General features: G+C 52.8%; 198 protein-coding genes, 11 tRNA genes, 8 rRNA genes, 3 pseudogenes and 1 riboswitch (2 of these 221 cut by a window edge). Of the genes and pseudogenes, 134 read left to right on the top strand and 86 right to left on the bottom strand.

Annotated elements, in window-relative coordinates; genetic code table 11:
• A protein-coding gene (gene ravA, locus IB196_RS22295; RefSeq protein ID WP_005121444.1) for an ATPase RavA crosses the window boundary here: on the bottom strand, positions 1-158 show its beginning. It extends 1,339 nt beyond the left edge of the window; 158 of the gene's 1,497 nt are visible here — the first part of the coding sequence; it begins with the start codon at positions 156-158; its stop codon lies off the left edge, out of view.
• A 330-nt stretch (positions 159-488) separates the two neighbouring features.
• Between ravA and kup the strand changes: the two genes are divergently transcribed.
• From kup to rbsR, 7 genes are all read left to right on the top strand, one after another.
• The gene (gene kup, locus IB196_RS22290) at positions 489-2,357 is read left to right on the top strand and encodes a low affinity potassium transporter Kup (RefSeq protein WP_149691908.1); all 1,869 of its coding nucleotides are present in this window, start codon (positions 489-491) and stop codon (positions 2,355-2,357) included.
• A gap of 192 nt (positions 2,358-2,549) precedes the next feature.
• A complete protein-coding gene (gene rbsD / locus IB196_RS22285; RefSeq protein WP_003023766.1) occupies positions 2,550-2,969 on the top strand; it encodes a D-ribose pyranase in 420 nt (139 codons plus the stop codon).
• Positions 2,970-2,976: 7 nt separating this feature from the next.
• Positions 2,977-4,482, top strand: a complete 1,506-nt coding sequence (gene rbsA, locus IB196_RS22280) for a ribose ABC transporter ATP-binding protein RbsA (protein WP_003023764.1) — start codon at positions 2,977-2,979, stop codon at positions 4,480-4,482.
• A gap of 5 nt (positions 4,483-4,487) precedes the next feature.
• Positions 4,488-5,453, top strand: a complete 966-nt coding sequence (gene rbsC, locus IB196_RS22275) for a ribose ABC transporter permease (protein WP_003023762.1) — start codon at positions 4,488-4,490, stop codon at positions 5,451-5,453.
• Positions 5,454-5,477: 24 nt separating this feature from the next.
• Positions 5,478-6,368, top strand: a complete 891-nt coding sequence (gene rbsB, locus IB196_RS22270) for a ribose ABC transporter substrate-binding protein RbsB (protein ID WP_003023760.1) — start codon at positions 5,478-5,480, stop codon at positions 6,366-6,368.
• 141 nt (positions 6,369-6,509) lie between these two features.
• Entirely contained in the window at positions 6,510-7,439 is a 930-nt protein-coding gene (rbsK, locus tag IB196_RS22265; protein ID WP_005120884.1) for a ribokinase, read from the top strand.
• A gap of 3 nt (positions 7,440-7,442) precedes the next feature.
• The gene (rbsR, locus tag IB196_RS22260; RefSeq protein WP_086523518.1) at positions 7,443-8,435 is read left to right on the top strand and encodes a ribose operon transcriptional repressor RbsR; all 993 of its coding nucleotides are present in this window, start codon (positions 7,443-7,445) and stop codon (positions 8,433-8,435) included.
• Here rbsR and mdtD read toward each other — a convergent pair.
• Both mdtD and IB196_RS22250 read right to left on the bottom strand, forming a co-directional pair.
• Complete coding sequence (gene mdtD, locus IB196_RS22255; protein ID WP_188231932.1) at positions 8,401-9,828, bottom strand: multidrug transporter subunit MdtD; 1,428 nt, start codon at positions 9,826-9,828, stop codon at positions 8,401-8,403. The genes rbsR and mdtD overlap by 35 nt on opposite strands.
• A 3-nt stretch (positions 9,829-9,831) precedes the next feature.
• Positions 9,832-10,536, bottom strand: coding sequence for a FadR/GntR family transcriptional regulator (locus IB196_RS22250; protein WP_005120881.1), 705 nt, complete (start codon positions 10,534-10,536; stop codon positions 9,832-9,834).
• 476 nt (positions 10,537-11,012) lie between these two features.
• Here IB196_RS22250 and IB196_RS22245 point away from each other — a divergent pair.
• The 6 genes from IB196_RS22245 (at position 11,013) to IB196_RS22220 (ending at position 16,302) form a co-directional block, all read left to right on the top strand.
• A 16S ribosomal RNA gene (locus tag IB196_RS22245) occupies positions 11,013-12,554 on the top strand.
• A gap of 85 nt (positions 12,555-12,639) precedes the next feature.
• Positions 12,640-12,715 (top strand) — tRNA-Glu (locus IB196_RS22240).
• Positions 12,716-12,926: 211 nt separating this feature from the next.
• Positions 12,927-15,833: ribosomal RNA gene (locus IB196_RS22235) — 23S ribosomal RNA — on the top strand.
• Between the two features lie 93 nt (positions 15,834-15,926).
• Positions 15,927-16,042 (top strand): 5S ribosomal RNA (gene rrf / locus IB196_RS22230).
• The 16S, 23S and 5S rRNA genes sit together here with 3 tRNA genes alongside, the layout of an rRNA operon.
• Before the next feature lie 55 nt (positions 16,043-16,097).
• Positions 16,098-16,174, top strand: a tRNA-Asp gene (locus IB196_RS22225).
• Positions 16,175-16,226: 52 nt separating this feature from the next.
• Positions 16,227-16,302, top strand: a tRNA-Trp gene (locus tag IB196_RS22220).
• 101 nt (positions 16,303-16,403) lie between these two features.
• Here the strand turns inward: IB196_RS22220 and hdfR are convergent.
• Positions 16,404-17,249 (bottom strand): HTH-type transcriptional regulator HdfR, encoded by an 846-nt coding sequence (hdfR, locus tag IB196_RS22215; RefSeq protein WP_137378410.1) that lies wholly within the window; start codon positions 17,247-17,249, stop codon positions 16,404-16,406.
• Positions 17,250-17,355: 106 nt separating this feature from the next.
• On the opposite strand from hdfR, the gene maoP reads away from it, so the two are divergent.
• Complete coding sequence (gene maoP, locus IB196_RS22210) at positions 17,356-17,694, top strand: macrodomain Ori organization protein MaoP (protein ID WP_003018025.1); 339 nt, start codon at positions 17,356-17,358, stop codon at positions 17,692-17,694.
• A gap of 25 nt (positions 17,695-17,719) precedes the next feature.
• Here maoP and IB196_RS22205 read toward each other — a convergent pair whose 3' ends face one another.
• Positions 17,720-19,240, bottom strand: coding sequence for a YifB family Mg chelatase-like AAA ATPase (locus IB196_RS22205; RefSeq protein WP_188232247.1), 1,521 nt, complete (start codon positions 19,238-19,240; stop codon positions 17,720-17,722).
• Positions 19,241-19,592: 352 nt separating this feature from the next.
• Here IB196_RS22205 and ilvL point away from each other — a divergent pair, with 352 nt between their 5' ends.
• The 6 genes from ilvL (at position 19,593) to ilvA (ending at position 26,144) form a co-directional block, all read left to right on the top strand.
• Positions 19,593-19,691, top strand: coding sequence for an ilv operon leader peptide (ilvL, locus tag IB196_RS22200; protein WP_001311244.1), 99 nt, complete (start codon positions 19,593-19,595; stop codon positions 19,689-19,691).
• Positions 19,692-19,830: 139 nt separating this feature from the next.
• On the top strand, positions 19,831-21,477 hold the full coding sequence (gene ilvG, locus IB196_RS22195) for an acetolactate synthase 2 catalytic subunit (RefSeq protein ID WP_040230054.1): 1,647 nt from the start codon (positions 19,831-19,833) through the stop codon (positions 21,475-21,477).
• Complete coding sequence (ilvM, locus tag IB196_RS22190; RefSeq protein WP_040230055.1) at positions 21,474-21,737, top strand: acetolactate synthase 2 small subunit; 264 nt, start codon at positions 21,474-21,476, stop codon at positions 21,735-21,737. The genes ilvG and ilvM overlap by 4 nt, the downstream gene beginning before the upstream one ends.
• Positions 21,738-21,754: 17 nt before the next feature.
• The gene (locus tag IB196_RS22185) at positions 21,755-22,684 is read left to right on the top strand and encodes a branched-chain amino acid transaminase (protein ID WP_003018014.1); all 930 of its coding nucleotides are present in this window, start codon (positions 21,755-21,757) and stop codon (positions 22,682-22,684) included.
• Positions 22,685-22,744: 60 nt separating this feature from the next.
• Positions 22,745-24,595 (top strand): dihydroxy-acid dehydratase, encoded by a 1,851-nt coding sequence (gene ilvD, locus IB196_RS22180; RefSeq protein ID WP_005133366.1) that lies wholly within the window; start codon positions 22,745-22,747, stop codon positions 24,593-24,595.
• 4 nt (positions 24,596-24,599) lie between these two features.
• Positions 24,600-26,144, top strand: a complete 1,545-nt coding sequence (gene ilvA, locus IB196_RS22175; protein WP_040230057.1) for a threonine ammonia-lyase, biosynthetic — start codon at positions 24,600-24,602, stop codon at positions 26,142-26,144.
• A gap of 86 nt (positions 26,145-26,230) precedes the next feature.
• On the opposite strand, the gene ilvY is transcribed toward ilvA, so the two are convergent.
• A complete protein-coding gene (gene ilvY / locus IB196_RS22170) occupies positions 26,231-27,121 on the bottom strand; it encodes an HTH-type transcriptional activator IlvY (RefSeq protein WP_005133364.1) in 891 nt (296 codons plus the stop codon).
• Between the two features lie 158 nt (positions 27,122-27,279).
• Between ilvY and ilvC the strand changes: the two genes are divergently transcribed.
• Positions 27,280-28,755, top strand: coding sequence for a ketol-acid reductoisomerase (gene ilvC, locus IB196_RS22165; RefSeq protein ID WP_005133363.1), 1,476 nt, complete (start codon positions 27,280-27,282; stop codon positions 28,753-28,755).
• Between the two features lie 117 nt (positions 28,756-28,872).
• Here the strand turns inward: ilvC and ppiC are convergent, their stop codons facing one another.
• Positions 28,873-29,154 carry a peptidylprolyl isomerase PpiC gene (gene ppiC, locus IB196_RS22160; protein ID WP_003017999.1) on the bottom strand — a complete coding sequence of 94 codons (282 nt, stop codon included), beginning with the start codon at positions 29,152-29,154 and terminating at the stop codon, positions 28,873-28,875.
• Positions 29,155-29,238: 84 nt separating this feature from the next.
• Here ppiC and rep point away from each other — a divergent pair, with 84 nt between their 5' ends.
• Positions 29,239-31,260 (top strand): DNA helicase Rep, encoded by a 2,022-nt coding sequence (gene rep / locus IB196_RS22155; protein ID WP_005133360.1) that lies wholly within the window; start codon positions 29,239-29,241, stop codon positions 31,258-31,260.
• 50 nt (positions 31,261-31,310) lie between these two features.
• On the opposite strand, the gene gppA is transcribed toward rep, so the two are convergent.
• Both gppA and rhlB read right to left on the bottom strand, forming a co-directional pair.
• Entirely contained in the window at positions 31,311-32,792 is a 1,482-nt protein-coding gene (gppA, locus tag IB196_RS22150; RefSeq protein WP_040230060.1) for a guanosine-5'-triphosphate,3'-diphosphate diphosphatase, read from the bottom strand.
• Positions 32,793-32,928: 136 nt separating this feature from the next.
• The gene (gene rhlB, locus IB196_RS22145) at positions 32,929-34,197 is read right to left on the bottom strand and encodes an ATP-dependent RNA helicase RhlB (RefSeq protein WP_003829013.1); all 1,269 of its coding nucleotides are present in this window, start codon (positions 34,195-34,197) and stop codon (positions 32,929-32,931) included.
• A gap of 238 nt (positions 34,198-34,435) precedes the next feature.
• Here rhlB and trxA point away from each other — a divergent pair, with 238 nt between their 5' ends.
• From trxA to IB196_RS22045, 20 genes are all read left to right on the top strand, one after another.
• On the top strand, positions 34,436-34,765 hold the full coding sequence (gene trxA, locus IB196_RS22140; RefSeq protein ID WP_001280776.1) for a thioredoxin TrxA: 330 nt from the start codon (positions 34,436-34,438) through the stop codon (positions 34,763-34,765).
• A gap of 176 nt (positions 34,766-34,941) precedes the next feature.
• Positions 34,942-35,025, top strand: a complete 84-nt coding sequence (locus IB196_RS22135; RefSeq protein ID WP_101743114.1) for a rho operon leader peptide — start codon at positions 34,942-34,944, stop codon at positions 35,023-35,025.
• 78 nt (positions 35,026-35,103) lie between these two features.
• Positions 35,104-36,363 (top strand): transcription termination factor Rho, encoded by a 1,260-nt coding sequence (gene rho, locus IB196_RS22130; RefSeq protein WP_002437993.1) that lies wholly within the window; start codon positions 35,104-35,106, stop codon positions 36,361-36,363.
• A 239-nt stretch (positions 36,364-36,602) separates the two neighbouring features.
• Positions 36,603-37,706 carry a UDP-N-acetylglucosamine--undecaprenyl-phosphate N-acetylglucosaminephosphotransferase gene (gene wecA, locus IB196_RS22125; protein WP_005133353.1) on the top strand — a complete coding sequence of 368 codons (1,104 nt, stop codon included), beginning with the start codon at positions 36,603-36,605 and terminating at the stop codon, positions 37,704-37,706.
• Between the two features lie 12 nt (positions 37,707-37,718).
• Entirely contained in the window at positions 37,719-38,765 is a 1,047-nt protein-coding gene (wzzE, locus tag IB196_RS22120) for an ECA polysaccharide chain length modulation protein (RefSeq protein WP_005133352.1), read from the top strand.
• A gap of 55 nt (positions 38,766-38,820) precedes the next feature.
• Entirely contained in the window at positions 38,821-39,951 is a 1,131-nt protein-coding gene (gene wecB, locus IB196_RS22115; RefSeq protein WP_005133351.1) for a UDP-N-acetylglucosamine 2-epimerase (non-hydrolyzing), read from the top strand.
• A complete protein-coding gene (wecC, locus tag IB196_RS22110; protein ID WP_040230063.1) occupies positions 39,948-41,210 on the top strand; it encodes a UDP-N-acetyl-D-mannosamine dehydrogenase in 1,263 nt (420 codons plus the stop codon). Before wecB ends, wecC begins: the two co-directional genes overlap by 4 nt.
• Positions 41,210-42,277: a dTDP-glucose 4,6-dehydratase gene (gene rffG / locus IB196_RS22105; RefSeq protein WP_005133348.1), complete on the top strand. Its 1,068-nt coding sequence runs from the start codon at positions 41,210-41,212 to the stop codon at positions 42,275-42,277. The genes wecC and rffG overlap by 1 nt, the downstream gene beginning before the upstream one ends.
• 33 nt (positions 42,278-42,310) lie before the next feature.
• Positions 42,311-43,192 carry a glucose-1-phosphate thymidylyltransferase RfbA gene (gene rfbA / locus IB196_RS22100; protein WP_005133346.1) on the top strand — a complete coding sequence of 294 codons (882 nt, stop codon included), beginning with the start codon at positions 42,311-42,313 and terminating at the stop codon, positions 43,190-43,192.
• Complete coding sequence (gene rffC, locus IB196_RS22095; protein ID WP_005133345.1) at positions 43,170-43,847, top strand: dTDP-4-amino-4,6-dideoxy-D-galactose acyltransferase; 678 nt, start codon at positions 43,170-43,172, stop codon at positions 43,845-43,847. Before rfbA ends, rffC begins: the two co-directional genes overlap by 23 nt.
• A gap of 4 nt (positions 43,848-43,851) precedes the next feature.
• Entirely contained in the window at positions 43,852-44,982 is a 1,131-nt protein-coding gene (rffA, locus tag IB196_RS22090) for a dTDP-4-amino-4,6-dideoxygalactose transaminase (RefSeq protein WP_005133343.1), read from the top strand.
• 1 nt (position 44,983) lies between these two features.
• Positions 44,984-46,234, top strand: coding sequence for a lipid III flippase WzxE (wzxE, locus tag IB196_RS22085; RefSeq protein WP_005133335.1), 1,251 nt, complete (start codon positions 44,984-44,986; stop codon positions 46,232-46,234).
• Positions 46,231-47,310 carry a TDP-N-acetylfucosamine:lipid II N-acetylfucosaminyltransferase gene (locus IB196_RS22080; protein WP_005133334.1) on the top strand — a complete coding sequence of 360 codons (1,080 nt, stop codon included), beginning with the start codon at positions 46,231-46,233 and terminating at the stop codon, positions 47,308-47,310. Before wzxE ends, IB196_RS22080 begins: the two co-directional genes overlap by 4 nt.
• Positions 47,307-48,662, top strand: coding sequence for an ECA oligosaccharide polymerase (wzyE, locus tag IB196_RS22075; RefSeq protein ID WP_040230069.1), 1,356 nt, complete (start codon positions 47,307-47,309; stop codon positions 48,660-48,662). The genes IB196_RS22080 and wzyE overlap by 4 nt, the downstream gene beginning before the upstream one ends.
• A complete protein-coding gene (gene wecG, locus IB196_RS22070; protein ID WP_005133328.1) occupies positions 48,662-49,402 on the top strand; it encodes a lipopolysaccharide N-acetylmannosaminouronosyltransferase in 741 nt (246 codons plus the stop codon). Before wzyE ends, wecG begins: the two co-directional genes overlap by 1 nt.
• A 279-nt stretch (positions 49,403-49,681) precedes the next feature.
• A complete protein-coding gene (locus tag IB196_RS22065) occupies positions 49,682-51,067 on the top strand; it encodes an amino acid permease (RefSeq protein WP_005133326.1) in 1,386 nt (461 codons plus the stop codon).
• A gap of 102 nt (positions 51,068-51,169) precedes the next feature.
• Positions 51,170-51,246 (top strand) — tRNA-Arg (locus IB196_RS22060).
• A 56-nt stretch (positions 51,247-51,302) separates the two neighbouring features.
• Positions 51,303-51,378, top strand: a tRNA-His gene (locus IB196_RS22055).
• Between the two features lie 20 nt (positions 51,379-51,398).
• A tRNA-Leu gene (locus IB196_RS22050) sits at positions 51,399-51,484 on the top strand.
• 41 nt (positions 51,485-51,525) lie between these two features.
• Positions 51,526-51,602: transfer RNA gene (locus IB196_RS22045), tRNA-Pro, on the top strand.
• A gap of 445 nt (positions 51,603-52,047) precedes the next feature.
• Here the strand turns inward: IB196_RS22045 and hemY are convergent.
• From hemY to hemC, 4 genes are read right to left on the bottom strand one after another with little or no spacing between them, the layout of a single operon-like run.
• Complete coding sequence (gene hemY / locus IB196_RS22040) at positions 52,048-53,247, bottom strand: protoheme IX biogenesis protein HemY (protein ID WP_005133325.1); 1,200 nt, start codon at positions 53,245-53,247, stop codon at positions 52,048-52,050.
• A gap of 2 nt (positions 53,248-53,249) precedes the next feature.
• A complete protein-coding gene (gene hemX / locus IB196_RS22035) occupies positions 53,250-54,431 on the bottom strand; it encodes a uroporphyrinogen-III C-methyltransferase (protein ID WP_188232248.1) in 1,182 nt (393 codons plus the stop codon).
• A gap of 21 nt (positions 54,432-54,452) precedes the next feature.
• Positions 54,453-55,193 (bottom strand): uroporphyrinogen-III synthase, encoded by a 741-nt coding sequence (gene hemD / locus IB196_RS22030; protein ID WP_005133323.1) that lies wholly within the window; start codon positions 55,191-55,193, stop codon positions 54,453-54,455.
• Positions 55,190-56,131 (bottom strand): hydroxymethylbilane synthase, encoded by a 942-nt coding sequence (gene hemC, locus IB196_RS22025; protein WP_005133320.1) that lies wholly within the window; start codon positions 56,129-56,131, stop codon positions 55,190-55,192. Before hemC ends, hemD begins: the two co-directional genes overlap by 4 nt.
• A 390-nt stretch (positions 56,132-56,521) precedes the next feature.
• Between hemC and cyaA the strand changes: the two genes are divergently transcribed.
• Positions 56,522-59,068 (top strand): class I adenylate cyclase, encoded by a 2,547-nt coding sequence (cyaA, locus tag IB196_RS22020; protein WP_005133319.1) that lies wholly within the window; start codon positions 56,522-56,524, stop codon positions 59,066-59,068.
• Between the two features lie 94 nt (positions 59,069-59,162).
• On the opposite strand, the gene cyaY is transcribed toward cyaA, so the two are convergent.
• On the bottom strand, positions 59,163-59,483 hold the full coding sequence (cyaY, locus tag IB196_RS22015; RefSeq protein WP_003828967.1) for an iron donor protein CyaY: 321 nt from the start codon (positions 59,481-59,483) through the stop codon (positions 59,163-59,165).
• A 137-nt stretch (positions 59,484-59,620) separates the two neighbouring features.
• On the opposite strand from cyaY, the gene IB196_RS22010 reads away from it, so the two are divergent.
• The 8 genes from IB196_RS22010 (at position 59,621) to corA (ending at position 66,664) form a co-directional block, all read left to right on the top strand.
• Entirely contained in the window at positions 59,621-59,824 is a 204-nt protein-coding gene (locus tag IB196_RS22010) for a lipoprotein (RefSeq protein WP_005133315.1), read from the top strand.
• A 36-nt stretch (positions 59,825-59,860) separates the two neighbouring features.
• Positions 59,861-60,685 (top strand): diaminopimelate epimerase, encoded by an 825-nt coding sequence (gene dapF / locus IB196_RS22005; protein WP_005133314.1) that lies wholly within the window; start codon positions 59,861-59,863, stop codon positions 60,683-60,685.
• Complete coding sequence (locus IB196_RS22000) at positions 60,682-61,389, top strand: DUF484 domain-containing protein (protein ID WP_155022045.1); 708 nt, start codon at positions 60,682-60,684, stop codon at positions 61,387-61,389. The genes dapF and IB196_RS22000 overlap by 4 nt, the downstream gene beginning before the upstream one ends.
• Complete coding sequence (gene xerC / locus IB196_RS21995) at positions 61,386-62,288, top strand: tyrosine recombinase XerC (RefSeq protein ID WP_005133307.1); 903 nt, start codon at positions 61,386-61,388, stop codon at positions 62,286-62,288. Before IB196_RS22000 ends, xerC begins: the two co-directional genes overlap by 4 nt.
• Positions 62,288-63,004, top strand: coding sequence for a 5-amino-6-(5-phospho-D-ribitylamino)uracil phosphatase YigB (gene yigB, locus IB196_RS21990; RefSeq protein WP_005133304.1), 717 nt, complete (start codon positions 62,288-62,290; stop codon positions 63,002-63,004). Before xerC ends, yigB begins: the two co-directional genes overlap by 1 nt.
• An 88-nt stretch (positions 63,005-63,092) precedes the next feature.
• Positions 63,093-65,255: a DNA helicase II gene (gene uvrD, locus IB196_RS21985; protein ID WP_003017922.1), complete on the top strand. Its 2,163-nt coding sequence runs from the start codon at positions 63,093-63,095 to the stop codon at positions 65,253-65,255.
• A 247-nt stretch (positions 65,256-65,502) separates the two neighbouring features.
• Positions 65,503-65,559, top strand: a complete 57-nt coding sequence (gene ysgD / locus IB196_RS21980) for a YsgD/CorL family protein (RefSeq protein WP_212723238.1) — start codon at positions 65,503-65,505, stop codon at positions 65,557-65,559.
• Positions 65,560-65,713: 154 nt separating this feature from the next.
• Positions 65,714-66,664: a magnesium/cobalt transporter CorA gene (gene corA / locus IB196_RS21975; protein ID WP_003017920.1), complete on the top strand. Its 951-nt coding sequence runs from the start codon at positions 65,714-65,716 to the stop codon at positions 66,662-66,664.
• 73 nt (positions 66,665-66,737) lie between these two features.
• On the opposite strand, the gene rarD is transcribed toward corA, so the two are convergent.
• Both rarD and yigI read right to left on the bottom strand, forming a co-directional pair.
• Complete coding sequence (rarD, locus tag IB196_RS21970; RefSeq protein WP_003841213.1) at positions 66,738-67,631, bottom strand: EamA family transporter RarD; 894 nt, start codon at positions 67,629-67,631, stop codon at positions 66,738-66,740.
• 51 nt (positions 67,632-67,682) lie between these two features.
• Positions 67,683-68,150 (bottom strand): acyl-CoA thioesterase YigI, encoded by a 468-nt coding sequence (yigI, locus tag IB196_RS21965; protein ID WP_005133301.1) that lies wholly within the window; start codon positions 68,148-68,150, stop codon positions 67,683-67,685.
• Between the two features lie 289 nt (positions 68,151-68,439).
• Here yigI and pldA point away from each other — a divergent pair, with 289 nt between their 5' ends.
• The 3 genes from pldA (at position 68,440) to rhtC (ending at position 71,911) form a co-directional block, all read left to right on the top strand.
• The gene (gene pldA, locus IB196_RS21960) at positions 68,440-69,309 is read left to right on the top strand and encodes a phospholipase A (protein ID WP_003017916.1); all 870 of its coding nucleotides are present in this window, start codon (positions 68,440-68,442) and stop codon (positions 69,307-69,309) included.
• 88 nt (positions 69,310-69,397) lie between these two features.
• On the top strand, positions 69,398-71,227 hold the full coding sequence (gene recQ / locus IB196_RS21955) for an ATP-dependent DNA helicase RecQ (RefSeq protein ID WP_005133300.1): 1,830 nt from the start codon (positions 69,398-69,400) through the stop codon (positions 71,225-71,227).
• 63 nt (positions 71,228-71,290) lie between these two features.
• Positions 71,291-71,911 (top strand): threonine export protein RhtC, encoded by a 621-nt coding sequence (rhtC, locus tag IB196_RS21950; protein ID WP_038634488.1) that lies wholly within the window; start codon positions 71,291-71,293, stop codon positions 71,909-71,911.
• A gap of 38 nt (positions 71,912-71,949) precedes the next feature.
• Here the strand turns inward: rhtC and IB196_RS21945 are convergent.
• Positions 71,950-72,595, bottom strand: a pseudogene (locus IB196_RS21945) (Rpn family recombination-promoting nuclease/putative transposase); the annotation flags it as partial.
• Positions 72,592-73,212 (bottom strand): homoserine/homoserine lactone efflux protein, encoded by a 621-nt coding sequence (rhtB, locus tag IB196_RS21940; RefSeq protein WP_005133285.1) that lies wholly within the window; start codon positions 73,210-73,212, stop codon positions 72,592-72,594. The pseudogene IB196_RS21945 and the gene rhtB, both read right to left, overlap by 4 nt.
• Before the next feature lie 110 nt (positions 73,213-73,322).
• On the opposite strand from rhtB, the gene pldB reads away from it, so the two are divergent.
• The 3 genes from pldB (at position 73,323) to IB196_RS21925 (ending at position 76,130) form a co-directional block, all read left to right on the top strand.
• Complete coding sequence (gene pldB / locus IB196_RS21935; RefSeq protein ID WP_003017911.1) at positions 73,323-74,339, top strand: lysophospholipase L2; 1,017 nt, start codon at positions 73,323-73,325, stop codon at positions 74,337-74,339.
• 15 nt (positions 74,340-74,354) lie between these two features.
• Positions 74,355-75,155 carry a sugar/pyridoxal phosphate phosphatase YigL gene (gene yigL / locus IB196_RS21930; RefSeq protein WP_003017910.1) on the top strand — a complete coding sequence of 267 codons (801 nt, stop codon included), beginning with the start codon at positions 74,355-74,357 and terminating at the stop codon, positions 75,153-75,155.
• A 75-nt stretch (positions 75,156-75,230) separates the two neighbouring features.
• Positions 75,231-76,130 carry a carboxylate/amino acid/amine transporter gene (locus tag IB196_RS21925; RefSeq protein ID WP_040230082.1) on the top strand — a complete coding sequence of 300 codons (900 nt, stop codon included), beginning with the start codon at positions 75,231-75,233 and terminating at the stop codon, positions 76,128-76,130.
• On the opposite strand, the gene metR is transcribed toward IB196_RS21925, so the two are convergent.
• Complete coding sequence (gene metR, locus IB196_RS21920; RefSeq protein WP_155022040.1) at positions 76,018-76,971, bottom strand: HTH-type transcriptional regulator MetR; 954 nt, start codon at positions 76,969-76,971, stop codon at positions 76,018-76,020. The genes IB196_RS21925 and metR overlap by 113 nt on opposite strands.
• A gap of 235 nt (positions 76,972-77,206) precedes the next feature.
• On the opposite strand from metR, the gene metE reads away from it, so the two are divergent.
• Positions 77,207-79,468, top strand: coding sequence for a 5-methyltetrahydropteroyltriglutamate--homocysteine S-methyltransferase (metE, locus tag IB196_RS21915; protein ID WP_188232249.1), 2,262 nt, complete (start codon positions 77,207-77,209; stop codon positions 79,466-79,468).
• Between the two features lie 51 nt (positions 79,469-79,519).
• Here the strand turns inward: metE and IB196_RS21910 are convergent, their stop codons facing one another.
• Positions 79,520-80,326, bottom strand: a complete 807-nt coding sequence (locus IB196_RS21910) for a dienelactone hydrolase family protein (protein WP_155022039.1) — start codon at positions 80,324-80,326, stop codon at positions 79,520-79,522.
• 265 nt (positions 80,327-80,591) lie between these two features.
• Between IB196_RS21910 and udp the strand changes: the two genes are divergently transcribed.
• The 9 genes from udp to tatD all read left to right on the top strand — a co-directional run bounded on the left by udp (position 80,592) and on the right by tatD (position 88,533).
• The gene (gene udp / locus IB196_RS21905) at positions 80,592-81,353 is read left to right on the top strand and encodes a uridine phosphorylase (protein ID WP_003017903.1); all 762 of its coding nucleotides are present in this window, start codon (positions 80,592-80,594) and stop codon (positions 81,351-81,353) included.
• A gap of 140 nt (positions 81,354-81,493) precedes the next feature.
• Positions 81,494-82,924, top strand: coding sequence for a DNA recombination protein RmuC (gene rmuC / locus IB196_RS21900; RefSeq protein ID WP_182289626.1), 1,431 nt, complete (start codon positions 81,494-81,496; stop codon positions 82,922-82,924).
• Between the two features lie 94 nt (positions 82,925-83,018).
• A complete protein-coding gene (gene ubiE, locus IB196_RS21895) occupies positions 83,019-83,774 on the top strand; it encodes a bifunctional demethylmenaquinone methyltransferase/2-methoxy-6-polyprenyl-1,4-benzoquinol methylase UbiE (protein ID WP_182289624.1) in 756 nt (251 codons plus the stop codon).
• 13 nt (positions 83,775-83,787) lie between these two features.
• Complete coding sequence (gene ubiJ, locus IB196_RS21890; RefSeq protein WP_188232250.1) at positions 83,788-84,393, top strand: ubiquinone biosynthesis protein UbiJ; 606 nt, start codon at positions 83,788-83,790, stop codon at positions 84,391-84,393.
• The gene (ubiB, locus tag IB196_RS21885; protein WP_005133256.1) at positions 84,390-86,030 is read left to right on the top strand and encodes a ubiquinone biosynthesis regulatory protein kinase UbiB; all 1,641 of its coding nucleotides are present in this window, start codon (positions 84,390-84,392) and stop codon (positions 86,028-86,030) included. Before ubiJ ends, ubiB begins: the two co-directional genes overlap by 4 nt.
• A gap of 78 nt (positions 86,031-86,108) precedes the next feature.
• A complete protein-coding gene (tatA, locus tag IB196_RS21880; protein ID WP_003017888.1) occupies positions 86,109-86,363 on the top strand; it encodes a Sec-independent protein translocase subunit TatA in 255 nt (84 codons plus the stop codon).
• Positions 86,364-86,366: 3 nt separating this feature from the next.
• Positions 86,367-86,915, top strand: coding sequence for a Sec-independent protein translocase protein TatB (gene tatB / locus IB196_RS21875; protein ID WP_005133254.1), 549 nt, complete (start codon positions 86,367-86,369; stop codon positions 86,913-86,915).
• 2 nt (positions 86,916-86,917) lie between these two features.
• Positions 86,918-87,709 carry a Sec-independent protein translocase subunit TatC gene (gene tatC / locus IB196_RS21870; protein ID WP_005133252.1) on the top strand — a complete coding sequence of 264 codons (792 nt, stop codon included), beginning with the start codon at positions 86,918-86,920 and terminating at the stop codon, positions 87,707-87,709.
• 41 nt (positions 87,710-87,750) lie between these two features.
• On the top strand, positions 87,751-88,533 hold the full coding sequence (tatD, locus tag IB196_RS21865; RefSeq protein WP_040230092.1) for a 3'-5' ssDNA/RNA exonuclease TatD: 783 nt from the start codon (positions 87,751-87,753) through the stop codon (positions 88,531-88,533).
• Between the two features lie 6 nt (positions 88,534-88,539).
• On the opposite strand, the gene rfaH is transcribed toward tatD, so the two are convergent.
• Positions 88,540-89,028 (bottom strand): transcription/translation regulatory transformer protein RfaH, encoded by a 489-nt coding sequence (rfaH, locus tag IB196_RS21860; RefSeq protein ID WP_040230093.1) that lies wholly within the window; start codon positions 89,026-89,028, stop codon positions 88,540-88,542.
• A 166-nt stretch (positions 89,029-89,194) separates the two neighbouring features.
• Between rfaH and ubiD the strand changes: the two genes are divergently transcribed.
• The 4 genes from ubiD to IB196_RS21840 all read left to right on the top strand — a co-directional run bounded on the left by ubiD (position 89,195) and on the right by IB196_RS21840 (position 93,580).
• Positions 89,195-90,688 (top strand): 4-hydroxy-3-polyprenylbenzoate decarboxylase, encoded by a 1,494-nt coding sequence (ubiD, locus tag IB196_RS21855; protein ID WP_040230095.1) that lies wholly within the window; start codon positions 89,195-89,197, stop codon positions 90,686-90,688.
• Positions 90,689-90,728: 40 nt separating this feature from the next.
• Entirely contained in the window at positions 90,729-91,430 is a 702-nt protein-coding gene (gene fre, locus IB196_RS21850; protein WP_040230096.1) for an NAD(P)H-flavin reductase, read from the top strand.
• A 247-nt stretch (positions 91,431-91,677) separates the two neighbouring features.
• Positions 91,678-92,592, top strand: coding sequence for an ROK family protein (locus IB196_RS21845; RefSeq protein WP_188232251.1), 915 nt, complete (start codon positions 91,678-91,680; stop codon positions 92,590-92,592).
• A 7-nt stretch (positions 92,593-92,599) separates the two neighbouring features.
• On the top strand, positions 92,600-93,580 hold the full coding sequence (locus IB196_RS21840; RefSeq protein ID WP_155022037.1) for a LacI family DNA-binding transcriptional regulator: 981 nt from the start codon (positions 92,600-92,602) through the stop codon (positions 93,578-93,580).
• A gap of 283 nt (positions 93,581-93,863) precedes the next feature.
• Here IB196_RS21840 and fadA read toward each other — a convergent pair whose 3' ends face one another.
• Both fadA and fadB read right to left on the bottom strand, forming a co-directional pair.
• Complete coding sequence (fadA, locus tag IB196_RS21835) at positions 93,864-95,027, bottom strand: acetyl-CoA C-acyltransferase FadA (protein ID WP_188232252.1); 1,164 nt, start codon at positions 95,025-95,027, stop codon at positions 93,864-93,866.
• A gap of 9 nt (positions 95,028-95,036) precedes the next feature.
• On the bottom strand, positions 95,037-97,226 hold the full coding sequence (fadB, locus tag IB196_RS21830) for a fatty acid oxidation complex subunit alpha FadB (protein ID WP_188232253.1): 2,190 nt from the start codon (positions 97,224-97,226) through the stop codon (positions 95,037-95,039).
• Positions 97,227-97,415: 189 nt separating this feature from the next.
• Between fadB and pepQ the strand changes: the two genes are divergently transcribed.
• From pepQ to rrf (IB196_RS21785), 9 genes are all read left to right on the top strand, one after another.
• A complete protein-coding gene (pepQ, locus tag IB196_RS21825; RefSeq protein WP_188232254.1) occupies positions 97,416-98,747 on the top strand; it encodes a Xaa-Pro dipeptidase in 1,332 nt (443 codons plus the stop codon).
• Positions 98,747-99,361: an IMPACT family protein gene (locus IB196_RS21820; protein WP_003017851.1), complete on the top strand. Its 615-nt coding sequence runs from the start codon at positions 98,747-98,749 to the stop codon at positions 99,359-99,361. The genes pepQ and IB196_RS21820 overlap by 1 nt, the downstream gene beginning before the upstream one ends.
• 38 nt (positions 99,362-99,399) lie before the next feature.
• Positions 99,400-100,851 (top strand): Trk system potassium transporter TrkH, encoded by a 1,452-nt coding sequence (gene trkH, locus IB196_RS21815; RefSeq protein WP_003017848.1) that lies wholly within the window; start codon positions 99,400-99,402, stop codon positions 100,849-100,851.
• A gap of 11 nt (positions 100,852-100,862) precedes the next feature.
• Positions 100,863-101,408: a menaquinone-dependent protoporphyrinogen IX dehydrogenase gene (gene hemG, locus IB196_RS21810; protein ID WP_188232255.1), complete on the top strand. Its 546-nt coding sequence runs from the start codon at positions 100,863-100,865 to the stop codon at positions 101,406-101,408.
• Positions 101,409-101,781: 373 nt separating this feature from the next.
• Positions 101,782-103,323: ribosomal RNA gene (locus IB196_RS21805) — 16S ribosomal RNA — on the top strand.
• A gap of 71 nt (positions 103,324-103,394) precedes the next feature.
• Positions 103,395-103,471, top strand: a tRNA-Ile gene (locus IB196_RS21800).
• Between the two features lie 105 nt (positions 103,472-103,576).
• Positions 103,577-103,652 (top strand) — tRNA-Ala (locus IB196_RS21795).
• A gap of 198 nt (positions 103,653-103,850) precedes the next feature.
• A 23S ribosomal RNA gene (locus IB196_RS21790) occupies positions 103,851-106,757 on the top strand.
• A 94-nt stretch (positions 106,758-106,851) separates the two neighbouring features.
• Positions 106,852-106,967 (top strand): 5S ribosomal RNA (rrf, locus tag IB196_RS21785).
• A 164-nt stretch (positions 106,968-107,131) separates the two neighbouring features.
• Here rrf (IB196_RS21785) and mobB read toward each other — a convergent pair.
• Entirely contained in the window at positions 107,132-107,650 is a 519-nt protein-coding gene (gene mobB / locus IB196_RS21780; RefSeq protein ID WP_149692153.1) for a molybdopterin-guanine dinucleotide biosynthesis protein MobB, read from the bottom strand.
• Positions 107,632-108,216 carry a molybdenum cofactor guanylyltransferase MobA gene (gene mobA, locus IB196_RS21775; RefSeq protein ID WP_005121856.1) on the bottom strand — a complete coding sequence of 195 codons (585 nt, stop codon included), beginning with the start codon at positions 108,214-108,216 and terminating at the stop codon, positions 107,632-107,634. The genes mobB and mobA overlap by 19 nt, the downstream gene beginning before the upstream one ends.
• A gap of 69 nt (positions 108,217-108,285) precedes the next feature.
• On the opposite strand from mobA, the gene IB196_RS21770 reads away from it, so the two are divergent.
• The 3 genes from IB196_RS21770 (at position 108,286) to dsbA (ending at position 110,258) form a co-directional block, all read left to right on the top strand.
• Positions 108,286-108,555, top strand: a complete 270-nt coding sequence (locus tag IB196_RS21770) for a YihD family protein (RefSeq protein ID WP_003028616.1) — start codon at positions 108,286-108,288, stop codon at positions 108,553-108,555.
• 76 nt (positions 108,556-108,631) lie between these two features.
• The gene (locus tag IB196_RS21765; protein ID WP_149692154.1) at positions 108,632-109,618 is read left to right on the top strand and encodes a serine/threonine protein kinase; all 987 of its coding nucleotides are present in this window, start codon (positions 108,632-108,634) and stop codon (positions 109,616-109,618) included.
• 16 nt (positions 109,619-109,634) lie between these two features.
• Entirely contained in the window at positions 109,635-110,258 is a 624-nt protein-coding gene (gene dsbA / locus IB196_RS21760) for a thiol:disulfide interchange protein DsbA (RefSeq protein ID WP_003028621.1), read from the top strand.
• A gap of 12 nt (positions 110,259-110,270) precedes the next feature.
• Here the strand turns inward: dsbA and IB196_RS21755 are convergent, their stop codons facing one another.
• Positions 110,271-111,125, bottom strand: a complete 855-nt coding sequence (locus tag IB196_RS21755) for an acyltransferase (protein WP_233614764.1) — start codon at positions 111,123-111,125, stop codon at positions 110,271-110,273.
• Between IB196_RS21755 and IB196_RS21750 the strand changes: the two genes are divergently transcribed.
• Both IB196_RS21750 and polA read left to right on the top strand, forming a co-directional pair.
• A complete protein-coding gene (locus tag IB196_RS21750; RefSeq protein WP_223237011.1) occupies positions 111,019-111,264 on the top strand; it encodes a hypothetical protein in 246 nt (81 codons plus the stop codon). The genes IB196_RS21755 and IB196_RS21750 overlap by 107 nt on opposite strands.
• A 306-nt stretch (positions 111,265-111,570) precedes the next feature.
• Entirely contained in the window at positions 111,571-114,357 is a 2,787-nt protein-coding gene (gene polA, locus IB196_RS21745; protein WP_188232339.1) for a DNA polymerase I, read from the top strand.
• A 333-nt stretch (positions 114,358-114,690) separates the two neighbouring features.
• Here the strand turns inward: polA and yihA are convergent, their stop codons facing one another.
• A complete protein-coding gene (gene yihA, locus IB196_RS21740; RefSeq protein WP_103771976.1) occupies positions 114,691-115,323 on the bottom strand; it encodes a ribosome biogenesis GTP-binding protein YihA/YsxC in 633 nt (210 codons plus the stop codon).
• A 260-nt stretch (positions 115,324-115,583) separates the two neighbouring features.
• On the opposite strand from yihA, the pseudogene IB196_RS21735 reads away from it, so the two are divergent.
• The 3 genes and pseudogenes from IB196_RS21735 to hemN all read left to right on the top strand — a co-directional run bounded on the left by IB196_RS21735 (position 115,584) and on the right by hemN (position 117,958).
• A pseudogene (locus tag IB196_RS21735) lies at positions 115,584-115,718 on the top strand (hypothetical protein).
• A gap of 168 nt (positions 115,719-115,886) precedes the next feature.
• Positions 115,887-116,396 (top strand): Der GTPase-activating protein YihI, encoded by a 510-nt coding sequence (gene yihI, locus IB196_RS21730; protein WP_005121849.1) that lies wholly within the window; start codon positions 115,887-115,889, stop codon positions 116,394-116,396.
• A gap of 188 nt (positions 116,397-116,584) precedes the next feature.
• Positions 116,585-117,958 (top strand): oxygen-independent coproporphyrinogen III oxidase, encoded by a 1,374-nt coding sequence (gene hemN, locus IB196_RS21725; RefSeq protein WP_188232340.1) that lies wholly within the window; start codon positions 116,585-116,587, stop codon positions 117,956-117,958.
• An 89-nt stretch (positions 117,959-118,047) separates the two neighbouring features.
• On the opposite strand, the gene IB196_RS21720 is transcribed toward hemN, so the two are convergent.
• The 4 genes from IB196_RS21720 to glnA form a co-directional block, all read right to left on the bottom strand.
• Positions 118,048-118,158: a YshB family small membrane protein gene (locus IB196_RS21720; RefSeq protein ID WP_086523820.1), complete on the bottom strand. Its 111-nt coding sequence runs from the start codon at positions 118,156-118,158 to the stop codon at positions 118,048-118,050.
• A 112-nt stretch (positions 118,159-118,270) separates the two neighbouring features.
• Positions 118,271-119,680, bottom strand: coding sequence for a nitrogen regulation protein NR(I) (glnG, locus tag IB196_RS21715; RefSeq protein WP_040233111.1), 1,410 nt, complete (start codon positions 119,678-119,680; stop codon positions 118,271-118,273).
• Between the two features lie 11 nt (positions 119,681-119,691).
• Positions 119,692-120,741 carry a nitrogen regulation protein NR(II) gene (gene glnL, locus IB196_RS21710; RefSeq protein WP_005121842.1) on the bottom strand — a complete coding sequence of 350 codons (1,050 nt, stop codon included), beginning with the start codon at positions 120,739-120,741 and terminating at the stop codon, positions 119,692-119,694.
• 281 nt (positions 120,742-121,022) lie between these two features.
• Positions 121,023-122,432 (bottom strand): glutamate--ammonia ligase, encoded by a 1,410-nt coding sequence (gene glnA, locus IB196_RS21705; protein ID WP_006686119.1) that lies wholly within the window; start codon positions 122,430-122,432, stop codon positions 121,023-121,025.
• Between the two features lie 379 nt (positions 122,433-122,811).
• On the opposite strand from glnA, the gene typA reads away from it, so the two are divergent.
• Positions 122,812-124,635 carry a ribosome-dependent GTPase TypA gene (gene typA, locus IB196_RS21700; protein WP_003028641.1) on the top strand — a complete coding sequence of 608 codons (1,824 nt, stop codon included), beginning with the start codon at positions 122,812-122,814 and terminating at the stop codon, positions 124,633-124,635.
• Between the two features lie 90 nt (positions 124,636-124,725).
• Here typA and ompL read toward each other — a convergent pair whose 3' ends face one another.
• The 8 genes from ompL to yihU all read right to left on the bottom strand — a co-directional run bounded on the left by ompL (position 124,726) and on the right by yihU (position 134,365).
• Positions 124,726-125,418, bottom strand: a complete 693-nt coding sequence (ompL, locus tag IB196_RS21695) for a porin OmpL (protein WP_188232341.1) — start codon at positions 125,416-125,418, stop codon at positions 124,726-124,728.
• A 66-nt stretch (positions 125,419-125,484) separates the two neighbouring features.
• A complete protein-coding gene (locus tag IB196_RS21690; protein ID WP_005121836.1) occupies positions 125,485-126,906 on the bottom strand; it encodes an MFS transporter in 1,422 nt (473 codons plus the stop codon).
• Between the two features lie 46 nt (positions 126,907-126,952).
• Positions 126,953-128,335 (bottom strand): MFS transporter, encoded by a 1,383-nt coding sequence (locus IB196_RS21685; protein ID WP_040233093.1) that lies wholly within the window; start codon positions 128,333-128,335, stop codon positions 126,953-126,955.
• Positions 128,336-128,380: 45 nt separating this feature from the next.
• Entirely contained in the window at positions 128,381-130,417 is a 2,037-nt protein-coding gene (locus tag IB196_RS21680; RefSeq protein WP_188232342.1) for an alpha-glucosidase, read from the bottom strand.
• A gap of 48 nt (positions 130,418-130,465) precedes the next feature.
• On the bottom strand, positions 130,466-131,308 hold the full coding sequence (locus tag IB196_RS21675; protein WP_188232343.1) for an aldose-1-epimerase: 843 nt from the start codon (positions 131,306-131,308) through the stop codon (positions 130,466-130,468).
• A gap of 18 nt (positions 131,309-131,326) precedes the next feature.
• Positions 131,327-132,568: a sulfoquinovose isomerase gene (yihS, locus tag IB196_RS21670; RefSeq protein WP_005121832.1), complete on the bottom strand. Its 1,242-nt coding sequence runs from the start codon at positions 132,566-132,568 to the stop codon at positions 131,327-131,329.
• Positions 132,569-132,582: 14 nt separating this feature from the next.
• Positions 132,583-133,458 carry a sulfofructosephosphate aldolase gene (gene yihT / locus IB196_RS21665; protein ID WP_149692160.1) on the bottom strand — a complete coding sequence of 292 codons (876 nt, stop codon included), beginning with the start codon at positions 133,456-133,458 and terminating at the stop codon, positions 132,583-132,585.
• 10 nt (positions 133,459-133,468) lie between these two features.
• Positions 133,469-134,365, bottom strand: a complete 897-nt coding sequence (gene yihU / locus IB196_RS21660) for a sulfolactaldehyde 3-reductase (protein ID WP_005121829.1) — start codon at positions 134,363-134,365, stop codon at positions 133,469-133,471.
• Positions 134,366-134,531: 166 nt separating this feature from the next.
• Here yihU and IB196_RS21655 point away from each other — a divergent pair, with 166 nt between their 5' ends.
• The 6 genes from IB196_RS21655 (at position 134,532) to fabY (ending at position 139,256) form a co-directional block, all read left to right on the top strand.
• Positions 134,532-135,428: a sugar kinase gene (locus IB196_RS21655; protein WP_188232344.1), complete on the top strand. Its 897-nt coding sequence runs from the start codon at positions 134,532-134,534 to the stop codon at positions 135,426-135,428.
• Positions 135,429-135,461: 33 nt separating this feature from the next.
• A complete protein-coding gene (locus tag IB196_RS21650; protein ID WP_188232345.1) occupies positions 135,462-136,265 on the top strand; it encodes a DeoR/GlpR family DNA-binding transcription regulator in 804 nt (267 codons plus the stop codon).
• 105 nt (positions 136,266-136,370) lie between these two features.
• The gene (yihX, locus tag IB196_RS21645) at positions 136,371-136,970 is read left to right on the top strand and encodes a glucose-1-phosphatase (RefSeq protein ID WP_188232346.1); all 600 of its coding nucleotides are present in this window, start codon (positions 136,371-136,373) and stop codon (positions 136,968-136,970) included.
• Complete coding sequence (locus IB196_RS21640) at positions 136,964-137,836, top strand: virulence factor BrkB family protein (RefSeq protein WP_188232347.1); 873 nt, start codon at positions 136,964-136,966, stop codon at positions 137,834-137,836. Before yihX ends, IB196_RS21640 begins: the two co-directional genes overlap by 7 nt.
• Positions 137,833-138,270 (top strand): D-aminoacyl-tRNA deacylase, encoded by a 438-nt coding sequence (gene dtd, locus IB196_RS21635; RefSeq protein WP_003028671.1) that lies wholly within the window; start codon positions 137,833-137,835, stop codon positions 138,268-138,270. Before IB196_RS21640 ends, dtd begins: the two co-directional genes overlap by 4 nt.
• 44 nt (positions 138,271-138,314) lie before the next feature.
• The gene (fabY, locus tag IB196_RS21630) at positions 138,315-139,256 is read left to right on the top strand and encodes a fatty acid biosynthesis protein FabY (RefSeq protein ID WP_003825286.1); all 942 of its coding nucleotides are present in this window, start codon (positions 138,315-138,317) and stop codon (positions 139,254-139,256) included.
• An 11-nt stretch (positions 139,257-139,267) separates the two neighbouring features.
• Here the strand turns inward: fabY and IB196_RS21625 are convergent, their stop codons facing one another.
• The 3 genes from IB196_RS21625 to IB196_RS21615 form a co-directional block, all read right to left on the bottom strand.
• Complete coding sequence (locus IB196_RS21625) at positions 139,268-139,714, bottom strand: helix-turn-helix domain-containing protein (RefSeq protein WP_040233078.1); 447 nt, start codon at positions 139,712-139,714, stop codon at positions 139,268-139,270.
• Positions 139,711-140,022, bottom strand: coding sequence for a type II toxin-antitoxin system HigB family toxin (locus IB196_RS21620; RefSeq protein ID WP_155022027.1), 312 nt, complete (start codon positions 140,020-140,022; stop codon positions 139,711-139,713). Before IB196_RS21620 ends, IB196_RS21625 begins: the two co-directional genes overlap by 4 nt.
• Positions 140,023-140,107: 85 nt before the next feature.
• A complete protein-coding gene (locus IB196_RS21615) occupies positions 140,108-141,037 on the bottom strand; it encodes an alpha/beta hydrolase (protein ID WP_005121823.1) in 930 nt (309 codons plus the stop codon).
• 205 nt (positions 141,038-141,242) lie between these two features.
• Here IB196_RS21615 and IB196_RS21610 point away from each other — a divergent pair, with 205 nt between their 5' ends.
• Together IB196_RS21610 and IB196_RS21605 are read left to right on the top strand one after the other, a co-directional pair.
• Positions 141,243-141,485: a CopG family transcriptional regulator gene (locus tag IB196_RS21610; protein WP_005121822.1), complete on the top strand. Its 243-nt coding sequence runs from the start codon at positions 141,243-141,245 to the stop codon at positions 141,483-141,485.
• Positions 141,485-141,859, top strand: coding sequence for a type II toxin-antitoxin system VapC family toxin (locus IB196_RS21605; protein WP_005121821.1), 375 nt, complete (start codon positions 141,485-141,487; stop codon positions 141,857-141,859). The genes IB196_RS21610 and IB196_RS21605 overlap by 1 nt, the downstream gene beginning before the upstream one ends.
• A gap of 36 nt (positions 141,860-141,895) precedes the next feature.
• On the opposite strand, the gene fdhE is transcribed toward IB196_RS21605, so the two are convergent.
• The 4 genes from fdhE to fdnG all read right to left on the bottom strand — a co-directional run bounded on the left by fdhE (position 141,896) and on the right by fdnG (position 147,541).
• Positions 141,896-142,825 (bottom strand): formate dehydrogenase accessory protein FdhE, encoded by a 930-nt coding sequence (gene fdhE / locus IB196_RS21600; RefSeq protein WP_155022025.1) that lies wholly within the window; start codon positions 142,823-142,825, stop codon positions 141,896-141,898.
• On the bottom strand, positions 142,822-143,457 hold the full coding sequence (gene fdoI / locus IB196_RS21595; protein WP_005121818.1) for a formate dehydrogenase cytochrome b556 subunit: 636 nt from the start codon (positions 143,455-143,457) through the stop codon (positions 142,822-142,824). The genes fdhE and fdoI overlap by 4 nt, the downstream gene beginning before the upstream one ends.
• A complete protein-coding gene (gene fdoH / locus IB196_RS21590) occupies positions 143,454-144,356 on the bottom strand; it encodes a formate dehydrogenase O subunit beta (RefSeq protein ID WP_005121817.1) in 903 nt (300 codons plus the stop codon). Before fdoH ends, fdoI begins: the two co-directional genes overlap by 4 nt.
• A 125-nt stretch (positions 144,357-144,481) precedes the next feature.
• Positions 144,482-147,541, bottom strand: coding sequence for a formate dehydrogenase-N subunit alpha (fdnG, locus tag IB196_RS21585; RefSeq protein WP_188232348.1), 3,060 nt, complete (start codon positions 147,539-147,541; stop codon positions 144,482-144,484).
• 193 nt (positions 147,542-147,734) lie between these two features.
• On the opposite strand from fdnG, the gene fdhD reads away from it, so the two are divergent.
• Both fdhD and IB196_RS21575 read left to right on the top strand, forming a co-directional pair.
• On the top strand, positions 147,735-148,571 hold the full coding sequence (gene fdhD, locus IB196_RS21580; protein WP_188232349.1) for a formate dehydrogenase accessory sulfurtransferase FdhD: 837 nt from the start codon (positions 147,735-147,737) through the stop codon (positions 148,569-148,571).
• A gap of 127 nt (positions 148,572-148,698) precedes the next feature.
• On the top strand, positions 148,699-148,911 hold the full coding sequence (locus tag IB196_RS21575; RefSeq protein WP_003825262.1) for a DUF1471 domain-containing protein: 213 nt from the start codon (positions 148,699-148,701) through the stop codon (positions 148,909-148,911).
• Between the two features lie 56 nt (positions 148,912-148,967).
• Here IB196_RS21575 and IB196_RS21570 read toward each other — a convergent pair whose 3' ends face one another.
• From IB196_RS21570 to IB196_RS21545, 6 genes are all read right to left on the bottom strand, one after another.
• Positions 148,968-150,713, bottom strand: a complete 1,746-nt coding sequence (locus IB196_RS21570; protein ID WP_188232350.1) for a putative frv operon regulatory protein — start codon at positions 150,711-150,713, stop codon at positions 148,968-148,970.
• A gap of 82 nt (positions 150,714-150,795) precedes the next feature.
• On the bottom strand, positions 150,796-151,908 hold the full coding sequence (locus IB196_RS21565; protein WP_188232351.1) for an aminopeptidase: 1,113 nt from the start codon (positions 151,906-151,908) through the stop codon (positions 150,796-150,798).
• Positions 151,898-153,349, bottom strand: a complete 1,452-nt coding sequence (locus IB196_RS21560) for a PTS fructose-like transporter subunit IIBC (protein WP_188232352.1) — start codon at positions 153,347-153,349, stop codon at positions 151,898-151,900. The genes IB196_RS21565 and IB196_RS21560 overlap by 11 nt, the downstream gene beginning before the upstream one ends.
• 10 nt (positions 153,350-153,359) lie before the next feature.
• On the bottom strand, positions 153,360-153,806 hold the full coding sequence (locus IB196_RS21555) for a PTS fructose transporter subunit IIA (RefSeq protein ID WP_005121799.1): 447 nt from the start codon (positions 153,804-153,806) through the stop codon (positions 153,360-153,362).
• A gap of 182 nt (positions 153,807-153,988) precedes the next feature.
• Complete coding sequence (locus IB196_RS21550; RefSeq protein ID WP_005121797.1) at positions 153,989-154,312, bottom strand: AzlD domain-containing protein; 324 nt, start codon at positions 154,310-154,312, stop codon at positions 153,989-153,991.
• Positions 154,312-154,971, bottom strand: coding sequence for an AzlC family ABC transporter permease (locus tag IB196_RS21545; protein WP_040233068.1), 660 nt, complete (start codon positions 154,969-154,971; stop codon positions 154,312-154,314). Before IB196_RS21545 ends, IB196_RS21550 begins: the two co-directional genes overlap by 1 nt.
• Positions 154,972-155,072: 101 nt before the next feature.
• On the opposite strand from IB196_RS21545, the gene IB196_RS21540 reads away from it, so the two are divergent.
• Entirely contained in the window at positions 155,073-155,621 is a 549-nt protein-coding gene (locus IB196_RS21540) for an XRE family transcriptional regulator (protein WP_003028726.1), read from the top strand.
• 84 nt (positions 155,622-155,705) lie between these two features.
• Here the strand turns inward: IB196_RS21540 and rhaM are convergent, their stop codons facing one another.
• The 5 genes from rhaM to rhaB form a co-directional block, all read right to left on the bottom strand.
• Positions 155,706-156,020, bottom strand: coding sequence for an L-rhamnose mutarotase (rhaM, locus tag IB196_RS21535; RefSeq protein WP_155022022.1), 315 nt, complete (start codon positions 156,018-156,020; stop codon positions 155,706-155,708).
• Complete coding sequence (fucO, locus tag IB196_RS21530) at positions 156,017-157,165, bottom strand: lactaldehyde reductase (protein ID WP_188232358.1); 1,149 nt, start codon at positions 157,163-157,165, stop codon at positions 156,017-156,019. The genes rhaM and fucO overlap by 4 nt, the downstream gene beginning before the upstream one ends.
• 126 nt (positions 157,166-157,291) lie before the next feature.
• The gene (gene rhaD, locus IB196_RS21525) at positions 157,292-158,119 is read right to left on the bottom strand and encodes a rhamnulose-1-phosphate aldolase (RefSeq protein ID WP_005121783.1); all 828 of its coding nucleotides are present in this window, start codon (positions 158,117-158,119) and stop codon (positions 157,292-157,294) included.
• A gap of 143 nt (positions 158,120-158,262) precedes the next feature.
• Positions 158,263-159,522, bottom strand: a complete 1,260-nt coding sequence (rhaA, locus tag IB196_RS21520) for an L-rhamnose isomerase (RefSeq protein ID WP_188232353.1) — start codon at positions 159,520-159,522, stop codon at positions 158,263-158,265.
• Entirely contained in the window at positions 159,519-160,988 is a 1,470-nt protein-coding gene (gene rhaB, locus IB196_RS21515; protein ID WP_155022021.1) for a rhamnulokinase, read from the bottom strand. Before rhaB ends, rhaA begins: the two co-directional genes overlap by 4 nt.
• Before the next feature lie 303 nt (positions 160,989-161,291).
• Here rhaB and rhaS point away from each other — a divergent pair, with 303 nt between their 5' ends.
• Positions 161,292-162,140 (top strand): HTH-type transcriptional activator RhaS, encoded by an 849-nt coding sequence (gene rhaS, locus IB196_RS21510; RefSeq protein WP_155022020.1) that lies wholly within the window; start codon positions 161,292-161,294, stop codon positions 162,138-162,140.
• A gap of 131 nt (positions 162,141-162,271) precedes the next feature.
• Entirely contained in the window at positions 162,272-163,120 is an 849-nt protein-coding gene (rhaR, locus tag IB196_RS21505; RefSeq protein WP_005121771.1) for an HTH-type transcriptional activator RhaR, read from the top strand.
• On the opposite strand, the gene rhaT is transcribed toward rhaR, so the two are convergent.
• The gene (gene rhaT, locus IB196_RS21500) at positions 163,117-164,151 is read right to left on the bottom strand and encodes an L-rhamnose/proton symporter RhaT (RefSeq protein ID WP_005121768.1); all 1,035 of its coding nucleotides are present in this window, start codon (positions 164,149-164,151) and stop codon (positions 163,117-163,119) included. The genes rhaR and rhaT overlap by 4 nt on opposite strands.
• 289 nt (positions 164,152-164,440) lie before the next feature.
• Between rhaT and sodA the strand changes: the two genes are divergently transcribed.
• Both sodA and kdgT read left to right on the top strand, forming a co-directional pair.
• The gene (gene sodA / locus IB196_RS21495) at positions 164,441-165,061 is read left to right on the top strand and encodes a superoxide dismutase [Mn] (protein ID WP_005121766.1); all 621 of its coding nucleotides are present in this window, start codon (positions 164,441-164,443) and stop codon (positions 165,059-165,061) included.
• A gap of 236 nt (positions 165,062-165,297) precedes the next feature.
• Positions 165,298-166,281 carry a 2-keto-3-deoxygluconate transporter gene (gene kdgT / locus IB196_RS21490; protein ID WP_040233060.1) on the top strand — a complete coding sequence of 328 codons (984 nt, stop codon included), beginning with the start codon at positions 165,298-165,300 and terminating at the stop codon, positions 166,279-166,281.
• Positions 166,282-166,323: 42 nt separating this feature from the next.
• On the opposite strand, the gene IB196_RS21485 is transcribed toward kdgT, so the two are convergent.
• A complete protein-coding gene (locus tag IB196_RS21485) occupies positions 166,324-167,220 on the bottom strand; it encodes a dihydrodipicolinate synthase family protein (protein ID WP_188232354.1) in 897 nt (298 codons plus the stop codon).
• Between the two features lie 152 nt (positions 167,221-167,372).
• Here IB196_RS21485 and yiiM point away from each other — a divergent pair, with 152 nt between their 5' ends.
• Positions 167,373-168,047 (top strand): 6-hydroxyaminopurine reductase, encoded by a 675-nt coding sequence (gene yiiM / locus IB196_RS21480; protein ID WP_149692173.1) that lies wholly within the window; start codon positions 167,373-167,375, stop codon positions 168,045-168,047.
• Positions 168,048-168,109: 62 nt separating this feature from the next.
• Here the strand turns inward: yiiM and cpxA are convergent, their stop codons facing one another.
• Both cpxA and cpxR read right to left on the bottom strand, forming a co-directional pair.
• Positions 168,110-169,483 carry an envelope stress sensor histidine kinase CpxA gene (cpxA, locus tag IB196_RS21475; RefSeq protein ID WP_005121758.1) on the bottom strand — a complete coding sequence of 458 codons (1,374 nt, stop codon included), beginning with the start codon at positions 169,481-169,483 and terminating at the stop codon, positions 168,110-168,112.
• Entirely contained in the window at positions 169,480-170,178 is a 699-nt protein-coding gene (gene cpxR, locus IB196_RS21470; RefSeq protein WP_005121756.1) for an envelope stress response regulator transcription factor CpxR, read from the bottom strand. Before cpxR ends, cpxA begins: the two co-directional genes overlap by 4 nt.
• A gap of 150 nt (positions 170,179-170,328) precedes the next feature.
• Between cpxR and cpxP the strand changes: the two genes are divergently transcribed.
• The 7 genes from cpxP to IB196_RS21435 all read left to right on the top strand — a co-directional run bounded on the left by cpxP (position 170,329) and on the right by IB196_RS21435 (position 178,039).
• The gene (cpxP, locus tag IB196_RS21465) at positions 170,329-170,829 is read left to right on the top strand and encodes a cell-envelope stress modulator CpxP (RefSeq protein WP_005121753.1); all 501 of its coding nucleotides are present in this window, start codon (positions 170,329-170,331) and stop codon (positions 170,827-170,829) included.
• 147 nt (positions 170,830-170,976) lie between these two features.
• Complete coding sequence (gene fieF, locus IB196_RS21460; protein ID WP_040233055.1) at positions 170,977-171,879, top strand: CDF family cation-efflux transporter FieF; 903 nt, start codon at positions 170,977-170,979, stop codon at positions 171,877-171,879.
• Positions 171,880-172,063: 184 nt separating this feature from the next.
• Positions 172,064-173,026, top strand: coding sequence for a 6-phosphofructokinase (gene pfkA, locus IB196_RS21455; protein WP_005121749.1), 963 nt, complete (start codon positions 172,064-172,066; stop codon positions 173,024-173,026).
• Between the two features lie 203 nt (positions 173,027-173,229).
• Positions 173,230-174,219 (top strand): sulfate/thiosulfate ABC transporter substrate-binding protein Sbp, encoded by a 990-nt coding sequence (gene sbp / locus IB196_RS21450; protein WP_005121747.1) that lies wholly within the window; start codon positions 173,230-173,232, stop codon positions 174,217-174,219.
• Between the two features lie 106 nt (positions 174,220-174,325).
• Positions 174,326-175,075 carry a CDP-diacylglycerol diphosphatase gene (locus IB196_RS21445; RefSeq protein WP_005121745.1) on the top strand — a complete coding sequence of 250 codons (750 nt, stop codon included), beginning with the start codon at positions 174,326-174,328 and terminating at the stop codon, positions 175,073-175,075.
• A gap of 73 nt (positions 175,076-175,148) precedes the next feature.
• Positions 175,149-176,453, top strand: a complete 1,305-nt coding sequence (locus IB196_RS21440; RefSeq protein ID WP_005121742.1) for an SLC13 family permease — start codon at positions 175,149-175,151, stop codon at positions 176,451-176,453.
• Between the two features lie 113 nt (positions 176,454-176,566).
• Positions 176,567-178,039: a DASS family sodium-coupled anion symporter gene (locus IB196_RS21435; RefSeq protein ID WP_005121740.1), complete on the top strand. Its 1,473-nt coding sequence runs from the start codon at positions 176,567-176,569 to the stop codon at positions 178,037-178,039.
• Positions 178,040-178,078: 39 nt separating this feature from the next.
• Here IB196_RS21435 and tpiA read toward each other — a convergent pair whose 3' ends face one another.
• Complete coding sequence (gene tpiA, locus IB196_RS21430) at positions 178,079-178,846, bottom strand: triose-phosphate isomerase (RefSeq protein WP_003028783.1); 768 nt, start codon at positions 178,844-178,846, stop codon at positions 178,079-178,081.
• 111 nt (positions 178,847-178,957) lie between these two features.
• Complete coding sequence (locus IB196_RS21425; protein ID WP_005121734.1) at positions 178,958-179,554, bottom strand: YiiQ family protein; 597 nt, start codon at positions 179,552-179,554, stop codon at positions 178,958-178,960.
• Positions 179,555-179,654: 100 nt separating this feature from the next.
• Between IB196_RS21425 and IB196_RS21420 the strand changes: the two genes are divergently transcribed.
• Positions 179,655-180,083, top strand: coding sequence for a DUF805 domain-containing protein (locus IB196_RS21420; RefSeq protein ID WP_005121733.1), 429 nt, complete (start codon positions 179,655-179,657; stop codon positions 180,081-180,083).
• 70 nt (positions 180,084-180,153) lie between these two features.
• Here the strand turns inward: IB196_RS21420 and fpr are convergent, their stop codons facing one another.
• From fpr to IB196_RS21400, 4 genes are all read right to left on the bottom strand, one after another.
• Positions 180,154-180,900, bottom strand: a complete 747-nt coding sequence (fpr, locus tag IB196_RS21415) for a ferredoxin--NADP(+) reductase (RefSeq protein WP_005121731.1) — start codon at positions 180,898-180,900, stop codon at positions 180,154-180,156.
• 95 nt (positions 180,901-180,995) lie between these two features.
• Complete coding sequence (gene glpX / locus IB196_RS21410) at positions 180,996-182,006, bottom strand: class II fructose-bisphosphatase (protein WP_040233046.1); 1,011 nt, start codon at positions 182,004-182,006, stop codon at positions 180,996-180,998.
• A gap of 182 nt (positions 182,007-182,188) precedes the next feature.
• Positions 182,189-183,697, bottom strand: coding sequence for a glycerol kinase GlpK (gene glpK / locus IB196_RS21405; protein WP_040233045.1), 1,509 nt, complete (start codon positions 183,695-183,697; stop codon positions 182,189-182,191).
• 21 nt (positions 183,698-183,718) lie between these two features.
• Positions 183,719-184,564 (bottom strand): MIP/aquaporin family protein, encoded by an 846-nt coding sequence (locus IB196_RS21400; RefSeq protein WP_005121726.1) that lies wholly within the window; start codon positions 184,562-184,564, stop codon positions 183,719-183,721.
• A 426-nt stretch (positions 184,565-184,990) separates the two neighbouring features.
• Between IB196_RS21400 and zapB the strand changes: the two genes are divergently transcribed.
• Positions 184,991-185,236: a septal ring assembly protein ZapB gene (gene zapB, locus IB196_RS21395; protein ID WP_005121725.1), complete on the top strand. Its 246-nt coding sequence runs from the start codon at positions 184,991-184,993 to the stop codon at positions 185,234-185,236.
• A 202-nt stretch (positions 185,237-185,438) separates the two neighbouring features.
• Here zapB and IB196_RS21390 read toward each other — a convergent pair whose 3' ends face one another.
• From IB196_RS21390 to priA, 8 genes are all read right to left on the bottom strand, one after another.
• The gene (locus IB196_RS21390; RefSeq protein ID WP_005121723.1) at positions 185,439-186,182 is read right to left on the bottom strand and encodes a 3-oxoacyl-ACP reductase family protein; all 744 of its coding nucleotides are present in this window, start codon (positions 186,180-186,182) and stop codon (positions 185,439-185,441) included.
• A gap of 187 nt (positions 186,183-186,369) precedes the next feature.
• Positions 186,370-186,855 (bottom strand): ribonuclease E activity regulator RraA, encoded by a 486-nt coding sequence (gene rraA, locus IB196_RS21385; RefSeq protein ID WP_003028798.1) that lies wholly within the window; start codon positions 186,853-186,855, stop codon positions 186,370-186,372.
• A gap of 92 nt (positions 186,856-186,947) precedes the next feature.
• Entirely contained in the window at positions 186,948-187,877 is a 930-nt protein-coding gene (menA, locus tag IB196_RS21380; RefSeq protein ID WP_005121721.1) for a 1,4-dihydroxy-2-naphthoate polyprenyltransferase, read from the bottom strand.
• A 67-nt stretch (positions 187,878-187,944) separates the two neighbouring features.
• The gene (gene hslU / locus IB196_RS21375; RefSeq protein ID WP_003028803.1) at positions 187,945-189,276 is read right to left on the bottom strand and encodes an HslU--HslV peptidase ATPase subunit; all 1,332 of its coding nucleotides are present in this window, start codon (positions 189,274-189,276) and stop codon (positions 187,945-187,947) included.
• 9 nt (positions 189,277-189,285) lie between these two features.
• Positions 189,286-189,816 carry an ATP-dependent protease subunit HslV gene (gene hslV, locus IB196_RS21370; protein WP_003028805.1) on the bottom strand — a complete coding sequence of 177 codons (531 nt, stop codon included), beginning with the start codon at positions 189,814-189,816 and terminating at the stop codon, positions 189,286-189,288.
• A gap of 92 nt (positions 189,817-189,908) precedes the next feature.
• A complete protein-coding gene (ftsN, locus tag IB196_RS21365) occupies positions 189,909-190,892 on the bottom strand; it encodes a cell division protein FtsN (RefSeq protein ID WP_188232355.1) in 984 nt (327 codons plus the stop codon).
• A 93-nt stretch (positions 190,893-190,985) separates the two neighbouring features.
• Positions 190,986-192,011 (bottom strand): DNA-binding transcriptional regulator CytR, encoded by a 1,026-nt coding sequence (gene cytR / locus IB196_RS21360; RefSeq protein ID WP_003825179.1) that lies wholly within the window; start codon positions 192,009-192,011, stop codon positions 190,986-190,988.
• Positions 192,012-192,167: 156 nt separating this feature from the next.
• Positions 192,168-194,366 carry a primosomal protein N' gene (gene priA, locus IB196_RS21355; protein ID WP_005121709.1) on the bottom strand — a complete coding sequence of 733 codons (2,199 nt, stop codon included), beginning with the start codon at positions 194,364-194,366 and terminating at the stop codon, positions 192,168-192,170.
• 204 nt (positions 194,367-194,570) lie between these two features.
• On the opposite strand from priA, the gene rpmE reads away from it, so the two are divergent.
• The 3 genes from rpmE (at position 194,571) to IB196_RS21340 (ending at position 197,311) form a co-directional block, all read left to right on the top strand.
• Complete coding sequence (rpmE, locus tag IB196_RS21350) at positions 194,571-194,783, top strand: 50S ribosomal protein L31 (protein ID WP_003028810.1); 213 nt, start codon at positions 194,571-194,573, stop codon at positions 194,781-194,783.
• 344 nt (positions 194,784-195,127) lie between these two features.
• A complete protein-coding gene (locus tag IB196_RS21345) occupies positions 195,128-195,808 on the top strand; it encodes an oligogalacturonate-specific porin KdgM family protein (RefSeq protein WP_005121705.1) in 681 nt (226 codons plus the stop codon).
• A 78-nt stretch (positions 195,809-195,886) separates the two neighbouring features.
• Positions 195,887-197,311, top strand: coding sequence for a glycoside-pentoside-hexuronide (GPH):cation symporter (locus IB196_RS21340; protein ID WP_005121703.1), 1,425 nt, complete (start codon positions 195,887-195,889; stop codon positions 197,309-197,311).
• A gap of 52 nt (positions 197,312-197,363) precedes the next feature.
• On the opposite strand, the gene metJ is transcribed toward IB196_RS21340, so the two are convergent.
• A complete protein-coding gene (gene metJ / locus IB196_RS21335) occupies positions 197,364-197,681 on the bottom strand; it encodes a met regulon transcriptional regulator MetJ (RefSeq protein ID WP_003028816.1) in 318 nt (105 codons plus the stop codon).
• Between the two features lie 265 nt (positions 197,682-197,946).
• On the opposite strand from metJ, the gene metB reads away from it, so the two are divergent.
• A complete protein-coding gene (gene metB, locus IB196_RS21330; RefSeq protein WP_005121701.1) occupies positions 197,947-199,107 on the top strand; it encodes a cystathionine gamma-synthase in 1,161 nt (386 codons plus the stop codon).
• A gap of 2 nt (positions 199,108-199,109) precedes the next feature.
• Complete coding sequence (gene metL / locus IB196_RS21325; RefSeq protein ID WP_005121700.1) at positions 199,110-201,542, top strand: bifunctional aspartate kinase/homoserine dehydrogenase II; 2,433 nt, start codon at positions 199,110-199,112, stop codon at positions 201,540-201,542.
• Between the two features lie 72 nt (positions 201,543-201,614).
• Here the strand turns inward: metL and IB196_RS21320 are convergent.
• Both IB196_RS21320 and IB196_RS21315 read right to left on the bottom strand, forming a co-directional pair.
• A pseudogene (locus IB196_RS21320) lies at positions 201,615-201,926 on the bottom strand (cytoplasmic protein); the annotation flags it as partial.
• 100 nt (positions 201,927-202,026) lie between these two features.
• Positions 202,027-202,404, bottom strand: coding sequence for a carboxymuconolactone decarboxylase family protein (locus tag IB196_RS21315; RefSeq protein WP_005121694.1), 378 nt, complete (start codon positions 202,402-202,404; stop codon positions 202,027-202,029).
• An 89-nt stretch (positions 202,405-202,493) separates the two neighbouring features.
• On the opposite strand from IB196_RS21315, the gene IB196_RS21310 reads away from it, so the two are divergent.
• The 3 genes from IB196_RS21310 (at position 202,494) to katG (ending at position 206,796) form a co-directional block, all read left to right on the top strand.
• On the top strand, positions 202,494-203,402 hold the full coding sequence (locus tag IB196_RS21310) for a LysR family transcriptional regulator (protein ID WP_005121693.1): 909 nt from the start codon (positions 202,494-202,496) through the stop codon (positions 203,400-203,402).
• A gap of 157 nt (positions 203,403-203,559) precedes the next feature.
• Positions 203,560-204,447 (top strand): methylenetetrahydrofolate reductase, encoded by an 888-nt coding sequence (gene metF, locus IB196_RS21305; RefSeq protein WP_005121692.1) that lies wholly within the window; start codon positions 203,560-203,562, stop codon positions 204,445-204,447.
• A 168-nt stretch (positions 204,448-204,615) separates the two neighbouring features.
• Positions 204,616-206,796, top strand: coding sequence for a catalase/peroxidase HPI (gene katG / locus IB196_RS21300; RefSeq protein WP_188232356.1), 2,181 nt, complete (start codon positions 204,616-204,618; stop codon positions 206,794-206,796).
• 86 nt (positions 206,797-206,882) lie between these two features.
• Here katG and IB196_RS21295 read toward each other — a convergent pair whose 3' ends face one another.
• The 6 genes from IB196_RS21295 to argE all read right to left on the bottom strand — a co-directional run bounded on the left by IB196_RS21295 (position 206,883) and on the right by argE (position 215,853).
• Entirely contained in the window at positions 206,883-207,986 is a 1,104-nt protein-coding gene (locus IB196_RS21295; RefSeq protein WP_005121690.1) for a glycerol dehydrogenase, read from the bottom strand.
• A 12-nt stretch (positions 207,987-207,998) separates the two neighbouring features.
• Positions 207,999-208,661 carry a fructose-6-phosphate aldolase gene (gene fsa / locus IB196_RS21290; RefSeq protein WP_188232357.1) on the bottom strand — a complete coding sequence of 221 codons (663 nt, stop codon included), beginning with the start codon at positions 208,659-208,661 and terminating at the stop codon, positions 207,999-208,001.
• A 267-nt stretch (positions 208,662-208,928) separates the two neighbouring features.
• Positions 208,929-209,780 carry an AraC family transcriptional regulator gene (locus IB196_RS21285; RefSeq protein ID WP_040233033.1) on the bottom strand — a complete coding sequence of 284 codons (852 nt, stop codon included), beginning with the start codon at positions 209,778-209,780 and terminating at the stop codon, positions 208,929-208,931.
• An 85-nt stretch (positions 209,781-209,865) separates the two neighbouring features.
• The gene (locus tag IB196_RS21280; protein WP_005121686.1) at positions 209,866-211,599 is read right to left on the bottom strand and encodes a phosphoethanolamine transferase CptA; all 1,734 of its coding nucleotides are present in this window, start codon (positions 211,597-211,599) and stop codon (positions 209,866-209,868) included.
• A 208-nt stretch (positions 211,600-211,807) separates the two neighbouring features.
• Positions 211,808-214,459: a phosphoenolpyruvate carboxylase gene (gene ppc, locus IB196_RS21275; RefSeq protein WP_155022010.1), complete on the bottom strand. Its 2,652-nt coding sequence runs from the start codon at positions 214,457-214,459 to the stop codon at positions 211,808-211,810.
• 242 nt (positions 214,460-214,701) lie between these two features.
• Complete coding sequence (gene argE, locus IB196_RS21270; protein WP_005122768.1) at positions 214,702-215,853, bottom strand: acetylornithine deacetylase; 1,152 nt, start codon at positions 215,851-215,853, stop codon at positions 214,702-214,704.
• Between the two features lie 155 nt (positions 215,854-216,008).
• Between argE and argC the strand changes: the two genes are divergently transcribed.
• The 4 genes from argC (at position 216,009) to oxyR (ending at position 220,447) form a co-directional block, all read left to right on the top strand.
• On the top strand, positions 216,009-217,013 hold the full coding sequence (gene argC, locus IB196_RS21265; protein WP_005122770.1) for an N-acetyl-gamma-glutamyl-phosphate reductase: 1,005 nt from the start codon (positions 216,009-216,011) through the stop codon (positions 217,011-217,013).
• A gap of 7 nt (positions 217,014-217,020) precedes the next feature.
• Positions 217,021-217,797 (top strand): acetylglutamate kinase, encoded by a 777-nt coding sequence (gene argB / locus IB196_RS21260; RefSeq protein WP_137378532.1) that lies wholly within the window; start codon positions 217,021-217,023, stop codon positions 217,795-217,797.
• A gap of 74 nt (positions 217,798-217,871) precedes the next feature.
• Entirely contained in the window at positions 217,872-219,245 is a 1,374-nt protein-coding gene (gene argH, locus IB196_RS21255) for an argininosuccinate lyase (protein WP_005122772.1), read from the top strand.
• A 284-nt stretch (positions 219,246-219,529) separates the two neighbouring features.
• Complete coding sequence (gene oxyR / locus IB196_RS21250) at positions 219,530-220,447, top strand: DNA-binding transcriptional regulator OxyR (protein ID WP_003028858.1); 918 nt, start codon at positions 219,530-219,532, stop codon at positions 220,445-220,447.
• On the opposite strand, the gene sthA is transcribed toward oxyR, so the two are convergent.
• The gene (sthA, locus tag IB196_RS21245; RefSeq protein WP_005122773.1) at positions 220,430-221,830 is read right to left on the bottom strand and encodes a Si-specific NAD(P)(+) transhydrogenase; all 1,401 of its coding nucleotides are present in this window, start codon (positions 221,828-221,830) and stop codon (positions 220,430-220,432) included. The two genes, oxyR and sthA, sit on opposite strands and share 18 nt — an antisense overlap.
• Before the next feature lie 191 nt (positions 221,831-222,021).
• Between sthA and fabR the strand changes: the two genes are divergently transcribed.
• Together fabR and IB196_RS21235 are read left to right on the top strand one after the other, a co-directional pair.
• Positions 222,022-222,657 carry an HTH-type transcriptional repressor FabR gene (gene fabR, locus IB196_RS21240; protein ID WP_003028862.1) on the top strand — a complete coding sequence of 212 codons (636 nt, stop codon included), beginning with the start codon at positions 222,022-222,024 and terminating at the stop codon, positions 222,655-222,657.
• 15 nt (positions 222,658-222,672) lie between these two features.
• On the top strand, positions 222,673-223,032 hold the full coding sequence (locus tag IB196_RS21235; protein ID WP_003825114.1) for a YijD family membrane protein: 360 nt from the start codon (positions 222,673-222,675) through the stop codon (positions 223,030-223,032).
• 82 nt (positions 223,033-223,114) lie between these two features.
• Here IB196_RS21235 and trmA read toward each other — a convergent pair whose 3' ends face one another.
• Positions 223,115-224,215, bottom strand: a complete 1,101-nt coding sequence (trmA, locus tag IB196_RS21230) for a tRNA (uridine(54)-C5)-methyltransferase TrmA (RefSeq protein ID WP_005122776.1) — start codon at positions 224,213-224,215, stop codon at positions 223,115-223,117.
• A 115-nt stretch (positions 224,216-224,330) separates the two neighbouring features.
• Positions 224,331-224,528: riboswitch (cobalamin riboswitch) on the top strand.
• A gap of 63 nt (positions 224,529-224,591) precedes the next feature.
• Between trmA and btuB the strand changes: the two genes are divergently transcribed.
• The 6 genes from btuB to IB196_RS21200 form a co-directional block, all read left to right on the top strand.
• The gene (btuB, locus tag IB196_RS21225; protein WP_005122778.1) at positions 224,592-226,430 is read left to right on the top strand and encodes a TonB-dependent vitamin B12 receptor BtuB; all 1,839 of its coding nucleotides are present in this window, start codon (positions 224,592-224,594) and stop codon (positions 226,428-226,430) included.
• Positions 226,375-227,226 carry a glutamate racemase gene (murI, locus tag IB196_RS21220; RefSeq protein WP_072041459.1) on the top strand — a complete coding sequence of 284 codons (852 nt, stop codon included), beginning with the start codon at positions 226,375-226,377 and terminating at the stop codon, positions 227,224-227,226. The genes btuB and murI overlap by 56 nt, the downstream gene beginning before the upstream one ends.
• A gap of 373 nt (positions 227,227-227,599) precedes the next feature.
• A 16S ribosomal RNA gene (locus tag IB196_RS21215) occupies positions 227,600-229,141 on the top strand.
• Between the two features lie 71 nt (positions 229,142-229,212).
• A tRNA-Ile gene (locus IB196_RS21210) sits at positions 229,213-229,289 on the top strand.
• A gap of 105 nt (positions 229,290-229,394) precedes the next feature.
• Positions 229,395-229,470 (top strand) — tRNA-Ala (locus tag IB196_RS21205).
• 208 nt (positions 229,471-229,678) lie between these two features.
• A 23S ribosomal RNA gene (locus tag IB196_RS21200) occupies positions 229,679-230,686 on the top strand (it continues 1,899 nt past the right edge of the window).

The raw sequence follows: 230,686 nt of genomic DNA, 5'->3' as shown, positions 1-230,686 counted from the left end.
CTTTTCGCGATCCCTGGAGGGCCTAATAAGAAGACGCTCTCGCCGCTGAGCGCAGCCAGCAGACAAAGGCGAATGGCGTGACTACGTTCATAAAGTCCCTTTTCCAGCGCATTGCTCAGACGGGAAATTCTTTCCGCTAATAAATGTGGGTGAGCCATAATGAAGTGGCGTCCTTTCGCCAAATGTACCGCGTTAAACAGCGAGTATAGATGTTTAGCCCCTGGGCTGTAATAGACTGAAGGCGCGTTTATTTTTCTTTGAGCCAGATTAATCTGGTCTCATTTAGGGGTACGATTTTGCGATTAATCGTGCATACTGTGCGCCTTTTTGTGGGCCAAGGGACGACGCACACATTTCTTATATATACACCATATCAATCAAGCTGCACCAAGGTGGCAATGGAGTTTTCTCCTGGGATGGGGGGAATAACGAATGCAGCCCAGACGGAGTGGCGTGAAAGATGATGTGTATAAACGAAAGACGAGTCTATGAGCACTGATAATAAACAATCATTGTCTGCGATTACCCTTGCGGCCATTGGGGTTGTCTACGGTGATATTGGTACCAGCCCACTTTATACGCTTCGTGAATGTTTGTCCGGCCAGTTTGGTTTTGGCGTTGAACGTGATGCCGTATTTGGCTTTCTCTCGCTGATTTTCTGGCTGCTGATCTTTGTTGTCTCCATTAAATACCTGACGTTTGTCATGCGCGCGGATAACGCCGGAGAAGGTGGGATCCTGACGCTGATGTCATTGGCCGGGCGCAATACCTCGGCGCGAACGACCTCCATGCTGGTGATTATGGGGTTGATTGGCGGCAGCTTCTTCTATGGAGAAGTGGTGATAACGCCTGCCATTTCGGTGATGTCGGCGATTGAAGGTTTGGAGATTATTGCCCCGCAACTGGATACCTGGATTGTTCCGCTCTCGATAATCGTACTGACCCTGCTGTTTTTGATTCAAAAACACGGTACCGGCATGGTCGGTAAGCTGTTTGCGCCGATTATGCTGCTGTGGTTCCTGACGCTGGCGGTGTTAGGCGTGCGTAGCATAATCGGCAATCCGGAAGTACTGCAGGCGCTAAATCCGTATTGGGCGGTACATTTCTTCCTCGAATTCAAAACGTTGTCCTTTATTGCGCTGGGTGCGGTGGTGCTGTCGATTACCGGTGTTGAAGCGCTGTATGCGGATATGGGCCACTTTGGTAAGTTGCCCATTCGCCTGGCATGGTTCTCTGTGGTATTGCCTTCACTGGTACTGAACTATTTTGGTCAGGGGGCGCTACTGTTAAAGCATCCTGAAGCGATCAAAAACCCGTTCTTCCTGTTGGCGCCTGATTGGGCGTTGATCCCGCTGCTGATCCTCGCCGCTCTGGCGACGGTAATCGCTTCGCAGGCGGTTATCTCCGGCGTCTTCTCGCTGACGCGTCAGGCCGTGCGTTTGGGATATTTATCGCCAATGCGCATTATCCATACTTCGGAAATGGAGTCGGGCCAGATCTACATTCCTTTCGTTAACTGGATGCTCTATTTTGCGGTGGTTATCGTGATTGTGAGCTTTGAACACTCCAGTAATCTGGCCGCGGCGTACGGGATTGCGGTGACGGGAACGATGGTGCTGACCTCAATTTTGTCGACCACCGTGGCACGTAAAAACTGGCACTGGAATAAATACTTCGTCTTCCTGATTCTGGTGGCGTTCTTGTGTGTCGATATTCCGTTGTTCTCCGCGAACCTCGATAAACTGATTTCCGGTGGTTGGCTGCCTCTGACGCTGGGTCTGGTGATGTTCACCATCATGACCACCTGGAAAAGCGAGCGTTTCCGTCTGCTGCGTCGCATGCATGAGCATGGCAACTCTCTGGAGGCGATGATTGCCTCTCTGGAGAAATCCCCTCCGGTACGCGTGCCGGGAACGGCGGTGTATATGTCTCGTGCGTTGAACGTTATCCCGTTTGCGCTGCTGCATAATCTCAAACACAACAAAGTGTTGCATGAACGCGTTATTCTACTGACGCTGCGTACGGAAGATGCGCCCTATGTACACAATGTACGTAGAGTGCAGATTGAGCAATTGTCGCCTACCTTCTGGCGCGTGGTGGCCAGCTACGGTTGGCGTGAAACGCCAAACGTTGAAGAAGTATTCCACCGCTGCGGTCTGGAAGGCTTAAGCTGTCGGATGATGGAAACCTCCTTCTTTATGTCGCACGAGTCGTTGATTGTCGGCAAGCGGCCATGGTATCTGCGCCTGCGCGGTAAGTTGTATCTGCTGCTACAGCGCAATGCGCTGCGCGCGCCGGACCAGTTTGAAATCCCACCGAACCGGGTTATTGAACTCGGTACGCAGGTCGAGATTTAATGTTGTTAACGCCCTCTTTCATCGTGAAAGGGGGCGTTTTGTTTGACCCCTCTCAGTTTTCTTTTCATCTCATGATAATCCTTGCGAAACGTTTCGATGGTGATCACATTTTCGTAACGTCGCGGTGGTTTTCTGTCCACTCTTCGAACTACACTTATCTTCAGCGAAACGTTTCGCTAGTGGGGAAAGAAAATGAAGAAAGGCACGGTACTCAACTCTGAAATTTCATCGGTGATCTCCCGTCTGGGGCATACCGATACGCTGGTGGTGTGTGATGCAGGTTTACCCATCCCGAACAGCACAACGCGTATCGATATGGCATTAACCCAGGGCGTACCTTCTTTTATGCAGGTATTGGATGTGGTTACACGTGAAATGCAGGTCGAGGCGGCCATTCTCGCGTCGGAAATTAAACAACATAATCCGCAACTCCACGAAACGTTGCTCAGTCACATTGAGCAACTGCAACAACACCAGGGAAACACCATAGAAATTCGTTACACCACGCATGAACAATTCAAAAAACAAACCGCAGACAGTCAGGCGGTAATTCGCAGCGGAGAATGTTCTCCGTATGCGAATATCATTCTCTGTGCTGGCGTCACGTTCTGAGGCCATCATGAACGCATTACTGCAACTCAAAGGGATCGATAAAGCGTTCCCGGGCGTAAAAGCGCTATCCGGCGCCGCGCTGAATGTTTACCCAGGCCGCGTAATGGCGCTGGTGGGCGAAAACGGCGCGGGCAAATCCACCATGATGAAGGTGCTGACCGGAATCTACACCCGTGATGCCGGTTCCTTATTGTGGCTGGGTAAAGAGACCACCTTTAACGGCCCGAAATCCTCCCAGGAAGCCGGAATCGGTATCATCCACCAGGAGCTGAACCTGATCCCGCAACTCACTATTGCCGAGAACATTTTTCTCGGTCGCGAGTTTGTGAATCGCTTTGGCAAAATTGACTGGAAAAAGATGTACGCCGAAGCCGATCTGCTGCTCGCTAAACTCAATCTGCGCTTTAAAAGCGACAGGCTGGTCGGTGAGCTGTCGATTGGCGATCAGCAGATGGTCGAAATTGCCAAAGTGCTGAGCTTTGAATCGAAGGTCATCATTATGGATGAACCGACGGATGCCCTCACCGACACCGAAACCGAATCCCTGTTCCGCGTCATCCGCGAACTGAAATCCCAGGGTCGCGGCATTGTCTATATTTCTCACCGCATGAAAGAGATCTTCGAGATTTGCGATGACGTAACCGTCTTTCGCGACGGGCAGTTTATTGCCGAGCGTGAAGTCGCATCGCTTACCGAAGACTCGCTGATTGAAATGATGGTGGGACGTAAGCTGGAAGATCAGTACCCGCGTCTGGAAAAAGCGCCGGGTGATATTCGCCTGAAGGTCGATAATCTGTGCGGCCCTGGCGTAAACGATGTGTCATTCACGCTGCGTAAAGGCGAGATCCTTGGCGTATCGGGGCTGATGGGTGCCGGACGTACCGAGCTGATGAAAGTGTTGTACGGCGCATTGCCGCGCACCAGCGGTTACGTCACGCTTGATGGCCATGAAGTTGTCACCCGTTCGCCGCAGGATGGACTGGCTAATGGCATCGTCTATATTTCTGAAGACCGTAAACGCGATGGTTTAGTGCTCGGCATGTCGGTGAAAGAGAACATGTCACTGACCGCTCTGCGCTATTTCAGCCGTGCAGGCGGAAGCCTTAAACATAAAGATGAGCAGCAGGCGGTGGGTGATTTTATTCGCCTGTTCAATGTTAAAACGCCATCGATGGAACAGGCTATCGGCCTTCTTTCCGGTGGTAACCAGCAGAAAGTAGCGATTGCGCGCGGTCTGATGACCCGGCCAAAAGTGCTGATCCTCGATGAGCCGACGCGCGGCGTCGATGTTGGGGCGAAAAAAGAAATCTATCAGCTTATCAACCAGTTTAAGGCTGATGGGCTGAGTATCATTCTGGTCTCTTCTGAGATGCCAGAAGTATTGGGCATGAGCGATCGAATTATCGTTATGCATGAAGGGCATCTCGGCGGTGAATTCACTCGCGAGCAGGCCACTCAGGAAGTATTAATGGCTGCCGCTGTGGGCAAGCTCAATCGCGTGAATCAGGAGTAAAAAAGATGACTACCCAGGCTGTTTCTGGTCGCCGTTATTTCACTAAAGCATGGCTTCTGGAGCAAAAGTCGCTCATCGCTCTGTTAGTGCTGATCGCGATTGTTTCCACCATGAGCCCCAACTTTTTTACCGTTAATAACCTGTTCAACATTCTCCAGCAAACGTCGGTGAACGCCATCATGGCGGTCGGCATGACGCTGGTCATCCTGACGTCGGGTATCGACCTGTCCGTCGGTTCCTTACTGGCGCTGACCGGCGCGGTTGCGGCTTCGATTGTCGGGATTGAAGTCAATGCGCTGGTGGCTGTTGCTGCGGCTCTGGCGCTCGGCGCTGCCATTGGCGCGGTAACCGGGGTGATTGTCGCGAAAGGTCGCGTGCAGGCATTTATCGCGACGCTGGTGATGATGCTGCTGCTGCGCGGTGTGACCATGGTTTACACCAACGGTAGTCCGGTAAACACCGGGTTTACTGATAATGCCGATCTGTTTGGCTGGTTCGGGATTGGTCGTCCGTTAGGCGTCCCGACGCCGGTGTGGATCATGGGGATTGTCTTCCTCGCGGCGTGGTACATGCTGCACCACACGCGTTTGGGGCGTTATATCTATGCGCTGGGCGGTAACGAAGCGGCAACGCGTCTGTCCGGTATCAGCGTCAGTAAAATCAAAATTATCGTTTACTCACTGTGCGGTCTGTTGGCATCGCTGGCGGGCATCATTGAAGTCGCGCGCCTCTCCTCTGCGCAACCGACGGCAGGTACCGGCTATGAGCTGGATGCTATCGCCGCGGTGGTATTAGGCGGTACCAGCCTGGCGGGTGGTAAAGGGAGAATTGTTGGGACGCTGATCGGCGCATTGATTCTTGGTTTCCTCAATAATGGGTTGAATTTGTTAGGTGTATCCTCCTATTACCAGATGATCGTCAAAGCGGTGGTTATTTTGCTGGCGGTACTGGTAGACAACAAAAAGCAGTAACAACGATTACAGGACATCTTAAATATGAACATGAAAAAACTGGCTACCCTGGTTTCTGCTGTTGCGCTGAGCGCCACCGTGAGCGCGAATGCGATGGCGAAAGATACCATTGCGCTGGTGGTCTCCACCCTCAATAACCCGTTCTTTGTTTCTCTGAAGGATGGGGCGCAAAAAGAGGCGGATAAGCTGGGTTACAACCTGGTGATTCTGGACTCGCAGAACAACCCGGCGAAAGAGCTGGCTAACGTTCAGGACTTAACGGTTCGCGGGACCAAAATTCTGCTGATCAACCCGACTGACTCCGATGCCGTGGGTAACGCTGTGAAGATGGCTAACCAGGCGAAAATTCCGGTTATCACCCTTGATCGCGTAGCGTCTAAAGGCGAAGTGGTAAGCCATATTGCATCTGATAACGTGCTGGGCGGCAAAATTGCCGGTGATTACATCGCGAAGAAAGCAGGTGAAGGCGCGAAAGTTATCGAACTGCAGGGGATTGCCGGAACGTCCGCGGCGCGTGAGCGTGGCGAAGGTTTCCAGCAGGCCGTTGCGGCACACAAATTTAACGTACTGGCCAGCCAGCCGGCAGACTTCGACCGCACTAAAGGTTTGAACGTCATGCAGAACCTGCTGACAGCACATCCTGACGTGCAGGCCGTATTTGCTCAGAACGATGAAATGGCGCTGGGTGCGCTGCGCGCACTGCAAACCGCGGGTAAATCTGATGTGATGGTGGTTGGATTTGACGGCACACCTGATGGCGAAAAAGCAGTAAATGATGGCAAACTGGCTGCGACCATTGCTCAGTTGCCGGATCAGATTGGCGCGAAAGGCGTTGAGACTGCGGATAAAGTCCTGAAAGGCGAGAAGGTTCAGGCTAAATATCCGGTTGACCTGAAGCTGGTCATCAAGCAGTAATACCGATTCAGGCCGCTCGCGGCCTGATGGAGACATAAATACGCCATCGTTAGACCTGGTTCTGAAGATGAAAGCGTAAAAAGAAAAGCAGGGCACGCGCCACCCTAACCCGGTGGCGCACTTTGACTTGGAATACCTAACATGAAAACCGCAGGCAACCTCGTTGTTCTTGGCAGCATTAATGCCGATCACATCCTCAACCTTAACTCTTTCCCGACACCGGGTGAAACCGTAACCGGTAGTCAATATCAGGTGGCGTTTGGCGGTAAAGGCGCGAATCAGGCGGTTGCTGCAGGGCGTAGTGGCGCGAATATCGCGTTCATTGCCTGTACGGGTGATGACGATATTGGCGAAAGTGTTCGTAAACAGTTAGCCCGCGATAATATTGATATTGCCCCGATTAGCGTTATTTCGGGTGAATCGACCGGTGTGGCGCTGATTTTTGTGAATGCTGAAGGTGAGAACGTTATCGGTATACATGCCGGCGCGAATGCTGCTCTTTCTCCGGCTTTGGTAGAAGCACAGCGTGAGCGTATTGCGCAGGCGTCTGCGTTACTGATGCAATTAGAATCACCTATCGAAAGCGTGTTGGCTGCGGCAAAAATTGCCCATCAGAATAAGACCACGGTCGCCCTTAACCCAGCTCCGGCACGTGAACTTTCTGACGAGCTGCTGGCGCTGGTGGATATTATTACCCCGAATGAAACCGAGGCTGAAAAGCTGACGGGGATCCGGGTAGAAAATGATGAAGATGCGGCTAAAGCGGCGCAGGCGTTGCACGCGAAGGGTATTCGTACTGTACTGATTACCTTAGGGAGTCGCGGTGTGTGGGCCAGCGTAAACGGTGAAGGTCAGCGAGTACCGGGTTTTAAAGTTGACGCGGTTGATACCATCGCCGCCGGGGATACTTTTAACGGCGCGTTAATTACGGCGTTACTGGAAGAGACTCCGCTATCGGAAGCCATCCGTTTTGCACATGCTGCCGCGGCAATTGCGGTCACACGTAAAGGTGCACAACCTTCCGTTCCATGGCGTGAAGAAATCGAAGCGTTTTTAAGTCAACAGAGGTAACGCTTGGCTACAATGAAGGACGTTGCCCGCCTGGCGGGTGTTTCCACGTCGACGGTTTCTCACGTCATTAATAAAGATCGCTTTGTCAGTGAGGCGATCACTGACAAAGTTGATGCGGCGATCAAAGAGCTTAACTATGCGCCTTCCGCGTTGGCGCGTAGTCTCAAACTGAATCAGACCCGCACTATTGGCATGTTAATCACAGCCAGTACCAATCCATTTTACTCTGAGCTGGTTCGTGGTGTTGAACGTAGCTGCTTTGAGCGCGGTTACAGCCTGGTGTTGTGCAACACTGAAGGTGATGAGCAGCGTATGAACCGTAATCTGGAAACGTTGATGCAAAAGCGTGTAGACGGCTTGCTGCTGCTCTGCACGGAAACACATCAGCCTTCCAGAGAAATCATGCAGCGTTACCCTTCTATACCCACCGTTATGATGGACTGGTCGCCTTTTGATGGTGAAAGCGATCTTATTCAGGATAACTCCCTGCTAGGTGGGGATTTAGCCACCCAGCATCTGATCGAAAAAGGGTTTACGCGTATTGCCTGCATCACGGGCCCTCTGGATAAAACACCGGCGCGTCTGCGTCTGGAAGGGTATCGCGCGGCAATGAAGCGTGCAGGGCTGGCTATCCCGGACGGTTACGAGATCACCGGTGACTTCGAGTTTGGCGGTGGGTTTGAAGCTATGCAAACGTTGTTGTCGCATAAAGACCGCCCACAGGCTGTTTTTACCGGCAATGACGCGATGGCGGTCGGCGCGTATCAGGCTCTGTACCAGTCTGGATTGCGTATCCCGCAGGATATGGCGGTAGTCGGTTATGATGACATAGAACTGGCGCGCTATATGACGCCGCCGCTGACAACTATTCACCAACCGAAAGATGAGTTGGGTGAACTGGCCATTGATGTGTTAATCCACCGTATGGCGCAGCCCGCATTGCAGCAGCAGCGCTTGCAGCTTACTCCTGTTCTGATGGAGCGGGGGTCGGTTTAGGCTTATGCCGCTCTTTGATCAGATTGCGCCCATCTTTGGCCCTTAACAGCATAAACATCAGCGCCGATACGACGGTGATCGCGCCCATTGTAATAAAGGTATAGTGGAACTGCTCGACCGTATTGGTTCCTTCCATACCTTCGTAGATACGCAGAACCGCGGCACTAATGGCAACCCCTAAACTAATAGACAGCTGCTGCGTAACGGCTAAAACGCTGTTGCCGCTGCTGGCGTTCTCATCAGTCAAATCGGCCAGAGTAATGGTATTCATTGAGGTAAACTGAGTGGACATCGCCATACCTAAAATGAACAGTGGCAGAATTAGCATCCAGACCGGCATGGCTGGAGACTGCAAAGAGAACTGTGCAATCATCAGGCCGATGAATACTGTAATACCGACCAGCGTGGTCCGGTAGCCGAGTCGGCGCAATACCTGTGTCACCATTGATTTCGCGAGAATTGACCCCAGCGCTGTTGGAGCCATCATGCAACCGGCAATGAGTGCCGGGTATCCAAAGCCTACCTGCAGCATTAGCGGCATTAAGAACGGTACGCATCCCGTTCCCAGGCGAGTAGCAAGGTTTCCGGCGATGCCAACAGAAAAGGTTCGCGTTTTAAAGATAGGAAGCGCAATCAGCGGTGTCGGATGGCGACGCGCATGATGGATGTAGGCGAGCAGTAGCACAATGCTGGCGAGAATAATGCCAAGTGCGACCCAACTGGCAACAAGTTTCTCGCCAAACAACTCAACACCGCTGGAAAACAGTACCGGGCTTAGACCAAAGAGAAAGAAACCGGTCATATCGAAGCCGCGGCGTGGGGTGGTGAAGTTCGGCATATATTTGCGGGCATAGAAGATACCGGCTATGCCGATGGGAATATTAATCAGGAAGATCCAGTGCCAACTGGCCCACGTTACCAGCACGCCACCCAGTACCGGACCTAAAATCGGTCCAACAAGACCGGGCATGGTCACGAAATTAAGTACGGGGAGCAGTTCGCTGCGCGGGTAAGCACGCAATAATGCCAGACGGGCAACAGGCATCATCATTGCTCCACCGATACCCTGTATCACACGGAAAACCACCAGTTCACTTAATGAGCTGGAAAGTGCACAAGCCAGCGATCCCAACGTAAACAGGCTAACGGCAATCATAAATACGCGCCGGGTCCCGAATCTGTCAGCCAACCATCCACTCACCGGGATCAGCATAGCGACTGTCAGGGTATAGCTGATAATGGCTGATTGCATGGCAAGCGGGGAGCGGTTAAGACTATGTGCTATTGCTGGTAAGGCCGTGTTGAGGATAGTGGCATCTAATGCCTGCATAAAAAAGGCCATGGCGGCTATCCATGGCAACCCAGCCATACTGCGCGATTTCTTTTCTGACATAGATTATTTATCCGGGAGCTCGTTCGGTGCTATCAGTAATGCCTGACAGGCGGCAAAAGCGCGTTCGCCATCGCTATCTTCTATTGCATCGACAATGGACTGGTGCAAATCCAGCTTGACCACATCGTTATAGGTAATCGACGTAAAGTAGGTCTGATAAACGGAATGGAACAATGATGCGAAGGATATCAGGAATGGATTCGCGCTCATTTCATAAATGTGCTCATGCCAGGCAATATCAACTTCAATCCAACGTTCGCGTCTGAAGTTTCTTTTCAGCTCGACCATTTCTTCCATTAGTGTATTGAGATGAGCTTTCTGCTCTGCCGTACCAATCGTCGCCGCCAGTGAACAAGCTTGAGGTTCCAGGCTAATACGCATCACCAGAAAGTGTTTGATGACCTGTGGGAAATTATCTTCCGTCATCCACCAGGTGAGCAGCTCCTGATCGAGGAAGTTCCAGTTTGCCTGCGGCATAACGCGTGTACCAATACGTGGGCGCGGTAATACCATACCTTTAGCCGTTAATGTCTTAACTGCCTCCCTTACTGCAGTTCGGCTCACGCCAAACTGATCGCCCAACTCAATTTCACCTGGCAGGATAGCGCCGGGTGCGTATTCACCTTTTAATATTCTTTGAGCCAGCTTTTCTGCCAGAACATAGGAAAGATTCTTTTGGGCAGCTATCTGTTGGGCATTTAAAGGCATGAATGTTCTTCCTTACGCTTTTTCTTATTCATTAGTATGCCATCAGGGAGTGTGATTGCGGCTGCAAAAACGGCAAATTGCTTATTTTATGGCATGTTAATGGTGGTTTTGGTGAAAAAATACGCATTCGGAAAGTTATTTTAAATTTCCCCTTGTCAGCCTGAAATAACTCCCTATAATGCGCCTCCACTGACACGGAACAACGGCACGCAAGCCGCCGGGTCAGCGGGGTTCCACTGAGAACTCCGGCGAAGAAAGCGAAATTAAATGCTTGACTTCGTAGCGGGATGGCGTAATATCCACACCCCGCGCCGCTGAGGAAAAGCGAAGCGGCACTGCTCTTTAACAATTTATCAGACAATCTGTGTGGGCACTCGAAGATACGGATTCTTAACGTCGCAAGACGAAAAATGAATACCAAGTCTCTGAGTGAACACGTAATTCATTACGAAGTTTAATTCACGAGCATCAAACTTAAATTGAAGAGTTTGATCATGGCTCAGATTGAACGCTGGCGGCAGGCCTAACACATGCAAGTCGAACGGTAGCACAGAGGAGCTTGCTCCTTGGGTGACGAGTGGCGGACGGGTGAGTAATGTCTGGGAAACTGCCCGATGGAGGGGGATAACTACTGGAAACGGTAGCTAATACCGCATAACGTCGCAAGACCAAAGAGGGGGACCTTCGGGCCTCTTGCCATCGGATGTGCCCAGATGGGATTAGCTAGTAGGTGGGGTAACGGCTCACCTAGGCGACGATCCCTAGCTGGTCTGAGAGGATGACCAGCCACACTGGAACTGAGACACGGTCCAGACTCCTACGGGAGGCAGCAGTGGGGAATATTGCACAATGGGCGCAAGCCTGATGCAGCCATGCCGCGTGTATGAAGAAGGCCTTCGGGTTGTAAAGTACTTTCAGCGAGGAGGAAGGCGTTGTGGTTAATAACCGCAACGATTGACGTTACTCGCAGAAGAAGCACCGGCTAACTCCGTGCCAGCAGCCGCGGTAATACGGAGGGTGCAAGCGTTAATCGGAATTACTGGGCGTAAAGCGCACGCAGGCGGTCTGTCAAGTCGGATGTGAAATCCCCGGGCTCAACCTGGGAACTGCATCCGAAACTGGCAGGCTAGAGTCTTGTAGAGGGGGGTAGAATTCCAGGTGTAGCGGTGAAATGCGTAGAGATCTGGAGGAATACCGGTGGCGAAGGCGGCCCCCTGGACAAAGACTGACGCTCAGGTGCGAAAGCGTGGGGAGCAAACAGGATTAGATACCCTGGTAGTCCACGCCGTAAACGATGTCGACTTGGAGGTTGTGCCCTTGAGGCGTGGCTTCCGGAGCTAACGCGTTAAGTCGACCGCCTGGGGAGTACGGCCGCAAGGTTAAAACTCAAATGAATTGACGGGGGCCCGCACAAGCGGTGGAGCATGTGGTTTAATTCGATGCAACGCGAAGAACCTTACCTACTCTTGACATCCACGGAATTTAGCAGAGATGCTTTAGTGCCTTCGGGAACCGTGAGACAGGTGCTGCATGGCTGTCGTCAGCTCGTGTTGTGAAATGTTGGGTTAAGTCCCGCAACGAGCGCAACCCTTATCCTTTGTTGCCAGCGGTTCGGCCGGGAACTCAAAGGAGACTGCCAGTGATAAACTGGAGGAAGGTGGGGATGACGTCAAGTCATCATGGCCCTTACGAGTAGGGCTACACACGTGCTACAATGGCATATACAAAGAGAAGCGACCTCGCGAGAGCAAGCGGACCTCATAAAGTATGTCGTAGTCCGGATTGGAGTCTGCAACTCGACTCCATGAAGTCGGAATCGCTAGTAATCGTGGATCAGAATGCCACGGTGAATACGTTCCCGGGCCTTGTACACACCGCCCGTCACACCATGGGAGTGGGTTGCAAAAGAAGTAGGTAGCTTAACCTTCGGGAGGGCGCTTACCACTTTGTGATTCATGACTGGGGTGAAGTCGTAACAAGGTAACCGTAGGGGAACCTGCGGTTGGATCACCTCCTTACCTTAAAGAAGCGTTCTTTGTAGTGCTCACACAGATTGTCTGATGAAAAGTAAATAGCAAGGCGTCTTGCGATTGAGACTGACACGTCCCCTTCGTCTAGAGGCCCAGGACACCGCCCTTTCACGGCGGTAACAGGGGTTCGAATCCCCTAGGGGACGCCACTTGCTGGTATGTGTGAGTGAAAGTCGCCGACCCCAATATCTCAAAACTTACCTTCGGGTGACGTTTGAGATATTTGCTCTTTAAAAATCTGGATCAAGCTGAAAATTGAAACGACACACTGTTTCATTTCTCCGTAATAAGAAATGAAAAGCGGTGTGTTCGAGTCTCTCAAATTTTCGCAATCAGAAGTGAAACATCTTCGGGTTGTGAGGTTAAGCGACTAAGCGTACACGGTGGATGCCCTGGCAGTCAGAGGCGATGAAGGACGTGCTAATCTGCGATAAGCGTCGGTAAGGTGATATGAACCGTTATAACCGGCGATTTCCGAATGGGGAAACCCAGTGTGATTCGTCACACTATCATTACGTGAATACATAGCGTAATGAAGCGAACCGGGGGAACTGAAACATCTAAGTACCCCGAGGAAAAGAAATCAACCGAGATTCCCCCAGTAGCGGCGAGCGAACGGGGAGCAGCCCAGAGTCTGAATCAGCTTGTGTGTTAGTGGAACGGTCTGGAAAGTCCGACGGTACAGGGTGATAGTCCCGTACACCAAAATGCACAGGTTGTGAACTCGAAGAGTAGGGCGGGACACGTGGTATCCTGTCTGAATATGGGGGGACCATCCTCCAAGGCTAAATACTCCTGACTGACCGATAGTGAACCAGTACCGTGAGGGAAAGGCGAAAAGAACCCCGGCGAGGGGAGTGAAAAAGAACCTGAAACCGTGTACGTACAAGCAGTGGGAGCCTCTTAATGGGGTGACTGCGTACCTTTTGTATAATGGGTCAGCGACTTATATTCTGTAGCAAGGTTAACCGCATAGGGGAGCCGAAGGGAAACCGAGTCTTAACTGGGCGTTAAGTTGCAGGGTATAGACCCGAAACCCGGTGATCTAGCCATGGGCAGGTTGAAGGTTGGGTAACACTAACTGGAGGACCGAACCGACTAATGTTGAAAAATTAGCGGATGACTTGTGGCTGGGGGTGAAAGGCCAATCAAACCGGGAGATAGCTGGTTCTCCCCGAAAGCTATTTAGGTAGCGCCTCGTGAATTCATCTTCGGGGGTAGAGCACTGTTTCGGCTAGGGGGTCATCCCGACTTACCAACCCGATGCAAACTGCGAATACCGAAGAATGTTATCACGGGAGACACACGGCGGGTGCTAACGTCCGTCGTGAAGAGGGAAACAACCCAGACCGCCAGCTAAGGTCCCAAAGTCACAGTTAAGTGGGAAACGATGTGGGAAGGCACAGACAGCCAGGATGTTGGCTTAGAAGCAGCCATCATTTAAAGAAAGCGTAATAGCTCACTGGTCGAGTCGGCCTGCGCGGAAGATGTAACGGGGCTAAACTGTGCACCGAAGCTGCGGCAGCGACACTATGTGTTGTTGGGTAGGGGAGCGTTCTGTAAGCCGTTGAAGGTGTGTCGTGAGGCATGCTGGAGGTATCAGAAGTGCGAATGCTGACATAAGTAACGATAATGCGGGTGAAAAACCCGCACGCCGGAAGACCAAGGGTTCCTGTCCAACGTTAATCGGGGCAGGGTGAGTCGACCCCTAAGGCGAGGCCGAAAGGCGTAGTCGATGGGAAACAGGTTAATATTCCTGTACTTGGTGTTACTGCGAAGGGGGGACGGAGAAGGCTATGTTAGCCGGGCGACGGTTGTCCCGGTTTAAGCATGTAGGCGGAGGTTCCAGGTAAATCCGGTACCTTTTTAACGCTGAGGTGTGATGACGAGGCACTACGGTGCTGAAGTAACAAATGCCCTGCTTCCAGGAAAAGCCTCTAAGCATCAGGTAACACGAAATCGTACCCCAAACCGACACAGGTGGTCAGGTAGAGAATACCAAGGCGCTTGAGAGAACTCGGGTGAAGGAACTAGGCAAAATGGTGCCGTAACTTCGGGAGAAGGCACGCTGATATGTAGGTGAAGTGATTTACTCATGGAGCTGAAATCAGTCGAAGATACCAGCTGGCTGCAACTGTTTATTAAAAACACAGCACTGTGCAAACACGAAAGTGGACGTATACGGTGTGACGCCTGCCCGGTGCCGGAAGGTTAATTGATGGGGTTATCCGTAAGGAGAAGCTCTTGATCGAAGCCCCGGTAAACGGCGGCCGTAACTATAACGGTCCTAAGGTAGCGAAATTCCTTGTCGGGTAAGTTCCGACCTGCACGAATGGCGTAATGATGGCCAGGCTGTCTCCACCCGAGACTCAGTGAAATTGAACTCGCTGTGAAGATGCAGTGTACCCGCGGCAAGACGGAAAGACCCCGTGAACCTTTACTATAGCTTGACACTGAACACTGGTCCTTGATGTGTAGGATAGGTGGGAGGCTTTGAAGTGTGGACGCCAGTCTGCATGGAGCCAACCTTGAAATACCACCCTTTAATGGCTGGTGTTCTAACGTGGGCCCGTAATCCGGGTTGCGGACAGTGTCTGGTGGGTAGTTTGACTGGGGCGGTCTCCTCCTAAAGAGTAACGGAGGAGCACGAAGGTTAGCTAATCCTGGTCGGACATCAGGAGGTTAGTGCAAAGGCATAAGCTAGCTTGACTGCGAGAGTGACGGCTCGAGCAGGTGCGAAAGCAGGTCTTAGTGATCCGGTGGTTCTGAATGGAAGGGCCATCGCTCAACGGATAAAAGGTACTCCGGGGATAACAGGCTGATACCGCCCAAGAGTTCATATCGACGGCGGTGTTTGGCACCTCGATGTCGGCTCATCACATCCTGGGGCTGAAGTAGGTCCCAAGGGTATGGCTGTTCGCCATTTAAAGTGGTACGCGAGCTGGGTTTAGAACGTCGTGAGACAGTTCGGTCCCTATCTGCCGTGGGCGCTGGAGAATTGAGGGGGGCTGCTCCTAGTACGAGAGGACCGGAGTGGACGCATCACTGGTGTTCGGGTTGTCATGCCAATGGCATTGCCCGGTAGCTAAATGCGGAAGAGATAAGTGCTGAAAGCATCTAAGCACGAAACTTGCCCCGAGATGAGTTCTCCCTGAGACTGTAAGTCTCCTGAAGGAACGTTGAAGACGACGACGTTGATAGGTCGGGTGTGTAAGTGTAGCGATACATTGAGCTAACCGATACTAATGAACCGTGAGGCTTAACCTTACAACGCCGAAGATGTTTTGGCGGAATTGAGACGATTTTCAGCCTGATACAGATGACATCGACATGCCAGGGCGTGTTGATAAACAGAATTTGCCTGGCGGCTGTAGCGCGGTGGTCCCACCTGACCCCATGCCGAACTCAGAAGTGAAACGCCGTAGCGCCGATGGTAGTGTGGGGTCTCCCCATGCGAGAGTAGGGAACTGCCAGGCATCAAATTGCAGTAAACCGGGATGAAGAATCCGGGTAGTAACAAAGAAATTCGGTGGAGCGGTAGTTCAGTTGGTTAGAATACCTGCCTGTCACGCAGGGGGTCGCGGGTTCGAGTCCCGTCCGTTCCGCCACTTATTAGAGAATTAAGCCTGCTACTAAGCAGGCTTAATGATAAGAAAATTTAGGGGCGTAGCTCAGTTGGTAGAGCACCGGTCTCCAAAACCGGGTGTCGCGAGTTCGAGTCTCTCCGCCCCTGCCAGAAACAATCCTTAGCATTTTTGCTAAGGATTTTTTTTACCTGAACATTATGTTCGAGATCTTCCAGTTCATTGTTTCCCGGCATCCTTGCCAGCGTTTTTATTAATCTTCCAAAATATTTGTTTTCAGCAGATCGCGAATAAGTGCATGTTTGTCGCTATTTTGCAGCCAAACCGCATATAACGGACGTGAAAGAGTCGTACTGTCGGTAACTGTATGAAGATCGCTTTTGGTTCTGGCCCAGCTGACGGGAAGCCAACTAAATCCTTTAATTACAGAAAGTTGCTGTCTTGCCAGTTCTGCAGAACTGGTGGTAAGTACCGGCACTTCATCTCCGGCAATCAATCCCGCTTCGTGCTGCTGAAAATCCGGTCCCCATTCCAGGCGTAGGTAATTCAGTTCATCTTTGGTTTGCGAAGGGGTACTGCAATAAAGCGCCAGCGTGAAATATCCCAACAGTTGGCTGCTAAATTCGTCCATTTTTGGGGTTTCGGTCGTAATTAACAGATCCAGCTGTCGTTCATGGAGCTGCTTTACTAGCGACTGGCGTTGAGCGATTCGCGCTTCAAACTGCAGGCTGGATTGTGGCTCCTGAGATTGGTATAAACGCCGCAACCAGTCATTGAGCATGCATTCCCAAAGGGATGCACTGGCACCGATCGAAAATTCGTTGTGCCGTGAGGTATTTGCGACCTCCTTACGTGCTGCTTGCCACGTATTCATCAGCGTTTCTGCGTAAGGCAATAATTTTTCACCTGCAGCGGTCAAACGAATATTGTTTCTGTGTCGGGTGAACAGGTTCACACCCAGTTGATTTTCCAGTTGTCTGATCCGAAAACTCACTGCCGACTGGGTCAAGTAGAGCGCTTCAGCTGCCCGACCAAAGTGGCGTGTCCGGCTAACTTCCAGGAAAGTTTTTAACAATTCCGTATCCACAACGCGCTCCATAAAATTATTTGTCGTGATGATTTAAATCTTTTGTTTGACGCTCTGTCAAGCGTAACTAATACTCCGCGCCATAAATAGCTCGGCCAAAGAATTAGGAGCGTGCAGGATGGCGGAAAGCTTTACGACGACTAATCGATATTTCGACAATAAATATTACCCCCGCGGATTCTCCCGTCATGGTGATTTCACCATTAAAGAGGCACAACTGCTTGAGCGTCATGGCTATGCCTTCAACGAGCTGGATCTGGGTAAACGTGAGCCAGTAACTGAAGAAGAAAAATTGTTTGTTGCGGTATGCCGCGGTGAACGCGAACCGGTTACTGAAGCTGAGCGTGTGTGGTCCAAGTACATGACGCGGATTAAGCGTCCGAAACGTTTCCATACTCTGTCTGGCGGGAAACCTCAGGTAGAAGGTGCAGAAGATTACACCGAATCTGATGATTAATAAAAAAAGGGCGTAAGCCCTTTTTTTATGCCTGTAATTTCTGCAGGTGAATTAATAACCTGTCTATCGCCCGATAAGCAACGGCCTCCTGCAAGTGCTGGCGGGTGATATGGTCGCACTGTTCAATATCCGCAATGGTACGTGCGACTTTTATCAGGCGTAGCCAGGCGCGGATGGACAATCCAAGACGAGCTAACGTGTCCTCAAGCCAGTGCGCATCATCACTGCGAAGTATGCAAAATTTATGTATATCCTGACTGTCCAGATGCGCATTTAACTTATTTTGCCGCTGGTACTGACATTCCCGAGCTGCCAGAACGCGTTGTTTTACCGTAGCGCTGTCTTCTCCTTTCACCGCGTTCTGGCTGAGTATGCCGGGTGGTGGCAAGGGGATTTCGAGGGAGAGATCAAAGCGGTCAAGAAAAGGTCCTGATAGTCGATTAAGATAACGCAGTGTTTGTTCTGAACTGCAGCGGTTATGGTTCCCCTGATAATGGCCCGTTGGGCTAGGATTCATAGCAGCAATCAGTTGAAAACGTGCCGGGTAGGTTATTTTAGCCCGCGTGCGGGACAAATGGATCTGCCCGGACTCAATAGGCTCACGTAGTGCATCCAGCGTGCGTCGCTCAAACTCAGGTAATTCATCCAGAAATAATATACCGTTATGTGCCAGGGAGATCTCTCCCGGTGCGGGAATAGAACCACCCCCCACCATTGCGGTTAATGAAGCACTGTGATGCGGAGAACGAAAAGGGCGTTGCTTCCACTGTTTTTGTATCGTATCGGAATTGACCAGACTGAGGATCGCTGCACTTTCCAGCGCCTCATCGTTGCTAAGTGGAGGAAGCAGTCCTCTGAGGCGGCTGGCCAGCATGGTCTTGCCCGTACCAGGCGGGCCGATAAACAGGAGGTTGTGACCACCAGCGGCGGTAATCTCCAGCCCTCGTTTACCCTGTTCCTGACCGATAACATCACTGAGATCCTCTGGTGAAGGTTCGGCGGTAAAGTCTGCAGATTGCGGTTTGTCTAAATCATGCTTTCCTTCCAGGAATGCGCATACCGCCTGCAGGTGATCGGCAATCAGGCATCCTTCGCCGTGTAGTAGACCAACCTCTGCGGCATTCTCTTTAGCGACAATGATTCGCCGGCCTGCACGAATCGCTTCGGTTGCGCTTGATATAGCGCCTGGAACGCCGCGTAAAGCGCCTGTAAGCGCTAATTCGCCTACCAGCTCATAGGTATCGAGATTATGGGGTGTAAGCTGCTCAGAAGCGACCAGAAGCGCAACAGCGATAGGTAAATCATATCGACCCCCTTCTTTGGGGAGGTCAGCCGGAGCCAGGTTGATGGTTATCTTCCTGGCCGGGAATTCATACCCGCTATTAATAATTGCACTGCGTACCCGATCGCGCGCCTCTTTCACCGTCGTTTCAGGTAACCCCACCATGGTTAAACCAGGCAGACCATTGCTGATATGTACCTCGATGGTAATGGCTGGCGCATTCACGCCGAGTGCGGCGCGTGTGTGAACAATCGATAGTGACATAACCCCTCCTGAAGGGAACATTATGTCGCAATAGATACTGGCAGGATTCTGCATAATTGATGTTTTTAGATGCTTATTCCTGTGTTTTTGTGTAATCAGGAATTACTTGCTCCATGTCTGGAATCACGCTCGCAAATGTGTATGAGTGTGCCGAGGAAAGGGATCGCAGGTTGTGCTGATGCGCTGAAACGTGAAATATTTTCATTTTATATTTTTTGTATAAAAAACAACGGTATTTATCTAAACCGTTAACGGCGTCAGAAAAATGAAAACAAAAATATCTTGTGCTATTCGCAAATTCTATGGTAACTCTTTAGGCATTCCTTCGAACAAGATGCAAGAAAATACAAAAATGACAGCCCTTCTACGAGTGATTAGCCTGGTCGTGATTAGCGTGGTGGTGATTATTATCCCACCGTGCGGGGCTGCACTTGGACGAGGAAAGGCTTAGAAAACAAGCCTTAACGAACTAAGACCCCCGCACCGAAAGGTTCGGGGGTTTTTTTTGACCTTAAAAACAGACACGAGGAGCAGAAAGTGAACGGTAGCATAAAATTCTGTTTCTCAAGATTTACGGCGGGGATGTAACTATGAATGGGGCTCAGTGGGTGGTACATGCGTTGCGTGCACAAGGGGTTAAAACCGTTTTCGGTTATCCTGGTGGCGCAATTATGCCGGTTTACGATGCGTTGTATGACGGCGGCGTAGAACACCTGTTGTGCCGTCATGAGCAGGGGGCGGCGATGGCGGCTATTGGCTATGCCCGTTCTACAGGTAAAACCGGTGTATGTATTGCCACTTCCGGTCCGGGTGCTACCAACCTGATTACGGGTCTTGCTGATGCGCTGTTAGATTCCGTTCCTGTTGTGGCCATCACCGGCCAGGTTGCTGCACCATTCATCGGAACCGATGCGTTTCAGGAAGTAGACGTGCTTGGTATGTCGCTGTCCTGCACCAAACATAGCTTCCTGGTCCAGTCACTGGAGGAGTTGCCGCGCATTATGGCGGAAGCCTTCGCCGTGGCGAATTCTGGTCGTCCTGGTCCGGTTCTGGTGGATATCCCGAAAGATATCCAGTTAGCCAGCGGTACGCTGGAGCCTTATTTCACGACCGTAGAAGATGCGGCCGCATTCCCTCATGCTGACGTTGAGCAGGCGCGTAACATGCTGGCGCAGGCGCAAAAACCCATCCTGTACGTAGGTGGCGGCGTCGGTATGGCGCAGGCGGTTCCTGCCCTGCGTGAATTTATCGCGCTGACCCAATTACCGGTCGCTTGTACGCTGAAAGGTCTGGGCGCAGTTGACGCTGATTATCCGTATTATCTGGGAATGCTGGGGATGCACGGAACCAAGGCCGCGAATTTTGCGGTGCAGGAATGCGACTTACTGATCGCTGTCGGGGCGCGTTTTGATGACCGGGTAACTGGCAAGCTGAACACCTTCGCTCCGAACGCCAGCGTGATCCACATGGATATCGATCCGGCTGAGATGAACAAACTGCGTCAGGCGCACGTAGCGTTGCAGGGCGATTTGAATACGCTGTTACCGGCATTACAACAACCTCTGAACGTTGACGCCTGGCGTCAGCACAGTGCAGAACTGCGAGCAGAACATACCTGGCGCTACGATCATCCGGGTGAGGCCATCTATGCACCGTTGTTGTTAAAACAACTGTCGGACCGTAAACCAGCCGATAGCGTTGTTACGACGGATGTTGGCCAGCATCAGATGTGGTCTGCACAGCATATGACCTATACCCGCCCGGAAAATTTCATTACCTCGAGCGGCCTGGGTACGATGGGCTTTGGTTTACCTGCCGCGGTTGGCGCACAGGTTGCTCGCCCGAACGATACGGTAATCTGTATCTCCGGTGACGGTTCCTTCATGATGAATGTACAGGAACTCGGCACCGTAAAACGCAAGCAGTTGCCGCTGAAGATAGTTTTACTCGACAACCAGCGGTTAGGCATGGTGCGACAATGGCAGCAGCTGTTTTTCCAGGAACGTTATAGCGAAACCACCCTTACCGATAACCCCGATTTCCTCATGTTGGCCAGCGCCTTCGGCATACCTGGTCAGCACATCACCCGTAAAGACCAGGTTGAAGCGGCACTCGACACCATGCTGAACAGCGAGGGGCCATATCTGCTTCATGTCTCAATCGACGAACTTGAGAATGTCTGGCCTCTGGTGCCGCCTGGCGCCAGCAACTCAGAAATGCTGGAGAAATTATCATGATGCAACATCAGGTCGCCGTTGAGGCTCGTTTCAATCCGGAAACGTTAGAACGTGTTTTACGCGTGGTACGCCATCGTGGTTTTCAGGTGTGCTCCATGAATATGGAAGCCGCCAGCGATGCGCAGAATATAAATATCGAATTGACCGTTGCCAGCCTCCGGTCGGTCGACTTACTGTTTAGTCAGTTAAGTAAACTGGTAGACGTTGCACATGTTGCCATCTGCCAGAGTACAACCACATCACAACAAATCCGCGCCTGAGCGCAAAAGGAAGAAAAATGACGACGAAAAAAGCTGATTACATTTGGTCTAATGGCGAGATGATTCGTTGGGAAGACGCGAAGGTTCACGTGATGTCCCACGCACTGCATTACGGTACTTCCGTATTTGAAGGTATCCGTTGCTACGATTCTCACAAAGGCCCGGTGGTGTTCCGTCATCGCGAACATATGCAGCGTCTGCGTGATTCAGCCAAGATCTATCGTTTTCCGGTCTCTCAGAGCGTTGATGAGCTGATGGAAGCTTGCCGCGAGGTGATTCGTAAAAACAACCTGACCAGCGCCTATATCCGTCCGCTGGTGTTTGTTGGCGATGTGGGGATGGGCGTTAACCCGCCGGCGGGTTACACCACAGACGTGATTATCGCCGCGTTCCCGTGGGGGGCTTACCTTGGTGCTGAAGCGCTGGAACAGGGGATCGATGCGATGGTTTCTTCCTGGAACCGCGTTGCGCCAAACACTATCCCTACTGCGGCTAAAGCGGGTGGTAACTATCTGTCTTCGCTGCTGGTGGGTAGCGAAGCGCGTCGTCATGGTTATCAGGAAGGTATTGCGCTGGATGTGAATGGTTACATCTCCGAAGGCGCGGGCGAAAACCTGTTTGAAGTTAAAGACGGCATTCTGTTTACCCCGCCATTTACCTCTTCCGCGCTGCCAGGTATCACCCGTGACGCGATCATTAAGTTGGCGAAAGATCTCGATATCGAAGTGCGTGAGCAGGTGCTGTCCCGTGAATCGCTGTACCTGGCCGATGAAGTGTTCATGTCCGGCACCGCGGCGGAAATCACACCAGTACGCAGCGTCGATGGTATCCAGGTGGGCGAAGGCCGCTGCGGTCCGGTCACCAAACGCATCCAGCAGGCCTTCTTTGGCCTCTTCACCGGTGAAACAGAAGATAAATACGGTTGGTTGGATCAGGTTAACCAATAAACATAAATTTGGGGCGGCACGCACCGTCCCAATGATTAGACAGACGGGAGTATATACAGCATGCCTAAGTATCGTTCTGCCACCACCACCCATGGCCGTAATATGGCGGGTGCCCGCGCATTGTGGCGCGCCACCGGGATGACCGATGACGACTTCGGTAAACCGATTATCGCTGTGGTGAACTCTTTTACCCAGTTTGTGCCGGGCCATGTCCACCTGCGCGATCTCGGTAAGCTGGTTGCCGAACAAATCGAAGCCTCAGGCGGTGTGGCGAAAGAGTTCAACACCATTGCTGTGGATGATGGTATCGCCATGGGCCACGGGGGCATGCTGTATTCACTGCCGTCGCGCGAGCTGATCGCTGACTCTGTTGAGTACATGGTTAACGCCCACTGCGCCGATGCGATGGTCTGTATCTCTAACTGCGACAAAATCACCCCGGGGATGTTAATGGCCTCCCTGCGCCTGAACATTCCGGTGATCTTTGTTTCCGGCGGCCCGATGGAGGCCGGGAAAACCAAGCTCTCTGACCAAATTATCAAGCTCGATCTGGTTGATGCGATGATTCAGGGCGCCGATCCGAAAGTTTCCGACTCGCAGAGCGAGCAGGTTGAACGTTCTGCTTGCCCAACCTGCGGCTCATGCTCAGGGATGTTCACCGCGAACTCGATGAACTGTCTGACCGAAGCGCTTGGGTTGTCGCAGCCGGGTAATGGTTCTCTGCTGGCGACTCACGCTGATCGTAAAACGCTGTTCCTTAATGCGGGTAAACGCATCGTTGAGCTGACTAAACGCTACTATGAGCAGGATGATGCTTCTGCGCTGCCGCGCAACATTGCCAGCAAGGCGGCGTTTGAAAACGCCATGACCCTGGATATCGCCATGGGCGGCTCCACCAACACCGTTTTGCACCTGCTGGCGGCGGCGCAGGAAGCGGAAATTGACTTCACCATGAGTGATATCGATAAGCTGTCCCGCAAGGTTCCGCAGCTGTGTAAAGTGGCGCCAAGTACCCAGAAATACCATATGGAAGATGTACACCGCGCAGGCGGCGTGCTGGGGATTCTCGGCGAGCTGGACAGAGCTGGCCTGCTGAACCGCGACGCGAAAAACGTCCTCGGCCTCTCCCTGGCACAGACGCTGGAGCAGTACGATATCACCCTTACCCAGGACGAAGCGGTCAAGAAAATGTTCCGCGCTGGCCCGGCGGGCATCCGTACCACTCAGGCGTTCTCGCAGGACTGCCGCTGGGACACGCTGGATGACGATCGCGCCGAAGGCTGTATCCGTTCGCTGGAACACGCCTACAGCAAAGATGGCGGCTTAGCCGTGCTGTACGGTAACTTCGCGGAAAACGGCTGTATCGTGAAAACTGCGGGCGTGGATGACAGTATCCTGAAATTCACCGGCCCGGCAAAAGTGTATGAAAGTCAGGACGATGCGGTTGAGGCTATTCTTGGCGGCAAAGTGGTTGCCGGCGACGTGGTGGTGATTCGCTACGAAGGGCCGAAAGGCGGACCTGGGATGCAGGAAATGCTTTACCCAACCACCTTCCTGAAATCAATGGGTCTTGGCAAGGCCTGTGCGCTGATAACAGATGGCCGTTTCTCCGGCGGTACTTCGGGCCTCTCTATCGGCCACGTTTCACCGGAAGCGGCCAGCGGCGGTAATATCGCGATTATTGAAGATGGCGACATGATTGCTATTGATATCCCGAATCGTGGTATTCAACTGCAGTTGAGCGATGCGGAAATTGCTGCGCGTCGTGAAGCGCAGGAGGCTCGCGGTGACAAAGCCTGGACACCAAAAGATCGTCAGCGTCAGGTCTCCTTTGCCCTGCGCGCCTATGCCAGCCTGGCAACCAGCGCCGACAAAGGTGCGGTGCGCGATAAATCGAAACTGGGGGGTTAAGACGATGGCGGATTCACAACCCCTGTCCGGCACGCCGGAAGGTGCTGAATATCTCAGAGCGGTACTGCGTGCGCCGGTGTACGAAGCAGCGCAGGTCACGCCGCTACAAAAAATGGACAAGCTCTCTTCGCGCCTCGATAACGTAATTCTGGTGAAACGCGAAGACCGTCAACCCGTGCACAGCTTCAAGCTGCGCGGAGCCTATGCCATGATGGCGGGACTGACTGAAGCGCAGAAAGCGCATGGTGTGATCACTGCATCAGCAGGAAACCATGCCCAGGGCGTCGCTTTTTCCTCTGCGCGTTTAGGCGTGAAGGCGCTGATTGTCATGCCGACAGCTACCGCTGATATCAAAGTCGATGCCGTGCGCGGTTTCGGTGGCGAAGTATTGCTGCACGGGGCGAACTTTGATGAAGCCAAAGCCAAAGCAATTGAGCTGTCGCAACAGCAAGGCTTTACCTGGGTCCCGCCATTCGATCACCCGATGGTGATTGCCGGGCAAGGTACGCTGGCGCTGGAGTTACTGCAGCAGGATGCCCATCTTGACCGTGTTTTTGTACCGGTCGGTGGCGGTGGTCTGGCCGCCGGTGTCGCAGTGCTGATCAAACAGCTGATGCCACAAATCAAAGTGATTGCCGTTGAAGCTGAGGATTCTGCCTGCCTGAAAGCGGCGCTGGATGCCGGCCAACCGGTCGATCTTCCGCGCGTTGGCCTCTTTGCTGAAGGTGTGGCGGTGAAGCGTATCGGCGACGAAACTTTCCGTCTGTGCCAGGAATACCTCGACGACATCATTACCGTTGATAGCGATGCTATCTGTGCGGCGATGAAAGACCTGTTCGAAGACGTGCGTGCGGTGGCGGAACCTTCCGGGGCGCTGGCGCTGGCGGGGATGAAAAAGTACATCGCCCAGCACAATATTCGCGGTGAACGACTGGCACATGTGCTGTCCGGTGCGAACGTTAACTTCCATGGCCTGCGCTACGTGTCTGAACGCTGTGAATTGGGGGAACAGCGCGAAGCGCTGCTGGCGGTGACCATCCCGGAAGAGAAGGGCAGTTTCCTGAAATTCTGTCAGTTGCTGGGTGGGCGTTCAGTGACCGAGTTTAACTACCGCTTTGCCGATGCCAAAGATGCCTGCATTTTTGTCGGCGTACGCCTGAGTCGTGGTCTGGAAGAACGTAAAGAAATCCTCCAGTTGCTTAGCGACGGCGGCTACAGCGTCGTGGATCTGTCCGACGACGAAATGGCGAAGCTGCACGTGCGCTATATGGTTGGCGGCCGTCCGTCGAAACCCTTGCAGGAACGGCTGTTCAGCTTCGAATTCCCGGAATCGCCGGGGGCGCTGCTGAAGTTTCTGCATACACTGGGGACGCACTGGAATATTTCATTGTTCCACTATCGCAGTCATGGAACTGACTACGGCCGTGTACTGGCGGCGTTTGAGTTGGGTGAGCATGAACCTGATTTCGAAACGCGGCTGAACGAACTGGGCTATGACTGTCACGATGAAACACATAACCCGGCGTTTCGTTTTTTTCTCGCGGGGTGATGTTTGGGAAGCCTGATGGCACTGCGCCTATCAGGCCTACTCCCTGACTATCTGCCGGATAAGGCGCTTGCGCCGCCATTCGGCGGCTAGTGATTCGGCAATATCTTCCAGAAAGCATCAATAAGCGGCTCATGCAGCCGCTTTTTTTGTGCGCATACGCCCAGCTCGAACGGTGTTTTTTCGTCGCTACGTTCCAGAATCATCACGCGGTTACGTACCGGCTCCGGGCTGTTTTCCAGCACCACTTCTGGCAACAATGCTACGCCGCAGCCCAGTGCGACCATGGATACCATCGCCTCGTGACCGCCCACCGTGGCGTAAATCGACGGATTGCTGATTTTATTGCGCCGGAACCATAGCTCAATACGGCGGCGAACTGGCCCCTGGTCAGCCATGATAAAGGGTACCGTTGACCAGTCAGGGGCTTCTACAGAAATCTGATTGCGTACCGGGCAAGGCAGTGCTGGCGCTATCAATACCACAGCCAGATTCTCCAGCATGGAAAAGGCCACCGCGCCAGGCAGCGTTTCCGGCTTCCCGGCAATCGCCAGGTCGGCCTCGCCAGTGACTACTTTATCCATCGCATCGGCGGCATCACCGGTAGTGAGTTTGATTTCCACCGACGGGTGTTCGGCGCGGAAGCGGTCAAGGATCGGTGGTAAATGGCTGTAGGCGGCAGTCACTGAGCAGAAGATATGCAGTTCACCGGACAACGACGGTCCTTGCTGATCAATAGTATGGCGTAATTGCTGATACTGCAGCAGCGTCTGTTGGGCAAACACGCGCAGCTCCTCACCCGCTTCGGTGAGCGTGACCGTACGGTTATCTCGAACAAACAGCGGCTGGCCGAGGTCTTCTTCGAGACGCTGAATTTGCCGGGAAAGCGTGGACGGGCTGACGTGCATCGCCCGTGCGCTGCGGCCAAAATGGCGGCTTTCCGCCAGATGCAGGAACATTTTCAGATCGCGTAAATCCACAGACGAGCCTCCGGGTTTCTACGTTGCATAAATTGCAATGTGACGTTGTGAATATATCAATTTCCGCAATAAATTTCCTGTTGTAATGTGAGTCTAATCTCGCTGAAACGCGAACCGAATAATAAGCACCACAACACAACATCACGGAGTACACCACCATGGCTAACTACTTTAATACACTGAACCTGCGCCAGCAGCTGGCACAGCTGGGCAAATGTCGCTTTATGGGTCGCGACGAATTCGCCGATGGCGCAAGCTACCTTCAGGGTAAAAAAGTGGTCATCGTCGGCTGTGGCGCGCAGGGTCTGAACCAGGGCCTGAACATGCGTGACTCCGGTCTGGATATCTCTTATGCCCTGCGTAAAGAAGCGATCGCTGAGAAGCGTGCTTCCTGGCGCAAAGCGACCGAAAACGGCTTCAAAGTCGGTACCTATGAAGAGCTGATCCCGCAGGCTGACCTGGTGGTTAACCTGACGCCAGACAAACAGCACTCTGACGTGGTGCGTTCCGTACAGCCGCTGATGAAAGACGGCGCGGCGCTGGGCTATTCCCACGGCTTCAACATCGTCGAAGTGGGCGAGCAGATCCGTAAAGACATTACTGTAGTGATGGTGGCGCCGAAGTGTCCGGGCACCGAAGTGCGTGAAGAGTACAAACGTGGTTTCGGTGTTCCAACCCTGATCGCGGTGCACCCGGAAAACGATCCAAAAGGCGAAGGCATGGCCATCGCTAAAGCCTGGGCTGCGGCAACTGGCGGTCACCGCGCTGGCGTACTGGAATCCTCCTTCGTGGCAGAAGTGAAATCTGATCTGATGGGCGAGCAGACTATCCTGTGCGGTATGCTGCAGGCGGGCTCTCTGCTGTGCTTCGACAAGCTGGTGGAAGAAGGTACCGACCCGGCTTATGCAGAAAAACTGATTCAGTTCGGTTGGGAAACTATCACCGAAGCGCTGAAGCAGGGCGGCATCACCCTGATGATGGACCGTCTGTCTAACCCGGCGAAACTGCGCGCTTATGCGCTGTCCGAACAGCTGAAAGAGATTATGGCGCCGCTGTTCCAGAAGCACATGGACGATATCATCTCCGGTGAATTCTCTTCTGGCATGATGGCTGACTGGGCCAACGACGATAAGAAACTGCTGACCTGGCGTGAAGAGACCGGTAAAACCGCGTTCGAAACCGCCCCGCAGTTTGAAGGCAAAATCGGCGAGCAGGAGTACTTCGATAAAGGCGTTCTGATGATTGCGATGGTGAAAGCGGGCGTTGAGCTGGCGTTCGAAACCATGGTTGATTCCGGCATCATCGAAGAGTCTGCTTACTACGAATCATTGCACGAGCTGCCGCTGATTGCGAACACCATCGCCCGTAAGCGTCTGTACGAAATGAACGTGGTTATCTCCGATACCGCAGAATACGGTAACTACCTGTTCTCTTACGCATGCGTACCGCTGCTGAAAGAGTTTATGACTACCCTGCAGACCGGCGATCTGGGCAAAGCGATTGCCGAAGGTGCGGTAGATAATGCTCAACTGCGCGACGTGAACGAAGCTATTCGCGGCCACGCTATCGAGCAGGTTGGTAAGAAACTGCGTGGTTATATGACGGATATGAAACGTATTGCAGTTGCTGGCTAAATAGGATGTCGAGTGGCGCTTGCGCTTACCCGACCTACGCACAGCAGATGTAGGCCGGATAAGGCGTAGCCGCCATCCGGAAAAAAAGCCCGGCGCCTGAACGCTCCGGGCTTTTTATTAGTTACGGTACAGCACTTTAATGATGTGGTAACCGAACTGTGTGTGCAGCGGGCCAGTTGGCTCCAGCACCGGGCAAGAGAAGACGACTTTATCGAACGCCGGGACCATCTGGCCCTGGCGGAACTCGCCTAAATCACCGCCGCGTTTGCCTGATGGGCAGATGGAATGCTTTTTCGCCAGCTTACCGAAGTCGGCGCCGTTTTTAATCTGTTCCAGAAGATCCAGTGCCAGTTTCTCTTCTTTAACAAGGATATGCACTGCTGCTGCTGTTTTTGCCATGATCGTGCCTTGAGTGGGGTGGTTAAGGCTGGCTATACTACCACGCTGTTATTTTCCCCTCCCGACTTTCATGAGTGACCCTTTATGCGTTTGAATCCCGGACAACAACAAGCCGTCGAATTTGTCACCGGACCTTGCCTGGTGCTGGCGGGAGCGGGTTCCGGTAAGACGCGCGTTATTACCAATAAAATTGCGCACCTGATCCGCGTTTGTGGCTATCAGGCACGCCATATCGCGGCGGTGACTTTTACCAATAAGGCCGCGCGTGAAATGAAAGAGCGCGTGGCGCAGACGCTGGGTCGTAAAGAGGCGCGTGGATTGATGATCTCCACCTTCCACACTCTGGGGCTGGACGTCATCAAGCGCGAATATGCGGCGCTGGGGATGAAGTCGAATTTCTCGCTGTTTGACGATACCGACCAGGTGGCTCTGCTTAAAGAGCTGACCGAAGGGTTAATTGAGGACGATAAACTCATCCTTCAACAGCTGATCTCAACGATCTCCAACTGGAAAAACGATCTGATGACCCCGGCGCAGGCGGCGGCCAGCGCTAAAGGTGAGCGCGATCGTATTTTCGCGCACTGCTATGGTCTGTACGACGCGCATATGAAGGCGTGTAACGTTCTCGACTTTGACGATCTGATCCTGCTCCCCACGCTGCTGTTGCAGCGCAATGAAGAGGTACGTGAGCGCTGGCAAAACAAGATTCGCTACCTGCTGGTGGATGAATATCAGGATACCAACACCAGCCAGTACGAGTTGGTGAAGTTATTGGTGGGCAGCCGTGCACGCTTCACCGTTGTGGGTGATGACGATCAGTCGATTTACTCGTGGCGTGGTGCGCGTCCGCAAAACCTGGTGCTGTTGAGCAAAGATTTTCCGGCGCTGCAGGTGGTTAAGCTGGAGCAGAACTATCGTTCTTCCGGACGTATCCTGAAGGCCGCAAATATTCTCATTGCTAACAATCCGCACGTATTTGAAAAGCGGTTGTTCTCTGAGCTGGGCTACGGACCTGAGTTGAAAGTACTGAGCGCCAACAACGAAGAGCATGAAGCGGAACGTGTGACCGGGGAGTTGATTGCTCATCACTTTGTGAATAAGACGCAGTATAAGGACTATGCGATCCTGTATCGCGGCAACCACCAGTCACGGGTGTTCGAAAAATTCCTGATGCAGAACCGCATCCCGTACAAAATTTCCGGGGGGACATCGTTTTTCTCGCGTCCGGAAATCAAAGATCTGCTGGCCTACCTGCGTGTGCTGAGCAACCCGGATGACGACAGCGCGTTTCTGCGTATTGTTAATACACCGAAGCGTGAGATCGGTCCGGCGACCCTGCAAAAGTTGGGTGAGTGGGCCATGACGCGGAATAAAAGCCTGTTTACCGCCAGTTTTGATATGGGGCTTAGCCAGACGCTGACCGGCCGCGGTTATGATTCTCTAACCCGCTTTACGCACTGGCTGGGGGAAATCCAACGCCTGGCGGAGCGTGAGCCGGTTGCCGCCGTACGCGATTTGATCCACGGCATTGATTACGAATCCTGGCTGTATGAAACCTCGCCGAGCCCGAAAGCGGCAGAGATGCGTATGAAAAACGTCAACACGTTGTTCAGTTGGATGACGGAGATGCTGGAAGGCAGTGAGCTGGAAGAGCCGATGACCCTGACTCAGGTTGTTACCCGTTTTACCCTGCGCGACATGATGGAGCGCGGAGAAAGCGAAGAAGAGCTGGACCAGGTGCAGTTGATGACGTTACATGCCTCAAAAGGGCTGGAGTTCCCGTATGTGTTTATGGTGGGAATGGAAGAGGGCTTCTTACCTCATCAGAGCAGCATTGATGAAGACAACATTGATGAAGAGCGTCGTCTGGCCTATGTCGGCATTACCCGTGCACAGAAAGAGCTTATCTTCACGTTGTGCAAGGAGCGCCGTCAGTACGGGGAGCTGGTGCGCCCGGAGCCGAGCCGCTTCCTGCTTGAACTGCCACAGGATGATGTAATCTGGGAACAGGAGCGTAAAGTGGTGAGCGCTGAGGAGCGGATGCAAAAGGGGCAGGCCAGCATTGCGAATATCCGGGCTATGATGGCGAAAGCCAAAGAGAAGTAATATTTATTTGGTAGGCCGGATAAGCGTGAGCGCCATCCGGCAGCCAGCATCTAACGCACTTCCAGCGGCCAGTGGACATAGCTTTGCCACTGGATTTCCTGATCGATCAACTCGTTACCTAATGGATGATGTTCCAGCCAGCCTTCCGGCAACGTTAGCGTCAGATTTTCATCCTGAGCTTGCAGGATGATGCGCGGCACTAAATCGTCACGACGGCGTGCGGCGAAGATGATCGCCAGACGTAGTAAACGGCAAAGGTGCTCAGCGATACGCGGCGGCACGGCGTTTTGCTGGTGCAGCGAAGAGAGATCGACTGGGTTGGTCTGATTTAATAGCAGCGTGGCTAACAGTTTTTTTTGCGCGGGGGTAAAACCCGGAAGATCGAGATTACGCACCAGCCAGGCGGCATGCAGCGGTGCCTGCTTATATTCCACGCTCAGCCCTATTTCATGCAGCTGACAGGCACTTTGCAGCAGTTCACGGCTAATGGCCTCAAGATGCCACTCATCTTTCACCTGATCGAATAAATGTACAGCCAACTGTGCGACGCGGTTCGCCTGATCGGTGTCAACCATAAACCGACGCTGAATATTACGTAGCGTACGGCTGCGAATATCCTGATCGACTGGCAGGTGCAGCATACCGTAGACCAGACCTTCACGCAGTGCGCCGCCGGCCAGGGTCATGCACTGAATGTTCAGTTCGGTGAAAATGGCGAGCAGAATGGCCAATCCGCTGGGGAAAACCAGCGCACGTTCCAGCGTTAATCCTTCTATTTCCAGCTCTTCCAGACGACCGCAGTGAATAGCGCGCTGCTTAAGCTGCTGAAGTTTGGCTAGCGTAATGCGCTCGTCCATACCCTGCGCCATCATGATTTCCTGCAACGCCTGGACGGTACCGGAGGCACCGACGCAAACTTTCCAGCCATGAAAACGCAGTTTATCGGCGACGGGGCGCAGAACTTCACGAGCCGCTTTCTCGGCTTCGTCAAAGTTTTCCTGTGCCAGATTACGATCGGTGAAGTACCGTTCGAGCCAGGTAACGCAGCCCATTGACAGACTAAACAAGGAGGTGGTTTGTGCGCCGGAGCCGGTAACCAGCTCGGTACTGGCGCCGCCAATATCAACGACCAGGCGTTGATCGGCTCCGCCGGTCGTATGGGCAACACCCTGATAAATCAGACGCGCTTCTTCTTCACCACTGATGACCTGGACAGGGCAGCCGAGGATCTCTTGCGCTTTGGCGATAAAGACATCGGCGTTTACCGCGATGCGCAATGTTGCCGTGGCGACCACGCGGATTTGCGGTTGCGGGATATCCTGCAGGCGTTCAGCAAACAGGCGCAGGCATTGCCAGCCGCGTTCCATGGCTTCAGCGGAGAGAGCGTTGTCGTTGTTCAGGCCGGCAGCCAGACGCACCTTGCGTTTGATACGCGTGAGCGTCTGGATGCTTCCCGCCACCTCGCGTACGACCAGCATATGAAAACTATTCGAGCCGAGATCAATTGCCGCATACAGCGAAGTAGAATTCATACACTTCATCCTTCAGCCTGTATCTGTGTTGGCTGCGTTCTCTCACCCGAATCACTTACTAAAGTAAGCTCATCGGGATTCGTTTTCTTGCCGCCTTGATGCAGGCTGAATGATTTTGTGTATGGCATAACTTTTCTTAACCTGAACGACGACGATTACGCGGAGCACCACCGGTGCGACGCGGGCCATTGCCAGTGCGTGGGCGCGTTAAGCGTAACGGCTTCGGCAGATCGGTCATCAGCGCATCTGGGTTGTACTTACTAACCGGAATCGAGTGGCCAATATAGGTCTCGATAGCGGGTAAATTCAGCGCGTATTCTTCACAGGCCAGGCTGATCGAGTGACCGCTCGCGCCAGCACGACCGGTACGACCGATACGGTGGACGTAATCTTCACAGTCATCCGGCAGGTCATAGTTAAATACGTGCGTTACGGCTGGGATATGCAGACCGCGCGCGGCGACATCCGTCGCAACGAGAATGTCCAGATCGCCACGAGTGAACTCATCAAGGATACGCAGACGTTTTTTCTGCGCCACGTCACCGGTAAGCAGGCCTACGCGATGACCGTCAGCAGCAAGGCTGCCCCAGATATCTTCACAACGATGCTTAGTGTTCGCAAAGACGATGGCGCGATCTGGCCACTCTTCTTCAATCAGCGTTTGCAGCAAACGCATTTTCTCTTCGTTGGAAGGATAGAAGAGTTCTTCTTTAATACGATGACCTGTCTTCTGTTCCGGTTCGACTTCAACGTACTCGGCGTTATTCATCTGTTCGAACGCCAGTTCGCGAACGCGGTAAGAGAGGGTGGCAGAAAACAGCATGTTCAGGCGTTGAGTGGTTGGCGGCATACGGCGGAACAGCCAACGAATGTCTTTAATAAAGCCGAGATCGTACATACGATCGGCTTCATCCAGTACCACGACCTGAATCGCGCCCAGGTTGATATGGTTCTGTTTTGCGTAGTCAATGAGACGACCAGTAGTGCCGATAAGAATATCGACGCCGCTTTCCAGCACTTTCAGCTGTTTGTCATAGCCATCACCGCCATAAGCCAGGCCTAATTTCAGACCGGTGGTCTGTGCCAGCGGCTCGGCATCGGCGTGGATCTGCACGGCTAACTCACGCGTTGGCGCCATAATTAACGCACGCGGTTGGTTCACCTTGCGATCGGCAATCGCGGGATGAGAGAGAAGATAATGAAACGTTGACGTCAGGAACGCCATCGTTTTTCCGGTACCGGTTTGCGCCTGCCCTGCAACATCACGACCTGCCAGCGTTAGCGGCAGCGCGAGGGCCTGAATGGGCGTGCAGTTATGAAACCCTTTATTTTCAAGGGCTTCTATCACCTTTGGGTGCAGGGCGAAGTCGGAAAACTTCTGTTCTGTTAAATGTGTTTTGCTCATAGTGTGGTAGAATATCAGCTTACTATTGCTTTACGAAAGCGTATCCGGTGAAATAAAGTCAACCTTTAGTTGGTTAATACTGTACACAATTCATTCATGATGCGTCGAGATGGCAAGTGAATGGGTCCAAAGAAGCGTATTGAGTACGTGACCAGGACGCAGCGCACAGCCAACAAAAAGGCGCTTGAAGGATGATGTGTAAACACCAACACACCAGGCTTATTCCTGTGGAGTTATTATGAGCGATAAAATTATTCACCTGACTGACGACAGTTTTGACACGGATGTACTCAAAGCGGACGGAGCTATCCTCGTTGATTTCTGGGCAGAGTGGTGCGGTCCGTGCAAAATGATCGCTCCGATTCTGGATGAAATCGCTGACGAATATCAGGGCAAATTGACGGTTGCGAAACTGAACATTGACCAAAACCCAGGCACCGCGCCGAAGTATGGTATTCGTGGTATCCCGACCCTTCTGCTGTTTAAAAACGGTGAAGTTGCGGCGACTAAAGTCGGCGCGCTGTCCAAAGGTCAGTTGAAAGAGTTCCTCGACGCTAACTTAGCGTAAGGAAGTATCATGATCGGGCGGCCATACTTCGAAATGATTCGGATGACTGGACGCCCGACTTGAGTCGTGCTAAGTTAGTGTTGACTTCGTATTAAACATACCTTATTAAGTTTGAATCTAGCTTTATCCAATACTTCCCGTTGTTTCTCGTGCGAGAAGTAGACAGATTCAGGGCCTTGTCACTCAATCCGTCTTGTCGTTTCAGTTCTGCGTACTTTCCTGTGACCAGACAGCGAACAGACATGAGTCGATGGCCGTAAACAGGCATGGATGACCCTGCCATACCATTCACAACATTAAGTTCGAGATTTACCCCAAGTTTAAGAACTCACACCATTATGAATCTTACCGAATTAAAGAATACGCCGGTTTCTGAGCTGATCACTCTCGGCGAAAATATGGGCCTTGAAAACCTGGCTCGTATGCGCAAGCAGGACATTATTTTTGCCATCCTGAAGCAGCACGCAAAGAGTGGCGAAGATATCTTTGGTGACGGTGTGCTGGAGATATTGCAGGATGGATTTGGTTTCCTCCGCTCTGCAGACAGTTCCTACCTCGCCGGTCCTGATGACATCTACGTTTCTCCAAGCCAAATCCGCCGTTTCAACCTCCGCACTGGTGATACCATTTCTGGTAAGATTCGCCCGCCGAAAGAAGGTGAACGCTATTTTGCGCTGTTGAAAGTTAACGAAGTTAACTACGACAAACCGGAAAACGCCCGTAACAAAATCCTCTTCGAAAACTTAACGCCGCTGCACGCAAACTCCCGTCTGCGTATGGAGCGTGGTAATGGTTCTACCGAGGACTTAACGGCGCGCGTACTGGATCTGGCATCGCCGATCGGTCGTGGTCAACGTGGTCTGATTGTGGCACCGCCGAAAGCGGGTAAAACCATGCTGCTGCAGAACATTGCGCAGAGCATTGCCTACAACCACCCGGACTGTGTGCTGATGGTGTTGCTGATTGACGAACGTCCGGAAGAAGTGACCGAGATGCAGCGTCTGGTTAAAGGTGAAGTTGTGGCTTCTACCTTTGACGAACCCGCATCTCGCCACGTTCAGGTTGCGGAAATGGTAATCGAGAAGGCGAAACGTCTGGTTGAACACAAGAAAGACGTTATCATCCTGCTCGACTCCATCACGCGTCTGGCGCGTGCTTATAACACCGTGGTTCCGGCTTCCGGTAAAGTCCTGACCGGTGGTGTGGACGCTAACGCCCTGCACCGTCCGAAGCGTTTCTTCGGTGCGGCACGTAACGTGGAAGAGGGCGGCAGCCTGACCATCATCGCGACTGCGCTTATCGATACCGGCTCTAAAATGGATGAAGTTATCTACGAAGAGTTTAAAGGTACCGGCAACATGGAACTGCACCTCTCTCGTAAGATCGCTGAAAAACGCGTCTTCCCGGCTATCGACTACAATCGTTCCGGTACCCGTAAAGAAGAGCTGCTTACCACCCAGGAAGAGCTGCAGAAAATGTGGATCCTGCGCAAAATCATCCATCCGATGGGTGAAATTGATGCAATGGAGTTCCTCATTAACAAGCTGGCGATGACGAAGACCAATGATGACTTCTTCGATATGATGAAGCGCTCATAATTCAGGCATCATCCGAAAACGCCACGTTTTTACGTGGCGTTTTGCTTTTATGCCTGTAATCTTAACGACACGATAACAATAATACGGTATGACATACCGCCAGGTTGAAAAAGATTCGTAATTTGTATCTTGTGGTTGATAATTATACAGAACCATCGGATATGGAGACGGGTTTCCCTTCTGAATAAAGGTCTTCGTGGTTATACTTCTGCTATTAATTTTCTCTGAGAGCATGCATTGTGAATTTACTGACAGTAAGCACTGATCTCATCAGTATTTTTTTATTCACAACACTGTTTCTTTTCTTTGCGCGTAAGGTCGCAAAAAAGATTGGTTTAGTGGATAAACCCAACTTTCGCAAACGGCATCAAGGATTGATCCCGCTGGTTGGGGGGATTTCGGCTTACGCAGGTATTTGCTTTACGTTTGTGATTGCTGATTATTACATCCCGCATGCTTCTCTCTATCTGGCCTGTGCCGGCGTGCTGGTTTTGGTTGGCGCGCTGGACGATCGTTTTGATATCAGTGTAAAAATCCGCGCAACTATCCAGGCCGCGATCGGCATTATCATGATGTCGGTTGGCAAACTCTATCTTCTTAGCCTTGGGTATATTTTTGGCCCCTGGGAGATGATTCTTGGTCCGTTTGGCTATTTACTGACGCTGTTTGCCGTCTGGGCGGCAATTAATGCTTTCAATATGGTGGACGGTATTGACGGCCTGTTAGGTGGGCTGTCCAGCGTTTCATTTGCGGCGATGGGGTTTATCCTGTGGTTCGATGGGCAGACGAGTCTGGCCGTATGGTGTTTTGCGATGATCGCCGCCATTCTGCCTTATATTCTGCTGAACCTGGGCGTTCTTGGGCGCCGTTATAAAGTCTTCATGGGTGATGCCGGCAGTACGCTGATTGGTTTTACCATCATCTGGATCCTGCTGGAAACCACGCAGGGCAAAACACATCCTATAAGCCCAGTTACCGCACTGTGGATTATCGCCATCCCGTTAATGGATATGGTGGCGATCATGTACCGCCGTTTGCGTAAGGGCATGAGCCCGTTCTCAGCCGATCGCCAGCACATTCATCATTTGGTGATGCGGGCAGGGTTTACTTCCCGCCAGGCATTTGTTCTGATTACGCTGGCGGCGGCCGTGCTGGCATCGATCGGTGTGCTGGCTGAATATTTCCGTTTGGTTCCGGAATGGGCCATGCTGGTGCTGTTTTTAATGGCATTTGGCCTCTACGGATACTGTATCAAGCGTGCCTGGAAAGTGGCGAGATTTATCAAGCGAGTGAAGCGCAGACTGCGAAGAATTCGTGAAGGCAAACCAAACTTAACCAAGTGAATTGAGGATGCGATGACACAACCATTACCGGGGGAAGACGCCATGAGCGCTGAAAATGAACTGGATATCCGTGGGTTGTTTCGTACCTTATGGGCAGGGAAAGTGTGGATTGTCGGTATGGCGCTCGCATTTGCACTTATTGCTCTCGCCTATACTTTTTTCGCCCGTCAGGAGTGGAGCGCAACGGCTATTTCAGACAAGCCTACGGTGAATATGTTGGGGGGCTATTACTCTCAACAACAGTTCCTGCGCAACCTGGATATTAAGGCCAGCCTCGCATCAACGGACCAGCCGTCGGTGATGGATGAAGCCTATAAAGAATTTATCATGCAGCTTGCCTCTTGGGATACGCGTCGTGAATTCTGGCAGCAGACTGATTATTACAAGCAGCGTATGGTCGGAAACAGTAAAGCCGATGCCGCGCTGCTGGATGAACTGATCAATAACATTCAGTTTATGCCAGGTGATGCGTTGCGGAACACCAATGACAGCGTGAAGCTTATTGCGGAAACGGCGCCTGATGCCAACAATCTGCTGCGCCAGTACGTGGCCTTTGCCAGCCAGCGAGCAGCACGTCATCTGAACGATGAGCTGAAAGGCGCATGGGCTGCGCGGACGGTGCAAATGAAAGCGCAGGTCAAACGGCAGGAAGAGGTAGCAAAATCGATTTTCTCTCGCCGTGTTCATAACATTGAACAAGCGCTCAAAATTGCTGAGCAGCATAATATTTCGCGTACTTCTACCGATGTCCCTGCTGAAGAGTTGCCTGATTCTGAGTTGTTTTTACTCGGACGCCCTATGTTGCAGGCGCGACTCGAAAACCTGCAATCTGTTGGCCCAGATTTTGATATGGACTATTTTCAAAACAGAGCCATGCTGAACACGCTGAACGTAGGACCGACCCTGGATCCGCGTTTTCAGACCTATCGTTATTTGCGGACGCCGGAAGAACCGGTAAAACGTGATAGCCCACGTCGTGCTTTCCTGATGATTATGTGGGGCATCGTTGGGGCTCTGATCGGTGCTGGTGTCGCGTTAACCCGTCGCCGTTCGATTTAGCAATACCGTTGCAGTGAGGGGCTGGGCTCTCACTGCCAATCCGAAGAGAATCGATGTGAAAGTACTGACTGTATTTGGTACGCGACCGGAGGCCATTAAGATGGCTCCTCTGGTTCATGCGCTGGCTAAAGATCCTGATTTCGACGCGAAAGTTTGCGTCACTGCACAGCATCGGGAGATGCTCGATCAGGTATTGCACCTCTTTTCCATCGTACCTGACTACGATCTCAATATTATGCAGCCAGGTCAGGGACTGACAGAAATTACCTGCCGAATTCTGGAAGGATTAAAACCAATCCTCGCTGAGTTTAAACCTGATGTGGTGCTAGTCCACGGTGACACAACAACAACCCTTGCGACCAGTCTGGCCGCGTTTTATCAGCGTATTCCGGTGGGACATGTTGAGGCTGGGTTGCGAACTGGCGATCTCTATTCTCCCTGGCCGGAAGAGGCAAACCGTACACTGACCGGACGCCTGGCAATGTATCACTTTTCCCCAACTGAAAATTCACGCCAAAACCTGTTGCGTGAAACCATTCCGGATGGCCGTATTTTTGTCACGGGGAACACGGTTATTGATGCGTTGATCTGGGTTCGCGATCGTGTACTCGGAAATGAAGCGCTGCGCGCTGAACTGGCTGAGCGCTATCCTTTCCTGGATGCGGATAAGAAGATGATCCTGGTGACCGGTCATCGTCGGGAAAGCTTTGGTCGCGGCTTTGAGCAAATCTGCCATGCACTGGCGGAAATTGCCGCGGCTAATCAGAATGTACAGATTGTCTATCCGGTACACCTGAACCCCAACGTTAGCGAGCCGGTAAATCGAATCCTGGGTCATGTTGAAAACGTGATCCTGATTGAGCCACAGGACTATCTGCCATTCGTCTGGCTGATGAATCATGCCTGGCTTATCCTTACCGATTCCGGCGGGATTCAGGAGGAAGCCCCTTCTCTGGGCAAACCGGTGTTGGTGATGCGAGAAACAACGGAACGGCCAGAAGCCATTACCGCAGGCACAGTACGTCTGGTTGGGACTGACCCTCAGCGTATTGTGGCAGAAGTCACGCGCTTGCTGCATGACGAAAATGAATATCAGACCATGAGCCGCGCCCATAATCCGTATGGTGATGGGCAGGCGTGTGGCCGCATTTTACACGCGTTAAAAAATAATCGGATATCGCTATGAGTTTTACGACCATTTCTGTCATTGGGCTGGGTTATATCGGACTGCCGACGGCGGCCGCTTTTGCTTCCCGTCAAAAACATGTTATTGGCGTAGATGTAAATCAACATGCGGTGGATACCATTAACCGCGGTGAAATCCACATCGTTGAACCTGATTTGGGTGCTGTGGTGAAAACAGCAGTCGAAAATGGCTTTCTGCGTGCGGTTACAACACCTGTTGAAGCAGACGCTTATCTGATTGCTGTGCCGACCCCCTTCAAGGGGGAGCATGAACCCGATATGGTCTATGTTGAAGCCGCAGCGAAGTCGCTTGCGCCGGTGCTGAAAAAAGGGGCGTTGGTGATCCTTGAATCGACGTCACCCGTCGGGGCAACGGAACAGATGGCAGCATGGCTTGCAGAAATGCGCCCTGATCTGACTTTCCCGCAGCAGACGGGGGAACAGGCTGACGTAAATATTGCTTATTGTCCGGAGCGCGTGCTGCCAGGGCAGGTGATGGTTGAACTGATTAAAAATGACCGTGTGATTGGCGGAATGACCCCCGTTTGCTCTATGCGCGCCAGTGAACTGTACAACATCTTCCTCGAAGGTGAATGCGTGGTGACTAATGCCCGCACCGCAGAAATGTGCAAGTTGACCGAAAACAGCTTCCGCGATGTCAATATCGCCTTTGCTAATGAACTGTCGCTGATTTGCGCCGATCAGGGGATTAACGTCTGGGAACTGATCCGTCTGGCGAACCGTCACCCGCGGGTTAATATTTTGCAACCTGGACCTGGCGTTGGCGGACACTGTATCGCAGTCGACCCGTGGTTTATTGTGGCGCAGAACCCACAGCAGGCGAGATTGATCCGCACCGCACGTGAGGTAAATGACAGTAAGCCTCATTGGGTTGTCGATCGGGTAAAAGCCGCGGTAGCGGATTGTTTGACGGAGACTAATAAACGTGCCAGCGACGTAAAAATTGCCTGTTTTGGTCTGGCGTTCAAACCGAATATTGATGATTTACGTGAAAGCCCGGCAATGGGGGTGGCGCAAAGTATCGCACGCTGGCACAGCGGCGAGACGTTGGTGGTTGAACCGAATATCCATCAGTTGCCGAAAAAACTGGATGGCCTGTGTCAACTGGCGAAACTGGATGCTGCGTTGGCAAGTGCCGATGTGCTGGTGATGCTGGTTGACCATAATGAATTTAAAGCGATTAAAGGCGATGCGGTGCACCAGCAATACGTGGTTGATACCAAAGGAGTCTGGCGCTAATGAAACGAATTCTGGTTACCGGTGGTGCAGGATTTATTGGCTCAGCGGTTGTGCGTCACATCATTAATGAGACTCGGGATGCCGTGGTAGTGGTTGATAAGTTAACCTATGCCGGAAACCTGATGTCGCTGGCGCCGGTTGCACAGAATGCCCGTTTTGCCTTTGAACACGTGGATATCTGCGATCGCCTGGCGCTCGACAACGTGTTTCAACAGTATCAGCCGGATTGCGTGATGCACCTGGCGGCAGAAAGTCATGTCGATCGTTCTATTGATGGTCCCGCCGCATTTATTGAAACCAATATTGTCGGGACCTACACGTTGCTGGAAGCCGCTCGCGCATACTGGAATGTGTTAACCGATGATAAAAAGCAGGCGTTTCGTTTCCACCATATATCAACCGACGAAGTGTACGGCGATCTGCATTCTACGGATGATTTCTTTACCGAAACGACGCCGTATGCACCGAGTAGTCCTTATTCCGCGTCAAAGGCCAGCAGCGATCATCTGGTACGAGCCTGGTTGCGCACCTACGGGCTGCCAACGTTAATGACTAACTGCTCCAACAATTATGGGCCCTACCATTTCCCGGAAAAACTGATCCCGCTGATGATACTCAATGCACTGGCGGGAAAACCTCTGCCGGTGTACGGCAACGGACAGCAGATTCGTGACTGGCTGTATGTGGAAGATCATGCCCGGGCGCTCTATTGCGTCGCGACAACAGGTTCGGTTGGCGAGACCTATAATATTGGTGGTCATAACGAGCGTAAAAACCTGGACGTGGTCGAAACGATTTGCAGCTTGTTGGAAGAACTGGCGCCGCAAAAACCAAAAGGTGTTATGCGGTATCGTGAACTGATCACCTATGTTGAAGATCGCCCAGGCCATGATTTGCGCTATGCCATTGATGCGTCAAAAATTGCGCGTGAACTTGGCTGGGTGCCGCAGGAAACGTTTGAAAGTGGGATGCGTAAAACCGTGCAATGGTATCTGGCAAATGAGGCCTGGTGGAAACCCGTGCAGGATGGCAGCTACCAGGGTGAGCGTTTGGGCCTGAAGGGCTAACAGCCTGGTTTTGGCGCCCGGAGGAGGGATCATATGAAAGGTATCATTCTGGCTGGTGGCTCAGGTACTCGCCTGTACCCCATTACGCGCGGCGTATCGAAGCAGCTATTGCCTATTTACGATAAGCCCATGATCTATTACCCGCTATCGGTACTGATGCTGGCGGGAATTCGCGAGATCCTGATTATTACCACACCGGAAGATAAAGGGTATTTCCAGCGTTTGCTGGGAGATGGCTCTGAGTTCGGTATTGCATTGCACTATGCAGAGCAGCCCAGCCCGGATGGTTTAGCACAGGCGTTCATTATTGGTGAAACGTTCCTTAACGGCGAACCGTCATGTCTGGTACTTGGGGACAATATCTTCTTTGGTCAGGGATTTAGTCCAAAACTTCGCCATGTCGCCGCCCGCACGACAGGTGCGACGGTATTTGGCTATCAGGTAATGGATCCTGAGCGTTTCGGTGTGGTGGAGTTTGATGACAATTTTCGGGCAGTCTCGCTGGAAGAGAAGCCGAAAGAACCAAAATCAAACTGGGCGGTGACAGGACTCTATTTCTACGACAGTAAGGTAGTGGAATATGCAAAGCGCGTGAAACCTTCTGAGCGTGGGGAACTGGAAATTACCTCCATTAACCAGATGTACCTTGACGATGGCAATCTGACCGTTGAGCTGCTTGGCCGTGGTTTTGCCTGGCTGGATACCGGTACGCACGACAGTCTGATTGAAGCGAGCACTTTTGTGCAGACGGTAGAGAAACGTCAGGGCTTTAAAATCGCCTGCCTGGAAGAGATAGCATGGCGCAATGGTTGGCTGGATGATGAAGGTGTAAGACGTGCCGCCAGCTCTCTGGCTAAAACAGGCTACGGCCAATATTTGCTGGAGCTTCTCCGTGCCCGTCCGCGCCAGTATTGAGCCTCTGGATTGGGAAAATACGTTCTTTGGCGTGAATAGCGCCATCGTACGGTTTGACCCGCACGCACCGATCCTGACAGCAGAAGTTTTACAGCGCTGGGAACGGGTGCAGGCAAAAATACCTTCCGCTAATGTTCATGAATTAGATGCCCTGCAGCAGTTGGGCTTTTCACTGGTCGAAGGTGAGATGGACTTTGTTCTGCCGGTGGCGTGTGCCCGTGAAAATCCCGGTGCACAGGTGGCACAAGCTGCGGATATCCCGCTACTGCGTCGACTGGCAGGAGAGGCGTTCGCCCAAAGTCGTTTCCGCGCACCGTGGTATCCCGTGGAGGCCAGTGCGCGTTTTTATGCACAGTGGATAGAAAACGCCGTGCTGGGCACGTTCGATCATCAGTGCCTCATTTTTCGCACACAGACAGGTGGGATTCGCGGTTATGTCTCACTACGTGACGTCAATGATACTGATGCACGTATTGGCTTACTGGCTGGTCGTGGTGTGGGTGCCGAACTCATGCAAGCTGCGCTTTGCTGGGCACAGGCTCGCGGTAAAACAACATTGCGGGTGGCGACCCAGATGGGCAACACCGCCGCGCTTAAACGTTATATACAGAGCGGTGCAAATGTGGAAAGCACCGCGTACTGGTTATACAGGTGACAAAATGATTCCATTTAACGCACCGCCGGTGGTGGGAACCGAGCTTGAATACATGCAGTCAGCGATGAGCAGCGGCAAGCTGTGTGGCGATGGTAGTTTTACCCGCCGTTGCCAGCAATGGCTGGAGCAGCATTTTGGCAGTGAGAAAGTACTGCTGACGCCTTCCTGTACCGCATCACTGGAGATGGCGGCATTATTGCTGGACATCCAGCCCGGCGATGAAGTCATCATGCCCAGTTACACATTCGTTTCTACCGCGAACGCATTCGTGCTGCGTGGCGCAAAAATCGTCTTTGTCGATATCCACCCGGATACCATGAACATTGATGAAACGCTGATTGAAGCGGCGATTACCGAGAAAACCCGTGCTATTGTGCCGGTGCACTACGCCGGGGTTGCCTGTGAAATGGATACCATTATGGCGTTGGCGTCACAGTTCAACCTGTTCGTGGTGGAAGATGCTGCTCAGGGCGTCATGTCGACTTACAAAGGTCGTGCGCTGGGGACCATTGGTCACATCGGCTGCTTTAGCTTCCATGAAACCAAAAACTATACCGCAGGCGGTGAGGGCGGGGCGACGCTGATCAACGACCGTAAATTAGTTGAACGTGCAGAAATCATCCGTGAAAAGGGGACGAATCGCAGTCAATTTTTCCGCGGTCAGGTTGATAAATATACCTGGCGTGATATTGGCTCCAGTTATTTGATGTCCGATCTCCAGGCGGCCTATCTGTGGGCGCAACTGGAAGCGGCAGAGCGTATTAATCATCAGCGTCTGGTGCTGTGGCAGAATTATTATGATGCCCTCGAACCGCTGGCGCGTGCCGGGCGTATTGATTTACCCGTCATCCCGGAAGGTTGTGCGCAGAACGCCCATATGTTTTATATCAAGCTGCGTGATATTGACGATCGCACGGCGTTGATTAACTTCCTGAAAGAAGCCGAAATTATGGCGGTATTCCATTATATTCCGCTGCATGATTGTCCGGCTGGCGATAAATTTGGCGTGTTTTCCGGAGTCGATCGTTACACCACCAAAGAGAGTGAACGCCTGTTGCGTCTGCCGCTGTTTTACAACCTGTCGCCGGTTAACCAGCGCACAGTGATTACGACCTTACTCAACTACTTCTCCTGATATGTCGCTGGCTAAAGCGTCCTTGTGGACGGCTACCAGTACGCTGGTAAAAATTGGTGCGGGCTTGTTGGTGGTAAAACTGCTGGCGGTCTCTTTCGGCCCTGCGGGTGTGGGCCAGGCGGGAAACTTCCGTCAGATGGTCACCGTGCTTGGCGTGTTGGCGGGCGCTGGGATTTTCAACGGCGTCACGAAATACGTTGCGCAGCACCATGATGACCCGGCGCGGTTGCGTAAGGTGGTGGGGACATCATCCGCTATGGTGTTGGGATTCTCTACGCTGATGGCGGCGATTTTTTTGCTGGCAGCAGCGCCTATCAGTCAGGGATTGTTTGGTCATACGCATTTTCAGGGGCTGGTACGCCTGGTTGCGTTGGTACAGATGGGGATTGCCTGGGCAAACCTGTTGCTGGCGTTGATGAAAGGATTCCGTGATGCCGCAGGTAATGCGCTATCGCTGATTATTGGCAGCCTGGTCGGCGTCGTGGCCTACTACGGTTGCTATCGGTTGGGCGGATACGAAGGTGCTTTGCTGGGGCTGGCGCTGGTGCCAGCGCTGGTGGTGGTGCCCGCCATGCTTATGCTGATCAAGCGTGGAGCCCTCCCTGTGCAATACCTGAAACCTTCCTGGGATAACGGGCTGGCAGGGAAACTCAGCAAGTTTACGTTGATGGCGCTCATTACCTCTGTGACGCTGCCAGTGGCGTATGTGATGATGCGAAACCTATTGGCGGCGCAATACAGCTGGGATGACGTGGGGATTTGGCAGGGGGTGAGCAGTATCTCTGATGCGTACCTGCAATTTATTACCGCTTCATTCAGTGTGTATCTGCTGCCAACACTGTCTCGCCTGACTGAAAAGCGCGACATCACGCATGAAGTTATCAAATCGCTGAAATTTGTATTGCCGGCAGTTGCCGCCGCGAGTTTTACCGTCTGGCTGTTACGTGATTTTGCTATCTGGCTGCTTTTCTCCGCTAAATTCACCGCCATGCGTGATTTGTTTGCCTGGCAACTGGTGGGGGATGTACTGAAAGTGGGTGCCTACGTATTTGGCTATCTGGTGATCGCGAAGGCCTCGCTGCGGTTTTATATTCTGGCCGAAATTAGCCAGTTCATTTTGTTGACGGCATTTGCTCACTGGTTGATCCCCGTGCATGGTGCTCTGGGCGCGGCACAGGCCTATATGGCAACGTACATCGTCTATTTTTCTCTTTGTTGTGGCGTGTTTTTACTCTGGCGTAGGCGGGTATGACTGTACTGATTCACGTTCTGGGATCGGATATCCCTCACCATAACCAAACCGTGCTGCGGTTCTTCAACGACGCGTTGGCTGCAACAAGCGAGCACGCGCGCGTGTTTATGGTTGCCGGTCAGGATACGGGATTTAGCGAGAGCTGCCCGGCATTATCACTGAGTTTCTACGGCGGAAAGAAGGCGCTGGCAGAGGCCGTTATCGCCAAAGCTAAGACGGATCGCCAGCAGCGTTTCTTCTTTCATGGGCAGTTCAATACCAGCCTGTGGCTGGCATTGCTGAGCGGGGGGATTAAGCCTGAGCAGTTTTACTGGCATATTTGGGGTGCCGATCTGTATGAAGTCTCCAGTGGGCTGAAATTCCGTCTGTTTTACCCGATTCGCCGAATGGCACAAAACCGCGTGGGTTGTGTCTTTGCCACGCGAGGCGATCTGAGTTATTTCGCTGAGCTGCATCCACGTGTACGCGGGGAATTGCTCTATTTCCCGACGCGGATGGATCCCGCGCTCAATAACATGAGCAGTGAATGTCAGCGTAGTGGCAAGATGACGATCCTGGTCGGGAACTCTGGCGATCGCAGTAATGAGCATATTGCCGCGCTACGCGCTGTTCATCAGCAGTTTGGTGATACGGTGAACGTGATTGTGCCAATGGGTTACCCGGCAAATAATGCAGGCTATATTGAAGACGTGCGCCAGGCGGGTCTGGCGTTATTTAGCGCCGATAACCTGCAAATTCTCAGTGAAAAGCTGGAGTTTGATGCCTATCTGGCGCTACTGCGTCAGTGCGATCTGGGTTACTTTATTTTTGCCCGTCAACAGGGGATTGGTACATTGTGTCTGCTGATTCAGGCGGGGATCCCGTGCGTGCTCAATCGTGAAAACCCATTCTGGCAGGATATGGCAGAGCAAAACATCCCGGTTCTGTTTACGACAGATGTACTCAATGAAGGCATTGTACGCGAGGCGCAGCGCCAGCTGGCATCGGTTGATAAAAGTGCAATTACTTTCTTTAGCCCGAATTATCTGCAACCGTGGCATAACGCGCTGCGCATTGCCTCAGGAGAAACCGTATGAGTCTGATGCAATTCAGCGGTCTGCTGGTGGTGTGGCTGCTCTCAACTTTGTTTATCGCCACGCTGACCTGGTTTGAATTCCGACGCGTGCGGTTTAACTTCAATGTCTTCTTCTCATTGCTGTTTTTATTGACGTTTTTCTTTGGTTTTCCGTTGACCAGCGTGCTGGTCTTTCGCTTTGATGTGGCGGTGGCCCCGCCGGAAATTCTGCTGCAGGCGTTGCTGTCCGCTGCCTGTTTCTACGCAGTGTACTATGTGACCTATAAAACACGTCTGCGGAAACGGAGCCCGGAGAGAACGCGCAAACCGCTGTTTACCATCAATCGCGTTGAAGCACATTTGACCTGGATTATCCTGATGGCGATTGCGCTGGTGAGCGTGGGCATTTTCTTTATGCACAACGGTTTCCTGCTATTCAGGCTGCAATCCTATAGCCAGATTTTCTCCAGTGAAGTCTCCGGGGTGGCTCTGAAACGCTTCTTCTACTTCTTCATTCCGGCGATGCTGGTGGTCTACTTCCTGCGTCAGGACAGCAAAGCGTGGCTGTTCTTCCTGGTGAGTACCGTTGCATTTGGTTTGCTGACGTACATGATTGTTGGCGGAACCCGCGCCAATATTATTATCGCGTTTGCCATTTTCCTGTTTATCGGCATTATTCGCGGCTGGATTTCGCTGTGGATGCTGGCCGCGGCGGGTGTATTGGGTATTGTCGGGATGTTCTGGCTGGCGCTGAAACGCTACGGGATGAACGTCAGCGGCGATGAGGCGTTCTATACGTTCTTGTACCTGACGCGCGACACCTTCTCGCCGTGGGAGAATTTGGCGCTATTGCTGCAAAATTACCACAATATTGAGTTTCAGGGACTGGCGCCGATCGTCCGTGATTTCTACGTCTTTATACCGTCCTGGCTGTGGCCGGGCCGACCTGGCATTGTGCTCAATTCCGCAAACTATTTTACCTGGGAAGTGCTGAACAACCACTCGGGCCTGGCTATCTCCCCGACGCTGATTGGTTCGCTGGTGGTGATGGGAGGTGCCTTGTTTATACCGTTAGGTGCGATTGTGGTTGGCCTAATTATTAAATGGTTCGACTGGTTGTATGAATTAGGCAACCGGGAAACTAATCGCTATAAGTCGGCGATTTTGCACAGTTTCTGTTTCGGTGCCATTTTTAATATGATCGTTTTGGCACGTGAAGGGTTAGATTCGTTTGTCTCGCGAGTTGTCTTTTTCCTCGTGATTTTCGGTATCTGTCTGTTGGTGGCAAAATTGTTGTACTGGCTGTTTGATAGTGCGGGACTCATCCATAAACGAATAAAGTCGGTGCCCCGGACACAGGTTGAAGGATCGTAATGACAGATAACACAACTGCGCCGCTGTATTCACTGCGCGGATTAGAACTGATTGGCTGGCGCGATATGCAACATGCGCTGAATTACCTGTTTGCCGAGGGACGTCTCAGGCAGGGGACGCTGGTAGCAATTAACGCTGAAAAAATGCTGACAGCGGAGGATAACCCAGAGGTTCGGACGTTGATCGAGGCCGCTGAGTTTAAATATGCGGATGGGATCAGCGTGGTGCGTTCCGTGTGTAAAAAATTCCCGCAGGCGCAGGTATCACGTGTGGCGGGTGCCGATCTCTGGGAAGCGCTGATGGCACGCGCCGGGAAGGAAGGAACGCCCGTATTCCTGGTTGGCGGTAAGCCTGATGTTCTGACACAAACAGAGGCAAAACTGCGCGCACAATGGCACGTCAATATTGTTGGCAGTCAGGACGGCTATTTTACCGCCGATCAGCGTCAGGCGCTGTTTGAGCGTATTCATGCCAGCGGCGCGCAACTTGTTACCGTGGCGATGGGTTCGCCGAAACAAGAAATTTTTATGCGCGATTGTCGCCAGGTCCATCCGCATGCGCTGTATATGGGCGTGGGCGGCACCTACGATGTGTTTACCGGGCACGTAAAGCGCGCGCCCAAATTCTGGCAGAGCCTGGGATTGGAGTGGCTGTATCGCTTGCTGCTGCAACCGAGTCGTATCACCCGCCAACTTCGTTTATTACGTTATCTCCGCTGGCACTATACCGGCAATCTCTGACATCACCTCTGCGTTGTTCAGTAGCGCGTTATGCTAAACGTGCTACTTATTCACAACATAATCGCTGCTTTCTCGCACAATCTATTCATTTTTTGAATGCTTTAATTGCCATTTAGGCGATTTTAAGAAACCATTCGCAACAATCATTGCAGTGCCGTGGTGTTTTTGGCGCCAACCGTAAAGTGGTCGGTGCTGAATGGCCTGTTATGGCAAAAAAACGATGTCCCCATAACGATAACCGGTAATACCGGAAACAATGCAAACACAACAAGAGGATCTATGGCAGAGAATAAATCTGAGCTACAGCGTGGGCTGGAGGCTCGTCACATCGAATTAATTGCCCTTGGCGGCACCATTGGCGTCGGACTGTTTATGGGGGCTGCCAGTACCCTGAAATGGGCTGGACCGTCGGTTCTGCTGGCGTATATCGTCGCTGGGCTGTTCGTCTTCTTCATCATGCGCTCCATGGGGGAGATGTTGTTCCTGGAGCCGGTCACCGGCTCATTCGCCGTTTACGCTCACCGTTATATGAGCCCCTTCTTTGGCTATCTTACCGCATGGTCATATTGGTTTATGTGGATGGCGGTGGGGATCTCGGAGATTACCGCCATTGGGGTCTACGTGCAGTTTTGGTTCCCGGAAATGGCGCAATGGATACCCGCGTTGATTGCGGTGGGTCTGGTGGCGCTGGCAAACCTGGCAGCAGTTCGCTTGTATGGTGAAATCGAATTCTGGTTTGCCATGATTAAAGTGACCACCATCATTGTGATGATTGTCATTGGCGTAGGGGTGATTTTCTTCGGCTTTGGTAACGGTGGTCAGGCGATCGGCTTTGGCAATTTGACCGAGCATGGCGGCTTCTTCGCGGGTGGCTGGAAAGGGTTCCTGACAGCATTGTGTATTGTTGTTGCTTCCTATCAGGGCGTGGAGCTGATCGGCATCACGGCTGGTGAAGCGAAGAATCCACAGGTCACACTACGTAGCGCAGTGGGTAAGGTCCTGTGGCGTATCCTGATTTTCTACGTGGGCGCGATTTTTGTTATCGTCACTATCTTCCCGTGGAATGAGATTGGCAGCAACGGCAGCCCGTTCGTTCTCACTTTTGCCAGGATTGGTATTACAGCAGCCGCTGGGATTATCAACTTTGTGGTCCTGACGGCGGCGCTGTCTGGCTGTAACAGCGGGATGTACAGCTGCGGGCGCATGCTCTATGCGCTGGCAAAGAATCGCCAACTACCCGCCGCTGTTGGAAAAGTTTCTCGCCATGGCGTACCGGTTGCCGGTGTGGCCATTTCTATCGCGATCCTGCTGATTGGTTCGTGCCTGAACTACATCATTCCCAACCCGCAGCGCGTATTCGTTTATGTTTATAGCGCCAGCGTACTGCCGGGGATGGTGCCATGGTTTGTGATCCTGATAAGCCAGCTGCGTTTCCGTCAGGCCCATAAGGCGGCGATCGCCAGTCATCCTTTCCGCTCGATTTTGTTCCCGTGGGCGAATTATTTGACGATGGCGTTCCTGATTTGCGTATTAATTGGCATGTACTTTAATGAAGATACCCGAATGTCGCTGTTTGTTGGCATTGGCTTCTTACTGGCGGTGACGCTCATTTATAAGGTTTTTGGCCTGAATCGTCATGGCACAGCCCAAAAATTGCAGGAATAAGCGACAAAACGCACAAAGCGTGACCAAACGATAATTTATTTTAAAAAAGCACTAGACAGCAGACCGAGACCTCCGTAATATCCAGCCCCGCAACGGCGCTAAGCGCCCGTAGCTCAGCTGGATAGAGCGCTGCCCTCCGGAGGCAGAGGTCTCAGGTTCGAATCCTGTCGGGCGCACCATTTAGTAAGGTGCCGGAGCTGCGGTGGTTTTAATACCGCGTAAAAGATTTGCAGTGGTGGCTATAGCTCAGTTGGTAGAGCCCTGGATTGTGATTCCAGTTGTCGTGGGTTCGAATCCCATTAGCCACCCCATTAATTTAAAGTTGTGAAATGCGAAGGTGGCGGAATTGGTAGACGCGCTAGCTTCAGGTGTTAGTGTCCTTAGGATGTGGGGGTTCGAGTCCCCCCCCTCGCACCACGACTTAAAGAATTGAACTAAAAATTCAAAAAGCAGTAAAACGGCGAGTAGCGCAGCTTGGTAGCGCAACTGGTTTGGGACCAGTGGGTCGGAGGTTCGAATCCTCTCTCGCCGACCAATTTTGAACCCCGCTTCGGCGGGGTTTTTTGTTTTCTGTTCTTCACTTTTGTCCCTCTTCTCCCCCAAATGTCATGAAGTCCTAAAAAGCCGCAATCCCTGGTTTTTACAGTGCAATCACCGCATACGCTGTGTAATAATATGCGCGTAGATGCTCATTCCATCTCTTATGTTCGCCATCAGGCCTCATAAACACAGGAATGATGCAGAGCCGTTTACGGTGCTTATCGTCCACTGACAGATGTCGCTTTAGCTTCATCAAACACCATGGACATAACGTTGAGTGAAGCACCCATTTATGTTGTCATACAGACCTGTTTAACGCCTGCTCCTTACCGAGCGGGCGTTTTTTTATGCATATACACGCCATCCTTCAAGCTGCTTCATGAATGATTTGCATATAGGGAGTGGGCCCGGTAAGCAAAACGCCACCGGGCAAGAGGGAGTTACTGCGGAGGGTTGTTGTTCTGCAAGGTCAACATCAGGCCATCACGCCGCATTGTTGCCGCCTCTTCTGGCTGATGCAGCCTGTCCAGTGCGTCGGCAAGCCAGGCGTAGTCGTATGCATCCGGGCGTTGTTTAAGCGCGGCACGGAAGGCGAGCGTAGCTTCCTGCCATTCACCGTGCTTCATCAATGACTGACCAAGCGTACTCCACAGCAGTGGGCGGTCGCCCACCACTTTAATTTGCTGGCGCAGTACTTTTTCTATCTGTTCCGGGTTGTTGGTTTTCAGACGTGGGATCGGCAGCACCAGGCGGTCGTCATACTGACGTTTCAGACCATCGATGATGATTTGCTGTGCCGTATCGTGATCGTCACACTCAATCAGATGTTCTGCCATCGCCACCTGCAGGGCAACCTGATGACGAGTCTTACGGCTCTGGTTTTTCCACCATGCGCGTAACCCCTCGCTGCCCTGATCGGCGCGAACCTGATCCATCAGACCCACCCATGCCTGCTGTTCCAGCATCACACGGTGTTCTTCATCACCAACATGCGCTTTCGCCATTGATGGAATGATATCCAGCAAAGAACTCCACGCACCGGTGCGAATATAAGCCTGTTCAGCCAGGCGCAAGACTTCCGGATGACGTGGCGTCACTTCCAGCAGTTTGTCTACGCTGTGGCGTGCGGCATGGTTTTCATTACGCGCCAGTTGCAGGCGAACACGGGCGATTTCGACCGGGATCGTATCATTTCCGGCGAGTTCGGCTGCGCGTTCAAGGTGTTGATTAGCTCGGGCTTCATCACCACGCTGCTGAGCCGCTTCTGCCGCCAACAGGTAATTCACCACCGGCTGTTCTGCGTGATCGGCATTTTTTGACATCAGCTTTTCAACCTGCTGATAGTCGCCTTCTGCCAGTTTAAGCAGCGCCTGCTCGGTCTGCTTACGCGCACGACGGCGTTTACGCCCCACGAACCAGCCGCGGGTATGCGCACCAGTACGGAATATACGGCGCAGCAGCCACTCAATCGCAAAAAGAATGACCATCGCGACGATCAGAATGATCACCAGACCCGTCACGCTGGTTTCGATGTTGTAGTTATCCGTCTGGATCAGAACATAGCCCTGATGACCAGCAATCATCGGACCAACGACGATCCCGGCAATCAACAGCACAAAGAGCAATAATACTTTTAGCATCATTATTCTCCCTGCGGCGCGGTTGCCGGTACGTCTGCCTGAGGTACTGGTGCAGGTGCGGCTTCAGCCGGAGATGTGGACGGCTGGGCCAGCAAATTACGCACACGAGTCTGCATTAGCTTCTCAAGAATAACCTGGCTCTGCAGCGTTTCCGGTACGTCCATGCTGATGCTTTGCTGGCTCAGTTGATCGACCTCTTCAAGGAACGCTTTTGTCGCCGCATCGTCAGTATCGTAATAGGCGCGAACCCACGTGGAGACATTTTCCAGCGCCTGGCGGTATGTTTCTTCCTGATGGCGAGGTACGGCTTGCGCCGCCACTAGCAGGCGTGAACGGATGTTCTCACGTAAGTAAACATCCTGGTTTGGTGCCAGTAGCGGGACGGCGGTTTCATCACGACGGCGAATGGTGATAAAACTGTCCATAAAGTTCTGCCAGCTTTTTTGCAGATTGACGCGCCATTCGCTAATGGAGCTGGAAAGCTCGCTGCTGTCAGAATCCATCGGTGAATCATCGGTATCGTTATCAGCCAGACGCAGGTTATCAATTTGGTTAGCGAGCTGGTTTACCTTGAGGATAATGCCGTCATAGTCGACCTGAGTTACCGCAGAGAGGCTGGCGATATCGTCGGTAATCGCGCGACGAGCGGCAATTAAACTGGGGTCATTCATGTCAGCCAGGCTGGCATCGGCGCTTTTCAGCAACGCTGCGGCGGTGGTCACGTCCTGATCGCTCCATAATTTACGCCCCGCCAGTTTCACCAGAAAATCGGCCTGCGCCAGCAGCCAGGTTTTGGCATCGCTTCCGGAGATAGTGGCGATTTTTTGCTGAACCTCATCAAGCTGTTTGGCCAGCGCAGTCTGCTGGCGATTGGCTTCATCCAGCTGTGTTGCCTGCTGCTTAATAATTCCTTCCAGCTCGGTCTTTTGGGTTTCTTGCGCTTTTTGCAGCGCCATGAGCTGGTTTGCCAGCGCATCACTGGTTGCTGTCTGCGTAGTGGCCTGCTGTTTTCCCCAGCCATACAGCCCCACGCCTGCCGCCAGCGCAATAGCAATCGCCACAGCGCTCAGAATCAGCGCCGTGCTGTTTTTACTCTTTTTTTCAGTATTAACTGGCTGTGACGTGGTTTCCACGGCCTCCCTGGTCTCTTCAACCACGGCGGAGGATTTTTCTTGTTCCGTCATTATGGCATCCCATTATGAGAGTTATTGTAATGCGCGTAGTAGCGCATCGTTGTCGGCGTTATCAGCGACCTTAATATCTTGCCAGCCCAGTTCCCGGGCGAGGTGCGCCAGACGCTCACTGACGACCAGCAGCCGACAGCGTAGTAACCAGTGCTCACGATACCACTGTGGAATAAGCGTCCAGAGCTGTTGTAGCATCTCTCCGCTAGTGACGACCACCGTGGTTACGCCACGGGATTGCCAGCGCATCGCTTCTTCTGCACCATCGTAATATTTTGCACTGCGTTGATAACATTCACAAAAATCGACATCGGCTCCGCGTGCCGTCAGGGTTTCACCTATCAGCTCACGGCCACCGTTGCCGCGTAATATAAGCGCGCGTTTTCCCGCAATATTTTGTAATTCAGGTAATTGTAGCAAGACTTCGCTAATTTCCCGATCCAGAGGGTAGTGAATATTGAAGCCGCTGACAGTATGCAGCGCCAGCGCCGTTGTACGGCCAATGGCAAAATATCGCGGAAGGGATGGCCAGCTTTTCTCTTGCTGCTGAAGCTCGGCATCTGCAAAGGTAACGGCGTGCTGCGAGAGGGCGAAGACCAGATCGTTCTCCGTCAGCGCCGACAGTCGGGAAGCAAGTGTTGCCAGTTCCCGACCAGGTGAAAACTCGATGAGCGGAAAACTCCAGGCCACCTGCCCCAGTGTGCGCAGACGGCTCACTAACTCTTCCCCAGCGGGAGATGGGCGGGTGACCAGAATACTCATGCGGGGGCATCTCCGTTATAAACTTCAGCCAGAATGGCGCGAGCACCGTTTTCCAGCAGCTCTTCTGCCAGAGATATGCCCATTTGTTCAGCATCCTGCGCGGCGCCACGACGTTCTCCACATACCATCTGTGAACCGTCAGGCGCGCCAACCAGCGCCCGCAGCCAAATCTCACCGTTGATGAGTTCGGCATAACTGCCGATAGGCACCTGACATCCCCCTTCCAGGCGGGTGTTCATGGCACGTTCTGCTTTTACGCGCAGGGCTGTTTCTTCATGGTTGAGTGGCGCTAACAGTGCCTGAGTGCGCTGATCGTCGAGTCGACATTCGATCCCCACCGCGCCTTGTCCGACCGCAGGCAGAGACACTTCTGGTGCCAGTGCTGCGCGGATTCGCGACTCCAGTCCTAAGCGTTTTAATCCGGCGACGGCCAAAATAATGGCGTCGTAGTCGCCGTTGTCCAGTTTGCTCAGGCGAGTGCCTACGTTGCCGCGCAGTGAGCGGATGATGAGATCCGGGCGCTGTTTTGCCAATTGGCACTGGCGACGTAAGCTGGACGTTCCAACGATGCTACCTGCTGGCAGCTCATCCAGCGTGTTGTACTTATTGGAGACAAAAGCATCACGCGGATCTTCACGCTCGCAAATAGTAACCAGCCCAAGACCCTCAGGAAATTCGACCGGCACATCCTTCATGGAATGCACGGCGATGTCTGCGCGTTTTTCCAGCAGTGCGACTTCCAGCTCTTTAACAAACAACCCTTTCCCCCCGACCTTCGCCAGCGGGGTATCCAGAATCACGTCGCCACGGGTTACCATAGGAACCAGTTCCACGATCAGACCGGGGTGGTTTGCCATTAAGGCGTCTTTGACATAATGTGCCTGCCAGAGCGCAAGGGGGCTTTGGCGTGTGGCAATTCTCAAAACATTGTCTAACATGCTTGTTACCGTCATTATCAATCATTGACCATCCTAACATCCTTATCAAAGGGATGTCAGCGTTACGCTCAAACGTAAGTGAGAGGAAAAGGCGCTGCATCATCACTGGCAGTGATTAATGACGAGAAACCTCCCGACCGTATGAAGGAATTTACACGTAACGAACGGTGCTACACTTGTATGTAGCGCATCTTTCTTTACGGTCAATGAGCAAGGTGTTAAATTGATCACGTTTTAGACCATTTTTTCATCTGTAACTAATAAAAGTGCAGGGGAAAAAGGTAACGGTTATTTTTGACATACGGTTTATCCGGATTGATGAGCGAGGGTGGTGAGCGTTTGCACCGCCGCTATCGACACCATGATGGATGCAACATCAGGCGATACGTCTTGTACCTCTATATTGAGACTCTGAAACAGAGACTGGATGCCATAAATCAACTGCGTGTGGATCGCGCGCTTGCTGCCATGGGACCTGCTTTCCAGCAGGTATACAGTCTGCTGCCGACATTATTGCACTACCACCATCCGCTGATGCCGGGTTACCTCGATGGTAACGTTCCCAAAGGCATATGCCTTTACACGCCTGATGAAACCCAACGCCACTACCTGAACGAGCTGGAACTGTACCGCGGCATGTCGCCGCAGGACCCGCCGAAGGGCGAACTGCCGATCACTGGCGTTTACTCGATGGGCAGTACCTCTTCGGTAGGGCAAAGCTGTTCGTCTGACCTTGATATCTGGGTCTGCCATCAATCCTGGCTGGATAGCGAAGAGCGGCAGTTGCTGCAACGTAAATGCAGCCTGCTGGAAAGTTGGGCCGCTTCGCTGGGCGTGGAAGTCAGTTTCTTCCTGATTGATGAAAACCGTTTCCGTCACAATGAAAGCGGCAGTCTGGGGGGTGAAGACTGTGGCTCGACGCAGCATATCCTGTTGCTGGATGAATTCTATCGCACCGCTGTGCGCCTCGCGGGTAAACGTATTCTGTGGAATATGGTGCCGGGCGACGAAGAAGAGCACTACGACGATTACGTCATGACGCTCTACGCACAGGGGGTGTTAACGCCAAATGAATGGCTGGATCTCGGCGGACTCAGTTCGCTTTCCGCCGAAGAGTACTTTGGCGCCAGCCTCTGGCAGTTGTACAAGAGTATCGACTCCCCGTACAAAGCGGTGCTGAAAACGCTGTTGCTGGAAGCCTATTCCTGGGAATATCCCAACCCACGCCTGTTGGCGAAAGACATTAAACAGCGCCTGCACGACGGCGAGATCGTCTCTTTTGGTCTCGACCCTTACTGCATGATGCTGGAGCGCGTTACCGAATACCTCACGGCGATCGAAGACCCGACGCGTCTGGATTTAGTGCGTCGATGTTTCTACTTAAAAGTCTGTGAGAAACTGAGCCGTGAACGCGCCTGCGTGGGCTGGCGTCGTGAAGTATTAAGTCAATTAGTGACAGAGTGGGGCTGGGATGATGCCCGTCTGACCATGCTGGATAACCGCGCTAACTGGAAAATTGACCAGGTACGCGAAGCGCACAACGAACTGCTCGATGCGATGATGCAGAGCTATCGTAACCTGATCCGCTTTGCGCGGCGTAATAACCTCAGCGTCAGCGCCAGCCCGCAGGATATCGGCGTGCTGACCCGTAAGCTGTATGCCGCATTTGAAGCCTTGCCCGGCAAAGTGACGCTGGTGAACCCGCAGATCTCACCGGATCTCTCGGAACCGAATCTGACCTTTATCCATGTACCGCCGGGTCGTGCCAACCGTTCGGGTTGGTATCTCTACAACCGCGCGCCTAACATGGACTCGATCATCAGCCATCAGCCGCTGGAATATAACCGCTATCTCAACAAGCTGGTGGCGTGGGCCTGGTTCAATGGCCTGCTGACCTCGCGTACGCATTTGTTTATTAAGGGCAACGGCATTGTTGATTTGCCGAAGCTGCAGGAAATGGTCGCCGACGTGTCGCACCACTTCCCGCTGCGACTGCCTGCGCCAACGCCGAAAGCGCTCTATAGCCCATGCGAAATTCGCCATCTGGCGATTATCGTTAACCTCGAATATGACCCGACGGCGGCATTCCGCAATCAGGTGGTGCATTTTGATTTCCGTAAGCTGGATGTCTTCAGCTTTGGCGAAGAGCAAAATTGCCTGGTCGGTAGCGTAGACCTGCTGTATCGCAACTCGTGGAATGAAGTGCGAACCCTGCACTTCAACGGCGAGCAGGCGATGATTGAAGCGTTAAAAACGATTCTGGGCAAAATGCATCAGGATGCCGCGCCGCCGGATAGCGTTGAGGTCTTCTGCTATAGCCAGCATCTGCGCGGTTTAATTCGTACCCGCGTACAGCAACTGGTGTCTGAGTGCATCGAATTACGCCTGTCCAGTACGCGCCAGGAAACCGGACGCTTTAAAGCACTGCGTGTTTCCGGCCAGACGTGGGGACTGTTCTTCGAACGCCTGAATGTCTCGGTACAGAAGCTGGAAAACGCGATTGAATTCTATGGCGCGATTTCGCACAACAAACTGCACGGTCTTTCCGTCCAGGTTGAGACCAACCATGTGAAATTGCCGTCGGTGGTGGACGGTTTTGCCAGCGAAGGGATCATTCAGTTCTTTTTTGAAGAGACGGGTGATGAGCAGGGCTTTAACATCTACATTCTGGATGAGAGTAACCGTGTCGAGGTGTATCACCACTGTGAAGGCAGTAAAGAAGAGCTGGTGCGGGATGTCAGTCGCTTCTATTCATCGTCGCACGATCGCTTCACTTACGGCTCCAGTTTTATCAACTTTAACCTGCCGCAGTTTTATCAGATTGTGAAAACTGATGGGCGCGCGCAGGTGATCCCGTTCCGCACCCAGCCGATTAGCGCTGTTCCGCCCGTCAATCAGGACAACGACGCGCCGCAGTTGCAGCAGTATTTCTCTTAAGCATAGTGCCGGATGGCGGTGTAAACCCCTTATCCGGCCTACAAATGCGCGACATACCCAGGGCGGATAAGCGAAGCGCATCCGGCACTACAACTTAACGGAAGCTAACCTCTTCACCCGCTTGTTGCGTTGCCGCCTGTTCCAGCAGATCCCAGAACGTTTCGCCGCTACGATCGCAGATCCACTCGTCGCCTTTCAGATCAAAGTGGTAGCCGCCCTGTTTGGTCGCCAGCCACACCTGGTGCAGCGGCTCCTGACGGTTAATAATAATTTTGCTGCCGTTTTCGAAGCTGATGGTCAGCACGCCGCCGTTGATTTCACAATCGATATCGCTGTCGCCATCCCAGTCGTCCAGGCGCTCTTCAATGGTCATCCACAGGGTGTCGGCAAGGCGATGAAATTCACTGTCGTTCATTTTTTTATCCTGTTTTTCGTGATGGTCGCAGTATAACGCGGAATAAATCACGTTGCAGTTTTTAGCCAAACTCTTGCTTTTACGCCTTCTCCTGCGATGATAGAAAACAGAAAGCATGAACTTACAGGCAATCCATAATGAAAAACGTGTTTCAGGCACTCGCTGTACTTTTTACACTGTTCAGCCTGACGGGCTGTGGTCTGAAGGGACCTCTCTATTTCCCGCCAGCAGACAAAAACGCGCCGCCTCCGACGAAGAGCATTCAGTCACCAGCACAATCTACGACGCCGGATAAAAACGATCGTGGAATCAGTGATGGACCTTCTCAGGTGAATTACTGACGGTAAGTTTCTGTACCCGCGTGAACGGAGTGAATGATGCAATTCTCTAAAATGCATGGCCTTGGCAACGATTTTATGGTCGTCGACGCGGTAACGCAGAATGTCTTTTTCTCACCCGAGCTGATCCGCCGCCTGGCCGACAGACATCTGGGTGTTGGGTTCGATCAACTGCTGGTCGTCGAGCCGCCGTACGATCCGGAGCTGGATTTCCATTACCGCATTTTTAATGCTGATGGCAGTGAAGTGTCACAGTGTGGCAATGGCGCTCGTTGCTTTGCCCGCTTTGTGCGCCTGAAAGGGCTGACCAATAAGCGTGATATTCGTGTCAGTACTGCGAATGGCCGCATGGTATTAAGCGTAACGGATGATGAGCTGGTGCGGGTCAACATGGGGGAACCCAACTTTGAACCCTCGCAGGTTCCTTTCCGTGCCAATAAAGCAGAGAAGACCTATATTATGCGAGTGGCCGAGCAGACAGTATTGTGCGGCGTGGTTTCAATGGGTAATCCGCACTGCGTAATTCAGGTTGATGATGTTGATACAGCCACGGTAGAAACACTGGGGCCGGTTCTGGAAAGCCATGAACGCTTCCCTGAACGCGCTAATATTGGCTTTATGCAGGTGGTGAAGCGCGAGCATATCCGACTGCGCGTCTATGAGCGTGGTGCGGGTGAAACGCAGGCTTGTGGCAGCGGCGCGTGTGCGGCTGTCGCTGTCGGTATTCAGCAGGGCCTGCTGGCAGATGAAGTGAGGGTGGAATTACCGGGCGGCCGACTTGATATCGCCTGGAAAGGTCCGGGTCATCCGTTATATATGACTGGCCCGGCGGCACATGTCTACGACGGATTTATTCACTTATGAAGCAACCAGGGGAAGAACTACAGGAAACGCTCATGGAACTGGACGACCGGGCGGTCGTCGATTATCTGCAACGTAATCCTGAGTTTTTTATCCGTAATGCTCAAGCGGTTGAAGCGATGCGCGTCCCGCACCCGGTGCGGGGCACGGTCTCTTTAGTTGAATGGCATATGGCTCGGGCACGCAATCATATCAACGTGCTGGAAGAGAATATGGCGTTGTTGATGGAACAAGCGAATGCCAACGAAAGCCTGTTCTATCGACTGTTAAATCTGCAAGGACGACTGGTGTCCGCGAACAGTCTCGACGACATGCTGATGCGACTTCATCGCTGGGCGCGTGAGTTAGGGCTGGCGGGAGCGACGGTTCGTTTGTTCCCGGATCGCTGGCGACTTGGCGCGCCCTCAAAATTCACCCATCTGGCATTAAGCCGCCAGGCTTTCGAACCGCTGCGCATTCAGCGTCTTGGTCAGTCACAGCACTACCTTGGGCCACTCCACGGCCCGGAACTGTTGATCATGATGCCGGAAGCGAAAGCCATCGGCTCGGTGGCGATGTCGATGCTCGGGCAGGATGGATCCCTTGGCGTGATGTTGTTCAGCAGTCGTGACGTTAATCATTACCAGCAAGGGCAAGGAACACAGTTATTGCAGGAAATCTCGCTGATGTTGCCGGAGCTGTTGGAGCGCTGGATTGAACGCGTATGACCGACTCCCCCCTTTCTCAGGATGTGGCGCGCTTTCTGCGCTATCTGGGCGTTGAGCGCCAGCTTAGCCCGATCACATTGCTTAATTATCAGCGTCAGCTTGATGCCATTATCGCGTTAGCCGGTGAAACCGGTCTGAAAAGCTGGCAGCAGTGTGATGCGCTCATGGTTCGTAGTTTTGCCGTGCGCAGTCGCCGTAAAGGGTTGGGACCGGCGAGCCTGGCTTTGCGCCTGTCTGCGCTGCGCAGTTTCTTCGACTGGATGGTCAGTCAGGGCGAGCTGAACGCTAATCCGGCAAAAAGCGTTTCCGCACCCAAAGCACCGCGTCATCTGCCTAAAAATATCGATGTCGACGACGTTAATCGCCTGCTGGATATCGACCTCAACGATCCCCTCGCCGTGCGCGACCGCGCGATGCTGGAAGTGATGTACGGCGCAGGGCTACGTCTGTCTGAACTGGTTGGGCTGGATATTAAACATCTCGATCTCGACATCGGCGAAGTATGGGTGATGGGCAAGGGCAGTAAAGAGCGTCGCCTGCCGATTGGCCGCAATGCGGTGGCGTGGATTGAGCACTGGCTGGATCTGCGCGGACTGTTTGGCTGCGATGACGATGCGTTATTTCTGTCAAAACTGGGCAAACGTATCTCGGCGCGCAACGTGCAGAAACGCTTTGCGGAATGGGGTATCAAGCAGGGGCTGAACAGCCACGTTCATCCTCACAAATTGCGCCACTCCTTTGCGACGCATATGCTGGAGTCGAGCGGTGATCTGCGCGGGGTACAAGAGCTGTTGGGACACGCCAATCTCTCTACCACCCAAATCTATACCCATCTTGATTTTCAACACCTGGCTTCAGTGTACGATGCGGCGCATCCGCGCGCCAAACGGGGGAAATAATGCGTTTTTACCGGCCTTTGGGGCGCATTTCTGCGCTCACCTTTGACCTTGATGACACCCTTTACGATAACCGTCCCGTTATCACACGCACCGAGCAGGAAGCGCTCGCGTTTGTACAGAATTACCATCCGGCGCTGAGTTCGCTGCAAAATAGCGACCTCCAGCGCTTACGTCAGGCCGTTCGCGACGCCGAGCCGGAAATCTACCACGACGTTACCCAATGGCGTCACCGTGCTGTAGAGCGCGCTATGCTGGAGGCGGGGTTGTCAGCGGCAGAAGCCAGAATGGGAGCGAATGCGGCGATGATGAATTTCGCCAAATGGCGTAGCCGTATTGATGTCCCGCAGGCGACGCATGACACGCTGAAGGCGCTGGCCCGCAAATGGCCGCTGGTGGCGATTACCAACGGTAACGCGCAGCCGGAACTGTTTGGCCTGGGCGATTATTTTGAGTTTGTGCTGCGCGCCGGTCCCGACGGACGATCAAAACCGTTCAGCGACATGTACGCGCTGGCGGCGGAAAAACTGAACATGCCCGTTGGCGAGATTCTGCACGTGGGCGATGACCTGATGACAGACGTCGCGGGCGCCATCCGTTGTGGTATGCAGGCCTGCTGGATCAAACCGGAAAATGCCGACCTGATGCACACCGCAGATAGTCGTTTGCTGCCGCATATCGAAATTTCACAGTTGGCATCTCTGACCTCGCTGATATAATCACCAGCAGAACTCTGTATATATACCCAGCTTTTTGGCGGATGGCGCTACGCTTTTCCGCCTTACCTACTTTTACGCGGCGGTGCCAATGGACGTTTCTTACCTGCTCGATAGCCTCAATGACGAACAGCGCCAGGCTGTGGCCGCGCCACGCAGCAACATGTTGGTTCTGGCAGGCGCGGGGAGTGGTAAAACGCGCGTGCTGGTGCACCGTATCGCCTGGTTACTGACGGTAGAGAACAACTCGCCATACTCCATTATGGCAGTAACCTTTACCAACAAAGCGGCGGCGGAAATGCGCCACCGTATTGGTCAGATCATGGGAACCAGCCAGGGCGGTATGTGGGTGGGTACGTTCCACGGTCTGGCGCACCGTCTGTTGCGCGCGCACCATATGGATGCCAACCTGCCGCAGGATTTCCAGATCCTCGACAGCGAAGACCAGTTGCGTCTGCTCAAGCGCCTGATCAAAGCGATGAACCTGGATGAGAAGCAGTGGCCGCCGCGTCAGGCGATGTGGTTTATCAATAGTCAGAAAGACGAAGGGCTGCGCCCGCACCATCTGCAGAGCTATGGCAACCCGGTTGAGCAAACCTGGCAGAAAGTGTATCAGGCTTACCAGGAAGCGTGCGATCGCGCCGGGTTGGTGGATTTCGCCGAGCTGCTGCTGCGCGCCCATGAACTGTGGCTCAACAAACCGCATATTCTGCAGCACTATCGCGAACGCTTTACCAATATCCTGGTGGACGAATTCCAGGATACCAACAACATTCAATATGCCTGGATCCGCTTACTGGCGGGCGACACCGGCAAAGTGATGATCGTGGGTGATGACGACCAGTCGATCTACGGCTGGCGCGGGGCGCAGGTGGAAAACATCCAGCGCTTCCTCACAGATTTCCCGGGCGCAGAAACCATTCGCCTGGAGCAGAATTACCGCTCGACCAACAATATCCTCAGCGCGGCTAACGCCCTGATTGAGAACAACAACGGGCGTCTGGGTAAAAAGCTGTGGACCGATGGCGTCGACGGTGAACCGATTTCGCTGTACTGCGCATTCAATGAACTCGATGAAGCGCGCTTTGTCGTTAACCGCATCAAGACCTGGCAGGACAACGGCGGCGCGCTTGAACAATGCGCTATTCTGTACCGCAGCAACGCCCAGTCGCGCGTACTGGAGGAGGCGTTGTTACAAGCCAGCATGCCGTACCGTATTTATGGCGGGATGCGCTTCTTCGAACGCCAGGAAATCAAAGATGCGCTCTCCTACCTGCGCCTGATCGCTAACCGTAATGACGACGCGGCGTTTGAACGCGTGGTGAATACACCGACGCGCGGGATTGGCGATCGTACGCTGGATGTGGTGCGCCAGACCTCACGTGACCGCCAGCTAACGCTGTGGCAGGCCTGTCGTGAACTGTTGCAGGAAAAAGCCCTTGCGGGTCGTGCCGCCAGCGCCTTACAGCGTTTTATGGAACTGATTGATGCCCTGGCGCAGGAGACCGCCGATATGCCGCTGCACGTGCAGACTGACCGGGTGATTAAAGACTCCGGGCTGCGCATGATGTACGAGCAGGAAAAAGGCGAGAAGGGCCAGACGCGTATTGAAAACTTAGACGAACTGGTAACGGCAACGCGCCAGTTCAGCTACAACGAAGAAGACGAAGATTTAATGCCGCTGCAGGCGTTCCTGTCTCACGCCGCGCTGGAGGCGGGCGAAGGGCAGGCGGATACCTGGCAGGACGCGGTGCAACTGATGACCCTGCACTCGGCGAAAGGTCTGGAGTTCCCGCAGGTGTTTATCGTCGGCATGGAAGAAGGCATGTTCCCCAGCCAGATGTCGCTGGACGAAGGCGGACGTCTCGAAGAGGAACGCCGCCTGGCCTACGTCGGCGTAACCCGTGCGATGCAAAAACTGACGCTGACCTACGCCGAAACGCGTCGTCTGTACGGCAAAGAGGTTTACCATCGCCCGTCGCGATTTATTGGTGAACTGCCGGAGGCGTGTGTTGAAGAGGTACGTCTGCGCGCCACGGTCAGTCGTCCGGTGAGCCATCAGCGAATGGGCACGCCAATGGCGGAAAACGATACCGGCTACAAGCTTGGCCAGCGCGTGCGCCATGCCAAGTTTGGCGAGGGCACTATTGTCAATCTGGAAGGCAGCGGCGAGCACAGTCGTTTGCAGGTCGCGTTTCAGGGGCAGGGGATCAAATGGTTGGTGGCGGCTTACGCAAGACTGGAAACGGTGTGATCGCCTGATGTCGCTGCGCTTATCAGGCCTACTGACCGGGTAACATTGTGATTTGTAGGCCGGATAAGGCGAAGCCGCCATCCGGCTATCTGTCGGTTAATATTCTGAAATCATAGATAAATAATTCCCCTCTGCTAACCTTTCTGTATAAGGGGAAATTATTACTTTTTCGCCATCCGTTGCGTGTTGACGTCAAAATTTTGCTGGCGTAACATGCGCGCACGATTACGCTAAGAGGACATTCGCCTTGGACACACCCAGTAGATACTGGCTCATTATCCTGTCATCCAGGATCAACTCCTAAGGCTATCCCTTTTTGCTGATAGCCTTCGCGGTTGTCAGCGACCTTCTGTTTTTTCCCGTCGCGCTGAGTCAGGCTGTTTAATGGTCTGAAACCCAATTTGTTTCTGTGTGCCCTCCGAACTGTCCGATAATTTTTTGCATTGGGAGTCCCGGTCATGCTGAGCGCATTTCAACTGGAAAACAATCGTTTAACTCGCCTTGAGGCAGACGAGATCGAGCACCTGGCCAGTTCGGTTTGGGTCGATTTAGTCGAGCCGGATGACGAAGAACGAAACCGTGTGCAAAAGGACTTGGGCCAGAATCTGGCTACGCGCCCTGAACTGGAAGACATTGAAGCATCCGCGCGTTTTTTTGAAGACGAAGACGGTCTGCACATTCACTCCTTCTTCTTCTATGAAGACGCCGACGATCACGCGGGTAACTCAACCGTCGCATTTACTATTCGCGAAGGTCGCCTGTTTACCCTGCGCGAGCGCGAATTGCCGGCCTTTCGCCTGTATCGCATGCGTGCGCGTAACCAGGCGATGGTGGATGGCAACGCCTACGAGCTGTTGCTCGACCTGTTCGAAACCAAAATTGAACAGCTGGCGGATGAGATCGAAAACATCTACAGCGACCTGGAAAAACTCAGTCGTGTGATCATGGAAGGGCGTCAGGGCGATGAATATGACGAAGCGCTTTCGACGTTGGCGGAACTGGAAGATATCGGCTGGAAGGTACGCTTGTGTCTGATGGATACCCAGCGTGCGCTGAACTTCCTGGTGCGTAAAGCGCGGTTGCCGGGCAGCCAACTGGAGCAGGCGCGTGAAATCCTGCGCGATATCGAATCCCTGCTGCCGCACAACGAATCACTGTTCCAGAAGGTTAACTTCCTGATGCAGGCGGCGATGGGCTTTATCAACATTGAGCAGAACCGCATCATCAAGATCTTCTCAGTGGTTTCTGTGGTGTTCCTGCCGCCGACGCTGGTGGCTTCCAGCTATGGGATGAACTTTGAGTTCATGCCGGAACTGCACTGGAGCTTCGGTTATCCTGGGGCGATTGTCTTTATGATGCTCGCGGGTCTGGCGCCGTATCTGTACTTTAAGCGCAAGAACTGGTTGTAAGGGCTGTGACTTATCCGGCCTACGGTGATGTGCTTTTGTAGGCCGGATAAGCGAAGCGCCATCCGGCAATCCCCTAGCTCCGACGAACTCGTCGTTGCGTATAAATCGCATCCATCACGAAAATTGCCAGTGCGACCCAGATAAACGCGAAGGTCACCATCTTGTCCGCACCCGGTACTTCACCGTAGAACGTTACCGCCAGCAGGAACATCAGCGTAGGGCCAATGTACTGGAAGAAACCCAGCGTCGACAGACGCAGACGGGTTGCCGCACCGGTAAAGCACAGCAGCGGTATGGTGGTCACGACACCCGCAGCAATCAGCAGCAGATTGAGCGACATCGGGTTTTGCCCCATATGGCTGGTTGGGCTGTCCGCAATACCAAACAGATAGATGGCTGCAACGGGTAAAAGCCACAGGGTTTCGATCAGCATGCCGGTTTGTGCTTCGACCGCAATCTTCTTGCGCACCAGACCATAGAAAGCAAAGCTGAACGCCAGTCCCAGCGCGATGATTGGCAGCGATCCGAAGGTCCACAGCTGTACCAGCACGCCGCAGGCGGCTAATAGTACCGCCAGCCACTGCATGCGACGAAAGCGCTCACCGAGGAATAGCATTCCCAGCACAATATTCACCAGTGGGTTAATGAAATAGCCGAGGCTGGCTTCCAGCATATGGTGATTATTGACTGCCCAAATGAACAGCAGCCAGTTTCCGCCGATGAGCACCGCCGAGAGCGCCAGCAGGAAGATCTTCTTTGGCGTTTGGAGCAATGTTTTGACACCCGACCACTGGCGGCTGATGCTCATCAGTACCACCATGAAGAAAAATGACCAGATGACGCGGTGCGTCAGGATTTCATCCGCCGGGACATAGTAAATCAGCTTGAAGTAGGCAGGTGCGATACCCCAAATAAAATAAGCAGCAAGAGCGAGTAACACGCCCTGCCGCGTTTGTTTAGCATCCATCGGGAAAACTCATTGCAGAAATGTAACAGCAGTTTACCTTTTTTTGGCCGCTTACCCCACCATATAAGTGGCGGTTGCGCTGGCAATATAAAGCTGTTCTTCGTTATGCAGTTCCACGCGCGCAACGGCGACTTTATTACCCGCCCGCAGCAGGCTGCTGGTGGCGGTAAAGCGATTCCCTCTGCCTGGTCGCAGGTAATCAACGCGCAAATCGATGGTTCCCATGCGTGACATCCGCTGACGCAGTTCGTCTTCGCTGATCGTCTCATGGCGGGTCAGCGTACTGCCAACGCACACCAGTCCGGCGGCGACGTCCAGCGCCGAGGCGATCACGCCGCCATGCAAAATACTTTGCGCCCAGTTACCTACCATCATCGGTTGGTTATTAAAGGCTAATTGAGCAAATTCTTTCTCATAGCGTTCAAGCTCCAGTCCCAGCGCCCGGTTAAACGGCATATGATAGACAAACATTTCACCCACTAATTTCAGCGCTTGCTCAGCAGTAAGTACGGCAGACATACGATCCCTACATCTCAATGGTTAATGAAATGTTGATATTATGCTTATTATTTGTTGTTTTCTACTTTGGGACGGGATGATTAACGAGGAACTCGCTAAGTATGTATACCCGTCATACTTCAAGTTGCATGTGCGTTGGCAGCGCCTGCTCACCCCAGTCACTTACTTTAGTAAGCTCCTGGGGTTTACAGACTTGCCGCCTTCCTGCAATTTGAATTATTTAGGGTATAGAATACCTGCCAGATAATTATACAATTCATCAATATTTTGGTTCAGGAGAACAGTACCGATGCGGGCGATTCTGGGATGGTTACTACCAGCAGTCATGCTGCCGTTGACCGCGTATGCGCAGGAAGCGACAGTGAAAGAGATTCATGATGCTCCCGCGGTTCGCGGCAGTATTATCGCCAACATGCTGCAGGAGCATGACAATCCTTTCACGCTGTACCCCTATGACACTAACTATCTTATCTACACCAATACCAGCGACATGAACAAAGAGGCGATCAGCAGCTATAGCTGGTCCGAAAATGCGCGCAAAGATGAGGTTAAGTTTCAGCTAAGCCTGGCGTTTCCGCTTTGGCGCGGGATTTTAGGCCCGAACTCGGTGCTTGGTGGCTCCTATACCCAGAAATCCTGGTGGCAGCTTTCGAATAGCGAAGAGTCTTCCCCGTTTCGCGAAACCAATTATGAACCGCAATTGTTCCTCGGTTTCGCCACCGATTATCGCTTTGCCGGTTGGACGCTCCGCGATGTCGAAATGGGGTACAACCATGACTCCAACGGCCGTTCCGATCCCACCTCGCGCAGCTGGAACCGTCTGTACACTCGTCTGATGGCTGAAAATGGTAACTGGCTGGTGGAGGTTAAACCGTGGTACGTCATCGGCAGCACCGACGATAACCCCGACATCACCAAATATATGGGCTACTATCAGCTCAAACTGGGTTATCACCTCGGTGACGCCGTCTTAAGTGCGAAAGGTCAGTACAACTGGAATACCGGTTACGGCGGCGCTGAATTGGGTGTCAGTTACCCCATTACGAAGCATGTGCGTCTTTACACCCAGGTTTACAGCGGTTACGGCGAATCGCTGATTGACTATAACTTCAATCAGACCCGCGTTGGCGTGGGCGTGATGCTCAACGATATCTTCTGACAGGTATTGAGAGTATTTTAATCATTGCAGTTTCTCTCTCAGGCGCTGAAAATAGCGCCTGTTTTTATTTCAGGCTAATGGGGTTAATGTGGCGCAGGCGGAAGTGTTGAATCTGGATATGGGCGCTAAGCAGGTTTTGCAGGAAACCTTTGGCTACCAACAGTTTCGCCCTGGTCAGGAAGAAATCATTGATACCGTGCTCTCTGGTCGCGACTGCCTGGTCGTTATGCCGACCGGTGGCGGTAAATCCCTGTGCTATCAGATTCCCGCATTATTGCTCAACGGACTCACCGTTGTTGTCTCGCCGCTTATTTCCCTGATGAAAGATCAGGTCGACCAATTATTAGCAAACGGCGTTGCGGCAGCGTGTCTGAACTCTACCCAAAGCCGTGAACAGCAGCTTGAGGTGATGGCTGGCTGTCGCAGCGGGCAGATTCGCCTGTTGTACATTGCGCCTGAACGCCTGATGCTGGATAACTTTCTTGAAAATCTGGCGCACTGGAACCCGGTGCTGCTGGCGGTTGATGAAGCGCACTGTATTTCGCAGTGGGGGCATGATTTCCGCCCCGAATACGCTGCGCTGGGACAGTTACGTCAGCGTTTCCCAACCCTGCCGTTTGTGGCGCTGACCGCGACCGCGGACGAAACCACCCGGCTGGACATTGTGCGTCTGCTGGGGCTCAACGACCCGTTAATTCAGATCAGCAGCTTTGACCGCCCAAATATTCGCTACATGCTGATGGAGAAGTTTAAGCCGCTCGATCAGCTGATGCGCTATGTGCAAGAGCAGCGCGGTAAGTCCGGCATTATCTACTGTAACAGTCGCGCTAAAGTCGAGGACACCGCCGCGCGTCTGCAAAGCCGTGGCATCAGCGCCGGGGCTTATCATGCCGGGCTGGAAAATGCCGTACGCGCCGAGGTGCAGGAGAAATTCCAGCGCGATGATCTGCAAATCGTGGTGGCAACCGTGGCGTTCGGCATGGGGATCAACAAACCCAACGTGCGTTTCGTGGTGCATTTCGATATTCCGCGCAACATCGAGTCCTACTACCAGGAAACCGGCCGCGCCGGGCGTGACGGCCTGCCTGCGGAAGCGATGCTGTTTTACGATCCGGCAGATATGGCGTGGCTACGCCGTTGTCTCGAAGAAAAACCCGCTGGGCAACTACTGGATATCGAACGGCATAAGCTCAATGCGATGGGGGCGTTTGCCGAGGCGCAAACCTGTCGTCGCCTGGTGCTGCTGAATTATTTTGGCGAAGGGCGTCAGGAGCCGTGTGGTAACTGCGACATCTGCCTCGATCCGCCAAAACAGTACGACGGACTCATGGATGCGCGTAAAGCGCTGTCGACGATCTACCGCGTTAACCAACGTTTTGGTATGGGCTATGTCGTGGAGGTGCTGCGCGGAGCGAATAACCAACGTATTCGCGAACTGGCCCATGACAAGCTGCCGGTCTATGGCATTGGTCGCGAGCAAAGCCACGAACACTGGGTGAGCGTTATTCGCCAGCTTATTCACCTGGGCCTGGTGACGCAGAATATTGCTCATCACTCCGCGTTACAGTTAACCGAAGCCGCGCGTCCGGTGCTGCGCGGTGAAGTTCCACTACAGCTTGCCGTGCCGCGTATTGTGGCGCTGAAACCGCGCGCGATGCAGAAATCCTTCGGCGGCAACTACGATCGCAAACTGTTCGCCAAATTGCGTAAGCTGCGTAAAGCCATTGCCGATGAAGAAAATATCCCGCCGTATGTGGTGTTCAACGACGCCACGCTGATTGAAATGGCTGAACAGATGCCGGTTTCACCGAGCGAAATGCTGAGTGTCAACGGTGTGGGAATGCGTAAACTTGAGCGTTTTGGCAAAGAGTTTATGGCACTTATCCGCGCACATGTTGATGGTGACGACGAAGAGTAGTCAGCCAGGCAAAAAAGTGCCAGGATGGTGACTCACTGAACTATTCCCCCGCGAGTCATTTTTATGTTAACGCTATTTTTCACCGTTGCGTTGGTGCATATCGTTGCACTGATGAGTCCCGGTCCCGATTTTTTCTTTGTCTCTCAAACGGCCGTTAGCCGTTCGCGTAAAGAGGCGATGATGGGGGTACTGGGCATTACCTGCGGCGTCATGGTCTGGGCGGGCGTGGCGCTGCTCGGTTTACACCTGATCATCGAAAAAATGGCCTGGCTGCACACCATTATTATGGTCGGCGGTGGTCTGTACCTGTGCTGGATGGGGTATCAGATGCTGCGCGGTGCGTTTAAAAAACAGGACGTTGCGGCACCCGCACCGCAGGTTGAACTGGCGCAGAGCGGACGCAGCTTCTTGAAAGGTCTGCTGACCAATCTGGCGAACCCTAAAGCCATTATCTATTTTGGCTCAGTTTTCTCGTTATTTGTTGGCGACAGCGTGGGAACGGGCGCGCGTTGGGGGATTTTTGCCCTGATTATAGTGGAAACGCTGGCGTGGTTTACCGTGGTCGCCAGCCTGTTTGCGCTGCCGAAAATGCGTCGTGGCTATCAGCGCCTGGCGAAGTGGATTGACGGTTTTGCCGGGGCGCTGTTCGCGGGCTTCGGTATCCACCTGATTATTTCGCGCTAAGTTTGTTATCCGCCTGGGAGCTCCAGGCGGAGTATGGTTTATTGCGCAAGCTTTTGTAATTCGTCCTTCGACAGACCGGTCATTTCCATAATCGCGTCGGTATCAAGACCTCGCTTGAGCATTGCTTTTGCTACATCAGTGAGGGCTATGCGCCGCCCTTCTTCGCGACCTATCTGCTTTAGTTGATCCGCCATTGTCATCAATTTTTCTCCATGCTGCGGCACACGCTGTGCCAGCTGATACAATAATGTCTGAACATCTTGTGTATTCCCTGCTTGCACCATGTAGTTTACCAGTACGGTTGTACGGTTATTTGTTGTCCGCTCATCTTCTCCAGCATAAACAGGCGGGTAAGTTTATCCAGCAGCTGCGCCATGTCGCGCTGGCGAATGTGTTTTTGTACTAATGTCAGCGCCGCCATACTGCGATGCTGCATGATTTCATCATCTGGAATAACCGTCACATCCACCAACGGAAACGGTGTGCTGTAAAGTTGAAGGGCGGTTCCCGAATCCTCAAAGTGATCCAGCCAGTTCATTGAGCCTTGCCATGTTAAAAGAGCACAGGAATAACCAGCGGTAACGTGTCGTTTCCCGCCTCAAGATGACGTTGCATCGCTGCGGTAGCGTAGCGCATCAGGCGAAATGACATATGCTTGTCAGGTGAGCTTTGATGCTCGATTAGGCATGCCTTGCCGATGCCAGCAGGGCGCCTATCAGCATAAACAGTGAACCAAACACTTTGTTCAGCGCCTTCATTTGCTTTGGCCCTTTAATCCATCCTGCAATGCGCGTAGCCAGCGTCGCGTAACCGATCATCACAATGATATCGACCACGATGGTCGTAACGCCAAGCACCACGTACTGCATCAGCTGCGGTGCCTGCGGCAGGATGAACTGCGGGAACAGGGCGGCAAGAAAAACAATGCTTTTGGGGTTGGTCAGATTCACAAAGACCGCGCGTTTGAACAGGCGACTGCGCGATTGCGTATTCGCCATGGTGTTCAGATCGATAGCGCCCGCTGCCCGCCATTGTTGAATACCCAGCCAAATCAGATAGGCCGCTCCCGCCCACTTCAGCACCTCAAACGCGATCACCGAACGAGAAAATAGCGTTCCCAGCCCCACGCCAACCAAAACGATATGAATGCCCAGCCCGGTCTGTAAACCCGCAATCGACGCGCTGGCACCGCGATAACCATGGCTGATAGCGGTGGTCATGGTATTGATTGCGCCAGAGCCTGGGGACAGGCTCAAAATGATAGAGGTCAGCAGGTAGGCGAACCACCATTCAAAGGTCATGAGAAACTCCCGGATTGTCTATTTTTATGCCACAATACGCTACTGCCGTTAGGTTGTGTCAGCGACGGCGAAAAAAACGATTTTACTTGGTCAGCGAGGCTGGATACCCGATGTTTCAGCAGCAAAAAGACTGGGAAACAAGAGAAAACGCGTTTGCTGCTTTTTCCATGGGGCCACTGACAGATTTCTGGCGTCAGCGGGAAGAAGCGGAATTTACGGGTGTGGATGATATCCCCGTACATTTTGTTCGTTTTCATGCAGAAAAAAACGATCGCGTCATCGTCGTCTGTCCTGGACGCATTGAAAGTTACGTGAAATACGCTGAACTGGCGTATGACCTGTTTCATTCTGGTTTTGACGTACTCATTATCGACCACCGTGGCCAGGGGCGTTCCGGGCGTATGCTGTCAGATCCGCATCGTGGTCATGTCGATAACTTTAATGACTATGTCGACGATTTAACCGCCTTCTGGCAGCAGGAAGTGCTACCCGGTCCGTGGAGAAAACGCTATATACTGGCGCATTCTATGGGCGGAGCGATTGCCACATTGTTCCTGCAGCGCCACCCGAATCAGTGTGATGCCATCGCGCTTTGTGCGCCGATGTTTGGTATTGTGATGCGCTTTCCTGACTGGATGGTGCGCCACATTCTGGACTGGGCTGAAGGGCATCCACGGATCCGAGAAGGCTATGCGATGGGAACCGGGCGCTGGCGGGCGCTACCCTTCGGTATGAATGCGCTAACCCATAGTCGACAGCGCTATCGGCGCAATCTACGCTTCTATGCTGATGAGCCACGGCTACGCGTAGGCGGCCCGACCTACCATTGGGTGCGTGAAGGGATTCTGGCTGGCGAACAGGTTCTGGCTGGCGCGGGAGACGACGCGACGCCGACGCTGCTGATTCAGGCCGAAGAAGAGCGTGTAGTGGATAACCGCATGCACGATCGTTTTTGTGAACTCCGCGCCGCAGCGGGCCATCCTGTAGAAGGAGGTCAGCCGCTTGTCATAAAAGGCGCGTACCATGAGATCCTTTTTGAAAAGGACGCAATGCGCTCAGTCGCGCTTAACGCTATTGTCGAATTTTTCGACAAGCATAACTCATCCAGCGGAACCCGCTTTGCCTAGAGGTTGAATTTTCTTATGTATCAGGTTGTTGCGTCTGATTTAGACGGTACGCTGCTTTCCCCCGACCATACTCTGTCCCCATATGCTAAAGAGACGCTGAAATTACTGACTGCTCGTGGCGTTAACTTCGTGTTTGCGACTGGCCGTCATCATGTTGATGTGGGACAAATTCGCGATAACCTCGGCATTAAAACCTACATGATCACCTCCAATGGCGCGCGGGTGCATGATTCTGACGGAAACCTGGTGTTTTCGCATAACCTGGATCGCGACATTGCCAGCGACCTGTTTGGCGTAGTGAATGCAAACCCGGACATCGTGACCAACGTTTATCGCGATGATGAGTGGTTTATGAACCGCCATCGCCCCGACGAAATGCGCTTTTTCAAAGAAGCGGTGTTTAACTATTCTCTGTTTGAACCTGCGCTACTGGAGCCGGAGGGCGTCAGCAAAGTGTTCTTCACCACCGATTCTCACGAAAGGCTGCTGCCGCTGGAGCAGGCGATTAACGCCCGCTGGGGCGATCGCGTTAACGTCAGCTTCTCTACGCTTACCTGTCTGGAAGTCATGGCGGGCGGCGTGTCGAAAGGTCATGCGCTGGAAGCGGTGGCGAAAGCGATGGGCTACAGCCTGAAAGACTGCATCGCTTTTGGCGACGGGATGAACGATGCGGAAATGCTCTCCATGGCGGGCAAAGGCTGCATCATGGGCAATGCCCACCAGCGCCTGAAGGATCTGCACCCAGAACTGGAAGTCATTGGTCTTAATGCTGACGATGCCGTGCCGCACTACCTGCGCGATCTCTTTTTAAAGTGATTGTTCTTTAGTTGACCAGTTGTCAACTAAACTCTCCGCTACAATGGATGTTCCCTGTTCTAAGAGGCATCCATTGTGGCGCTACTCATCATTACCACTATTTTGTGGGCCTTTTCCTTCAGCCTGTTTGGCGAGTACCTTGCCGGTCATGTCGATAGCTATTTTGCGGTGCTGGTGCGCGTTGGACTCGCGTTGCTGGTGTTCCTGCCGTTTTTACGTACCCGCGGGCACAGCGTAAAAACGATCGCGCTGTATATGCTGGTGGGGGCCATGCAGCTTGGCATTATGTATATGCTGAGTTTTCACGCCTACCTGTATCTGACGGTTTCAGAACTGTTGCTTTTCACCGTGCTGACGCCGCTCTACATCACGCTGATTTATGACCTGATGAGCGGACGCCGTCTGCGCTGGAGCTACGCTTTCAGTGCGTTACTGGCGGTGATTGGCGCGGGGATTATTCGTTACGATCAGGTAACCAGCCACTTCTGGACTGGCCTGATACTGGTGCAGCTTTCTAATATTAGTTTTGCCATCGGTATGGTGGGCTATAAGCGTCTGATGGAAACCCGCCCAATGCCACAGCACAACGCTTTTGCCTGGTTTTACATGGGGGCCTTTCTGGTGGCTGTCGTGGCCTGGTTCATGCTGGGTAATGCGCAGAAAATGCCTGCAACCACGCTGCAGTGGGGAATTCTGGTCTTTCTTGGCGTGGCGGCGTCCGGCATTGGTTACTTTATGTGGAACTACGGTGCGACCCAGGTAGATGCAGGTACGTTGGGCATCATGAACAATATGCATGTGCCGGCCGGGCTGTTGGTCAACCTGGCTATCTGGCATCAACAGCCTCACTGGCCAAGCTTCATCATTGGCGCGGCTGTGATAGTGGCCTCACTGTGGGTACATCGAAAGTGGGTCGTTCCGCACTCCGCACAAACGGCAGATGATCGCAGGCGTGATTCCGCGCTGAGCGAATAAACGCTTCCGTGACTGGCTGTCGCTGCTCGCCATCACGCACGGCGGCGTACAGTCGGCTCCACAATCCATCGCCCAGGGTTTTGGTCACCACCAGGCCCTGGCGTTCAAAACTCTCCACCACCCAGTGTGGTAACGCGGCGATACCCATTCTGGCGGCAACCATTTGAATCAGCAGCAGGGTGTTATCCACGCTCTTCAGCGACGGGCTCACGCCCGCAGGCTGTAAGAAATGCCGCCAGACATCCAGTCGACTCCGTTGCACCGGGTAAATAAGCAGCGTCTCGCTGGCCAAATCTTCCGGCGCGATTTGCGTTTTGCTGGCCAACGGATGGTCAGGCGCCAGGACCAGGCGGACTTCAAAATCGAACATCGGCGAGTAGTGCAGTCCGCTGCGCGGCAGAATGTCGGAGGTTAACACCAGATCCAGCTCATCCTGCTGTAGCGCCGGTTGCGGATCGAACGTCACGCCGGATTTAAAGTCCATCTCCACCTGCGGCCAGTTGGCACGAAAATTCTCCAGCGCGGGCGTCAGCCATTGAATACAGCTGTGACATTCAATCGCGATACGCAGTCGGGTTTGCTGCGGTTCGTTGCAGGCCTGCAGCGCCCGACCAATTTGCGGCAATACCTGATTTGCCAGCTGCAGCAAAATTTCGCCCTGCGGCGTAAAGCGCAGCGGCTGGCTTTTACGGACAAAGAGTCGAAAGCCAAGGCGCTGCTCCAGATCGCTGAACTGGTGAGAAAGGGCGGATTGGGTCTGATGCAACGTCGCCGCAGCGGCTGCCAGCGAACCACTATTCCGCAACGCCTGGAGCGTTTTCAGATGTTTAATCTCGATCATGAAAGTCCTTCACTTCGGCATGAACAAATTGCGCTTGAGGAATATACAGTAACCGCCAATTATGGATGTGTAAACATCTGGACGGCTAAAATCCTTCGTCTTTTAAATTTATGGTGCGTTGGCTTCGTTTCCCCACCCCAGTCACTTACTTCAGTAAGCTCCTGGGGATGAGTAAACTTGCCGCCTTCCCTAAATTCAAAATCCATAGGATTTACATGTAATTAGAGGAAGAAAAATGACAATATTGAATCACACCCTCGGTTTCCCTCGCGTTGGCCTGCGTCGCGAGTTGAAGAAAGCGCAAGAAAGTTACTGGGCGGGAAATTCTTCCCGTGAAGATTTGCTGACCGTTGGCCGCGAGCTGCGTGCCCGCCATTGGGAGCAGCAGAAGCAGGCGGGTGTTGACCTGCTGCCGGTGGGCGATTTTGCCTGGTACGATCACGTGCTGACCACCAGCCTGCTGCTCGGCAACGTTCCGGCTCGTCATCAGAATAAAGACGGCTCGGTTGATATCGATACCTTATTCCGCATTGGCCGTGGCCGCGCACCGACCGGTGAGCCCGCGGCGGCGGCAGAAATGACCAAATGGTTTAACACCAACTATCACTACATGGTGCCGGAGTTCACCAAAGGTCAGCAGTTCAAACTGACCTGGACCCAGCTGCTGGATGAAGTAGACGAAGCGCTGGCGCTTGGCCATAAAGTGAAACCTGTGCTGCTGGGGCCGGTAACTTACCTGTGGCTAGGGAAAGTGAAGGGCGAACAGTTTGACCGCCTGAGTCTGTTGAACGACATTCTGCCGGTTTACCAGCAGGTGCTGGCGGAACTGGCAAAACGGGGTATTGAGTGGGTACAAATCGATGAACCTGCTCTGGTACTGGAGCTGCCGCAAGCGTGGCTGGATGCCTTTAAACCGGCTTATGACGCTCTGCAGGGCCAGGTGAAGCTGCTACTGACCACCTACTTCGAAGGCGTAACGCCAAACCTGGATACCATTACCGCGCTGCCGGTGCAGGGGCTGCACGTTGACTTCGTGCACGGTAAAGATGATGTCGCCGAGCTGCACAAACGTCTGCCTGCCGACTGGCTGCTGTCAGCGGGTCTGGTGAACGGACGCAACGTCTGGCGCGCCGACCTCAGCGAAAAACACGCGCAAATTAAAGATATCGTCGGGAAACGTGACCTGTGGGTGGCTTCTTCCTGCTCCCTGCTGCACAGCCCCATCGATCTCAGCGTGGAAACCCGCCTTGATGCAGAGGTGAAGAGCTGGTTTGCCTTCGCCCTGCAAAAATGCGGCGAGCTGGCGCTACTGCGTGATGCGTTGAACAGCGGCGATACCGCGGCGCTGATTGAATGGAGCGCACCGATTCAGGCGCGTCGCCACTCTACTCGTGTCCACAACGCCGCAGTGGAAAAACGTCTGGCGGCGATCACTGCCCAGGACAGCCAGCGTGCCAACGCTTATCCGGTTCGTGCCGAGGCACAGCGTGCCCGCTTTAATCTGCCGGCATGGCCGACCACGACTATCGGCTCATTCCCGCAAACCACGGAAATTCGCGGCCTGCGCCTGGACTTCAAAAAAGGCAACCTGGATGCCGGTAACTACCGCACCGGTATCGCGGAACATATCAAACAGGCGATCGTTGAACAGGAACGTCTGGGGCTCGACGTGCTGGTGCACGGTGAAGCCGAACGTAACGACATGGTGGAATACTTTGGTGAACATCTGGACGGGTTCGTCTTTACCCAGAACGGTTGGGTGCAGAGCTACGGTTCTCGCTGCGTGAAGCCACCGGTAGTCATTGGCGACGTCAGCCGCCCGGAAGCGATCACCGTGGAGTGGGCGAAGTATGCCCAGTCGCTGACCGACAAACCGGTAAAAGGTATGCTGACCGGTCCGGTGACCATTCTTTGCTGGTCATTCCCGCGTGAAGACGTGACGCGTGAAACCATCGCGAAGCAGATTGCGCTGGCGTTGCGTGATGAAGTTGCGGATCTGGAAGCGGCGGGGATCGGTATTATCCAGATTGATGAGCCGGCGCTGCGCGAAGGTCTGCCATTGCGTCGCAGCGACTGGGCGGCGTATCTGGAGTGGGGCGTGGAAGCCTTCCGCATTAACGCGGCGGTGGCGAAGGATGAAACCCAGATCCACACCCACATGTGTTACTGCGAGTTCAACGACATCATGGACTCCATTGCGGCGCTGGACGCGGACGTGATCACCATTGAAACCTCTCGTTCTGATATGGAGTTACTGGAGTCGTTTGAAGAGTTCGATTACCCGAACGAAATCGGGCCGGGCGTCTACGACATTCACTCGCCGAACGTCCCGAGCGTGGAGTGGATTGAAGCCCTGCTGAAGAAAGCCGAACAGCGTATTCCGGCAGAGCGTTTGTGGGTGAACCCGGATTGCGGCCTGAAAACGCGCGGCTGGCCGGAAACCCGTGCCGCGCTGGCAAACATGGTTAAAGCGGCGCAGAATCTGCGTCAGGCGTAAAAAAACGGAGGCTGATGCCTCCGTTTTGTTTATTGGTTTGCCTGGCGGGAATTATTTCTTCCCATCGTATTGCGCGAACCACTCCAGCATTCTCTGCCATCCATCCTTAGCGGACTCTTCGTGGTAACTTGGGCGATAATCGGCGTTAAACGCATGCCCGGCATCGGGATAGACCACGATTTCCGCTTTCGCATTGGCGGCGCGCAGCGCCTGACGCATTGTTTCAACGGTATCTTGTGGAATACTGATATCCTGGCCGCCATAAAGTCCCAGAACGGGGGCGTTAAGATCGGTCGCGATATCAACGGGATGTTTGGGGGAGTTCAGCGTTTTATCGCCCACCAGTTTGCCGTACCACGCCACCGCCGCTTTTAACTGCGGATTATGTGCGGCATACAGCCAGGTAATGCGTCCGCCCCAGCAAAATCCGGTGATCATCAGTTGGTGCGCATCTCCCCCGTTGCGGGAGGCCCAGCTGGCGACGTGATCCAAATCGGCCAGTACCTGAGAGTCAGGCACTTTGGCGACAAGGCCGCTGAGCAGCGTGGGGATGTCGGCAAAGTCATTGGGATCGCCTTCGCGAAAATAGAGTTCTGGTGCGATAGCCAGATACCCTTCCAGAGCCAGACGGCGGCAAACGTCACGAATGTGTTCATGAATGCCAAAAATCTCCTGCACGACAATAACCACGGGCAGCGGGCCATCGGTTTGCTTTGGTCGTGCGTGATACGCTGGCATATCATCGCCTTGTGAAGGTATGGACGTTACACCGGCGATAATCGCGTTATCCGGAGTGTGAACCGTGGTAGATGTCGGTGGAGATACAGCAGGTGCAAAGCCAGATTGTCGTGTTGTCATGGTATTCTCCGTACCCTTAAATATTCAGCCCAAAAGCGCATTGTTAACTATAGACACATGCAACGAACCACATTGCCTTAAACGGTCTATCTTTTGTGCAGGGCTTCCTTACATTGCATTGTTTATGTGATGTGTATCACTATTTCATGGTAATTGAATGCAATTGATTTACATCATAGTGATGACTGTCACGAAAATATGTTCATGCCTTCGGTAAAGTATGTTTTTGCTTCTTCTGACAAAACCGATTCACAGAGGAGTTTTTATGTCTAAGTCTGATGTTTTTCATCTCGGCCTCACTAAGAGCGATTTACAAGGGGCTACGCTTGCTATCGTCCCTGGCGACCCGGAGCGTGTGGAAAAGATCGCCGCGCTGATGGATAAGCCGGTTAAGCTGGCATCTCATCGCGAGTTCACTACCTGGCGTGCTGAGCTGGATGGTAAAGCCGTGATCGTTTGCTCTACCGGTATCGGCGGCCCGTCAACCTCTATTGCCGTAGAAGAACTGGCACAGCTGGGCATTCGTACCTTCCTGCGTATCGGTACGACTGGCGCTATCCAGCCGCATATCAACGTGGGTGATGTCCTGGTCACCACGGCGTCTGTCCGTCTGGATGGTGCAAGCCTGCACTTCGCGCCAATGGAGTTCCCGGCCGTTGCCGACTTCGAGTGCACCACTGCGCTGGTGGAAGCGGCGAAATCTATCGGCGCCACTACCCACGTTGGCGTTACCGCGTCTTCTGATACCTTCTACCCGGGCCAGGAGCGTTACGACACCTTCTCTGGTCGCGTAGTGAGCCGTTTCAAAGGCTCGATGGAAGAGTGGCAGTCGATGGGCGTTATGAACTACGAAATGGAATCTGCCACGCTGCTGACCATGTGCGCCAGCCAGGGTCTGCGTGCTGGTATGGTCGCGGGTGTTATCGTGAACCGTACTCAGCAAGAGATCCCGAATGCGGAAACGATGAAACAAACGGAAAGCCACGCGGTGAAAATCGTGGTGGAAGCTGCGCGTCGTTTACTGTAATTCTCCCTTCTTTGCTAAAAGGCCGACGCGTTCGGCCTTTTTATTTTGCGTAGTGCCTCGCAGGAAATTCCTTTTAAACTGGACGTTTATACAGCACAATTCTATTTTGTGCGGGTAAGTTGTTGCTGTAAGGGGGCGTTGTGGATATTTCAATTATGATGAGTGCCGTGCTGGCGTTAGCCGCAGGGCTGCTGGTTGGGTGGCTGGCAACAAAAGCGCACGCCGACAGGATCCGTGCCGACCTCATCGAAGAACGACGTGAACTGGATATCGCGCTAAGCGCCGCCCGGCAGCAACTCTCACAGGAGGCCCACTGGCGCGACGAATGCGAACTGCTGAATAACGAACTCCGCAGCCTGCAGAGTATCAATACCTCGCTGGAGGCCGATCTCCGGGAAGTCACCACTCGTCTGGAAGCAACGCAACAGCATGCGGAAGATAAAATTCGCCAGATGATCAACAGTGAACAGCGCTTGAGCGAACAGTTTGAGAATCTGGCGAACCGCATTTTCGAGCACAGTAACCGTCGGGTAGATGAGCAAAATCGCCAAAGCCTGAACAGCCTGCTGGCACCGCTTCGCGAACAACTGGACGGTTTTCGACGCCAGGTTCAGGACAGCTTTGGTAAAGAGGCACAGGAACGCCATACTCTGGCGCACGAAATTCGTAATCTCCAGCAACTGAACGCGCAGATGGCACAGGAAGCAGTAAACCTGACGCGTGCATTAAAAGGGGATAACAAAACGCAGGGTAACTGGGGCGAGGTGGTACTCACGCGGGTGCTTGAGGCTTCCGGTCTGCGTGAAGGTTATGAATACGAAACCCAGGTCAGCATCGAAAACGACGCCCGCTCGCGGATGCAGCCAGATGTTATTGTCCGATTACCGCAGGGCAAAGATGTGGTGATCGACGCGAAAATGACGCTGGTTGCCTATGAACGCTATTTTAACGCTGAAGATGAATTCACCCGCGAGAGCGCGTTGCAGGAGCATATCGCCTCGGTGCGAAACCATATTCGTCTGCTGGGTCGCAAAGACTATCAGCAGCTTCCTGGGTTACGTACGCTTGACTATGTGCTGATGTTTATCCCCGTTGAGCCTGCTTTTTTACTGGCGCTCGACAGGCAGCCTGAACTGATTACCGAAGCGCTTAGAAATAATATTATGCTGGTCAGTCCCACTACGCTGTTGGTGGCATTGCGTACGATTGCCAATCTGTGGCGCTACGAGCATCAGAGCCGTAATGCGCAACAAATTGCCGATCGGGCCAGCAAACTTTATGACAAGATGCGGTTGTTTGTGGATGATATGTCGGCAATAGGTCAAAGCCTGGATAAAGCCCAGGACAACTACCGACAGGCGATGAAAAAACTCTCTTCCGGTCGTGGAAACGTCCTGTCGCAGGCAGAAGCGTTTCGCAGTTTAGGGGTGGAAATTAAGCGCGAGATTAATCCTGAACTGGCTGAACAAGCCACGACCCAGGATGAAGAGTACCGTTTGCGCTCGGTCCCTGAGACGCAACAGGATGAGCCTTACCCCGATGATGAAGCGGTAAATCAGCAATCAAGCTAGTCCATTTGGGGTAGTTGAACCCGGCAGAAGGGTAGGGCAAATTGACCCAATCTGTTACACTTCTCGAACATTTTTTGAATGAGCAGGCACTGAGATGGTGGATAATTCACAAGAAACGACGCACTTTGGCTTTCAGACCGTCGCTAAAGAGCAGAAAGCTGACATGGTGGCTCACGTTTTTCATTCTGTGGCCTCTAAATATGACGTTATGAATGACTTAATGTCATTCGGCATTCATCGTTTGTGGAAGCGCTTCACCATTGACTGCAGTGGCGTGCGTCGCGGACAAACCGTTCTCGATTTGGCTGGCGGTACCGGCGATCTGACGGCGAAATTCTCTCGCATGGTAGGCGAAACCGGCAACGTTGTGCTGGCAGATATCAATGACTCAATGCTCAAAATGGGTCGCGAAAAGCTGCGCAATATCGGTGTAGTGGGGAACGTTGAGTACGTTCAGGCGAATGCGGAAGCGTTACCTTTCCCTGACAACACGTTTGACTGCATCACCATCTCTTTTGGTCTGCGCAACGTGACGGATAAAGACAAAGCATTACGCTCAATGTATCGCGTGTTGAAGCCGGGCGGGCGTTTACTGGTGCTGGAATTCTCCAAGCCGATTATCGAACCGTTGAGCAAAGCCTACGACGCGTACTCTTTCCACGTTCTGCCGCGAATTGGCTCCATGGTAGCAAGCGATGCAGACAGTTATCGCTATTTGGCGGAGTCCATCCGCATGCATCCCGATCAGGACACCTTAAAAGCAATGATGCAAGATGCCGGGTTCGAAAGCGTTGATTACTACAACCTGACGGCAGGTGTCGTTGCGCTGCATCGTGGCTACAAGTTCTGACAGGAGATTGGGGATGCCTTTAAAACCCTTAGTGACCGCAGGCGTTGAAAATCTGCTCAACACCTTTCTGTACCGTTCCCCTGCGCTCAAGTCAGCCAGAACGCGTTTACAGGGCCAAGTGCTACGTGTTGATCTCAAAGGATTTTCAACACCGTTAGTCCTGGTGTTTAGTGAGCGCCAGGTCGATGTGCTGGGGGCATGGGAAGGCGAAGCCGATTGCACCGTAATCACACATGCCAGCGTGTTACCGAAACTACGCGATCGGCAGCAACTCACCACGCTTATTCGCAGCGGTGAGCTGGAAGTCCAGGGCGATATTCAGGTCGTGCAGAACTTTGTGGCGTTGGCCGATCTGGCGGAGTTTGATCCCGCTGAACTGTTAGCGCCCTATACTGGCGATATCGTCGCGGAAGGAGTCAGTAAAGTGTTGCGTGGTGGAGCTAAGTTCCTGCGCCGCAACATTCAGCGCCAGCAGCGTTATGTTGCTGAAGCGATCACCGAAGAGTGGCGCATGGCTCCGGATCCGCTTGAGGTTGCATGGTTTGCAGAAGAAACGGCAGCCGTTGAGCGCGCGGTCGAATCTCTGGCTACACGGCTGGAAAAACTGGAGGCCAAATGACGCCAGGTGAAGTACGGCGCCTTTATTTCATCATTCGCACTTTTTTAAGCTACGGTCTTGATGAACTCATCCCTAAAATGCGTATCACGCTGCCGCTCCGGCTGTGGCGTTACTCGCTGTTCTGGATGCCCAACCGACACAAAGATAAGCCGCTGGGAGAAAGGCTGAGACTGGCTTTGCAGGAATTGGGGCCGGTGTGGATCAAATTTGGTCAAATGCTCTCAACCCGTCGTGATCTTTTCCCTCCGCATATTGCCGATCAGCTAGCGCTACTGCAGGATCGGGTTGCGCCATTCGATGGGCAACGCGCGAAAGAACAAATCGAAGAGGCGATGGGGGGGCTACCCGTCGAGGAATGGTTTGATGATTTTGAGATTACACCGCTGGCATCTGCGTCTATTGCTCAGGTTCACACCGCGCGGTTGAAATCGAATGGCAAAGAGGTGGTAATCAAAGTTATTCGTCCGGATATCTTGCCAGTAATCAAAGCCGATTTAAAACTGATCTATCGCCTTGCTCGTTGGGTTCCTCGCCTGCTGCCGGATGGTCGTCGTCTGCGGCCAACAGAAGTCGTCCGTGAATATGAAAAAACATTGATCGACGAGCTGAACCTGCTGCGTGAGTCGGCAAACGCCATTCAACTGCGACGCAATTTTGAAGACAGCCCAATGCTGTACATCCCGGAAGTGTACTCAGACTATTGCAGTCAGAACATGATGGTGATGGAGCGTATTTACGGTATCCCTGTTTCGGATGTTGCCACGCTTGAGAAGAACGGCACCAATATGAAACTGTTGGCCGAGCGTGGTGTTCAGGTCTTCTTTACTCAGGTATTCCGCGACAGCTTTTTCCATGCGGATATGCACCCTGGGAACATTTTCGTGAGTTATGAGCACCCTGAAAACCCGAAATACATTGGTATTGATTGTGGGATCGTGGGTTCCTTAAACAAAGAAGATAAGCGCTACCTGGCTGAAAACTTTATTGCGTTCTTTAACCGCGACTACCGCAAAGTAGCTGAACTGCACGTGGATTCTGGCTGGGTTCCGCCGGATACCAACGTTGAAGAGTTCGAATTCGCCATTCGTACCGTGTGCGAGCCGATCTTCGAAAAGCCGCTGGCAGAGATCTCCTTTGGTCACGTGCTGTTGAATCTGTTCAATACGGCACGTCGATTTAATATGGAAGTCCAGCCTCAACTGGTGTTGTTACAGAAGACGCTGTTGTACGTTGAGGGTGTTGGCCGACAGCTCTATCCTCAGTTAGATCTGTGGAAAACGGCCAAGCCTTTCCTTGAATCCTGGATTAAAGATCAGGTAGGTATTCCGGCGCTTGTCAGGGCATTTAAAGAAAAAGCACCATTCTGGGTCGAAAAAATGCCAGAAATACCTGAACTTGTGTATGACAGTTTGCGCCAGGGCAAATATTTACAGCACAGTGTTGATAAGATTGCGCGCGAGCTTCATGCGAATCACGTACGTCAGGGACAATCCCGTTATTTATTGGGTATTGGCGCAACGTTGCTGTTAAGTGGGACATTCCTGCTGGTAAGCCGCCCTGAGTGGGGGCTTATGCCGGGCTGGTTAATCGCGGGTGGTGTTATCGCCTGGCTGATCGGCTGGCGCAAAATGCGCTGATTTTTTCATCGCCCAAGGCAGGTCGTGTAACGTATACTACGGCCTTATTAATTCATCATCTATGACAGAGGAACATGTATGGGTGGTATCAGTATTTGGCAGTTGTTGATCATTGCCGTCATCGTTGTACTGCTATTTGGCACCAAGAAACTCGGCTCCATCGGTTCCGACCTTGGCGCGTCTATTAAAGGCTTCAAGAAAGCGATGGGTGATGATGAACCTAAGCAGGATAAAACCAGCCAGGACGCTGATTTTACCGCTAAATCCATCACCGATAAGCAGGGTGAAGTGAAGAAAGAAGACGCCAAAAGCCAAGATAAAGAGCAGGTATAATCCGTGTTTGATATCGGTTTTAGCGAACTGTTATTGGTGTTCGTTATCGGCCTCATCGTACTGGGGCCGCAACGATTGCCAGTGGCAGTAAAAACGGTCGCGGGCTGGGTCCGTGCGCTGCGCTCTCTTGCAACTACCGTGCAGAATGAACTGACCCAGGAGCTTAAGCTTCAGGAGTTTCAGGACAGCCTGAAGAAAGTAGAGAAAGCGAGCCTGACAAATTTGACGCCGGAGCTGAAAGCATCGATGGATGAGCTGCGCGAAGCGGCTGAGTCGATGAAGCGTTCTTACAGCGTGCACGATCCTGAGAAAGCGAGCGATGAAGCGCACACTATCCATAATCCGGTAGTGAAAGAAGCGGAAGCGCAGCGAGAAGGAGTTACCCCTGCAGCCGCTGAAAACCAGGCCAGTTCGCCGGAGCAAAAACCGGAATCCACGGCTGCTGACACGCCGGAGTTGAAGGAAACTGCTTCCGTTACGTCGATGGACGCGGAAAAGAAACCTGCTGCACCAGCTGTCGAATCCTCACCCTCGTCGAGTGATAAACCGTAAACATGTCTGTAGAAGATACTCAACCGCTCATCACGCATCTTATTGAGCTGCGTAAGCGACTCCTGAACTGCATTATTGCGGTTATGGTGATCTTTCTGGCGTTGGTTTATTTTGCCAACGACATTTACCATATGGTTGCAGCGCCGCTGATTAAACAGATGCCGCAGGGTGCAACGATGATCGCCACCGATGTGGCTTCACCGTTCTTTACCCCGATAAAGCTAACCTTTATGGTGTCGCTGATCCTGTCGGCACCGGTGATCCTGTACCAGGTATGGGCATTTATTGCGCCTGCTTTATATAAGCATGAACGCCGCCTTGTCGTGCCGCTGCTGGTCTCAAGTTCGCTGTTGTTCTATATCGGGATGGCATTCGCCTATTTTGTCGTCTTCCCGCTGGCGTTTGGCTTCCTTGCCAACACAGCTCCGCAAGGCGTGCAGGTTTCGACAGACATTGCCAGTTATCTCAGCTTTGTCATGGCACTGTTTATGGCGTTTGGCGTCTCTTTTGAGGTTCCTGTCGCCATTGTATTGCTGTGCTGGATGGGCATTACGACACCTGATGATTTACGTAAGAAACGCCCTTACGTAGTTGTCGGGGCATTTGTCGTGGGGATGTTACTGACTCCACCAGATGTCTTCTCGCAAACGCTGTTGGCTATACCGATGTACTGTCTGTTTGAAGTGGGTGTTTTCTTCTCTCGTTTTTATGTCGGTAAGCGACGTACGCGGGACGAAGACAACGAGGCAGAGAATGCGAAAGAAGCCGAAGCCACCGAGAAAACCGAAGAGTAAATTCAGCCGCCCGTAAGGGCGGTTGTCATATGGGAGGATGCATGTTTGATATTGGCGTTAATTTAACCAGTTCACAATTTGCGAAAGACCGGGATGAGGTCGTGGCGCGCGCCTTTGCTGCGGGCGTAAACGGTATGCTTCTGACCGGAACAAACCTGCATGAAAGCCAGCAGGCGCTAAAGTTGGCACAGCATTATCCGCATTGCTGGTCCACGGCTGGCGTGCACCCGCATGACAGCAGCCAATGGCAATCCTCAACGGAAGACGAGATTATCGCGCTGGCGAACCAGTCCGAAGTGGTCGCCATTGGTGAATGCGGCCTGGATTTTAATCGTAATTACTCCACTGCGCAGGAACAGGAACGGGCTTTTGAGGCGCAATTGCGTATTGCCGCCGAATTGCAGATGCCTGTTTTCATGCATTGTCGGGATGCCCACGAACGTTTTCTTACGCTGCTGGAACCCTGGCTGGACAGCCTCCCCGGCGCAGTGCTGCACTGTTTCACCGGTTCGCGCCGGGAGATGCAGGACTGCGTGGACCGAGGGCTTTATATCGGGATTACCGGATGGGTCTGCGATGAGCGTCGGGGGATGGAACTACGGGAGCTACTGCCTTTTATCCCGGTGGAAAGGCTGCTGATAGAAACAGACGCGCCCTATTTACTCCCACGCGATCTGGCCCCGAAGCCGACTTCCCGACGCAATGAACCTGCACACCTGCCGCATATTCTTGAGCGTATTGCGCACTGGCGCGGGGAAGATCCTCAGTGGCTATCAACGGCGATTGATGCCAACGTCAGAACGTTATTCGAAGTGACCTTCTGAGTCTGTTTATATTTTTCGAAAGCCGGTGTTTTTCACGCTCTGCTTAACCTCTTTATTCAACAGGTTAAGCAGGAGCATGGAACGTGCTTCGCCATCCGGTTCGGTGAAGATCGCTTTTAGCCCCTCAAACGCCCCTTCAGTAATAATTACGCTGTCCCCTGGCTGAGGAGTTTGCGGGTCAACAATTCCTTCTGGCTTGTAGATAGAAAGCTGGTGAATAACGGGAGAAGGAACTGTCGCAGGCGTCGCGCCAAAACGGACGAAATGGCTGACGCCACGTGTCGCATTGATAGTGGTGGTGTGGATCACTTCCGGATCGAACTCGACAAACATGTAATTAGGGAAAAGTGGCTCACTGACTGTGGTACGTTTACCACGCACCATTTTTTCCAGGGTGATCATTGGCGTCAAACAGTTTACTGCTTGTCTTTCCAGGTGTTCCTGGGCACGCTGAAGTTGCCCGCGTTTGCAGTACAGTAAATACCAGGCTTGCATAATAACTCTTATCCGCTTGTTCTGAGCGCAAGCATAGCAAAAGTCATTATACACTTCATCTTTCAAGCCTCATCGGTGTTGGTTGCCAGAGTTCACGCTAATTTAACAAAAATACAGCATCACAATGATGAACGCCGTATAATGACGCGCTTACACAGAGGCCATAATGGACGCCATGAAATATCACGACTTACGCGACTTCCTGACGCAGCTTGAACAGCAGGGCGAGCTCAAACGCATTACGCTTCCAGTGGATCCCCATCTGGAGATCACTGAAATTGCCGATCGCACTTTGCGTGCCGGTGGGCCTGCGCTGCTGTTTGAGAATCCAAAAGGCTATTCAATGCCGGTACTGTGCAATCTGTTTGGCACTCCGAAGCGTGTCGCCATGGGGATGGGGCAAGAAGATGTCTCAGCACTACGGGAAGTTGGTAAGCTGTTGGCGTTTTTGAAAGAGCCGGAGCCGCCGAAAGGATTCCGCGATCTGTTTGATAAGCTGCCGCAGTTCAAGCAGGTACTGAACATGCCGACCAAACGGCTACGCGGTGCGCCTTGTCAGCAAAAAATTTCTTCAGGTGATGACGTTGATTTAAACCGTATACCGATCATGACCTGCTGGCCGGAAGATGCTGCGCCGCTGATTACATGGGGACTCACCGTCACGCGTGGTCCGCATAAAGAGCGACAGAATCTGGGTATTTATCGCCAACAGCTGATTGGCAAAAACAAGCTCATTATGCGTTGGCTTTCACATCGTGGCGGCGCGCTGGATTATCAGGAGTGGTGCGCGGCACACCCTGGTGAGCGTTTCCCAGTCTCCGTTGCGTTAGGGGCAGACCCGGCGACCATTCTGGGCGCTGTGACCCCTGTACCTGATACATTATCAGAGTACGCCTTCGCCGGGCTGCTGCGTGGCACCAAGACCGAAGTCGTCAAATGCATCTCCAACGATCTCGAAGTACCCGCCAGCGCTGAAATTGTTCTGGAAGGCTATATCGAGCCGGGTGAACTGGCACCGGAAGGACCGTATGGCGATCATACGGGTTATTACAATGAAGTGGATAGCTTCCCAGTTTTCACCGTCACACACATCACCCAACGCGAAGATGCGATTTATCACTCCACCTACACCGGACGTCCACCAGATGAGCCAGCGGTGCTCGGTGTGGCGCTGAATGAGGTCTTTGTCCCTATTCTGCAAAAGCAGTTCCCGGAAATCGTCGATTTTTACCTACCTCCGGAAGGTTGTTCATATCGCCTGGCCGTGGTGACGATGAAAAAACAGTACGCGGGTCATGCCAAACGCGTCATGATGGGCGTTTGGTCGTTTTTGCGTCAGTTTATGTACACTAAATTTGTTATTGTCTGCGATGATGACGTCAACGCGCGTGACTGGAATGATGTGATTTGGGCAATTACTACCCGTATGGACCCGGCCCGGGATACGGTACTGGTAGAGAATACGCCGATTGATTACCTGGACTTTGCCTCGCCGGTATCCGGTCTTGGTTCAAAAATGGGGCTGGATGCCACAAATAAATGGCCGGGTGAAACCCAACGAGAGTGGGGACGCCCGATTAAAAAAGATCCTGAAGTGACTGCGCGTATTGACGCAATTTGGGATGAACTGGCCATCTTTAATGACGGCAAAAGCGCCTGAGGCGCGATCGTTTTGCCTATTGATCCGACAGAGAGAGCGCATGACAACCTTAAGCTGTAAAGTGACCTCGGTAGAAGCTATCACTGACACCGTATATCGCGTTCGTTTAGTGCCTGACGCGGCATTTTCCTTTCGTGCAGGTCAGTATTTAATGGTCGTGATGGATGAAAGGGATAAGCGTCCGTTTTCCATGGCATCAACGCCGGACGAGCAAGGATTCATTGAGCTGCACGTTGGCGCTTCTGAGCTAAATCTTTATGCCATGGCGGTGATGGATCGCATTCTGAAAGACCGGGAAATCAAGGTCGATATTCCGCATGGCGAAGCTTGGCTGCGTGATGAAGATGAGCGTCCGCTGATGCTGATCGCGGGCGGTACAGGGTTCTCTTACGTGCGTTCCATTCTGCTCACCGCGCTGGCGCGTAATCCCAACCGCGATATCACCATTTACTGGGGCGGGCGCGAAGAGAAGCATCTCTACGATCTCTCTGAGCTGGAAGCGTTGTCGGTGAATCACCCGAACCTGCGCGTTGAGCCGGTGGTAGAGCAGCCTGAAGACGGCTGGCGTGGTCGTACGGGAACCGTGTTAACGGCAGTATTGCAGGATTACGGTACTCTGGCGGAACACGATATCTACATCGCCGGGCGTTTCGAGATGGCTAAAATCGCGCGCGACCTGTTCTGCAATGAACGTCAGGCACGTGAAGATCGTCTGTTTGGTGACGCGTTCGCGTTTATTTAAGCGATGTGCGCCGGAACCCCGCCGGCGCATTGATAAATTCCCCACCTTCCACATGACGGTTGCTGTCTTGGCATCTTTGCATATCTCCTGACTTACAAAACCTCATTATTTTTAGTAAACAAAATCATTTCCTGTTTATATGCAAATATCACAGCATTTTGTGATACTTCACTATTTGTTTAGTAAACAAATCAGGCACTCTATGCAGCATCATAATTGCGAGATGCCAATGAGAGGAGAGGCCACCATGAGGCTCGGACTGGATATCGGCGGGACTAAAATTGAAGCGGTGGTAATTGATAACGCGGGTGAAATTGTTTTCCGCGAGCGATGTGCGACACCAAAGCAGAGTTACGGTGATTTTTTCCAGGCTGTGACCGGGATGATTGCTAAGGCGAGACAGGCCGTTAATCAGCCTTTCTCAATTGGCGTTGGGGTGCCCGGCGCGGTGGATAGCGAAGGTTTGATTAAGAATTCCAATATTCTGGTGCTGAATCAGCAGGCATTTTCACAAGATCTTGAGCGTGCATTAGGAATGCCTGTGCCCGTAACCAATGACGCCAACTGCTTTACCCTGTCGGAAGCGATGGACGGTAGCGGACACGGGCATAGCGTGGTATTTGGTGTGATCCTCGGTACCGGTTGCGGCGGTGGACTATGCATCGATAACCGGTTGATCTCCGGCCCTAACGCCTGTGCCGGAGAGTGGGGACATAATGCATTGCCGCGCTACCACGAATCTCGGGACGGGGCTGAAGTGACATGCTATTGCGGACAGGTGAACTGTATTGAGAGCTTTATTTCCGGCAGCGGCCTGGAGCGTCAGTATATGAATCACACCGCGCAACATGCAGGTGTGCCACATATTATGCAGCGTGTAGAATCGGGTGATACGGTAGCCTGCTTGGTATGGGAACGCTATTGTGATCAACTGGCACGTGCGTTGGCGGGTATTGTGAATACACTCGACCCTGATGTCATTGTGCTGGGAGGGGGGGTATCCAATATCACATTACTGTATTCGGGTTTGCAGGCACGCGTGGCACAGTACGTGTTTGGTAAACAGTGCCGTACACCGATCGTTCAGGCCCGACACGGCGACAGCAGCGGTGTCCGTGGCGCAGCCTGGCTGGGAGCACAAAAGGCTAGCGTAAATCAATGAGAGTGACATGACGAAACCTGTACGAATCAGAGATATTGCCGAAGCCTGCGGCGTTTCAGTTGGCGCTGTATCCCGCGCACTAAAAGGGCAGCCAGGGCTACGTGAAGATACCCGGTTGCGCATTATTTCTGTGGCGCAGCAGCAGGGTTATGATTTTTCTCGCCTGCGCGCAGACAAGATCAAACGCGTCCTGTTTTTACTGCATCGTCAGCACAATATCAGTCGGGCTTTACCGTTTTACTCGCAACTGCTGCTGGGTATCGATGATGCCTGCCGGGAGCAGGGTATTGCGCTGAGCTTTCTGTCTATCGGTCCGGGCGATGCAGTGAGTGAGCAGGTGATGCTGCACCAGCCTGATGCGCTGATCTGCGCCGGTTTTTTTGAACCTGAGTTGCTTGGGCTGCTGCAACAGATGAAATTGCCGTTGGTGCTGGTGGATCTCTGGGCGCCGGGGCTGCCCTGCGTGAATCCGGATAATACCCAGGGTGGCTATCTGGCTACGCAACATCTGATTACGCAAGGGCGCAGGCGTATCGCTTTTCTTGCCAGTTCGCTTGCGCACTACAGCATCCGTCAGCGGGAGAAGGGCTACCGTCAGGCATTGTATGAGGCCCGCTTGCTGATGCCGCCAGAGTACGACGCCGTTGCGCCGCCATTGCTGGATACTGAACAATCGTTGGTGGAAGCGGTTAATGAGCTGCTCAGGCTGCCGGAACCGCCTGATGCCATTTTTGCCTATAACGACGCGGCAGCGCTGGTTGTTCAGCGGGTGTGCGCGCAGCAGGGTATACGTATCCCGGAAGATCTTGCGCTGGTGGGGTTTGATGATATCGATGCTGCGGCCTGGTCACATCCGCCGCTGACTACGATTGCGGTTGATAAACAGCAACTGGGGCGTGAAGCGCTGCGTTTATTGCTGGAAGAGAAACAGGAAGAGAATCTGCTGTTGCCGGTGCAGTTAGTGGTACGTAGCAGTTCAGGGAAATAAAAAACCCGCCCCTGACAGGCGGGAAGAACGGCAACTAAACTTTCTCTCTTCGCCATTGGCACCATAACTGTGTTGGCTGCGCTCATTCACCCGAATCACTTACTACACGTAAGCTCATCGGGATGAATGAGGGACATCCGTGTCCCTCACTGAAAGCAGCCTTCGGTTGTTCAAATTCGTTCCTGACGAATTTGTCATTCACTTGCCGCCTTGTTCTGGCACCAATGGCTTTGAGATAACATTTCGTAGGCCGGGCAAGCGAAGCGCCCCCGGCATGCTTTGATTAAACTCGCTCAAATACCGTTGCGATGCCCTGACCTAACCCGATACACATCGTTGCCAGACCAAATTGCACGTCTTTGCGTTCCATCAGGTTGAGCAGGGTGGTACTGATACGCGCACCAGAGCATCCCAGTGGGTGACCCAGGGCGATCGCGCCGCCGTTGAGGTTGATCTTCTCGTCTATCTGCTCCATCAGTCCCAGATCTTTAATGCACGGCAGGATCTGAGCGGCAAAGGCTTCGTTCATTTCAAACAAGCCGATGTCGCTGGTGGAGAGTCCCGCTTTTTTCAGCGCCAGCTTTGAGGCCGGAACCGGACCGTAACCCATGATGGAAGGGTCGCAGCCGACAACAGCCATCGAACGAATACGGGCTCGCGGCGTCAGACCCAGCTCACGAGCACGGCTCTCACTCATCACCAGCATCGCCGCTGCGCCGTCGGAGAGCGCGGAGGAGGTACCCGCAGTGACCGTTCCGCTCACCGGATCGAACGCCGGGCGCAGGGTGGACAGCGCTTCAACGGTTGTCTCCGGGCGGATAACCTCATCGTAGTTAAACTGCTTCAGCACGCCGTCGGCATCATGGCCGCCGGTCGGGATGATTTCGTTTTTAAATGCGTCAGACTGTGTTGCAGCCCAGGCGCGAGCATGTGAACGTGCGGCGAAAGCATCCTGCATTTCACGGCTGATGCCGTGCATGCGGGAGAGCATTTCTGCGGTCAGACCCATCATCCCCGCCGCTTTTGCTACGTTGCGGCTCATGCCCGGATGGAAATCAACGCCGTGGCTCATTGGTACATGGCCCATATGCTCCACGCCGCCCACCAGGCACGCCTGAGCATCGCCGGTCATGATCATGCGCGCAGCGTCGTGCAACGCCTGCATCGAAGAGCCACACAGACGGTTCACGGTGACCGCCGGAACGGAGTGCGGGATTTCCGCCAGCAGCGCGGCGTTACGGGCAATGTTAAAACCCTGCTCCAGCGTTTGCTGCACACAGCCCCAGTAAATATCATCCAGCGCGGTTGGCTCCAGCGCGGGATTACGCGCCAGCAGGCTACGCATTAAATGTGCGGAGAGATCTTCTGCCCGCACGTTACGAAACGCCCCCCCTTTCGAACGGCCCATCGGGGTACGGATCGCATCAACAATTACAACCTGTTCCATTGTGACTCCTTAAGCCGTTTTCAGGCTGCCAACCGGGCGGGCAGGCTCAACCTGGGGATAATACGGTTCGTTATGGCGCGCTTTATCACGCAGGCCAGCCGGAACTTCATACAGCGGGCCAAGGTGCTGATACTGCTGAGCCATATCGAGATACTTCGCGCTGCCGAGCGTATCCAGCCAGCGGAACGCGCCGCCGTGGAACGGAGGGAAGCCCAGGCCATAAACCAGCGCCATATCGGCTTCTGCCGGACTGGCGATAATGCCTTCTTCCAGACAACGCACCACTTCGTTGACCATTGGGATCATCATGCGGGCGATAATTTCTTCATCGCTAAAGTCGCGTTTCGGCTGGCTGACTTCTGCCAGCAGATCATCAACGGTGGCATCCTCTTCTTTCTTCGGCTTGCCCTTGTTGTCTTCTTTATAACGCCAGAATCCAAGACCGTTTTTCTGTCCGAAACGGTTAGCATCAAACAGGGCGTCTATCGCGTCGCGATAATCTTTTTGCATACGCTGAGGGAAGCCTGCGGACATCACTGCCTGCGCGTGATGCGCGGTATCAATACCCACTACGTCCAGCAGATAAGCCGGACCCATTGGCCAGCCAAACTGTTTTTCCATGACTTTGTCGACTTTGCGGAAATCCGCTCCGTCGCGCAGCAACTGGCTGAAACCGGCAAAATAGGGGAACAGTACGCGGTTAACGAAGAAACCGGGGCAGTCGTTAACCACAATTGGCGTTTTGCCCATCTGACTTGCCCAGGCGACAACCCTGGCGATGGTTTCATCCGAGCTTTTCTCACCGCGAATGATCTCAACCAGCGGCATACGGTGCACCGGGTTAAAGAAGTGCATCCCACAGAAGTTTTCCGGGCGCTTGAGCACGCTGGCCAGTTCGTTGATTGGGATGGTGGAGGTATTCGATGCCAGTACCGCATCCGGGCGAACGTTGTCTTCAGTCTCCGCCAGCACCGCTTTTTTCACTTTCGGGTTTTCCACAACCGCTTCAACCACCACGTCCACACGCTCAAAACCGCTATAGTCGAGGGTTGGATGAATGGTGGAAATCACGCCCGCCATTTTCAGGCCGTCAATTTTGCCGCGCTCAAGCTGTTTGTTCAGTAGCTTGGCCGCTTCGGTCATGCCGAGCGTTAATGATTTGTCATTGATATCTTTCATCACAACCGGCACGCCTTTCCAGGCTGACTGGTACGCGATGCCGCCACCCATAATACCTGCGCCCAGCACTGCCGCTTGCTTTGGCGCATCAATATTTTTGGTGAGTTTTTTGGCTTTGGCTTTCACGAACTGATCGTTCAGGAAGATCCCAACCAACGCGCGAGCTTCACTGGTGTGCGCCAGTGGCACAAAGCTTTTATTTTCCAGATTCAGCGCTTCTTCACGACCAAAACGGGTCGCTGCTTCAATGGTTTTTACCGCGGTAATCGGCGCGGGATAGTGCTTACCTGCCGTCTGCGCCACCATACCTTTGGCGATGGTAAAGCTCATGGCTGCTTCAATTTTGCTGAGTTTCAACGGCTCCAGCTTCGGCTGACGTTTGGCTTTCCAGTCGAGATCGCCATTAATTGCCTGACGTAATACCGCAATCGCGCCATCAAGCAGTTTGTCTTGCTTCACCACGCCATCGACCAGGCCGATTTTTAGCGCCTGGTCAGCGCCAACATCTTTGCCCGCAGCAATAATTTCCAGAGCGCTGTCCGCGCCCAGCATACGTGGCATACGCACGGAGCCGCCAAAGCCCGGCATGATACCCAGCTTAGTTTCCGGCAGGCCGATGCGCAGGTCCGGCGTTGCCAGACGATAATCGGTTGCCAGGACACACTCGCAGCCGCCGCCCAGCGCGTAACCATTTACCGCAGAGAGAGTCGGAACAGGCAGATCTTCGAGGCGGTTAAAGACGCTGTTGGCAAAATGTAGCCACTGGCTCAACTGCTCTTCAGGCACGAGGAACAGTGAAAGGAATTCGGTGATATCGGCACCAACGATAAAGGCTGCTTTGTTAGAACGCAGCAGCAGCCCTTTTAAATTCGGTTGTTTTTCCAGCACGTCAAGCGCATTGCCCAGGCTGGCAACGGTGGCCGTGTCGAGTTTATTGACCGAACCAGGGGCATCGAACACCAGTTCGGCGATGCCATCTTCCAGCCAGTCGAGGTACAGGGTGTCGCCTTTGTAAAGCATGTCAGTCTCCTGAATCCGCAAGGTGATCTGGTCATACCAGATGAATCGAAGTGTGTATTTTGTGTTAAAAAAATGCAAATGAATGATTAAAGAAATGACGATTTGATCACGCTCGGCAGAAATCACGCACTCACAAGGCGATGTGCTAAGATGCGGAGACTTGAGGTCAAAAAAACAGAAGGATAGAAAATGGAATCACTGGCCGCACTCTATAAAAATCATATCGTTACCCTACAGGAACGGACGCGCGACGCGCTGGCGCGCTTCAAGCTGGATGCGTTACTTATTCACTCAGGCGAACTTGTTAACGTCTTTCTCGACGATCATCCGTACCCGTTTAAGGTCAATCCGCAATTCAAAGCCTGGGTGCCTGTCACGCAGGTTCCTAACTGCTGGTTGCTGGTGGATGGCGTAAACAAGCCGAAACTGTGGTTCTACCTGCCGGTCGATTACTGGCACAACGTTGAGCCGCTGCCGACCTCTTTCTGGACGGAAGAAATCGAGATCATCGCGCTGCCGAAAGCGGATGGTATCGGTAGCCAACTGCCTGCTGCTCGCAGCAATATCGGTTACATTGGCCCGGTTCCGGAACGTGCCCTGCAACTGGACATCGCGGCCAGCAACATCAACCCGAAAGGGGTGATTGACTACCTGCATTATTACCGTGCCTATAAAACGGACTACGAACTGGCCTGTATGCGCGAAGCGCAGAAAATGGCGGTAAATGGACACCGTGCAGCAGAAGAAGCGTTCCGTTCCGGAATGAGCGAGTTTGACATCAACCTCGCTTACCTGACTGCCACCGGTCACCGCGACACCGACGTGCCATACAGCAACATCGTGGCGCTTAACGAGCATGCTTCGGTTCTTCATTACACCAAGCTGGATCATCAGGCGCCGTCTGAAATCCGCAGCTTCCTGCTCGACGCTGGCGCGGAATACAACGGCTATGCGGCAGACCTGACGCGTACCTGGTCGGCGAAAAGCGACAACGACTATGCGCATCTGGTGAAAGACGTTAACGACGAAGAGCTGGCGCTGATTGCCACCATGAAAGCAGGTACCAGCTACGTGGATTACCACATTCAGTTCCATCAGCGCATCGCGAAGCTGCTGCGTAAGCATCAAATCATCACCGATATGAGTGAAGAGGCGATGGTAGAAAACGATCTTACCGGGCCGTTTATGCCACACGGCATTGGTCACCCGCTGGGCCTGCAGGTACATGATGTCGCTGGCTTTATGCAGGATGACAGTGGTACCCATCTGGCCGCGCCGTCGAAGTATCCTTACCTGCGTTGCACCCGCGTATTGCAACCGGGCATGGTTCTGACCATCGAACCGGGCATTTACTTCATTGAATCTCTGCTGGCGCCGTGGCGTGAAGGGCAGTTCAGCAAACACTTCAACTGGCAGAAAATTGAAGCCCTGAAACCGTTCGGCGGTATTCGTATTGAAGACAACGTGGTGGTCCACGAAAACAATATCGAAAACATGACGCGGGATTTGAAACTGGCGTAATGGACAGTTGGTTAATCCCTGCGGCGCCGGTTAGCGTCGTCGAAGAGATCAAAAAAAGCCGCTTCATTACGCTGCTCGCCCATACGGACGGCGTAGAAGCGGCAAAAGCGTTTGTTGAGTCAGTCAAAGCGGAACACCCGGACGCCCGCCACCATTGCGTGGCATGGGTGGCGGGTGCGCCCAATGACTCGCAGCAGCTGGGATTTTCAGACGATGGCGAACCGGCGGGTACGGCAGGTAAACCGATGCTCGCACAACTGATGGGGAGCGGTGTCGGTGAGATTACCGCTGTAGTCGTGCGCTACTACGGCGGTATCCTTCTCGGTACTGGAGGGTTGGTAAAAGCTTACGGCGGCGGTGTGAATCAGGCGTTGCGCCAGTTAACGACACAGCGCAAGACGCCATTAACCGAATATACTTTGCAGTGTGAGTACGGTCAGCTGGCAGGCATTGAAGCCTTGCTGGGGCAGTTTGACGGTAAAGTCGTTGCCAGTGATTACCAGGCTTTTGTTCGACTCAGGGTGGCGCTTCCTTTTGCCAAAGTGGATGAGTTTTCGGCAAAACTGGCGGATTTTAGTCGTGGTTCATTGCAATTGTTAGCGATTGAAGAATAATCCCCACCTCATTTTAAAGAACTAAGGAAGCGGCAGAGATGCATTTTCGCGCCATCACCCGAATCGTTGGACTACTGGTCATCTTATTCTCGGGGACAATGATTATCCCTGGACTGGTAGCGCTCATCTACCGTGACGGGGCAGGGCGTGCATTCACCCAAACTTTCTTCGTTGCTTTGGCGATCGGCTCCATGCTGTGGTGGCCAAACCGTAAAGAGAAGGGCGAGCTGAAATCGCGCGAAGGATTTCTGATTGTCGTTTTGTTCTGGACCGTTCTGGGCAGCGTGGGTGCGCTACCGTTCATCTTTGCGGAAAGCCCTAACCTGACGATAACCGACGCTTTTTTTGAATCCTTTTCCGGATTGACCACTACCGGTGCGACGACGCTGGTGGGGCTGGATTCATTGCCACACGCGATTCTCTTTTATCGCCAGATGCTGCAATGGTTCGGCGGGATGGGGATCATCGTGCTGGCGGTGGCTATCCTGCCTATTCTTGGCGTGGGTGGGATGCAGCTCTATCGGGCAGAAATGCCGGGGCCGCTGAAAGATAATAAGATGCGCCCGCGTATTGCCGAAACGGCGAAAACGCTGTGGCTTATCTATGTATTACTGACGGTGGCGTGCGCGCTGGCGCTATGGTTTGCCGGGATGCCCGCGTTTGACGCCATTGGGCACAGTTTTGCCACGATTGCCATCGGTGGTTTTTCCACACACGATGCCAGCGTGGGGTATTTTGACAGTCCTACCATCAACACCATTATCGCTATCTTCCTGCTGATCTCCGGTTGTAACTATGGTCTGCACTTCTCTTTATTAAGTGGGCGTAGTCTGAAGGTTTACTGGCGCGATCCGGAATTCCGCATGTTCATCGGCGTGCAGTTGACGCTGGTGGCTGTCTGTACGTTGGTGCTGTGGATACACAATACCTATGGCTCGGCGCTCACGACGATCAACCAGGCCTTTTTCCAGGTGGTATCGATGGCGACGACTGCCGGATTTACCACGGACAGTATTGCCCGCTGGCCGCTGTTCCTGCCGGTGCTGTTGCTGTGTTCTGCGTTTATCGGCGGGTGTGCCGGGTCAACGGGCGGTGGTTTGAAGGTAATTCGTATCCTGTTACTGTTCAAACAGGGTAACCGCGAACTGAAGCGACTGGTTCACCCCAATGCGGTCTATAGCATTAAGTTGGGCAACCGAGCGTTGCCGGAACGAATCCTTGAAGCGGTATGGGGCTTCTTTTCTGCCTATGCGCTGGTCTTTATTATCAGTATGTTGGCAATTATTGCGACCGGTGTGGATGACTTCTCTGCGTTTGCCTCAGTGGTGGCGACGCTGAATAACCTCGGGCCTGGGCTGGGGGTTGTTGCCGACAATTTTGCCAGCATGAACCCGGTGGCGAAATGGATCCTGATTGCCAACATGTTGTTTGGTCGTCTGGAGGTCTTTACTCTGCTGGTGCTCTTTACCCCTACTTTCTGGCGTGAATAATGGAGTAACACGTGAAAACACTGATTCTTTTTTCTTCCCGGGACGGACAAACGCGCGAAATCGCTGAGTATCTGGCTTCTGAACTTAAAGAGCTGGGTGTCTGGGCAGATGTCATGAATTTGCATCGTACCGAAGAGCCTGAGTGGAAAAATTATGACAGCGTGGTGATTGGCGCATCAATTCGCTATGGCCATTACCATTCTGCATTTCAGGAATTTGTGAAAAAACATGCCACGCAGCTGAATACGATGCCGAGTGCGTTTTACTCTGTAAACCTGGTTGCCCGTAAACCGGAGAAACGTACGCCGCAAACCAACAGCTATGCGCGTAAGTTCCTGATGAGTTCGCCGTGGCGACCAGATCACAGTGCAGTCATTGCGGGTGCTTTGCTGTATCCCCGCTATCGCTGGTATGACCGCGTTATGATCCAACTGATAATGAAGATGTCAGGTGGTGAAACGGATACGAATAAAGAAGTGGTGTATACCGATTGGGAACAGGTTGCGAGATTCGCGCGGGAAATAGCCCAATTAACCAACAAAACGTCGTTAAAATAAACGTAAAGAATAAAAAATACGCACTCGGAAGATTATTTTAAATTTCCCCTTGTCAGCCTGAAATAACTCCCTATAATGCGCCTCCACTGACACGGAACAACGGCACGCAAGCCGCCGGGTCAGCGGGGTTCCACTGAGAACTCCGGCGAAGAAAGCGAAATTAAATGCTTGACTTCGTGGCGGGATGGCGTATTATGCACACCCCGCGCCGCTGAGAAAAAGCGAAGCGGCACTGCTCTTTAACAATTTATCAGACAATCTGTGTGGGCACTCGAAGATACGGATTCTTAACGTCGCAAGACGAAAAATGAATACCAAGTCTCTGAGTGAACACGTAATTCATTACGAAGTTTAATTCACGAGCATCAAACTTAAATTGAAGAGTTTGATCATGGCTCAGATTGAACGCTGGCGGCAGGCCTAACACATGCAAGTCGAACGGTAGCACAGAGGAGCTTGCTCCTTGGGTGACGAGTGGCGGACGGGTGAGTAATGTCTGGGAAACTGCCCGATGGAGGGGGATAACTACTGGAAACGGTAGCTAATACCGCATAACGTCGCAAGACCAAAGAGGGGGACCTTCGGGCCTCTTGCCATCGGATGTGCCCAGATGGGATTAGCTAGTAGGTGGGGTAACGGCTCACCTAGGCGACGATCCCTAGCTGGTCTGAGAGGATGACCAGCCACACTGGAACTGAGACACGGTCCAGACTCCTACGGGAGGCAGCAGTGGGGAATATTGCACAATGGGCGCAAGCCTGATGCAGCCATGCCGCGTGTATGAAGAAGGCCTTCGGGTTGTAAAGTACTTTCAGCGAGGAGGAAGGCGTTGTGGTTAATAACCGCAACGATTGACGTTACTCGCAGAAGAAGCACCGGCTAACTCCGTGCCAGCAGCCGCGGTAATACGGAGGGTGCAAGCGTTAATCGGAATTACTGGGCGTAAAGCGCACGCAGGCGGTCTGTCAAGTCGGATGTGAAATCCCCGGGCTCAACCTGGGAACTGCATCCGAAACTGGCAGGCTAGAGTCTTGTAGAGGGGGGTAGAATTCCAGGTGTAGCGGTGAAATGCGTAGAGATCTGGAGGAATACCGGTGGCGAAGGCGGCCCCCTGGACAAAGACTGACGCTCAGGTGCGAAAGCGTGGGGAGCAAACAGGATTAGATACCCTGGTAGTCCACGCCGTAAACGATGTCGACTTGGAGGTTGTGCCCTTGAGGCGTGGCTTCCGGAGCTAACGCGTTAAGTCGACCGCCTGGGGAGTACGGCCGCAAGGTTAAAACTCAAATGAATTGACGGGGGCCCGCACAAGCGGTGGAGCATGTGGTTTAATTCGATGCAACGCGAAGAACCTTACCTACTCTTGACATCCACGGAATTTAGCAGAGATGCTTTAGTGCCTTCGGGAACCGTGAGACAGGTGCTGCATGGCTGTCGTCAGCTCGTGTTGTGAAATGTTGGGTTAAGTCCCGCAACGAGCGCAACCCTTATCCTTTGTTGCCAGCGGTTCGGCCGGGAACTCAAAGGAGACTGCCAGTGATAAACTGGAGGAAGGTGGGGATGACGTCAAGTCATCATGGCCCTTACGAGTAGGGCTACACACGTGCTACAATGGCATATACAAAGAGAAGCGACCTCGCGAGAGCAAGCGGACCTCATAAAGTATGTCGTAGTCCGGATTGGAGTCTGCAACTCGACTCCATGAAGTCGGAATCGCTAGTAATCGTGGATCAGAATGCCACGGTGAATACGTTCCCGGGCCTTGTACACACCGCCCGTCACACCATGGGAGTGGGTTGCAAAAGAAGTAGGTAGCTTAACCTTCGGGAGGGCGCTTACCACTTTGTGATTCATGACTGGGGTGAAGTCGTAACAAGGTAACCGTAGGGGAACCTGCGGTTGGATCACCTCCTTACCTTAAAGAACCTGCCTTTGTAGTGCTCACACAGATTGTCTGATGAAAATTAGCAGTAAGAAAATCTCTGCAGGCTTGTAGCTCAGGTGGTTAGAGCGCACCCCTGATAAGGGTGAGGTCGGTGGTTCAAGTCCACTCAGGCCTACCAAATTCTTTCTGATACCGCGTTGTGAAACGACTCGCATACTTCAGTATGCTTCGCCGCTCCACGCCTTGTCTCAGCAAGAATTAAGGTGAATGAGATAACTACGATGGGGCTATAGCTCAGCTGGGAGAGCGCCTGCTTTGCACGCAGGAGGTCTGCGGTTCGATCCCGCATAGCTCCACCATCTTTACTGCAACAATACAAGAAAACTTCAGAGTGTACCTGAAAAGGTTCACTGCGAAGTTTTGCTCTTTAAAAATCTGGATCAAGCTGAAAATTGAAACGACACACTGTTTCATTTCTCCGTAATAAGAAATGAAAAGCGGTGTGTTCGAGTCTCTCAAATTTTTGCAATCAGAAGTGAAACATCTTCGGGTTGTGAGGTTAAGCGACTAAGCGTACACGGTGGATGCCCTGGCAGTCAGAGGCGATGAAGGACGTGCTAATCTGCGATAAGCGTCGGTAAGGTGATATGAACCGTTATAACCGGCGATTTCCGAATGGGGAAACCCAGTGTGTTTCGACACACTATCATTACGTGAATACATAGCGTAATGAAGCGAACCGGGGGAACTGAAACATCTAAGTACCCCGAGGAAAAGAAATCAACCGAGATTCCCCCAGTAGCGGCGAGCGAACGGGGAGCAGCCCAGAGTCTGAATCAGCTTGTGTGTTAGTGGAACGGTCTGGAAAGTCCGACGGTACAGGGTGATAGTCCCGTACACCAAAATGCACAGGTTGTGAACTCGAAGAGTAGGGCGGGACACGTGGTATCCTGTCTGAATATGGGGGGACCATCCTCCAAGGCTAAATACTCCTGACTGACCGATAGTGAACCAGTACCGTGAGGGAAAGGCGAAAAGAACCCCGGCGAGGGGAGTGAAAAAGAACCTGAAACCGTGTACGTACAAGCAGTGGGAGCCTCTTAATGGGGTGACTGCGTACCTTTTGTATAATGGGTCAGCGACTTATATTCTGTAGCAAGGTTAACCGCATAGGGGAGCCGAAGGGAAACCGAGTCTTAACTGGGCGTTAAGTTGCAGGGTATAGACCCGAAACCCGGTGATCTAGCCATGGGCAGGTTGAAGGTTGGGTAACACTAACTGGAGGACCGAACCGACTAATGTTGAAAAATTAGCGGATGACTTGTGGCTGGGGGTGAAAGGCCAATCAAACCGGGAGATAGCTGGTTCTCCCCGAAAGCTATTTAGGTAGCGCCTCGTGAATTCATCTTCGGGGGTAGAGCACTGTTTCGGCTAGGGGGTCATCCCGACTTACCAACCCGATGCAAACTGCGAATACCGAAGAATGTTATCACGGGAGACACACGGCGGGTGCTAACGTCCGTCGTGAAGAGGGAAACAACCCAGACCGCCAGCTAAGGTCCCAAAGTCACAGTTAAGTGGGAAACGATGTGGGAAGGCACAGACAGCCAGGATGTTGGCTTAGAAGCAGCCATCATTTAAAGAAAGCGTAATAGCTCACTGGTCGAGTCGGCCTGCGCGGAAGATGTAACGGGGCTAAACTGTGCACCGAAGCTGCGGCAGCGACACTATGTGTTGTTGGGTAGGGGAGCGTTCTGTAAGCCGTTGAAGGTGTGTCGTGAGGCATGCTGGAGGTATCAGAAGTGCGAATGCTGACATAAGTAACGATAATGCGGGTGAAAAACCCGCACGCCGGAAGACCAAGGGTTCCTGTCCAACGTTAATCGGGGCAGGGTGAGTCGACCCCTAAGGCGAGGCCGAAAGGCGTAGTCGATGGGAAACAGGTTAATATTCCTGTACTTGGTGTTACTGCGAAGGGGGGACGGAGAAGGCTATGTTAGCCGGGCGACGGTTGTCCCGGTTTAAGCATGTAGGCGGAGGTTCCAGGTAAATCCGGTACCTTTTTAACGCTGAGGTGTGATGACGAGGCACTACGGTGCTGAAGTAACAAATGCCCTGCTTCCAGGAAAAGCCTCTAAGCATCAGGTAACACGAAATCGTACCCCAAACCGACACAGGTGGTCAGGTAGAGAATACCAAGGCGCTTGAGAGAACTCGGGTGAAGGAACTAGGCAAAATGGTGCCGTAACTTCGGGAGAAGGCACGCTGATATGTAGGTGAAGTGATTTACTCATGGAGCTGAAATCAGTCGAAGATACCAGCTGGCTGCAACTGTTTATTAAAAACACAGCACTGTGCAAACACGAAAGTGGACGTATACGGTGTGACGCCTGCCCGGTGCCGGAAGGTTAATTGATGGGGTTATCCGTAAGGAGAAGCTCTTGATCGAAGCCCCGGTAAACGGCGGCCGTAACTATAACGGTCCTAAGGTAGCGAAATTCCTTGTCGGGTAAGTTCCGACCTGCACGAATGGCGTAATGATGGCCAGGCTGTCTCCACCCGAGACTCAGTGAAATTGAACTCGCTGTGAAGATGCAGTGTACCCGCGGCAAGACGGAAAGACCCCGTGAACCTTTACTATAGCTTGACACTGAACACTGGTCCTTGATGTGTAGGATAGGTGGGAGGCTTTGAAGTGTGGACGCCAGTCTGCATGGAGCCAACCTTGAAATACCACCCTTTAATGGCTGGTGTTCTAACGTGGGCCCGTAATCCGGGTTGCGGACAGTGTCTGGTGGGTAGTTTGACTGGGGCGGTCTCCTCCTAAAGAGTAACGGAGGAGCACGAAGGTTAGCTAATCCTGGTCGGACATCAGGAGGTTAGTGCAAAGGCATAAGCTAGCTTGACTGCGAGAGTGACGGCTCGAGCAGGTGCGAAAGCAGGTCTTAGTGATCCGGTGGTTCTGAATGGAAGGGCCATCGCTCAACGGATAAAAGGTACTCCGGGGATAACAGGCTGATACCGCCCAAGAGTTCATATCGACGGCGGTGTTTGGCACCTCGATGTCGGCTCATCACATCCTGGGGCTGAAGTAGGTCCCAAGGGTATGGCTGTTCGCCATTTAAAGTGGTACGCGAGCTGGGTTTAGAACGTCGTGAGACAGTTCGGTCCCTATCTGCCGTGGGCGCTGGAGAATTGAGGGGGGCTGCTCCTAGTACGAGAGGACCGGAGTGGACGCATCACTGGTGTTCGGGTTGTCATGCCAATGGCATTGCCCGGTAGCTAAATGCGGAAGAGATAAGTGCTGAAAGCATCTAAGCACGAAACTTGCCCCGAGATGAGTTCTCCCTGAGACTGTAAGTCTCCTGAAGGAACGTTGAAGACGACGACGTTGATAGGTCGGGTGTGTAAGTGTAGCGATACATTGAGCTAACCGATACTAATGAACCGTGAGGCTTAACCTTACAACGCCGAAGATGTTTTGGCGGAATTGAGACGATTTTCAGCCTGATTACAGATGACATCGACATGCCAGGGCGTGTTGATAAACAGAATTTGCCTGGCGGCTGTAGCGCGGTGGTCCCACCTGACCCCATGCCGAACTCAGAAGTGAAACGCCGTAGCGCCGATGGTAGTGTGGGGTCTCCCCATGCGAGAGTAGGGAACTGCCAGGCATTAATTAAAGTGAAGAAGCCCATCCTGACGGATGGGCTTCTTTGCGTCTGTGCGGGGTAAAAACCGCCGGATGCAGCGTCCCGCCTTATCCGGCCTGCGCCGGGCTGAACGTATTTTGTAGGCCTGATAAGCGCAGCGCATCAGGCTCATCACAACACCACAGTTACCATCTTATCCATTGCGTAACAAAATCAGCAAGTTGCTGTATATCGTTGATATCTAACAATGGCACATCCACCGCCAGCGGAACATCACTGGCAACTGCGATAACATATTCGTCTATCGCCAATTCCTCAGGACTGTGCCCGCAACCGTCGCGAAACAGCACGATCTTAGCGACAGGTTCATGCTTAAAGCCCTCAACCAACACCATATCCAACGTTGAAGCGTCCATCCGGCTTACCAGATACGCTAAATCCAGTTCTGGCTCTTCCGGTGTTTCTACCATTAACGCCCATCGTTGCTGGCTGGCGACTAGCGTTTGTGCAGCACCCGCTTTACGAAGCTCATAGCTATCTTTGCCGGGTTTATCGACATCCATATTGTGATGAGTATGCTTAATTAATCCGGGACGTATACCTCTGGCACGTAGCTCCGGAATCAATTTTTTGAGCAGAGTGGTTTTTCCCGTTCCGCTCCATGCTGCAATGGCGAGTAATGGGATCATGATTTTTCCTGCCATTTTGCGAGTTCTTCGGGGGTGTTCACGTTCACGAACGCATCTTTGTGATCGCTGAAATCGACGGCATGGCCGCCAGCCTGGCGCATAAAGACCATAACGCGTCTTTCACCGGACTGAAGATAATCCTGCAGTAAGGGCTGCATGGAGCGGTGCATCAGCGCAATGGTCGGATGATCTCTTTCACCATCATGCACCCAGACAACCGGTGCAGCTTTGCGCTGCTCTTTTAAACGAGCGACCAGATCGTGAGGAATATAGGGCATATCGCACGGGCAGAACAAAAACCATTCCCCCGTTTGTTGCAGGAATACCGACAGCATCCCGGCCAGTGGGCCAGGGAAATCGGCCAATGAATCAGGAATAACTTTCAGGCCGCTTTGCTGGTATATATCCCTGTGGCGATTGGCATTAACCACCACGGTTTCGACCTGCAAAGCGAGAATGTCGGCCACATGTCGCCAAAGAGGTTTACTGTCCAGCTCAAGCAGACCTTTGTCGGTTCCACCCATCCGTCTGGCCTTACCACCTGCCAGCACAACCCCTGTTATTGCACTATCCAGAATCACTGATATCGCCTCTTTTAATGTGGGATTGACCCTGCTAACGTATCCGTATTGAGCCTAAGGAGCACAACCATGAAATGTAAACGTCTGAATGAAGTTATTGAACTCCTCCAGCCGGCCTGGCAAAAGGAACCCGATCTTAACCTGATGCAATTTTTACAGAAACTGGCGCAAGAGTCAGGTTTTGACGGCGAACTGGCGGATTTAACTGATGACATTCTGATCTATCATCTGAAAATGCGTGACTCGGCGAAAGACGCTGTCATCCCTGGTATTCAGAAAGATTATGAAGAAGATTTTAAAACTGCACTACTCCGCGCACGTGGCGTAATTAAAGAGTAAAAGCTTGTAATCGCCGCCACCGAAAGCGCTGCGAAATGATATCCTGAATCATTCGTAGTATTTTCCGGATGATGGGATGAACGACAACGCTTTTAATTTCCAGACGCTACACCCGGATACCATCATGGATGCACTGTTTGAGCAGGGGATCCGGGTGGATTCCGGGCTTACCCCGCTTAACAGCTATGAAAACCGTGTCTATCAATTCCAGGACGAAGACCGTCGACGCTTTGTCGTTAAATTTTATCGCCCTGAACGTTGGTCTGTCGATCAGATCCAGGAAGAACACCAGTTTGCTCTGGAACTGGTGAGCGATGAAGTCCCGGTAGCTGCGCCTCTGGTTCTGAATGGTCAAACGCTGTTGAGCCATCAGGGTTTTCACTATGCGATCTTCCCCAGCGTAGGTGGTCGTCAGTTTGAAGCCGACAACATCGATCAGATGGAGGCCGTGGGTCGCTATCTGGGGCGTATGCATCAGACCGGCTGCAAGCGTACTTTTGCCTTTCGCCCAACGATTGGCCTTGAAGAATACCTGACTGAGCCGCGTAACGTTTTTGAACACGCACCGCTGATCCCATCAGGGCAAAAAGCGGCCTTCCTTAAGGCAACGGATGCGCTGATCGCGCTCGTTACCGATCGCTGGCATACGCGTTTTACTACGTTACGCCTGCACGGTGATTGTCATGCCGGTAATATTCTGTGGCGCGATGGCCCAATGTTTGTCGATTTAGATGATGCCCGCAACGGTCCGGCTATTCAGGATTTATGGATGCTCCTCAATGGCGATAAAGCTGAACAACGCATGCAGCTTGAAACCATTATCGAGGCTTATGAAGAGTTTAGTGAGTTCGACATCTCTGAAATCGGACTGATAGAACCTTTACGCGCTATGCGTTTAGTTTATTATCTTGCCTGGCTAATTCGACGTTGGGCTGACCCTGCGTTTCCAAAAAACTTCCCGTGGTTAACCGGGGAAGATTACTGGCACCGTCAGACCGCGACCTTTATTGAGCAGGCAAAAATTCTGCAAGAGCCCCCCTTACAATTAACGCCAATGTATTAATCGGAGAAACGTGAACATGAAAAAAATATGGCTGGCGCTGGCTGGTATGGTTTTAGCTTTTAGCGCATCTGCAGCACAGTTCCAGGATGGCAAACAATACATCACCCTGGAGAAGCCTGTTGCAGGTGAACCGCAAGTGTTGGAGTTTTTCTCCTTCTACTGCCCGCACTGCTACCAGTTTGAAGAAGTGCTTCACGTGTCTGATAACGTGAAGAAAAAGCTACCGGAAGGCACCAAGATGACCAAGTACCACGTCGAATTTCTGGGGCCTTTGGGGAAAGATCTGACGCAGGCATGGGCGGTTGCTATGGCGCTGGGCGTTGAAGATCAGGTCACTGTTCCGCTGTTTGAAGGGGTTCAGAAAACTCAGACCGTTCAATCTGTTGCAGATATCCGCAAAGTGTTTGTCGACGCAGGTATTAAAGGCGAAGACTACGATGCGGCATGGAACAGCTTCGTGGTGAAATCACTCGTGGCGCAGCAGGAAAAAGCGGCGGCTGATTTGCAGCTGCAGGGCGTTCCGGCGATGTTCGTGAATGGCAAATATCAGGTAAACCCGCAGGGTATGGATACCAGCAGCATGGATATCTTTGTACAGCAGTATGCGGATACCGTGAAGTATCTGGTCGGTCAGAAGTAAAAGAAAAGCCGGTCACTGACCGGCTTTTTTATTTGAGGCTTTAATCGCGTCGAGCAGCGCGTCTTTCTCACTCCACAGTGTGTTTAGCCATAGCTGAAACCGACGCTTGAATCCCTTATCGTTCACGTAATCACCGTGCAACTCTTCATGGATTGGCTCCAGATTCACCCGCACGACAATCCGCGTTAACTTACCGCTCAGCATATCGTAGAACGGTCGGCTGCTGTTTTCCGGATAGCATAACGTGACGTTCAACATTTTATCGAACTGTGACCCCAGGACATTCAAGGCCATCGCAATACCGGCTGCCTTGGGAGGAAGCAGGTTTTGATAGGGTGAACGGGTTTGCTCGCGTTTTTCTTTGGTAAACCGTGAACCTTCAACAAAATTCACAATGGTTGTCGGATGCGCGCGAAATTTCTCGCAGGAACGACGTGTAGTTTCGACATCTTTACCGCGCCGTTCCGGATGACGGAGCAAGTAGCCACGCGAATAGCGTTTCATAAACGGCATATCCAGCGCCCAGCAGGCCAGGCCAATAAAGGGTACCCAGGCTAACTGCTGCTTGAGGAAGTATTTATTCATCGGGATGTGCTTACGAAACAGAACGCAAAGCACAACGATATCGGCCCAGCTGTAATGGTTACAAATGAGCAGATACCAGTTTTTCTTGCTAAGACCTTCCAGCCCTTCGACATCCCACTTCAGTCGTGGATTGAGGTGCAGCAGTAGCGCCAGACCCTCACACCAGCAGTACATCATGAAATTACAGAACACGGAAACCTTGCGCCAGACGACAGGAATGGGCAAAAGGAGTTTTACAACCCCCGCAAGGATGATCGGCACAGAACAAAAAATCGTGACCAATATGGTCAATATGATACTCAGCAACAGCGTTATCGCAGCGAGTATTCTCGTCATAATTAAATTATTCAAAAGGTTAGCCATAGATAGTGCGCTAAATGGGGCGCAAGGGGCTGATTTTATCAGAAAACCAACCAAATGATGGATCTTCCCTGGATAGAAAAAACAGGAATATCTATCCACATCAGGATATAAGCTGTAAAAATGGAATAAAATGCTGTGTCTTTATCTAATGTTTTGAAATTTATATAAAAATATTATGAAGTGATAATTTTGTTGCTACATTTAAAGAGCTGAAAATTATTTATTCACAAAGTTATCCACATCCGTGTTTGCGGGCAACGCAGAAGATCTGCAAAAGTTTTTCGACAAATGCGGCGAAAAACTCATGTTTTCATCCCGTCTGTGGCATCCTTTACCCATAATCTGATAAACAGGCACGGACATTATGGTTCAGATCCCAGAAAACCCACTTATCCTTGTAGACGGTTCATCTTACCTGTATCGCGCATACCACGCGTTCCCGCCGCTGACGAACAGCGCAGGAGAGCCTACTGGTGCGATGTATGGCGTCCTCAACATGCTGCGTAGCTTGATTCTGCAATATCAGCCTACGCATGCGGCGGTGGTATTCGACGCTAAGGGTAAAACCTTCCGTGATGAATTATTCGAACACTACAAGTCGCACCGCCCGCCAATGCCGGACGATTTACGTGCGCAGATTGAACCTCTGCATGCGATGGTAAAAGCGATGGGGCTGCCATTGCTGGCGGTTTCAGGCGTGGAAGCGGACGATGTCATCGGTACGCTGGCACGTGAGGCAGAGAAGGTGGGGCGTCCGGTGCTGATTAGCACCGGCGATAAAGATATGGCTCAGCTGGTGACGCCGAACATCACCCTCATCAACACTATGACTAATACGATCCTCGGCCCGGATGAGGTCGTGAATAAGTACGGTGTTCCGCCTGAACTGATCATTGATTTCCTAGCGCTGATGGGTGACTCCTCAGATAATATTCCGGGCGTTCCTGGCGTGGGTGAAAAAACGGCTCAGGCGCTGCTGCAGGGGCTGGGCGGGCTGGATACTCTCTATGCTGAATCAGACAAAATTGCGGGGCTGACCTTCCGTGGTGCGAAAACCATGGCGGGCAAGCTTGAGCAGAACAAAGAGGTGGCGTACCTCTCGTATAAGCTGGCTACCATCAAAACGGATGTTGAGCTGGAGTTGACCTGCGAGCAGCTGGAAGTCCGTCAGCCGGCAGCAGAAGAACTGCTTGGCTTGTTTAAACAGTATGAATTTAAGCGTTGGGTTAGCGACGTTGAAGCCGGTAAATGGCTACAGGCGAAAGGAACAAAACCGGCGGCAAAACCGCAGGAAACCATCGTCGTCGATGAAACGCCTGCGCAACCAGCCACGGTTCTCTCGTACGATAATTACGTGACGATTCTGGACGAAGAAACGCTGGAAGCGTGGATTGCAAAGCTGAAAAAAGCCCCCGTCTTTGCTTTTGATACAGAAACTGACAGCCTGGATAACATCTCCGCGAATCTGGTTGGCCTCTCCTTTGCTATTGAACCAGGTATGGCTGCGTATGTTCCTGTCGCTCATGATTACCTGGATGCCCCCGATCAGATTTCTCGTGATCGTGCGCTGGCGTTACTGAAGCCACTGTTGGAAGATGAGAACGCGCATAAAGTTGGGCAGAACCTGAAGTACGATCGCGGTATCCTGGCAAACTATGGCATCGAGCTGCGTGGCATCACCTTTGATACCATGCTCGAATCCTACATTCTTAACAGCGTCGCTGGCCGACACGATATGGACAGCCTGTCGGGCCGCTGGCTGAAACATAAAACCATCACCTTTGAAGAGATTGCCGGGAAAGGTAAAAACCAGCTGACCTTTAACCAGATAGCACTGGAAGAGGCCGGGCGCTATGCCGCAGAGGATGCCGATGTTACGCTTCAGTTGCACCTGAAGATGTGGCCAGAACTGCAGAAGCACAAAGGACCGCTAAACGTTTTCGAAAATATTGATATGCCGCTGGTTCCGGTTCTGTCCCGCGTTGAGCGCAACGGTGTGAAAATCGATCCGGCTGTTCTGCACAAGCATTCAGAAGAGCTGACGCTGCGTTTGAGCGAGCTGGAGCAAAAAGCACACGAGATTGCCGGAGAAGCGTTTAACCTCTCTTCCACCAAGCAACTGCAAACCATCCTGTTTGAAAAGCAGGGTATTAAGCCGCTGAAGAAAACCCCTGGCGGCGCGCCATCAACGTCAGAAGAGGTGCTGGAAGAGTTAGCGCTGGATTATCCGTTGCCGAAAGTTATCCTGGAATATCGTGGGTTAGCAAAACTAAAGTCGACCTACACGGATAAGCTTCCGTTGATGATCAACCCAAAAACCGGGCGTGTGCATACCTCATATCACCAGGCTGTCACGGCGACCGGACGTTTGTCTTCAACCGATCCGAACCTGCAAAACATCCCGGTACGTAATGATGAAGGTCGTCGTATTCGTCAGGCGTTTATTGCGCCAGAAGACTACGTGATTGTCTCTGCGGACTACTCGCAGATCGAGCTGCGTATTATGGCGCATCTCTCGCGCGATAAAGGCCTGCTTACCGCGTTTGCCGAAGGAAAAGATATTCACCGTGCAACGGCGGCAGAAGTTTTTGGTTTACCGCTGGATTCAGTGACCAGCGAACAGCGTCGTAGCGCAAAAGCCATCAACTTCGGTCTGATCTATGGCATGAGTGCTTTCGGTCTGGCGCGCCAGTTGAATATTCCGCGTAAAGAAGCACAGAAGTACATGGATCTCTACTTCGAACGCTACCCAGGCGTGTTGGAATATATGGAACGCACCCGCGCGCAGGCGAAAGAGCAGGGTTATGTAGAAACGCTGGAAGGTCGCCGTCTCTATTTACCGGATATTAAATCCAGTAATGGTGCTCGTCGTGCAGGTGCAGAACGCGCGGCAATTAACGCCCCGATGCAGGGTACTGCCGCAGACATTATCAAGCGAGCGATGATTGCCGTGGACGGATGGCTGCAAACCGAGCAGCCGCGTGTGCGCATGATCATGCAGGTGCACGATGAACTGGTGTTCGAAGTGCACAAAGATGACCTTGAAAGCGTCTCGAAAAAGATCCATCAGCTGATGGAAAACGAGACCCAGATTGACGTGCCATTGCTGGTGGAAGTCGGTAGTGGCGAAAACTGGGATCAGGCGCACTAAGGGTTTACTGAATAACGGCTCTTTTTCGTAACTAAGCAACATAAGATAGAACTTTTTGTGATGTCCATTAGAATTCCCTATGTAAGGAATGAAAAAAAATTACAAAAAATGCTTTCTGAGCTGCTCAAAAAAGAGTAAAGTTATTCACGTAGGGTACAGAGGTAAGATGTTCTATCTTTCAGACCTTTTACTTCACGTAATCGGATTTGGCTGAATATTTTAGCCGCCCCAGTCAGTAATGACTGGGGCGTTTTTTATTGTGCGAAAGAAAAGTTTTGTACATGCTGTAGGCCGGATAAGACGCGCAGCGGCGCCATCCGGCAATACCGTGGGCTACTCCCCGTCCTGCATCTCTTCAACCGGTGCCAGCTCACTAAACCAGCTATCCAGCTTCTGACGCAGTTTGTCCACACCCAGCTTCTTCAATGATGAAAATGCTTCTACCTGCACATCACCGTTAAATGCCAGTACGGCTTCACGCACCATATTCAGCTGTGCTTTGCGGGCACCACTGGCCAGCTTATCTGCTTTAGTCAGTAGAACCAGAACCTGAACGTTGCTCTCAACAGCCCACAGGATCATCTGCTGGTCGAGATCTTTTAGCGGGTGACGAATATCCATTAATACCACCAGACCCTGCAGGCTCTGGCGTTTTTCCAGGTATTCGGCCAGTGCGCGCTGCCATTTACGTTTCATCTCTTCCGGCACTTCGGCATAGCCGTAACCTGGCAAATCGACCAGGCGTTTACCATCCACAACTTCAAACAGGTTGATGAGCTGAGTACGGCCTGGTGTTTTAGAGGTACGCGCCAGACTCTTTTGATTGGTCAGGGTATTTAGTGCACTGGATTTGCCTGCGTTGGAACGGCCAGCAAAAGCCACTTCAATTCCCGTATCAGAAGGTAAATGGCGAATATCAGGCGCACTCATCACAAAATGCGTCTGTTGATAATTCAAGTTAGTCAACGTGGTCGTCTCCATCAATCAAGGCTTTGCAGCGATTATACCTGAACACCAGCAAAAGGCTGGTTTTTCGACGAGTGGGATGTGTAAGTCAAAACCTCGCACTTTGTGAGACATTGCCGATAGTATCTATGCGAGAAAACAGAGTAGAAAATAATATTGATCATGTAAATCAGCATATTACGTTTGGGCTGAATTCTGAAAAGTTGAAATTGTTACCTGGCTTACTTGTGTGTTTATCTTAAGAAGGTAAAGTAGCATCCATAGCGAGGAAGCTGACAGGATAGACGACTCAGGATGAGGGTCAGGAGCGCCAGGAGGCGAAGACACAGGATTGTCAGGAAGACAAACGTCCGGAGACGTTAGTAAAAGGAAATGGAAACAACACGGAATGTTAGAGGCTAAGGGAAAAACAGGGTGTGTTGATAGCCAACAGGGATTGTAGAGCCCGTAAGGGTTGAGAGTCAGGAAAAAAGGCGACAGATTACTCTGTCGCCTTTTTTCTTTATTTCTGCTAGATTCCGGCGCAATTATATACTGAATAAAACAGCCAAAGACGAATCATGATGAAACCAACTTCTACACCACGCGGTAAAGGTCCTGCAAAAGCGCGTCGTAAAACACGCGAAGAAATTAACCAGGAAGCTCGCGACCGTAAGCGCCAGAAAAAACACCGTGGTCATGCGGCAGGTAGCCGTGCGTCCGGTAGCGAAGGCGCATCTGGTGGCGGAAACCAAAATAAGCAAAAAGATCCTCGTATTGGCAGCAAAACCCCCATTCCATTGGGCGTGACCGAAAAAGTCACCAAACAGCACAAACCGAAAAGTGAGAAACCTATGCTTTCACCACAGGCTGAGTTGGATTTACTGGAAACGGATGAGCGCCTGGATGCGCTGCTGGAGCGTCTTGAAGCCGGAGAAACCCTGAGCACAGAAGATCAGACCTGGGTTGATGCCAAACTGGATCGCATCGACGAGCTGATGCAAAAGTTAGGTCTTTCTTACGATGACGAGGAAGAAGAGGATGAGGAAGAAAAGCAGGAAGACATGATGCGCCTGCTGAAAGGTGGCAACTAACGGTTTTACACCGTGGGTCTTCCCGTCCTGCTTATAACCCTTCCGGTTATATGTTATCTGGTGTGGTTATTCGTTAAACTACAGCGGTTGTCGCGGCGACAGAAGTGGCTGCGCAACCGGCTTTGCACCCGCACTGGGGTTAAGCCGGTACGCCGTACCCGCCAGAGACGCCATCGGAAGGAGTGAGCATGTCTGAACAGCTAATAGACTGGGACCTGGCCCTGATCCAGAAATATAACTATTCCGGGCCACGATATACCTCGTACCCGACCGCGCTGGAGTTCTCTGAAGACTACGGTGCAGAAGCGTTTTTACACGCCGTGGCGCGTTATCCTGAGCGCCCACTTTCGTTATACGTTCACATCCCGTTCTGCCATAAACTGTGTTACTTCTGTGGCTGCAATAAGATTGTGACCCGTCAGCAGCATAAAGCCGATCAATACCTCGATGCCCTGGAACAAGAAATTATTCACCGCGCACCGTTGTTTTCTGGACGGCATGTCAGCCAGCTACACTGGGGTGGCGGCACGCCAACTTACTTAAATAAAGCGCAAATCAGCCGTTTGATGTCGCTGCTGCGTGGTAACTTCAACTTTAACGATGATGCCGAAATCTCGATCGAAGTTGATCCGCGCGAAATTGAGCTGGATGTGCTCGATCATTTACGCGCTGAAGGTTTTAACCGCCTGAGCATGGGGGTGCAGGACTTCAACAAAGAAGTTCAGCGCCTGGTGAACCGTGAGCAGGACGAGGAATTTATCTTTGCGCTACTTAACCATGCGCGTGAGATCGGTTTCACCTCAACAAATATTGATCTGATTTATGGCCTGCCAAAACAGACGCCGGAAAGCTTCGCCTTCACCCTGAAACGCGTGTCTGAGCTGAATCCAGACCGTCTGAGCGTCTTTAACTACGCGCATCTGCCAACGCTTTTCGCAGCCCAGCGCAAGATCAAAGATGCTGACCTGCCCAGCGCGCAGCAGAAGCTGGATATTCTGCAGGAGACCATCTCTTCACTGACCGACGCCGGCTATCAGTTCATTGGCATGGATCACTTTGCCCGCCCGGATGATGAACTGGCCATTGCTCAACGCAAAGGCGTGCTGCATCGTAATTTCCAGGGTTATACCACCCAGGGCGATACTGATTTACTGGGGATGGGCGTATCGGCCATTAGCATGATTGGCGACAACTACGCGCAGAACCAGAAAGAGCTGAAGCACTATTACCAGCAGGTCGACGAGCAAGGTAACGCACTGTGGCGCGGAATTACGCTGACCCGCGACGACTGCATTCGTCGGGATGTTATTAAGCTTTTGATCTGCAACTTCCGCCTCGACTATGCTGCCGTGGAACAGCAATGGGATCTGAACTTCGCTGACTATTTTGCTGAAGACCTGAAACTGCTGGCGCCACTGGCGAAAGATGGGCTGGTGGATGTGGATGAGAATGGGATTCAGGTTACACCGAAGGGGCGCCTGCTAATTCGTAATATTTGTATGTGCTTTGATGCATATCTGCGCCAGAAAGCACGCATGCAGCAGTTCTCCCGCGTCATTTAACCGGGTTGCCCGGTGGCGCTACGCTTACCGGGCCTACACGTCGCGATAATCTGTAGGCCGGATAAGCGTTAGCGCCATCCGGCGCACCTTCAGCTGAACAGCCCAACCAGCGCCGCACACAGCACTGCGGCAACCGCAGTTTGTGGCGTGTGGCTGTCGACTGAGCCGCTCGACAGCAGATTAATGATTGATTCCAGCATGATGACTTCCCCCCATTTGCCGGGCACGATCATACTTAACTCATCGGAACAGTAAAGCGCAAAATAGCAGCAATTTGCGCTCAATGATCAATCTTTACACAGTGATGAATCGTCACTCCATTCCGAGTTCTTTTAACTTGCGCGTCAAGGTATTACGCCCCCAGCCGAGCAAGCGCGCTGCTTCCTGTTTATGTCCCTGGGTATGACGTAGCGCGGTGGTCAACAGCGTGCGCTCCATTTCCGGTTGAGCCTCAGAAAGCAGGTTTTGATGACCGGAACGCAAGGCTCGGTCTGCCCACTGTGCCAACAGGGTTGCCCAGCTGTCCGGCTGCATGTGTGAAGGCGCATTGGGCACGCTGGCTTCAAACAGTTCGGCCGGTAAGTCCTGAATCAGTACTTCCTGGCCGGCGGCCATGACGGTTAACCAGCGACAGGTGTTCTCAAGCTGACGTACGTTACCCGGCCAGGCCAGACGCGTAAGCGCCGCTTCGGTTTCAGGGTGGAGTTGCTTGGCTTCCACACCCAACTCGCGGGCGGCTTCCTGCAGGAAATGACGTGCCAGACGGGGGATATCTTCCCTGCGCTCACGCAGCGGGGGCAAATGGACGCGAATTACGTTCAGACGGTGGAATAAATCCTCACGGAATTTGCCTTCCTGCACGCGCAGTTCCAGATTCTGGTGGGTGGCTGCGATAATTCGAACATCTACCTTTACGGGCGCGTATCCGCCAACGCGGTAAAACTGCCCATCGGCTAATACGCGCAACAAACGTGTCTGTACGTCCAGCGGCATATCGCCAATTTCATCAAGGAAGAGGGTGCCGCCATCAGCCTGTTCGAAACGCCCCTGACGAATGGTATTTGCCCCGGTAAACGCCCCTTTTTCGTGGCCAAATAGCTCAGACTCGATCAAATCTTTCGGAATAGCCGCCATGTTCAGCGCGATAAATGGCGCTTTGACGCGCGGGCTATGACGATGCAACGCATGGGCGACCAGCTCTTTACCGGTCCCGGACTCTCCGTTAATCAATACGCTGATTGACGATCGGGACAGTCGGCCAATTATGCGAAAGACGTCCTGCATTGCCGGCGCTTCGCCGATGATGTCGGTTGTTGGGCCATTGATCTGAACATTGCGCGGCTGCTGCTGTTCCTGATAATGGCTGATGGCACGTTCGACCAGCGCCACGGCTTCATCGATATCAAAAGGTTTGGGCAGATAATCAAACGCCCCTTGCTGGTAGGCGCTGACGGCAGCATCCAGATCGGAGTGTGCGGTCATTATGATGACCGGAAGCATCGGATGCCGCGCTTTGATCTGTTTTAACAGCGTCAGACCGTCCATGCCCGGCATGCGAATATCCGACAACAGTACGTCAGGCGTTTTGCTGGCCAGCGCATCCAGCACCTCTTTACCGCTTTCAAATGTGGTGCAGCTTAGTCCTGCCCCTGCGAGCGCACGTTCAAGCACCCAACGGATGGAACTATCGTCATCAACTACCCAGACTATTCCTCGTTGCATAAACGTCACCTTTATTTCCTGATAGGCAGGTAAACCGAGAACTCGGTATGACCCGGCCAGCTGGTAAATTCAATTTTGCCGGAATGTTGATCAATCAAATTACGGGCGATGGATAATCCAAGGCCGGTACCGCCTTCGCGACCGCTGACCATTGGGTAGAACAGCGTGTCCTGCAAATGCGAGGGAATACCCGGACCGTTATCCTCAACATCAATCCGTGCCGCCAGGCGATAACGTACGCCGTGCAGCGTGAGCTGAAACGCGGTGCGGGTACGCAGAATGATCTCTCCGCCTTCCGGCCCCAGCGCCTGTAGAGCATTACGCACGATATTCAGCAGAACTTGTTCTATCTGATCCGGATCGTGCAGCAGTTCTGGCAGGCTAGGGTCGTAATCACGAATCAGCGTGACGTTTTCCGGGAGCTCCATTGAGACCAGCGCCACCACACGCTCCGCCACCTTGTGAATACTTTCCGTGACGTGCATACCCGGCTGTTGTGGTCCCAGCAGGCGATCAACCAGATTACGCAGGCGGTCGGCCTGCTCAATAATGACTTTGGTATATTCAGTCAACGCCGGATCCGGAAGCGCTTTGCTGAGAAGTTGCGCCGCCCCGCGCAGGCCGCCCAACGGGTTTTTAATTTCGTGTGCCAGACCACGTACCAGATCGCGGGCGGCAATCTGCTGGGCGTGCTGGAGCTGCTCCTGACTCAGACGACGCTGGTTATCCATTGGCGCCATCTCCAGCAGGATAAGGCCATCAGGCAGCCTCTGAGCGGTCACTGAGAGGATATGTGAGTGGCTGTCTATCACCAGCGTCACTTCGTTATCCGTAAAGCCCTGGCCTGCTTCCAGGCTCTCTCGCATCAGTCCGATGTTTAAGGAGAAATAACTCAACAGATCGGGAAGCGGTGTACCAAACAGTTTGCGGGAGCTTTGGGCGAGCAGCTGTTGCGCAGCCGGGTTGGCGTAATGCACCGCCAGCTCATCGTCGACGAGTAAAATGCTGTTGATTAACGAATTAAGGATCTGCCCAGCATCGGGCAGCGTGCCGGTTGCCATTCAGCAGTCTCCTGAAAAGTATTGCACCAATTTAGTGCATTATAGCTTTTTACGCATAAAAAGCGCGAGAAAGCAGGTTGTTAGTGGAGAAAAAAGCCCATCCTGGGATGGGCTACAGATGACTGGCAAACGCAGGTGCCGGACGGTGGCTTTACCTTATCCGGCCTACAAGGTGATGTTACCGGTAGGCCTGATAAGCTTGCGCCATCAGGCATCCTATCATTCGCCATCGATCTCAAGCCTGCCTGAGCAGGCTAAAAGTTCCACGGCAACTCAAACGATTAAACGCTGTAGTACAGCTCAAACTCTACCGGGTGCGGAGTCATACGCACACGGTCATCTTCTTCGCGACGCAGCGCAATGTACGCATCGATCGCTTCATTGGTGAACACGCCGCCTGCGGTCAGGAACTCGCGATCCAGATCCAGTTCTTTCAGTGCTTCTTCCAGAGAACCCGCAACCTGTGGGATTTCTTTCGCTTCTTCCGGCGGCAGGTCATACAGGTTTTTGTCCATGGCTTCGCCCGGGTGGATCTTGTTCTTGATACCGTCAAGACCGGCCATCAGCAGTGCAGCGAAGCACAGATACGGGTTAGCAGCTGGGTCCGGGAAGCGCACTTCAATACGACGCGCTTTCGGGGAAGCAACAACCGGAATACGGATAGAAGCAGAACGGTTACGGGCAGAGTAAGCCAGCATAACCGGCGCTTCGTAGCCTGGGACCAGACGCTTGTAGGAGTTGGTGGTCGGGTTCGCCAGGGCGTTGATCGCTTTAGCGTGTTTGATTACGCCGCCGATGTAGAACAGCGCCTGCTCAGACAGACCCGCATATTTGTCGCCAGAGAACAGGTTTACGCCGTTCTTGGACAGGGACATGTGGCAGTGCATGCCGGAACCGTTATCGCCAAACATAGGTTTTGGCATAAAGGTCGCAGTTTTACCGAAACGGTGCGCAACGTTGTGAACCACATATTTGTAGATCTGAATTTCGTCCGCTTTTTTAGTCATGGTGTTAAAGCGGGTCGCGATTTCGTTCTGGCCAGCGGTCGCCACTTCATGGTGGTGCGCTTCAACAACCAGACCCATCTCTTCCATGATCAGACACATGGTAGAACGGATGTCCTGAGAAGAATCTACCGGAGGAACCGGGAAGTAACCGCCTTTCACACCAGGACGGTGACCTTTGTTACCACCTTCGTATTTGGTGGAGGAGTTCCATGCGCCTTCGATGTCATCGATAGCCACGTGGGAACCGGAAATAGACGCGCCGAAACGGATGTCGTCAAACAGGAAGAATTCTGGCTCTGGCCCGAACAGAACGGTGTCTGCGATGCCGGTGGAACGCAGATACTCTTCAGCGCGTTTTGCGATGGAGCGCGGGTCGCGGTCATAGCCCTGCAGCGTGCCGGGTTCCAGGATATCGCAACGGATGATCAGGGTTGACTCTTCAAAGAACGGGTCGATGAGTGCAGTCGACGCATCTGGCATCAGAACCATGTCTGATTCGTTAATGCCTTTCCAGCCACCGATTGAGGAGCCGTCAAACATTTTGCCTTCTTCAAAGAATTCGGCATTTACCTGGTGAGCAGGAATAGTGACGTGCTGTTCTTTACCTTTGGTATCGGTGAAGCGCAAATCAACAAACTTCACTTCGTGTTCATTCAGCATCGTCAAAACGTGTTCAGCGGACATACTTACTCTCCCGGATTGGTCGTGGTCGTCGTGGTAACGAAGTCTTCAATTCTGCAAAAATTGGCCGTGTCGCCGTAAAAAATATAAAGCGAAATCTGTGCCAACTTTTAAATTGCCCCTAAAAGGCGTTATCATGCGCACCATCGTGCAAAGGGGCTGCACCATGAAGGTTGTATTGCACCATTATAGTGCTTTAATGTGAACATTAAGCACCATATTGGTGCAAAGCATGTCAGATTACCCCTTTTAACGCTCCGTGAATGTGATCACAAAGAAACTCTGCAATACTTGTTTGCGGAGGATGTTTGTGATCCTGTTTTGTACTGCGATTAATCCGTGTACAATAACGCGCTATTTCTAAAATGCCTGAGGCAAAGTTGTGATCGAAAATTTGCGTAACATCGCCATCATCGCGCACGTAGACCATGGTAAAACGACCCTGGTAGACAAGCTGCTCCAACAATCCGGTACGTTCGATGCACGTGCTGAAACCCAAGAGCGCGTGATGGACTCCAACGATTTGGAGAAAGAGCGTGGGATTACCATCCTCGCTAAAAACACCGCTATCAAATGGAATGACTACCGTATCAACATCGTTGATACCCCGGGGCACGCCGACTTCGGTGGTGAAGTTGAACGTGTAATGTCCATGGTCGACTCCGTGCTGCTGGTGGTGGATGCAATGGACGGTCCGATGCCGCAGACGCGCTTCGTGACCAAAAAAGCCTTTGCCCATGGCCTGAAGCCAATTGTTGTTATCAACAAAGTTGACCGTCCTGGCGCGCGTCCTGACTGGGTTGTTGATCAGGTATTCGACCTGTTCGTTAACCTCGACGCTACCGACGAACAGCTGGACTTCCCGATCGTTTACGCTTCCGCGCTGAACGGTATCGCAGGTCTGGATCACGAAGATATGGCTGAAGACATGACTCCGCTGTATCAGACCATCGTTGATCGCGTACCGGCTCCGAACGTAGACCTTGATGGCCCGCTGCAGATGCAAATCTCCCAGCTGGACTACAACAACTACGTTGGCGTAATCGGCATCGGCCGCATTAAACGCGGTAAAGTTAAACCGAACCAGCAGATCACTATCATTGATAGCGAAGGCAAAACCCGTAACGGTAAAGTCGGTAAAGTCCTGACTCATCTGGGTCTGGAACGTATCGAGAGCGATATTGCCGAAGCAGGCGATATCATCGCGATCACCGGTCTGGGCGAACTGAACATCTCCGACACCATCTGCGACCCGCAGAACGTCGAAGCGCTGCCGGCTCTGTCCGTTGATGAACCGACCGTAACCATGTTCTTCTGCGTAAACACTTCTCCGTTCTGTGGTAAAGAAGGTAAATATGTTACCTCTCGTCAGATCCTTGATCGCCTGAACAAAGAGCTGGTGCACAACGTTGCGCTGCGCGTTGAAGAAACCGAAGATGCGGATGCGTTCCGTGTATCCGGTCGTGGTGAGCTGCACCTGTCTGTTCTGATTGAAAACATGCGTCGTGAAGGTTTCGAAATGGCGGTTTCCCGTCCGAAAGTTATCTTCCGCGAAATCGATGGCCGTAAACAAGAGCCGTTCGAAAACGTAACGCTGGACGTCGAAGAGCAGCATCAGGGTTCTGTCATGCAGGCTCTGGGTGAGCGTAAAGGCGACCTGAAAAACATGAATCCAGATGGCAAAGGCCGCGTACGTCTTGACTACGTGATCCCAAGCCGTGGCCTGATCGGCTTCCGTTCAGAATTCATGACCATGACTTCCGGTACCGGTCTGCTGTACTCCACCTTCAGCCACTACGACGATGTTCGTGCGGGTGATGTGGGTCAGCGTCAGAACGGCGTACTGATCTCCAACGGCCAGGGTAAAGCAGTTGCGTTCGCACTGTTCAGCCTGCAGGATCGCGGTAAGCTGTTCCTGGGTCACGGTGCTGAAGTTTACGAAGGCCAGATCATCGGTATTCACAGCCGCTCTAACGACCTGACGGTAAACTGCCTGACCGGTAAGAAACTGACCAACATGCGTGCGTCCGGTACTGACGAAGCAACGGTTCTGGTTCCGCCGGTTAAGATGACTCTGGAGCAGGCTCTGGAATTCATCGATGACGACGAACTGGTAGAAGTTACCCCAACCTCTATCCGTATCCGTAAGCGTCACCTGACTGAAAACGATCGTCGCCGTGCAATGCGTGGCGCGAAAGAAGAGTAATACGGACAATCCGTAGGCCGGGTAAGCGTAAGCACCACCCGGCAAGTAAAAGCCGCTGATGATCAGCGGCTTTTTTTATCATCAGTAGTATTAGAAGAAATACTTTGCCCCAACACGAATCTGGTTTTGTTCGCGATGATAAGGTTCAACATTGCGATCTAACCAGCGTAATTCCAGGTAGGGCAACCAGTGTTCATTGATCCGATACTTAAAGGTATTGGTAATTTCCCAGTGATGATCTTTTCCGTTGCTGCTATTGAAGTCATTGACGCGCATAAAATAGTGCGGTTCAAAGGTATAGGAAAATTTATCGGTAATGGCAAAGTTCCAGTAGTTACCTATTTCATAGGTATCATTATTATCCAGGTCACCGTTCTGGTCGGTTGAACTGTAGTTATTATGGTTATATCGGTTACGTACGGTAAGATTAAACCATGGGGTAAATTTATAGTTAACATCCAGATAAGCAGCACCACCGGAACCAGTACTCTTATCGTTTATTAGCCCGCCGGGCTGGATGGTTAATTTATCTGTCGGTTTAAATAACGGATACCAGCCTTCAATTTCGTTATAGCCGTGTTTTAACTCATCCTTGCGTTGCATAGTGTAGGTGTTGGTGAGCATGATGCCCGCGCCCATATCGGAGTTATAGCCGACGCGCATCATCACTTCTATCTGATCGGAAGCCAGATTATATGCTTCGCGGTTCTCGATATAGGCACCCGCAAAAACAGAAGTGGAAACAACAGAGGATAAGAGAATTATTGTATTTAATTTTTTCATGATAAATCCATTTTTTAAGCGTAGGGAGGCCGCCATCCATTAAGATGGAATAAGCGGCAATTATTTTTATACGTTTACAGCAGAGGTTTTCTTTTTATGGCTAATGCGTTCTGGTTGAATGTTATTTTTCTTCCGTTGGCTGATTTCCTCAATAATAAAAGCAAAACGGGCTTCGCTGAGTTTATAAAAGAAGCCCATCGTGATTGCCGCAATAATTGCCAGCCCACAGGGCCAGAGAAAAATAAGCTGACGCAAACCAAGCAGGGTTGCATCACTCTGGGCAATATTGGGGATATAACCGATTTGCGTCAGCATAATACCTGGCAGGAAACCGGCCAGCGCTGCGGAAATTTTGCGAGAAAAGGTATAACCCGTATATACCGAGCCTTCCGCACGGATCCCCGTCTTCCATTCGCCATAATCGACCGTATCCGGAACCAGCGCCCAGTTCAGGCTGTTAACAAAAGCGGTTCCGAAGAAGGCCATGCAGGAAAACGTTACGAATAAAAATGACGTACTGCCCCAGAAAAAGTTCAGCACATCGCCGATTGCCCATAACGCCAGACCGCCGAGGTAAACCTGTTTTTTACCGAAGCGTTTTACAGCTGTGGGCACCAGCAGTACCCCAAGCAGAATGCACCCCATGCTGAAAAACCCCATCCAGGAGAGCAGGTGGATATCGTTGAGCACGTACTGGGTGTAATACACCTGGATTGCCAGCTTAATGTTGAATGCCGCCAGCGTGCACAGGTTGGCAATACACAGCACCAGCAGCGGAGGGTTACGGAAAATGGCGCAAAACGACTTGAGAATACTGGGCTTATGATGGTCCGGTACGATTTCGATATAGCGTTCCTTCACACCGCTAAAGCACCACCACATGCTGAATAACCCGCAGACGGAGAAGATCAGTGCGGCAATCAGATAACCCAGCGAAGGCGAACTGACAAATAGCGCCTGAATTGGCATAAAGCCAACGGTACACAGTAACAGGCCTACGGTAGCGCCGCCCTGACGCCAGGCGGCGAGCTGAGCGCGCTCATGCGGATTTTTAGTAATTGCAGGCACCATCGCGCCGTAGGAGCAGTTCATCAGGCTATAGAACAGGCCGAACAGCATGAACAACACCGTCGCCAGCCCGGTTTTCACCGTCAGCGTAAAGCCTGTCGCTAAAAACTGCGCGCTGGCGACGACGGCGACAGGAAATGACGCATACAAAATAAAGGGTCTGAATTTCCCCTTTGCGCCAATATTACGCCTTGAGTCCAGCAATACACCGGTCAACATATCAGTGAAGGCGGTGAAGAACTTCGCCACCAAAAAGATAATCCCACCGTAATACGCCGGCATCCCTAGTTCATCGGTATAAAATTTAAGCAGATACAGCGTGCCGATACACAGCATCAAATTTGAGCCGAAGTCACCCACTCCGTAGGCGAATTTTTCACGCAGGCTCAGTTTTAGCGTTAGCGGATCATGAAAAGACATAATCGCTCCTCAATAGCGCCCCGTAGAGCGCTATTCATTATTATTATCAAACGGTTTGTTTACGCGCTTCTATCTCTTCAACGATGCGGACATACATCTTCTCGTTAAGGTTGTAGAAACAGCCCATAGCTACAATGGTGATCACCGCCAACGCGCAGGGATAAATAAAGATCAGCTGACGCAATCCTTCGACCGTACTGGCAGATTGCACCACGTTGGGGACATAGCCGATTTGCGTCAGCATCCAGCCAGGGAAGAATCCCGCCAGCGCTTGTGACACTTTACGGAAGAATGTAAATCCGGTGTACACCGTCCCTTCCGAACGCACGCCGGTACGCCATTCGCCATATTCCACCGTGTCGGAGACCAGCGCCCAGTTCAGGCTGTTGACGAATGCTGAGCCGAAGAACGCCAGACAGGAGAAGGCGACAAAGCTGACTGAGCCGCCACCAAAGAAGTAGTTCAGCAGATCACCCGCGACCCAGATCAGCAAACCGCCGATGTAGACCTTTTTCTTGCCGAAACGTCTGACCATTCCCGGCATTAAGAACACGCCGATGAAGATACAGCCCATGCTGAAAAAGCCCATCCACGAAAGGAGGATCGGGTCGTTCAGTACGTACTGGGTGTAATAGACCTGAATCGCCAACTTGACGTTAAACGCGCCAAGCGTGCAAAGGTTGGCCACGCACAGAATAAACAGTGGACGGTTACCCGCGATGGCGCGGAATGATTGTAATAATCCCGGTTTTTGCGTGGCATCAACGGGTTTCACTTCCACATAGCGTTCTTTTACCCCGGCATAGCACAGCCACATAAACAGCAGGCCGAACAGAGAGAACAAGGTGGCGGCGAAGATATAGCCCAACTGTGAGTTGCCTTCGATCAGGTTCATCACTGGCACAAAACCGACGGTGCACAGCAGCAGGCCAAGAGTGGCTCCGCCCTGTCGCCAGGCCGCCAGAGAGGCGCGTTCGTCCGGGTTTTTGGTGATCGCGGGGACCATCGCACCGTAAGAGCAGTTCATCATGCTGAAAAACAGTCCGTACAGCATAAACAGTATCGTCGCCATCACCGTTTTGCCGGTGACTTCAAATGGTGTACCGACAAAATTCGCAATCGCCAGCAGGGTTACCGGAAATGCGGCATACAGAACGAACGGGCGGAATTTACCTTTCGGACCGATTTTGCGTCGCGAGTCGAGCATAATCCCGGTGCCCATATCGGTAAACGCGGTAAAAAACTTGGCAATAAGGAAAATGATACCGCCGTAAGTTCCCGGTAAACCAAGGACATCGGTATAAAACTTGAGTAAATAGAGCGTGCCAATGTCCAGCAGGATATTGGAACCCAAATCACCCATCCCATAGGCGAGTTTTTCTTTGAACGGCAAGCGTAGGGTTGCCGGATTAGAGGAATTCTGACTCATTATTATTCTCCATGTGCCCGTGAGTTTCCCCACGGGCGAGCCGTATTAGATGTTGCGTAACGTGGCAAACAGTGACGCCCACTCACTCTTCGCGCGATAAAACACCGGAGGCTTGCCAATTGGCGCATCCACGGTGATGTCACCGCCCTGGTAAGTTTCCCCGGTCCAGATATTTACCCAGCTATCCTCCGGCAGATACAGGGTCCAGTCAGGCTTGCCTTGTTCGTGAACCGGCGCAACCAGCAGATCCTGTCCCAGCAGGTACTGATATTTCAGGGTGTAGGTGTGTGCATCGTCTTCGTAATGCAGGAACAGCGGGCGCATCACCGGCAGACCGGTAGCGCTGTTTTGCGCGACGGCCTGTTTCAGATACGGTTTCAGGGTGGTAAAGACGGTGGTCATGCGGGCAAAGTGGGCGATGGTTTCAGCATCACCATCAAACTGCCAGTTATCGCCAGGGCGGTTACCTTCGTGGGTGCGCATCATCGGCGTGAAGGCGCTGAAGTCGCACCAGCGCAGCAGCAGTTCTTTGCTGCGTTTCATGTCAAACAGGGTGGTGTAGCCGCCGATATCGCTGTGGTGCAGACCGTGGCCGGTCATCGCCAGAGACAGCGCCGCAGGAACGACGGAAGCCAGACCGTCGTCAAGGCTCCAGTCCACGTTCTGATCGCCTGCCCACATCATGGTGGAGTACTTCTGGCTACCGGTGTAACCCGCACGCATAAAGAACAGGATCTCGCTGAGTTTGCCGGTCTCCTGTAGCGCTTCGTAGTTACATTTCGCCCACAGTGCGGGCCAGGCGTTGTGCATGATCTCGGCGCTGACGCCGTTGTGCAGATACGTATCTGTCGGCAGGTATTCGCCAAAATCTGCCATCCAGCCGCCGCAGCCCAGTTCGATCATATTTTTCTTGATGACCTCTTTGAACCAGTCGTAGGCTTCCGGGTTGGTCAGATCGACCACACCGCCGTAAAACTCGCCAAACTCTACGAGGTAATCGCCGCCGGATGCATCTTTCGCCAGATAACCGTGTTTGGCCGCTTCGGCACAGAGATCTTTATCGCTGGCGATGTACGGGTTGATGTAGGAGAGGAACTGCACGCCCTCTTCTTTCCACTGCTTAATACGGCTATCCAACTGCGGATAATTGTCGCTGTTCCACTTCCAGTTCCACATCACGCGCTTGCCAAAGGAGGTCATGCGGATCCCGGACCAGTCCTGCGCCCAGATGCCATTTACCTTCACGCCAGCGTTACGCATGGTGTCCAGTTTGCTCTGGCAAACCTCAGTACCGCCCTGAATACCGAGCGTGACGCCATCGTAGATCCAGTCCGGCAGCTCCGGCTGACGACCCAGCAGCGCAGTCAGTTTTTCCAGCAAGGAGATGTAGGTATCAGCGCACTCAAAGCGCAGGGTGGTTTTGTCCTCCCACAGCGCCAGTTCGTGATACTCCGGCGCGCTGAAGTCGAAATTCATATAGCAACTGTTATCAACGTGGCAGTAGTACTTCTGCGTGCTGACGAAGGTCGGCTGTGGGAAGAAGGTCCAGTAGTAGTCGCCGCCGGCGTTCTCTTTACAGTCGGCTTGCCAGGTGACATAGCTGTTTTTGTTTCGGCCCACGCCCTGTTCGCTGGTCCACAGCGGGAACGGCTTCCCGCGTAAGTCGAAGTAAGAGAACTGTTCGCCGCAGCCGTAGATATGATCGTCCGCCCTTGCGGCCAGACGCAGCCAGATGCGGTTATGGCTGAGATCGCCGTTGTGCAGATCCAGCTTCAGACGACCCTGTTCATCGGTGGAAATATGCAGCGTGGCGTTGATGGTATCACCGCGGCTGAAATACACCCGCCAGCCGTCAGGCGACTCGCTGACCGTGGCGTCGGTCAGGGCAATTTTCTCATTGAGCTTGTCTTTAATACTGAAGTTGCCGCGAAACATATCGATATCGGCAACGCCCGCGCCGATCCACAGGCAGGGAGTTTCTGTACTGTGGCGTAAAATCAGGCGCTGGTGGTACGTTAGAGCAAATCCATCAGGTAATGATGTGAGTTCTAAGGCGGTTGACCGTTGTTGTAGCGAATTCATTATCGTCTCCGTAAAAATAGGGTAATTCGGTAATTTGTCGGAAATCTGTTATTCACTGCCGATTAAAAAATGCATCTGATGTTGTTCTCCGGGCGCGAGATGAATCAGGCTAATTCCGGAGTTAAAGGCGTCGGGCGGGCAGGTCATCGGTTCTACCGCCAGGCCGCGCCTTGCCAATTTTTCGCCGGTATACACTTGCAACCAGGGCTGGTGGCTGCGTAAAAAAGTGGACATGTTTTGCGATGGGCTGGTTATCCTGACTTCCCACTCAGCGCCAGGTGGCAAAGTCCTGAACGTATGATCGATAGCGATCTGCGCAATGCGTTGCGGCGTGGTGAAATATCGTTCATCGCATGCTCCTTCACTCGCCGGGAGCGTCAATTCACAGTCATCAATGGGTTGCAGATTGCAGGTCAAATAGGGATGTGCTCCCGCGCCATACGGCGCGATTTCGTCACCCACATTCTGTGTGCAAATAAAAACGTGCAGTCCACGGGTTGCCTCCAGTCGGTAAATCACCTCTGAAACCAGCGCGAAGGGATAACCATAAGAAGGCGGCAGAAAAATCGTCAGCGACACTTCCGATGCCGACTGCTGGTTAATCTGCCAGTCCCGCCAGGCCAGTAACCCATGAATAGCGGTATGTGAAACTGAGTCGTTAACGGCAAGCTGGTAATCCTTGCCGTTATAGTGATAGCTGCCATCTACAACGCGGTTTGGCCAGGGGATTAACACTTTCCCCAAATGTGCCAGCGGCATTTCTTCCGGTTTGTGGGGAATAACGATATGACGCCCACGGTGCGTCAATTCTGCTAGCCCAGCGCCAACCGTGACGATTTTCGCCTGGTAGTGTCCGGCCTGAAGATGAAGGGTTTTTCCACCGCTATGCATGGCAGCCCACCTTGTTACTTATTTAGCGTTGATATCCAGCAGACCGGCGGCAACAGCCGGAGCAAGACCCGGAGCCAGCGGCAGACGCGGGATCACCAGGCAGTGCAGCAGGTGATAAATGTCCTGCTTGCCGTCCCAGACTTTGGTGGTCACCTTGTTATCGGTGTCCAGCTCCTGCCACCATGAACCGGTCTCGTAATCCATCAGGTAAGTGATGCAGTAATCCCACCATTTCTGGTACCAGGCTTCGTACTGGCTGTCGCCTGTGAGGGTGTACAGGGCGTAGGCGGTGCCCATCGCTTCGACTATCGGCCAACGCACTCTTTCGCGAACGATCGGTGTGCCGTCCCAATCCACCGAATAGACAAAACCGTCTGCGCCGTCCGGTGCCCAGGCATCGCGGATAGTGGCGTGGAAAAGCCCTTTTGCATCTTCCAGCAGCCAGGCGGGTGGTGTTTCGAAGCGAGCTTCCAGCGCGGCATGCAGATGCAGCATCAGGCGGCCCCACTCGATCCAGTGACCCGGCGTGCCACCGTAGGCGCGAAAACGGTGAGCTGGGTTGTCCTTGTTGTAATCGCGGATTGGATTCCACTGTGAATCGAAGTGTTCATTGACGCGGTACTCCCCGCTACGGGCCACGTCGTGAATAATCACCGAAGCGATACGCAGTGCGCGATCGAGCCATTTACGGTCATGAGTCACGTCATACACGATCAGGAAAGCCTCGACCGCGTGCATGTTAGCGTTGCCGCCGCGATAATCTTCCGTCTGGCTGAAGGCTTCGTCCCAGGACTCCAGGCACATTTGCTCGTCTTCGCTCCAGAAGTACTTCTCAATCACCTCGATGGCGTCATCCAGCAATTTTCTGGCCTGTGGATGACCGGTAGTGACCGCGCTTGCCGCGCCAAGTAAGACGAAGAAATGTTGATAACCCTGCTTGGAGGCATCCATCACGCCTTCGTCATTGACGCAGGCGTACCAACCGCCGTAGCGTGTGTCACGTAGGGCACCGTTCAGCGCCTTAATGCCGTGGTCGACGAGTTGATATGCACCTGGGCGCCCCATGGAGGCGGCAACGGAATAGACGTGCAGCATGCGGGCGGTGATCCACAGATGTGTTCCCATATCCGTTCTGACCTGACCACTGTTTCCCAGCCAGCCAAATCCAGTAGGGACAGCCGCATTTTTACCAAAGTTAAAGATGCGGTCGGTTTCCTGTTCCAGCCAGCGGTTGTGGCTTAGGGTGTTAAACCATTTCATGCTTTGATCCTCTATTAGCGGCGGGTCATCATTTCGTCGACGATATCGCCCAGACGCTGCAACTTCGGTGCGGAAACATCACGCAGCATCAGTTCGGTATCCGGCAGACCCACAACGGATGACCAGACCGCACGTCCGGCCAGGAAGCCGGATGCGCCTGCGGTCATTGCTACGCTGACCGCGCGTGGGAACAGTTTTTCATCCACACCAGAGGAAAGAATGACCCACGGCATGTTGATGTTTTCATTCAGGCGCTGAGAGGCGCTAAGCAATTCCTGTTGGGTTCCTTTGCCGTACAGCGGCATTTCGACCTTGTAGAGATCGGCACCGCTGTCGCCCAGCTCTTTCGCGGCATCGATGATGGCCTGTTCACGGCAGAACTTATCGCCACGACGCGGTGGGCGAACCACCGGCTCGATGATGCTCAGCAGCCCATTGGAATGGCATAACTCATTGAATTCTTTCACCATGTCCAGACGCTGTTGGGCATCTTCATCGCTACGCCACAGCACCAGCAATTTGAGAGCCTTGGCACCATCTTGCTTCACCGCCTGCGGGTTGATTTTTTTATCAATCACTACGCTATCGACAGGAATACCGTTACCCGGAATAAACTCATCAGCGGCCACAATCATGGCGCAGTTTTTGGCGACCGCGTTTTGCTCTACAACCTGGCGGTAGCAGAACTGCTGATCCACCAGAATGGCGGAGGCATAAGGGGACAAGATCTTCGCCGCATTGACTTTGAAATCAGTCAGTACGCTGTCACTAACCGGAGATTTTGCGCCTGCTGCGGCAAACATTAAGCGCATAGCTTCGCGCTGATCGACTGCCAGCATGGCAAAACCGCCGGAAGCTCGGGTGATATCTTTCAGGGTGTACTTCGTCATTGTTCAGTCCTTACTTATCTGTGTGTTTATTTAGCCCGGCGGATGCGCGAACCTGTTCAAGAATGGCCGTCCAGTCTTCCCGGCCACGGCCAGCGGCGCGTGCCTGGTTATAGACTTCGCGGGAGGCGGCACCGAGCGGCATCGGTACGTGTAATTGGTTGGCAACGTCCAGAGCGATACCAAGATCCTTATGCGCTAAATCGATCATAAAGGCCGGGGAAAGATCGCCTTTCAGCACCTTGTTCGGCCATGAGGTAGTGAAGTGGCCTTTCCCGGCGGGAGTGCCGCTCATGACTTGCAAGGCCACATCGAAGGAGAGGCCGAGCGCTTCGCACAACACGGCGGCTTCAGCAGACAAGGTGTTTAACGCGATGCTCATGTAGTTGTTGATGAGCTTGACGCGAATGCCCATACCGGGGCCGCCTGCGTTGATCAATTCATTACCCATCGCCATCAGAACCGGTGTGGCGCGTTCTACCTGCTGTGCCGTTCCACCTGCCAGCAGCAACAGCGTTCCTGCGATAGCGTGATCGGAGGTACGTCCAACCGGGCAATCCATCATGTCGAAGCCTTTGGCACGCATATCGGCGATCAATTTGTCGGTTTGCAGTGGGTGAATAGTCGACATATCAATCACTAATGCCTGCGGGGAGAGGTTTTCGCAGATACCCTGCTCACCGAACAGTACGCTGCGCACCAGATCGCCGTTTGGCAGCATTGTGATGACAAATTCTGCCCCTTTTACTGCCTGAGCCGGGCTGCTGGCAGGTTGGGCTCCTTTTTCCACCAGGCGCTGAACGGCATCCGGGTTAACGTCAAAGACGCTGAGTTGATGACCCTGCTTCAGCAAGTTGCTCGCCATGGGTGAACCCATCTGACCTAATCCGATAAATGCTATAACTGCCATAACGTTCTCCTGAGACGTGGATGTCATTTTTTGTCATTTAAGGTCGTTTGTTTTTGTCTGTTTTTGATCGTATTTGTAATTTATGGTCAAAAAATTGACAGCCGTCACTTTTTAAACATTTTGTGAAATTAAAATGATCCCATCTTGAAATGCCTAAGGAATGACCATGATTCGTATTGCTTGTGTAGGTATTGCCGTGATGGATCGCATCTATTACGTGGAAGGTTTACCGACTGAAGGAGGTAAGTATGTGGCGAAGCGGTATACGGAAGTGGGCGGCGGGCCTGCTGCAACGGCCGCAGTGGCTGCAGCGAAGCTGGGCGCGCAAGTGGACTTTATTGGCCGTGTGGGCGATGACGACACCGGAAACAGCCTGCTGGCGGAGCTGGAATCCCTGGGGGTAAACACCCGCTACACCCGGCGCTACACGGGGGCAAAGTCTTCGCAATCGGCGATTATGGTGGATGCGCAAGGGGAGCGTATTATCGTTAACTACCCCAGCCCGGACTTACTGCATGACGCTGACTGGCTCAACGAGATCGATTTTTCCCAGTGGGATGTGGTTCTGGCGGATGTTCGCTGGCACGAAGGCGCCAGGCAGGCGTTCACGCTGGCGCGTCGGGCGGGAGTGATGACGGTACTGGATGGTGACGTCACGCCACAAGATATCAGTGAACTGGTGGCGTTAAGCGATCATGCTGCGTTCTCTGAACCGGGTCTGGCGCGTTTAACCGGGATAAATGATTCTGAAGCTGGACTTAAACAAGCAAAAACGCTCACAAATGGTCATGTTTATGTGACGCGTGGCAGTGAGGGCTGCGACTGGATAAAAAATAATGCGTTGCAGCATCAATCTGGATTTAAAGTCGACGTTGTGGATACTACGGGGGCCGGAGACGTTTTCCACGGTGCGCTCGCATTCAGCCTGGCGGGTGGTGATGCCCCGGAAGACGCGGTCAGGTTCGCCAGCGGGGTTGCTGCGCTAAAATGCACGCGTCCGGGAGGAAGGGCCGGAATCCCTGACTGTGATCAAACCCGATCTTTTCTGTCACTTTTTGTATAAAATGCCAGGGCAATGGTTTTTCGAGGAAATTTCATGAGCCTTACCGAACTGACCGGTAACCCGCGGCACGATCAGCTGTTGATGCTGATCAGCGAGCGCGGTTATATGAATATCGACGAGCTGGCCAGCCTGCTGGGCGTGTCCACGCAGACCGTGCGTCGTGATATTCGTAAACTCAGCGAGCAGGGATTAATTACGCGTCATCATGGTGGGGCGGGCAGGGCCTCCAGCGTGGTGAATACGGCGTTTGAGCAGCGTGAAGTCTCGTGGACGGAAGAGAAGAAAGCCATCGCGGAGGCGGTGGCTGACTACATCCCTGACGGTTCGACGGTGTTCATTACCATAGGCACCACCGTTGAGCAGGTTGCCCGCGCGCTGTTAAACCATAATCATTTGCGCATTATTACCAACAGCCTACGCGTGGCGCACATTCTGTATAACAACCCACGTTTTGAAGTTATGGTACCAGGTGGAACGTTACGCCCGCATAACAGCGGCATCATTGGCCCTTCTGCCTCGGCATTTGTGGCTGATTTTCGTGCCGACTACCTGGTTACCAGCGTTGGCGCGATCGAAAGTGATGGCGCGCTGCTGGAGTTTGATGTCAATGAAGCCAGCGTAGTGAAAACGATGATGTCCCATTCAAGACACATTCTGCTGGCAGCGGATCATACGAAATATACGGCTTCTGCCGCGGTAGAAATTGGTAACGTGTCTCAGGTGACTGCGCTGTTTACTGATGAATATCCAGGTCCGGCATTGCACAATTTACTCCAGTCACAGCAGGTTGAAATTGTACAGGTGAGTCCTTCACAGGATGATGCTCTGGCCGTGTAATTCTTCCCAATGATGGCCCGATAAGTTCGCAGCCATCACTCTCGCATAGTCAAACTTCTCCTTTCCCGCTACAGTTATTCATCCACGGCGAATAAGGAGAAGGGCATGCTCTATATCTTTGATTTGGGTAATGTGATTGTCGATATCGACTTCAACCGCGTGTTGGGCACATGGAGCGATCTGAGCCGTGTACCGTTGGCTTCGCTAAAGCAAAATTTCACTATGGGGGAGGCTTTTCACCAGCACGAGCGAGGCGAAATAACCGATGAAGCCTTTGCCGAGGCGCTATGTCATGAGATGGCGCTGCCGCTAAGTTACGAGCAGTTCTCTCACGGCTGGCAGGCCGTGTTTGTCGCCTTGCGCCCTGAGGTCACCGACATCATGCAGAAGCTGCGTGAGCAGGGGCATAGGGTGGTCGTCTTATCGAATACCAACCGCCTGCACACCACGTTTTGGCCGGACGAATACCCCGAGATCCGTCAGGCTGCTGACCATATTTACCTTTCCCAGGAACTGGGCATGCGTAAACCGGAAGCGCGAATTTACCAGCACGTCCTGCAGTCTGAAGGTTTTTCTGCGCACGATGCGGTCTTTTTTGACGATAACGCCGATAATATTGAAGGGGCTAACCGGTTAGGGATCACCAGTATCCAGGTCGTCGATAAAACGACCATTCCTGACTATTTCGCGACGTTGTTATGCTAAAAAATGTTCAGCAACAGGCCAGGCATCATACGCGTCCTGTACGAGACTGGCTGAAGCTACTATGGCAGCGGATTGATGAGGACAATATGACGACGCTGGCAGGGAATCTTGCCTACGTTTCATTGCTCTCATTAGTGCCGCTTATTGCCGTCGTATTTGCGCTTTTCGCCGCATTTCCGATGTTTTCCGACGTCAGTGTCCAGTTACGTCATTTTATTTTCGCAAACTTTATCCCGGCGACGGGGGACGTCATCCAGCGTTATATCGAACAGTTTGTCGCCAACTCGAACAAAATGACGGCCGTCGGGGCATGTGGGTTGATTGTCACAGCATTATTGCTGATGTATTCCATTGATAACGCTATGAATACTATCTGGCGCAGCAAGCGCACTCGTCCCAAAGTGTACTCTTTCGCCGTCTACTGGATGATTTTAACGCTGGGGCCGCTGCTGGCGGGAGCCAGTCTGGCAATCAGTTCTTATCTGTTGTCATTGCGCTGGGCCAGCGATCTCAACACGGTGATTGATAACATCCTGCGTATTTTCCCGCTGGTGCTTTCCTGGCTCTCGTTCTGGCTCCTCTACAGCATTGTACCGACTACGCGCGTCCCTAATCGTGATGCGGTGATTGGCGCCTTTGTGGCCGCTGTGTTGTTCGAAGCCGGAAAGAAAGGATTTGCGCTCTACATCACCATGTTCCCGTCGTATCAGCTCATTTACGGTGTCCTGGCGGTGATCCCCATTTTATTTGTCTGGGTATACTGGACGTGGTGTATCGTCTTGCTAGGCGCGGAAATAACTGTCACTCTCGGGGAATACCGCAAACTTAAACAAGCCGCAAAACAAGAAGAAGCAGAGCAACCATGATTGCATTAATTCAGCGCGTAACCCGTGCCAGCGTCACCGTGGAGGGCGAGGTGACGGGTGAAATTGGCCCAGGACTTTTGGTCTTGTTAGGTGTCGAAAGGGATGATGACGAACAGAAAGCGAACCGCCTGTGCGAGCGCGTACTCGGTTATCGAATCTTTAGCGATGCCGAAGGCAAAATGAACCTCAACGTGCAGCAGTCAGGCGGCAGCGTGCTGGTGGTTTCACAGTTTACGCTGGCGGCAGATACCGAACGCGGCATGCGTCCGGGGTTTTCGAAAGGCGCAGCGCCCGAGCGAGCAGAAGCGCTGTATGAATACTTTGTTGAGCGTTGCCGCCAACAGGAAATGAATACGCAAACCGGTCGATTCGCTGCGGATATGCAGGTTTCACTGGTTAATGATGGCCCCGTGACGTTTTGGTTACAAGTATGAACCAGCTACCGGTATGGCCGCGGACAACAAGAGAGAATACGACGATGTATCACCTTCGAGTACCGCAAACAGAAGAAGAATTGGAGCGCTACTACCAGTTTCGCTGGGAGATGCTGCGTAAGCCATTGCATCAGCCAAAAGGCTCCGAACGAGATGCATGGGACGCGATGGCGCATCACCAGATGGTGGTGGACGAAGAGGGGAATCTGGTTGCGGTAGGGCGTCTGTATATCAATGCGGATAACGAAGCTTCCATACGCTTTATGGCAGTAGACCCTTCCGTGCAAGAGAAAGGGTTGGGCACGCTGATGGCGATGACTCTGGAGTCTGTGGCGCGTCAGGAAGGGGTCAAACGCGTAACCTGTAGCGCCCGTGAAGATGCGGTCGAATTTTTCGCCAAGCTCGGGTTTGTGAGCCAGGGAGAAATCACCACGCCGCAAACCACGCCGGTGCGCCACTTTTTGATGATTAAGCCCATTGCGACGCTGGACGATATTCTCCATCGCGGGGACTGGTGCGGACAGCTACAACAAGCCTGGTACGAACATATTCCATTGAGTGAGAAAATGGGCGTGCGCATTCAGCAGTACACCGGGCAGAAATTTATTACCACGATGCCCGAGACGGGCAATCAGAATCCGCACCATACCCTGTTTGCCGGTAGCCTGTTTTCACTGGCGACGCTAACGGGCTGGGGACTTATCTGGCTGATGCTGCGCGAGCGTCATCTGGGAGGAACGATCATTCTCGCCGACGCGCATATCCGCTACAGCAGGCCGATCACCGGGAAACCAACTGCTATTGCCGATCTGGGTTCGCTGAGCGGCGACCTCGACCGTCTGGCAAGAGGCCGCAAGGCGCGTGTGCAGATGCAGGTCGGGGTGTTTGGCGATGACACACCGGGCGTCGTGTTTGAAGGTACTTACATTGTGCTACCCGCAAAACCGTTTGGCGCATATGAAGAGGGCGGTAACGAGGAAGAGTAGGGGGATACCCTCTACTCGATAAATGCATCTGCCGGAAGTTTAAAGCGTTCTGCAAGTGCTTTAATATGGCTTACAGTCAGTGCTCTACGGCCATTTAGGATGTTGCTGACGTTCGATTTAGAACCAAGTTCGTTGGCGAGGTCGGTGGCTTTTAATCCGTACTGATCCATGAGCGTACGCAATACGGAAACGCCAGAGGGGATTTGTTTCAGGTGTTGATTGAGCGCTCTGAATTCTGGTGCATGTTTTTCGTATTCACTGATTCGGGCACTAAGTAATTCAAATAGTGGGTTTTCAAGATCGTCGTGGTCAACCAGAAACTCTACTAGCGCTAGTGCCCTTCGATACTCCGTTTCATTGCGTTCTTCCCCCAAAAGAGGGATCGTTTTTACAGCACAACTGAAGGTGTCAACGATCTTTTTTGCGCTGGCTGCGTCCATATGACGATGAGATCTCATTCTTTATGGCCCCGATAATATTCTGTCAGTTTGTCATATTCGGCGTGGAGAACGATATGCTTCACAAATACCTTATGTAACCTGAAATCTATGTAGGCAATGAGTCTCAGGTTGTTACCAGAAACATCAATTACCCACCATTTATTCCTGTACTTAAAATTATCAAGAGAAGGAATATACTGTTTCATCTCTTCAGGGTGATGGAATGTTTTTTTCTCCAAAACATGCAGCAACTCAGAGAGAGCAAGCCCATGGTTTGGATACATGAGCATACCCTCATTGAATGGTTTTCGGCTGATGACATGCACGATGTAGTTCCATTACATAGTTTTCAACCTGAAAACAATCTAACGCAATGCCATCATATTTTCAAGTTGAAAACAACATTGAATATTAAGAAATTATCTCCGCTGATGGGCTTTTAACACGCCAGGCCACGTCGCGCATTGCGTTTCGCGCTGTCTGGCTTACGCCTCCTAACTGAAAAAATCCGTGGATAACGCCGGGATAGCGCTGACAGGTGCAGTCCACACCTTGCTTCTGGAGCTGGTGAAACAGGGCCTCTCCTTCATCGCACAGTGGGTCAAATTCAGCGGTAATGATGTGCGTGGGCGGCAAGCCGTTGAAGTCTTCACGCCAGAGTGGGCTGACTTCTGGATGCAATGGATCGGTGTTCGGCATATACATCTCGTAGCCCGAAAGCAGTGTATCGCGAGTGATAATGTAATCCCGTCCATTATGGTCATAGCTCGCAAAGCTGGCAGTTGCGTCCAGCATCGGGTAGATCAGCATAAGCTGTGCAGGTTGCCATTGCCTGGCCGCTTTCAGGCGTAGTGCCGTGACCAGCGCCAGGTGCCCGCCCGCGCTGTCGCCAGCAAGGGTTATGCGCTCGCGATCGACTCCCAGTTTCTGGGCATATTTCCAGATGATATTGGCCCCGGTTTCAGCGTCGTTATGTGCTGCCGGGAAAGTATGCTCTGGCGCAAGGCGGTACTGTACTGCAATGACCCGACAGCCGCTGAACCAGGCGAGCTGCCTTAGTTGGTTATCATGCGTAGCAAACCCACCGCTGACAAAACATCCGCCATGATAATAAATGACGCAGGGCAGCGTTCCCGCAGAGTTAAGAGGCGAAACAACGCGAAACGTCATGGTATCGAGTTCAATATCTTCAACCTGTACGCGGGTTTCAGTTTCTCCGGCCAGCGCCGTACTGGCAATATAGCCAGCTCTCCGGTCATCAATATTCTGTTCGCGGGAAGAAGGGCGTCCCGCCGCGATAAATGCCTCAACTAACTGCGCAATCCCGCTTTCCAGTGCCATTTTTAAATACTCTTATCTGTATGGATATACAGGTTTATAACCTGGATACTCACAAATGAAAATGGGAAAAATAGGGATGGGTATGATTCTGGAAAGCGGCTCGCAAAAGTAAAAATCGTTCACGTGAAAGCTATTTTCCCGCTTTTCCCAGGTGTATGTTGTGTGGAAATTAATCGCTGATGATATACTGGAGGTATATGTGAGTATGATGGCTGGGATGGATATGGGCAGAATTTTACTCGATTTATCAGACGAAGTGATTAAACGTCTTGATGACCTCAAGGTGCAGCGTAACCTGCCGCGAGCTGAACTCTTGCGGGAGGCCGTTGAGCAGTATCTGGAAAGGCAGGAACAGGCTGAAACGACTATTTCCAGCGCTCTCGGACTCTGGAAAGGTTGTGAAGAAGATGGCGTTGAGTACCAACGCAAACTTCGTGAGGAATGGTAATGGTCAAAGGATCCGCGCTTTTTGATACCAACATCCTCATCGACCTGTTTAGTGGACGGAGTGAAGCAAAGCAAGCGATAGAAACATGGCCGCCGCAGAATGCGATCAGCCTTATCACCTGGATGGAAGTGATGGTTGGGGCAAAGAAATACCATCAGGAATCCTGCACACGCGTTGCGTTGAGCGCTTTTAACGTGATCGGTGTTTCACAGGATATTGCTGAACGAAGCGTGAGTATCAGGCAGGAATATGGGATGAAATTGCCGGATGCCATTATTCTGGCAACAGCACAGATTCATCGTCTTACGCTGGTTACGCGAAATACTAAGGATTTTGCAGGCCTATCCGGTGTGGTCACACCGTATACATTATAACCCGGGCGACCTACGCCGCCCGGTAGTGTGAAGACCTTACTCCCCTTCACCCGGGAACAGGAACGGGTTGATGGAACTGCGGGCAAAGCCCTCCTGCTCCATGTGCGCGTCCAGCATCAGTGAAGCGAGATCGTCGGCCACGGCTTCGACTTTCGGGTCTTTTTCCTGATAGAGAATCTTCAGGTAAGTCCCACAGTCGCCGCAGCTTTCAGCTTTGATCGCCGACTGTTCGTTATCCAGTGACCAGTAGTTCAAGTCACGGCTCTGCTCACAGTTGCTGCACTTCACGCGCACCACGTGCCACTCGGTTTCGCACAGGTTGCAGTGCAGATAACGCAGACCCTGAGTGGTACCGATTTGCACCATGCTGGAGACCGGCATTGAACCACACACCGGGCAGTACTGACGCTGTTCACCGTATTCCGCACGGGCTTTGCCGGGGATCAGGCTTGCCATTTGTGCCCAGTAGAGCGACAGAGCGGCCCAGATGAACGGTGCTTTATCGCTGCTGACGGAGGCAAAGTCAGAGGCAAACAGCGCGCTGGCCATCAGCTCCAGCTCTTGCTCTGAGGCTTTTTCCAGATTCTCGATCACCGCTAACGCGGGGCCGCTCATCTCCGGTTTCAGCTCAGCAATTAACGATTGCAGCAGTTTTTGCCAGTGCTTATCGCGCGGCAGGACGTGGATATCCAGCGGCGGTTTGCCCTGATCGTTTGCTTCTTTGATGCGCGCGGTCAGATCCATCTGCAGCGGATGGTCGTACAGCACCACTTCCTGCGCGTGGGCGATCAGCGCGGCAAAGCGCAGGTAATCGCCCAGCGGGTTGTTTTCGGCCAGCTCGCGCAGACGTTCAGCGCGGCGGTTATACAAATTTTTGAGTCTGGGGAATAATAACGGCGGAATCATATCCGCCGTGCGTTTCTCGCTCTTCTCCAGCTCATCTTGCGGGATTATGCGAATACTCATTCAGTTTTCTTTTCCGTTGTCTTTCGGACTTCACGGTACCAGCGCGGGTGATGTTTCTTCGCCCATGAACTGGTAACCCATCCTTCCACCATCGCGGTAATGGTGCCTTTCACCCAAAGGGCGGCGTAAATGTGCACCATGATAACCACAATTAACGCTACTGCGGCAAATGAATGCAGCATTAACGCGAATCGGATCACCGGGATTGAGAAAGCAGGCGCAAAATATGGACGCCAGATGACCACTCCGCTCACCAGCAACAGGACCAGGAAGATAATCGCCGCCCAGAATACGCATTTCTGGCCGAAGTTATAACGTCCCGTGTCACCTACTTCCTCGTTGACGACAATCTTACGAATATTCTTCGCCCAAAAGATATCATCCCGATTGATTAGATTGTGGTGCCAGTAACGGAAAAACATGATGATAAACGAGGCAAACATGACAACGCCGACAAACGGGTGCACAATTCGCGCCAGTTGCGGCGTGCCCATGATGTGCATCAGCCAGTTAAAAGACGGGAAGAGAAAGCCCATCCCGCTCACTGCCGCCAGAATGAAGCAGAAGGCGGTTACCCAGTGGTTGATGCGTTCCGGCGCCGTGTAGCGCACGATGGTGTCACGTCGTTTCATTTGCGCACCTCGTCTTTTTCTTCATGCAGGTTGTCTTCTTCCTCTTCCGCGCGGTTCGGGCCTACACCGACGTAGTGGAAGATACTGGCCGCAAATGTCGCTGCAAAGCCGACGGCTGCGAGAGGTTTCCAGATGCCTTTCCAGAATTTCACGGTGGCGCTGATTTCCGGGTTCTCCGGCAGGCCGTGATACAGATTCGGCTTGTCAGCATGGTGCAATACGTACATGACGTGCGTACCGCCAACGCCTGCCGGATCGTACAGACCCGCGTTTTCGTAACCACGCGTTTTCAGCTCCACCACACGCTCGCCTGCCAGCGTTTTCATCGACTCTTTGGTGCCGAAATGAATGGCGCCTGTTGGGCAGGTCTTCACGCAGGCCGGTTCTTGCCCGACCACAACACGGTCAACGCACAGCGTACATTTGTAGACGCGGTTGTCTTCCGGGTTGAGGCGCGGCACATCGAACGGACAGCCTGCGATACAGTAGCCACAGCCGATACACTGCTCGGACTGGAAGTCGACGATACCGTTGGCATACTGAATGATTGCGCCTTCAGCCGGACACGCCTTCAGACAGCCCGGATCGGCACAGTGCATACAGCCATCCTTGCGGATAAGCCACTCCAGTTTGTCGTTCTGTTCCACTTCTGAGAAGCGCATTACCGTCCAGGATTTAGCGGTCAAATCAGCCGGGTTGTCGTACACCCCAACGTTGTTGCCCACTTCATCACGGATGTCGTTCCATTCCGAACAGGCCACCTGACACGCTTTACAGCCAATACAGGTGGTGACGTCGATAAGCTTCGCCACCTCTTCCTGGTGATCCCGCGCCTGAGGCGCGGGGGTGAAACTGTTGGTCGCAGAACGGCGGATAATATCTTGAGTTTGATAAGCCATAATTCGTCTCCGTTTACCCTTCATCTTTCAGTTTGCAGGTTCGTTGGTTTCCTTCGGCATTCCAGTCACGTAGTTTTCTACGCTCCCGGAATGCCTGGCGTCACCGCCTGCCTGCAATCTGAAATCTATTGGGTATCCACCTTTTCCACGTTCACGAGGAAGGACTTAAATTCCGGCGTCTGCGTGTTCGCATCACCGACGAATGGCGTTAACGTGTTAGCGATAAAGCCTTTTTTCGCCACACCTTCGTAGCCCCAGTGAATCGGAATACCGATGGTGTCGATATCCTGACCGTTGGCCTTCAGCGTGCGAATACGTTTAGTCACCACTGCTTTGGCTTTAATGTAGCCGCGGTTAGAGGAGACTTTGACGGTATCGCCATGAGAGATACCGAGCTTATTCGCCAGCTTCTCGCCAATTTCCACAAACTGTTCCGGCTGTGCGATGGCATTGAGCAGTGCATGTTTGGTCCAGTAGTGGAAGTGCTCGGTCAGACGATAGGTCGTACCGACGTACGGGAATTTATCCGCTTTACCCAGCGCTTGTGCGTCACCTTTGAAGATACGCGCGGCAGGGTTAGAGATAACGTTCGGGTGCAGCGGGTTAGTCCCCAGCGGTGTTTCAAACGGCTCGTAGTGTTCCGGGAACGGACCTTCCGCCATCTTATCGATAGCAAACAGACGTCCCATCCCTTCCGGCTGCATGATGAACGGCCCAACGTTACTGCCTGGTGCGGCGGCGCTGTAGTCCGGAATATCCATCCCGCTCCATTTCGCCCCATCCCATTTCAGGATCTGACGTTTTGGATCCCACGGATTCCCCTGCGGGTCAGCAGACGCGCGGTTATACAGAATGCGTCGGTTGAGCGGCCACGCCCATGCCCAGCCCAGCGTATTGCCAAGACCTGACGGGTCGGCGTTATCGCGACGTGCCATCTGGTTGCCTTCCGGCGTCCAGCTCCCGGCAAAAATCCAGCAGCCACTGGAAGTGGTGCCGTCGTCTCGCAGTTGGGCGAACGAGCTAAGCTGTTGGCCTTTCTTGACGATGACTGCACCTGTTGCCGGGTCGGTAATGTCGGCCAGCGCTTTACCGTTGCTCTCCATCGCCACTTCTTCCGAAGCCGGTTCGTGTGGTGTGGAGTAGTTCCAGGTCATGCTCAGCACCTGTTCCGGGTTCGCGCCACCCTGCTCGGCATACATCTTGCGCATGCGCAGGAAGATACCGGCGAGGATTTCACCATCGGTAACGGCAATCCCCGGGGCGTCCGCGCCTTTCCAGTGCCACTGCAACCAGCGACCGGAGTTGACGATAGAACCGTTCTCTTCGGCGAAGCAGGTGGACGGCAGACGGAATACTTCGGTCTGGATTTTCGACGGGTCAACATCGTTCGACTCACCGTGGTTCTGCCAGAAGGTAGACGTCTCGGTGTTGAGTGGGTCGATGGTGACCAGGAATTTCAGTTTGGACAGTGAAGCCACGACCTTGTTTTTATTCGGGAATGACGCGACCGGGTTAAAGCCCTGGCAGATATAGCCATTCACTTTGCCCTGGTTCATCATCTCGAAGTACTGCAGCACGTCGTACCCTTTGTCCCACTTCGGCAGCAAGTCGAAGCCCCAGCTGTTTTCCGCTGTCGCTTTATCGCCAAAGAAGGCTTTCATCATCGAAACGAAGAATTTCGGGTAGTTACCCCAGTAGTTCACCTGACCTTCCAGCAACGGTTTTGGCGTGTTGGCGGCAAGGTAGGTTTGCAGGTCAGTCTGTTTTTCGCTCGGCAGCGTCATATAGCCCGGCAGGCTTTGTGACAGCAGGCCTAAGTCGGTCAGCCCCTGAATGTTGGAGTGACCGCGCAGGGCGTTAACGCCGCCGCCAGCCATCCCCATGTTGCCAAGCAGCAACTGGATCATCGCCATGGTACGGATGTTCTGCGCACCCACGGAGTGCTGCGTCCAGCCGAGCGCATACAGGAACGACGCGGTTTTGTCTTTGACGCTGGTTTCTGCGATGTATTCGCACACTTTCAGGAAATCAGCCTTCGGCGTACCGCAGATGTTTTCTACGACATCCGGCGTGTAGCGGGAAACGTGCTGTTTCAGCAGGTTCCACACACAGCGCGGGTGTTGCAGGGTGACATCGCGTTTAGCGAAGCCTTTTTCATCCAGTTCGTAGTTCCAGCTGGTTTTGTCATACTTGCGTTTGTCCGCGTCGTAGCCAGTGAACAGGCCATCTTCGAAACCGTAATCCTCACGCACGATCAGGCTGGCGTTGGTATAGGCTTCAGTGTATTCGCGGTTGAATTTTTCGTTGTTCAGCAGGTACAGCAAGACGCCTGACAAGAAGGCAATGTCAGTACCGGAACGAATCGGCGCATAGAAATCAGCCACCGCTGCGGTTCGCGTAAAGCGCGGATCGATCACAATCAGCTTCGCACCGTTGTGAATTTTGGCTTCCATCGCCCAGCGGAACCCGACCGGGTGAGCTTCAGCGGCGTTACCGCCCATCACCACAATGAGGTTGGCGTTTTTAATGTCGACCCAGTGGTTGGTCATCGCACCGCGACCAAATGTTGGAGCAAGACTTGCTACCGTTGGTCCGTGTCAGACGCGTGCCTGGTTGTCGACCGCGAGCATACCCAGCGCGCGGGAGAATTTTTGCGTTAAATAGCCGGTTTCGTTACTGGACGCGGAAGCACACAGCATCCCGGTGGAAAGCCAGCGGTTAACGGTTACGCCTTCGGCGTTTTGTGCAACGTAGTTTGCGTCGCGGTCTTCTTTCATCAGCTTAGCGATGCGGTCAAATGCCTCATCCCAGCTAATCTGTTGCCACTTATCAGAGCCTGGTGCGCGGTATTCCGGGAATTTCAGACGGCTTTCTGAGTGGATGAAGTCCACTAGTCCTGCCCCTTTCGGGCACAGCGCGCCACGGTTCACCGGGTGATCCGGGTCCCCTTCGATATGGAAGATGGATGCTTTGGCGTTTTTTGCGCCGTCACCGAGACTGTACATTAACAGTCCACAGCCAACGGAACAGTAAGTGCAGGTATTACGGGTTTCGCGGGTACGCAGCAGTTTATATTGCCGTGTTTCCGCGAGCGCTACGCCGGGTGCAAAACCCAGCGCCGCTGCCGTGGTGCCTGCCATACCGCCAGCGCAGATCTTAAAGAACTGCCTTCTGCTGACCTGCATGGTTCGCTCCTTGTTTCGACATTGTCACGTTCCCTTCGCTTTTCCGTTACTCGAGCGCGAGGGAAGTGGTTGTTTTTTTCTTTGCGGACGGGACCGCAAAGGTCCAGAATTGGGTGAATTTCCCTCCGTCCAGGAGGGGTTTGTAAAGAATACCACAATGTTGGTATGTGTGTTCCAATATGGTTAAAAGAAAGTGAATAAGATTATTCGAGAAAACATCAAAAATGTGACGGCTTTGACAGGATCGCGCCAGCTGACCCTCTGGAAACGCGAGGATTTGCAACATCCTCAGCCGGATGTCGTCGCTGAAGAAGTACCGGTTGCGTTGGTTTACAACGGGATTTCGCACGTGGTGATGATGGCGTCACCGAAAGATCTTGAGCACTTTGCGATGGGCTTTTCACTTTCTGAAGGCATTATTGAGCGCCCGCAGGATATCTACGCAATGGAAGTGGTTCCTTCCTGTAACGGATTAGAAGTGCAGGTTGAGCTGTCCAGCCGTCGTTTTATGGGGTTGAAGGAGCGACGTCGTGCGCTGGCCGGTCGTACCGGTTGTGGCGTTTGCGGCGTTGAACAACTCAATGACATTGGCAAGCCAGTCCAGCCGCTGCCGTTTACCCAGACATTCGATCTGGCACATATTGATAACGCCTTAAGGCATCTCCCTGATTTCCAGCCCGTGGGGCAACTGACAGGCTGCACGCACGCGGCGGCCTGGGTACAGCCGTCAGGCCATCTGGTAGGGGGTCATGAAGATGTTGGGCGTCATGTTGCGCTGGATAAACTGTTGGGTCGACGTGCAATCGAAGGGGAAACCTGGCAACAGGGCGCGGTGTTAGTTTCCAGCCGAGCCAGCTACGAGATGGTGCAAAAGTCGGCGATGTGTGGCGTGGAGATTTTGTTTGCTGTGTCTGCCGCGACAACACTGGCGGTAGAAGTTGCCGAACGTTGCAACCTGACGCTGGTGGGCTTTTGTAAACCGGGCAGGGCGACGATTTATACACACCCCGAGCGTCTGATAGCTGAATAAAAATATTCAATTAATTTGAATAAGACTGGCAAATCCTTCCGCTTTTAGTTGTGTGATGTGAGGGCTATTATTTATCACATCAAGGCACGGTGCCTTACTCAAACAACTAAGTTAAAGGGTTTATATCATGAAAAGCATCAAAACTTTTGTCGCAGTTATCGCTCTGGCTACTTCTTTCGGTTCTTTCGCTGCTCAGACAGTTACCGCAACCGGTTCTACGCTGGAAAGCGCCGAAGCAAAAATTGCCGCTCAGGCTGAACGCGCAGGAGCCAGCGATTACAAAATTACTCAGGCATACACTGGCAACCGCGTGCATATGACCGCAGAGCTGCTGAAATAAGATACCTTAGTACTGTCGAAAGAGCGCCCTTGAGGCGCTTTTTTCGTTTCCGGCATTTACTGCCTGAGCAATGCCAGAAACGTGTCATAGCTTTTCAATCCCGCAATAGTTTCTGACGGATGGCTGCTCAATACGCTGGATAAAAAACTAAAGATTTTTAGTTCATGCCTGACTTCGGCGGCGGCACAGGTGATGAGTACATGGCTGACCGGTTCGTTATTCACCTGAAGAGGGTGCGCGAGAGTGACAAAGAAACCACGAAAGCGACGCCCCTGTTCGCTCCAGCAATGAGGGATCGCCAGGCGATTCACTATCAGGTTTTCGCCTTCATGTTCTCGGGCGCAAATGCGCAGCGCTTCGTCCTCGCTGATGTGGCTCTGTGCCACAAGCTGCCCGCAGATCCGACCAATGATGCTCTGCCAGCTTTCGTCCTTCTTATTGGCGTAATGGAAGCTACCCTGCTGTAAAAAGAATCGCTCGGGCTGCTGGCGGATAAAGGCTGTCGCGAGGAAGTGTTTGATCTGTTCGGTACCTGCAGCGGTGATAATGTTCTTGATGGTTAATGTATTTTTTATTGAGTCATCGAGTAAGTAATGGCTATTGTTGATGATTAACAATGGGGCAACTTCTTCACTGATGGCGCTGATTTCACTTGTATTTCGCGCAATGATCACCCGACAATTCAGCACATCTCGCTCAATGGCCTGTTGGTTGATGGTGGCGATAGCATTCTGGTCGGATAACAAAATGACGGGCTGCCGCTCGTTTTGATGTCGTTCCAGCGCGCAGGCGAAGTAAAGCCCGATGAGGTCGCTATCAAACAGGGGGATATCCAGTTTTTCACGCAGCAGGGCAATAAAACGCAGACTCAAATCGAAAGCAGCCGGCCAGGTAGACCTCAGGTTATGCATACTGCTCTGGCGATGTTCCGGTACCCAAACCGGGGCAGAGATGCATCTCAGCAAGTGGCCGGTAATATTATCAACCAGTTGGGTATCGATAACGTTCAACACAGCGATGCCGGGAACGCTTTTTAACAAACAGGTCACCGCATCGGCCGAGATGGTCATTGCCTGCCGTTGTCTGATTTCCAGAAGACCGTTCAGTGTTCTGAAGGCGTTCTCGCCCAGGTAAACACCACCTTGTTCCACCACATTTTTCAATGATGCATACCGACATTCCGGCCATGAGCCGGAGAGCTGATTACGCAGGGCGTAGACTGCCAGCACCAGGCTTGCCAGGTATTCTCCCGAAATGAGCGGGAATTCATTCAGTTTTGCACATGCGGCATTAAGCCTGTCAATGTTGTCTCGGGTCATACCCGGCAGTGGAATCAGGAGAGGATCTTTTTTGAGCAGATTTGCCAGCAGGATAATGCGCTTTTCTTCCGGTTCATCAATGAAATGACCGACGCCCGGGCGGCTGGCCAGGCAAAAGGCACGCTCATAGCGCTGCTTCAAACGTAGGAGGCGGTCGGCCACCCAGGTTTCGGGCAAATTAAGCGCTGAGGCCAGCTGTACCCGGGGTGTGAAGGTATTGATTAACAGAAACGCCAGCAACCGATCATCATTATCATGACGTTGCAGAAGCTGGAAAAAACTGCGCCTGTCGACGATATCCAGTTGATAGCCCGCGTTGCCGCCAGGCTGAATACGGGCCTTACCACTGAGGGTAAAGTTGAGGTAATCAATATCACGCAGGATGGTTCTGCCTGAAACGCCAGTTTGTCGCGCTAGCTCGCCCAACGGACACGGCTGTTGTTCAAGAATATCCACAATTTTTAACTGGCGTTCCGATAACATATACACTTCCTCCTTCAAGCTGCTTCTGCGTTGGCTGCATTCACTCACCCTGGTCACGTACTATTTGTACGTTCCCAGGGATTCATTCATTTGCCGCCTTGATGCAACTCGAATGAGTTTGTGTATTGTTCACCTGGCGAAAGTCGGTGAAGGATTTCACTTTCTCTGCCGTCAGCGAGGTCAACAGCTCACGCACCAGCGTAAACAGCGCGTCGTAATCTGCTGCGGAAATCATGCCGCTGTTGGCGTGGAGATAGCGAGTCGGCAGACAGAGCGCCGCCACCGGGCGACCACCACCCATCACGTTATAGCGCCCACCGTCCGTCGCCCCGGTTTTCATGGTACAGAACTGCAAAGGCGCATCGCTCTTTTTGGCACACTCTTTTAACGCGGCGACCAGTTGCTGATTGGGAAAATATCGCTTATCGAACAGCATCAGGCCAGGGCCATCGCCCAGCTTCAAGGGGTATTTAATATTGTCGATTCCTGGTACGTCGCCCGCCACCGCCGTATCCAGCACGATCACCACGTCGGGCTTGATATGCTCCGCTGAAGTTTGTGCCCCGCGCAACCCTACTTCTTCTTCCACGCTGCCCACGCCGTACAGGGTAATTTCAGGGTTATCGAGGGTTTGTAGAAGCTCTGCCATCAGGGCGCAGCCGACGCGGTTATCCAGCGCTTTACCGACGATCTTATCTTCGCCCCAGCGAGCGAAGTTGGCTTCCGGGCTACTGAAGTCACCGATCGCAATCCCGCGTTTTTCCACCTCTTCACGGCTGCTCGCGCCAATATCAATAAACATCTCGTCAAAGGTCAGCGGCTGCTGTCTCTGCTTTTCCGTTAAGGCGTGCGGAGCGACGGAGCCGATGATGCCAGGGATTTTAACGCCTTTACGGGTACGAATGGTGACCCGGTGGTTCAGCATCGACTGACTCCACCAACCGCCAATGGTGGTGAAGCGCAAAAAGCCGCTATTGTCGATATGTGTAATCATAAAGCCCACTTCATCCATGTGCCCAACGATGGCAACCTTCGGCCCACGGTTTCCTTTGCGGGCGACAAAGCTGCCGAGGCCGTCGAAGGTGATTTCATCGACGCTGGGATCCAGCGCATTAATGAGAAGTGCGCGAACGTCCTGCTCATCACCGCTGACGGCGCTGGCTTCACATAACTGCTGAAGTAACTCAATGTTCATGGGCAAGCTCCTGCTGCGCGGCTTTTGCTTTACGTCTCAGCCACAATCCTTTCAGAATGATAATTAACGAAATGTTCAGCGCCAGGCCGATAGCCAGCACCAGGTAAAATGAGCCCACTGGAGACATCAGGCCGATCAGCGGATCAAAGATACCTAAACCTGGCGCGAGGCGTTTGATTCCAAAGGCGATGACCAGCATACCGGTAATACCGCCGGAGAGCGTATTGGCGGTAATCATCGGTAGCGGCGCAGCCAATGCGTAAGGGATCGCCGGTTCGGTGGCGACGGTTGCACCCACCACAATCGTGCTACTGGCGGCGGCTTTCTCCTGTTGGGTAAACAGTTTTGGTGCGATATAGGTGGCAATGCCCGCCGCGACGGGCGGCATCAGGGCTACCACCCCGACGATGGCGTACCAGTCATAGATATGCTTTTCCAGCAGCGAGAAGCAGAAGAACCAGGCGGTTTTGTTGATTGGCCCGCCCATATCAAACGCCAGCATCGCGCCAACGAGGAAAGCCGCGCCCATTTTCATTGATGGCGGAATAGTGTTCAGGAAGTGCAGCAGGCCGCCCATGATGTCAGACATTACCGGGCCGATGACGTAGTAAGTCAGTACGCCAAACACCAGTAGGGTGATGAACGGGATCAACATGGAACCCAGCAGCGGCTGCAGCGCTTTGCCGAGCTTAACTTTGCGAAACCACAGCACGAAGTAACCGATCGCCAGCCCCAGCACTACCGCACCGAGAAACCCCGCCCCGGACTGGGTACCGAGCAGGCCTTTATCATTTGCCAGATAACAGACCAGAAATGCGGGAGCGAAAGCCGGCTTATCGGCAATCGACCATGCGATATACGCGCCCATAATTGGGATCATAAAGGTAAAACCCAGATAGCCTACCGATTCGACAATCCAGGTAAACGACGGTGCGCCTTTCGACATATCGATGTAGGGCAAACCGAACTGAACGAGCATATTGGCGATGGCGACCAGAATACCCCCGCCGATAACAAACGGCAGCGCGGCGGAAACGCCCGCCATCAGGTGACTCATCACGCTGCCCTGCTGAACCTCCTGTTTACCCAGCCTCACGCTGCTGTCGGCGGCAAACAGCTGCGAATGCGTCGGCAACTGGGTGAAAATCTGGTCGATATTTTTCAGCGCCTGGGAAATGGCAATCTCATAGACTTTTTTCCCGGCGAAACGCGCGCGATCCTCACCGCTTAATCCACGACCCGTCGCCAGAATAACGTAATCGGCGGCGGCAATATCTTCGGTTGTCAGGCGGTTTTCGACGCCGCTTGAACCCTGAGTTTCAACGTTAATGGTGTGGCCGAGTGCGCGCGCTTTTTGTTCCAGCGCTTCCGCCACCATATAAGTGTGAGCGATACCTGCCGGACAGTTGGTGATCGCCACTAAACGTAAGGATGACTCCATAGCCGCTTCCTTATGAGGTTAAGGTCTGATTGAGCAGGGCGAGCACCTGGCTGGCGTCGCCCTGTTTCAGCTGGTTGATAAAATCGTCGTGGATGATTTTGCGGCACAGGGTGCCGATAATTTTGACCTGATCATCTTCGCCGGTTTGCGGTACGCCGAGGCAGATCCAGCAGTTAACGTCTTCGCCGTCGCTGGCTTTCCAGTCCACGTTTTCTGATTTACGCGCGAACAAGACGAAAGGCTGCCTAACGCAGGGGCTTTTACCGTGAGGGACGGCGATGCCGGATCCAAAGCCAGTAGAGTGCAGCTTTTCGCGCAGCAATAGGGTTTGTAGGAAGGCGCTGCGATCGGAGACATAACCATTCTGAAACGCCATATCCGCCAGTTGCTTGAGGATGGCATAAACGCTATTCCCCTGAATATTCAGGTCAATACAGTTAGCTGTAAGGGCTGTCATGGTGGGATTCCGTTAAAAACTGTTTGATGTGATTTTAACGATGAGATGGCGAAGAGATGAGCAGCAATATGTCTGCGGGGCGTGACAATTTTAGGCAGAGTTAGCGCCTGGTTTTGTGGAGTAAAACACACAACGCCACAGGCGATTACCCTGACGAATATTTTGCCAGGGTAATGCTATTTTTAGTGCATACCAGCCATTCTTAACAACGCAGTCACCACTGCGGCGGCAACGATCACCACAATCAGCGGCAGCTTACGCCAGGCGAGAAACACCGCAAAACCCACACCGAGTACGCGCGCCATGCCGGCAAAGTGTTCGCCTTCATAAAAGGTGGTTGCCAGCGCGACGGAGAACAGTAACACCGTTGCAGCATCAGAAAGCAACGCCTGTGAACGTTCAGAAAAGGCTAAACGGCCTCCCAGTTTTGCTCCCCCTAAGCGCATTAAATATGTACCCAAAGACAATACGGCGATACCGACGATAAACAGCGTCATGTTACCCATTATTTTTTCCTCGCCAGTAAGCCAAACAGTGAGAGCAGTACCGGCAAGCCTACCGGTGCGAAAGGTACGGACGCGAGTGACAATGCGGCCCCGCTACAGGCACGGATGAGCGTGGTGCGGTTTTTAAAGGCCGGAACCACTAAGGCCAACAAAATGGCAGGGAAAACGGCATCCAGCCCAATGGTTTCAGGTGCAGGGAGCAGCTTGCCGACACCGGCACCGATCAGTGTGCCAATCGGCCAGAAAATGGCGACGCCCAGGCCGCATAACCAGTAGGCGGCTTTACGTTGTTCCGGTGTTTTTTGCGACAGGCCGAACACCACGCTTTCATCGTTCATGATATGGCAGCCGAGAAAGCCAGCGGCGCGAGTGCCGACCAGATCGCGTACCGTCACGCCAAACGGTACATGTCGGGCATTCACCAGTAACCCGGCCGCCGCTGCCGCCAACGGATTTCCGCCGCTGGCGATAATACCGATAAACATAAATTCAGAAGCCCCGGCCAGCACTGTAATCGAGAGTACAAAGGGCACCCAAATCGGGAAGCCGTAAGCCATTGCCAGCGAACCGTAGGACATGCCTACCACGCCGACGGCCAGGCACACTAAAAATATCGCTTTAATCGTGTCGCCTTTGAGGCTGGAAAAATAATGTTTCATACTGTTTTAGCCATATCGAACGAATTTCCATTATAATGAACGGAACAGGTTTGCTTTACAAGTCGAACGATTCGTTCGATATAAAAAACAAAGAGTCAAATATGACCCAACCCATCAGTATGATTGCGAAAAGTCTGGTGCGCGAACGTCAGCGTACCGGTTTGTCGTTGGCGGAGATTGCGCGCCGCGCAGGGATTGCAAAATCTACGCTTTCGCAGTTGGAAGCCGGTAATGGAAATCCTAGCCTGGAAACGCTGTGGTCACTGTGTGTGGCGCTGGATATCCCCTTTGCCCGATTACTGGAACCGCAGGAGCAAAAAACGCAGGTGATTCGCCGTGGCGAAGGGACAAAAGTGGTGGCGGAACAGGCCCATTATCAGGCGATTTTATTGGCAGCTTGCCCACCGGGCGCGCGGCGGGATATCTATTTGCTGCTGACGCAACCCGGTGCGGACCGTATTTCACAGCCACATCCACCGGGATCGGTGGAGCATATTATTGTGACGCAGGGTAAGGCGATGGTGGGATTGACGGAAGCGCCGGAGGAGTTAGGCGAGGGCGACTATATTTGTTACCCCGCTGACCAGGCGCATATCTTTAAAGCACTGGAGCCGGACACCCAGGCGATTCTGGTTTCTGAACAAAATTGAAACTGCCGGATGGCGCTATCGCTTATCCGACCTGGAAAAAATAGAACCGTAGGCCCGGTAAGCTTGCGCCACCGGGCACACGACTTACGGCAAATAAAACACTTCTTTTAGCTCTGCGCTGACCGGGCTGTTGTCCGGGTTTGCCGGCATTACATCGCGCATATGCTTCCACCAACGCTGGCAAACCTCAGTCTCGGCGACAGCATTCCAGCGCGCTTCGGACTCGATCTCAACGGTGGCGAACAGCAGATTGCGCTCCTCGTCGAGATAAATCGCATAGTGATGTGCGCCGTGGGCTTTCAGCACCGCTGCCAGTTCTGGCCAGATGGGATTGTGCCGACGTTGATACTCAACGTGCGCATCGGCATTCACCTGCATTATAAAGGCCTTGCGGATCATAACGCCTCCAGATACAGCTCGCGGACCTCGTCGCGGCTGGCGGTGCGCGGGTTGCACGGCGCACACGGATCGGCCAACGCGTTATCCAGCCAGCCCTCAATATCCTCTTTCGTCACGCCAAGTGAACTAAAGCCCGCAGGAATACCGACACGCTTGCTGAGTGCACGAATCGCGTTGATGGCCTCCATGCTGGCCGCTTCATCGCTCATACCGTGCGTATCGACGCCCATTGCCTGCGCCACGCGGGCAAAGCGTGCCACGGCGTTGGGGCGATTAAAGTTTTCGATTACCGGCAGCAGGATGGCGTTGCAGACGCCGTGCGGCAGGTTGTGCGTTGCGCCCGGCTGGTGTGCCAGCGCATGCACCAGACCCAGGCCAGCGCTATTGAATGCCATACCCGCCAGATACTGACCAAACGCCATTTGCTCACGGGCGTCGAGGTTATGACCCTCATCGACCGCTTTCGGTAGCCATAGGTTGATCAGACGAATCGCTTCTAACGCGTTGGCATCGGTCAATGGATGTGCGCCGACGGAGACATAGGCTTCAATGGCGTGGGTCAGGGCGTCCATGCCGGTTGCAGCGGTGACGGAAGCCGGGATGTCCAGCATGACGCTGGCGTCATCCACGGCGATATCCGGGATGATATTCGGGTCGATGATCACCTCTTTAACCTTGCGGGCTGAGTCGATAATGACCGCATTACTGGTCATCTCTGCTGCCGTTCCGGCGGTGGTATTGATGGCGACCAGCGGTACGCCCGCATTTTTCACTTTTCCCACGCCGGAGTAAGCAGTGGAAGGGCCTGGGTTGGCGGTCAGGATCTTCACCGCTTTGGCGGTATCGATCGGGCTGCCGCCGCCGAAAGCGATGATGTAATCACACTCTGCGTCCTGGTACGCCGCAAAGCCTTTCTGCACCAGCGCTTCCGTCGGGTTTGGAAACACCTCATCAAACAGGTGGTAAGACATCTGATGTTCATCCAGCGCGGCAAACAGGCTATCCAACAGGCCCAGCTTTACCAGTTGACCATCGGTGACGATCAGCGCTTTGCCCCATTGCTTATTCGCCACGAGGTTCACCATATCGGCAATCGCGCCGGCGCCATGCAGGCTAATTTTTGGCAGTGCCAACATAAAGCTCATCATTATTCTCCTTAAAAAAATTCCCTGGTGCCCGATGGCGCTACGCTTATCGGGCCTACGGTGAAATGCGCACCGTCATGTAGGCCGGATAAGGCGAAGCCGCATCCGACGTTGAGTGGGGAGGTATCAGTACAGCTCTATGGCGCTTGCCAGCGGCGTCACGCCGAAGCGTTTGCCAAGTGCTACCAGCTCTTCACGCGTAATGGTCTGCTTCATACCGCCCATCGAGTAAATCTTGACCAGAACCTCAGCGGATTTCTCTGCGGTATCGATCAAACCGAACGCTTCGTCGAGGGTGGGGCCACTGCCGAACACGCCGTGGAATGGCCACAGTACCAGCGAATGTTTCTGCATTTCTTCTGCGGTGGCCTGACCGATTTCATCCGTACCAGGCACCATCCACGGCAGAATACCGACGCCATCCGGGAACACCACCAGACACTCGGTGCTGCCTTCCCACAGCTTACGGGTCATCAGCGCGGTATTGTTTTCCAGTACGTAGGTCAGGGCGATCAGGTTGGTGGCATGGCAGTGCATGATCACGCGGTCTTTGCCATTGGTGGCTTTAATGCGCTCGCAGTGGGAAAGGAAGTGCGCGGGCAGTTCGGAGGTCGGCACGGCTTCATGGGTCAGCCCCCACAGAATGTGGTAACCCGCGCCATCGCTGTCGATTTTCACCACGCCCAAATTGGCTGCCGGATCGAGCTGGACGTTGCGGAAAAATTTCCCCGAACCGGTGACGATAAACGGCGTATTCGCCAGCAGCGGCATCGGCTGGCTCAGCGCGATATAGCGCGGTTTTTCGTGGAAATCGGCGCTAAATGGCGCAATATCTGCCTCATCCAGGCGCAGTGTCAGGTTGCCGCCGTTGCGTTCGTCCCAGCCTTTCAGCCAGGCATCGGAAGTGGCTTTAATCATCCCCTGGACGAACCAGGAAGTGGTCATGTTTTGCATGTTCGGTGTTCCCATTTATTGCCCGAACGTTATCGGGTCTTACGTAGGCCGGATAAGCGAAACGCCATCCGGCAATCGTGTTTTATTCATTGCCGGATGGCGACGCGGGGCGTTTTATCCGGCCTACAGGTCAGGCGATGCGGTTAGCTACGTTTGCTCAAAATCTCTTTTTCATAAGTGCGCACGCTGTCCAGCCACTGGCTGCCCGCTGGCGTGTCGTGACGCTGGCAATACATCTCCCAGACGGCCTGCCACGGCAGCGATTTTTGCTCTTCCAGCAGAGCCAGACGTGCGGTGTAGTCGCCGCTGGCTTCGAGCTGACGCAATTGCCCGGTCGGTTCTAACAGCGCGCGCAGCAGGGCTTTTTTCATATTGCGGGTGCCGATCACCCACGCGGCGATGCGGTTAATGGAGGCGTCGAAGAAGTCGAGGCCGATGTGTACGCGGTCAAACAGGTTGTGGCGCACGATCTCGCTGGCAATCGCCTGTGTTTCATCATCCAGCAGCACCACGTGATCGCTGTCCCAACGCACCGGACGGCTGACGTGCAGCAGCAGGCGCGGCACGTACAGCATGGCGGCGGAGATTTTGTCGGAGATCACTTCTGTTGGGTGGAAGTGACCTGCATCCAGGCACAGCGCGGTCTGGCGGCTGGTGGCGTAACCCATATAGAATTCGTTGGAGCCGACGGTATAGCTTTCTGCGCCAATACCAAACAGTTTGCTCTCGACGGCATCGATGTGGTGCGCCGGGTCGAATTTCTCGCTGATCACTTCGTCCAGCGCGTCCAGCAGGCGTTGGCGCGGTGCTAAACGATCAACAGTGATGTCTTTCATGCCATCCGGGATCCAGATGTTCATCACTGATGGCGTACCCAACTGCTCGCCAAAATACGCCGAGACGCGACGGCTGGCTTTGCAGTGGTCAATCCAGAACTGGCGAATGGTGTCATCGGCGTGGGCCAGCGTGAAACCGTCGGCGCTCAGCGGGTGTGAGAAGCAGGATGGGTTGAAATCCAGTCCTAACTGGTTCGCTTTCGCCCACTCCACCCAGTTTTTAAAGTGTTCAGGTTTGATTTGGTCGCGGGCAACTGGCGTATCAGACTCCAGATAGATCGCATGCAAATTCAGACGTTTTGGACCCGGGATCAGGCTCAGCGCCTGCTCCAGATCGTCCCGCAGTTCGCTGGCGTTACGCGCTTTGCCCGGATAGTTGCCGGTAGCCTGAATACCACCCGTGAGCGAACCTTCCGGGTTTTCGAATCCGGCGACGTCGTCGCCCTGCCAGCAGTGCATGGAGACCGGCAGACGATCGAGCTGGCGCAAGGCTGCCTCGACATCAATACCTACCGCGGCGAAACGCAGTTTTGCCAGTTCCCAGGCTTGTTCAAGTTGAGTGGTCATGCGCAAAGCTCCTTTGTCTGTCGTAATGGTTGAAACTGCGCTTTGTGGCGGGCAATTTCACTTTCAGGATTGGGAATGAAGGTGGTCAGGTCGTAGTTAGCGCGTACCACCTGACGGAAATCATCGACGTTGTTAAGCTCGTCCAGCGTCATCAACTGGACGCCAATATTGCCGAGCGTGGAGGCCTCAATAGGCCCGGATATGACACGAATACCGCAGGCATCCGCGCAAAGTTGGTTGAGTAATGCGTTCTGGCACCCACCACCCACGATGTGCAGTTGGTGAAATACTTCGCCGCGAAGCTCAGCCAGTTCCTGCAGGATATCGGCGTACAGCAATGCCAGGCTGTCGAAGATACAGCGCGCCAGTTCGGCGTTTTGCTGGGGAACGGGCTGGCCTGATTCACGACAGGCCGCCTGAATTTCCGCACTCATATCGTCGGGATTAATAAAGCGATCGTCGTTGGGGTTTATCAGGAACTGACAGGCCGGCAGCGCTTGCGTTTGGGCGATAAGCGCTGGCAGGTCGGTTATCTGTCGCTCTTTTAAAACGCGCTGAAGTAGCCACAGCCCCATGATGTTTTTCAGCACGCGGTAGCGCCCTTCCGCGCCCCCTTCGTTGGTGATGTTCGCCGCCAGCGCCGCATCGTTGGTATACGGTGTTCTGCTTTCGAAGCCCATCAGCGACCAGGTACCGGAAGAGAGATAGGCACTATTTTTATCGGCCAGCGGAGAAGCAATGACCGCGCTGGCCGTGTCGTGACTGGCGACGGCAACCACCGGAATTTGATTTTTCTGCGGGCAAATCCAGTGGCCAATTACGTTCCCCGGATGCGTGGGGCGGCCAAACCACGTTGTGTCGGCACCGCTCCAGGCCAGCAGGGTTTCGTCCCAGTCGTCGGTGTTGATATTGACTAACTGGGTGGTGGTGGCGTTGGTATATTCCCAGTTCATTTCTCCGGTCAGGCGATAGCTGAAGTAATCTGGGATCAGCAGGGCATGCGCCACCTGGGGGAGCAGTTCCGGTTGCTGCTCGACCAGCGCGCGGAGCTGATACAGGGTATTAAAGGGTAGAAACTGAATGCCGCTACGGCGATAGATTTCACTTTTACCTGGCTGCGTCATGGCTCGTGACATAATGCCGTTCGTGCGGCTATCGCGATAAGAGACTGGCAACCCAACACGCTGACCGTTTTTACCGATCAGGACATAATCCACACCCCAGGTATCAATGCCGATGCTGTCGATCCGAATGCCTTGATCGCAGACTTTCTGCAGACCGAGGCGAATGTCGTTTTCCAGGCTGTCGATGTCCCAGGTGTCAAAACCGTCTGTTTTTTGCAGGCAGTTAACAAAGCGGTGGATTTCACGCAGTGTCAGGGTACGGTGTTCACTGTCGTAACGCGCCAACATTACGCGTCCACTGGATGCACCGAGATCAACAGCGACACAATGGCGAAGAGTCATAGCGAGGTCCTTCTGAGTTTCATTGCACTCAGTCTAAGAACCCGTGAAATGGCGTACCTTCTTGTTAGTGACAGCGACAATACGCGGCTGGCAGCATGGCAAAGGTGAACGTGATAGCGTTCACAGTTTCTACTAATAGGGACGATTTCACCTGATGTGACCCCTTCCGCAATTCCCGATCTTTCCTGCTATTTCTTGAAGAATTGACCGTGTTTACGCACTTTGGCGTCAAAAATTTAAGGTGAGGGTGATAACCCTTAATTACTATTCAGCCATGTCCATTTGATCGGGGGGGATGTCATCATGACCGTATTGCATTGCGTGGATTTTTTTCCGACAGGTAAAGCGCCCGTGGCGATTGAGCCCCGGCTTCCTCAGCCTGCTTTTCCAGAGCATCATCATGATTTTCATGAAATTGTAGTGGTTGAACATGGTACGGGAATTCATGTGTTCAATGGACAGCCTTATACCATTGGCGGGGGAACGGTGTGTTTTGTCCGCGATCATGACAGACACTTATATGAACATACTGACAACCTGTGTCTGACCAATATTCTGTATCGTTCCCCGGATGCATTTCAGTTTTTGGCCGGGCTGAATCAGTTGTTACCCCAGGAGTTGAATGGGCAATATCTGTCACACTGGCGGGTGAATCAGAGCGTGTTGCAGCAGGTTCGGCATCTGGTGGGGCAAATGGAAAATCTTGGAGAGGCAATGGATACGCCAACAGCGGCAAACCGTGAGATCTTGTTCATGCAGTTGTTGGTGCTGTTGCGTAAAAGCAGCCTGATGGAAGCGGCAACAGATAATGATGCGCGGCTGAACCAACTACTGGCATGGCTGGAGGACAATTTTGCCGATGAAGTGTGCTGGGAAGCCATAGCCGAGCAGTTTTCGCTCTCTTTACGTACTTTGCACCGCCAGCTTAAACAACAGACCGGGCTGACGCCACAGCGCTATCTCAACCGCCTACGGCTTATCAAAGCCCGCCATTTGCTACGTCACAGTGATGACAGCGTGACGGACATCGCTTATCGCTGCGGGTTTGGTGACAGTAACCATTTTTCGACGCTGTTTCGCCGGGAGTTTAACTGGTCGCCGCGCGATATCCGACAGGGACGCGATGTCATTACTGGAAGCAGCCTCCAGTAACGCGAAAGCTATCAACGTTTTTTACCGCCGAATCTCAGATAATCTTGTTCCTTAACGCCGGATGGCGGCTACGCCTTATCCGGCCTACAGATTACGTGACACGTAGCCGCTATCCGGCAGGGAATATTGTGATGGCGAATCAGCTAATCCTTTTGAAATCAGACTTTTTTGCGCATGAGCAGCAGGCTGTCGCCGTGGCCGATCGTTATCCGCAGGATGTCTTCGCTGAGCATACTCACGAGTTTTGCGAGCTGGTGCTGGTCTGGCGCGGCAATGGCCTGCATGTTCTCAACGATCGCCCGTACCGGATAACCCGTGGCGATCTGTTTTATATCCGTGCCGAAGACAAACACTCCTACACCTCAGTTAACGATCTCGTCCTGCAAAATATCATTTACTGCCCGGAACGGCTGACGCTGAATGTCGGCTGGGAAAGCGCGATCCCAGGATTTAACGGCTCGCCGCGACAGCCCCACTGGCGGCTTGGTAGCGCGGGTATGTCCCAGGCCCGGCAGATAATTAGTCAGCTTGAGCATGAGAGTAATCAGCGTGACCCGCTGGCTTTTGAAATGGCCGAGTTGCTGTTTGGGCAACTGGTGACTCATTTCAAACGGCACCGCTATGCCACGGATACGCTTCCATCGACATCAAGTGAAACGTTGTTGGATAAGCTGATTACCGCGTTGGCCGGGAGTCATGAACATGCCTTTGCGCTGGATAAATTCTGTGAGCAGGAACAGTGCAGTGAGCGAGTTTTGCGTCAGCAGTTTCGCAGCCAGACCGGGATGACCATCAACCAGTATCTCCGCCAGGTACGGGTTTGCCATGCTCAGTATCTGCTCAAACACAGTAGGCTGATGATCAGTGAAATTTCTATGCGCTGCGGCTTTGAAGACAGTAATTACTTTTCGGTGGTATTCACGCGAGAAACCGGGATGACGCCGAGCCAGTGGCGTCATCTCAGCAGCCCGCATGATTAACTGGCCATCCCCAGACCAACAATATTTGCCGCGAGAATAATGACCACGCAGCCGAGGCTCAGTACGCTGATCGGACGGCGGCCCGCGTTTTTCCACTCTTTCAGCACCAGACCAACAATACCGCCACACAGGACATAGAAGCTCATGTGCAGCATCCAACTGACATAATCATACTGCGCCGGAATGCGAGCGTGGCCCCAGGCGTAGAAGAAAAATTGCAGATACCACATCAGGCCACCGAGCGCGGACAGTAGCACGTTGGTAATGATCAGCGGTTTGGCTAACGAGAAGTCGGCTTTTATCGAAAGATCTTTCACTTTTGCCAGACGAATAAAACAGAAGCCCAGGTTGACTAACGCGCCGCCGCCCATGATGACGACATAGCTTGGTAGCGCGACATACAGCGGATCAACGCCCAGCGCGGCGGCGGCATCGTGCATGGGTTTCGCCGCGTTCATCGCAAAGGACATCCCGGCAGAGAAAATGCCGCACATTACCGCCAGCACCAGCCCCTTCTTCAGGTTGAACTCTTCTGCTTTGATGCCCATTTTACGTTCTTTCAACTGTCCTGCGCGGGTCACAATGCCCACGCCGATCAGCGCGACCAATACGCCCAGTAGCGTCATGCGCCCGCCATCGGTGTTGATCAGCACATCAAAGTTACCGTTGATGATAGGGGTCATCAGCGTGCCGACAATCAGGGTAATACCAATCGCAATACCAATCCCCATCGACATGCCGAGATAGCGCATGGTCAGGCCATAGTTGATATTACCGATCCCCCACATCGCGCCAAACAGGAATACCGGTGCCAGCGTGGAGAGGCTGAAAGAACTGAAGTAGGCCCAGAAGTTGGGAAGCAACATGGCGCTGATGGTCCATGGCAGGATAAGCCAGGAGACGATCCCGCCAACCGACCACATCGTTTCCCATGACCAATGTTTGACTTGTTTGAACGGGGCATAGAAACAGGCTGCACTGGCTGCACCTATCAAATGCCAAAGAATACCCATCGTAATCGCGTTACTCATGACTGAATCCTCGTTATTTTTTATCGTCGGTCATAACCCCTCCGACACAACGAGTTTAAAAATTACGCAGATTATTAACCTTTTGACGATTGCCGCCTTTGTCCTCTTGTTGGCAATCATCACGTTAACTGGGTGATTTGGCTCACATCTTCAGCAATGGTGATGAATAATTAAAACCATGTAAAAAGTACGGCATTGATAATCATTTTCAATATCATTTAATTAACTATAATGACCCAACTGCTTACGCGGCGTTAACACTGGCCGCCCGACAATACTGGAGATGATTATGAGTTATACACTGCCATCCCTGCCGTACGCTTATGATGCCCTTGAACCGCACTTCGATAAGCAGACGATGGAAATCCACCACACCAAACACCACCAGGCTTACGTAAATAACGCTAATGCTGCGCTGGAAAGCCTGCCTGAATTCGCGAGCCTGTCCGCTGAAGAACTGATCACCAAACTGGATCAGCTGCCTGCGGATAAGAAAACCGTTCTGCGTAACAACGCGGGCGGTCACGCTAACCACAGCCTGTTCTGGAAAGGCCTGAAAACCGGTACCACGTTGCAGGGCGACCTGAAAGCGGCTATCGAACGTGACTTCGGTTCTGTTGACAACTTCAAAGCTGAATTTGAAAAAGCAGCAGCAACTCGTTTCGGTTCCGGCTGGGCGTGGCTGGTGCTGAAAGGTGACAAACTGGCTGTTGTTTCCACTGCTAACCAGGATTCCCCGCTGATGGGTGAAGCAATCTCTGGCGCTTCCGGCTTCCCGATCGTGGGTCTGGACGTTTGGGAACACGCTTACTACCTGAAATTCCAGAACCGTCGCCCGGACTACATCAAGGCGTTCTGGGACGTAGTGAACTGGGACGAAGCTGCTGCACGTTTCGCTGCAAAAAAATAAGTTCGACGCGTTAACTAAGCCCCTGCAAGCGATGCTTGTGGGGGTTTTTTTGTGATCAAAATCAATATAAAAACAATGATCCATTTAAATTGAAACAAGGTTTTATTATGTGGGTGAGATCACTTTTATAGTCTCTACGAATGTCTATCTTCTTTTCATCAAGACGGGCGCATCTCAAAAGCAAGATGCAGTCGCCCATAAAAATTGCCCCATTTTTATGTCTACAGGTGATGGAAATGCAGATCAAACGTACGATAGAGAAAATCCCAGGCGGTATGATGCTGGTGCCGCTGTTTCTGGGCGCGTTGTGTCACACCTTTTCCCCCGGCGCCGGGAAATACTTCGGCTCATTTACCAACGGTATGATCACCGGTACGGTGCCGATTCTGGCAGTCTGGTTCTTTTGCATGGGAGCGTCGATTAAGCTGAGCGCTACCGGAACCGTACTGCGTAAATCCGGCACGTTAGTGATAACTAAGATCCTGGTGGCGTGGGTGGTTGCGGCGATTGCATCGCGCATTCTGCCTGAACATGGCGTGGAAGTCGGGTTCTTCGCCGGGTTGTCTACGCTGGCGCTGGTGGCGGCCATGGATATGACTAACGGCGGGCTGTATGCCTCGATTATGCAGCAGTACGGCACCAAAGAAGAGGCCGGGGCGTTTGTCCTGATGTCGCTGGAGTCAGGTCCGCTGATGACCATGGTGATTCTGGGAACTGCCGGGATCGCGTCGTTTGAACCGCACGTATTTGTTGGTGCAGTATTGCCGTTCCTGATTGGCTTTGCGCTGGGGAATCTGGACCCTGAACTGCGGGAATTCTTCAGTAAGGCCGTGCAGACGCTGATCCCTTTCTTCGCCTTCGCATTAGGTAACACCATTGATTTGAGCGTGATTGCACAGACCGGCGTACTGGGTATTCTGCTGGGCGTGGCGGTGATTATCATCACCGGTATCCCGCTGATTATTGCCGATAAACTGATTGGCGGCGGCGATGGTACGGCAGGAATTGCAGCTTCCAGCTCTGCGGGGGCGGCGGTCGCCACACCGGTGCTGATTGCGGAAATGGTTCCGGCGTTTAAACCCATGGCACCGGCGGCAACCTCTCTGGTGGCGACGTCAGTGATTGTAACCTCCATCCTCGTGCCGATTATCACGTCCATCTGGTCGAAAAGAGTCAAAGCCAGAGCGGCGGCAATCGATATGCGCAACGCGGTGAAGTAACGTGATTAAGCCGGATGGTTTGTACCATCCGGCTTAACCGTTTTAACCCTTGATTACAAACACCTCATCAATTGTTCGACACTCACTTTCATTCAGCTCCCCGCCTGCATTACGCGAAACCCCGGTGCAATAGCCAAACTTACGCGATACCACGGTTTTGATGGTGGTGACGAAATCCTCACCGATGGCGTAGATGGACATGTAGGTGCCAATCTGGTCCTGAATATCGCGAAGTGCAGCCAGATCCCCCTGCTTAAATGCTTCTCGTGCGCTGACAAACAGCGCCGGCATGACGTTGTTTAATCCTGAAATAATCCCCGCGCCACCTGCCAGCAGGTTAGGAATATAGTATTCGTCATAACCCGACAGCACCGCAAAATCTTCGCGCACGGCACGTGTGGTCTGGATCATGCTGCGGGTGTGGGACTGGCAGTCCACGGTATCTTTAATGCCAGCAAAGTTCGGGAATTCAGCTGCCAGCGTGGCAACCAGTTCAGGCGTTAAATCACAACCGGTTCGCGCCGGGAAGTTATAGGCAAACCATTTGCCGCTGAGTTTCTGCCCCAATTGACGGAAGTAGCTCAGGAGCTGTTTCGCCGTTTGCCCGTAATAGTAAGGTGGTAGGATCATCACGGCATCGTAACCGGCGCGATACGCTTCCTGTGCCATCAACAGCACATCGTTCTGGCAAGTGGATGAGACGTTGGCGACCATCTTCAGCGAGCTCATGGCACGGGCTTCACGGATCAGCAACAGCCTTTCTTCGAGCGTAAAGGAGGCAAATTCCCCGATGCTGCCCATCAGCAAAATTACGTCGATTTTGGCCTCGGTAAGGCGTTTGAGATGCTGGCTCAGACCGTTAAGATCGATCTTGCCGTCATTGTCCATTGGCGTAATGGAAGGACACCAGACGCCAGCAAATTGCGATTGACCAGTCACGTTGTCGACTCCTTAATTGAAATGATGTTTCAAAACCAGCTTACATTGATAGCATGTGTCCCTAAGTTTCATGTGAACCGTGCTCTCATTTTGAGCGACTGGGGTAAAATAAATATGGTGTAATGGGAGAAATTTATCGGGAGAGGGAACAGATGCGATATCCGGTCGATGTTTTTACAGGCAAGATTCGGGACTACACGGGAAGCCGTCCCAGCGCGATTGCTAAAGTTCAGGTTGATGGCGAGCTGATGCTGACCGATCTGGGGCTCACGGGTGATGAACAGGCGGAGACTAAAATTCACGGCGGGCCGGATCGTGCGTTGTGCCACTATCCGCGTGAACACTATCAGCACTGGATACAAGAATTCCCCGAACAGGCGGAGTTATTTGTCGCCCCCGCCTTTGGGGAGAACCTCTCAACGCTTGGGCTGACAGAAGAGAATGTCTATATTGGCGATATTTTCCAGTGGGGCGAGGCGTTGATTCAGGTCACGCAGCCGCGCTCGCCGTGCTTTAAGCTAAATTTCCATTTTGGCATCAGCGATATGGCCAGCCAGATGCAGGATGCGGGCAAGACGGGTTGGCTGTGCAGCGTCATTGCTCCCGGGCTGGTATCGGCGGACGCGCCGTTGATCCTGGCGTCACGCGTGAGCGATGTCAGTGTGCAGGAGGCGATTGCCATTGCCTGGCATATGCCGTTTGATGACGACCAGTATCACCGTTTGCTGTCGGCTGCGGGGCTATCGAAAAGCTGGACCAGAACGATGCAGAAGCGCCGTTTAAGCGGCAAAATCGAGGACAATTCCCGCCGTTTGTGGGGGAAATAATTCTTCCAGTCCGTGGAGGCCGGATGAGGCATTTACGCCGCCATCCGGCACCACAGAGAGACTCAGGAACGCTTATACAGCGGCAACCAAATTACCAGCCGTAAACCACCCAGCGGGCTGTCTTCGGCCTTCACCCAGCCGCGATGCTGCTGGATTGCGGTTTCCACAATAGCCAGACCCAGACCCGTTCCGCCAGACTCGCGATCGCGGGCCTCATCGGTACGATAGAACGGACGGAAAATCTGTTCTCTGTCTTCAGGGCTAACTCCTGGGCCGTCGTCGTCCACGGTGATGGTAATCCCGTCGATATCCACCGAGAAGCCCACTTCGATCTTCGTATGTGAATAGCGCAGGGCATTGCGCACAATGTTTTCCAATGCGCTTTCCAGTGCGTTCGGGTTGCCATACAGCGGCCACGGACCCGGCGGGAAATTCACTGTCAGCGATTTACCCATCTGCTCGGCTTCAAAGGCGGCGTTATCCAGTACTTCGCCCCACAGCTGATTGGCTTTCACCGTTTCACTGACCAGCGCGTTCTTCTGCTGATTACGCGACATCACCAGCAGGTCGTTGATCATGCTGTCCAGCCGATGTGCTTCAGTTTCAATCCGCTCCAGCTCTTTGCTCTCACCGCTACGACGGCGCAGCAGCGCAGTCCCCAGTTGCAAACGTGTGAGTGGCGTTCTCAACTCGTGAGAGATGTCCGACAGCAGGCGTTGCTGCGTGGTCATCATGCGTTCCAGCGCGGTCACCATCTGGTTAAAACTGGCACCTGCTGCCAGAAATTCCTGCGGGCCGGCTTCCAGTTCCGGATGCTGACGCAGGTTACCCTGTGCCACCTCATCTGCCGCATTTTTCAACTTACGCGCCGGTTTCGCCAGGCTCCATGCCAGCCAAAGCAGCAGCGGCGAGCTGACGAGCATGGTGACGATCAGTAACAACAGCGGTCGGTCGAACAGCAGGTTGATAAAGTCAGATTGTGAGCTGCTGGCAGGTCGAATGAGATACAGCTGGTAGTTATCTTCACCGTCTCTGACGGAGAAGGGCCCGACCATCTCAACGCGACCATATTTTTTCTTTTGCGGATGGTCGGCGTTATCGGCCTGACCAATAAAGTTACGAATGATCTGCATTTCGTTGCGTTCTGCACCGATCACACGTCCTTCTGTAGTAACAAGCAATAACCGCTGCCCTGGCGGCGCCCACTTGTCTATTGCCCGAAACAAGCGACGCCACCACATCAAATCGTTGGGTGGATCGTTCGCCAGTTCAGCTTCAACGTGTTGCTCAATCATCAACCCCTGGCGCTGCTCGCTGTCCAGTAGCTCGGTCATCTGGCGTGAGTCGAGCTTGGGTAACATCAGCACCAACATCAACACCAGTGCCAGCGTCAACCAGAAGATGGCAAAGATGCGTGCGGTTAAGCTCCCTATCATGAAGCGGAGACCATCAGGTAGCCGCGACCACGCAGAGTTTTAAACCACGGGTGTCCGTCTTTACGCTCTGGCAGCTTACGACGCAGGTTCGAGATATGCATGTCGATCGCGCGGTCAAACGGCGTCAGGCGTTTGCCCAGCACTTCCTGACTCAGGTGTTCACGAGAAACGACCTGGCCGAGATGCTGTGCCAGTAAATAAAGCAGGGTGAATTCGGTGCCGGTTAACTCCAGGGTTTGCCCATCAAAACTGGCTTCCTGGCGACCCGGATTCAGGCTTAACGCATCCACTTCCAGCGTCGGTGAACCGTTGTCGCTGTTCTGCTGTTGTTCACTCCAGTGCGAGCGACGCAGAATAGCGCGGATGCGCGCGACCAGTTCACGGTCGTTAAAGGGTTTGGGCAAATAGTCGTCCGCGCCCAGCTCAAGGCCGAGTACGCGATCCAATTCGCTGCCGCGAGCGGTCAGCATGATTACGGGCGTCTGGTGTGTCTGACGAAGCGCTTTCAGTGTATCGATGCCGTTTTTTTTCGGCATCATGACGTCGAGCAAAAGTAAATCGATGCTGTCATCCAGAAGCTCAAGTGCCTGCTCCCCATCATGGGCAACCAGCACATCGAAACCTTCCATTTCGAGCAACTCCTTTAACAGGGAAGTCAGCTCTCGGTCATCATCAACTAACAGGATTTTATTCATTGTTTACGTACCTCCGAGGCAGAAATTACGTCATCAGGCGTCGCTAATCTATGACTTTACGTTGTTTTACACCCCCTGACGCATGTTTGCAGCCCGAATCGTAAACTGTCTCTCGTTGAATCGCGACAGAAAAGATTTTGGGAGCAAGTGATGGGCAAAGTTACCGCTGCCGTCATGGCCTCAACGCTGGCACTTAGTACTTTAAGCCATGCAGCTGAAGTCGTCACAGGCGATCACTGGCACCTCGGTGAAGGCTCATCGCAGCGCAGCGTACAGAGCCACATGTTTGACGGTATCAGTTTAACCGAACATCAACGTCAACAGATGCGAGATTTAATGCAGCAGGCAAGACACGAACAGCCTCCTGTTAATGTTAGCGAAATGGAGACAATGCATCGTCTTGTCACCGCAGAGAAATTTGATGAAAGCGCTGTGCGCGCTCAGGCAGAAAAAATGGCACAAGAACAGGTTGCCCGCCAGGTTGAAATAGCCAGGGTCCGCAACCAGATGTATCGCCTGTTAACGCCCGAGCAGCAAGCGGTTTTAAATGAGAAACATGAACAACGAATGGAGCAACTGCGCGACGTAGCGCACTGGAAACAAAGCTCATCGTTAAATTTATTGAGTAGTAGCAACTCACGTTCCCAGTAGTAACCCTGTTTTCCTTGCCATAGACACCATCCCTGTCTTCCCCCACATGATGTGGGGGTTTTTTTTGCCCCAAATTTGTCACTCGGTAATTGCCTGACTGTTTTACTTCATCCGTTATACTAGCGGCATATCCTGGCAGGAGTGTTTATGAATCAAACCTATGGGCGGCTGGTTAGCCGGGCGGCAATCGCGGCTACCGTGATGGCATCGCTGTTACTTTTGATCAAAATTTTTGCGTGGTGGTACACCGGATCGGTCAGTATTCTGGCTGCACTGGTGGATTCTCTGGTGGACATCGCGGCGTCGTTAACCAACCTGTTGGTGGTGCGCTATTCGTTGCAACCGGCCGATGATGAACATACGTTCGGACACGGAAAAGCGGAATCACTGGCGGCGCTGGCGCAAAGCATGTTTATTTCCGGTTCGGCGTTGTTTTTATTCCTGACCGGGATTCAGCATCTCATCCAGCCGACGCCGATGAAAGATCCTGGCGTTGGGGTGGTGGTCACCATCATTGCGTTAGTGTGTACAATTATTCTGGTCACGTTTCAGCGCTGGGTGGTTAAACGTACGCAAAGTCAGGCTGTACGGGCAGATATGCTTCATTATCAGTCTGATGTTATGATGAACGGTGCGATTCTCGTGGCGCTTGGACTGGCCTGGTATGGTTGGCATCGTGCGGATGCCTTGTTTGCGCTCGGGATTGGCATCTATATTTTATATAGTGCATTACGCATGGGGTATGAGGCAGTGCAATCCTTGTTGGATCGCGCTTTACCCGATGAAGAACGTCAGGAAATTATTGATATAGTGACGTCATGGCCAGGGGTCAGCGGCGCTCACGATCTTCGCACGCGGCAGTCAGGGCCGACCCGCTTTATTCAGATTCATTTGGAAATGGAAGATAATCTGCCGCTCGTTCAGGCGCATATAGTGGCTGAACAGGTTGAGCAGGCAATTTTACGACGTTTCCCGGGATCGGATGTGATTATTCACCAGGATCCCTGTTCAGTCGTACCCAAGGAAGGCAAGATGTTTGAGCTTTCATAATTCATTGTAAAAAAGTGAGCCGGGCCAGCATGTTGTGTATAAATTACCACCATTTGGCCTGACCTGAATCAATTCAGCAGGAAGTGATTGTTATACTATCTGCATATTCGTTGGATCGTTTCGATATGCGGAATCGACTTCCGGCAGCAGATTTCATTTTGCATTCCAAAGTTCAGAGGTAGTCATGATTAAGAAAATCGGTGTGTTGACAAGCGGCGGTGATGCGCCGGGCATGAACGCAGCAATCCGTGGTGTTGTACGTGCAGCGTTAACGGAAGGACTGGAAGTCATGGGGATCCATGATGGCTACCTGGGTTTGTATGAAGACCGTATGGTTCAGCTTGATCGCTACAGCGTGTCCGACATGATCAACCGTGGTGGTACTTTCCTCGGTTCTGCTCGCTTCCCGGAATTCCGCGACGAAAACGTGCGTGCAGTGGCTATCGAAAATCTGAAGAAACGTGGCATCGACGCATTAGTTGTTATCGGTGGTGACGGTTCTTACATGGGTGCAAAACGCCTGACTGAAATGGGCTTCCCGTGCATCGGTTTGCCGGGCACTATCGACAACGATATTAAAGGTACTGACTACACCATCGGTTACTTCACCGCATTGGGTACCGTCGTCGAAGCGATTGACCGTCTGCGTGATACTTCTTCTTCTCACCAGCGTATCTCCATCGTTGAAGTGATGGGTCGCTACTGCGGCGACCTGACTCTGGCTGCAGCAATTGCCGGTGGCTGTGAATTTGTTGTGGTTCCGGAAGTTGAATTTAGCCGTGACGATCTGGTTGCTGAAATCAAAGCCGGCATTGCAAAAGGTAAAAAACACGCCATCGTCGCGATCACTGAGCACATGTGTGACGTTGATGAACTGGCACATTACATTGAGAAAGAAACGGGCCGTGAAACGCGTTCTACCGTGCTGGGTCACATTCAGCGTGGTGGTTCCCCGGTTCCTTACGATCGTATCCTGGCATCCCGTATGGGCGCCTATGCCATTGAACTTCTGCTGGAAGGTCACGGCGGTCGCTGTGTAGGTATTCAGAACGAGCAGCTGGTTCACCACGACATCATCGACGCTATCGAAAACATGAAGCGTCCGTTCAAAGGTGACTGGCTGGACTGCGCGAAAAAACTGTACTGATTGTTTTTTGTTGCCCGGTGGCGTTTCGCTTACCGGGCCTACAAGAGTACACGCTGTAGGCCGGATAAGGCGTAAGCCGTCATCCGGCACAACCTTTCTTATTTATTCCCCCAGGTTATAGCAAATCTTTTTTTATTCTTTAATGTTTGGATCTCTTTCTGGCACGCTTTGCTCATCACAACATCACATAAGAGAGCTGGGCGATGAACAAATGGGGCGTAGGGTTAACATTATTGCTGGCATCGACCAGCGTTCTGGCAAAGGATATACAGCTACTTAACGTATCGTACGATCCAACACGTGAGCTGTACGAGCAGTACAATAAAGCCTTCAGTGCGCACTGGAAGCAGGAAACAGGCGATAACGTCGTGATCCGTCAGTCGCACGGCGGTTCGGGTAAGCAAGCAACCTCTGTCATCAACGGTATTGAGGCCGATGTCGTGACGCTGGCGCTGGCTTACGATGTGGACGCCATTGCAGAACGTGGCCGTATCGATAAAAACTGGATTAAGCGCCTGCCGGATAACTCCGCGCCTTACACCTCCACCATCGTGTTCCTGGTTCGCAAAGGCAACCCAAAGCAAATTCATGACTGGAACGATCTGATCAAACCAGGCGTGTCGGTCATTACGCCAAACCCGAAAAGCTCAGGCGGCGCACGCTGGAACTATCTGGCAGCATGGGGCTACGCTCTGCACCACAATAACAACGATCAGGCCAAAGCGCAGGACTTCGTCAAAGCACTGTTTAAAAACGTTGAAGTACTGGATTCCGGTGCGCGGGGCTCAACTAATACGTTTGTTGAACGAGGGATTGGCGATGTGCTGATTGCCTGGGAAAACGAAGCATTGCTGGCAACGAATGAGTTGGGCAAAGATAAATTCGAGATAGTCACCCCAAGTGAGTCTATCCTCGCCGAGCCGACCGTTTCCGTGGTCGACAAAGTGGTGGAAAAGAAAGATACCAAAGCGGTGGCAGAAGCTTATCTGAAGTATCTCTATTCCCCGGAAGGTCAGGAAATTGCGGCGAAAAACTACTATCGCCCGCGTGATGCTGACGTCGCGAAGAAATACGAAAGCGCATTTCCGAAGCTGAAGCTGTTCACCATCGACGAAGAGTTTGGCGGCTGGACAAAAGCGCAGAAAGAACACTTTTCTAACGGCGGTACGTTCGACCAGATCAGCAAACGCTAAATAAGTTCTGTGATTTACCGACCCGGTGGCATAGCGCGACCGGGTTTTTTTATTTGTCATCGTTTTGCGTTACTCTTGCCCTTCAATGGGATACAGGAAACGCGTAATGAAAAAAGCAGGCTATCTTTTACTGGCGGTGATTGTGGTCGCCGCCGCTGCAGGCGTTGGGTACTGGAAATTTAGCGGTAACCCGGACGCGTTACGCCAGATAGTCCTTGAGCAATGCCTGCCACATCAATTGCAGCAGCACGATCCCGCGCCGTGTACTGAAGTTAAACCCGATGCCGGATATGTGGTGTTTAAAGACCGTAACGGCCCTTTGCAATATTTGTTGATGCCCACTTACCGCATCAACGGTACGGAAAGCCCACTGCTGTTGAAATCAGGCACGCCGAACTTTTTCTGGCTGGCCTGGCAGGCGCGTAGCTTTATGAGCCAAAAATACGGCCATGAAATCCCTGACAAAGCGGTCTCTCTGACCATTAACTCGCGCAGCGGGCGTACACAAAATCATTTGCATATTCATATCTCCTGTCTGCGAACCGATGTCAGACAACAACTGGATGACAATCTGGCGGAAATCAGCACTCGCTGGTTGCCATTGCCCGGCGGACTGCGAGGTCATGAATATCTGGCGCGTCGCGTCACGGAAAATGAACTGGCGCAACGTAGCCCGTTTATGATGCTGGCAGAAGAGGTGCCGGATGCGCGTGATCATATGGGCCGCTACGCCCTGGCAATGGTGCGTCAGAGCGATGAATCCTTTGTTTTGCTGGCGACCCAGCGCAATCTGCTGGCGTTCAATCTCGCCTCCGCTGAGGAAATTCAGGATCATCAATGTGATATTCTGCGTTAACCCCACCTAATCTGGCGTTTACTCCGCATGCCTGTCCCCGTATTCTTGTTGAAAAAAACAACAGGAGACAGGCATGTCGCTCTGGCTTACACACCCTCTGTTTATCCCCTCTTTGGTGGTTGGCATCACCATTCTGCTCTGGGCTACGTCGCTGCTGCCGGAGTTTATCACGGCGCTGCTGTTCTTTGCCGTGGCGATGGTGGCCAAAATCGCGCCACCGGATGTGATCTTTGGCGGCTTTGCGTCCTCCGCATTCTGGTTGGTGTTTAGCGGCTTTGTGCTGGGTATCGCGATTCGTAAAACGGGGCTGGCGGACAGGGCGGCGAGGGCGCTGTCATCACGGTTGACCGACTCCTGGCCGTTAATGGTGGCGAGTGTGGTGCTGTTGAGTTACGCGCTGGCGTTTGTCATGCCGTCCAACATGGGGCGTATTGCGTTGCTGATGCCGATTGTCGCAGCGATGGCGAAACGGGCTGGAATTAACGATGGTACGCGCGCCTGGTATGGTCTGGCACTGGCCGTTGGGTTTGGGACATTCCAGCTTTCTGCGACGATTTTACCCGCAAACGTACCGAATCTGGTGATGAGCGGCGCTGCGGAAGGCTCTTACGGCATCCACCTCAATTATCTTCCCTATTTGCTGCTGCATACGCCGGTTCTGGGTTGGCTTAAAGGCGCGGTTCTCATCGTGCTTATCTGCTGGCTGTTCCCTGGCAAGCCCCATGCGCCGCGCGATCTCACGCCGTCGGAACCGATGAGTGGAGATGAAAAACGTCTGGCCTGGATGTTAGCGGTGGTGTTGCTTCTTTGGGTAAGCGAAAGCTGGCACGGCATTGGCCCCGCGTGGACTGGGCTGGCGGCGGCAGTTATCACATTGCTCCCACGGGTTGGCTTTATCAATGGCGACGAGTTTTCCACTGGGGTCAACATTCGTACCTGTATTTATGTGGCGGGTATTCTGGGGCTGGCGATCACCGTCACGCAGACCGGTATCGGTAGCGCGGTAGGCGAGGCGCTGTTACAGGTGATGCCGCTGGATGCGGACAAACCGTTTACCAGCTTCCTTGCATTGACCGGCATTACCACGGCGCTTAATTTTATTATGACGGCGAACGGCGTTCCGGCGCTGTATACCACGTTGGCGCAAAGCTTTGCCGATGCGACGGGATTCCCGCTGCTGTCGGTGATTATGATTCAGGTACTGGGCTATTCCACTCCGCTATTGCCGTATCAGGCTTCACCGATCGTGGTGGCGATGGCGCTTGGGAAAGTACCTGCAAGGGCGGGAATGCTGCTGTGTATCACGCTGGCGGCGGCAACGTATCTGATACTGCTGCCGCTGGATTATGTGTGGTTTAGCGTGTTGGGGAAATTATAGTTGTATCGGAATGTTAATTTTTTGTTTTGTGAGTGGGTGAATTGTATTATGCGCACCGATATCGGTTAATACCTGAGCGCATAATTGCGTGCTGGAAACTCAAGGATTGATTCATGGACAGATTGACCCCCATCCGCTGTTGGCCTGCCATCATCTCGATTGTTATTACGCTGACCATCTGGTTTGTTATCCCATGTCCAGCAGATGTTACCCCCGAAGCGTGGCATCTGCTGGCGTTATTTATCGGTACTATCGCGGCAATTATTGGTAAAGCCATGCCTATCGGCGCGATTGCGATTGTGGCAATTATGCTGGTAGCCATGACTGGCGTAACGCATCCCGGTAAACCCACCGCGGCGCTGAGCGATGCGTTAAGTGGTTTTTCTAACCAGCTAATCTGGCTGATTGGTTTATCCATTATGCTGTCGCAAAGTCTGTTAAAGACCGGCCTGGGCGCGCGTATTGGCTATGGGTTTATTGCTTTGTTTGGCAAAAGAACGTTGGGTATCGCCTGGGCGCTAACGCTGGCAGAAACGCTGATCGCACCCGTTACGCCAAGCAATACCGCGCGTGGTGGCGGCATTATTCACCCGGTAATGCGGGCGATTGCGGAAAGTCTGGGCTCTCAACCCGGTGACAAGGAGAACGGCGCTACAGGTCGTTATCTGGCTCTGGTGAACTACAACATTAACCCGATCAGCTCGGCAATGTTCATCACCGCGACCGCACCTAATCCGTTAATCGTCAGTTTTTTGACAAAGGGGACGGATGGCGTGCTGAACATGACCTGGGGAATGTGGGCGATTGCGGCGCTTCTTCCTGCCGTTGTCTCACTGGTCGTGATGCCTATTGTCATCTGGTGGCTCTATCCGCCAGCTATCACGCGCACGCCAAATGCGCCGCAGTTTGCGCGGCAAAAACTGGATGCGCTGGGTCCACTTTCTTTGGCAGAGAAAATCACCCTGGGGGTGTTCATTTTGCTGCTCTGTCTATGGGCGGGTGTTCCAGCAATGCTGATGGGCAGTGCCTGGAGCGTAAACCCCACTAGCGCCGCGTTAATTGGATTGTCGATTCTATTGATGGCGGGTGTATTGAGCTGGGATGACATTCTTAAATGCCGCGGGGCATGGGATACGATAGTCTGGTTTGCCGCACTGGTTATGATGGCGGATTTCCTGAGCAAACTGGGTCTGGTGGGGTGGCTGGCGACGAGTGTTGGTAGTGCAATTGACCATCTCGGCGTGCACTGGAGTATCGCCACGCTGCTGTTGATCCTGCTTTATGTCTATTCACACTACTTTTTCGCCAGTACCACTGCACATATCACGGCCATGTTCGCGGCTTTCTTTGCTGCCGGATTAGGCCTCGGTGCCCCACCGGCGCTGCTCGGTCTGATGCTGGGCTTCTCCTCCTCGTTGATGATGTCGCTCACGCACTATGGCACGGGTACTGCGCCGATCATCTTTGGTTCGGGCTATGTCACGCTGGCGGAGTGGTGGAGAACGGGACTGGTGATGAGTGTGGTCAACCTGACCATTTGGGGTGTGACCGGCGCCTTCTGGTGGCACTGGTTGGGATACTGGTAGTTAATACAGCGGGAGGAGTGCTCCTCCCGCCTTAACAACTTAGGCCTGTTTAGCGGCTTCAGCGGCTTTAACGATCACTGCGAAAGCGTCTGCTTTCAGAGATGCACCGCCAACCAGCGCGCCGTCGATGTCCGGCTGAGCGAACAGTTCAGCAGCGTTTGCTGCGTTTACGGAACCGCCGTACTGGATGATAACCTGTTCAGCGATTTTCGCATCAGCTTTAGCAATGTGGTCACGGATGAATTTGTGGACTGCCTGAGCCTGAGCAGGCGTTGCAGATTTACCGGTACCGATAGCCCATACAGGTTCGTAAGCGATAACCACGCCTTCGAATGCTGCTGCGCCCTGAGTTTTCAGCACGGCGTCAATCTGGCGTGCGCAAACTTCTTCAGTTTTGCCTGCTTCGTTTTCCGCTTCGGTTTCACCGATGCACAGAACCGGGGTCAGACCTTGCTCTTTCAGCACAGCGAATTTCTTCGCGATCAGCTCGTCAGACTCTTTGTGGTAAGTACGACGCTCAGAGTGACCGATAATGATGTACTGCGCGCCGATATCTTTCAGCATTTCAGCAGAAGTTTCACCGGTGAATGCGCCAGACAGGTTCAGGTCAACGTTCTGCGCGCCCAGAATGATGTGGCTACCGGCAGCGGCGTGTTTCGCCAGGTCGATATACATTTCCGGTGGAGCGATTGCTACTGCACAGCCAGCAACGCCAGCCAGTTCTTTACGCAGATTAGCAACCAGTTCGTTTACCATGTGGCGGCTGCCGTTCAGTTTCCAGTTACCCATCACTAAAGGATGTCGCATTTCATTTCTCCACGCTTGTCAGCGAATTAAGGAATATGGCCGCCCGTCAGGGCAGCATGGTCTGTGAAACAGTATAGAGATTCATCCCCTGAAAGGCTTTGCTTTTTGTCATCAATTCGCTTTCTCAAGACTTTCTGATAGTGCCAGCTTAATCGGTTCAACAGCGAAGGTCAGCCCTTTTTCACCGTTATCTGCGATGACATAGCGGATTGCGCCTTCGGTTTCGGCGTAATAGTGCTTACCTTTGCCGGCAGCGAGTAATTTTTGCAGCTTTTTCTGGCTTTGCTCTTTCGTCAGTAGCGGCGCGACGGTGCGAATGACGGCGGTCATGTATTCCAGCGCTTTCGCTTTGGCCGCCTTTTGTTCTGGCCCCTGAATCGGCAGCCAGGTTATCTGCATACTTTTGATTTTTAAGGTGCCGCGCTCAAGGGCGGAGGACGCATACAGGTTTTCATTAATTTTACTGGCGGCACGGGTGAGATTTGCCCGATCGCGGCTGCTGTCGATGGCACGGAACTCATTCAGAATAAGCTTCGGATTCTGCGTATTAAAGTTTTCGCGAAACTGGCTAATCGACAGGTCAAAGGTCGGCGCCCCTGCCAGTAAATAGGGGGCCGTGGTTGCCGTCGATGGCTCTTCCGCCCGTGCCGCAGTACTGGCGGTTAAGGCTGAAAACAATAATAAAAACAGTGTCAATCCTTGCTTCATCAATCGTACCTTTCATTCTCTCTGCTCACGATTAAAACGGTAACCGTCAGGCTTGTCAAAAGGGTAAACTGTTCTGGAAGGTAATAATAAAGGAATCTACATGACCATACAGCAGTGGTTATTCTCATTTAAAGGGCGTCTTGGACGCCGTGATTTCTGGATTTGGATAGGCCTGTGGATTGTCGGGATGCTGGTTTTGTTTTCGCTGGCGAGTAAACAATTGCTCGATATCCAGACGGCGGCATTTTGTCTGGTCTGTCTACTGTGGCCGACGGCTGCAGTCACAGTAAAACGTCTGCATGATCGGGGTCGCTCCGGCGCGTGGGCGTTCCTGATGATTCTTGCATGGATGCTGCTGGCCGGAAACTGGGCAGTATTGCCTGGTGTCTGGCAATGGGCGGTAGGCCGCTTTGTACCGACGTTGATTCTGGTTGGCATGCTTATCGATCTGGGCGCCTTTGTCGGCACCCAGGATGCAAATAAATACGGGAAGGACACGCAGGACGTAAAATACAGAGCTGACTCGTAGGCCGGATAAGGCGCGTCAGCGTCGCCATCCGGCAAAATGCCCGGGACGCTTACCGGGCAGTGAAATGTGCTTACCAGTAATGCTCAGCGGTCATATGGCCCGGTCGACGGCGCAGATGTTTGGTCATCTGCCGGGTTTCTTTCAGCAACTGCTGCGTGTCGCGTACCATTTGCGGGTTACCACAGAGCATCACATGACTGGTTGCTGTATCCATGGGTAGCCCAACTGCCGTTTCCAGCGCGCCGCTTTCAATCAACGCCGGAACTCGCCCGGTTAATGAACCTGCGGCGGTTTCACGGCTGACAACCGTCTGGATGCGTAATTTACCTTCGTAACGCTTTTCAAGCGCCTGCATCAACGGCAGATAGCTTAAATCGGCGGCATAACGTGCGGCATGGACCAGCACCAGATTTTTAAAACGGTCCAGATCTTTGCCCAACTGCAGAATCGATAAATATGGGCCGATAGCCGTGCCGGTTGCCAGCATCCACAGTGTGTCGCAATCGGGGACTTCATCCAGCACGAAGAAACCGGCTGCTTCGCTCACTACCTGTACTTCGTCGCCAGGCTTCAGTGCGGCCAGACGGGGGCTGAGTTTTCCGTCAGGAACCGTCACCAGATAGAACTCTAAATCGGGGTTATCAGGCGCATTCACGTAGGAATAGGCTCGCTGGACGCGCTCGCCGTCGATTTCGAGGCCGAGCTTGGTAAACTGACCTGCCGTGAAGGGAAGAACCGGAGCTCGCACGGTCAAACTAAATAAGGCATCGGTCCAGTTCTGTACCTTAGTGACTTTGCCTGTTACCCAATCTGCCATGGTTTTCTCCTGTCTGCTGTGATTGCCTTATCTTCGTTCGTTGCACAAAAGATTTCCAGCCCAGATGGGCTGGAAGGCTCTATTGATCAAATCAATTACAGGATATGCGTCTGTACATCCGGATCTTTGCGATCGAGGTAGTGGATGGACTGAATACGACGGATCGTACGTGATTTCCCACGGATCAGCAGCGTTTCGGTGGTGGCGATATTACCTTTGCGGCTAATGCCTTCCAGCAGATCGCCTTTGGTGATCCCGGTTGCGGAGAAAATAACGTTGTCGCTGCGGGCCATTTCATCCAGACGCAGCGCTTTACCTGCCTCAATACCCATCGCGGCGCAGCGAGCCAGCTCCTGTTCGCCGATACGACGGTTCTCTTCGCTGTCGCCTTTGACGTCATGGCGAGCCAGCAGGCGGCCTTGCATGTCGCCATCCAGCGCGCGGATAACGGCGGCAGAGACGACACCTTCCGGTGCGCCACCAATGCCATACAGCACGTCAACTTCGCTGTCGGGCATGCAGGTCAGAATAGACGCGGCCACGTCGCCGTCGGGAATCGCGAAGACGCGAACGCCCAGCGCCTGCATTTCGGCGATGGTTTCATCGTGGCGTGGTTTCGCCAGAATGGTGACGGTCAGTTCGCCGAGCGGTTTGTTGAGCGCGCTGGCGACATTACGCAGGTTGGCTTCCAGCGACAGGTTCAGGTCGATTGAACCTTTGGCGCCAGGGCCGACAATCAGCTTTTCCATGTACATATCCGGCGCGTTCAGGAAGCAACCCTTGTCGCCGACAGCCAGTACCGCCAGCGCGTTGGCCTGGCCCATGGCCGTCATGCGTGTGCCTTCGATGGGATCGACGGCGATGTCGACCGCATCGCCGAGACCGGTTCCGACTTTCTCGCCGATGAACAGCATCGGCGCTTCGTCGATCTCACCTTCGCCAATCACGATGGTGCCGTCGATGTTGACCTGGTTGAGCATAATACGCATGGCGTTCACCGCCGCGCCGTCAGCGGTATTTTTATCGCCGCGGCCCAGCCATTTATAGCCAGCCAGCGCGGCCGCTTCGGTCACGCGTGAAAATTCAATGGCAAGTTCTCGTCTCATTGCAAACTCGTAGCTGAAAGGAATGGCGCGAAGTGTAGCACAGGGGAGTGAGGGAATAATTGATATGCTCGGGGGTTACTTCTGCACAGATAACTTACCGGGCGGCGACGTTGCCTTATCCGGCCTACACAAGCATGTAGGCCGGATAAGACGCCTTAGCGTCGCCATCCGGCAATGACGTATTACTCCTCGTGATCTTCCCACGCCAGCGCGCGTTTGACCGCTTTTTTCCAGCCGCTGTAACGGAAGTTACGCTCGGTGGTTTCGATGCCTGGGCGGAACTCACGCTCAATGACCGCTTTTTCCTGCAGCTCATCCAGATTCTGCCAGAAGCCTACTGCCAGGCCAGCCAGGTACGCGGCACCCAATGCGGTGACTTCGCGGACTTCCGGACGCTCTACACGTGTGCCGAGAATGTCTGACTGGAACTGCATCAGGAAGTTGTTGGCTACCGCACCGCCATCCACGCGCAGCGCGTGTAAACGAATACCGGAGTCCGCCTGCATTGCTTCCAGCACGTCACGCGTCTGATAAGCGATAGACTCAAGCGTTGCGCGGATGATGTGGTTGGAGTTTACGCCACGGGTCAGGCCGAAGATGGCGCCACGTGCATACGGGTCCCAGTATGGAGCACCCAAACCGGTGAACGCCGGAACAACATATACGCCGTTGGTGTCCTTCACTTTGGTGGCGAAATACTCTGAGTCGAATGCATCGCTGATGAGTTTCATCTCATCACGTAGCCACTGGATGGACGCACCCGCCATGAACACAGCACCTTCCAGCGCGTAGTTCACTTCCCCGGTCGGGCCACAAGCGATAGTGGTCAGCAGTCCATTTTCTGACTTAACGGCTTTCTCGCCGGTATTCATCAGCATGAAGCAGCCAGTACCGTAGGTGTTCTTCGCCATCCCTTCTTTCACGCACAGCTGGCCGAATAGTGCAGCCTGCTGGTCACCCGCGATACCGGAGATAGGAATACGTGTGCCGCCTTTACCGCCAATGTTGGTCTGGCCGTAGACTTCAGAAGAACGGCGAACTTCCGGCAGCATGGCACGCGGAATATCCAGCGCATCCAGCATCGTGTCATCCCAGTCCAGGGAGTGGATGTTGAACAGCATGGTACGCGAGGCGTTGGTGTAATCCGTGACGTGTACGCGTCCCTGAGTCATTTTCCAGATAAGCCAGGTGTCCACGGTACCAAACAGCAGTTCGCCGCGACGAGCTCGCTCACGCGAGCCTTCAACGTGGTCGAGGATCCACTTCACTTTGGTGCCAGAGAAGTACGGGTCAATGACCAGGCCGGTGTTGTTACGGATGTACTCTTCCATGCCATCGCGCTTGAGCTTTTCGCAGATATCCGCGGTACGACGGCACTGCCACACAATGGCGTTATAGATTGGTTTTCCGGTCTCACGCTCCCAGACGATGGTGGTTTCACGCTGGTTGGTTATACCGATTGCTGCAATTTCATCGGAACTGATATCGGCTTTCGCCAGAACTTCAACCAGCGTAGAGCTTTGGGTCGCCCAAATTTCCATTGGGTCGTGTTCTACCCAACCTGCTTTCGGGTAGATTTGCTCGAATTCGCGCTGTGAAACGGCAACGATATTCGCATCGTGGTCCATTACGACCGCGCGGGAGCTGGTGGTGCCCTGGTCGAGCGCAACGATATATTTTTTTTCAGTCATAATTTTTGTCCCGTAGTCACATTACAGCGAAGCTTTTTGTTGAGTGTTGGCCGCCGCATCTTTTTCTTCAATCGCGCAGACATCGCACGGTAAATGGCGACCAATCAGTTTGCGATATGCCCATGCGCCCAAAATCGCGCCGGTAATTGGGCCAAACACCGGAACCAGGAAGTAAGGGATATCACGACCACCCGTGAAGGCAATCTCGCCCCATCCTGCCATCCAGGCGAAGAGTTTCGGTCCGAAGTCACGTGCCGGGTTCATCGCAAAACCTGTCAGCGGACCCATGGAAGCACCAATAACGGCAATCAACAAGCCGATCAGCAGTGGTGCCAGCGGACCACGCGGTACACCGTTACCATCGTCGGTCAGAGCCAGAATCAGCCCCATTAGAATAGCGGTAATGACCATTTCAACCGCGAAGGCCTGCACAAAATTGATATGCGGGTTCGGATAGGTGGAGAAAGTACCTGCCAGACCCAGGCTCTCGGTACTGCCGCGCACGATATGGTTAGTTTGTTCAAAATCGAGGAAAAGATTGTAATAAAGCCCGTAAACCAGTGCCGCTGCGCAAAAGGCGCCGGCAATTTGCGAAATAATAAAAGGGACAACTTTGCGTTTATCAAAACAGGCGAACAGCCAGAGTGCGATAGTTACCGCGGGATTCAGGTGTGCGCCAGAAACGCCTGCTGTCAGATAGATAGCCATGGCTACCCCCAGACCCCAGATGATACTGATTTCCCACTGACCAAAAGTAGCACCAGCCACTTTGAGTGCAGCGACACAACCCACACCGAAGAAAATCAACAACCCGGTACCGAGGAATTCAGCAATGCACTGGCCTTTCAAGGTTGATGTTTGACTCATAATCGGATCCTGAAGAGTTTAATGTTTATTGTATGCGAGAAGGTCACTGACATCCCCGGAGCCGGTAGGCACACTGTTAATTTATCGTTAACGCTCAAAAACGAGAAATATCGAAATTAAAATGTGTGTACTCCATCAACAAAATGAGCGTTTTCGCGCCATTGCGCGGTATTTGTTATACAAAAATAGTGTGAGCTGAATCATTTCACCGATCATCCTGTTAACACTTAAGAGTTATGACGGTTGTGTCACCAGGACAAAGATTAAAAGTGTTGCAAACCGCAATCTGCGCGGGATGCCGCTGGACAGGGATGGCGCGGCTTCATACAATCGGTGTTAAGTAGTGTGCGCTCGTTTTTATTAAGGCGTCGCCGGTTATCGGGACGAGGATTTTTATCCATCAACGCCTTGCAATTCAGGAGAGGTATGACGATGTCATTAGAAGTGTTTGAGAAACTGGAAGCAAAAGTACAGCAGGCGATTGATACCATCACGCTGTTGCAGATGGAAATCGAAGAGCTGAAAGAAAAGAACAACTCACTGTCGCAGGAAGTTCAGTCTGCACAGCAGCAGCGTGAAGAGCTGGAGCGTGAGAACAACAGCCTGAAAGAACAGCAGAACGGCTGGCAGGATCGTCTGCATGCCCTGCTGGGTCGTATGGAAGAAGTCTAATTACGCTTCATCTTTCGTGCCGTAGCTGCGTTGGCTGCGCTCAGTTACCCCAGTCACGTAGTTTACTACGCTCCTGGGGATACCTTCGTTTGCCGCCTTGCTACAACACGAAATCTCTTGCGTAATCGTTCCTGTGTAGGCCGGATAAGGCGTAAGCCGTCATCCGGCAATACAAACGTTTTACCGCAACACAACGTTAATTTCAGGCATTCAAACCCCCATCTACGTCCAGACCGGTGCCGGAAATCTGCCCAGCCTCTGGGCTTGCCAGAAACGTCACCGCCGCTGCAACATCCTCCGGTGTTCCGTAATGCCCTGTCGCAATAAGCTGTCGTTGGGATTCTGCCTGCTCGCCATCTGCCGGGTTCATATCACTGTCCGTTGGACCGGGATGGACAAGATTAACGGTAATACCCCGTGGGCCGAGATCACGAGCCAGGCCACGGGTTAGCGAGTTGAGCGCTGATTTAGTCATCGCGTAGACGGCAATCCCCGGCTGGGCGACGCGGTTGGCAAGACAACTGCCAATATTGATGATTCGCCCACCTTCAGGGAGATGCGGCAGCGCGGCCTGTATGGCAACTACCACGCCACGGATGTTCACGTTAATCAATGCGTCGATGTCCTCCAGTGACAGCGACTCCAGCGGGCCGCCGCGTGCGATTCCTGCGTTGTTGACCAGAATATCCAGTCCTCCGAGTGACTGTACCGTGCGGTTTACGGCGTTCTGAATCGCCTGAGCGTCTGCACTGTTTGCCTGAATGGCCTCACCATGGCGGCCAAGTGCTGTAATTTCATCGGTAACGGCCTGGGCTTTCTCCGCAGATTTTTCATAGGTTATAACAACATCAGCACCGGCTTTCGCCAGCGACAGTGCAATGGCGCGCCCTAATCCACGACTGGCTCCGGTGACCAGCGCTTTTTTACCTGTCAGATCGATATGCATGATGACCTCGTGATGAGAGTGATGAGATTCATCATTAGGTATAGAGAGAGTTTTTTCTTCGTCAATGCGCAGGATGGGGGAATCGGAAGGGGAAAATGGCAAAAGAGGCTCTGGAGATTTTTAGAAGCGAAAAAAAGCCAGTCAGTTGTTTAACCGACTGGCATCACACCGAATTGCGGTGTTTTCTTTACTCGATATCGAGCGGGTCTTCGGAGAGGATTATCCCGGTGTTGTCGGCGTACAGGTGGTCGCCAGAGAAGAACGTTACGCCGCCAAAGTTGACGCGCACATCGCTTTCCCCAATACCCTCCCCTGCGGCACCGACCGGAATTGCGGCAATCGCCTGAATGCCGATATCCAGTTCTTCCAGATCGTCTACCTGACGGACTGAGCCGTAGATGACCAGACCTTCCCATTCATTCTGTACGGCCAGTCGAGCCAGTTCGGCATCGACCAGCGCACGACGGACAGAACCGCCGCCATCGACCAGCAGAATGCGACCACGGCCGTTTTGTTCGAGCAGATCGTACAGCAACCCGTTGTCCTCGAAACATTTTACCGTGATGATTTGCCCGCCAAACGACGACCGTCCTCCAAAGTTAGAGAACAGTGGTTCCACGACGTTGACATCTTCCTGATAGATGTCACAAAGCTCGGATGTATCGTATTTCATAGGCTCAACGTTCAGTTGCTGCGAGAATTTTTAGTATATCGCGCTATGTGTACTGTTGGCAAAATCATCAATTGTTAATTGATATTTGTCAGTTAAAGAGACCACTGACTTAAGAAAATTCCAACAACAAACAGCAGGTTAGTCAACAGTGCCGCTTTTACGGTGCGTTCCAGCATTGGGCGCATTGCCGTCGGATCCATTTCACGCATCACGTAGCGTGCCTGTTTAATCAGCAGTGGTGCGGCGAGGATAAAGAGCCATCCCCATAAACTTTGCAGCGAGAACAGGTTAAACAGCGCCAGGCAGACCAGCGTGCCCATCAGCAGACAGGCGTGGTAGCGGCGGGCATTGACAGCGCCTAAACGCACGACCAGCGTGTTCTTGCCGTTCTCTCTGTCGCTGTTGATATCGCGCAGGTTGTTAACGTTGAGTACGGCAGTTGCCAGCAGGCCGCAGGCGGTAGCAGGCAGAATGAGCGCCGGAATCAACGTATGCGCCTGCAGATACCAGCTTCCCATCACGCTCAGCCAGCCGAAGAACACCAGTACAGAAATATCACCCAGACCGATATACCCGTATGGACGATTACCGACGGTATAGGTGATAGCGGCGATAATCGACAGGCCGCCGAGAATCAGGAAGCCGACAAAATCCGCCAGCGTGTGACATGCCACCGCCACCAGCGCCAGACCGGACAGGCAGATTAAGACCACGGTGACAATCAGCGCACGCTTCATCTCTTGCTGGGTAATAACGCCTTTTTGCATACCGCGCAGCGGTCCAATACGGTCGGGTTTGTCGCTGCCTTTAACGGCATCGCCATAGTCGTTCGCGAGATTGGACAGGATTTGCAGCAGTCCTGCGGTAATCAGTGCCAGCAGAGCGACCAGCGGATCAAAGAACCCTTGCCACCATGCTAATGCCGTACCGACGATGATCGCCGCGAAGGCGAGCGGTAAGGTCTTAGGTCGTAAACTTTCCAGCCAGGCTTGCGAGCGGCTAATTTGTTGTTGTTCAGTCATATTTAGCGCCAATAAAAATGGGGCTTTATCAGCCCCATCAACAGTGATGAAAATGCATTGAACGCGATTATAGGATAAAACGGCTCAGATCTTCATCTGCGACCAGCGCATCCAGATGTTTGCTCACATATTCGGCATCAATTGTGATGCTTTGGCCGTTCAAATCGCTCGCATCATAGGAAATATCTTCCATCAGACGCTCAAGCACGGTATGCAGACGACGCGCACCGATGTTTTCGGTGGTTTCGTTGACCTGCCAGGCCGCTTCGGCAATGCGTTTAATGCCCGACTCGGTGAAGTTAATGTCCACACCTTCTGTCGCCATCAGCGCTTTGTACTGCACGGTGATGGAGGCATTCGGTTCGGTAAGGATACGCTCAAAATCGCTGGTGGTCAGCGCCTGAAGTTCCACACGAATCGGCAGACGACCCTGCAGTTCCGGGATCAGGTCAGACGGTTTCGCCACCTGGAATGCGCCGGAGGCGATAAACAGGATGTGATCGGTTTTCACCATACCATGCTTGGTAGAGACGGTGCAGCCTTCAACCAGCGGCAGCAGGTCGCGCTGTACGCCCTCACGGGAAACATCCGGGCCGGAGGACTCGCCACGCTTACAGATTTTGTCGATTTCGTCGATAAACACGATCCCGTGCTGCTCAACGGCGTCGATAGCTTCCTGTTTCAGCTCTTCCGGATTGACCAGTTTGGCCGCTTCTTCTTCAATCAGCAGCTTCATCGCATCTTTGATTTTCAGCTTACGCGGTTTTTGCTTCTGGCCACCCAGATTCTGGAACATAGACTGCAACTGGCTGGTCATCTCTTCCATGCCCGGAGGCGCCATAATTTCTACGCCCATCGGTGCGGCAGCAAGATCGATTTCAATCTCTTTATCGTCCAACTGGCCTTCACGCAGTTTTTTACGAAATGCCTGACGCGCTGCTGAAGGTTCCTGAGGCTGCTCTGACTGTCCCCAGTTATTTTTGGCTGGCGGGATCAGTACATCGAGAATACGCTCTTCGGCCATTTCTTCTGCGCGGAAGCGGTTTTTCTCGATCGCCTGAACGCGAACCATTTTGATGGCGGCATCGGTCAGATCGCGGATGATCGAGTCAACTTCTTTACCTACATAGCCGACTTCGGTGAATTTGGTTGCTTCAACTTTGATGAACGGCGCGTTGGCCAGTTTTGCCAGGCGACGGGCGATTTCGGTTTTACCGACGCCGGTCGGGCCAATCATCAGAATGTTTTTCGGCGTGACTTCATGGCGCAGCTCTTCGTTGAGCTGCATGCGGCGCCAGCGGTTACGCAGGGCAATCGCCACGGAACGCTTAGCGTTATCCTGGCCGATGATGTGCTTGTTCAGTTCGCTGACAATTTCGCGTGGGGTCATTTCAGACATGGGGGATCCTTACGCTTTGGAGTTCAATTCTTCGATGGTATGGAAGTGGTTGGTATAAATGCAGATATCCCCTGCAATATCCAACGCTTTCTCAGCAATTTCGCGTGCGCCAAGCTCGGTGTTTTCCAGCAGAGCGCGTGCTGCAGCCTGGGCGTAGGGACCGCCGGAGCCGATGGCAATCAGATCGTTTTCTGGCTGAATGACGTCACCGTTACCGGTGATGATGAGCGATGCCGTTTCATCTGCAACGGCCAGCAACGCTTCGAGTTTGCGCAGCATACGGTCGGTACGCCAGTCTTTAGCCAGCTCAACGGCGGCCTTAACCAGGTGACCCTGGTGCATTTCCAGTTTGCGTTCAAACAGTTCAAACAGCGTGAATGCATCCGCAGTACCGCCCGCAAAGCCCGCAATGACTTTGTCGTTGTACAGACGGCGGACTTTTTTCACGTTGCCTTTCATTACGGTGTTACCCAGTGTGGCCTGACCATCACCGGCGATTACCACATGGCCGTTACGGCGTACGCTTACTATTGTTGTCACGAGCAGACCCCTTGGTTACAAATGCAGAATACAGGCCCCGCACAGGTGTACGGGGCGTAATGCAAGTATAGATGGGGGATATTTTGGGGGTTTCAACCCCCAGTGGCGAGTCGAATGCAGTTTGTGTGGCCGGCAACTTTCAGGCGGCTGATGGTGTTGTCGGCATTTTCCTTGCCTTTCACCGGGCCAATCACCACGCGATTCCAGCCGTTGTTGGTGGTAATGCGGGAGTTGAAGCCCTCAAAGGCCAGTTGAGCACGCACGGTTTCTGCCTGCTCTGCCCCTTTGAATGACCCGCACTGCACCATCCAGCGGCGTTCATCTTTTTTCTCCGCCGTTTGTTTTGGCGGCTGCGTTTCATTCGTTATTGGCGCGGCTGGCTGCGTTTTCGGCTGAGCGGCGGTGGTATGCGCAGGCGTCTGCAGCAGATCCTGGTACGGCTGTTGGGCCGCCGGTTTTGGCTGTGCTTTCGGCTGTTGTTGTACCGGAGCTGCTTGCGCCGTACGCGTTTGCTGCTGCTGGTAAGGCTGTTCCGCTACCCGTGGTTGCGTGCGCGGTCGCTGCGCCTGCTGCTGCGCGTTGTTCCACTGTTGTTGTTGCACCTGACGCTGACGCTGCAGCGTTTGCTGGCGCTGTTCAGGCGTTTGTTCGTTCCACGGTACTTCGTTGAGCTGTGTCGGCTGTTGACGCATATCAGCCTGCATTTGCGCCAGCAACTGGCGCTGCTCATTGGTCAACTGATCGGCGTTAAGCACTTCGCCACCCGCAGAGGGTTCGGTTGGCGCACGTACGCCAGGCTGACGGCTTTCCAGCTCTTTGATGTAGCGCCAGCGTTCTTCCGGTTTTGGTGGGATGCCATTGCCGGTGACTTTCTGGTTTTGCAGCGTCTCGGACTCTTCTTTTTTGTGATGCGTAATGAAGTACAGACCACCGATAAAGGTCACGAGTACGGCTGCAGCAATAGCGACCATCGCGGGGGATACCGCTGGCGTACTGCGTTGCTTTTTCCGTGATGTGCTCTTTTTGCGCCGCGAAGGTGCCGGTTGGCCGCGACGTACATAATCTCGTTGTGCCACTATCGTTTCGCTGTATTTATTCGTTCGTCAGCCCGCCATGTTACTTAAGCGACGGGCCTTTGACCAGACAGGGGAGTCCGAAAGCACTTTACTTTACGTCAGTGCCCGGGTAGTACCCCGAATAATTAGCTCGCAGTCCAGTAAACGTGAGCCACTGCTGACGCTCTGTCCTTGTAATTGATCGAGCAGTAACAGCATAGCTTCACGTCCGATATCGAAACGCGGTTGTGCGACGGTTGTCAGGGGTGGATCACAAAATTCCGTCAGTGAAATATTATCGAAGCCAATGATAGATAAATCATCCGGTACTTTTAAGCCCTGACGTTTGGCGTAAGAGAGCGCGCCAAGCGCCATCACATCGCTGTGACAAAAGACCGCGGTCGGCGGCTGCGGCAGCTCAAGCAGCTGTTTTAACGCGTTAGCACCCGCTTCATAGGTGAAATCACCGCGCGCGATGAAGTGTGGATCGACGGTAATTCCACTGCGGCGTAGTGCCTGAACATAGCCTTGCAGGCGGTAGTGGCACAGCGGCATATCCTCTGGACCGGCAATACAACCAATGCGCTTATGCCCCAGTTCCAGCAGATAATTCATCGCGTTAAAGGCTGCAGTGAGGTTATCAATGTGCACGGTGGGCAGTTCCAGCTCTGGCGCAAATTCGTTGGACATGACCATCGGCGGCAAGTTGCGTTGCTCTTCCACGCTGGCATCAAACGGCAGGCGTGAGCTGAGCAGCACCATGCCATCGATCTGCTTGGTGATTATGAGGTTGAGGAAGGTCTTTTCCTGCTGGTTCTGGTGCGCGCAATCGCCGATAAGCACCAGATATCCTTGCTCTGCGGCGGTCACTTCTATGCCGCGAATCACTTCGCTAAAAAAGGGATCGCAGATATCCGGTACAATCACCAGAATGGTACGTGACTCATTACGCTTAACATTGCGTCCCATTGATTGGGGTAAATATCCCACTTCCAGGGCTGCCTGCTCAACCTTGTTACGGGTTGACTGTGAGACTTTGTCCGGGTTCATTAATGCGCGGGATACGGTTGCCGTTGAGACTTTCGCCTTCAGAGCAACATCTTTCATCGTAGCGGCGGCAACCTGCTTATTCGGTTTCACTCTTTCTCCTCGCCAGAGAGCTGCTGGCACAGACTCGTCCTTGAATAGCCTTCATCTGAAACATTTTTATCAGATAGTTAATGGAAACGGTTACAGAATTTTCATAAAAAGTGTGATGGATCTTTAATTTTACGATCCGTCTCGCATCGTGAGGGATTATCCCTCGATGGGATCGACATCCAGCACCCATTTAACCTTACGTGCATCGGGTAACGTATTGATCAGCGCCAACGTGCCGCTGACGATATGCTGCAGGCGAATTCGCGACGGATGCTGTAACAAAATTTGCCAGCGATAGCGACCGCCGCGCTTAGGTGCCAGAGCGGGAACCGGGCCAAGCACCCACAGTTTGTCATCGGCCAGCGGACTGGCCTGAATCAGATTTCGTAACTGCTGTAAGAACATTGGCGCATGCTGATTGTTATGATCTTCTGCCCGCACGATCACGTGACTGGTCCACGGTGGTAACTGCAGCGTTTGCCGCTCGGCCAGCGCCTGTTCGGCAAATGCGTCATAACCTTTATACAGCAAGGTTTGCAGTAGCGGATGTTCAGGATGGTGCGTTTGCAGAACCACTTCGCCTTGTTTCCCGGCGCGCCCAGCTCGTCCGGAAACCTGGGTATAAAGTTGGGCGAAACGTTCAGCCGAACGGAAATCGGCAGAGAATAGCGCTCCGTCAACGTCCAGAAGCGCCACCAGGGTAACGTCCGGAAAGTGGTGGCCTTTAGCCAGCATTTGCGTGCCGATCAGAATGCGAGCGCCGCCGCGATGCACTTCTGCCAGGTGCTGCTCCAGCGAGCCCTTACGGCTGGTGGTGTCGCGATCGATGCGTGAGATTGGCACGCCGGGGAAAAAAGGTGCCAGAGTTTGCTCAAGCTGTTCGGTGCCGAGTCCTACCGGCACCATATGCGTTGAGCCGCAGGAGGGGCACTGGCGCGGTATCGGGCGCTGGCTGTCGCAGTGGTGGCAGCGCAGATGATGCTGCGCCTGATGTAGCGTGTAGTAGTGATCGCAGCGTGGGCATTCGGCAATCCAGCCACAGTCGTGACACAGCAGCGCAGGCGCAAAACCCCGACGATTAAGAAACAAAATTACCTGGTTATCTGCTTGCAGATGTTGACGCATGCGGGTGATCAGCGCCGGAGCCAGTCCGGCCTGCACCTGCTGACCCTTGAGATCCAGCACGTGCTGAGTGGCAGGGCGTGCGTTTCCGGCGCGGCGCGTCAGGCGCAGCATGCGGTATTTGTTCTGTCGCACGTTGCACAACGTTTCCAGTGCGGGAGTGGCTGAACCGAGAATAATCGGGATCTGTTCGCTGTGGGCGCGGTAAACCGCCAGATCGCGGGCATGGTAGCGCCAACCTTCCTGCTGTTTATAAGAACTGTCGTGCTCTTCGTCGATGACGATCACGCCGAGGTTTTTAAACGGCGTAAACAGCGAGGAGCGCGTACCGATAACTATCGCCGCTTCGCCATTTTTTGCTTTCAGCCATGCCGAAAGACGTTCGCTGTCATTCAATCCGGAGTGCAGGACTTCGACCGGCGCATTAAAGCGTTCACGAAAACGGGCAATGGTTTGTGGCGTCAGGCCAATCTCCGGCACCATTACCAGTGCCTGCTTGCCCTGGGCAAGGACATTTTCCAGTACGCTTAGATAGACCTCTGTTTTACCCGACCCCGTCACGCCGGCTAATAGCCAGGCGCTAAAGCTGTCCGACGCGCTATGAATCGCGCCAACAGCGGTGGCTTGCTCGGTATTCAGTCGAAGACGCTCACCGGAAACGGCGTAGTGCGTACGCCAGTCGCTGAAACCTGGCGTTTCACTCGCCAGGGAGCACAGACCTTTTTTCCGCAACGCCTGTAATGCGGCGTCATTAAATTCCAGCTCTGCCACCTGGTCGCGCCATATTTTTCCCTGGCGTAGCGCAGCCAGCGCCTGCTGCTGCTTGGGAGAACGCTTCAGGCTGTTGAGGTCAATAACCAGGCCTTCTTCAGTGGCAAACCAGTACCACATGGGCGCGTTAGTCGCCGGGCGTCCCTGGCGCAGCAGAATTGGCAGGGCATGAAACAGTACGTCACCGATAGGATGATGATAATAATCCGCCGCCCACAACAGCAGACGCCAGACGGAGGTCGAGTAGACCGGTTCGCTGTCCAGCACTTCGAGAACGGCTTTCAATTCGCTCCGCGGTAGTTCACTGTGCTCGCTGACGGAAAGGACGATACCGACACGCTCCTGCTGCTTGCCAAAGGGCACGCGTACGCGACACCCGGCTTTGGCGCTCATACCTTCCGGCAGGAGATAGTCAAAGGTACGAGGTAGCGGAACGGGTAAGGCAACATGCGCGACGGGCATTGAATCATCCTGACTTGAAATCTGGCGGGTTAGTATACACATTAGTGAAGGACAGAATGCGGATCAGTTTGCATGAGCAGGTTAATTTCTGTATGATTCGCCGCCTTTGATACAAATTTGTATCACTGACCTATACTATTAACATCGCGTGGTGTCTGGCGTTAGGGCTGGAAGAGCGACGCGGCCTTAAACCGAGGTTTTCCCATGAAAAAAGATATTCACCCGAAATACGAAGAAATTACTGCAAACTGCTCTTGCGGTAACGTCATTAAAATCCGCTCTACTGTCGGTCACGATCTGAACCTCGACGTGTGCAGCAAGTGCCACCCGTTCTATACTGGCAAGCAGCGTGATGTTGCTACCGGTGGCCGTGTTGATCGCTTCAACAAGCGTTTCAGCATCCCAGGCAGCAAATAAGTTTCAGCTGCCAGAAAAAAGCGCCTTATGGCGCTTTTTTTGTATCTGTATTTGATAATACAATTTATGTTTATATTTATGTGTTGAATAATATTTCGTTTTTAATAAATGAAATGGCGTTTTATTTTTAAAATAAAATATTCACACTAGTGATCTTCGTCATTTTTATCTTCTGTTCTTTGCCACTCATGCCAATTCCTGGCAAAATCTCAAAGGTTTATCCCCTCTTTCTAAAATACACTTTCGCGGAAATATAAAATTATTCTTACGACTCTATTGCTTTCCTGTTTATAGCCCGGAATGTGATGGTGAATTTTCTTTATTTAGTGTGAAAAGGGATTGTCATGAAATTTAAATCTACCTTGTTACTTATTCCATTATTATCTGCGGCCGCGCAGGCGGGTTATGTTGATTACCGCCATGAATATTATGATGACGGGCGAAATTACGATCGTGTTTATATGTCTCATCGTCTTGCTACAGGTTTTGGTGTAGCGGTAGAGGCCATTTCACGTTCTGAAGATACGCAATCGAACGATGCGTGGAATAATATGGAAAGTAACGGTAACGAGTATACGGCAAGTTACCAGTTTACCTGGCGGGATCTCATCTGGCAGCCAGGTATTGCGATCGAAACGGGCGATAACATCACGATTTATAAACCTTATATCCGCGTGCAGTACAACATCAATGACAGCTGGTGGACTGCGTTCCGCTATCGTCAGGAGTACATGCGAAGAAACACTGACGGCAAGGATGACCGCATGGTCTATCGTCCGGAAGCATGGCTCGGTTATAACATTAATGACTGGATGTTTGAGCTAAACGGTATTTATAAAATTGCCGATAGCGAAGATTTATATAACAACCGAAAAGATGATTACGAATATAACTTCCGCGTGGCGTATAAACTAGGATCCTGGGTTCCATTTGTTGAGGTTGGCAACGTTTCCTCTGGTTATAACACAACAACGACAGACGATCGCCAGACCCGTTATCGTGTCGGTCTTGGTTATAACTTCTAATCGGTAATAGTTTTCATATCGACCGATTACGTCGATAAGCATAGTTTGTGTGAATAATATGTCTAAGGAGTTGACATCATGTCTAATGATGGAACTATTATCGGAAATAATGAAACCACTGCCGTCAGACCTTTCGGATTTAGAGATAAAATTGGTTATTTGTGTGGTGACCTGGGAACCTGTTTTATTCTTGGCTTAGTAAATAGTTTTTTAATGATTTATTACACTAACGTCCTCGGCATTTCAGGGGTTATTGTCGGCTCACTCTATTTTGTGACTAAACTCTTTGATGCGTTTGTCGATGTTGGTGTAGGGCGCTTATGCGATACCTCTAAACTGACGATACATGGGCGATTTAACCCCTGGGTGCGCCGCATGAAGTATCCATTCTGTATCATCGCGGTGGTCCTGTTTCTGCCGTTTGTGAATGATTTTTCTTATACGGCGAAAATTATCTACATTTGCTGCTCCTATTTTGTGTACGGTTCACTGTTATCGACAGTCAGCATTCCGTATGGCGCCATGTCTGCGGCGATTAGCTCGAACCCGGAAGACCGGGTGTCGCTGTCAACCTGGCGCAGCGTGGGTTCCGCTATCGGCGGCGGAGCAACCGGCTTTTTTATCCCGATTCTGATGTACACCACCCTGGTGGACGGAAGTCAGGTGATTTCCGGGCAGCATTTCTTCTGGATCGCCATCGGCTGTGCGGTGTTGGGTTTTATCTTTTTAACATTGACCTGCCAGTTAACGACGGAGCGTGTGCGCGTAGAGAAAAAAGAGAGCATGCCTGTTTCAGTGCTGTTGAAAGGGCTACTACGCAATAAGGCGCTGATTGTTTTAGTGGTTGTGGATCTGTTGATCGTGATTAATCAGGGGTTGTCTGGTACCAACATGACTTACCTGTTTAATGACTATTTCCATAACAAAGAGGCCATGTCCGTTGCCTTGCTCTTCACCTTTGGGTCTCTGGTTTTGCTGGCGCCATCGGCATCCTGGCTCACGAAGCGGTTTGGTAAAAAAGAGGCCAGCGTCGGCGCATTGCTCTTTGCGGTGGCGATGTATCTGATTATGTACTTCATCCATATTACCGACGCGAAAGTCTATTTGGTTTGCCTGTTCCTGGCGACGCTGGGGGCTGGGTTATTCAACCTGATGATCTGGGCGTTTATGACCGATGTTTGTGATTATCATCAGTATGTCACCGGCGATCGTGAGGATGGTACGGTTTACGGCGTGAACTTCTTTGCCCGCAAGGTGGGTCAGGCGTGTGCAGGGGCGGTTGGTGGATTTATGCTGGCCATCATTGGTTATCAATCTTCGTCAACGGGCGGCGCTGTGCAAACCAGCATCGTGCAGGAAAACATCTATACGATGGCGAATCTTTTACCGGCGTTATGCCTGTTTTTGGCCGCGATTATTCTGATTTATTTCTATCCCTTGAACCGTAAAGAGACGCTCAAAATGGAAGAGACATTGAATAAACTTAATGGTATCAGTAAGTAACATAGTGAGAAGCGGCGGGAGTAATCCCGCCTTTTCTCATCTGTTCTAACAATCAGTATTCCCACGTTTCCGGGTTGATACCCAGTTCACGCATGATTACCTTTGCTTCTTCCGGGATTTCATCACTGCGCTCTTTACGCAGGTCTTCATCGTTGGGTAATGGTTGCCCGGTAAAAGCATGCAGAAACGCTTCACACAGCAGTTCACTGTTGGTGGCGTGACGCAGGTTGTTAACCTGACGACGCGTGCGTTCATCGGTAAGGATTTTTAACACCTTCAGAGGAATGGAAACCGTAATTTTTTTGACTTGCTCACTCTTCTTACCGTGCTCAGCGTATGGGCTGATATATTCGCCGCTCCATTCAGCCATGAGATACCTAATCCTCTTTGTCATTAATATTGAGGCCAGAACCTGAGCCCGGACCATAATTGCGCGTAGTTTATCGTAGTGGCGCGGCCCTGACACGAAGTTAGCCGACGCAAATGTACGCTAATGCATATAATTTTAACGGCTATTTCCTGTTTGCTCAATCTATACGCAAAGAAGTTTAGATGTCCAGATGTATTGACGGCTATTGTAACAATGATTACTCTGGTGTCTGACTTTTCACCGACTCAGCCAGGATCTCCTCAATATGACGCGTAAACAGGCCACCATTGCAGTGCGTAGCGGATTAAATGACGACGAGCAGTACGGTTGCGTTGTCCCACCGATTCACCTCTCCAGTACCTATAATTTCACCGGTTTTAATGAGCCGCGCGCGCATGACTATTCACGCCGCGGCAACCCGACGCGTGATGTGGTTCAGCGTGCGTTGGCGGAGCTGGAGGGAGGCGCTGGTGCAGTGCTGACCAATACCGGCATGTCGGCGATTCATCTGGTGACCACGGTATTCCTCAAGCCTGGCGATCTGCTGGTCGCACCGCACGACTGTTACGGTGGGAGCTATCGTCTGTTTGACAGTCTGGCAAAACGTGGCTGCTATCGCGTGCTGTTTGTCGATCAGGGTGATGATCAGGCGCTGAAAGCGGCGTTGGCGGAAAAACCAAAGCTGGTACTGGTCGAAAGTCCAAGCAACCCGCTGCTGCGCGTGGTAGATATTGCAAAAATCTGCCAACTGGCGCGTGAGGCTGGTGCGGTGAGCGTTGTCGACAACACTTTTTTAAGCCCTGCACTGCAAAATCCACTGGCATTGGGCGCCGATCTGGTGTTGCATTCATGCACGAAATATTTAAACGGTCACTCGGATGTGGTGGCTGGCGTGGTGATAGCGAAAGATCCGGAGACGGTCACTGAGTTGGCATGGTGGGCGAATAATATTGGCGTTACCGGCGGCGCATTTGATAGTTATCTGCTGTTGCGTGGCCTGCGTACTCTGTCGCCGCGTATGGAAGTGGCACAACGTAATGCTCAGGCTATTGTGGACTACCTGCAAACCCAGCCGCTGGTGAAGAAACTGTATCATCCGTCACTGCCGGATAATCAGGGGCATGAGATTGCCGCGCGTCAGCAAAAAGGGTTCGGCGCGATGTTGAGTTTTGAACTGGATGGCGACGAGCAAACATTGCGTCGCTTCCTGAGCGGGTTGTCATTGTTTACGTTGGCGGAATCATTAGGGGGCGTTGAAAGTCTGATCTCCCACGCCGCGACCATGACACACGCGGGTATGGCGCCAGAAGCGCGTGCTGCTGCCGGAATTTCGGAAACGTTGTTGCGTATCTCCACCGGTATTGAAGATGGCGAAGATTTAATTGCCGACCTGGAAAATGGCTTCCGGGCTGCAAACAAGGGGTAAACATGAGTGTGATTGCGCAGGCAGGGGCGAAGGGTCGTCAACTGCACAAATTTGGTGGTAGTAGCCTGGCAGACGTGAAATGTTATTTGCGTGTCGCAGGTATTATGGCGGAGTACTCGCAGCCTGACGATATGATGGTTGTTTCCGCCGCGGGCAGTACCACTAACCAGTTGATTAGCTGGCTTAAGTTAAGCCAGACCGATCGTCTTTCTGCGCATCAGGTTCAGCAGGCATTACGCCGTTATCAAAGTGAGCTGATTAGCGGCCTGTTACCACCAGACGTGGCTGATGGGCTGATCGGTGCGTTTATTCACGATCTGGAGCGTCTGGCCGGATTGCTCGACAGCGGTGTGAACGATGCCGTCTATGCCGAAGTGGTGGGACATGGCGAGGTGTGGTCGGCGCGTTTGATGTCTGCTGTCCTTAACCAACAGGGGCTGGAATCGGCCTGGCTGGATGCGCGAGAGTTTTTACGTGCTGAACGCGGTGCCCAGCCGCAGGTGGATGAAGGTCTGTCTTATCCGTTGCTGCAACAACTGCTGGCTCAGCATCCGGGTAAACGCCTGGTGGTTACCGGGTTTATCAGTCGTAGCAATGCGGGTGAAACGGTGCTGCTGGGGCGTAACGGCTCTGACTATTCAGCGACGCAGGTTGGCGCGCTGGCGGGCGTTTCCCGCGTGACTATCTGGAGCGATGTCGCTGGGGTTTATAGTGCGGACCCGCGTAAAGTCAAAGATGCCTGTTTGCTACCGCTGCTGCGTCTTGATGAAGCCAGCGAGCTGGCGCGTCTGGCGGCTCCGGTTCTGCATGCTCGCACCTTACAGCCGGTTTCGGGTAGCGATATCGACCTCCAGCTGCGCTGCAGCTACACGCCGGATCAGGGGTCAACGCGGATTGAGCGTGTACTGGCTTCTGGTACCGGAGCGCGCATTGTGACCAGCCATGACGACGTCTGTCTGATTGAGTTTCAGGTTCCCGCCGGCCAGGACTTTAAGCTGGCTTACAAAGATATCGACCAGATTTTAAAACGCACGCAGGTGCGTCCGCTGGCGGTTGGTGTGCATCCGGACCGTCAGTTGCTGCAATTTTGCTATACCTCCGAAGTTGCTGATGGCGCACTGAAAATTCTTGATGAAGCCGGTTTGCCGGGCGAGCTCCGTCTGCGCCAGGGGCTGGCGCTGGTGGCGATGGTTGGGGCAGGCGTAACGCGCAATCCGCTGCATTGCCACCGTTTCTGGCAGCAGTTAAAAGGCCAGCCCGTCGAGTTTACCTGGCAGTCGGAAGAGGGTATCAGCCTGGTCGCGGTACTGCGTACCGGCCCGACCGAAAGCCTGATTCAGGGTTTGCATCAGTCTATTTTCCGTGCAGAAAAACGTATCGGTCTGGTGCTGTTCGGCAAGGGGAATATTGGTTCACGCTGGCTGGAACTGTTTGCCCGCGAACAAACAACGCTTTCCGCGCGTACCGGGTTTGAATTCGTGCTGGCAGGCGTGGTGGATAGCCGCCGCAGCCTGCTGAACTATGAAGGGCTGGATGCCAGCCGTGCTCTGGCTTTCTTCGACGACGAAGCGGTAGAGCAGGATGAAGAGGCGCTATTCCTGTGGATGCGCGCCCACCCGTATGATGATTTAGTGGTACTGGATGTGACGGCCAGTGAACAATTGGCCGATCAGTATCTGGACTTCGCCAGCCATGGTTTCCATGTCATTAGCGCCAATAAACTGGCGGGGGCGAGTACCAGCGATAAGTATCGCCAAATTCATGATGCTTTCGAAAAAACCGGTCGCCACTGGCTGTATAACGCCACCGTGGGTGCAGGTTTGCCGATCAACCATACTGTGCGCGATCTGATTGATAGTGGTGATACGATTCTGTCGATCAGCGGGATCTTCTCCGGCACGTTATCCTGGCTGTTTCTGCAATTTGATGGCACGGTTCCGTTCACCGAACTGGTGGATCAGGCCTGGCAGCAAGGGCTAACTGAACCAGACCCGCGCGTCGATCTTTCTGGTAAAGATGTGATGCGTAAGCTGGTGATCCTGGCGCGTGAAGCAGGTTACGATATTGAGCCGGACCAGGTTCGCGTTGAGTCACTGGTGCCTGCGCACTGTGAAGAAGGCTCCATTGACCATTTCTTTGAAAATGGTGATGAGTTGAACGAACAGATGGTGCAACGTCTGGAAGCTGCACGTGAAATGGGGCTGGTGTTGCGCTACGTGGCGCGTTTTGACGCCAATGGTAAAGCGCGTGTGGGTGTTGAAGCGGTCCGCGCTGAACACCCGCTGGCAGCGCTGTTGCCGTGCGATAACGTGTTCGCCATTGAAAGCCGTTGGTATCGCGATAACCCGCTGGTGATCCGTGGGCCGGGCGCAGGTCGTGATGTAACCGCCGGTGCTATCCAGTCCGACATCAACCGTCTGGCGCAGTTGTTGTAGTTTTTTTGCCGGATAAAATGCGTAAGCATTACTATCCGGCATCATTACCGTTTATCAATGAGGGCGTTGTATTTACAGCGTCCTTATCGTCTGAAACACAGAATGGGCAGAGTAACGTGGGCTTTGCTGAAATTCCGTCTGTTGCTGCAACCCGTTGAGAAAATGATGACTTGCCGCCAGGGTTATTAACGCTCCTTTTTCAACCTGACCCCCTGTTAACAAACACACCATTTTACGCGTGTCGCCTTGTTGCCAAATTTGCCACTGGTTTTGCCACCATCCCTGATAACTTTTGCCCAGTAACTGCCAGGGTCTGGTGTGTTGATCGTCACTGATTTCTTCATCCACAAACCAAAGCGAGGCGTGATGTTCGCGAAATTGTTCCCCATTAAACAACGGGGGATAGCTGCCGCATGCCCGGCAATGCAGTGCGGCATAACCCAGCAGATACTCAGGCCAGCAGATAATCCGCTGGCCTGTTGTTTTAGCCTTTGTGGGAGGCAAACACCTCTTTTGCGGCGAACACACCGTTGAGTGCCGCGGGGAAGCCAGCATATACGGCCATCTGCATAATCACTTCAACGATCTCATCCTGCGTTAAACCCACGTGTAATGCCGCACCAATATGTACTTTCAGTTGCGGTGTGGCGTTACCCAGCGCAGTTAATGCCGCGACGGTAGCTATTTCTCTACTGCGTAAATCCAGCCCCGGTCTTGAATAGATGTCGCCAAAAGGAAATTCAATCAGGTATTGGGCGAAGTCTGGCGCAATGTCCTGCAGACTTTCGATGACCGCATCGCCCCCTTTGCCATCCACTTTTTGCAACATCTCCTGACCGGTAATAAAGCGTTCTGAAAGCATCATTTCTTCCTCTATCGTGTGGTCTGTGGCGTGAGGATAGAGCGCGCAGAATGATTGGGATAATACCGTTTCCGTGATACTTTTTTGGTATGACAATATCGCCCCTGCACTCTCTGGATATCCGTCTGCTGCGCTACTTCACCGTAGTGGCCGAAGAGAACAACATGAGCCGTGCGGCGCAACGTCTTTTTATGTCGCAGCCGCCGCTAAGCCGCCATATTCGCCAGCTTGAAGAACGTCTGGGGGTGACGCTTTTTGTCCGTCATACCCGTGGGCTGACATTGACGGAAGAGGGTCAGCATGTATTAGAAATGGTGCGCCCACTGCTGGCGCTACAGGACAAGACCTATATTGCATTGAGCCAGCTAGCGCAGATGGAGGTGCAACCTCTGCGTTTAGGATTAAGCACGGCGTTTGAACAGGGTGTTTTTGTGGCGCTTGAATCAATGCTAAATGCTCGTGTAAAAATGCTGCGTGTCATGCGTCACGGCTCACCTGAACTTGTTCGTCAGGTAAGGCGAGGCAAACTGGATGCGGCGTTGGTGGCTTTGCCTATTGAGGCATCTGGGCTTACCGTCATCCCTTTAGCCTGGCAAGAGCCGATAATTGCTGCATTACCCTCCTTTTGGTCAGAGGCTTGTACGACCTCTCTTTCCTTATCGGCACTTAACCACCGACCGTTGTTCTGGTTCCAGCGGGAACGTAACCCGGCTTTCTTTGACTATACCCGGCAGATTTTCCACCGCGCTGGTTACTCTCCTTCCTGTCTTGAAGAACCACTGGAGCATGATGTGTTGCTTGCGCGGATTGCCCAGGGCGATGGTTTAAGTTTGCTCCCGGCTTCATTTGCCGCTATCCAGCGCCAGGGCGTGGTATTCCATCCACTGAGCGATGCTGAGCTGTGTATCCGTGCCGGGTTCGTGATGTTGCCTGAAAATGAGAGCCGGTTGCAGTGGGTGCAAGAACTCATGATGCAATCCCTCACCATTTCAAGCTGATGTGAATTTTTTTCACGTTGGCTGAGTATTCCTCACCTTTATCGATGATTTTTGTGTTGACGCCAGCGTGCTTTTCCGTCATTTTTACATCTAGACGTCTAAACGTATAGCAGTTCACAATACAACATATAACGACAAAAGATTGATGAGGTAAGGTATGAGCTTTTTTCACGCCAACCAGCGGGAAGCCCTGAATCAGAGCCTGGCGGAAGTTGCCGGTCAGATTAACGTTTCGTTTGAGTTTTTCCCGCCGCGCACCAGTGAAATGGAACAAACCCTGTGGAACTCCATCGATCGTCTGAGCAGCCTGAAGCCGAAGTTTGTTTCCGTGACCTACGGGGCAAATTCGGGTGAGCGCGACCGTACGCACAGCATTATTAAAGGTATTAAGGATCGCACGGGTCTTGAAGCAGCGCCGCACCTGACCTGCATTGATGCGACCCGTGATGAGCTGCGTACCATTGCTCAGGACTACTGGAACAACGGTATTCGTCATATTGTTGCCCTGCGTGGTGACCTGCCGCCGGGAAGCGGTAAACCGGATATGTATGCTTCTGACCTGGTGACGCTGCTGAAAGACGTTGCAGACTTTGATATCTCTGTTGCCGCTTATCCGGAAGTTCATCCGGAAGCGAAGAGTGCTCAGGCTGATTTGCTGAACCTGAAGCGTAAGGTTGATGCCGGTGCAAACCGGGCGATCACCCAGTTCTTCTTTGATGTGGAAAGCTACCTGCGTTTTCGCGACCGTTGCGTATCAGCAGGCATCGATGTGGAAATTATTCCGGGTATCCTGCCGGTCTCTAACTTTAAGCAGGCGAAGAAATTTGCCGATATGACCAATGTTCGTATCCCTTCCTGGATGTCGACAATGTTTGATGGTCTGGATGATGATGCCGAAACCCGCAAGCTGGTAGGGGCGAATATCGCCATGGACATGGTGAAGATCCTCAGTCGCGAAGGGGTGAAAGATTTTCACTTCTATACGCTCAACCGCGCTGAGATGAGCTACGCTATTTGTCACACACTGGGTGTAAGACCGAATTAAACAGATGCCCCAGCCCTCTACGGAGGGCTTTTTATTGATCATTTTGATCTACATCTCTGTAACGTAAAATATAAAAGGAATTAGCTATCGAATCTGTGGGTTATTTCGACTATATCTTATCTCTGGTGGTGTATATCGTAGTCAGAACACTGTAAAGGGAGCATATAGATGAGCATGTCCGACGATAGCCATAACGCATCAACTGCCGGTAAGTGTCCTTTTCATCAGGGCAGTCACGATCAGAGCGCGGGAGCAGGAACGAACAACAGCGACTGGTGGCCTAATCAACTCCGTGTAGATTTGCTGAACCAACATTCCAACCGTTCGAACCCGCTGGGCGAGGACTTCAACTACCGCAAAGAATTTAGCAAACTCGACTATTCTGCCCTGAAAGGGGATCTCAGAGCCCTTCTGTCCGAATCTCAACCGTGGTGGCCCGCTGACTGGGGAACCTATGCTGGATTGTTTATCCGCATGGCATGGCACGGTGCAGGGACTTATCGCTCCATCGATGGACGCGGCGGCGCGGGTCGCGGACAGCAGCGTTTTGCACCACTGAACTCCTGGCCGGACAACGTTAGCCTTGATAAGGCGCGTCGTCTGCTGTGGCCAATCAAGCAGAAATATGGTCAGAAAATTTCCTGGGCCGATCTGTTTATCCTCGCGGGTAACGTGGCGCTGGAAAACTCAGGCTTCCGTACCTTCGGTTTTGGCGCAGGGCGTGAAGATGTCTGGGAACCGGATCTGGACGTAAACTGGGGTGATGAGAAAGCCTGGCTGACTCACCGCCATCCTGAAGAGTTGGCAAAAGCCCCGCTTGGCGCAACCGAAATGGGTCTTATCTATGTGAACCCAGAAGGTCCTGATCACAGTGGTGAACCGCTTTCTGCGGCAGCGGCTATTCGTGCGACCTTCGGTAATATGGGGATGAACGACGAAGAAACTGTTGCGCTGATTGGTGGTGGTCATACGTTGGGCAAAACCCACGGAGCAGCACCTGCATCCCATGTTGGTCCTGATCCTGAATCTGCACCAATTGAAGCGCAGGGCCTGGGCTGGGCCAGCAGCTACGGCAGCGGCTCGGGTGCAGATGCCATCACTTCTGGTCTGGAAGTTGTCTGGACGCAGACTCCGACCCAGTGGAGCAACTATTTCTTCGAGAACCTGTTCAAATATGAGTGGGTGCAAACTCGCAGCCCGGCAGGCGCTATTCAGTTTGAAGCGGTTGACGCACCGGAGATTATCCCCGATCCGTTTGATCCGTCGAAAAAACGCAAGCCAACAATGCTGGTCACCGACCTGACCTTGCGCTTTGATCCTGAGTTCGAGAAGATCTCTCGTCGTTTCCTTAACGATCCGCAGGCGTTCAACGAAGCCTTTGCTCGTGCGTGGTTTAAACTGACGCACCGTGATATGGGGCCGAAAGCGCGTTACATCGGGCCGGAAGTACCGCAAGAAGATCTGATTTGGCAGGATCCACTGCCGCATGCGTTCTTCAACCCAAGTGAAGAAGACATTCTTAACCTGAAGGCGACCATTGCAGCTTCCGGGCTTTCTGTCAGTGAGCTGGTATCGGTGGCGTGGGCTTCCGCATCGACTTTCCGTGGCGGTGACAAACGTGGTGGCGCTAACGGTGCTCGCCTGGCGCTGGCACCACAACGCGGCTGGGATGTGAATGCGACTGCGGCACGTGTTCTGCCTGTGCTGGAAGGTATTTATAAATCTGCTCATACCGCCTCGTTGGCCGACATTATCGTGCTGGCCGGTGTGGTCGGTGTCGAGAAAGCGGCAAGCGCGGCGGGTGTTAACATCACTGTGCCTTTTGTTCCGGGCCGCGTAGACGCGCGTCAGGACCAAACCGATATCGAGATGTTTGAGCTGCTGGAGCCTATTGCAGATGGTTTCCGTAACTATCGTGCCCGTCCTGACGTGTCGACCACCGAGTCGTTACTGATCGATAAAGCGCAGCAGTTAACCCTGACAGCACCGGAAATGACCGTGCTGGTAGGCGGGATGCGCGTACTGGGTGCCAACTTTGATGGTAGCCAGCATGGCGTCTTTACCGATCGTCCTGGCGTGCTCAGCAATGACTTCTTCGTCAACCTGCTGGATATGCGTAACGAATGGAAAGCGACTGACGAATCGAAAGAGGTATTTGAAGGTCGTGACCGTCTGAACGGTGAAGTGAAATACACCGCAACTCGCGCCGACCTGGTGTTTGGCTCTAACTCGGTACTGCGTGCGCTGGCAGAAGTTTATGCCTGCAGCGATGCCCACGAGAAGTTCGTGAAGGACTTTGTCGCGGCATGGGTGAAAGTGATGAACCTGGACCGTTTCGATCTGCTGTAATAGAAAATGCCGGATGTCGCTTGCGCGGGTCCGGCATCGTAGGAATAAAAAAATCCCCGCATTTGCGGGGATTTTCTATTTGCAGGTTATTCCCACTCTTGCAGGTAACGTTGACCGTACTGGTCAGCCACCAGCAGGGCGGCATACACCTGGTCCGGCGTTGCGCCGCCCGGCATGTTGTGGATGGTTTCGCCTTCGGCACAAGCCGCTTCTGCCACAATGCGCATTTTCGCCTGAATATCCTGTTTGATGTCCAGTTGCGCCAGGGTAATCGGCAAACCAACGGAATGGCACAGCGCCGCAACGGTTTCGATTTCGTCTACCGGCGCATTTTCCAGCACCAGTTGCGTCAGCGTGCCAAAAGCCACTTTTTCGCCGTGGTAATAGTGATGCGCATCCGGGATTGCGGTCAGACCATTATGAATGGCGTGAGCCGCTGCCAGGCCGCCGCTTTCAAAACCGACGCCGCTCAGATAGGTGTTGGCTTCAATCACGCGCTCCAGTGCTGGTGTAACCACGTGCTGCTCTGCAGCCAGCATCGCTTTTTCACCTTCTTCGATCAGCGTATTAAAGCACAGCTCTGCCAGCGCCAGCGCCGCCTGAGTACACTGACCACCCGCCATGGTGGTGGCGCCGCTGCGTGAGCAGGCTCGTGCTTCAAACCAGGTTGCCAGCGCATCGCCGATACCTGCTGCCAGCAGCCGCGCAGGCGCACCCGCGACAATTTTGGTATCAACAATGACCCTGTCCGGGTTGTTCGGCAGCAGCAGATAGCGGTCGAATTCACCCGCATCGGTGTAAATAACGGACAGCGCGCTACATGGCGCATCGGTAGATGCGATGGTTGGCGCAATGGCAACCGGTACACCCATAAAGTGCGCCAGCGCTTTGGCGGTATCCAGCGTTTTACCGCCGCCAATACCGAGTACTGCCCCGCATTGCGCTTTTTCCGCCACGCCATGCAGGCGGTCGATTTCGTTTTGTGAACATTCACCACCAAACGGTGCAATCTCCAGCGCCAGTCCGGCATCCTGGAAGCTTTTTTCCAGCGCAGATTGTGCAAATCCTAAGACAAACTTGTCCCCAACGACCAGCCAGCGTTCTGCCAGTGGTTTGAGATAGCTGCCAAGACGGGTAATAACATCAGCACCCTGGATGTACTTACCAGGTGATTGAATAATGCGATCCATACTTTATTTCCCTCACAGGTTGATGTGACCAAATGCGTTGTTCCAGTCCTGCTCAAACTTCTCTATTGCTGACTCTACCGCAGGGGTATTGAGCATTTGTTGCGCTACGTCTAATGGCAGGGTGATTGCGGCACATCCTGCCAGTAAGCAATCCAGCGCCTGGCGCGGTGTCTTAAAACTGGCTGCCAGCACCATGCTGTCTGGCGCATGCAGTTCCAGCAATGTTTGCAGTTCTTGTACTGTGCGGATACCGTCACCACCCTGAGCATCAATGCGGTTAACGTAAGGCGCGATGTATTTAGCCCCAGCCAGTGCGGCCAGCAGACCCTGAGAAGCACTGTATACCGCGGTGCCCAGTGTGGTGATACCCTCTTTTTTCAGCATTTTGATCGCGGCCAGACCTTCAGCCGTGACGGGAATCTTCACCACCAGGCCGGGTACGGCGTTGCTCAGGCGTCTGGCTTCTTCCACCATGCCTTGTGCATCCCGGCTCATGGTCTGGGCAAATAAAATGCCCTCTTCACCAATGGCGTTTTGCAGGCGCGGCAGCACATCCCAGATGGATTCTTTGCTTGCCGCTATAATGCTTGGGTTGGTGGTGACGCCTGTGACAGGGAAAATGCGGGCCAGACGTTCAACTTCTGCGACGTTGGCGGTATCCAGGTACAGTTCCATATAAAACACCCTCTTAATTTCTCGTTAGCAGCCCGTTACCGGGATACTTTGCTGTGCTCAGGATAAGAGTGTTTCGGTATACTTCGCTATCTGACAAATCTGTCAAAAGCTGGACAAATGTAATATATCGGTGAAAGTGGGAGATACTTCACATGTTCTTGGTTGGCCAGTTTAATCTGATGGCGGAGGATGCGTGTTTCTTTTTGATATTACAAAAGTCCAGTAAATATGTTTTTTGTCCTTTGTGGGTTTTGTCGCGACTTCACCTTAATGTGGGAACGTCTCTTTTTCCGTTAACTGGCTGTGATATTGCCGACGATACTCAGATGGTGAACGTTCGGTATTTTTGCGAAACAGGCGACAGAAGTAGTTGCTGTCGACGAACCCGCAGGCGTGTGCAACTTCTTTAATTTTCAGATCGTAGCCCTTCAATAGCGTTTTCGCTTGTTCAAGTCGGGTGTGGTTGAGATATTCGTTAAAACCAATGGCTCCGGTTTTCTGAAACAGATGCGAAAGGTAATTCGGTGAGATGTAAAAAGCCTGGGCGACGGATTCGCGGGTCAACGGAGAGGCGTAGCGTTCGTCAATGTAGTCGCGAATGGCGCCGAAAAGTGCCTGGCTACGCGATGCCGTCTGGATTTGACTACCGAGCAGGTCACGGCAATGGCTGAACAGGCTGGCAATAATTAATTTCGCGGTTTGCTGCTCCTGGGGCTGCATTTGTATTTCATTGAGTGCCTGTAGCATGAAGGAGCCGATACGCGGTCCGCGGCGTGCCACATGTTGATTGGCGAGATGTTGAAACTGGCGGCCATCCCATTGCATAACGCTAAAGATTAACTGCTGCTTAGCGAACAGAATCGTCAGCATGGTGACGGGCGTTTGCCATTGCGGAAGATTCCAGCCTCCTGCCGGGACGTACAGAACGTCTCCGGGAACAAGTATGTTCCCGATACCCGTATCCGAAAGTTGCCCCTCCAGCACGATTTCCAGTCGCGGAAAATCTGCCTTGTACGCCAGTTCTGGCGTTGCGGCATTGCTGCTGGCGAAGTAAACCTGATGCAGCGGTAAGGGACCGTTAATCAGGCGGGAAAGTAGGTGGCTGATGTTGTGATACATGTGAATCCCTGACAGATCGTGGACAGGGAAACAGTAACCGTCATCATAAAAAAAGGCCACTCTTAAAGAGTGGCCTGAGAGGGCGTTACTGATTCCCGATTTGATCGCCGTAAGGCAAGGAGTCGTAATCAATCAGGGCGTTTTTCTTGTACGGATTACCAATCCAGCGGGTCGTCTCTTTGAACTCCGGGCTGGTAATAGAACGGGTCGGATCGAAACCGTCGTACGTAAAGCCGGCTAAATCTGACCAGGTATGGATAAGTTCAGAACTGCTGTACTTGCGATTAACATCCTGCGAGAAGTCGCGTGGGTGCGCAGCCTGCCATTTTTCAGACGTCCACAGCAGGAACGGTACCGTATACATATGGCGCGTTGGGCTGTCTTCGTTACGGCCCTGCGTTTTATGTGGCGGCGTGTCATACACTTCTTCACCATGGTCAGAGAAGTAGAGCAGGAAGCCGTTTGGATCAGTTGCTTTGTAGTCTTTGATCAGGCTGGCAATGATATGGTCGTTATAGACGTTGGCATTGTCATAATCGTTATATGACTCCAGTTCATCACTGCTCAGACCTGCAGGTACGTTCTCGGTATTACCGTCAAACTTACCCTGGCCTTCCGGATAGCGGAATTTGTATTTAATGTGTGTACCCAGCAAGTGAACGATGATGAACTTTTTCGGTGCCGGGTCGGCCATGACTTCTTTAAACGGTGCCAGCACATTGCTGTCGTATTCACGCGCACTTTGGGTACGCTGCTGGTTCATATAGAACTGCTTGTCTGTCTGCCGGGAAAATACGGTCAGCATGGTGTTACGGGCGGTCATTGTTTGCTGGTTGGTGATCCAGAAAGTTTTATAACCCGCCTGTTTCATCATATTCATCAACGACGGCTGCGTCAGATATAAATCCGGGTTCTTCTCGTTTGCGAAGGTCAGCGCCTGTTGCAGGATTTCAATCGTGTACGGACGTGAGGTCACGACATTATTGAACACGGTGAAATTTGGATCGGATTTATGCAGCGCATCCAGTTCCGGCGTGGTTTCACGTGGGTAGCCGTACAGGCTCATGCGGCCACGTTGCGTTGACTCGCCAATCACCAGCACCAGCGTACGCGGAGCATCACCTGAATTGTCTTTAAAGTTAGCCAGTGGCGGCAATGCGTTGTTCTCATTCAGCAGGCTATTTAATGCGGTCAATTGTTGACGGTATTGATAATAACCCGAGATGAACTGCCATGGCGCGGCAGGCTCCATGCGCGATGCAAGGCCGCCCAACGTTTTCTCAAAAGGCTTATGCTTGATAAACGTATTGACGGTCATTGGGTGCAGAATTAAACCGTACAACAGTGCAAATGACACCAAATAACGCCATGGCGACGGAATATGAACCGGGCGTAAACGCGTCCACAGCAGGATTGCGATTGCTGTATAGGCCAGTGCGATAAGTACGATCTTGAGACTGAAATATTGGCTCAGATATTCGCGGGCTTCGTTAGCGTTGGTTTCAAACATGACGAACAGAACGCTTTGTGAGAATTCTTGTCCGTAAATAACATAATAACTCAGCGCGGCCAATGAAGCAGCCCAGAGTGCCACACCAATAACGGCGGCGATAATGCGAATACGGTTCGGGAATAAGAATACCGGAATCAACCACAATGAGCTGAACAGTATTGAGTCGCGTAATCCGTTAGTTCCGCTATAGCCAGTACAATAAATAATGGCCTGGAGTAAGGTAGAGAAGAACCAAAAATAGAGGAGTGCCCAACCCAGGGCTTTCCAGCTAAATTTGGGTTTAGACTGGAGTTGTAAGGATTGCATAGTGTGAGCCTGTCTTTAATCGTAGCGCCAACGTTAGCGGCTAAACCTTAAGAGGATCTGAAGCAATGCGAGTCGAAAATCGCGTTCTGCTAACAAATATCCATTGGATGTATAAAATGCAGACAGGAATATATTAAAAATGAGATGGTTATGACAGCAGTATTTTATGTCACCCTCGCGCAATAGCACGAGGGTGACAGGCATAAAATTAGCCGGTGTTACGCATACCGGCAGCAACGCCAGCAATTGTCACCATCAGCGCCTGTTCGACGCGTGGGTCTGGTGCATGACCTTGCTCTTCTGCCAGGCGCGAACGATATAATAATTCGGCCTGTAAGACGTTCAGTGGGTCAGTATAAATATTTCTTAACTGAATAGACTCGGCAATCCACGGTAGGTCGGCCATCAAATGTGAGTCATTGGCGATTGCCAACACCACATTGATATCGGCTTCCAGACGTTGACGCAGTTCTTCACCCAATGGCCAAAGCTCTTTTTTGACCAGGCGCTGATCGTAGTACTCCGCCAGCCACAGGTCAGCTTTTGAGAATACCATCTCCAGCATGCCAAGACGCGTGGAGAAGAATGGCCAGTCACGGCACATTGCTTCAAGTTCGCTTTGCTTACCGTCTTCAACCACTTTTTGCAGTGCCGTACCCGCACCCAGCCAGGCCGGAAGCATCAGGCGGTTCTGCGTCCAGGCGAAGATCCACGGAATAGCACGCAGAGACTCTACGCCACCGGTCGGGCGACGTTTTGCCGGACGTGAGCCGAGCGGTAACTTGCCCAGTTCCTGCTCAGGTGTTGCGGAACGGAAGTAAGGTACAAAGTCTTTGTTTTCACGAACATATCCACGATAGAGATCGCAGGAGATATCTGAAAGCTCATCCATGATATGACGCCAGCCATCTTTTGGCTCCGGCGGCGGTAACAGGTTAGCCTCCAGAATTGCGGCAGTGTACAGCGACAAGCTGCTGATGGTGACTTCCGGCAGGCCGTATTTGAAGCGGATCATCTCGCCTTGTTCTGTCACGCGCAGGCCGCCTTTAAGGCTACCTGGTGGTTGAGAGAGCAGTGCCGCATGGGCAGGCGCGCCGCCGCGACCAATGGAGCCGCCGCGACCGTGGAACAGCGTCAGTTCGATATCCGCTTTTTCGCAGGTTTTGATCAGCGCGTCCTGTGCCTGGTATTGCGCCCAGGAGGCCGCCATCACGCCCGCATCTTTTGCGGAGTCAGAGTAGCCAATCATGACCATCTGTTTGCCCTGAATAAAGCCGCGGTACCAGTCGATATTCAGTAGCTGGGACATGACGTCATCGGCGTTGTTCAGGTCGTCCAGCGTTTCAAACAGCGGTGCGACCGGCATAGCAAAACCGATACCAGCTTCTTTCAGTAACAAGTGTACGGCCAGCACATCTGACGGGGTTTTCGCCATCGAGATAACATAGGCGGCAATGGAGCCGTAAGGGGCTTCGGCAATGACCTGGCAGGTATCCAGCACTTCGCGGGTGTCGTTGCTCGGTTCCCAGTGACGCGGCAGCAGCGGACGCTTGGAATTCAGCTCACGGATCAGGAACGCTTGTTTATCCGCTTCTGACCAGTTTTCGTAGTCGCCAATGCCCAGATACCGGGTCAATTCGCCCAGAGCCTCGGTATGACGGGTGCTTTCCTGACGAATATCAATGCGTACCAGCGGTACGCCAAAACATTTCACGCGCCTAAGGGTGTCGAGCAACTCGCCATTGGCGATGATGCCCATACCACAGGCCTGCAGAGACTGGTAACACGCGTACAGCGGCTCCCAAAGCTGTTCGTTTTGGGTTAGCAGGCCAGTAGGCTTTGGCAGTTTTTCGCCTTTCAGACGGGCTTCCAGCCAGGCCTGGGTTGCCATCAGACGTGAACGCAGCGTTTTCATCAGATAACGGTAAGGTTCCGCTGCGCCTTCTTCGCCCACCAATGCCAGCAGCTCCGGTGTGGCATCTACCATCGACAGTTCAGAAATCAAAAACTGGATGTCTTTCAGGAACAGGTCGGTGGCTTTCCAACGGCTAAGCAGCAGCACATGGCGGGTGATATCGGCGGTGACATTCGGGTTTCCATCACGGTCGCCGCCCATCCAGGAGGTAAAACGCACCGGAACAAAATCAACAGGTAGCTTATAGCCCAGATGTTCTTCCAGCTGTTCATTTAGCTCGCGAAGGTAGTTAGGTACGCCTTCCCACAGGCTGTTTTCAACCACTGCGAAGCCCCATTTGGCCTCATCAACCGGGCTTGGTCGTAGTTTACGGATTTCATCCGTATGCCAGGACTGAGCAATCAACTGACGCAGACGACGCATCAGCTGATTGCGTTCGTAATCAACGATATCTTTGTTATCAAGCTGTTTGAGGCATGCGTTTACTTCACCCATTTTATGAATCAAGGTGCGGCGGGTGATTTCGGTTGGGTGCGCGGTCAGTACCAGCTCCAGAGACAGCGATTCCACGGCTTTCTTGATGGTGGTTTCATCGAGGTTGGGCTGGTCTTTCAGTTTACGCAAAGTGCGAGCAATCACTTCCGGGTTGCTGGCAGCTTCGCCTTTTGGCGAAATGCTGTGGTACTGCTCGGCGGTGTTGGCCAGGTTCAGAAACTGGCTAAACGCGCGGGCAACCGGCAGCAGCTCGTCGTTAGACAGGTTTTGCAGCGTGGTGAGCAATTCCTGGCGGTTGATTTCATTGCCAGCGCGGGATGACTTGGACAACTTACGGATTGTTTCTACGCGGTCGAGAATGTTCTCTCCCAGCGCGTCCTTGATGGTCTCTCCCAGCACTTTGCCGAGCATACTGACATTACTACGCAACGCGGAATATTGTTCGTTCATATTTACCCAGACACCCCATCTTGAAATTATTAGCCCTGTATTTTTCGGGCTTAACTTTTTAGCCGTCTTTTATAAAGCCACGTAAAACTCGTGGCGTCAATTGCTGCGAAATCGGTTCAGCAAACGAAAAAATGGCGGCAATTTACGTTATTTAATTCACATCGAACCAAATAAGCGTTGCTTATGGAAATGTTAATAAATTGCCTCGCTTACCACTAAAGGGTTAGCGAGGCGATAAACGGTTAATGCCAGCAGAAGTGATGCACAACCTGGGTGATTAATTCGCGGGTTGGCTTAATAAAGCGTGTTTCCAGATATTCATCCGGCTGATGTGCCTGATTAATAGAGCCGGGACCCAACACCAGCGTTGGGCAAAGCGTCTGGATAAAGGGCGCTTCGGTGCAGTAGTTCACCACTTCAGTCTGTGCGCCCAGTAGTTTCTCAACCACCTCGACCAGCTGATGGTCCGGCGGACACTCATAGCCAGGAATGGGCGGATGCAGTTCCGATACCGTCAGGCGACCCGGCCAACGTTCACTGACCGGGGCCAGCGCATCGTTGAGTAGCCCATTCAGATCGTTAAGCGTCATGCCGGGTAGTGGACGAATATCCATATGCAGTTCGCAGCAGGCGCAGATACGGTTAGCAGCATCGCCGCCATGAATATGGCCCAGATTTAACGTGGGGTACGGCACGGTAAAGGCGTCATGGTGATAGCGTTCTTTCAGGTCATCGCGCAGCTTCATGATATGGCCAATGGCATCATGCATCAGTTCAATCGCATTCACGCCGCGCGCCGGATCGCTTGAGTGACCCGACTGACCCAAAATTCGAATCGCATTAGAGATATGGCCTTTGTGCGCGCGAACGGGCTGCAGAGATGTCGGTTCGCCAATGATCGCGCAGTCCGGGCGGAGCGAAGTCGTTTCAGAAAAGTAACGTGCGCCGGCCATACTGGTCTCTTCATCAGCGGTGGCCAGAATGTAGAGTGGCTTTTTCAGTTTCGTTACATCTACACCGCGCAGTGCATCGAGAATAAAGGCAAAAAAGCCTTTCATATCCGCTGTACCCAGACCGTAGAGCTTATTGTCATGCTCGGTGAGGGTGAAGGGGTCGCGCGTCCAGCGTCCATCGTCAAAAGGTACGGTATCGGTATGGCCTGCCAACAACAGGCCGCCGGCACCATGCCCGACACTCGCCAGCATATTGAATTTATTGCGCGTACCAGGAACTGACTGAACCTCAACATTGAAGCCTAAATCTTTAAACCAGTTCGCCAGCAGAGTGATTAAACCTGCATTGCTTTGATCGAGCGCTTCTTCGGTTGCGCTAATCGACGGTGTGGCAATCAGAGCGCGGTAAATCTCGATAAATGGCGGTAAATTGTTTTTCATTGTTGACACACCTCGGGTCATGATAGTATCAATATTCATGCAGTATTTGTGAATAAAAATACATCAACGTTGAGCGTAATAAAACCCACCAAGTGTAAGGTGAGGTGATAAAGGCTTATACCTGGCAACCGAATCTAAGAAGGTGAGCAGCCCCGATGTTGAATACGCTGATTGTGGGCGCCAGTGGCTACGCTGGCGCAGAGCTTGTGACCTATGTAAATCGCCATCCTGATATGACCATAACCGCTTTGACCGTCTCAGCGCAAAGCAATGATGCAGGAAAATTAATCTCCGATTTACATCCGCAGCTAAAAGGCATTGTCGATTTGCCGTTACAGCCAATGTCCGATATCAGCGAGTTTAGCGCAGGGGTGGACGTTGTGTTCCTCGCGACGGCTCACGAGGTCAGTCATGATCTGGCACCGCAGTTTCTGCGTGCCGGGTGTGTGGTGTTTGACCTCTCGGGCGCGTTTCGCGTAAACGACGGCGCGTTCTATGAAAAATATTACGGCTTTACCCATCAGCATCCTGACCTGCTGGAGCAGGCAGTGTACGGCCTGGCGGAGTGGAGCGCAGACAGTCTGAAAGACGCGAATTTGATTGCTGTTCCGGGTTGTTACCCGACGGCGGCACAATTGTCGCTGAAACCACTGATTGATGCCGGGCTGCTGGATCTCAGTCAGTGGCCGGTGATTAACGCCACCAGTGGGGTGAGCGGTGCGGGCCGTAAGGCCGCTATTTCGAACAGCTTTTGTGAAGTGAGCCTGCAACCGTATGGCGTGTTTACTCATCGCCATCAGCCGGAAATCGCGACTCACCTGGGTACGGAGGTGATCTTCACCCCGCATTTGGGCAATTTCCCGCGTGGGATCCTGGAAACCATTACCTGCCGTTTGCAAGCGGGCGTGACTCATGCGCAGGTGGCTCAGACGTTGCAACAGGCGTATGGCGATAAACCACTGGTACGTTTGTATGATAAAGGTGTTCCGGCGCTGAAGAACGTGGTTGGCTTACCGTTCTGTGATATCGGGTTCGCCGTACAGGGCGAGCACCTGATTGTGGTAGCGACTGAAGATAACTTATTGAAGGGCGCGGCGGCACAGGCGATGCAGTGCGCAAATATCCGTTTCGGCTTTGCTGAGACGCAGTCTCTTATTTAAGGGTGCAATGATGAATCCATTAATTATCAAGCTGGGCGGCGTTTTACTGGATAGCGAAGAGGCGCTGGAGCGTCTGTTTACCGCGCTGGTAAATTATCGCGAGTCGCATCAGCGTCCGCTGGTCATTGTCCACGGTGGTGGCTGTGTCGTCGACGAGCTGATGAAACAACTCAATCTGCCGGTGAAAAAGAAAAATGGTCTGCGTGTTACGCCAGCCGATCAAATCGACATCATCACGGGGGCACTGGCGGGAACCGCGAATAAAACTTTACTGGCCTGGGCGAAGAAACATCAAATTGCCTCTGTGGGTCTGTATCTTGGTGATGGCGACAGTGTAAAAGTGACGCCACTCGATAAAGAGTTGGGTCATGTTGGACTGGCGCAGCCGGGTTCGCCTAAGCTGATTAACACGCTGCTGGAAGGGGGGTTTCTGCCTGTAGTGAGTTCCATTGGCGTTACTGAAGATGGGCTGTTGATGAACGTCAATGCCGATCAGGCGGCGACGGCGCTGGCGGCAACGCTGGGTGCTGATCTGATCCTGCTCTCTGATGTGAGTGGTATTCTGGATGGTAAAGGCCAGCGTATTGCCGAAATGACCGCGACGAAAGCGGAACAGTTGATTGAGCAGGGCATTATTACCGATGGCATGATCGTGAAGGTCAATGCGGCGCTGGATGCTGCGCGTACGCTGGGGCGCCCGGTAGATATCGCTTCCTGGCGTCATGCTGAGCAACTCCCGGCGCTGTTTAACGGCACGCCGATTGGTACGCGGATTTTAGCGTAAAATTTTATTGAATGACTGTAGGCCGGGTAAGCGCAGCGCCACCCGGCGGAACTAATGAATAAAGGAACGATGTTATGGCACTTTGGGGTGGGCGTTTTACACAGGCAGCAGATCAGCGGTTCAAACAGTTCAACGACTCGTTACGTTTTGACTACCGCCTGGCAGAGCAGGATATTGTCGGCTCTGTGGCCTGGTCCAAAGCGCTGGTAACCGTCGGCGTACTGACTGCTGATGAACAACTACAGTTGGAAGAAGCGCTGAACACTCTGCTGGAAGAGGTTCGCGCAAATCCGCAGCAGATCCTGCAAAGTGATGCGGAAGATATTCACAGCTGGGTGGAAGGCAAGCTGATTGATAAAGTCGGGCAGTTAGGTAAAAAACTGCACACCGGGCGTAGCCGTAATGACCAGGTCGCCACTGATCTTAAACTGTGGTGCAAAGACACGGTCATGGAACTGCTGTCTGCGAATCGTCAGTTGCAAAGCGCGTTAGTCGACACCGCGCAAAATAATCAGGATGCGGTTATGCCGGGTTACACGCACTTGCAGCGTGCACAGCCGGTGACGTTTGCTCACTGGTGTCTGGCTTATGTCGAAATGCTGGCGCGTGATGAGAGCCGTCTGCAGGATGCGCTTAAGCGTCTGGACGTTAGTCCGTTAGGCTGCGGCGCGCTGGCGGGTACGGCGTATGAAATCGATCGTGAGCGACTGGCAGGCTGGCTGGGCTTTGCCTCGGCGACCCGCAACAGTCTGGACAGCGTTTCTGATCGTGACCATGTACTGGAGTTGCTCTCTGATGCCTCTATCGGCATGGTGCATCTGTCGCGTTTTGCTGAAGATCTGATTTTCTTTAACACCGGTGAAGCGGGCTTTGTTGAGTTATCCGATCGTGTGACCTCAGGTTCATCTCTGATGCCACAGAAGAAAAACCCGGATGCATTAGAGCTGATCCGTGGCAAATGTGGACGCGTACAAGGTGCGCTGACCGGCATGATGATGACACTGAAAGGTCTGCCGCTGGCGTACAACAAAGACATGCAGGAAGACAAAGAAGGCCTGTTCGATGCACTCGATACCTGGATGGACTGTTTACACATGGCCGCGCTGGTACTGGATGGCATTCAGGTGAAACGTCCGCGTTGTCAGGAAGCGGCGCAGCAGGGTTATGCCAACGCCACTGAATTGGCGGATTATCTGGTTGCCAAAGGTGTTCCGTTCCGCGAAGCACACCATATCGTAGGTGAAACGGTGGTTGAGGCGATTCGTCAGGGTAAACCGCTGGAAGCATTGTCGCTGGCCGACTTGCAAAAGTTCAGCGCGGTGATTGGCGATGACGTCTATCCGATTCTCTCGCTGCAGTCGTGCCTCGATAAGCGCGCGGCGAAAGGTGGTGTTTCACCGCAGCAGGTTGCGCAGGCGATCGATTACGCTAAGGCGCGTCTCGCATAACCTTTGTTGTTGTAGGCCTGATAAGCGTAGCGCCATCAGACAAAAAGTTATCAGAGCCTGGCATTACGCCGGGCTTTTTTACGCAAAAAAAAGCGGACCAGAGGTCCGCAAAAGTTCACGTTGGCTTTAGTTATTTCGAGTATGAGAACGGACAGGCGCTTCAAGGGTTAAAGGGTACCGTTCCGTTTCTGTGGTGCATTATTAAACAGAAAGCTTGATAGGGATAATCGTTCGTTGCTATTCTACCTATCGCCATGAACTATCGTGGCGATGGAGGATGAATAATGAATATTCGTGATCTTGAATACCTGGTGGCGCTAGCCGAGCATCGTCACTTCCGGCGAGCGGCGGATTCCTGCCACGTCAGCCAGCCAACGCTTAGCGGGCAAATCCGCAAACTGGAAGATGAGCTTGGCGTTATGCTGCTGGAGCGTACGAGTCGTAAAGTGCTGTTCACTCAGGCAGGTTTACTGCTGGTGGATCAGGCGCGTACTGTGCTGCGCGAGGTCAAAGTGCTCAAGGAAATGGCAAGCCAACAAGGCGAGACAATGTCAGGCCCGCTGCACATTGGTTTGATCCCAACGGTGGGACCATACCTGTTGCCGCATATTATCCCTATGTTGCACCAGACCTTCCCGAAACTGGAAATGTACCTGCATGAAGCGCAGACACATCAGCTGCTGGCGCAACTGGATAGCGGTAAGCTCGACTGCGTCATTCTGGCGCTGGTGAAAGAGAGTGAGGCGTTCATCGAAGTACCGCTATTTGATGAGCCTATGCTGCTGGCGATCTATGAAGATCATCCGTGGGCAAACCGTGACTGTGTACCGATGTCCGATTTGGCGGGTGAAAAACTGCTGATGCTGGAAGATGGCCACTGCCTGCGCGATCAGGCAATGGGTTTCTGCTTTGAAGCGGGTGCTGATGAAGATACCCATTTTCGGGCAACCAGTCTGGAAACGCTGCGCAACATGGTGGCGGCAGGCAGCGGTATTACTTTACTGCCTGCGCTGGCTGTGCCGCCGGAGCGTAAGCGTGATGGTGTGGTCTATCTGCCGTGCATTAAGCCTGAACCACGCCGGACGATTGGCCTGGTGTATCGCCCTGGCTCGCCGCTGCGCAGCCGTTATGAACAGCTGGCAGAGGCCATCCGGGGATCAATGGATGGCCATTTCGACAGTGCGTTAAAACAGGCGGTTTAAGCCATTTAGCGCCGCTACCCGATAGGCTTCCGCCATGGTTGGGTAGTTAAAGGTGGTGTTAACGAAGTACTCGATGGTGTTACCACCACCTTTTTGCTCCATGATCGCCTGACCGATATGAATAATTTCGGCTGCGCGTTCCCCAAAGCAGTGGATCCCCAAAATCTCTTTGGTCTCGCGATGGAACAAAATCTTCAGCGTTCCGACACTCATGCCGACGATTTGCGCCCGCGCCAGGTGTTTAAACTGGGCACGGCCAACCTCGTATGGAACTTTCATTGCCGTGAGCTGCTGTTCGGTTTTACCAACGGAGCTGATTTCTGGAATGGTATAAATCCCGGTCGGGATATCTTCAATCAGATGCGCGGTGGCTTCGCCTTTGACCAACGCCTGGGCGGCAATGCGTCCCTGGTCGTAGGCCGCCGATGCCAGGCTCGGATAACCGATCACATCGCCAACGGCATAGACGTGCGACAGCGCCGTCTGGTACATGCTGTTGACCTTCAACTGCCCGCGACTGTCCGTTTTCAGACCAATATTTTCCAGTGCCAGCGAATCGGTATTACCGGTGCGACCATTGGCGTACAGCAGACAGTCTGCTTTCAGCTTTTTACCGGATTTCAGGTGCATGATGACGCCGTCATCACAGCCTTCAATCCGCTCATACTCTTCATTGTGGCGAATGACCACGCCGCTGTTCCAGAAGTGGTATGAGAGCGAATCGGACATCTCTTGATCGAGGAATGCCAGCAGACGATCGCGGGTGTTGATTAAATCAACTTTTACGTCCATTCCACGGAAGATCGACGCATATTCACAGCCAATCACGCCTGCGCCATAAATCAGAACATGGCGAGGTTCGTGATGCAGGCTGAGGATAGAATCGCTGTCGTAAACCCGTGGGTGCGAAAAATCGACGTCAGTTGGGTGATAAGGGCGTGAGCCACAGGCAATAACAAACTTATCCGCAGTCAGCGTTTCCACCGTGCCGTCGTGGCATTCCAGGGCGATCGTGTGTTCATCAACAAAACGGGCATTGCCCTGCAAAATTTCGCAGTGGTTACGCTCGTAAAACCCTTGCCGCATGCGCGTTTGCTGATTAATGACGTTATCAGCGTGGTTGAGAATATCGGCGAAAGAAGAACGAAGGAGTCGGGAGTGGTCGCTGTAAAGTGGGTTCTGATTGAATTCAATGATACGGCTGACGGCGTGGCGGAGGGCTTTCGACGGGATGGTGCCCCAATGGGTACAGCCTCCGCCGACGTTATGATAGCGCTCAATAACCGCGACGCGCGCTCCTTGCTTAACCAGACCCATCGCAGCGCCTTCGCCGCCGGGACCGGAACCTATTACTATTGCATCGTAATCGTAGGAATGTGACATGGTCAGGCTTACCTGTTCTTATACATAAAAGCAACAGAATAGTAACATCGTTGTTGAGATAACCCAATTATCGTTGTGCTTTTTTGCGAAGTCGAAGCACAAACTGCGCGTAAACAATCATTCACAAAGCCATGCCAACCGCCTAATCTCTGGTATAGTGCCAGCAAGGTATGTGGAAGGATTCAGACATCGTGATGGGCGTTAGAGCGCAACAAAAAGAGAAAACCCGGCGTTCGCTGGTAGAAGCCGCATTTAGTCAACTCAGCGCTGAGCGTAGTTTTGCCAGCCTCAGTCTACGCGAAGTCGCTCGTGAAGCGGGCATTGCGCCAACCTCGTTTTATCGCCATTTCCGCGATGTGGATGAACTCGGCCTGACGATGGTGGACGAGAGTGGTCTGATGCTGCGCCAGTTGATGCGCCAGGCGCGTCAGCGCATCGCTAAAGGCGGGAGTGTGATCCGCACCTCGGTCTCAACATTTATGGAGTTCATCGGCAACAATCCCAACGCCTTCCGTTTATTATTGCGCGAGCGTTCTGGGACTTCCGCAGCGTTTCGTGCAGCGGTCGCACGTGAAATTCAGCACTTCATTGCGGAACTTGCGGACTATCTGGAACTCGAAAACCATATGCCTCGTGCGTTTACTGAAGCGCAAGCTGAAGCCATGGTAACCATTGTGTTCAGCGCCGGGGCAGAAGCACTGGATGTTGGCGCCGAACAGCGTCGACAGCTGGAAGAGCGGCTGGTATTGCAATTGCGCATGATCGCCAAAGGCGCATTTTACTGGTACCGCCGTGAACAAGAGAAGATGACGCACCACTCCGAGTAACGAGAAGGACGAGCAATGAAACAGTCAGGTCAAGATAAAGGTACGCTGCTGCTGGCGCTGGTTGCTGGCTTATCGATCAATGGCACATTTGCGGCGCTGTTTAGCTCCATTGTGCCATTCTCAGTATTCCCGATTATTTCGCTGGTGCTGACGGTTTATTGTCTGCATCAACGCTATCAGAACCGCACCATGCCTGTGGGGCTGCCGGGCCTGGCTGCCGCCTGTTTTATTCTCGGTGTTCTGTTGTACAGCACCGTGGTTCGCGCTGAATACCCGGATATTGGCTCTAACTTCTTCCCGGCGGTACTGTCGGTGATTCTGGTGTTCTGGATCGGTTTTAAAGTGCGTAATCGTAAGCAGGAAATAGCGGAGTAACAGTTGTAGCTGTAGGCCGGATAAGGCAAAGCCGTCATCCGGCAATCTGAACCGGTAGTGCTTATCCGGCCTACGTGCAGTCTTACTTCTTCGTTAACAGTACTCCGCACTCCATATGGTGCGTATATGGGAACTGATCGAATAGCGCCAGACGTGAAACATTGTGCGTCTGGCTTAACGTTTCCAGGTTCTTACACAATGTCTCCGGGTTGCAGGAGATATACAGAATCCGCGGATACGCCTGCACCATTTTCTCCGTTTCGCTGTCCAGCCCGCTCCGCGGTGGGTCAACGAAAATGGTCTCGCACTGGTAACTCTTCAGATCAATCCCCTGCAACCGGTTGAATTCGCGAACACCGTTCATTGCCTGCGTAAACTCTTCGGCTGCCATACGGATAATTTGTACATTATCAATATGGTTAGCTGCGATGTTGTACTGGGCTGCAGCAACGGACGGCTTGGCGATTTCGGTGGCCAGTACGCGGTTGAAGTTTTGCGCCAGCGCTAATGAAAAGTTACCATTACCGCAGTACAGCTCCAGCAGATCGCCCTTTGAACCTTTGGTGACATCAATCGCCCATTCCAGCATCTGAATGTTCATCGCAGCATTCGGTTGCGTGAAACTGTTCTCAACCTGGCGGTAGATAATCTCTTTGCCCGCGACCGGTAAACGTTCGTCGATATAATCTTGATCCAACTCGATTTTAGTTTTGGTCGCCCGGCCGATCAGGTGCACATTCAGGTTTTGCGCCCGCAGCGCATCCCGCAGCGCTTCGGCTTCCCGGCGCCACTCATTATCCAGTTTTTTATGGTATAGCATGGATATCACCGCCTGATCGCTCAGGGTGGTGAGGTAATCAATCTGGAACAGTTTGTGACGCAGGACGTGATTGTTGCGTACACCTTCAATCATTGCTGTCATCAGCGTATTGATAAGCTCGCTGGCTGCCGGAAAGCTGTCGACGCGAATACGGTTCTTCGTTTGGCTGTCGAACATGATGTGGTACAGGTCATCCCCGTCATGCCACAGACGGAACTCGGCACGCATACGGTAATGGCTAACCGGTGAGCGGAACACTTCCGGAGCCTTTGTAAAAAATGGCGTCATTAAGTTCTGCAGACGCACCACTTTTTCAGCTAGCTGTGCGTCGTACTGTTCTGTCGGAAGGTGTTCGGGGGTCATGATGCGTCCTGAAAAATAAAAGTACGCGGGGATTGTAGGGATTGCTCATCAGATGTCCAGTTATTGATGATTTCCGATATTGTGATATCCGGTCTGGACACCAGGTTGTAACAAACTGTAGCATCCGTTTTCCGGTCCTGTGAGTTAAAAGGGAATCCAGTGTGAATCTGGAGCTGACGCGCAGCGGTAAGGAAAGGTGAAATGAGAGCGTAAAGCAGACACTGCCTGTGGGTGGGAAGTCTTCATTTCTTTTTATTCGGTATCCTGAATAACCTTCCAAGCCCGAAGACCTGCCGGCTAACGTCGCATCTGGTTTTCACTATCGCGTACTATCGGTGGACCTGCGGCATCCTTCTTATATTGTGGATGCTTTACAATGATTAAAAAATCGTTGCTGTTGACGGCGCTTTCCGTCGCGGCATCTTCTGGTTGGGCGCAGGATGCTAGCCCAGATACTCTCGTCGTTACTGCTAACCGTTTTCAGCAGCCCCTAAGTGCAGTACTTGCACCCATCACCGTCGTTACACGTCAGGACATTGATCGCTGGCAATCTACCTCGGTAAACGATGTACTGCGTCGTTTGCCTGGTGTTGATATTGCACAAAGCGGTGGTATGGGACAGAACTCGTCTATTTTTATTCGTGGCACTAACGCCAGCCATGTTCTGGTGTTGATAGACGGTGTGCGTCTTAATTTAGCGGGGGTGAGCGGCTCGGCCGATCTTAGCCAGTTCCCGGTATCGCTGGTGCAACGTATTGAGTATATCCGCGGGCCGCGTTCCGCTATATATGGTTCGGATGCGATTGGTGGCGTGGTGAATATCATTACTACGCGCGAAAAACCAGGGACGGAACTGACTGCCGGCGTGGGAAGAAATGGGTATCAAAATTACGATATCGCAACCCAACAACAGCTTGGCGAAAATACGCGTGTCACGTTGATGGGCGATTATGCCTACACCAAAGGCTTCGATGTTGTGGCCTACGGTAGCACTGGTGCACAGGCTCAACCGGATAAAGACGGTTTCTTAAGCAAGACGCTGTATGGCGCACTGGAGCACAACTTCTCCGAGACATGGAGCGGGTTCGTTCGTGGTTATGGTTATGATAACCGCACAGATTATGACTCGTATTATTCTCCTGGCTCGGCGCTACTTGATACCCGGCAGCTTTATAGCCAGAGCTGGGACGCTGGGTTACGTTTTAATGGCGAGCTTATTCAGTCACAACTGGTTTCGAGCTACAGCCACAGTAAAGACTACAACTATGATCCGAACTATGGCCGCTATGATTCCTCGGCCACGCTGGATGAGATGAAGCAATATAATGTTCAGTGGTCAAACAGCATAGTTGTTGGCCACGGTAACATTGGTGCAGGCGTGGACTGGCAAAAGCAAACTACGGAGCCAGGCACTGGGTATGTTACGGACGGTTACGACCAACGTAATACTGGCCTCTATTTGACGGGATTGCAGCAGCTTGGTGACTTCACCTTCGAAGGTGCGGCACGTAGTGATGATAACTCCGAGTTTGGTCGTCATGGTACATGGCAAACCAGCGCTGGATGGGAGTTTATCGAAGGCTATCGTTTCATTGCCTCCTATGGCACATCTTACAAAGCGCCAAATCTGGGGCAGTTGCATGGCTATTACGGCAATGCAAACCTTGATCCCGAGGAGAGTAAGCAGTGGGAAGGGGCGTTTGAAGGGTTAACATCAGGTGTTAACTGGCGCGTGTCAGGGTATCGCAACGATATCGATGACATGATCGACTACAACACCCACACTCAGAAGTACTACAACGAAGGCAAAGTGCGTATTAAAGGTATCGAAGCGACTGCAAACTTCGACACCGGGCCGTTGGCGCATACGCTTAGCTACGACTACGTAGATTCGCGTAATGCGATTACCAACGAGCCACTGGCTCGTCGTTCTAAACAGCAGGTGAAATACCAACTCGACTGGCAGGTCTATGATTTTGACTGGGGCCTGACATATCAATATCTGGGGACGCGATACGATACGGACTACGTTACTTATCAACCGGTAAAAATGGGCGGTGTGAGTTTGTGGGATCTGGCTGTGTCATATCCGATCACCTCACAGCTGACAGTTCGTGGTAAAATCGCCAACCTGTTCGATAAAGATTACGAGACAGTTTATGGCTACCCAACTGCAGGACGGGAATACACCTTGTCTGGCAGCTACACCTTCTGATTCACGTCCCACCGTGCTGGTGTTTGATTCCGGCGTCGGTGGGTTGTCGGTCTACAATGAGATCCGGAATCTTCTGCCGGATCTCCACTATATATATGCTTTCGATAACGTCGCCTTTCCTTATGGTGAGAAAAGCGAAGAGTTTATCGTTGAGCGTGTCGTTGAGATTGTGACTGCAGTTCAGCAACGCTATCCCCTCGCGCTTGCGGTTATCGCATGCAATACCGCCAGCACGGTGTCACTCCCGGCATTACGTGAAAAGTTCGCTTTTCCGGTTGTCGGTGTGGTGCCTGCGATTAAACCCGCGGCGCGGCTCACGGCGAATGGTATTGTAGGGCTACTGGCGACGCGCGCGACGGTGAAACGCTCGTACACACACGAATTGATTGCGCGCTTTGCTAACGAGTGTCAGATAGCGATGTTGGGATCCGCTGAGTTGGTGGAGCTGGCAGAAGCGAAGCTGCACGGAGAACCCGTCTCGCTGGAAGATCTGCGCCGTATTCTGCGCCCGTGGTTGCGGATGTCGGAGCCACCGGACACGGTCGTACTCGGATGTACGCATTTCCCTCTATTACAGGAGGAGCTATTACAAGTCCTCCCGGAAGGGACGCGACTGGTGGATTCTGGTGCCGCGATTGCGCGTCGAACGGCCTGGTTATTAGAACATGAAGCGCCAGATGCAAAATCGGCCGATGAGAATGTGGCATTCTGCATGGCAATGACAACAGAGGCCGAACAGTTATTGCCAGTGTTGCAGCGCTATGGCTTCAAAACGCTCGAAAAACTGGCGATTTAGTCTTTTTTGGTGAAAAAGTATGCACTCGGAAAATTATTTTAAATTTCCCCTTGTCAGCCTGAAATAACTCCCTATAATGCGCCTCCACTGACACGGAACAACGGCACGCAAGCCGCCGGGTCAGCGGGGTTCCACTGAGAACTCCGGCGAAGAAAGCGAAATTAAATGCTTGACTTCGTGGCGGGATGGCGTATTATGCACACCCCGCGCCGCTGAGAAAAGCGAAGCGGCACTGCTCTTTAACAATTTATCAGACAATCTGTGTGGGCACTCGAAGATACGGATTCTTAACGTCGCAAGACGAAAAATGAATACCAAGTCTCTGAGTGAACACGTAATTCATTACGAAGTTTAATTCACGAGCATCAAACTTAAATTGAAGAGTTTGATCATGGCTCAGATTGAACGCTGGCGGCAGGCCTAACACATGCAAGTCGAACGGTAGCACAGAGGAGCTTGCTCCTTGGGTGACGAGTGGCGGACGGGTGAGTAATGTCTGGGAAACTGCCCGATGGAGGGGGATAACTACTGGAAACGGTAGCTAATACCGCATAACGTCGCAAGACCAAAGAGGGGGACCTTCGGGCCTCTTGCCATCGGATGTGCCCAGATGGGATTAGCTAGTAGGTGGGGTAACGGCTCACCTAGGCGACGATCCCTAGCTGGTCTGAGAGGATGACCAGCCACACTGGAACTGAGACACGGTCCAGACTCCTACGGGAGGCAGCAGTGGGGAATATTGCACAATGGGCGCAAGCCTGATGCAGCCATGCCGCGTGTATGAAGAAGGCCTTCGGGTTGTAAAGTACTTTCAGCGAGGAGGAAGGCGTTGTGGTTAATAACCGCAACGATTGACGTTACTCGCAGAAGAAGCACCGGCTAACTCCGTGCCAGCAGCCGCGGTAATACGGAGGGTGCAAGCGTTAATCGGAATTACTGGGCGTAAAGCGCACGCAGGCGGTCTGTCAAGTCGGATGTGAAATCCCCGGGCTCAACCTGGGAACTGCATCCGAAACTGGCAGGCTAGAGTCTTGTAGAGGGGGGTAGAATTCCAGGTGTAGCGGTGAAATGCGTAGAGATCTGGAGGAATACCGGTGGCGAAGGCGGCCCCCTGGACAAAGACTGACGCTCAGGTGCGAAAGCGTGGGGAGCAAACAGGATTAGATACCCTGGTAGTCCACGCCGTAAACGATGTCGACTTGGAGGTTGTGCCCTTGAGGCGTGGCTTCCGGAGCTAACGCGTTAAGTCGACCGCCTGGGGAGTACGGCCGCAAGGTTAAAACTCAAATGAATTGACGGGGGCCCGCACAAGCGGTGGAGCATGTGGTTTAATTCGATGCAACGCGAAGAACCTTACCTACTCTTGACATCCACGGAATTTAGCAGAGATGCTTTAGTGCCTTCGGGAACCGTGAGACAGGTGCTGCATGGCTGTCGTCAGCTCGTGTTGTGAAATGTTGGGTTAAGTCCCGCAACGAGCGCAACCCTTATCCTTTGTTGCCAGCGGTTCGGCCGGGAACTCAAAGGAGACTGCCAGTGATAAACTGGAGGAAGGTGGGGATGACGTCAAGTCATCATGGCCCTTACGAGTAGGGCTACACACGTGCTACAATGGCATATACAAAGAGAAGCGACCTCGCGAGAGCAAGCGGACCTCATAAAGTATGTCGTAGTCCGGATTGGAGTCTGCAACTCGACTCCATGAAGTCGGAATCGCTAGTAATCGTGGATCAGAATGCCACGGTGAATACGTTCCCGGGCCTTGTACACACCGCCCGTCACACCATGGGAGTGGGTTGCAAAAGAAGTAGGTAGCTTAACCTTCGGGAGGGCGCTTACCACTTTGTGATTCATGACTGGGGTGAAGTCGTAACAAGGTAACCGTAGGGGAACCTGCGGTTGGATCACCTCCTTACCTTAAAGAAGCGTTCTTTGTAGTGCTCACACAGATTGTCTGATGAAAATTAGCAGTAAGAAAATCTCTGCAGGCTTGTAGCTCAGGTGGTTAGAGCGCACCCCTGATAAGGGTGAGGTCGGTGGTTCAAGTCCACTCAGGCCTACCAAATTCTTTCTGATACCGCGTTGTGAAACGACTCGCATACTTCAGTATGCTTCGCCGCTCCACGCCTTGTCTCAGCAAGAATTAAGGTGAATGAGATAACTACGATGGGGCTATAGCTCAGCTGGGAGAGCGCCTGCTTTGCACGCAGGAGGTCTGCGGTTCGATCCCGCATAGCTCCACCATCTTTACTGCAACAATACAAGAAAACTTCAGAGTGTACCTGAAAAGGTTCACTGCGAAGTTTTGCTCTTTAAAAATCTGGATCAAGCTGAAAATTGAAACGACACACTGTTTCATTTCTCCGTAATAAGAAATGAAAAGCGGTGTGTTCGAGTCTCTCAAATTTTTGCAAGTCGATGATGAATCGAAAGAAACATCTTCGGGTTGTGAGGTTAAGCGACTAAGCGTACACGGTGGATGCCCTGGCAGTCAGAGGCGATGAAGGACGTGCTAATCTGCGATAAGCGTCGGTAAGGTGATATGAACCGTTATAACCGGCGATTTCCGAATGGGGAAACCCAGTGTGATTCGTCACACTATCATTACGTGAATACATAGCGTAATGAAGCGAACCGGGGGAACTGAAACATCTAAGTACCCCGAGGAAAAGAAATCAACCGAGATTCCCCCAGTAGCGGCGAGCGAACGGGGAGCAGCCCAGAGTCTGAATCAGCTTGTGTGTTAGTGGAACGGTCTGGAAAGTCCGACGGTACAGGGTGATAGTCCCGTACACCAAAATGCACAGGTTGTGAACTCGAAGAGTAGGGCGGGACACGTGGTATCCTGTCTGAATATGGGGGGACCATCCTCCAAGGCTAAATACTCCTGACTGACCGATAGTGAACCAGTACCGTGAGGGAAAGGCGAAAAGAACCCCGGCGAGGGGAGTGAAAAAGAACCTGAAACCGTGTACGTACAAGCAGTGGGAGCCTCTTAATGGGGTGACTGCGTACCTTTTGTATAATGGGTCAGCGACTTATATTCTGTAGCAAGGTTAACCGCATAGGGGAGCCGAAGGGAAACCGAGTCTTAACTGGGCGTTAAGTTGCAGGGTATAGACCCGAAACCCGGTGATCTAGCCATGGGCAGGTTGAAGGTTGGGTAACACTAACTGGAGGACCGAACCGACTAATGTTGAAAAATTAGCGGATGACTTGTGGCTGGGGGTGAAAGGCCAATCAAACCGGGAGATAGCTGGTTCTCCCCGAAAGCTATTTAGGTAGCGCCTCGTGAATTCATCTTCGGGGGTAGAGCACTGTTTCGGCTAGGGGGTCATCCCGACTTACCAACCCGATGCAAACTGCGAATACCGAAGAATGTTATCACGGGAGACACACGGCGGGTGCTAACGTCCGTCGTGAAGAGGGAAACAACCCAGACCGCCAGCTAAGGTCCCAA

It is taken from the genome of Citrobacter sp. C6_1 (assembly GCF_014596835.2).
GTDB classification, from domain to species: domain Bacteria; phylum Pseudomonadota; class Gammaproteobacteria; order Enterobacterales; family Enterobacteriaceae; genus Citrobacter; species Citrobacter pasteurii.
Note: the sequence above shows the minus strand (reverse complement) of the source record. Positions and strands in the feature narration are given on the sequence as shown.

Bases quoted from the DNA above. Each gene is read 5' to 3' on its own strand.
- dsbA (WP_003028621.1), top strand. From the start codon at position 109,635: ATGAAAAAAATATGGCTGGCGCTGGCTGGTATGGTTTTAGCTTTTAGC.
- hemX (WP_188232248.1), bottom strand. From the start codon at position 54,431: ATGACGGAACAAGAAAAATCCTCCGCCGTGGTTGAAGAGACCAGGGAG.
- tpiA (WP_003028783.1), bottom strand. From the start codon at position 178,846: ATGCGACATCCTTTAGTGATGGGTAACTGGAAACTGAACGGCAGCCGC.
- dtd (WP_003028671.1), top strand. From the start codon at position 137,833: ATGATTGCATTAATTCAGCGCGTAACCCGTGCCAGCGTCACCGTGGAG.
- kup (WP_149691908.1), top strand. From the start codon at position 489: ATGAGCACTGATAATAAACAATCATTGTCTGCGATTACCCTTGCGGCC.
- ubiE (WP_182289624.1), top strand. From the start codon at position 83,019: ATGGTGGATAATTCACAAGAAACGACGCACTTTGGCTTTCAGACCGTC.
- argB (WP_137378532.1), top strand. From the start codon at position 217,021: ATGATGAATCCATTAATTATCAAGCTGGGCGGCGTTTTACTGGATAGC.
- rbsA (WP_003023764.1), top strand. From the start codon at position 2,977: ATGAACGCATTACTGCAACTCAAAGGGATCGATAAAGCGTTCCCGGGC.
- rbsC (WP_003023762.1), top strand. From the start codon at position 4,488: ATGACTACCCAGGCTGTTTCTGGTCGCCGTTATTTCACTAAAGCATGG.
- yihI (WP_005121849.1), top strand. From the start codon at position 115,887: ATGAAACCAACTTCTACACCACGCGGTAAAGGTCCTGCAAAAGCGCGT.
- IB196_RS21655 (WP_188232344.1), top strand. From the start codon at position 134,532: ATGATTCGTATTGCTTGTGTAGGTATTGCCGTGATGGATCGCATCTAT.
- argE (WP_005122768.1), bottom strand. From the start codon at position 215,853: ATGAAAAACAATTTACCGCCATTTATCGAGATTTACCGCGCTCTGATT.
- IB196_RS21445 (WP_005121745.1), top strand. From the start codon at position 174,326: ATGAAAAAAGCAGGCTATCTTTTACTGGCGGTGATTGTGGTCGCCGCC.
- corA (WP_003017920.1), top strand. From the start codon at position 65,714: ATGCTGAGCGCATTTCAACTGGAAAACAATCGTTTAACTCGCCTTGAG.
- IB196_RS22080 (WP_005133334.1), top strand. From the start codon at position 46,231: ATGACTGTACTGATTCACGTTCTGGGATCGGATATCCCTCACCATAAC.
- metB (WP_005121701.1), top strand. From the start codon at position 197,947: ATGACGCGTAAACAGGCCACCATTGCAGTGCGTAGCGGATTAAATGAC.
- sbp (WP_005121747.1), top strand. From the start codon at position 173,230: ATGAACAAATGGGGCGTAGGGTTAACATTATTGCTGGCATCGACCAGC.
- dapF (WP_005133314.1), top strand. From the start codon at position 59,861: ATGCAATTCTCTAAAATGCATGGCCTTGGCAACGATTTTATGGTCGTC.
- yihX (WP_188232346.1), top strand. From the start codon at position 136,371: ATGCTCTATATCTTTGATTTGGGTAATGTGATTGTCGATATCGACTTC.
- rbsD (WP_003023766.1), top strand. From the start codon at position 2,550: ATGAAGAAAGGCACGGTACTCAACTCTGAAATTTCATCGGTGATCTCC.
- argC (WP_005122770.1), top strand. From the start codon at position 216,009: ATGTTGAATACGCTGATTGTGGGCGCCAGTGGCTACGCTGGCGCAGAG.
- IB196_RS21610 (WP_005121822.1), top strand. From the start codon at position 141,243: ATGATGGCTGGGATGGATATGGGCAGAATTTTACTCGATTTATCAGAC.
- IB196_RS22065 (WP_005133326.1), top strand. From the start codon at position 49,682: ATGGCAGAGAATAAATCTGAGCTACAGCGTGGGCTGGAGGCTCGTCAC.
- IB196_RS21765 (WP_149692154.1), top strand. From the start codon at position 108,632: ATGAACGACAACGCTTTTAATTTCCAGACGCTACACCCGGATACCATC.
- fre (WP_040230096.1), top strand. From the start codon at position 90,729: ATGACAACCTTAAGCTGTAAAGTGACCTCGGTAGAAGCTATCACTGAC.
- fadA (WP_188232252.1), bottom strand. From the start codon at position 95,027: ATGGAACAGGTTGTAATTGTTGATGCGATCCGTACCCCGATGGGCCGT.
- ubiD (WP_040230095.1), top strand. From the start codon at position 89,195: ATGGACGCCATGAAATATCACGACTTACGCGACTTCCTGACGCAGCTT.
- IB196_RS21575 (WP_003825262.1), top strand. From the start codon at position 148,699: ATGAAAAGCATCAAAACTTTTGTCGCAGTTATCGCTCTGGCTACTTCT.
- btuB (WP_005122778.1), top strand. From the start codon at position 224,592: ATGATTAAAAAATCGTTGCTGTTGACGGCGCTTTCCGTCGCGGCATCT.
- tatD (WP_040230092.1), top strand. From the start codon at position 87,751: ATGTTTGATATTGGCGTTAATTTAACCAGTTCACAATTTGCGAAAGAC.
- IB196_RS21560 (WP_188232352.1), bottom strand. From the start codon at position 153,349: ATGGAGTCATCCTTACGTTTAGTGGCGATCACCAACTGTCCGGCAGGT.
- ubiB (WP_005133256.1), top strand. From the start codon at position 84,390: ATGACGCCAGGTGAAGTACGGCGCCTTTATTTCATCATTCGCACTTTT.
- IB196_RS21420 (WP_005121733.1), top strand. From the start codon at position 179,655: ATGACCATACAGCAGTGGTTATTCTCATTTAAAGGGCGTCTTGGACGC.
- ilvM (WP_040230055.1), top strand. From the start codon at position 21,474: ATGATGCAACATCAGGTCGCCGTTGAGGCTCGTTTCAATCCGGAAACG.
- glnG (WP_040233111.1), bottom strand. From the start codon at position 119,680: ATGCAACGAGGAATAGTCTGGGTAGTTGATGACGATAGTTCCATCCGT.
- tatC (WP_005133252.1), top strand. From the start codon at position 86,918: ATGTCTGTAGAAGATACTCAACCGCTCATCACGCATCTTATTGAGCTG.
- rho (WP_002437993.1), top strand. From the start codon at position 35,104: ATGAATCTTACCGAATTAAAGAATACGCCGGTTTCTGAGCTGATCACT.
- IB196_RS21565 (WP_188232351.1), bottom strand. From the start codon at position 151,908: ATGAACATTGAGTTACTTCAGCAGTTATGTGAAGCCAGCGCCGTCAGC.
- hemN (WP_188232340.1), top strand. From the start codon at position 116,585: ATGTCTGAACAGCTAATAGACTGGGACCTGGCCCTGATCCAGAAATAT.
- katG (WP_188232356.1), top strand. From the start codon at position 204,616: ATGAGCATGTCCGACGATAGCCATAACGCATCAACTGCCGGTAAGTGT.
- rpmE (WP_003028810.1), top strand. From the start codon at position 194,571: ATGAAAAAAGATATTCACCCGAAATACGAAGAAATTACTGCAAACTGC.
- trkH (WP_003017848.1), top strand. From the start codon at position 99,400: ATGCATTTTCGCGCCATCACCCGAATCGTTGGACTACTGGTCATCTTA.
- IB196_RS21820 (WP_003017851.1), top strand. From the start codon at position 98,747: ATGGACAGTTGGTTAATCCCTGCGGCGCCGGTTAGCGTCGTCGAAGAG.
- rhaT (WP_005121768.1), bottom strand. From the start codon at position 164,151: ATGAGTAACGCGATTACGATGGGTATTCTTTGGCATTTGATAGGTGCA.
- pldB (WP_003017911.1), top strand. From the start codon at position 73,323: ATGTTTCAGCAGCAAAAAGACTGGGAAACAAGAGAAAACGCGTTTGCT.
- ilvC (WP_005133363.1), top strand. From the start codon at position 27,280: ATGGCTAACTACTTTAATACACTGAACCTGCGCCAGCAGCTGGCACAG.
- udp (WP_003017903.1), top strand. From the start codon at position 80,592: ATGTCTAAGTCTGATGTTTTTCATCTCGGCCTCACTAAGAGCGATTTA.
- sodA (WP_005121766.1), top strand. From the start codon at position 164,441: ATGAGTTATACACTGCCATCCCTGCCGTACGCTTATGATGCCCTTGAA.
- zapB (WP_005121725.1), top strand. From the start codon at position 184,991: ATGACGATGTCATTAGAAGTGTTTGAGAAACTGGAAGCAAAAGTACAG.
- pfkA (WP_005121749.1), top strand. From the start codon at position 172,064: ATGATTAAGAAAATCGGTGTGTTGACAAGCGGCGGTGATGCGCCGGGC.
- trmA (WP_005122776.1), bottom strand. From the start codon at position 224,215: ATGACCCCCGAACACCTTCCGACAGAACAGTACGACGCACAGCTAGCT.
- IB196_RS21615 (WP_005121823.1), bottom strand. From the start codon at position 141,037: ATGGCACTGGAAAGCGGGATTGCGCAGTTAGTTGAGGCATTTATCGCG.
- rfbA (WP_005133346.1), top strand. From the start codon at position 42,311: ATGAAAGGTATCATTCTGGCTGGTGGCTCAGGTACTCGCCTGTACCCC.
- IB196_RS21555 (WP_005121799.1), bottom strand. From the start codon at position 153,806: ATGACAGCCCTTACAGCTAACTGTATTGACCTGAATATTCAGGGGAAT.
- IB196_RS21435 (WP_005121740.1), top strand. From the start codon at position 176,567: ATGGACAGATTGACCCCCATCCGCTGTTGGCCTGCCATCATCTCGATT.
- rhaD (WP_005121783.1), bottom strand. From the start codon at position 158,119: ATGCAAAACATGACCACTTCCTGGTTCGTCCAGGGGATGATTAAAGCC.
- wzzE (WP_005133352.1), top strand. From the start codon at position 37,719: ATGACACAACCATTACCGGGGGAAGACGCCATGAGCGCTGAAAATGAA.
- IB196_RS21340 (WP_005121703.1), top strand. From the start codon at position 195,887: ATGTCTAATGATGGAACTATTATCGGAAATAATGAAACCACTGCCGTC.
- rarD (WP_003841213.1), bottom strand. From the start codon at position 67,631: ATGGATGCTAAACAAACGCGGCAGGGCGTGTTACTCGCTCTTGCTGCT.
- IB196_RS21345 (WP_005121705.1), top strand. From the start codon at position 195,128: ATGAAATTTAAATCTACCTTGTTACTTATTCCATTATTATCTGCGGCC.
- tatA (WP_003017888.1), top strand. From the start codon at position 86,109: ATGGGTGGTATCAGTATTTGGCAGTTGTTGATCATTGCCGTCATCGTT.
- rffG (WP_005133348.1), top strand. From the start codon at position 41,210: ATGAAACGAATTCTGGTTACCGGTGGTGCAGGATTTATTGGCTCAGCG.
- menA (WP_005121721.1), bottom strand. From the start codon at position 187,877: ATGACTGAACAACAACAAATTAGCCGCTCGCAAGCCTGGCTGGAAAGT.
- yigB (WP_005133304.1), top strand. From the start codon at position 62,288: ATGCGTTTTTACCGGCCTTTGGGGCGCATTTCTGCGCTCACCTTTGAC.
- IB196_RS21425 (WP_005121734.1), bottom strand. From the start codon at position 179,554: ATGAAGCAAGGATTGACACTGTTTTTATTATTGTTTTCAGCCTTAACC.
- IB196_RS21690 (WP_005121836.1), bottom strand. From the start codon at position 126,906: ATGTCTTTTCATGATCCGCTAACGCTAAAACTGAGCCTGCGTGAAAAA.
- ppiC (WP_003017999.1), bottom strand. From the start codon at position 29,154: ATGGCAAAAACAGCAGCAGCAGTGCATATCCTTGTTAAAGAAGAGAAA.
- rbsB (WP_003023760.1), top strand. From the start codon at position 5,478: ATGAACATGAAAAAACTGGCTACCCTGGTTTCTGCTGTTGCGCTGAGC.
- metL (WP_005121700.1), top strand. From the start codon at position 199,110: ATGAGTGTGATTGCGCAGGCAGGGGCGAAGGGTCGTCAACTGCACAAA.
- ppc (WP_155022010.1), bottom strand. From the start codon at position 214,459: ATGAACGAACAATATTCCGCGTTGCGTAGTAATGTCAGTATGCTCGGC.
- IB196_RS21285 (WP_040233033.1), bottom strand. From the start codon at position 209,780: ATGTATCACAACATCAGCCACCTACTTTCCCGCCTGATTAACGGTCCC.
- IB196_RS21295 (WP_005121690.1), bottom strand. From the start codon at position 207,986: ATGGATCGCATTATTCAATCACCTGGTAAGTACATCCAGGGTGCTGAT.
- IB196_RS21845 (WP_188232251.1), top strand. From the start codon at position 91,678: ATGAGGCTCGGACTGGATATCGGCGGGACTAAAATTGAAGCGGTGGTA.
- IB196_RS22000 (WP_155022045.1), top strand. From the start codon at position 60,682: ATGAAGCAACCAGGGGAAGAACTACAGGAAACGCTCATGGAACTGGAC.
- IB196_RS21545 (WP_040233068.1), bottom strand. From the start codon at position 154,971: ATGAAACATTATTTTTCCAGCCTCAAAGGCGACACGATTAAAGCGATA.
- IB196_RS21910 (WP_155022039.1), bottom strand. From the start codon at position 80,326: ATGACAACACGACAATCTGGCTTTGCACCTGCTGTATCTCCACCGACA.
- pldA (WP_003017916.1), top strand. From the start codon at position 68,440: ATGCGGGCGATTCTGGGATGGTTACTACCAGCAGTCATGCTGCCGTTG.
- rhlB (WP_003829013.1), bottom strand. From the start codon at position 34,197: ATGAGCAAAACACATTTAACAGAACAGAAGTTTTCCGACTTCGCCCTG.
- trxA (WP_001280776.1), top strand. From the start codon at position 34,436: ATGAGCGATAAAATTATTCACCTGACTGACGACAGTTTTGACACGGAT.
- IB196_RS21685 (WP_040233093.1), bottom strand. From the start codon at position 128,335: ATGAGTCAGAATTCCTCTAATCCGGCAACCCTACGCTTGCCGTTCAAA.
- yigI (WP_005133301.1), bottom strand. From the start codon at position 68,150: ATGTCTGCCGTACTTACTGCTGAGCAAGCGCTGAAATTAGTGGGTGAA.
- rbsK (WP_005120884.1), top strand. From the start codon at position 6,510: ATGAAAACCGCAGGCAACCTCGTTGTTCTTGGCAGCATTAATGCCGAT.
- ilvA (WP_040230057.1), top strand. From the start codon at position 24,600: ATGGCGGATTCACAACCCCTGTCCGGCACGCCGGAAGGTGCTGAATAT.
- ubiJ (WP_188232250.1), top strand. From the start codon at position 83,788: ATGCCTTTAAAACCCTTAGTGACCGCAGGCGTTGAAAATCTGCTCAAC.
- rhtB (WP_005133285.1), bottom strand. From the start codon at position 73,212: ATGACCTTTGAATGGTGGTTCGCCTACCTGCTGACCTCTATCATTTTG.
- IB196_RS21675 (WP_188232343.1), bottom strand. From the start codon at position 131,308: ATGCATAGCGGTGGAAAAACCCTTCATCTTCAGGCCGGACACTACCAG.
- glpK (WP_040233045.1), bottom strand. From the start codon at position 183,697: ATGACTGAAAAAAAATATATCGTTGCGCTCGACCAGGGCACCACCAGC.
- IB196_RS21280 (WP_005121686.1), bottom strand. From the start codon at position 211,599: ATGCAATCCTTACAACTCCAGTCTAAACCCAAATTTAGCTGGAAAGCC.
- IB196_RS21550 (WP_005121797.1), bottom strand. From the start codon at position 154,312: ATGGGTAACATGACGCTGTTTATCGTCGGTATCGCCGTATTGTCTTTG.
- yihT (WP_149692160.1), bottom strand. From the start codon at position 133,458: ATGACGAAGTACACCCTGAAAGATATCACCCGAGCTTCCGGCGGTTTT.
- hdfR (WP_137378410.1), bottom strand. From the start codon at position 17,249: ATGGAGCGCGTTGTGGATACGGAATTGTTAAAAACTTTCCTGGAAGTT.
- IB196_RS21310 (WP_005121693.1), top strand. From the start codon at position 202,494: ATGACAATATCGCCCCTGCACTCTCTGGATATCCGTCTGCTGCGCTAC.
- wecC (WP_040230063.1), top strand. From the start codon at position 39,948: ATGAGTTTTACGACCATTTCTGTCATTGGGCTGGGTTATATCGGACTG.
- glnL (WP_005121842.1), bottom strand. From the start codon at position 120,741: ATGGCAACCGGCACGCTGCCCGATGCTGGGCAGATCCTTAATTCGTTA.
- mdtD (WP_188231932.1), bottom strand. From the start codon at position 9,828: ATGTCAGAAAAGAAATCGCGCAGTATGGCTGGGTTGCCATGGATAGCC.
- glpX (WP_040233046.1), bottom strand. From the start codon at position 182,006: ATGAGACGAGAACTTGCCATTGAATTTTCACGCGTGACCGAAGCGGCC.
- IB196_RS21605 (WP_005121821.1), top strand. From the start codon at position 141,485: ATGGTCAAAGGATCCGCGCTTTTTGATACCAACATCCTCATCGACCTG.
- rhaM (WP_155022022.1), bottom strand. From the start codon at position 156,020: ATGATCCGCAAGGCCTTTATAATGCAGGTGAATGCCGATGCGCACGTT.
- IB196_RS21840 (WP_155022037.1), top strand. From the start codon at position 92,600: ATGACGAAACCTGTACGAATCAGAGATATTGCCGAAGCCTGCGGCGTT.
- IB196_RS21720 (WP_086523820.1), bottom strand. From the start codon at position 118,158: ATGCTGGAATCAATCATTAATCTGCTGTCGAGCGGCTCAGTCGACAGC.
- yigL (WP_003017910.1), top strand. From the start codon at position 74,355: ATGTATCAGGTTGTTGCGTCTGATTTAGACGGTACGCTGCTTTCCCCC.
- IB196_RS22205 (WP_188232247.1), bottom strand. From the start codon at position 19,240: ATGTCACTATCGATTGTTCACACACGCGCCGCACTCGGCGTGAATGCG.
- cyaY (WP_003828967.1), bottom strand. From the start codon at position 59,483: ATGAACGACAGTGAATTTCATCGCCTTGCCGACACCCTGTGGATGACC.
- fdoH (WP_005121817.1), bottom strand. From the start codon at position 144,356: ATGGCTTATCAAACTCAAGATATTATCCGCCGTTCTGCGACCAACAGT.
- oxyR (WP_003028858.1), top strand. From the start codon at position 219,530: ATGAATATTCGTGATCTTGAATACCTGGTGGCGCTAGCCGAGCATCGT.
- cpxR (WP_005121756.1), bottom strand. From the start codon at position 170,178: ATGAATAAAATCCTGTTAGTTGATGATGACCGAGAGCTGACTTCCCTG.
- wecG (WP_005133328.1), top strand. From the start codon at position 48,662: ATGACAGATAACACAACTGCGCCGCTGTATTCACTGCGCGGATTAGAA.
- IB196_RS22010 (WP_005133315.1), top strand. From the start codon at position 59,621: ATGAAAAACGTGTTTCAGGCACTCGCTGTACTTTTTACACTGTTCAGC.
- rffA (WP_005133343.1), top strand. From the start codon at position 43,852: ATGATTCCATTTAACGCACCGCCGGTGGTGGGAACCGAGCTTGAATAC.
- IB196_RS21625 (WP_040233078.1), bottom strand. From the start codon at position 139,714: ATGAGATCTCATCGTCATATGGACGCAGCCAGCGCAAAAAAGATCGTT.
- fdhE (WP_155022025.1), bottom strand. From the start codon at position 142,825: ATGAGTATTCGCATAATCCCGCAAGATGAGCTGGAGAAGAGCGAGAAA.
- glnA (WP_006686119.1), bottom strand. From the start codon at position 122,432: ATGTCCGCTGAACACGTTTTGACGATGCTGAATGAACACGAAGTGAAG.
- rhaR (WP_005121771.1), top strand. From the start codon at position 162,272: ATGGCGAATCAGCTAATCCTTTTGAAATCAGACTTTTTTGCGCATGAG.
- rhtC (WP_038634488.1), top strand. From the start codon at position 71,291: ATGTTAACGCTATTTTTCACCGTTGCGTTGGTGCATATCGTTGCACTG.
- xerC (WP_005133307.1), top strand. From the start codon at position 61,386: ATGACCGACTCCCCCCTTTCTCAGGATGTGGCGCGCTTTCTGCGCTAT.
- hemC (WP_005133320.1), bottom strand. From the start codon at position 56,131: ATGTTAGACAATGTTTTGAGAATTGCCACACGCCAAAGCCCCCTTGCG.
- metR (WP_155022040.1), bottom strand. From the start codon at position 76,971: ATGATCGAGATTAAACATCTGAAAACGCTCCAGGCGTTGCGGAATAGT.
- rraA (WP_003028798.1), bottom strand. From the start codon at position 186,855: ATGAAATACGATACATCCGAGCTTTGTGACATCTATCAGGAAGATGTC.
- ilvL (WP_001311244.1), top strand. From the start codon at position 19,593: ATGACAGCCCTTCTACGAGTGATTAGCCTGGTCGTGATTAGCGTGGTG.
- ompL (WP_188232341.1), bottom strand. From the start codon at position 125,418: ATGAAAAAATTAAATACAATAATTCTCTTATCCTCTGTTGTTTCCACT.
- yiiM (WP_149692173.1), top strand. From the start codon at position 167,373: ATGCGATATCCGGTCGATGTTTTTACAGGCAAGATTCGGGACTACACG.
- IB196_RS21440 (WP_005121742.1), top strand. From the start codon at position 175,149: ATGTCGCTCTGGCTTACACACCCTCTGTTTATCCCCTCTTTGGTGGTT.
- IB196_RS21235 (WP_003825114.1), top strand. From the start codon at position 222,673: ATGAAACAGTCAGGTCAAGATAAAGGTACGCTGCTGCTGGCGCTGGTT.
- IB196_RS22185 (WP_003018014.1), top strand. From the start codon at position 21,755: ATGACGACGAAAAAAGCTGATTACATTTGGTCTAATGGCGAGATGATT.
- IB196_RS21400 (WP_005121726.1), bottom strand. From the start codon at position 184,564: ATGAGTCAAACATCAACCTTGAAAGGCCAGTGCATTGCTGAATTCCTC.
- pepQ (WP_188232254.1), top strand. From the start codon at position 97,416: ATGGAATCACTGGCCGCACTCTATAAAAATCATATCGTTACCCTACAG.
- priA (WP_005121709.1), bottom strand. From the start codon at position 194,366: ATGCCCGTCGCGCATGTTGCCTTACCCGTTCCGCTACCTCGTACCTTT.
- fabY (WP_003825286.1), top strand. From the start codon at position 138,315: ATGTATCACCTTCGAGTACCGCAAACAGAAGAAGAATTGGAGCGCTAC.
- IB196_RS21680 (WP_188232342.1), bottom strand. From the start codon at position 130,417: ATGAATTCGCTACAACAACGGTCAACCGCCTTAGAACTCACATCATTA.
- IB196_RS21770 (WP_003028616.1), top strand. From the start codon at position 108,286: ATGAAATGTAAACGTCTGAATGAAGTTATTGAACTCCTCCAGCCGGCC.
- rhaB (WP_155022021.1), bottom strand. From the start codon at position 160,988: ATGACTCTTCGCCATTGTGTCGCTGTTGATCTCGGTGCATCCAGTGGA.
- wzyE (WP_040230069.1), top strand. From the start codon at position 47,307: ATGAGTCTGATGCAATTCAGCGGTCTGCTGGTGGTGTGGCTGCTCTCA.
- metJ (WP_003028816.1), bottom strand. From the start codon at position 197,681: ATGGCTGAATGGAGCGGCGAATATATCAGCCCATACGCTGAGCACGGT.
- yihS (WP_005121832.1), bottom strand. From the start codon at position 132,568: ATGAAATGGTTTAACACCCTAAGCCACAACCGCTGGCTGGAACAGGAA.
- uvrD (WP_003017922.1), top strand. From the start codon at position 63,093: ATGGACGTTTCTTACCTGCTCGATAGCCTCAATGACGAACAGCGCCAG.
- IB196_RS22250 (WP_005120881.1), bottom strand. From the start codon at position 10,536: ATGCCTTTAAATGCCCAACAGATAGCTGCCCAAAAGAATCTTTCCTAT.
- metF (WP_005121692.1), top strand. From the start codon at position 203,560: ATGAGCTTTTTTCACGCCAACCAGCGGGAAGCCCTGAATCAGAGCCTG.
- IB196_RS21650 (WP_188232345.1), top strand. From the start codon at position 135,462: ATGAGCCTTACCGAACTGACCGGTAACCCGCGGCACGATCAGCTGTTG.
- rfaH (WP_040230093.1), bottom strand. From the start codon at position 89,028: ATGCAAGCCTGGTATTTACTGTACTGCAAACGCGGGCAACTTCAGCGT.
- mobB (WP_149692153.1), bottom strand. From the start codon at position 107,650: ATGGCAGGAAAAATCATGATCCCATTACTCGCCATTGCAGCATGGAGC.
- kdgT (WP_040233060.1), top strand. From the start codon at position 165,298: ATGCAGATCAAACGTACGATAGAGAAAATCCCAGGCGGTATGATGCTG.
- argH (WP_005122772.1), top strand. From the start codon at position 217,872: ATGGCACTTTGGGGTGGGCGTTTTACACAGGCAGCAGATCAGCGGTTC.
- sthA (WP_005122773.1), bottom strand. From the start codon at position 221,830: ATGTCACATTCCTACGATTACGATGCAATAGTAATAGGTTCCGGTCCC.
- yihU (WP_005121829.1), bottom strand. From the start codon at position 134,365: ATGGCAGTTATAGCATTTATCGGATTAGGTCAGATGGGTTCACCCATG.
- polA (WP_188232339.1), top strand. From the start codon at position 111,571: ATGGTTCAGATCCCAGAAAACCCACTTATCCTTGTAGACGGTTCATCT.
- hemD (WP_005133323.1), bottom strand. From the start codon at position 55,193: ATGAGTATTCTGGTCACCCGCCCATCTCCCGCTGGGGAAGAGTTAGTG.
- wzxE (WP_005133335.1), top strand. From the start codon at position 44,984: ATGTCGCTGGCTAAAGCGTCCTTGTGGACGGCTACCAGTACGCTGGTA.
- IB196_RS21640 (WP_188232347.1), top strand. From the start codon at position 136,964: ATGCTAAAAAATGTTCAGCAACAGGCCAGGCATCATACGCGTCCTGTA.
- IB196_RS21390 (WP_005121723.1), bottom strand. From the start codon at position 186,182: ATGCATATCGATCTGACAGGTAAAAAAGCGCTGGTCACCGGAGCCAGT.
- IB196_RS21315 (WP_005121694.1), bottom strand. From the start codon at position 202,404: ATGCTTTCAGAACGCTTTATTACCGGTCAGGAGATGTTGCAAAAAGTG.
- hslU (WP_003028803.1), bottom strand. From the start codon at position 189,276: ATGTCTGAAATGACCCCACGCGAAATTGTCAGCGAACTGAACAAGCAC.
- IB196_RS21570 (WP_188232350.1), bottom strand. From the start codon at position 150,713: ATGTTATCGGAACGCCAGTTAAAAATTGTGGATATTCTTGAACAACAG.
- gppA (WP_040230060.1), bottom strand. From the start codon at position 32,792: ATGAATTCTACTTCGCTGTATGCGGCAATTGATCTCGGCTCGAATAGT.
- fdoI (WP_005121818.1), bottom strand. From the start codon at position 143,457: ATGAAACGACGTGACACCATCGTGCGCTACACGGCGCCGGAACGCATC.
- ilvG (WP_040230054.1), top strand. From the start codon at position 19,831: ATGAATGGGGCTCAGTGGGTGGTACATGCGTTGCGTGCACAAGGGGTT.
- metE (WP_188232249.1), top strand. From the start codon at position 77,207: ATGACAATATTGAATCACACCCTCGGTTTCCCTCGCGTTGGCCTGCGT.
- maoP (WP_003018025.1), top strand. From the start codon at position 17,356: ATGGCGGAAAGCTTTACGACGACTAATCGATATTTCGACAATAAATAT.
- fieF (WP_040233055.1), top strand. From the start codon at position 170,977: ATGAATCAAACCTATGGGCGGCTGGTTAGCCGGGCGGCAATCGCGGCT.
- ilvD (WP_005133366.1), top strand. From the start codon at position 22,745: ATGCCTAAGTATCGTTCTGCCACCACCACCCATGGCCGTAATATGGCG.
- fadB (WP_188232253.1), bottom strand. From the start codon at position 97,226: ATGCTTTACAAAGGCGACACCCTGTACCTCGACTGGCTGGAAGATGGC.
- rep (WP_005133360.1), top strand. From the start codon at position 29,239: ATGCGTTTGAATCCCGGACAACAACAAGCCGTCGAATTTGTCACCGGA.
- hemY (WP_005133325.1), bottom strand. From the start codon at position 53,247: ATGCTAAAAGTATTATTGCTCTTTGTGCTGTTGATTGCCGGGATCGTC.
- cpxA (WP_005121758.1), bottom strand. From the start codon at position 169,483: ATGATAGGGAGCTTAACCGCACGCATCTTTGCCATCTTCTGGTTGACG.
- IB196_RS21540 (WP_003028726.1), top strand. From the start codon at position 155,073: ATGACCCAACCCATCAGTATGATTGCGAAAAGTCTGGTGCGCGAACGT.
- rhaS (WP_155022020.1), top strand. From the start codon at position 161,292: ATGACCGTATTGCATTGCGTGGATTTTTTTCCGACAGGTAAAGCGCCC.
- murI (WP_072041459.1), top strand. From the start codon at position 226,375: ATGGCTACCCAACTGCAGGACGGGAATACACCTTGTCTGGCAGCTACA.
- fpr (WP_005121731.1), bottom strand. From the start codon at position 180,900: ATGGCAGATTGGGTAACAGGCAAAGTCACTAAGGTACAGAACTGGACC.
- rhaA (WP_188232353.1), bottom strand. From the start codon at position 159,522: ATGACCACTCAACTTGAACAAGCCTGGGAACTGGCAAAACTGCGTTTC.
- IB196_RS21750 (WP_223237011.1), top strand. From the start codon at position 111,019: ATGAAATTACAGAACACGGAAACCTTGCGCCAGACGACAGGAATGGGC.
- fucO (WP_188232358.1), bottom strand. From the start codon at position 157,165: ATGAGCTTTATGTTGGCACTGCCAAAAATTAGCCTGCATGGCGCCGGC.
- cpxP (WP_005121753.1), top strand. From the start codon at position 170,329: ATGGGCAAAGTTACCGCTGCCGTCATGGCCTCAACGCTGGCACTTAGT.
- fsa (WP_188232357.1), bottom strand. From the start codon at position 208,661: ATGGAACTGTACCTGGATACCGCCAACGTCGCAGAAGTTGAACGTCTG.